We start from the raw sequence: 228,307 nt of genomic DNA, 5'->3' as shown, positions 1-228,307 counted from the left end.
CGACGAGGAGTGGCTCACGCTCGAGGCGCCCGAGGACGCACCCCGTACGTGACGACGCGGACGGGCGGCTGGGCCGTCCGTCCGCGTCGTCATGCTGCGGCGGGTCAGGCGCGCGGCGCGCCCGTCGTGTCGAACAGGATGCGCGAGGCCTCGGCGGCCCGCGCGCTGTCGACCAGCACGTCGTAGCGGCTGGCCGTCAGCGTCTGGATCGAGGCGAAGTCGCGCTTGCCGCGCGTGGCGTAGTGGCCGACGAAGCCGAACAGCGCGCCCCAGAGCGCGCCGATGCCGACCGCGACGAGGAGGACGCCGAGCCACGCGACGCCGGGCGTGAAGATGCCGAAGAGGAGGCCCAGCATGAGGCCGAACCACGCGCCGCCCGCGGCTCCGCGCACCGCGGCGCTGCCGTTGGTGACCCGGCCCGTCACGGTCTCGACGGTGCGGACGTCGTGGCCCACGATCTGCGTCGAGGCGACGGGGAACTCCTTGTCGGACAGCGTGTCGACGGCGGCCTGCGCGTCGGCGTACTCGGTGTAGCTCGCGATCACCTCGCGGGGCGTGACCGGGACGGCGTGCGCGCGGGGGTCGGTGCTCGGGGTGGACATGGGGTGCTTCCTCTCGGATCGTGCGGGGCGTGCGTTCCGTCCGGGTGCGGACGATATGGTTTGAGGATACCAACGGTCGGCGAGCACGGAGGGGACGGGGATCGAACGGTGAGCGAGCTCCCAGGCAAGGGCGGCGCGCGGGATCTCGACGGCGCGGCCGTCGGGGCGGCGATGGAGCGCGCGGTCCTCGCCATCACCCGCTGGGCGTCGCGGCCCGACGTGCGCCGGCGCATGCTCGCCGACGAGGGCGAGGCGTTCTCCTCCACCGACACCTGGCTCCTCGCCCACCTCGCCGAGTGCGGGGCGACCCGGATGCGCGTCCTCGCCGACTGGCAGGGCGTCGACAAGTCGACGATGACCGCGCACGTGCGCCGCCTCGAGGAGCGGGGCCTCGTGATCCGCGAGCCCGACCCCGACGACCGGCGCGCCGTCCTCGTGCGCGCGACGCCCGACGCCGAGCGGGTGCTCGACCGCAACTCCGCCACGGCCCGCGCGCTCCTCGGCGAGCTCGTGGGGGAGTGGTCCGCGCGCGAGCGGATGGAGCTGACCCGGCTGCTCGGGCGGCTCGTCGCGGAGATCGAGGCGGAGGGCGCGGATCGGTGATCGTGGCGCCCCGACTCTTGCTTTCCGACTTGGAAACACTTAGTGTTGCCGATATGGAAACACACGCTCCCGACCCCTCGTCCGACCGTCCCGACGCCCCGTTCGACGCCGACGCGATGCGCGCCGCCACCGACCGGCTCACCGGGCGCCTGCGCTCGCCGTGGTGGTTCCACGCGCTCCGCGGCCTCAGCGTCGGCGCCATCGCCTTCGGCATCGCGCCGCGCGCCGACTGGGCCATCGCGGTCCTCGCCGTCGGCCTCGTCGGCCTCGTCCTGCTGCCGCGGCTCCGCACGTCCGCCGTCGGCTTCTTGAGCGCGAACCCCGACCGGTGGCGCTTCGTGCGCGATGGTGCCCCGTGGTCGGTCGTCTCGCTCGCGGCCGCCGCGGCCGGCCTCGTCGTCGCGCTCTTCGCGCGTCAGCTCGGGATCCTCGAGGTCACCGGCATCGCGGTCGGGGTCGCCGTCGTCGTCGCCGTGCTCGGACCGCTGGCCGACCGCTCCGCGCGCCAGCGCCTCGCCCGCGGGCTCGCGTAGTGGCCGCGCCCGCGCCGGAGTTCGACGCGGTCATCCACGCACCCCAGCGGCTGCAGATCTGCGCGCTGCTCGCCCGGGCCGGGGAGATCGAGTTCGGCACCCTCCGCGACGCGCTCGCCGTGTCCGACGCCACCCTCAGCAAGCACCTCAAGACCCTGTCCGAGTCCGCGATCGTCGAGTCCCGTCGCGTGCAGCAGCCGCGCGGCCAGGCCCGCACGTGGGTCGCGCTCACGAAGGACGGGCGGCGGCGGCTGGCCGCGCACTTCGCCTTCCTGCAGGGGCTGGATCCGGGCGCTGCGGCCGAGGGGTGAGTCGCGGATCGAGGGCCGCGCGTGAACGTTCACGCGCGGCCCGCTCCGCATCCCTTGACGACCCAGCCGCCCAGCCCGTAGCGTCGTCGTGAACGTTCACGCCGACGACGCCGCGAAGGGCTCCACCATGACCGACCCCACCCCGACCACCACGACCGCACCCGGCTGGGCGGTCCTCGGACCGGGCAGCATCGCCCGCCGCTTCCTCTCCCAGCTCCCCGCGAGCGAGCGCGACGCGCGTCTCGTCGCCGCCGGCAGCTCCAGCGCCGAGCGGGCCGAGGCCTTCGCGACGGAGGCGGCCGACCACGGCTTCGCCGACGTCATGGGCGCCGACTACGACGCCGTCCTCGCGGATCCCGCCGTCGACGCCGTCTACATCTCCACCGTGCACACCGGACACGCCGACCTCGTGATCCGCGCGCTCGACGCCGGCAAGGCCGTCCTCTGCGAGAAGCCGCTCGCCGTCAACCACGGCACCGCGATGGCGCTCGTCGACGCGGCCCGGACGGCTGGCCTCCCGCTCGTCGAGGCGTACATGTACCGCTTCCACCCGCAGACCGCCGCGCTCCTCGAGCTGCTGCGCGAGGGCGTCATCGGCGAGGTCGCCCACGTCGACGCGTCCTTCTCCTTCCGCATCGGATCCCGCACCGGCCGCCTCTACGACACCGCGACCGCGGGCGGCGGGATCCTCGACGTCGGCGGCTACACCGTCACCGCCGCGGCCGCCGTCGTGCAGGCCGCGACCGGGATCGCCGTCGCCGAGCCGCTCACGCTCGAGGTGGACGGAACGGTCGGCCCGACCGGCGTCGACGAGTGGTCCGTCGCCCGGGTGGCCTACCGCGGCGGCGCCGGGCAGCCGGGCATCACCGCGACGCTCCGCACGGGCGTCGCGCTCGACGAGCCGCAGGCGCTCACGATCCTGGGGTCGAAGGGCCGCATCCACCTCAGCGACCCGTGGACCCTCGGCGACGCGCCCACCATCGAGGTGTCCGTCGTCGGCGAGGAGCCGCGCACGCTCACGTTCGCGGGCGCGAAGCCGTACGCGATCGAGGCCGACGCCACGACCGACGCCCTCGCGGCCGGACTCGGCGAGGCCGCGCAGATGACGCTCGACGAGACGCTCGCCACCGCCCGCACGCTCGACCGCTGGCGCGCCGCGCTGGAGCTGCGCTACCCGTTCGAGGCCGAGGACGCCGACATCCCCACGGTCTCCGGCCGACCCCTCGCGGTCCGCGACGACAGCCCGATGCTCTACGGCGAGATCCCCGGCGTCGGCAAGCGCATGTCGCGCCTCGTCATGGGCGTCGACAACCAGCCCGACCTCGCGCATGCGTCCGCGATCTTCGACCACTTCGTCGAGCAGGGCGGCAACGCGTTCGACACCGGGTACATCTACGGCGGCGGCGTGCTCGAGGGCCGCCTCGGGAAGTGGATCCAGAACCGCGGCATCCGCGAGGACGTCGTCGTGATCACCAAGGGCGCCCACACCCCGCACTGCGACCCCGAGTCGCTCACGAGCCAGCTGCTCGAGAGCCTCGACCGCCAGGGCACCGACTACGCCGACATCTACCTCATGCACCGCGACAACCTCGAGGTGCCGGTGGGGGAGTTCGTCGACGTGATGGACGAGCACCAGCGCGCCGGGCGGATCCGCTCCTACGGCGTCTCCAACTGGACGCCGGAGCGCTTCGACGAGGCGCAGGCGTACGCGAAGGCCAACGGCCGCGCGGGCTTCCAGGCGCTGAGCGACCACTTCGGCCTGGCCGAGGCGTACGACGTGCCGTGGGCGGGATGCGTGCACGTCACGGATCCCGCCTCCAAGGCGTGGCTCGAGGAGCGGCAGATCCCGCTGCTGCCGTGGTCGTCGCAGGCGCGCGGCTTCTTCACGGGCCGCGCCCGCCCCGACGACCTGAGCGACCCGGAGCTCGTGCGCTGCTACTACGGCGACGACAACTTCGAGCGCCTGCGTCGCGCCGAGCAGCTGGGCGCGGAGCACGGCGTGCAGGCGACGGCGATCGCGCTCGCCTACGTGCTCGCGCAGCCGTTCCCGACCTTCCCGCTCTTCGGCCCGCGCACCATCACGGAGGTCCGCTCCTCGATGCGCGGCCTGTCCGTCGAGCTCACCCCGGAGCAGGTGGCGTGGCTGGACCTGCGCGGCTGAGCGGAGCGGGCGCGGGCGGCCGGGGCTCGGGTTCGGGCTCCGGCTCGGGCTCGGGCGATGGCCCGGGCGGCCGCGCCACGATCCACGACGTAGCGGCCGCCGCCGGGGTCTCCCGTCAGACCGTGACGCGCGCGATGAACGGCATGCCGGGCATCAGCGAGGAGACGAAGCGGCGCGTGCTCGACGCCGCGGATCAGCTCGCGTACCGCCCGTCGCGGTTCGGCCGGGGGCTCGTGACGGGTGGCGACCACCAGCTCGGCCTCGTGGTGGACGACCTGCGGAACCCGTGGTCGCCCGAGCTCGCGGCCGCCGTGGTGCGGATCGCTGCGGCCCGCGGCTGGAACGTGTCGCTCGCCGACGTCGGCCTCGCCGCCGACTCCGACCGCATGGTGGAGGCGCTCGGCGCGCAGACCGACGCCGTGATCGGAACCCTCGGGTCGCGCGCCGCCGAGTGGATCGCCCGGCTCGGCTCGGTGCCCGTCGTCGAGCTGGATCCGCGCGGCGACCCCCTGCGCGCCGCCGTGCAGCTGGATCCCTCGGAGGCGATCGACGCCCTCGCCGACCACCTCGACGCGGTCGGCGTGCGCCACCCCGTCGTGCTCGACGCGGCCGTCGCCGCGGGCCCCAGCCCGCGTGCCGCCCTGCTCGTGCGCGCGTTCGATGGACGTGTCCGTCGTCCGCGCGTCCGCGCCGACCGCGGAGGCCGCAGCCGTCGCGACCGAGCGCGTCGTCGCCCGCCCGCGCAGGGCCGACGCGATCGTCGCCTTCAACGACGTGTGCGCGCTCGGCGTGCTCTCAGCCTGCCGTCGTGCAGGCGTCGACGTGCCGGGCGACGTGCGCGTGGTCGGCATCGACGGCCTCTCGCTCGGCCGCCTCCTCGCGCCGACCCTCACGACGCTCGCCGTGGACCTCGACGAGCTCGCCCGCCACGCGCTCGACCTCGCGGTCGCGATGATCGCGGGGGAGCTGCCGCGCTCCGGACCCGACGTCGTCCGCACGGTGCGGCACCAGCTGGTGGTGCGCGAGTCGGCGTGACGCGAGCCCCTGGCCGTGAAGGGGATTGTTCGCATAGAATGCGAACATGCTCATCACGGTGGATCCCGCGGCGAAGGCCTCGCTCGCCGAGCAGGTGGCCACGCAGATCCGCTACGCGATAGCGCGCGGCGAGCTCGCGAGCGGGCAGCGGCTGCCGTCGGCGCGCGACCTCGCGGCCTCGGTGGACGTGAACATGCACACCGTCCTCCGCGCGTACGCGAGCCTCCAGGACGACGGGCTCATCGAGCTGCGGCGCGGTCGCGGCGCGACGGTGATCCGCTCGGGCAACGCCTCCTTCGACCGCCTCCGCACGCTCGTCGAGGAGCTGCGCGAGCAGGCGGAGACCCTAGGGGTGCCGCTCGACGACCTCCTCACCATGATCAAGGGAGCACGATGACCACCACAGCACCCTCGCCCCTGCCGACCGGCGCGCGCGTCGCGGTCGTCGCCCCCGCGGCGGTCATCGCCCTGGCGCTCGGGACCGCGGCCGTCCTGCTCGCGCCGGAGCTGCCCGCCCGCATCGCCGTGCACTTCGCCGCCGACGGGACGCCCGACGGATGGGGCTCGCCCTGGGTGATGCTCGCGGTCGCGCTGGGCCTCGCGGTCGTGGCCGTCGCGCTGGCCGTCGCCGCCCTGCGAGCACGGGACCGGCGCACGGCGGCCACCGTGCTGCTCGTCACGAACCTCGTGGCGGGCATCCTCGGGGCGGGGTGGATCGCGATCGCCGCGTCCGCCGCCGTCGGCGACGGCACCTTCCCCGTGGCGTGGAGCGTCGTGCTGCTCGGGGTGGGGGCCGTGGCCGCCGCGATCCCCGTGGCCGTCCTGGTGCGCGCAGCCGACCCCCTGCCCGCGCACGACGTGGCGCCGCTCGAGATCCCCGCCACGGCGCGCGTCGCGTGGCGCGGTCGCACCGGGAGCGGGTGGTTCGCGGGGATCGGCGCGGTCGTCGTGGTGCTCGGGTTCGTCGCCGCGGCCAGCGCTCCGGCGAGGGACGCCGGCACGGCAGCGCTCACCGGCCTCCCGCTGGTCGTCGTCGGCCTCGCCATGCTCGCTCTCGCCCGCGTCGACGTCACGGTCGACCGGCGCGGGTTCCGCGTCGTGTCGGCGTGGACGCGGATCCCGATCATGCGCGTGCCCCTCGCGCGCATCGAGTCAGCCGGCTGGGAGGACGTCTCGCCGGGGCAGTGGGGCGGATGGGGCCTGCGCGTCTCGGGACGCGGCGTCGCCTACATGACGCGGTCCGGGTCCGGCCTCGTCGTACGGCTCAGCGGCGGGCGAGCCCGGCTGGTCACCGTCGAGGACGCGGATCGCGGCGCTGCCGTCCTCGAGGCGCTCCTCGCGGGGCGCCGCACGTCCTGAGCCGTCCGCCGCATCCGCCGTCGGTCGGGCTCTGGTCCGCGGGCTCGCCGGTGGCTAGCGTGGCCCCGACGGCGCGCGACGACGCCGCCGTCGGACACGAGGAGCCGCCATGCCGCGCATCACCCCCACCCTCTGGTTCGGCGAGGAGATCGAGGAGGCGGCCCGGTTCTACATCGACCTGTTCCCCGGCTCGCGGATCCTCGACACCTCGCGGTACCCCGACGACTTCCCCGACCCGGCCCTCCGCGGCACCGCCCTCGTCGTCGACCTCGAGCTCGACGGCCAGGGGATCCGCCTGCTCAACGGCGGCCCCGGAATGCAGGCGACCGAGGCGGTCTCCCTGTCGATCTCCGCCGCGACCCAGGAGGAGGTCGACCGCTACTGGGACGCCTTCGCCGACGGCGGGACCGAGGGCAGGTGCGGCTGGGTGCGCGACCGCTGGGGCTTCTGGTGGCAGGTCGTCCCGGAGGCGATGGCGTCCACGATCGGCGGACCCGACCCCGCGGGCGCCGCGCGCGCCATGGCCGCGATGATGGGCATGGGCCGGCTCGTCGTGGCGGAGCTGCAGGCGGCGTACGACGGGCGGTGACGCGGATCCGCACCACGTCGGGGCGCGGGGCGGCGGCGCGCGTCGTCAGCGGCGGCGGCGGATCTCCGCGACCAGCAGCCCCACGAGGTAGCAGCCGCCGATCACCACCGTGACGACCCCGACCGGCACCGTCATCGGGAGCGCGTGCTGGGCCACGAGGTCGGCCCCGAGGAGGAGCGCCGCGCCGACGAGGGCCGCGACCGCCGCGGGGATGTGCGGCGTCCGCGTCAGGCGGCGCGCGATCTGCGGCGCGGCCAGCGCGATGAACGCCACCGGCCCCGCGACGGTGGTCGCGACGCACACCAGGGCGACGCCGACGCCGAGCGCGGCCAGCCGCATCCGGGCGACGCGCACGCCCGTCGCGGCGGCGAGGTCGTCGCCGAGCTCCAGCTGCCGGAGCGCGGGCGAGATGACGGGCACCGCGCACAGCAGCACGGCCGTCGACGCGGCGGCTGTGCCCACGCCCGTCGCGTCGACGCCCGCGAGCGTCCCCGCGCCCCACGCCGACGCGGTCATGGCCACGTCGAGCTCGACCCGCAGCAGCAGCCACGTGCCGAGCGACGCCGCCATGGAGGAGATGGCGATCCCGACGACGATGAAGCGGAAGCCACCCGCCCCGGTGCCCGACGCCAGCAGCGCGATGAGGAGCGCCGCCGCGAGCCCACCGGCGAGCGCGCCGACCGTGCGGGACTCCCACGAGGATCCGACGAGGACCACCGCGCCGAGCATGCCGACGAAGGCGCCGTTGGAGAGCCCGAGGATGTCGGGGCTCGCCAGGGGGTTCCGCGTGACCCCCTGGAAGAGCGCGCCCGCGACGCCGAGCGCGAGCCCGACGACCACGGCCGCGGCGATGCGCGGCATGCGCCACTCGAGCACGACGGTGCGGGGGAGGCCCGTGGTCGATCCGGTGAGGGAGCCGACCAGGTCCGGGAGCGCCACCGGGAAGTCGCCGGTCATGGCGGCGACCGCGCCGAGGGCGGCGATCGCGACGAGCAGGGCGACGGCGACCGCGAGGATCCGGACGCGCGCCGGCGTCCGGGCCCGACGCGTGGTCGTCGCGCGGCGTCCGGCGACCGCGGGGACGGATCCTGCGCTCACAGCCCCGACACCCGTCGGCTCCGGCGCACCAGCGCGATCAGCACGGGCGCGCCCACGAACGCCGTGACGATCCCCACGGGCATCTCGCCGGGCGGCGCGACGACCCGGCCGACCACGTCCGCGAGCAGCACCAGCACGGGTGCCGCTGCCATGGATCCCACGACGACGCGGCGGTGGCCGACCCCGACGGCCCAGCGGACGACGTGCGGGATCATCAGCCCCACGAACGAGACCGGTCCGGCCAGCGCGGTCGCGGTGCCCGCGAGCAGGGTGATCGCCGCGATCGTGACCAGGCGCGTGCGCGCCAGCGAGACGCCCTGGCTCCGGGCCGTGTCGTCGCCCAGGGCGACCGCGTCGAGCGCCGGCGCGACGGCGACCGCGAGCAGCGCGCCCACCGCGAGGAGCGGCAGCACGGGCGCGAGCAGGGCCAGGTCGCGGCCGAGGAGGGTCCCGGCCGACCAGCCGAGCATCCGCTCGAACGCGTCCGGGTGCGTGAGCGTGACGCCCGTGGTGATCCCCGAGAGCACCGCGCCCACGGCGATGCCCGCGAGCGTGAGGCGCACCGGATCCGCGCGCCCGCGCCCCGCCGTCCCGAGCACGACCACGAGCACGGTGAGCACCAGGGCGCCTGCGTAGGCGAACGGCGCCTGGCCGGCGGGATCCGTCACGCCGAGCAGCACGACCGCGCCGGCCACGGCCGCGGCGGCGCCCGCGTTGACGCCGAGGATGCCGGGATCCGCCAGAGGGTTCCGCGTGAGCGCCTGCATGAGCGCGCCCGCGCCGCCCAGGCCGACCCCGACGGCCAGCGCGAGGAGGGTCCGCGGCACGCGCTGGTCGCGCAGCACGAAGCGGGACTCGTCGGTGCCGCCTCCCGCGAGCGTGTCGAGGAGGAGGCCCGGGTGCAGCCCGTTGGCGCCCACCGCGAGCGAGAGCACGACGGACGCGGCGAGGGCGACCGCTATCACGGCGGCCCACGCCGCCGTGCGCGTGCGCGTGCGGGTGCGGGTCACCGCGCGGCGCGCAGGACGTCCTCGATGTCGTCGAGCACCTTCAGCCCGCCGAGGGGTCCGACGCCTGTGATCCAGTACGACTGGTCGACGAGGTGCAGCGCGGGGAACGACGCCGCGTTGTCCGTGATCGCGGCCGGTACGGAGGAGGCGTCGTCCACGTCCGTGGTGGTCACGAACACCTGGTCGGCGCGCGCCTCGAGCACCTTCTCGGGCGAGAGGTCGACCGAGATGGATCCCTCCCAGTCGCGCTCCGGCGTGGTGAACCCGGCGCACTCGAGCGTGCTGCCGGCGAAGGACTCGGGGCCGTAGAGGGTGAGCAGGCCGTCGCGCGGGCGGATCATCTGCGCCGTCGTGCCGGCGACCGCGTACTCCTGGGCGATCGCGTCGCAGCGCGCCTGGTAGTCGCCGAGGAGCGCGGCGGCGTCGTCGGCGCGGCCGAGCGCCTCGCCGACGAGCGCCACGTTGTCGCGCCACGGGTCGGCCTGCGAGGCGAGGAAGACGGTGGGCGCGATGGAGGCGAGTTGGTCGTGGATGGCCGCGTGGCGCGACTCGGTGCCGATGATGAGGTCGGGGGCGAGCGCGGCGATCCTCTCCACGCCCGGCTCGGGGACCGTCCCCACGACCTCGGCCCCCGCGGCGTCGGCGCCCAGGTACGCGGGTACTCCTGCCGTCTCGTTGAGCACGGCGGCGCCCACGGGGATCACGCCGAGCGCGACGCTCGTGTCGAGGGCGACGGGCTCGAGCACGACCACGCGCTTCGGGGCGGCCGGCACCTCGACCTCGCCGCGCGCGTCCGTGACGGTGCGCGTGCCCGCGTCGGCGGATCCGGTGGGCGCGGCGCCCCCGGAGGTCGCGGGCGCGCACGCGGCGAGCCCCAGGACCACCAGCGCGGTGAGCGCCGCGGCGAGGGGCCGTCGGGCGGTTCGGGCGGCGGGGACGCGGTCGGACAGGTCGGCACGGGAGGGGATCACGGTGGCCTTCGTTCGAGGGGAGGCGTCTCGACGGCAGCGCCGGCATCGAGCTAGGTAGGTGAGGCTACCCTAACCGAGCTTCTCCTCCGGGGTCGACCCCCGGCCGGCCGCGCGCCAGTAGCCCTGCGCCAGGATGCGCCCCGGATCCACCCCGTGCGCCGCGACCGCGGCCCGCAGCGCCGGGATGGCCGTGCTCTCCGCGGCGATCCACGCGGCGAACCGCGGCCCCTCGGCGACGGCCGCCGCCGCGTGCTCCGTCGCCCAGCCAGCCAGCGCGTCGGCCAGGGCCGCGCCGGGGCTCCCGGGGATCCGCCGCACGTCACGGACCTCGACGCCGGCCGGGCGCGCGTCGATCGGCGGGCAGGCGTCGGCCGCGTCCGCCTCGACCAGCACCACGCCCTGCACGTCGGCGTCGAGGGTGAGCATGATCCCGGCGATCGCGGGCACGGCGGCCTCGTCGCCCACGAGCAGCACGCGCGTCGGCGGCACGGCGGGCCGCCACTGGATCCCGTGTCGCCGGTCGTCCGCGCGCACGTCGGGCCCCGAGACGAGCAGCCGGTCGCCCGGTCGTGCCGCGAGGGCCCACGCGCTCGCGGGTCCCGCGGGCTCGTGCACGAGGAGGTCGACGTCGACCTCGCCCGCCTCCGGCCGCACCGCGCGCGGCGTGTAGGTGCGCAGCGGATGGCGCTCGGCGGGCGGCATCCCCGCCACCCGGTGCCGCCAGTCGTCGGGTGCCAGGCCGTCGACGTCCCCGGCGAGCGGCCCCGCCCAGCCGTCGCCCGCGCCGTCCGGTCGGGGGAGCACGAGCTTGATCCGCTGGTCGAGCCCCCACGGCGCGAACAGGTGCAGCGTCGGCCCGACGAGCGTCACGCGCACGAACGCCGGGGAGACGCGCTCGGTGTGTGCCACGCGCGTCTCGAACAGCCGGTACGGCGGGTGCGGGGTGGCGGTGGGCATCCCGGCGAGCGTATCGGGGCGGATCAGCCGCCCGAGAAGGGCGGCAGCACGTCGACCGCGCTGCCGGCGGTGAGGGGCGCGTCGCGATCCGTGGTCGCGACGCCCTCGACGAGGTAGGTGCAGCGGGCGAGGACGTGAGTTGTGACCGCGTGGCTTCTCCTTAATCGCTTTGCCTTCCCGTTGGACAGCCTCCAGGTCCTCTCGGACTCGACGGCCGCCTTCGTGGGAACCCGGCTCACGCCAAAGATGCACTCGAGGAAAAGCCGGGGTCGTGCTCGCTTTGGGTCCCGATATCGCCTTTTTACCCTACTGTGGAAACATGCCGGATGAGGAGACACAGGAGCAGGGGCGTGATGGAGTGATCTTCACGCGGCGCTGGCTTGAAGCCACGACATTCATCGAGCTCCCCTGGAACGCGTATGAGAATAAGAAGCTATGTGTTCTTCCTCTCCTGAAAAGTGGTCGAAAGAAGTACGATTTGCGTGGACGCTTTCTGCATGAAAGTCGTCATGAAATCTACGTGGAAAATAAAGCCGCCAATGTGGCGAGTAATCAAACAGCTGATTTTCGCGAGTTTCTCGCTAACGCATACAGCACGACCGCGAGGAAATGGGCCGACTTAGACGGCGATCCGGAAATAGAGTACATATTCGTCACGTCATACCCTTTTGGTCGTCTTGCAGACTGGGGCAGACTGCACACTAAGGAAGCCGTCATCAAAGCGGTTGAAGATGAAGAAGTCCTACCGACGGGGACGTCTCTAGACGACAGCCTCGCGGCGCTTGTCTCAGAACGTTGTTGGTTGCTCGTGGTCCACGCTAAGCAGGAAAGAATAACACTCGATCAACCTGAGCTCGAGGTTGCCCTTCGGGCTTTGGAGAGAAAGAAGCACACGCTATGACGTTCCTCGAGGCTTTACGTGTCGCTCGAGACACGGACGATCCAGCATTGTACGCGTCGCGCGTCAAAGATACCGTGCGGGCTGAAATTGAATCCATAGATCCTACGTGTCATGTAGAAAATACCCAGTATTTTAATCACACGGCGGTTCCTGATTTTGTACTTAGTTGGCCTGCCAACAGTCGGCAAGATATTTCTGGGACGCGATCCGTGTTCCTGCGCCCATCCTACCGGGCGTTGAACGCCGAGAAGGATGAGTACTATCTAGCAAAGACAGACGCTGTTGTCGTGTCTATTTTACCTGGTCGTCATATAAAGCCATCGGCCCCGCGGCCTTCATCCTCTTCTCGCTTGCTTATAACGGACTCTAAGGCATTCCAACTAGTAGCAGAATCTGATACACGAGAAATCAATAACCCCTTACAAGGCTTGGTTCGAGCCAATTTTATTCGAGGCGGCAAAGGGCGCCAAAATCCGGCAGACGTCGCGCGACTGCTGAGTATCGGAGTCAGCGACTACGTGGGGGCGTCGTCCGATGGAATCGACTTAATTGCGGCCGCGTTCACCGAGGATGCAGTGGCCAGGATCGCACGCACGGCACGTCTTATGGAGCTAGCGGTGGGTGACATGGACGATGCTTCTCTCGCAAGCGAGGGTGGCACTCTTTCTGCTGCCGAACTGCGTCTCTTGCTCCCGTGGCTATTGCAACAACCCTCAAACGAGGTCAACGCAGCAATTTGGAGCTACATCGGTGGTCTTTTTTCCTTTAGCGACCTGGAAGTCATCCGGGATGACATCGCTGGCTTAAATTTGTCTCCCCTTATTACAGCAAATGCTAGCAGATGGTTTGCGAAGCGCGCTTACATAGGGTTTGTGATTGCGGAATCTGACGATACGGACGCGCCAAATGCGGACGAGGGCACAGGGTCCGAGGTGGAGGATTTTGAGGGCGCGGCCGCCGAGGCGGATGCTGTCAATGGCATTAATCAATTAGGCGCTCCTGCTGTGCTGGCAGGAGGTAGCACATTCCCTTTATGGAGTTTTCGAGCGGGGTCCCTTTCCGCTCTTAGTGTAGAATTAGGTGAACGCCGACTCCATATTTCGCACCTAGGAAATATGTTACGGAAGGGGCGCGCCAATGCTTCCACTGCTACTTGGGAGCAGGTGCAGAGGGCGGCTGAGGGTGTTCGGCTGAGGCGAGTGGACCTCCACGGTATACAGAGTTCAGTCAGCATTAACGCTGAACAGAGCCCTGACATACAAGGGCATGTGATGCGGGTTGCAGAATCTCTTGACGACGATTACCTTGTGGATGCGGTCACTGTTCGATACCTTGCGCCCGAGGGTGAGGAAGGTTTCTCGGACGTAGATATAGATTTCGGCCAGGGTTTAGTCGTGGCCAAGGATACGGCTTCTCTTGCGGACCTCACTTCGGCCGCGCTAGGCATTGCGGAGTATCGAAATCCAGCGTCGCCTACCGAGGTGCAGTCCCTGCTTGAGTAAGAGTCAGGGCGCTACTTTCATTGGCGCGAGGTTCGACGCTGCACCTGTGGACCACTCGTAGGAATAGATCACAGGCCGCTCGGCCCATCAAGACTGGGTGAGCTGTGACTAGCTTTCAGCCGCCCGAGAACGGCGGCAGCACGTCCACCGCGGCGCCCGCGGTGAGGGGCGCGTCGCGGTCGGTGGTCGCGACGCCCTCGACGAGGTAGGTGCAGCGGGCGAGGACGGCGGCCGCGTTCGCCGGATCCGAAGTCGTGGCGGCACGGGCGCCGAGCGCGTCCATCAGGTCGCCGAGCACAGCTGCGGACGGCAGCTCGAGCTCGTCCGTCGTGCGGCCGAGCGCCGCGGCGGCGGCGGCGAAGAGCTCCACGGGCACGATCACGTCAGCCCCCGATCGCGCTCATCGAGCGGGCGGGCTGGATGAAGTCGGCGTCGTCCATGCCGTGGCCCTTCGGCTTGGCCCACATGGCGCCGCGCCAGAGGTCGGCGATCTCCTGGTCGGATGCGCCCGAGCGGAGGGGTGCGAGCAGGTCGGTCTCCTCGTGGGAGAAGAGGCAGCTGCGCACGCCGCCGGTCGCGGTGAGGCGCGTGCGGCGGCAGTCGGCGCAGAACGGCTCGGTGACGCTCGCGATGACACCCACCCGGCCGAGCATCGCCGTGCCCGCCCCGCCCTCGCGGGAGTGCACGCGCCAGAGCTCGGCGGGGGATCCGTCGCGCGGCTCCTCGTCGGGCACGAGCGTGAAGCGCTCCGACAGGCGCGCGCGGATCTCGGCCGCCGTGATCATCTCGTCGCGGTCCCATGCGTGGTCGGCGTCGAGCGGCATCTGCTCGATGAAGCGCAGCTGGTGCCCGCCCGCGACCGCCCACTCGAGGAGATCCGCCGCCTGGTCGTCGTTGACGCCGCGCACGAGCACCGCGTTGATCTTGATGGGCGCGAGCCCCGCGGCCGCCGCGGCGTCGATGCCGTCGAGCACGCGGTCGAGGAACGGGCGGCGCGTGATGAGCCGGAACGTCTCGGCGTGCACGGAGTCGAGCGAGACGTTGATCCGGTCGAGCCCCGCGTCCTTGAGCGCCTGCGCGCGGGACGAGAGGCCGATCGCGTTGGTGGTGAGCGAGATCTCGGGGCGGTCGGGCAGAGCGGCGCACGCGGCGATGATCTCGATGAGGTCGCGGCGCAGCAGCGGCTCGCCGCCCGTGAAGCGCACCTGGCGGACGCCGAGGTCGCGCGTGCCGATGCGCACGAGCCGCTCGATCTCGGCGAGCTGCAGCGCCTGCCGGTCGGGCGTGAACGGGAGGCCCTCGGCCGGCATGCAGTAGGTGCAGCGCAGGTTGCAGCGGTCGGTGAGCGAGATGCGGAGGTCGGTCGCGCGGCGGCCGAAGGGATCGAGGAGCGCCGGATCGTCGGGCCGGGCGGGGCCCGGAGCGGCGGCGGGACGCGGCATCGCCGGCATCCCCAGCGAGGTGCTCATCACCCCAGGCTACGCGCGCGCCGGAGCGGGGCCGACGCGGAGCGGATGAGGGCTTCGGGCACGCGCCGCGCCTGCGGTGCCTAGGATCGTCGCATGACGCAGAAGAGGGACAGCACGCCCGCCCGCGCCGCGGATGCCGATCCGCCCGTCGCCGCGGCGGACGCCCCGGGACCCTTCCGCTACCGCGTGAGCGAGGCCGCCGCGCTCATCGGCGTGAGCGACGACACCCTCCGCCGCTGGGCCGATGCCGGCCGGCTCGACCTCGTGCGCGGCGAGGGGCGGCTGATCCAGGTCGACGGCGTGCAGCTCGCCCACCTCGCGACGGAGCTCGCCGCGGACGGGGCGCTCGCCGCATCCGGCGCTCACCGCCCGCCGACCTCGGCGCGGAACCGCATGCCCGGCATCGTCACGCGCGTGGTGCGCGACGGGGTCATGGCGCAGGTCGAGATCCAGGCGGGGCCGTTCCGGGTGGTGTCGCTCATCAGCCGCGAGGCCGCCGACGAGCTCGGGCTCGAGGTGGGCGCGCCCGCCGCCGCGACAGTGAAGGCCACGAACGTGGGCGTCGAGCTGCTCGCCCCCGAGACGCTGACGGGCGGGCGGGCGTGACGCGCCGGCTTCGCCGGGCGACCGTCGCGCGCGCGGCCATCGTCGGCGCCCTCGCGGCCGGGCTCCTCGCCGGGTGCTCGGCGGCCGGATCCGCGCCCGCCGGCGTCCCCGATCCCGCCCCCGACTCCCTCGCCGGCACCCTCGTCGTGCAGGCCGCCGCGTCGCTCACCGGCAGCATGGACGAGGTCGCCCGCGGCTTCGAGAGCGCGCACCCGGGCGTGACCGTCACGGTGTCGTACGGCGGCAGCTCGACGCTCGCGCAGCAGATCGTGCAGGGCGCGCCCGCGGACGTGTTCGCCTCCGCCTCGGACGCGACGATGAAGACGGTCGTCGACGCGGGGGAGACGGCCGCCGACCCGCGCGTGTTCGCCCGCAACGCGCTCGAGATCGCCGTGCCGCCCGGGAATCCCGGCCGCGTCGCGGGCCTCGCGGACTTCGCCGACCCCGCCCGCACGCTCGCCCTCTGCGCGCCCGAGGTGCCGTGCGGGGCCGCGGCGGCGCAGGCCTTCGCCGCGGCGGGCATCACGCCGCAGCCGGACTCGCTCGAGCAGGACGTGCGCGCCGCCCTCACCCGCGTCGAGCTCGGCGAGGTGGACGCGGCCGTCGTCTACGAGACGGACGTGCGCGCCGCGGGCGACGAGGTCGAGGGCGTGCCGCTGCCGGACGAGGTGAACGCGACGACCGACTGCGTCGTGGCGCCGCTCGCCGGATCCGCGTCGCCCGCTCTCGCCGCCGCGTTCGCCGAGTACGTGGCCGGCGACGACGCCCGCGCCGTGTTCCAGGCGGCGGGATTCCGTGCGCCCTGAGCGCGCGGGCACCGGCACCGGCACCGGCACCCGCGCGCGCGTCCGCTCGGGCGAGCGCGCCGACCGCGTCCCGACGCTCCTCTGGATCCCCGCCGGGGTCGCCCTCGCGTTCCTCGTGCTGCCGCTCGCGGCGCTCGTGGTGCGCGCGCCGTGGGCGACGCTGGGGGAGCGGCTGTCGGATCCGGGTATCGCGCGTGCCCTCGGCCTGTCGCTCGGCAGCGCGCTCGGCGCGACCGCCCTCAGCCTCCTGCTCGGGGTGCCGCTCGCGTTCGTGCTCTCCCGCTCGGCGGGCCGGCCGCCCGTGGTGCAACGGATCCTCCGCGCGCTCGTGACCGTGCCGCTCGTGCTGCCGCCCGTGATCGGCGGCGTGGCGCTCCTGCTGCTGCTCGGGCGCCGCGGGCTCGTCGGCGGGCCGCTCGAGGCGCTGACCGGGATCACCATCCCCTTCACGACGCCCGCCGTGGTGATCGCCGAGACGTTCGTGGCGATGCCGTTCCTCGTGCTCGCGGTGGAGGGGGCGCTGCGCGGAGCCGACCGCCGCTTCGAGGACGCCGCCGCGACCCTCGGCGCGAGCCGCTGGACCGTGCTCCGGCGCGTGACGCTGCCGCTCGTGGCACCCGGGATCGGCGCGGGCGCGGTGCTGTGCTTCGCGCGCGCGCTCGGCGAGTTCGGCGCGACGCTGACGTTCGCGGGCAGCTTCCCGGGCGTGACGCAGACGGTGCCGCTGTCGGCCTACCTCGCGCTGCAGACGGATCCGGACGCCGCCGTCGTGCTGAGCCTCGTGCTGCTCGCGGTGTCGGTGGTCGTGCTCGTGAGCCTGCGCGACCGGTGGGCGTCGGGGGTGCACGCGTGAGCGCGTCGGCGGGGCTCGGGACGGCGGCCGGCGGGCTGGACGCGCGCGTCGTCGTGGAGCGCGCCGCGTTCCGGCTCGACGTGGCGCTCGCGGTGCCGGCCGGATCCACGACCGCGGTCGTCGGGCCGAACGGCGCGGGCAAGTCCACGCTGCTCCGGGCGCTCGCGGGGCTCGCGCCGCTCACGGCGGGACGCGTCGCGCTCGACGGCCGGGTGCTCGAGGACCCGGGCGGGAGCGCCGCGCGGATCCCCGCCGAGGGCCGCGGCATCGGCGTCGTCTTCCAGGACCACCTGCTCTTCCCGCACCTGTCCGCGCTCCAGAACGTCGCGTTCGGGCCGCGCGCGCACGGCGTCGCGCCCGCGGTCGCCGACGGCAGGGCGCGCGCGCTCCTCGACCGGCTCGGGATCGCGCACCTCGCCGACCGCCGCCCCGCCGCGCTGTCGGGCGGCCAGTCGCAGCGCGTCGCGCTCGCCCGTGCCCTCGTGCTCGAGCCGTCGCTCCTGCTCCTCGACGAGCCCATGGCGGCGCTCGATGCGGGCACGCGGCTCGACGTCCGCGACCTCCTCGCCGACGAGCTGCTGCGGTTCGGCGGCGCGGCGGTCCTCGTCACCCACGATCCGGTGGACGCGCTCGCGCTGGCCGACCGGATCCAGGTGCTCGAGGACGGGCGCCAGGTGCAGGAGGGCGCTCCCGCCGAGGTCGCCGCGCGGCCCGCGACGGCCTACGTGGCCCGGCTCGTCGGCATGAACCGGCTGACGGGGAGCGATGCCGACGGGCGACCCGTCGTGGTCCTCGCGGCGCCGGCCGACGTGCGGCTGTCCCGGGACCGCGGCGGCGATCCCGCGTCCGCGCCTGCGGCCGGCCACGTCGCGACGGGAGAGGTCCGCCGCGTCGAGGGCGTCGTCGGCCGGATCCTCGTCACGCTCCGCCTCGCATCCGACGGCCCGTCGGCGCTCGCGGGCGACGTCACCGCCGAGCTCGACGCCGCGTCCTTCGCCGCCCTCCGCCCGGTCGCGGGCGAGCGCCTGACCGTGCGGATCCCGCGCGGGGCCTGATCAGTCGGCGTCGGGCCCACCAGCGGAGACGCGCCCCCGGCCGAGCCGCCGCCGCAGCCGGGCCGGCACGAGCCGCGCGCGCCCGTCCGACCCGAGCCGCACGAGCGAGCCGGCCACCACGATCACGAGGGCCGCCGCGAGCGCGATCTGCCAGGCCCACAGGTCCGGCGCGAACAGCCGCAGCGCGAGAGCGCCCACCACCGCGAACCACTCGCCGCGGCCGGTCATCGCGATGAACGGGATCAGCAGCAGCGCGTACCACGGGTAGCGCGGGCTCACGGCGAGGAGCGTGACGCCGATCATCACGACCTGGCCGAGCCACGGGTCCGCCGGATCCGTCTTCCACCAGACGAGGCCGGCGGTCACCGCGAGGATCAGCGCGACCGCGATCAGCCCGTACTGCCCGGGCACGACGAGCTCCACGAGGGGGAACCGCCCGCCGTCGTCGTAGCCCTCCTCCTGCAGGTAGCCGGGCAGGTAGCCGAGCACCGCGATCCCGGTGCTGAGCACGTACGGCACGTAGAGCAGGGCGAACGTGACGACGGCCGCGGAGATCACCTTCCACGGCTGCTTGCGGAGCAGCGCCGGCGCCGCGATCACCGGGATGAGCTTGGTCGCGATGGCCGCGCCGAGCGCGATGCCGCCGCGCCACCGCATCCCCCCGGCGACGAGGAGCGACGCCGCGAGCGCGAGCAGGGCCCCGAGCGCATCGACGTGCGAGTTCGTGACCACCTCGCTCGCCACCAGCGGGCACCACGCCCAGAGCGCCGCCCACCACACGGGCTTGCCTCGCTTCCGCAGCGCGCGGACGAGCAGGAGCGTCACGGCCGTCATCATCAGGAGCCCGGCGGCCTGGAACGCCCAGTACTCGGCCGTCACCGGGACGACCGCGCGCACGCCGGCGAAGAACAGCTCGGCCATGGGCGGGTAGATGGTGGGCACCTTGGGGCGGTTGAGCGCCGTGCACATCGGCTCGTGCGTCTCCTCCTCGCGCACGCCCATGATCCGCGTGCCCTCGCAGGTGGCGGCGCCGTCCGACCCGACGACGGTCTTCGGATAGAGCCAGTCGGGCCGCAGATCGCGCAGCTCCGGGTCGGCCGGCGTGTACCGGTAGGGCGACTCGCCCGCGTTCTGCACGATGCCGTCCCACGCGTATCGCGCGGAGTCGGTGCTGGTGTTCGGCGGTCCGGCCATCGCGACCGCGCCGAGGCCCACCGATCCGAGGATGATGAGCGCAGCGGCGGATCGGGCCGGCAGCTTCCGCACCAGGAGGACCGCCGCTCCGAAGACCACCCAGATGACGACCACGAGCCAGAACAGCGGCGCGGCACCCTCGCGACGGAAGAACGCCTCGTCGTCGGCATCGCCGAACAGATCGAACGCGACCACCGACCACCCGGTGAGCGCGGCCATGACGGCGAGGACGAGGGCGGTGAGGGCGGTGCGCACACTCCATCATGGCGGCGCGCGCCCGGGCGATCGCCGACCGGCCCCGACCCGCCGCTCCCCGGACGGAGGACGACCCCCATGCGGACGCTGATGCACGAGGCCAGGCGTCGCCTGGCGTCGCCCGCGCGCACGACCCGGCTGGCGGTCGTGATCGGCCGCCTCCTCGGCATCGCGTTCCTCGTGTGCTTCGCGACGGGCCTCTACAGCCACTTCCTCCAGGACCCGCTGCCCTGGATGCGCTTCCCGACCGCGCCCGTGTCGCTCTACCGGCTGACGCAGGGGATCCACATCACGGCCGGCATCGCGTGCGTGCCGCTGCTGCTCGCCAAGCTCTGGATCGTCTTCCCCGAGCTGCTCACGTACCCGCCGGTCACCGGGGTCGTCTCGTTCCTGGAGCGCGCGTCCATCGCCGTGTTCGTCGGGGCGTCCCTGCTCGAGGTGACGATGGGCCTCCTCAACACGTTCCAGTGGGTGCCGTTCCCCTTCTACTTCCGGCAGACGCACTTCGCGCTGGCGTTCGTCGTGATCGGGTCGCTCGCGATCCACATCGGCGTCAAGCTGCCCGCCATCGCCGGGCACTGGCGGCGCGGGCAGGCGGACGAGTCGCCCATCGTCGAGGCGGACGACGCGCCCGCGGACGCCGCCGACGGCACCCCCGCCCGCGCGCCCCGCGGCGTCACCGGCCGCGTGCTCGCCTGGATCGACGACACCCCCGTCACGCCCACCCCGGTCGCCCGCCGCGGATTCCTCGTGGCGGTCGGCGCGTCGGTCGCCGCGGTCGTGGGCCTCACCGCCGGGCAGTCGTTCCGGATCCTTGCGCCGTTCAACGCCTTCGGCCCGCGCGTCATGGGCACCGGCCCGCAGGCGCTGCCCGTCAACCGCACGGCCGAGGCCGCCGGCGTGACGGAGAGCGCCATGGACGCCGGGTGGACGCTCACCGTCTCGAACGGATCCTCCTCCCGCGCCTTCACGATGGACGACCTCCGCGGCATGGGGCTCGTCACCGCGACGCTCCCCATCTCCTGCGTCGAGGGCTGGAGCCAGTCGGCGACCTGGCGCGGCGTCCGCCTCATGGACCTCATGGACCAGGTCGGCGCCGACCCGGGCGCGCGCCTCCGCGTCACGAGCCTCGAGAAGAGCGGCGGCTTCCGGCGCACCGAGATGGGCGCGGAGTACGTGCGCGACCCGCTCACCCTCGTCGCGCTCGAGCTCGACGGCGCGCCCCTCGACATCCAGCACGGCTACCCGGCGCGCATGATCGCGCCCGGGCGTCCCGGCGTGCTGCAGACCAAGTGGCTCTCGACCCTGGAGGTCATGTGATGACCGGCACCCGCATCCCCGCGACGCGCGGCGTGCTCGCCGCCCGCATCGCGCTCGTCGCGGTGGGGGTCGTCGGCCTCGTCGTCGGCGCGCTCGTGCTGCTCGACTCGCAGCGCACCGACCAGGTCGTCGGCGTCGCCGTCTTCCTGCTGCTCGCGATCCTCGTGCACGACGCGATCCTGTCGCCCGTCGTCTTCGTCGCGGGCCTGCTGATCCGGAAGGCCGGGCGACGCCTCCCTGCCGGGTCGCTCGTGATCGTGCAGGCCGGCGTGGTCGTGATGGCGGTGATGACCCTGGTGGTCGTCCCCGAGATCCGCGCCCGGGCGATCGGCAACGACAACCCGACGATCCTCATCGCGGACTACGCGCCGCGCCTCGCGCTCATGTGGGTCGCCACCGCGGTGGCGACGGCCGTCGTCGCGGCGCTCTACGCGCGGACGAGGCGGCAGAAGGACCGGCCCTCGGTCTCCCAGCACTGAACGAGGTCGAGGCCCGCATCGCCCGCCATGCGCGCGACGGCGTCGCGGCCGACCTGCGCCCACGGGAACGGGTCGCTCGCGCGGCCCTGGCCGTCCTCGACCGTGCACTCGAAGGTGCGGTCGCGGGCGGGATCCGGGTGGGTCTCCACCACGAGCGCACCCTGGTCGTCGAGGAGGTCGCCGCAGCGCGCGAGGAGCGCGGCCGCGTCGCCGCCGATGCCGATGTTGCCGTCGAGGAGGAGGAGCGTGCCCCAGCCGCCCTCGCGGGGCAGGCGCTCGAAGACCGAGCGGTGGAGGACGGGGAGGCCGAGGCCCGCGGCCATCTCGACCACGGTGGGGGAGACGTCGATGCCGAGCGCGCCGAGCCCGGCGTCCATGGCCGCGCGGACCATGCGGCCCGGGCCGCAGCCGATGTCGAGGACGGGGCCGGCGGCGTCCGCGAGGAGGCTCGCGTCCACGGCGTCGGCGTCGGCGCTCCAGCGGCCCAGGTCCATGACCTCGGCGCTGTCGTCGTCGGAGGACGCGAGCGACAGGAAGAGGACCTCGCCGGAGTCGCGGAGGGCCCGGGCGTAGGGCTCGCCGCCACCGGATCCGAAGGTGCGGACGCGCGCGGAGGCGCGGTCCTCGGGGTGGTCGACGGCCAGGCTCATGCGGGGTCCCTCTGCGATGTCGCGGGTGCGGTGGTGGCGGCGCGGGTGCTCGCGCCGGTCTCCAGGGTTCGGAGCGCGTGGGCGAAGCGATGGGCGGGCGCCGCCTCGGCGGCCTCCCGCGCGTCGTCCACCGTGTCCACGTCGGTGAGCTCGGGCAGCATCGCCACGTCGAGCCCCGCGTCGATGAGCCGCGACAGCTGCACGGCGCCGGTGTCGTCCCGGGACATGGGCACGCCGCGCACGAGCGCGCCGTCCGGATCCCGGAGGCCGAGCGCCCAGAAGCCGCCGTCGTTCGCGGGGCCGAACCAGGCGTCGGGGCCGCGCGCCCCGTCGGCCCAGGAGTCGAGCACGGGGCGGATCAGATCCGCGGTGAGCTGCGGCGTGTCCATCCCGACGAGGAGGACGGGGCCGTCGAGCGCGTCGAACATGGCGGCGAGCCGCTCGTCGAGGTCGCCGGTCACCTGCGGGATGACGTCGTATCCGGCGGCCTCCGCCGGCGGGTTCGCGCCGTCGAAGAGGAGGACGCGGCGCGCGGGCGCGGCGTCGTCGACGGCGGCGAGCGTGTCGGCGAGGGCGGCGGACGCGAGCTCGGCCGCCTCCTCGAGCGTGAACGGCGGGTGCAGGCGCGTCTTCACGCGGCCGGGGATGCACTCCTTGGCGATGACGACGACGGCGGTCACGCGGTTCCTCCCGGGGTGCGATCGGCGCCCGCCGCCGCCGCTCGCGCCTCGGCCAGCACGCGCGACATGTCGCGCACGGCCGTGACGGTCCCGCGCACGGTGCCGGTCACCTTGGACCGCCCCACGCGCGGCGCGTACGGCATGTCCACCTCCAGGATGCGCCAGTGGGCCGCGGATGCCCGGAGCAGCATCTCCAGCGGATAGCCGCTGCGCCGGTCGAGGATGCCGAGATCGAGCAGCTCGGTGCGCCGCCCGCAGCGCATGGGGCCGAGGTCGTGCAGCGGGACGCCCGTGATCCGCCGCAGCCGTCTGGCCAGCTCGAGGTTCGCGATCCGCGCGTGCAGCGGCCACGCGCCGCGCGCCGACGGGACCCGACGGCCGAGCACGAGGTCGCGCTCGCCGTCGCGGACCGGGTCGACCACGCGGGGGAGGAGCGCGGGATCCATCGACGCGTCGGCGTCGCAGAACGCCACGAGCGGCGCGGTCGCGGCCTCGAGCCCCGCATGCGCGGCAGCGCCGAACCCGCGGCGCGACTCCCGCACCACGAGGGCGCCGTGCGCGCGCGCCACCTCGGCGGAGCGGTCGGTGGATCCGTTGTCGACGACGATCGCGCGGTACCCCTCGGGCAGGCGGGAGAGGACCCAGGGCAGGGCCTCCTCCTCGTCGAGGCAGGGGAGGACCACGTCCACGAGCGCTGGCGTCATCCGTCGAGCCTAGGAGGCCGCGCCTGCGCCCGCCCGCCACGCGACCGATCGCCGCGTCGCCGCGCCGCCGCGACCCGAGGGGTGACGGCTCGCTCGCAAGCCGGACACCCGCGGGGCCGGGCCCAGGGACCGCGCATAGTCTGACCGGGTGAGCCCCACCTACGATCCCGCGCGCGCCGACGCCGGGCGCCCCGACAGCGCGCGGCCCGATCCCTCGCGGCCGGATCCGCTGCGCGGCCGCCGCATCCTCGTCGTCGAGGACGACCCGACGGTGAACGAGGTCGTCTGCCGCTACCTCAAGGCCTCGGGCTTCCAGGTGGAGACCGTCGCCGACGGCCTCGAGGCCGTGCGCGTCGCCACCGAGCGCATGCCCGACCTCGTCGTGCTCGACCGCATGCTCCCCGGCCTCGACGGCCTCGAGGTGTGCCGCCGGATCCGCGCCCACCACCCCGAGTCGCCCGTGCCCGTCGTGATGCTCACCGCGCTCGGCCAGGGCGAGGACCGCGTCAACGGCCTCGATGCCGGCGCCGACGACTACCTCGCCAAGCCCTTCTCGCCGCGCGAGCTGGTGCTCCGCGTGCGCGCCGTCCTCCGCCGCACGGTGCCCGAGGCCGTGCCCGAGCCGCCGTTCGTCGCGGGGCCGTTCGTGCTCGACCTCGGCGCGCGCGAGATCCACCAGGCCGGCGTCATGCTGTCGCTCACCTCCCGCGAGTTCGACCTGCTCGCCTTCCTGCTCCGGAACCCGCGCCGCGTCTTCGGGCGCGACGACCTGCTGCGCCAGGTGTGGGGCTGGGAGATCGGCGACCTCTCCACCGTCACCGTGCACGTGCGGCGCCTGCGGGAGAAGATCGAGGCGGATCCCGCGCACCCCGTGCTCCTCGGCACCGTCTGGGGCGTGGGCTACCGCTTCGACCCGGACGCCGCGACGCCCGCCGCACCCGCCGAGGCCGAGCCCGCCCCCTCCGCCGAGGCCGACGCGTGACCGCCGACTCCTTCCTCATCGTCGTGCTGACGGCGCTCGTCTGCGCCGCCGTCGTCGGCCTCGGGGCCAGCGTCCTGCTGCGCGCGCTCCGCCGCCGATCGCTCGTGCTGCAGATCTGCGTCGTCGCGCTCGCCGCCGTGCTCTCGGTCGTGGGCGGCATGGTCGCCGTCACCGCGAGCATGCTCGTCGACGACGCCGGCCTCACCGCGTTCCTCTCCGTCGCCGCCGTCTCCGCGCTCGTCTCGCTCGTCATGGCCGCGATGCTCGGCATGACCCTCGTGCGCGGCAGCCGCGAGCTCGGCCGCTACGCCGCGTCCATGGGCGAGGAGGCCGCCGTCGAGCCAGGCCGCCCCACCAGCACCGAGTTCGCGCAGCTCGCCCGCGAGCTCAGCGCCGCCAACCGCCGGCTCGCCGACGCGCGCGACAGGATGGAGGCGCAGGAGCGCAGCCGTCGCGAGCTCATCGCGTGGATGTCGCACGACCTGCGCACGCCGCTCGCCGGCATCCGCGCCATGGCCGAGTCCCTCGAGGACGGCATGGTCGACGACGAGCACCGCTACTTCCGCCAGATCCGCGTGCAGGCGAACCGCCTCAACGGCATGGTCGACGACCTGTTCGAGCTGTCGCGCATCAACTCGGGCAGCCTCGAGCTCGCCGTCGAGCGCGTCTCCCTGTACGACGTCGTCAGCGACACCGTCGCCGAGCTCGGGCCGGTCGCGCAGGCCCGCAAGGTCGAGCTCCGGGGCGAGACCGCGCACGACGACCTCGTGGTGCAGGGCGATCCGCGCGAGCTCTCCCGCGTCGTCGGCAACCTCGTGATGAACGCCATCCAGCAGTCGCTCCCCGGCGGACGCATCGTGATCTCCGCGCACCGCGACTCCGGCAACCTCGCCGTCCTCTCCGTCGAGGACACCGCGGGCGGCATCCCCGAGGCCGACCTCCCACGCGTGTTCGACGCCGGCTGGCGGTCGACCGGATCCCGCACGCCGCGCGCCTACGGGAAGAGCGCCGCCGAGAGGACCGCGCTCGGTCCCGACTTCCCGGCCGCGCCCGTCGAGGCCACGCCGCCGGATCCCGCGGTGCAGGCCGAGGGCACGCACGACGGCGGCTACGCGTCGGGAGGCGGCGGCGCGGGCCTCGGCCTCGCGATCGTCCGCGGCATCGTGCGCGCCCACGACGGCGACGTCACGGTCCAGAACATCGAGGGCGGCTGCCGCTTCGACGTGATCCTCCCGTACAGCAAGCCGGTCGCCCCGTGACCCGCGCGGCCCTCCGCTGGTGGTCCGCGTCCCTGGGTGTGGTGGCGGCGCTCGCCGTGCTGGCCGTTGCCGAGATCGCCGCGGCCTTCGTCGCCCCGGCCGCGAGCCCGGTGCTCGCGGTCGGCGCGCTCGTCATCGACCTCGTGCCCGCGGGCGTCAAGGACACCGTGATCGCCCTGTTCGGCACGGGCGACAAGGTCGCGCTCATCGTCGTGCTCGGGGTGGTGGTGCTCGCCGCCGCCGCGCTCGCCGGGATCCTCCAGGTGCGCCGCCCGCCGCTCGGCGTGGTGGTGCTCGCGCTCTTCGCCGGCGTCGCCATGCTCGCGGCGACCACGCGCGCGGGGGCGACGGGTGCCGCGGCGATCCCCACGATCGTCGGCATGATCGCCGGCGTCTTCATCCTCCACCGCGGCGCCGACCGGCTCCGCGACTGGCGGGACGCGGCGGACCGCGCGGCATCCGCGTCGGCCGCGGTCGCCGAGCCCGTGCGCGGCATCGCCCGCCCGGCCGCGCGCGCCCCGCTCACCCCGGGCGCGGGTGCGCGCGTCGAGCGCCGCACGTTCCTCCTCATGACGGTCGTGGCGGGCGTCGCCTCCGTGGTCGCCGGATCCGTGGCCCGCGGCCTCAACGCGGCCGCCGCCCGCGTGGACGACTTCCGCCGCACGCTCGTGCTCCCGCGCGCCGCGACGCCCGCCGCCGCGATCCCCGCCACGGCCGAGCTCGGCGTCCCCGGCCTCGCGCCCTTCGTCACGCCCGCGACCGACTTCTACCGCATCGACACCGCGCTGCAGGTGCCGTCGGTCGACGCGGCCTCCTGGAAGCTGCGCATCACGGGCATGGTCGAGCAGGAGGTCGAGATCACGTTCGCGGAGCTGCTCGCCCTCCCGCTCGAGGAGCACGTGACCACCCTCACGTGCGTGTCCAACGAGATCGGCGGGAACCTGATCGGCAACGCGCTCTGGCTCGGCTATCCCATCCGCCTCCTGCTCGAGCGCGCGAAGCCGACCACGGGCGCCGACATGGTGCTCTCCACGAGCCAGGACGGCTGGACCGCGAGCACGCCGCTCGAGGCGCTCACGGATCCCGACCGCGCGTCGATCCTCGCGGTCGGCATGAACGGCGAGCCCCTGCCGCAGCAGCACGGCTTCCCGGTGCGGATGGTCGTGCCCGGCCTCTACGGCTACGTCTCCGCGACGAAGTGGGTCACCGAGCTCAAGGTCACGACCTTCGCCGAGGACGTCGCCTACTGGTCGACCCGCGGCTGGACCGAGCGCGGCCCCATCAAGACGGGCTCCCGCATCGACACCCCGCGCTCCGGCGCGCGCGTGGACGCGGGACGCACCGCGATCGCCGGCATGGCCTGGGCGCAGCACACCGGCATCGAGAAGGTGGAGGTGCGCGTCGACGAGGGCGACTGGGTCGAAGCGACGCTGGGCGACGGCGTCGGTGCCGACACGTGGCGGCAGTGGTCGTACGCGTGGGACGCGGCGAGCGGATCCCACAGCGTCGAGGTGCGCGCCACCGACACCACGGGCGCGACGCAGACCTCCGACGAGGCGCCGCCCGCCCCCGACGGCGCGACGGGCTGGCACCGGATCACCGTCGGCGTCTCCTGAGCCGAGCCGCCCTCCCGTCGCTCGACGGAGGCACCGGGCCAGCGGGCACGGAGCCGGGGCGCGTACCGTCGACGCACGGCGCGTCCGCGCCGCATCGACGAGCGAAGGAGAGCACCGTGAGCGACATCGAGAACCCGCGCGACCCCGCCGACCGCGATCTGGACGACACCGGCGTCGACGAGGAGGAGCTCGTCGGGGCCGACGCCCGCGAGGCGCAGGAGGCCGTCGATGCCGAGCGCATCGTGCCGCTCGACGACGACGGGGTCGCGGACGACGACGCGGACGGCGGCCTCGGCATCGACATCACCGAGTCCGACGGCCTGGACCTCGAGGCCGGCGACGACCTCGACACGGGAGCGGCGATCCGCTGATCCGCCCTCCCGCACGCACGACGACGGCCCCCGCAGATGCGGGGGCCGTCGTCGTGCCGGGCCCGGAGGCCGACGGGGATCAGTCGGCGAGGATCGCGTACAGGGCGCGCCGCGTCTCGTCGAGCTTCGCCGCCGCGGCCTGGCGCTGGGCGTCGGTCGCGTCGTGCATGAGGGGCTTCACGACGCCCATGAGCTTCATGAGGCTGGTCTGGAACGCGTCCTCGCCCTCGGACTTGTCGGTGGTCGCGGCCCAGGCGGCGTCGATCTCGTCCTTGTGCTCCTCGACGTGGGCGCGGCCCTGGTCGGTGAGGGAGTAGACGCTCTTGGCGCCGGACTCGTCGGCGACGATCAGGTCCTCGTCGACGAGCTGCTGGAGCGTGGGGTAGACGGATCCGGGGCTCGGCCGCCAGGCGCCCTCCGTCTTCGTGGCGATGCCCGTGATGAGGCCGTAGCCGTTCGAGGGCGCGTCGGCGAGCAGGGAGAGGATCGCGAGGCGGACGTCGCCGCGGCGGGCGCGACCCCGTCCGCCGCGTCCGCGGCCCGGGCCGAAGCCGGGGCCGCCGAAGCCGCCCATGCCGGGGAATCCCGGGAACCCGGGGAAGCCGGGGCCGTCGCCCGGGCGGAAGCCGCGGGCGAGGGGGTGACCCGGCATGATGCGCGGGCGCCCACCGCGGTGGTGCTGCATGCGGGGCTCGTGGCGGTCGGCGGGGGCTTCGGCGGATGAGGGGGACGAGAGGTGGTCGTCGTGGTCGTGGGTGCGCATGAGCGCTCCTTCCGGTCGGGAGATGTCGGGGATCGCGGCGTGCTGTCGCGATGTAGCGACGATATATCGGCGACAGTCGGAAGTCAAGCGACGACTTCGAGAGGCCGTGCCGCCGATCCCCGGGATCCCGGGCGAGCGGCGCGTGAACCTGGCGTTCACCTGGGAATGGACGACCGACCCCAACCCGTTCTCCGCCCGCGCCGAAGTCCCTGTGTCGCCCGGGGGTACCGGGCGGAACCCCAGTCCACACAGCGAAGGAAGAATCATGCGCAACCTCACCAAGTCCGTCTTCGGCCTCGCCACCGCGGGCTTCCTCGTCGTCGGCCTCGCGGCCTGCTCGACCCCCGCCGAGAGCCCCTCGTCCTCCGCGTCGTCCGCCCCGTCCGCGACCGCGACGACCGAGGCCAACCCCACGCCGCTCGCGACGATCCCGACCCTGACCGGCGTCGACACCCAGGTCACCCTCGACTCGGGCTTCACCGGCGCCCTCACGACCCTGGGCCTGACCCCCGGCGTCATCGGCACCGCGACCCTCGACGGCTCCACCGGCACCCTCGCGTTCCCCATCACCGGCGGCAACGTGAAGTACTTCGACCCCGAGCAGTCCTACCGCCCCTACGTCCAGGGCGAGATCGACCACGCCGGCTCCGGCATCAGCCTCACCGCCGGCTCGACCGTCGTGAAGCTCACCGACTTCGTCATCGACCCCGGCACCAGCCGCCTCACCGGCTCGGTCCAGGTCGGCGACGGCGAGGTCATGAAGGACGTCTACATCTTCAACCTCGACGGCACGACCCTGAAGCCCCTCCAGATGGAGGGCGACAACGCCGTCCTCGAGGGCACCACGGTCAAGGTCAGCCCCGACGCCGCGTCGCTGCTGAACAGCACGTTCGGCACGACCGCGGTCACCGACCAGCTCGTCGTCGGCATCGCCAAGATCACCGTCAACACCAAGTAGCACCCACCCCGGCTCCGCCGGGACGCACCACCTGCGATCACAGCAGAACGCAACGACGGCCTCGTCTCCCTCCGGGGAGCCGGGGCCGTCGGCGCGTCCGGGGTCGGGCTGCGGCGCCCGGCGTCAGCGGAAGTCGCCCACCTGCCGCTCGACGGGCACGGTGCCCGGCACGACCACGTCGCCGGTGTGCGCGGTGGTGACCGTCTCGATGAGCACGATCTCCACCTCCTCGTCCGCGACGGGGTTGTGCCGCACGCCCCGCGGCACGACGTGGAACTGCCCGGGACCGAGCACGACCTCCTGGTCGTCCGGCAGCTGGATGCGGAGGCGGCCCGAGACGACGAGGAACATCTCATCCTCGGCGTCGTGCGCGTGCCACGTCAGCTCGCCGAGCAGCTTGGCGACCTTCACGTACTGGTCGTTGACCCGTCCCACGACCAGGGGCGTCCAGTGGGCGGTCACCTCGCGGAGCTCGGCGGCGAGATCGGTCACGGGAGGAGTCGTCATGGCTCCATCCTCCGCCGGTCCGCGGCGGGCTCAGCCGATCGTGACCTCGAAGCCGGCGACGCTGCGGGTCACGGTGCCGGTCGCGAGCTCGACGAGGAGCGTGGTCACGGACGTGTCGCGGGGCGCCCTCGGGTAGTCGTCGCTGGCGCCGCGCGCGGGATCCGGCACCGTCTCGAGCAGGGCGAAGCGGCCGTTCGGGGTGACCGAGAGGCCCGTGATGCGGGTCGCCGGATCCGCGGGCACGTAGACGTCGCTCGCCGTCCCGTCGCGCACCACGACGAGGCGCTGCGTGGCGGTGCCGGTCGCGGGATCCAGCGCCGTGCGCACGCGGAGCACCGCGCCGTCGTCGCCGGGCACGAACGAGATCGCGCCGTCGTACTGGAGGTCGGCGCCGCCGGTCTCGGTGGGCAGCGTCGTCTGCTGGGCGGTGCGGAGGTCGATCTCGGTCGTCGAGCCGGGATCCGTGACCGCGAGCCGCGTGCCGTCCGCGGAGAACGGTCCGAGCGTGCCGTGGCGGCCGAGCGGGACGATGGGCGACGACCCGTCGACCGTGACGAGGTAGAGGTCGCCGTCCTGCCCGTGCGCGACGAGCTGCGGGCGCCCGAGAACGAAGCCCCAGGCCTGCGCGCTGATCGCCTGGCCGTCGAGCCCGAGCACGGGCGCCGGCGTCGCCCCGGCGCCGACGTCGTCGACCATGAGCGTGTCGTCGTACGCGCCCCCGTCCGTGCTCGTGAAGCGGAAGCCGATCGTGGTCCCGGTTTCCTCGGCATGGAGGTCCTGGAGCGTGCCGCGGCCGGGGAGCGGCAGGTCGACCTGGCCGGATCCGTCCAACCCCGCGATCACGAGGCCGTTCGTGCCGTCGTCCTGGAGCGTGGCGACCACGAGCGACTGCCCGACGACCGCGTACTCCTGGATCTTCGTGGCCTCGAACACCTCGTCGCTCGCGCCCTGGCCGCCGCCGGCGACGCTCTGCCGGAGGATCCGGTCGGCCTGCTGCTCGCCGCCGCGGACGAGGACGTACATGCCGGGATCGCCCGTGTGGAACGACGTCGCGAGGTCGGACGTGGGGCCGCCGCCGACGCCCTGCACGCCGTCGATCGACACCGTGTACGCGGCGTCGTAGGCGAGCGGCCGGGTGAAGTCGATGATGATGCGGTCGGCCTGGGTGTCGACGGTGAAGTCGGCACCGGGCTCCATCCGGATGCGCGAGACGTCGACCGGCTGGATCGGCCGGTTCGCCGCCAGCACGAGCCGCTGGCGGGACTGCTGCACCACGGCGAGCGGATCCACGTCGGTGCGCACGAGCCGCGGCCCCTGGCTGCCGGCGACCGCGAGCAGGCCGCCGCAGGCGAGGACGAGCACGAGGATCACGGCGGTGAACGCCCGGCGGAAGGCGCGCGGGGAGGCGGGGGCGTCGGTCACGGGCGGCTCAGTAGACGTAGGGGTCGGCGGGCTGGTCGACCTGCTGGACGCCCTGCGGCATGACCGCGAGCGGCTGCCTGCTCTTCGCGCTCGGGTTCGACGCGAACGGGCCGGTGACGCGCACCCACTCGTCGGTCTGCAGCGTCGACTTCCAGCCGGGCTGGTAGACGGGGACGCCTACGGGCTGCGCGTCGACCGCGCAGCAGGTGACGACGAAGCGCGTGACGTAAAAGACGTCGTCGGGATCGTCGGGGTCGGCGCTCACGAAGCCCGTGATGTCGACGGACTTCGAGGTGAAGAAGGTCGGATCCGTGGTCTGGGCGAGGAGCTGCGACCAGTCCTTGACGCCCAGGGTGGAGAAGTCGCTGGTGCCGAGGAGCTCCTGGTCGGGCGCGGCGTCGGAGGCGACCGTGCTCGAGTTGAGCGCGCGCTGCGTGACGGTGCTCTGGGTGAGCGTGCGCGGCGGGAGCACGAGGACGGCGACGACCGTGACCGTGACGACGGCGGCGACGGCGACGCGGGAGGCGCGGGCGCGGAGGGAGGCGCGGGCGGCGGGGAGCTCGGCGGGGCCGTCGGCGCGGTCGCCGAGCGCGGCGGATCCGTGGTCGTGGTCGTGCTCCTCCGCGGCGTCGGCCGGGCGGAGCGCGAACCCGGCGACCGTCGCGACCAGGCCGATGACCGCCATGATCCCGGTGAACACGAAGTAGCGCGGGTGGATGTAGAGGCCGAGCTGGCCGGTGATCGTCAGCCACAGCGTCGAGACGATGCACGCGGCGAGGAGCACGAGGCCCACCGTGGAGGAGGCGCGGCCGCCCGCGGCGCGGCGGCGTCGGGCGCGGCGGAGGGCGGTCACGGTCCGGTCGGCGGGCTCCCGGTTGTCAGGCGATGGCATTGACACCCCATCCCAGCGCGAGGCTGATCAGCGCGACGACCGAGGTGATCATCACGAGCGTGCGGGTCGAGTAGGTGGTGCGCATGAGCGCGAGCATCTTCACGTCGATGACCGGCCCGAACACCAGGAAGGCGACGATGCCGCCGGGCAGGAACACGGATCCGAACGAGAGCACGAAGAACGCGTCCACGTTGGAGCAGACCGAGACGACGAAGGCCAGGAGCATCAGCGCGAGCACCGAGAGGATCGGGCTGCCGCCGAGCGTGACGAGCACCTCGCGGGGCACGGCGACCTGGATGAGGCCGGCCAGCAGGGATCCGATGACGAGCGCCGGCATGATCGTCGTCGCCTCACGGCCGAACAGCGAGATCGACTTCCGGACGCGCGCGCCGCCGTGCGCGTGCGGATCCGGGAGCGCGCACTCGGCGCGGAACTCGTCCGTGAGGAGGCGGTCAGGCTCGGGGTGGAGGCTGAAGAGCCAGCCGACCACGTTCGCGATGAGGAATCCGCCGACGAGGCGGGCCACGAGGATCCAGCCGTCCCAGCCGAAGGCCGCGTGCGTCGTGATGATGGTGATCGGGTTGAGGATCGGCGCCGCCAGCAGGAACGTGATCGACTCCGGCACCGTGAAGCCGCGCACCACGAGTCCTCGCGCGAGCGGCACGTTGCCGCACTCGCACACGGGCAGGGCCATGCCGAGGAACGAGATGCAGGCGCGGCGCGCGAACGGGTTGCGCGGCAGGCGGCGCTCGATGACGCCGGGCGGCACCCACACCTGCACGACGATCGACAGCACGATGCCGAGGATCACGAACGGCAGCGACTCCACGATGACGCTGACGCTGAGGGTGACGAGGTCCTGGAGCCGGTCGGGCAGGACGCTGTCGCCGAGCGCCGGGGAGGCGGCGCGGAGGGCGAGGAGCAGCAGGACGAGGGCGAGGCCCGTCGCGAGGCCGGTGCGGATCCCGGCGGGGGTGGCGCGGGCGGGGCGCGGGGCGTCGTGGTCGTGCGGGTGGTCGTGGTCCTCGCGGGTGCGGATCGCGGTCGCGGTCGCTGTGGCGGTCGCGGCGGTGGATGCGGCGGGCGATCCGTCGGCCGATCCGTCGGCGGCCCGGCCCTCGCGGCTCCGGCGCGCGCGGGGTGCCCGCTCGCGGCGCGGGCGTGCGGGCCGGTCGAAGGGGGACGCGTCGTCGTCGTCCGGCGCCCACGGGGTGTGCCGAGCCGTCATCGCGGACCGGTGGCGCGGGGCCGGGGTCCGATGGGGGCGAGCACGGGACCAACCCTAACCGCGCTGAGAAGCGTCCTCAGCAGGCGCGGCGGCGGGTCAGCGGAGGCCTACGGGGGCCTGCGGGCAGCGCGACTCCAGCGCGCCGTCGGGCGTCTCGACGTACGGCTGCCAGGGATCCCCCGCGCGGGACGACGCGATGAACGCCTCGCGATCCGGCTCCTCGCCCTCGAACGGCTCGCCCTCGGACGCGTAGCAGGGGATGAGGAACTCGACGTAGTAGTCGTGCAGCCAGCCGAGCGCGGCGTCCGTCAACGGGCCGCCGGGCGTGGTCGGGAAGCGCACCGAGCAGGCGTACTCCACGGCGACGTCCGCGGAGTGGGCGCCCAGCCGGGTGTCCTCGCCCGTCCCGATGACCTGGACGCGGACCCCCGACTCGCCCAGGCACGCGGCCTGCTGCCTGACCCACTCCTCGCCGTCGAGGACGCGCTCGACGGGCAGGTCCGGGCGCACGGCGTCGGGGCGCTCCAGGAGAACCCGGTCCCAGAGGAAGTCGGCGCGCTCCCGGAGCGCCTGCGCGGTCTCGACGTCCGTGAGGTCCTCGCGCAGCTCCGCCGGAGGTTCCGCCGTGAACGCGGGGACGGGCGTGCCGATGCGGGGATCCGGCGTGCTCGGCCGGCCGGGCGTCGAGGTAGGGTCCTGCGATCGCCAGCTGTCGTCGTCGGCGAGGAGGCCGGCGGCGGATGCGGTGCCGAGCCCGACGACGAGGAGCCCGCCCGCGAGCACCGCGGCGACCGGGCCGGGGCGGAGGAGGCGACGGCGGCGTGGGGCGGGCGGGTGCGCGCGGGGATCCGCGGTCTCCCCGGCCGCGGTCGGGACGTCGTCCGACGCGCGCGGGGTCGCCCGTGCATCGGCGGCGAGCAGCTCCCGGCCCTCGCCGACGAGGCGGTGCTCCGCGACCAGCAGCGCGACGAGCGGTGCCGGGAGCGCGTCGACCTCGACGCCGGCGGCCAGCCGGACCTCCACGCTCGGGGCGTCTCCGTCCTCGCGACCGTAGGCGGCGCGCCGGAGGGCGTCGAGGGCGCGAGCGGCGTCCGGGTCGTCCCGCAGCCGTCGACCGAGGGCGTCGGCGGGCGAGCCCGGACTCGTCACCGGTACGCCGCGGGGAGCACCGGGCACGCCGCGGCCAGCCCGTCGCTCATCGCGTCGGGGAAGGGTGTCCAGGGCCGCTCGGCGCGCACGTCGGCGATGAAGTCGTCGACGGCGGGGACCTCGCCGACGTACGGCCTCCCCTCCGCGGCGTAGCAGGGGATCAGGTAGGAGACGTAGTAGTCGTGGATGTAGGCGAGCTCGGCGTCGGTGCGACCGCCGCTGTCGCGCAGGGGGAAGCGGACCGAGCACGCGTAGACGGCGACCGGATCCCCGTCGGTGATGCTGAAGCTGGACTGGCCCTCCGTGAACGCCGTGACGCCCGCGTCCCGCAGGCAGGCCACCTGCTGCTCCGCGTAGTCCTCCTCGTCGTCGACCACCCGCTCCATCCGCGCATCGGGCCGCACCGCGTCCGGCTGCTGCTCGAGCACGAGGCTCCACGCCTGATCGGCGCGGACCCGCAGGCTCTCGGCCAGCTCGGCGTCGGTCATCGGGACCCGGACGGGCGGATCCGCCGTGAAGTCCGGGACGACGGATCCGCGTCGCCCGTCGGGCGTGCCCATCGCCTGGCCGCGCGGGGTGGCGGTCGAGGTGACGGCGGAGCCGACGCCCTCGGCGATCGGGGGCGTCGAGGCGGTGGATCCTGCGTCGAGGGAGCCCGTGGCCGCCGCGGTGCCGAGGCCGGCGAGCACGACGAGGCCCGCGACGACCATCACGAGCACCCCGCGGCCGCGTGGCCGACGAGGAGCGGCCGCCTCGGCGTCGTCTCCGGCTTCCGCTCCCGCATGCGGCTGCACGGCCCGCGCGGGATCGGCCGCCGGACGCTCGGACGCCAGCAGCGCCGCGCCCTCGTCGACGAGCCGTGCCTCCTCCGCGAGCAGGGCGACCAGCGGCGCAGGCAGCTCGACCGCGTCGTAGCCGGTGCGCGCGCGGAGGTCGGCGGGGACCTCGACGAGCGGCGCGGTGGATCCGTCGCGGCCGTAGGCGCGGCGTCGCAGCTCCTCGAGACGGCGCGCGGCGTCGGGGTCGTCGCGGAGGCGCCGGGCGAGCGCGTCGTCGGGAGCGTCGAGCGGGTCGGTCATGAGGCCTCCTCGTCGAGGGCCGGGAGCCGCGGCCGGGGCGGTGGTCGCGTACCGCCAGGCTACGGCGGCGGATCCGGCACGGCGAGGCCCCGTCCGGGTCACGGCGGGGCGGCCCGTACCCTGGGCGGGTGGCCACCACCGTCATCGCCTGGATCCTGACCGTCGCCGGTGCCCTCGTCACCCTCGACGCGCTGGCCGCGATCGTCGTCGCGCGCCGAGCCGGCCGCAGGATCGCCCGCCGCACGTGGTCGCAGCTCGCGGTCGGCGCGGCCGGGCTCGCGCTGGGCGTCCCGCTCCTCGTCACCTCCTGAGCGCGCCGTCGTCTCCTGACCGCGCCGCCGCGCCCGGATCGGGCCAGGATCCGGACATGACCATCGACGACCGCCCCGCCCTCACCGACGACCAGCTCACCGCCCGCGACCACGTCCCCGGGCTCGTCCACCACGTCGTGCTGTTCCGACTCCGTGACGACGCGACGCCCGCCGACCGGGACGAGGTGGAGCGCCGCTTCCGGGCGCTCGCCGACTCGCCGCACCCGGACGGCTCGGGGGCCTACATCCGCTCGCTGCACGCCGGCCGGCAGTCGAGCCCCGAGGGCGTCGGCCGCGGGTTCGAGCTCGGCTTCGTGCTGACCTTCTCCTCGGAGGGCGACCGCAACCTCTACCTCGGGGAGCCGCTCATCGCGGATCCGGCGCGCATCGATCACCAGCACGCCGCCTTCAAGGAGTTCGTCGGGCCGCTGCTCGCGGCGGATCCGCACGGGGTGCTGGTGTTCGACTTCACGGAGGCGCCGACGTCGACGGACGTGCCGGCGGGGGCGTCCGCGGGCTGATCCCGCGCCCCAGAAGCCGACCGCGCCGCCGTCGAGGTCGCGCGCCGGGGACCCGGCGGCGAGCATGGCCGGGAGGTCCCCGACCACCGCCTGCCGACGAGACGAGTCCCGTGCCCGCATCCGCCCGCTCCTCCGCCGCTGCCCGGACGGCTCCCGGCGACCGCGACGAGCCGGCCGCCGTCGCCGCGGATCCGCGCCTCTACGCGCAGACGCGCCGCCCCCAGTCGTGGATCCGCGCCGTCGCGGTCGCGCTCCTCGCCTGGGTCGTGCTCGGGGTGGGGCTCGGCCTCGCCATCGGCATCGCGGACGCGGTCGCGCAGGCGACCGGTGCCGGCCTCCTCCTGGAGATCGTGCTGCAGGCCGTGCTGATGTCCGCGATCGTCGTGCCCGCCGTCGTCCTCCTGCGCCGACGGCTCGACCGCAGGAGCCTCGCGAGCATCGGCCTCTCGCGGCGGATCGGGCGGCCGATCGCGCTGGGCGTCGGGGTGGGCGCGGTGACGGGCGCGGTCGTCTGGGTCCCGGCGGGCCTGCTCGGCTGGATCCGCGTCGACGGCGTCGACCTCGCCGCGTTCGCCGGGTTCCTCCTCCTCGACGGCGTCGTCCTCGCGCTCTACGAGGCGATCCCCGAGGAGCTCGCCCTCCGCGGATACATGTGGACGAACCTCCGCGACGGGACCGGGCTCGTCGTCGCCACGCTCCTCACCACCGCCCTCTTCCCGGCGATCGGCGTCGTCATCGAGTCCGGCCGCTGGATCCTGCTGACGATCGCGGGATCCGACACCGGTGCCTTCACGCCGGTGCCCGAGGGGAACGACGCGGTCGTGTACGTGCTCCAGCTCGGCCTGTTCGGCCTCGCGCTCGTCGCCGCACGGCGGATCCCGATGGAGGGTGCGCTCCTCATCGCGATGGCGTTCCACTGGACGCAGCTCACGGTGACCCGCGTGTTGCTGGACCCCATGGGCTGGGTGTCGTCGGGCTGGGACGTCGCGTTCGTCGAGCCCGACGCGATCGCGCTGGTGCTCGTGCACATCGTCCTGGCCGGCCTCGTCTTCGTCGCGGTGCGGTGGCGGCTGGAGCGGCGACAGCCCGAGCTGCGGGCGCCGCGCGGAGCCCGCGTCCAGGAAACCGACCTACGGTAGGGATGTCCATGCGATCGCATGGACCAGTGGCTCCGCCCACGAGACGCGGGCCACCGCCCCACTCGTCAGGAGACCCCATGACCACCACCCGCTTCACCGACAAGGTCGTCCTCATCACCGGCGGAGGATCCGGCCTCGGCCGCGCCGCCGCCGTCCGCCTCGCCGCCGAGGGCGCGCAGCTCGCCCTCGTCGACATCTCCGAGGGCGGCCTGGTCGACACCGTCGCCGCCGTGACGGCCGCGACGCCCGACGCCGCGATCCTCACCGTGCTCGCCGACGTGTCGAAGGAGTCCGACGTCGACTCCTACGTGCACCAGACCGTCGAGCGCTTCGGCCGCATCGACGGCTTCTTCAACAACGCCGGCATCGAGGGCCGTCAGAACCTCACCGAGGACTTCACGGCCGCGGAGTTCGACAAGGTCGTCGCGATCAACCTGCGCGGCGTGTTCCTCGGCCTCGAGAAGGTCCTCGCCGTCATGCGCGAGCAGGGCTCCGGCATGGTCGTGAACACCGCCAGCGTCGGCGGGATCCGCGGCGTCGGCAACCAGTCCGGCTACGCGGCCGCGAAGCACGGCGTCGTCGGCCTCACCCGCAACTCGGCCGTCGAGTACGGGGAGTTCGGCATCCGGATCAACGCCATCGCGCCCGGCGCCATCTGGACCCCCATGGTCGAGGCGTCGATGAAGCAGATCAGCGCCGACGACCCGCGCGGTGCCGCGGAGCAGTTCATCCAGGGCAACCCGACCAAGCGCTACGGCGAGGCCGAGGAGATCGCGTCGGTCGTCGCGTTCCTGCTCTCGGATGACGCGGCGTACGTCAACGCGGCCGTGCTGCCGATCGACGGCGGGCAGTCCGCGAAGTACTGACGCGTGCCGTACGCGTCGGCCGCGAGGGCGGTCGGCGCGGCCGGACGGCTCAGCGCGCTCAACCGAACGGCGCCGTCGGGACCTGGCACGTCACGGGCTGCCCGGGCGCCGCAGTGGAGGTCGCGATCTCCTTCACGCCGTCCACGAGGATCCGGCAGGTCAGCGCCTCGCCGTCCACCGGGGTGGCCTGCACGAACGCCCAGTCCTCGGCGGTGACGACGGACTCGACCGACCAGACCGAGCTCGCCGAGTCGTCGCCGGGCGCGAGCGACGCCTGCCCGACCTCCTTCACGATCGACGGACGGCCGCGGTGCGAGGCCTCGGCGTACGAGACGTCCGTCAGGCCGCCGTCGGCGGGGCCAGTGGTCGTCACCTCGTAGGTGATCGCGTAGATGTCGGCGATGTCGTCGGTGATGCCCGAGCAGCCGGCGAGGGCGAGGGACGCGGCGGTGACGGCGAGGGCGATGCCGGAGCGGCGGCTCACGCTGCGGGGCGATGCGGGGGTCATGCACCCAGTGTGGCGAGCGGACGGCCCCGACCTCGTCCGTCGGAGGTGCCGGGCTCCGCGGACGAGCGGCACCCGGGTACGACCCGTCATGGATCCGCCGCGGCTGCCGGGCACCCGCGGCTCAGACGACCGCGCTGCGCAGCGGCGCCGTCGCGAACTCGCGCATGCCCTCCTCGAAGGTCATCCGCGGCTCCCAGCCGAGCTCCGTGCGCAGCCGGTCCGACGACGCCGTGATGTGGCGCACATCGCCGAGCCGGTACTCGCCTGTGGTGACGGGCGCGGATCCGCCGGCCTCGCGCGCGAGCGCCTCCGCCATCTCGCCGATGGTGTGCACGGTGCCGCTGCCGACGTTGAAGGCCCGGAAGGATCCCGCCTCGCGGTCGGCGGTCCAGGCGAGCGCGGCGAGGTTCGCGCCGGCGACGTCGCGCACGTGGACGAAGTCGCGGCGCTGCCGGCCGTCCTCGAAGACGCGCGGCGCCTCGCCGCGCGCGAGCGCCGAGCGGAACAGCGAGGCGACGCCCGCGTAGGGCGTGTTCTGCGGCATGCCCGGCCCGTAGACGTTGTGGTACCGCAGCGCGGCCGCCCGACCGCCGGTGGCCCGGGTCCACGAGCTCGCGAGGTTCTCCTGCGCGAGCTTGGTGGTGGCGTAGACGTTGCGGGGATCCAGCGGCACGTCCTCGCCGATGAGCTGCGGGACGAGCGGCTCGCCGGTCGCGGGATCCACCGGATCGAACATCCCGGCATCGAGGTCGGCGACGCCGCGGGCGGGCGGGCGCACCGGTCCGTCGGCGCCCGCGTACGCGCCCTCGCCGTACACGACCATCGAGCTCGCGAGCACGAGCCGGTCGATGCCCGCGCGGGTCATCGCGGCGAGGAGCACGGCCGTGCCGCCGTCGTTGGTCGTCACGTAGTCGGGTGCGTCGAGGAAGTCGACGCCCAGGCCGACCTTCGCGGCCTGGTGGCACACGACGTCCACGCCGTCGAGCGCGCCGGCGACGGCGTCCGGGTCGGTGACGTCGCCGCGCACGAGTTCGACGCGCGGGTCGATCTCCGGATCGCCGCCGTGCACGTCGGCGCGCAGCGAGTCGAGCACGCGCACGCGCCGGCCCTCCTCGAGCGCCGCCTGCACGATGGCGCCGCCGATGAAGCCGGCGCCTCCCGTGACGAGGAGGATCCCGTCGCTCACGAGCGCGCGCCGGTCGTGGTGCTCGCGCCGGTGACGGGCCGCGCGAGCACGGACTCGACCGCGCCCGGGTCGATCAGCGGGCGTCCGCGGTAGTCGGCGGGGATGGCGCGGACGACCGCCTCGATCGCCCGGACGATGCGCGGCTGCGCCTCCCGGAGCCGGGCGAACACCAGGTCGGCCGTGACGGCATCTCCCTGCTCGCCCGGCAGCGGTGCGAGTCCCGCGTCCGCGTCGGTGACGAACGACAGGTTCACCGTCCCGATGTTGAGCTCGGAGGCGAGCACGACCTCGGGGTACTGCGTCATGTTCACGATGTGCGCGCCTGCCTGCCGGAACCAGAGCGACTCGGCGCGCGTGGAGAAGCGCGGGCCCTGGATCACGACGACGGTGCCCGAGGTGCGCAGCGGCCCTGCCGCATCCGCCCGGTCGCCGCCCTCGAGATCCACGAGCGCGGCGGCCGCGAGCGCGTGCAGCTCGGGGTCGAATGGATCCGCGGCGGAGAGGTGCTGCACGACGCCCTGGTCGAAGAACGTGTCGGGCCGGCCCCACGTGCGGTCGAGGAGCTGGTCGGTGAGGACGAGCGATCCCGGCGGGTAGTCCGGCGAGACGCCGCCCACCGCGGACGACGACACGATGGCGCAGACGCCGAGCGACGCCAGCGCCCAGATGTTCGCGCGGTAGTCGATGAGGTGCGGCGCTACCGAGTGGTCGGCGCCGTGCCGGGTGAGGAACGCGACGCGGCGGCCCGCCAGCTCGCCGACGGCGACCTCGCTCGAGGTCGGGCCGAACGGCGTCTCGATGCGGTGCGACGCGCTCGTCGCGGGATCGAGCAGGGAGTAGAGGCCGGATCCGCCGATGACGCCGATCTCGGCGCGGGGGACGGATGCGGTGGTCGCCGCGGCGGGGGTGTCGGTCACGTCGTGCTCCTTCGGGTGGGTGCCCAGTCAACCAGGGCGCGGTGGACGCGGGCTCGACCGCATCCGCCGCGCCCCGGTCGACGTGGACCGAGGCGACGCCGGGACCGCGTCAGTTGAGCGGCCGCGTCCCCTCGGGCAGCGCACCGCCCGCGTAGAGGTCCTTCGCGGTGTCCTGCAGGGCCGTGAGCGCGACGCGCTGGGTCCACGGGCCGTAGGAGATGCGGCCGACGCCGAGCTCCTCGAAGCGGGCGGGGGAGAGGGATCCGGGGACGCCGATGACGGTGAGGCGCTGCGGGCCGACGGCGTCGACGAGGGTGCGCACCTCGTCCTCGGTGAGCGGTCCGGGCACGAAGACGGTCGTGGCGCCGGCGGCCATGTAGGCGCGCGTGCGCTCGACGGCGTCCGCGAGGATGTCGGACCGGTCGCGGTCGCCGCCCAGCACGTAGGCGTCGGTGCGGGCGTTGAGCGCGAACGGCACGCCCTCGGCCTGCGCTGCCGCGACGGCGGCCTCGACCGCGCGGATCGAGTCGTCGAGGGGGCGCATGCCGTCCTCGAGGTTGGCGCCGACGACGCCCACGCCGATGGCGCGGCGCACGGTCTCGCCCGCGTCCCCGTAGCCCGACTCGAGGTCGGCGGAGACGGGCTGCTCGACGGCGGCGACGATGCGGCCGATCATGTCGAGGTGCAGGTCGAGCGGGATCCTCTCGCCGTCCTCGTAGCCGAAGGTGGCGGCGATGGAGTGGCTCGCGGTGGCGAGGGCCTTGGTCTCGGGGAGCGCGCCGATGGCGGCGGCCGTGATGGCGTCCCACACGTTCACCACCCTCAGGAGCTCGGGAGCGGTGTGGAGGTCGACGAGGGTCTGCCCGCGGGCGGCGATGGTCATGCTCCGACCCTAGGACGGCCGGGCGGCGCGCGGCAGGGGCCGGTTCGGGAGGCGGACACGGATCCGGTCCCGCGCTCTGGGGAGGAGCGGGTCCGTGTCAGCGCGGGCGGTCCGCGGCGGACCGCACGGCCGAGACGACCAGGCCCGCGCCCGCCGTGAGCAGCGCGAGGGCCGCGACGAGCAGCAGCAGACCCAGGTCGGATCCGCCCGTGTGGACGACCACCCCGGCGATGCCGAGCGCGATCGCGGCGGCGAGCAGCACGGCGCCGATCGCGGCGGCCACGCGACGGCGGACGGTGGCGCGGCGCTCGTGCGGATCCATGCGCTCAGGGTCCCGCGCCCGGACCGCGACGGCAAGGCCCGTGTCCGGGGCGCGGATGACGAGGAGGACGACCGCGCATCGGGATCCGGCGGCGCCCGGGAGGACGCACCCGCGTCGGGGATGATGGTCCCATGACCCCCGACCGCCCCGCTGGCCGACGACGACGCACGGTCGACGAGCACCGCGCGGCCGTGTCGGCGCTCCTCGCCCCGCTCGCCGGCCTGCCCGCGGAGGAGCTGCCCGTCGCCGCGGACGCCGTGAGCGCGGATCCGCACCGCTACGCCGACCGCGTGCTCGCCCGCGACGTCACGAGCCCGCTCGACCTGCCGCCGTTCCGCAACTCGCAGATGGACGGCTACGCGGTGCGCGCGGCGGACCTCGCAGGCGCGAGCGACGCGGTCCCGGCCGTCCTGCGCATCGCCGCGCGGATCCCCGCCGGCGTCGCCCCGGTGCCTCTCCAGCCCGGCACCGCCGCCCCCTGCATGACGGGCGCGCCCGTCCCGCCCGGCGCCGACGCGATCGTGCCCATCGAGGCCGCGATCCCCGACCGCTTCGTCGACGAGACCGCGACCGACGCGACCGTCGCCTTCGCCGCCCCCGTGGATCCGGGCGCCTTCGTCCGCGCGCAGGGCAGCGACCTCGCGGCGGGGGCCGTGCTCGTCGCCGCCGGCACGCGCCTCCTCCCGTCGCACTGGGGCGTGCTCGCGTCGGCGGGTGTCGCGGCCGTCACCGTGCGCCGCCGACCCGTCGTGCTCCTCCTCTCCACCGGCCTCGAGCTGCGCGCGCCGGGCGAGGAGCTCGCGCCCGGGCAGATCCACGACGCCAACTCGGTCGCGCTCGCCGCGGCGCTCTCGGCCGCCGGGGCGGAGGTCCGCCCGCTGCGGGTCGCGTCCGACGACGCCGGCCGCGTGGGTGAGGCGCTCCGTGGGGCCGCCGCCGGCATCGACCTGCTGGTCACGACGGGCGGCGTCAGCGCCGGCGCCTACGAGGTCGTGCGCGACGTGCTCGAGGGCGGCGGCGTGGAGTTCGTCTCCGTCGCCGTGCAGCCGGGCGGGCCGCAGGGGCTCGGGACCGCGGAGGCCGGCGGCGCGCGGATCCCCGTGGTCGCCTTCCCCGGCAACCCCGTGAGCGCGCTGGTCTCGTTCGAGCTCTTCCTCCGTCCGGTGCTGCGCGCCCTCGCCGGGCACCCGCGACCCGACCGCCCGTCCCGCGAGGCGCCGCTCGCCGCGCCCCTCGACTCGCCCGCCGCCAAGCACCAGGTGCGGCGCGGCCGCCTCGACGAAGACGGCCGGGTCGTCGCGGTCGGCGGCCCCGGATCCCACCTCCTGCACGCGTACGCGACCGCCACCCACCTCGTCCACATCCCCGCAGGTCTCGACCGGCTGGAGGCCGGCGACCCCGTCACCGTCTGGAGCATCGATGACTGATCCCGCAGCGAGCGCCGCGCCGTCCCTCACCCACCTGCGGCAGGACGGATCCGCGCACATGGTCGACGTCACCGACAAGGCCGTCACGAAGCGCCGGGCCGTCGCGCAGGCCGTGCTCGTGACCCGGCCCGAGGTGGTGTCGGCCGTGATCTCGGGCGACCTGCCCAAGGGCGAGGCCGTCGGCACGGCGCGCATCGCGGGGATCATGGCGGCGAAGCAGACCTCCAGCCTCATCCCGCTGTGCCACCCGCTGCCCATCGGCCGCATCGAGATCGACATCACCGGTGCCGACGACCGGCTCACGGTGGTCGCGTCCGTCAGCACCACGGGCGTCACGGGCGTCGAGATGGAGGCGCTCACCGCGGCGTCGGTCGCGGCGCTCACGCTCTACGACATGGTCAAGGCGGTGGATGCGCGGGCCGTGATCACCGACGTGCTCGTGCGCGAGAAGCAGGGCGGCAAGTCCGGCGACTGGGCCCGGCCGTGAGCGCGGCGGATCCCCGCGGCCGCGCCGTCGTGATCGTCGCCTCCACGCGCGCCGCGGCGGGGGAGTACGAGGACCGCACCGGCCCCGTCATCGCCGCGTGGCTCGCCGAGCGCGGGTTCGAGGTGGGCGCGCCGGTCGTCCGCCCCGACGGGCCAGGGGTCGCCGCGGCGCTCGCCGAGGCCCTCGCGGGCGGCGCGCGCGTGATCCTCACCACGGGCGGCACGGGCATCACCCCCACCGACCGCACGCCCGAGGCGACCCTGCCGCTGCTCGACCTCGAGATCCCCGGGATCATGGAGGAGGCCCGCCGCATCGGCACGGCCCACACGCCCACCGCGGTGCTCACGCGCGGGCACGCGGGGCTCGCGGGCGGCGCGTTCGTCATGAACCTGCCGGGCTCGCCGGGCGGCGTGCGCGACGGCCTCGGCCTCCTCGACCGGATCCTCGACCACGCGCTCGAGCAGGCCCGCGGCGCAGTGCATCCCGCCGCCGACCCGGCCGCCGACACCGCCGACACGGCTCCCGCGGCCGACGCAGGAGCCAGCTCGTGACCGCCGACCGCGTGCTCTTCGCGCGCATCGCGGGCGGCGCGATCCGCGTGGAGGACTGCGCCGACGCCGTGCGCGCCGACGACGCGGGCGCGGTCGTCACCTTCGAGGGAGTGGTGCGCGACCACGACGACGGTCGCGGCGTCCTCTGGCTCGAATACTCCGCGCATCCGGCCGCCCGCCAGGCGATCCGGCAGGTCGCGCTCGACGTCTCCGCGCGCTACCCCGAGGTGCGGATCGCCGTCGAGCACCGCATCGGCCGCCTCGGCATCGGCGACGTCGCGCTCACCTGCGCCGTCTCCTCCGCGCACCGCGCGGACGCGTTCGCCGCGTGCGGTCTCCTGGTGGACGAGGTGAAGCAGCGCGTCCCGATCTGGAAGCAGCAGGCCTTCGACGACGGCACGAGCGAGTGGGTGGCCTCGCTCGGCTGACTTGCTCGGGTCGAGCGCTTCATATTCTCCGCCCTGTGGACTGTGTCGACGGGCTTCGATCACGAGTTCTGAGTTCAGCCTCGAGGGCTCAGTCGATCCTGGAATTCCGACCGGAGCCCACGTCACGCGAGGCATATCTGAATGCCGAGCCCTGCCTCGCTCCCTCGGTACACTGGGTGTAGGTCGAGCGACATCGGTGCGCGGATTGTCTCACTCCTCTATAGAAGGAAAGACAAATGAACAGCAGATCGAAGGCTCCAATCTATGTTGCTGTGGCGGCAGTCGTCGCCCTCGGATTCACGTGCATCTCCTCCGGGGCAGCAGATGCGGCTGAGATGGCTCAGCCCCCGGGGTCGTCCGCGATCTCGGGACAGGCGACCAGTCGCTTGCACGCCGAACTGGACGCGTCGGACGTCCCACGAGAGATCTCGCTTGTCGATGGGCGGTCCGTCACGACCTACCACGTGGGCAGCGGGATCGAAATCGTATATCCTGAAGGGGCGGCAGCCACCCCGCCCCAGGGGGAGTTCGAATCGAAGATTTCCGGCGGACTCGACGACGGTACCGGGCATCCATACATCCTCTTGAATTCATTCGATCAAGATGCAATCATCAACGGCAGCGGCTTCCTTATAGGAATCGCCGCGTGCGGCGCATTCCCCGAGACCTGTGTCATCACTACCGGTGTCCTCGCGGCCGCGCAGCAGTACCTCAGCTATAATGGGAAGTGTTCTGACGATCGTCAACTGCTCCTCCCCTTTTTCGGTCATGAAGCGGCGTGGTCTGGCGTAGACGATTCATGGATTCGGTGCGTCTGACGCTCACACCACCTAAGAGGTGGGTGCTGCGAGAGCCGCGGTGCCCACCTCCGGAAAAGAGGCCAAATTGAGGTACAAGATCGCGGGAATCGTCGTCCTCGGGCTCGGGGTCGTCCTGCTCATTCAATATTTCACCTTCGAGCGAACCGGAGTGATCCGAGTCGTGGGGTCGATTGCCTTCGGCGTCACCATCGTGATCTCTGGCCTCGCGATCAATGCAGTCGTACGCCACGATGGCCAAAAGAGCTCTGAGTGAGGAGACGTCCATCGACCAAATCGACGGTACGGTGTCCGGGCCGTCAAGTGGAGGGCAGGGGCCGGCCGTTGATCCGAGCGTCGTCAGGCGTCTCTCGGCGGCACGGCTTTATCTGAAAGCACATCGAGCACCGCATCGGCCGGCTCGGCATCGGCGACGTCGCGCTCACCTGCGCCGTCTCCTCCGCGCACCGCGCGGACGCGTTCGCCGCGTGCGGTCTCCTCGTCGACGAGGTGAAGCAGCGCGTCCCGATCTGGAAGCAGCAGGCCTTCGACGACGGCACGAGCGAGTGGGTCGCCTCGTTGGGCGGACCCGGCGATCCCGCGCGGGCGCCCGGCGCCGCCTTGCTACCCTCTCAGCATGCCCGCCAGCCTGAGCACGACCCTCATCGTCATGCCCGCGTACAACGAGGAGGAGGCGGTGGGCCAGGTCGTGCGGGAGGTCCTCGACACGCTCCCCGGCATCGCGTGCCTGGTCGTCAGCGACGGATCGAAGGACCGCACGGTCGAGGTCGCCCAGGCCGCGGGTGCCCGCGTGCTCGAGCTGCCGTTCAACCTCGGCGTCGGCGGCGCGATGCGCGCGGGGTTCCGCTACGCGCAGCGCCACGGCTTCGACAACGTCATCCAGATCGACTCGGACGGCCAGCACAACCCGGAGAGCGTGCCGCAGCTGCTCGCCGCCCTCGAGCGCAAGGACGTCGTCATCGGCGCGCGGTTCGCGGGCGAGGGCGACTACGAGGTGTCCGGCCCGCGCAAGTGGGCGATGAGGTTCCTGAGCTTCACGCTCAGCCGCATCGCACGGACGCCGCTCACCGACACGACATCCGGCTACCGCGGATCCGGCCCCCGCGCCGTCGCGCTGTTCGCGGAGAACTACCCCGCCGAGTACCTCGGCGACACGGTCGAGTCCCTTGTCATCGCGGCCCGCCACGGCCTCACCATCGAGCAGGTGCCCGTGTCGATGCGGCCCCGCGCCGGCGGCGTCGCGTCGCACAACCCGGCGAAGGCCGCCATCTACCTGGCGCGCGCCGGCATGGCGCTCGTGATCGCCCTCATCCGTCCCATCAGCCGACCCGTCAAGGCGGTCACCGCGTGAACCCCACCAGCTACGTCTTCACCCTCGTCGCGGCGCTCCTCGCCGTGGGCGTCGTGATCGAGCGCCTCCGTCGGCGCCGCCTCCGCGAGCGCCACGCCGTGTGGTGGCTGGTCGCGGGCCTCGTCGCGCTCGTGATCAGCGTCTTCCCGCCGCTGCTCTCGGGTGCGGCCCGGTTCCTCGGCGTGCAGGAGCCGCTCAACCTCGCGTTCTTCGCGAGCATCGTGGTGATCTTCCTGGTGTGCGTGCAGTACAGCGCCGAGCTCACCGACCTGGAGGACAAGGTGCGGCGGCTGGCGGAGGAGAGCGCCATGACGGACCTGCGTCTGCGCGACCTAGAGCAGGAGGCGCGCGCGGGCGCGGCGCCCGCCTCGTCCGGGTCGCCCGCCGAGCGGGATCAGCCGGCGGCGGGCTCCGACGGGCGCGGATCGTCCGCCTCGTCGTCCCCGACAGGGACCGCCGACCGGTCCGCGAACACCCAGAACCTGTAGGCGGCGTAGTTCCAGAGCGTCGTCATGGCCGTCGACACGAACTTGCCGACGATGTAGCCGAGGCCGATGCGGTCGAACAGCTCGATGATCAGCACGGTGGCGAGCGAGTTGACGGCCACCAGCACCCCGTACTTCCAGAGGCTGTGCCAGTCCGACCTCTGGTCCCGGAACGTCAGGAAGCGCTGCATCACGTAGCTCACGACGAGACCCGCCCAGAACGAGGTCGCGCTCGCGGCGGCCAGCGGCCAGCCGAGGAGGTCGCGGCCGACGATGAGCAGGCCGAGGTCGACGACGAAGGCCACGCCGCCCACCGCGAGGTAGACGAACGGCCCGTAGAGGCGGCCGGAGCGGAAGCGCGCGAGGCGGCCGGGGATGCCGGTGCTCATGCGCCGCGCGATCCGTCGGCGGTCGCGGTGGCCGTCGCGTCAGCGGGCGAGTGCGGGATCGGCGTCGGCTCGGGATCCCCGTCGGCATGCGCCTCGGCAGAGGCGGCCACGGTGCCGCGGCCGGTGCCTGCTGCGGCGGGCATCCCGACGCCGGCGAGTCCGCGGGGCCCGGCGTCCAGCGTCGCCTCCGTCGGGGCGTCGCGGCGCGCGGCCAGCACCGCGAGGAGCAGCGCGGCGCCGGCGACGACCGACCCGGCCGCGATCGCGAGGATCCACGGCTCCACGCCCACGACGGGCGGGGACCAGCGGGGACGCAGCAGGAGGTCGGACCACGACGCGCTGAGGCCCACGGAGTTGCGACGCAGGAAGGTCATGAGGCCCACGAAGGCCGCCGCGGCGTGCACGACCGCGACGAGCACGAGGATCCGGCGCCGCACGACGGCGGGCACGCGGTCGAAGGCGGGAGCGGCGACGACGGCCGCGACCATGATCAGCAGCAGGTACGCCGGCAGGTTGTACCGTCCCTGCCACACGAACCCGGACACCGTCACGGACGACGCCTGCACGAGCGCCGGGAGCAGGAGGAAGCCGACGAGGGCGACGACGACCGCGCGCCGGCCGCCCTTCGCGGACGGGATCATCAGGGCCGCGGCGACGATGACGCCCCAGCCCACGAAGTAGGGGAACACCGCGTACGACGGGATGGCGGTGTCGAGCCAGCCGAAGTTGCCGACCATGTCGCGCGCGTAGTCGAAGGTGCGCTCGAGCATGATCACGAGGCCCTCGGCGAAGCTGGTGCCCGCGCGCTCGTAGACGCCGACGGCCGCGAGCGAGCCGGTGCGCAGGATCCACACGATCGCGAGCACGGTCGACACCGCCACGACGCCCACCGCGGTGAGCACCTGCGGGCGGCGGAGGTACGTCCAGAAGCGGGACCAGCCGACGAGGCACGCGCCCGCCACCACGACGACGCCGAGCCACATGGGAGAGAGGCCGCGCGCGTGCACGAGCAGCCCGCCGGTGACCGCGAGGAACGCCGCGGTGCGCCAGCTCACGGGCCCGCCGCGCACGAGGCCCGTGATGTACGCGGCCGCGAACGCCGCGGTCGCCGCGATCTCGAAGGCGTTCGGGTTCACGGATCCGAACAGCGAGTGCGTCATGGGCGTGAGCGCCGCGAAGGTGGCGAGCACCGGGAGGACCGGCCGGGGGAGGCGGGCGAGGTAGGCGAGCGCGCCCGCGGCGAGCAGCGTGCAGAGGAGCGCGCTCACGAGGCGCATGCCGAAGACGGCCATGGTGCCGCCTCCCCAGATGAGCGTCGGCCAGCCGACGAGCACGTAGTAGACGGGGTCGTAGAGGCCGGCGCTCGTCTCGGTGGAGACGATGCGGTCGGCCGCGTCGCCGGCGGGGAAGCCGGGCGCGCAGTCGGCCGTCCGATCGCCGTCGTGCCGGGCGCACGCCGAGGGATCCGAATACGCGACGCCCGCGGGCACCTGGACGACGCGCACCTGCGGGTCGTCCGTCACGTCGCCGAGGAACTGGCCGCGCACGACGGAGGCCGCCTTGTTCATGTGCGCCGGCTCGTCGGGGCTCGCGCCGAGCGGCGTCGTGACCGCCCACAGCGCGCTCAGGACGCCGATCCCGATGAGCGCCGCGAGGAACACGAGGAGCGACGCCCTGCCCGGCCGGCCGTCGGTGCGCGGGGCGCGGGCGTGCGGGGGCGTTCGCATCATGGTCTCTCCGGGACGTGCAGCGCGTGCGGACAGGAGCGGCCGGCGGGCCCCCTGCGGACGGCGACCTGCACGTGGCGGTCCCGCGGTCCGAGACGAGGATAGCCCGTCGTCGTCCGGGTCCCGGGAGCGGACGGGCGCTACGCCTTCGGGGTCTTCGCGGCGTTGTAGCGGCGGCGGAGGCTGCCGAGCACGATCGTGCCGAGGATCAGGATGATGCCGATGATGCCGAGCCAGATGAGGCCCTTGATGGCGAAGCCGACCACCGTGAGGATCAGCCAGAGCACGAGCAGGACGACGATGAACGCCATGGGGGACGACCTTCCGTTCGGGGCCGGCGCCGGGCGTGATGCCGGTCCGGTGGGACGCGCGTCGGGACGGCTCGGCCGCACGGCGACGACGATGCTACCCGGATGCCCGGATGCCCGGATGCCCGGATGCCCGGATGCCCGGATGCCCGGACGGCGGCGGAGCTCAGCTGGCGGAGGCGGCGTCGAGCGCGTCGGCGATCCGCTCGGCGCGGCGCGTGCGGCGTCCCGTGAGCTGCAGCACGAGCGCGACCAGGGCGCTCGCCGCGACGAAGGCGCCGTAGACGGTGAGCACGATCGGCAGCCCGTCCGCCTCGACGAACACGCCCGCGACGATGCTCGGCACCCCGAAGGCGAGGTAGCTCGCGACGTAGACGGAGGAGAGGAGGCTCGCGCGCTGGTCGACGGGCGCCTCCGCGAGCACGAGCCGCAGGCCCGCCTGGAAGCCCGCGCCGAAGCCGACGCCGCCGATCACCGCGGCGATCGCGAAGAGGGGGAGCGACGCGGTCCAGATCGCGGCGACGAGGCCGATCGGGCCGAGCACCAGGGCGACCACGCCGACGATGAGGCTGCGGCGGGCGTCGCGGGTGCGGATCACGATGCCGGTGATCGCGCCCGTCCCGGTGAACAGGGCGATCGCCGTCCCCGTGAGCGCGGCGCTGTGCAGGCCGAACGTGGTGCCGAGCACGGATCCGATGAAGGCCAGGAACATGCCGCCGAGCGCCCAGCTGGCGATCATCCCGCCGACGACGGCGGTGAAGACGGAGCGGGCGGCGCGCGGCACGGCGACCGACGGGACGAGCGAGCGGAGCGCGCCCGCGCGACGCGGTTGGCGCTCGGGCACGAACGCGACGGCGACGCCAGCGGCGACCATGAGCGCGGCGAGCACGACGAACACCGTCTCCTCGGGCGCGGGTCCGTAGGCGACGAGGAAGCCGCTGCCGAGCGCGCCGACGGTGAGCGCCACGGGCGGCACGACGCCGTTGAGGAAGGCGGCGAGGCCGGATCGGCGCGACGGCTGGTGGTCGATCATCCCGGCGCCGAGCGCCCCGGTCGCGAGGCCGATGGCGAGGCCCTGCAGGATGCGCGCGACCACGAGCGCGAGCCCGTCGTGCGCGAAGGCGAAGACGAGCATGGCGGCGACGGACACGACGAGGGCGCCGAGGATCACGGGGCGGCGGCCGATGTGGTCGGAGAGCCGGCCGGCCGTGAGCAGGGTCGCGAGGAGGCCGGCCACGTAGACGGCGAACACGAGCGTGAGCACCACGGGCGGCAGCGTCCACTCCTCCTGGTACACGGGGTAGAGCGGCGAGGGCGCGGCGCCCGATGCGACCAGCACGAGCAGCGTGAGCGCGTAGACGAGGAGGCCGGCGGCGGACTCGCGGCGGGCGGGGGACGCGGCGTTCGCGTCGGACGCGGCGCCCGGACCGGTGACGGGGATCGATGCGGTCTCGGTGCGGCTGGTCGTCAAGTGCGCTCCTCGCGGTGGGCGGATCCCCGCGGACGGGCGGCGGGGCGGGCTGCTCCCCGTCGAGCGCGCGGCCCTGCACGGGCCACGATGAGGGGCAACGGCGGGCGGCTCGCGGGAATTCCCCGGCCGGGGGTCACCTAGGCTCGTGCGGTGGCCCATCTGCTGGGAGCCGAAGCGCTCCACCTCGAGTTCCCGACGCGCGTGATCTTCGACGACGTGACCATCGGGGTGAACGAGGGCGACCGCATCGGCATCGTCGGACGCAACGGCGACGGCAAGTCGACCCTCCTCTCCCTCCTCGCCGGACGCCTCGAGCCCGACCGCGGTCGCGTCACTCGCCGCCGCGGGATCACGATCGGCGTGCTCGACCAGAGCGACACCCTGCCCGACGGCCAGACCGTCGGCGAGGCCATCGTCGGCGGCATCGACGAGCACGAGTGGGCGGGCAACCCGCTCGTCCGCGACGTGATCGACGGCCTCGCCTCCGACGTGCCGTGGGACGCCGACGTCGCGAACCTCTCCGGCGGCCAGCGCCGCCGCGTCGCGCTCGCGAAGCTCCTCATCGGCGACCACGACATCCTCTTCCTCGACGAGCCCACCAACCACCTCGACGTGGAGGGCATCGCCTGGCTCGCCGGCCACCTCCGCCGCCGCTGGGCGCCCAACTCCGGCGGACTCATCGTCGTGACGCACGACCGGTGGTTCCTCGACGAGGTCGCGAACGCCACGTGGGAGGTCCACGACCGGCTCATCGAGCCGTTCGAGGGCGGGTACGCGGCGTACATCCTGCAGCGCGTCGAGCGCGATCGCAGCGCCGCCGTCTCCGAGGCGAAGCGCCAGAACCTCATGAAGAAGGAGCTCGCGTGGCTGCGCCGCGGGGCGCCCGCGCGCACCGCCAAGCCCAAGTTCCGGATCGAGGCGGCCAACGCCCTCATCGCCGACGAGCCGCCCGCCCGCGACACCGTCTCGCTCGCGTCCATGGCGATGCAGCGGCTCGGCAAGGACGTCGTCGACCTCCTCGACGTGTCCGTCAGCTACGGCGAGAAGCAGATCCTGAAGGACGTCGAGTGGCGCATCGCCCCCGGCGAGCGCACCGGCATCCTCGGCGTCAACGGCGCCGGCAAGTCCACGCTGCTGTCGCTCGTGGCCGGATCCCTCCAGCCCACCACCGGCAAGGTCAAGCGCGGCAAGACCATCAAGGTCGCGGTGCTCACGCAGCAGCTCGACGAGCTCAAGGACGTCCTCGAGGACCGCGTCTCGACGGTCATCGGCCGCCAGCGCACCACCTACGTCGCGGGCGGCAAGGAGATGACGCCCGGCCAGCTGCTCGAGCGCCTCGGCTTCACGAGCGCGCAGCTGTCGACCCCGGTCAAGGACCTCTCGGGCGGGCAGAAGCGCCGCCTCCAGCTCCTCCTCATCGTGCTCGACGAGCCGAACGTGCTGATCCTCGACGAGCCGACCAACGACCTCGACACGGACATGCTCGCCGCTATGGAGGACCTGCTCGACTCGTTCCCCGGCACGCTCCTCGTCGTCAGCCACGACCGGTACCTCATCGAGCGCGTCACCGACCAGCAGTACGCGGTGATGAACGGGAACCTCCGCCACCTCCCCGGCGGCGTGGAGCAGTACCTGAAGCTCCGGTCGCAGCCCGGCAACGCCGAGAAGGCGACGGTCGCCCGCCCCGACGAGGTCGGCGGCCAGGCCACGGCGACGCTCGGCGGATCCGGCGGCTCGCAGCTGCAGGGCGCCGAGCTGCGGAACGCGCAGAAGGAGCTCGCGAGCATCACGCGGAAGCTCGAGAAGGCGGACACGCGCCGCCGTCAGGCGCTCGACGCCATGGCCGAGCACGACCCGAACGACTACGACGGGCTCGGGAAGCTCAACGAGGGCGTGCGCGCCATCGAGGCCGAGGTCGAGGCCTTCGAGAGCCGCTGGATGGAGCTCAGCGAGCTGCTCGAGGGCTGATCCGCTCGCCGCTCAATACGCGAGGATGCGGTCCGGCGTGGTGAGCGTGATGAGGTCGTCGCCCGACCAGGTCGCCGTCACGTCGCCCGTGATCATGCCCGTGGAGCCGTCGCGGTTGCGCGACGGGAACTCGGTGGTCCACGCGATGCGGAGGCCGTCGGACGCGACGCGGTCGGGTGACGCGCACGAGACGACGCCCGCGCCGCCGCTCGGGAAGACCAGCAGGCACAGGTCGCCCGACACGGAGAGACCGGCGTAGAGGCCGACGCTCGTCTGCACGGCGCGGATCGTGGTGGCGTCGACGTCGGCGCGGACGGCCTTGGGCGGGCGGTCGCCGTCCTCCTGCGGGCCGTCGAAGATCGCGCCGACCGGGCGGCTGCGCTGGTCGGAGGTGGAGTCGGGGCCGAGGAGCGTCGTGCCGTCGGGGCTCGCGGCGGCGGCCGGGGTGGATCCCGCGGCGGCCGGCGGCGCGTCCGCGCCGGGGCTCGGGGTGCCGTCGGCGGAGGTCGACGCGGCCGAACCGCTGCCGAGCGTCGCGCCGACCGCCCCGCCCGCGGCGAGGCCCGCGGCCAGCGCGGCGGCGGCGATCCCGACGAGGACGCGTCGGGATCCGCGGGGAGGGGCGGCGGAGGCTGCGGTGTCGGCGTCGTCTTCGGTGGACCCGTCGTCCGCCGTCGCGTCGGCGGACGCGGGGGCCGCCGCATCCGCCGCATCCGCCGCATCCGCCGCATCCGCCGCATCCGCCCGCCCGTCGGCGCCGGCACTGGCTCCCGCCGCGAGGACGGCGTCGCCCGCGGCGGGCCGGGACGCGCGCTCGCGGCGGGTGAGCTCGGCGGCCGCGCGGATCCACCGCTCGTCGGCCTCGTCGGCCCCCTGCGCGTAGACGCGGCGTCGCAGCTCCTCGACGGGGAGCGCGGAGACGGCGTCGTCGTCCTCGTGCATGGGCACCTCCGTGGCCGACCCTGCCACATCCCGCGGGCGATGCGGGGTGTCCCCGTGTTACGGCCCGGTTCGACACGCCCCCGTCCGTCCGCCTACCGTCGAGGTGCTGCAGGGACGCGGCCACCGGCAGTCGTCGGCGTCCCGCACCGCAGGCGGGATCGTCGTCCCGCGCACGCCTCCCGCGAGGCATCCCGTCCGGACGCCCTGGCGCGTCCGCTCGACCGCGTCGGCGCGCGCACCCGCGCGCCATCCGGCCGCCACCGCATCCCCGCACGACCGCACCCGCACGACCGCATCCGCACCACCACCGGACAGCACCGGCCCCGCACCACCGAGAGGACCACCATGACCACCCAGGCACCCCTGATCGACGCCCCGAAGCGGAGGAACCGCCTCGGCCTCATCATCGGCGCGGTCGTCGTCGTCCTCGCGATCGTCGCGGCCGTCCTCTTCGCCACCGGCGCGTTCGCGGGCGGCGGCAAGGCCGTCAAGATCGGCGTCGTCGGCGCGAGCGACCCGCAGTGGCCCCTGTTCGTCGAGGCGGCGAAGGAGGAGGGCATCGACGTGCAGATCGTCGACTTCACCGAGTACCCGCAGGTGAACCCGGCGCTCAGCGAGGGCGAGATCGACCTCGACCAGTTCCAGCACCTCGTCTACCTCGCGCAGTACAACGAGGGCGCGGGCGAGGACCTCACGCCCATCGGCGCCACGGCGATCTACCCGCTCGGGCTGTACTCGTCGAAGCACACGTCGGTCGCCGACATCCCGCAGGGCGGCACCGTGATCCTCCCCAACGACGAGTCGAACCTCGCGCGCGGCCTCCTCCTGCTCCAGCGCGAGGGCCTCCTGACGCTGAAGGGCGGCGGATCCAGCGTCTCCACGCTCGACGACGTCGACCAGGCCGCGTCGAAGGTCAGCGTCACCACGGTCGACGCCGCGCTCACCGCCACCTCGCTGCCCGACGCGGACGCCGTCATCATCAACAACGACTTCGTCACCGACGCGGGGCTCACCGCCGGCGACGCGATCGCGCAGGACGACCCCAGCGACCCGAAGGCGCTCGCCTACGTCAACGTCTTCGCGGCCCGCGCCGCCGACGCGCAGAACGAGACCTACCTGAAGCTCGCGCAGATCTTCCGGGACACCCCCGCCGTGGTCGACGCGGTCGTCGAGAACTCGGGCGGCACCGCCATCCCGCTGCAGACCCCGGCCGACGAGCTGCAGAGCCTCCTCACCACCACCGAGAAGGCCGTCGCCGAGAAGAAGGCGGCTCGATGACGGACGCCCCGCACGTCTCCCTGCGCGGCGTCGGCAAGCAGTACCCGCCCCGCGCGAAGGGGGAGGCGGGGCTCCACGCCCTCGCCGACGTCGACCTCGACATCCGCCGCGGCGAGGTGTTCGGCATCATCGGCTACTCCGGCGCGGGCAAGAGCACGCTCGTGCGGCTGGTGAACGCGCTCGAGCGGCCGACCGCCGGCACGGTCTCGGTCGACGGACGCGAGATCCAGGCCCTCCCCGAGCGCGAGCTGCGGAAGCTGCGCCTCGGCATCGGCATGGTCTTCCAGCAGTTCAACCTCTTCACGTCGAAGACGGTGTGGGGCAACGTCGCGTACCCGCTCACGGTCGCCGGCATGCCGAAGGACCAGCAGCAGCGGCGGATCAGCGACCTGCTGCACTTCGTCGGCCTCGCGGACAAGGCGCACGCGCGGCCCGACGAGCTGTCCGGCGGCCAGAAGCAGCGCGTCGGCATCGCCCGCGCGCTCGCGACGAGCCCCGCGATCCTCCTGGCCGACGAGGCCACGAGCGCGCTGGATCCCGAGACCACGAGCGAGGTCCTCGCGCTCCTGCGCCGGGTGAACGAGGAGCTCGGCGTCACCATCGTCGTCATCACGCACGAGATGGAGGTCATCAAGTCCATCGCCGACCGCGTGGCCGTCATGGACTCCGGTCGCGTCATCGAGCACGGCGAGGTGTTCGACGTGTTCTCCCGGCCCACGAGCGACGCGGCGCGCCGCTTCGTCTCGACGGTCGTCGCGGGGATCCCCGAGCCGCAAGAGGTCCAGCGCCTCCGCCGCCGCCACCCGGGACGCCTCGTCACGCTGTCCTTCGCGGACGGCGGCGCCACGCAGGCCGAGGTGTTCCAGGCGCTCGCCGCCGCGGGCATCGCGTTCGAGGTCGTGCACGGCGGGATCACCGACATCCAGGGCCGCACGTTCGGCAACCTGACCCTCGCGCTCGGGGGCGACCCCGCGCGCATCGACGAGGTGCTCGCGGCCGACCGCGCCGGCGTCACCGTGACGGAGGTGGTCTGAGATGGACGCGCTGACCCCGCTCCTGCCGCTCCTCGGCCGGTCGACGGTCGAGACGCTCGTGATGGTGCTGCTCACGCTCCTGTTCGGCGGGCTCGGCGGCCTGATCATGGGCCTCGGGCTCTACCTCACGCGCGCCAGCAGCCTGCTGCCGAACCGCGCCGTGTTCGCCGTCCTCAACCTGGTCGTCAACACCTTCCGGCCGATCCCGTTCGTGATCTTCCTGGTCGCGGCACAGCCCCTCGCCCGCCTGGTCACGGGCAACGGCATCGGGCAGCCGGCGATCATCTTCACGCTGTCGCTGGGGGCGTCATTCGCGATCAGCCGCATCGTCGAGCAGAACCTGCTCACGGTGCAGCCGGGCGTGATCGAGGCCGCCCGGTCCGTGGGCGCGAGCCCCGTGCGGATCATCTTCACGCTGCTGATCCCGGAGGCGCTCGGCCCGCTGATCCTCGGCTACACGTTCATCTTCGTCGGCATCGTCGACATGACGGCCGTCGCAGGGGCGATCGGCGCGGGCGGCCTCGGCAACTTCGCGATCGTCTACGGCTATCGGCAGTTCGAGCCGGTCGTGACGTGGGCGGCCGTGCTCATCATCATCGTGCTCGTGCAGGTGGTGCAGTTCGCCGGCAACCGGATGGCCCGGGCGGCGCTCCGGCGCTGATCCGTCCGCGCGTCCTTCGACCGCCGCGGCCGCCCCGCTACCTGAGCGAGGCGGCCGCGGCGCGCACGTGCCGGGTGAGGTCGGCGAGCACGGGGGAGTCGACGCTCCAGCGCTGCCAGTGCAGCGCCACGTCCACGTGGGATCCGGCGTCCAGCGGCACGAGCGCGCCCGACGCGACGAGCTCCTCGCTCTGCAGGTCGGGCAGCATGCCCCAGCCCATGCCGAGCGTGACCGCCGTGACGAACTCGGCCGACGACGGCACGTAGTGGCGCGGCTGCCCGGCGGGCGCGCGCCGCCCGCGCAGCCAGCGGTCCTGCATGGCGTCCTTGCGGTCGAACATCACGAGCGGCGCGACCGCCAGCGCGCTCGGCGTGGGGCCGTCGGGCAGATGCGCGGCGACGTAGGCGGGCGTCGCGAGCGCGCGGTACCGCATCCGGCCGAGGCGCTCCGAGGTGCAGCCCTGCACGGGGTCCTTCACGCTCGTGACGGCGGCCATCGCGGATCCGTCGCGCAGCAGGTCGAGGGAGTGGTGCTCGTCCTCGCGCAGCACCTCCACCGCCTGGCCGGTCTCGGCCGCGAGCGCCGCGAACGCGGGCAGCAGCCAGGACGCGAGCGAGTCGCCGTTGACCACGACGGGCACGGCCGCGGTCCCCGCCCGGGGCTGCTCGCCGTCGCCCACGCCGAGCAGCCCGTCGAGGTCGCGCTCGAGCAGCAGCACCTGGCGCGCGTGCCGCAGCACGGCGTCGCCCGCCTCGGTGGTGGTGGCCGGGCGGGTGCGTCGGAGGAGCACGCGGCCGGCGCTGCGCTCGAGCGCCGTGATCCGCTGGCTCACCGCGGAGGGCGTCAGCCGGAGCGCGCGGGCGGCCGCGTCGAGCGTGCCCGTGTCGATGACGGCGGCCAGGGTGCGCAGGTGCTCGGTGCGGATGTCCATCATCAGCGATGCTAATGGTGCCGCAGGAACATGAGCTGGTCTGATGCGCGCCCGATGCCTAGCGTTGAGGCCATGCACCCGCTCGCGCACGCGCTCTCCGGCTTCGGCCTCGGCTTCTCGCTCATCGCCGCGATCGGCGCGCAGAACGCCTTCATCCTCCGGCAGGGCACGCGGCGCGAGCACGTGCTCGTCGTGGTGCTCATCTGCGCGGTCTCCGACGTGATCCTCATCGGCCTCGGCGTCGCCGGGATCGGCGCGGTCATCGAGGCGGCGCCCGTCGCGATCGTCGTCATCCGGATCCTCGGCGCCTGCTTCCTCGCCGGCTACGCCGCCCTCTCGCTGCTGCGGGCCGTCGCGCCGCGGGGCCTCGCCGTCGCCGTGTCCGCGCCGCGTGCGCTGGGCACCGTGGTCGCCGCGTGCCTCGCGCTCACCTGGCTGAACCCGCACGTGTACCTCGACACCGTGCTCCTCGTGGGATCCGTCGCCGCGGGCCACGGTGACGGCCGCTGGGCGTTCGGGGTCGGCGCGATGGTCGCCAGCTGCGTCTGGTTCACGCTGCTCGCGACGGCCGCCCGCGTCTTCGCGCCCGTGCTCGCCCGGCCGTCCGCCCGGCCGTCCGCCTGGCGCGTGCTCGACACCGTGATCGCCGGGGTGATGCTCGTGCTCGCCGTGCAGATCCTGCTGCCGCTCGTGCCCGAGGGACCGGGGGAGGGGGCGCGCATCGCCGTCGCCACCGCGATCTGCGCGGCGCTCGCCGGCGCCGTGGCGGCCTGGTCGGTCGCGCGCCGGCGTCGTGCCGATGCCGCCCTCGGGGACGCGACGACGGACACCGCCCCCGCCGCGGACGGGCTCGGAACACCGGAGGCGTCCGCGCTGTTGAGATGAGCATGACCGTCCCGCTCTCCATCCTCGACCTCGCCCCCATCGCCCCCGGGGAGACCGCCCGCGACAGCTTCGCCGCGTCCGTCGCCCTCGCCCAGCAGGCCGAGCGGAGCGGCTACCGTCGCGTCTGGTACGCGGAGCACCACAACATGGCGTCGATCGCGTCCAGCGCGACGAGCGTGCTCATCGCCCACGTCGCCAGCCAGACGTCCACCATCCGGCTCGGGTCCGGCGGCGTCATGCTGCCGAACCACTCGCCGCTCACCATCGCGGAGCAGTTCGGCACCCTCGAGACCCTGCACCCGGGCCGCATCGACCTCGGCCTCGGCCGCGCTCCCGGCAGCGACCAGGCCACGTTCCGGGCGCTCCGCCGCGACCCCGGATCCTCGGACCGCTTCCCCGAGGACGTCGTCGAGCTGCAGGCCTTCCTTTCCGGCGAGAGCCAGGTCCCCGGCGTGTCCGCGACGCCCGGCGCCGGCACGCGCGTCCCCCTCTACATCCTCGGGTCCTCGACCTTCGGCGCCCAGCTCGCCGCGGCCCTCGGCCTGCCGTTCGCCTTCGCGTCGCACTTCGCGCCCGACATGCTGCTCGACGCCATCGCGATCTACCGCCGCGACTTCCGCCCGTCGGAGCAGCTCGACGCGCCGTACGCGATCGCGGGGATCAACGCCATCGCGGCCGACGACCGCGCTGACGCCGAGCGCCAGTTCGCCGGCGTCCGCCGGGCGCGCCTGATGATGCTTCTCCGCCAGAGCGGCCAGATCCCGGCCACTCAGACGTTCACCGACGAGGAGCTCGACCGGCTCCTCGAGGCCCCCGTCGGCGCGCACGTCGCCAGCATGATGACGTACACGGCCGTCGGCACCGGCGCCGAGGTCTCCGACTACGCCAACCGGTTCGCGGAGCAGGCGGGCGTCGACGAGGTCATCGTCGGGCACGCCTCGCAGCGGACGCCGGAGCGCCTCCGCTCGGTCGAGCTGATGGCGGACGCGCACGCGCTCGTCGCCGCGTAGCGCGGGATCCATGGCAGACGACGCCGCGCCCGCTCCGGCGGACGCGCGCGCGGCCCTGGAGGCGGTGCGCGCCGACACGCTCGCGCTCATCCGCGGCCTCGACCGCGACGTGGCGGCGATCGTCGAGTCCCGTCAGGACGCGAACTCCGACGACGAGCACGACCCCGAGGGCGCGACCCTCGCGTTCGAGCGCTCGCAGTCCGACGCGATGATCCGCGAGGCCCGCGTCCGCCTCGCCGACGTCGACGCCGCGGTCGCGCGCCTCGACGCGGGCACCTACGGCCGCTGCGAGGTCTGCGGCGAGGCGATCCCCGCGGGTCGGCTCGAGATCCGCCCCGCCGCGCGCCGCTGCGTCGCGCACGCCTGAGCGGGACGGGCGACCCGGGTGGAGCGGGTCAGGCCCCGTCGTCGTCGAGGTCGAGGATCAGCTGTCGCAGCAGCCCCGCGAGCACGTCGCGGTCGGCTGCGGGCAGGGTCTCGAGCAGCTCCGCCTCCTCGGCGACGAGCCGGGTGATCGCGGTGTCGACGCGCGTGCGGCCCGCGTCCGACATGACGACGAGGATCCCGCGCCCGTCGTGCGGATCCGTCCGCCGCTCCACGAGCCCGCGCGCCACGAGCCGGTCGATGCGGTTCGTCATCGTGCCGGAGGAGACGAGCGTCTGCTGCAGGAGGGCCTTCGGGCTCAGCTGGTAGGGATCGCCCGCCCGTCGCAGCGCCGACAGCACGTCGAACTCCCACGACTCGAGCTCCGACTCCTGGAACGCGGAGCGCCTGGCGCGCTCCAGCAGCCGCGACAGGCGGCCGACGCGCGACAGCACCTCGAGCGGGGAGAAGTCGAGGTCGGGCCGCTCGCGCCGCCACGCGTCGACGATGCGGTCGACCTCGTCGCGGCTGGGCATCCCCCCATCATGCCGGTCCGGGGGCCTCCGCCCGGTCGCTAGCGTGAGGGACATGGAAGACCTCCCCTCCAACCGCTCCGTCATGCCGTGGTGGTATGTGGCCGGGGCCGCGCTGGCCCTCCTCGTCGCCCTCGTCCTCGTCCCGGTCGCGAACCTCGGTCTGGTGCTGCCGATGTGGGGTGCCCTCGTCGGCACGACGATCCGCGATCGCCGACGCGGCGCCGAGCCCATGACCACGTCGCAGGAGGCCCTCGTCTCGGCGGTGCTGACGCCGCTCCTGCTCGGGATCGCCGCCCTCGCCAGCCAGCTGTGGCCCTTCCAGCAGGGCGCGTCCGACGCGCGCGTGCTCGTCGGCGGGGCCGTGGGGCTCGCGGTCGGCGGCGCGCTCCTCCTGGTGCTGCGGATCCGCGGCGTCCTCCGCCGACGCCGCGCGCGCGGCACCTGACTCCCCGCCGGACGCGGGTCCTCCGCCCGCGGGCACCTCTGGCAGACTCGTCCTGCGCACGGCCGGACCGTGAGCGGTCCGCCTTGGTGTAACGGCAGCACTTCAGCCTTTGGAGCTGTGAGGTCCAGGTTCGAATCCTGGGGGCGGAGCCACGAGGTTGACGCTTCCGGACGGCGATACTTCGACGGAACTACCTGGACTTATCACACGCTGGACCGGGTGGGCGAGTGGAGCGCCCACAGCCCGCTCGGGGACGCCGCTCGCGGCGCGGCGCAGGAGTGGGTGCGGCGCGAACGACCTTTGCGAGAAGCGCCCGAGGCCGCGCTCGGGAGGCTCGGCACGCATTCCGGCGGGCTGAGACTCTAACTTGCGGCGGTCGACGAGCACGAGAACGGCGGCCAGGCACGAGCTATTGACTCAGCGCAGGCACCCGCCTGAAGAGGCTGCATCCACTACCTCGAGACGGACGGCGCCGCGATGATGGCAGCGATGGACAGCTGTGCGCGATTCGACCAAGCCGGCAGTAGAACGCGCAACGATCGCGCGCTGCACATGTTCGACTGAGCCAGCGACCGCCCCGACTTCGCTGCCGCTGGGCTGACCTTCCACGGTTGACAACGGTCCTTTAACGATGGCCACGATGAAAGTTATCGGCGCTTGGCCCAGTGCGCTGATGGATGAGAGCGCAAAGACGCTTTCAACCGAGCAGCCCTGCCAGGTGTCGTCCGATCGCGGCGCCTAATGCAATCGGCACGGCATTACCAATCTGTCGCGCGATTTCGATCTTCGTTCCCATGAAGAGGTACTCGTCGGGGAATCCTTGGAGCGTCGCAGCCTCGTAGTGCGTGAGCGCTCGGTCCTCGACCGGATGGAGGTAACGCCCCTTCTCCGGCTTGAAGAACTCTGTGCGGACGGTGACTGACGGCTTGTCCCAGTGCAGTCGCCCCATGACGTCTGCCGATCCTGATGTGTGCTTCTTCCAGCAGTCAGGCAAGAGCTCAAATGGAATGTCGAAGCGGTTGCCCTTTTCGGGGATGTGAGTGAACCGCTCGCGCGAGAGCTCCGTGTAGTAGCGGGTGACGTGCAGCTCCGCGGCGCGGTAGGGCCCGGACACCGCGCGTCCGTTGACGACTCGAGCGCGATTGGGAGGGAGGTCGATCATGCTGACGGCGGCAGCCATCCCGCGCTGCTCGAAGGCCTGTCGAACGGAGACATGCGCAAGCGTGCGCCCGGGTCCGTGTGTCGGCTCGGGGAATCCTGGCGCTTCCTGGTCGTCACGCCACCCCAGAATGACAGTGCGCTTCCGTGCTTGCGCTGCACCATAATCTGCCGAGTTGAGGACGCGCCAGTCGAAGGAGTAGTTGGGTAGCATTCCCGCTGCGGACGTTTCACGGCGAAAATCTTCGAACTGGCGAGACTTGGTGAATGCGGCAACGTTCTCGACTACAAAGTATTTGGGTTGCGCTCGTTTGACTGTTTCCGCGTATTGTTTCCAGAGGAAGTTCCGCACGTCCTCGGCGTCCTGCTTCCCGAGTGTGGAGAAGCCCTGACAAGGCGGGCCCCCAAGGACGAGGTCGACGGACGGGACTTCCTCCTGCGCAAGCCATTCCTCAACGGGGCCGGCGAACACGAGGTCGTCGCCGTGGTTCAACGCGTAAGTGGCTGCCGCCGCTACGTCCATCTCGACCGCACGGACCGTCGAGAAGCGGTCGGAGCCTTCGCGGAAACCTTCGCTGAGCCCTCCGGCTCCTGCGAAGAGGTCGAGCGTGCGGATGGGGGCGAGGTTGGTCGTGGTCATGTCGGCTCAAACTTACGGTACGAGCGCGCCGTTCACGCTTGCGATGCCGGCGCGCCGGCGGGACCATGGTCCCGCCGGCGCTCTTCCACTGCCCTCGCCTGACGCCTGCGGAACTCGTCCGCATGGCGGGGCTCCAACAGGATCTGGCAGGCAACACCGTAAGGAGTCCGCTCAAGCCGGACCGCGATGTCGTGGATCGATGCGCCGGTGGACAGCGTTGAATCGATCAGCTGTGCGTCGGCATCCGAGTACCCGGAACCGTGGCGGGCGGGACGGTCAGAAGTTTGCGTCGATTGTTCGACGCCGAAGAGTCGCTGGCTGAGCGATGCTAGGACAGTGCCTCGATCGACGTTCAGGCGGCGAGCGATGTCATCAGGGTGCTGGCCACTGAGAAAGGCGGACTCTATGTCCGAGGGGCTCGCAATGGGATCGGTCTGTCGTTGCGTCGATCTGTTGACGGCGGAAGAGCTCACGATCGTCAACTGCGCGGCTGGCTGAGTCCGACGCTTTATCCGGCCATACTGCCTAATGTGGTCCTCGATGGTCAGGGGCCTAGCTGTGCGGACCGAGGTGACGGGCCTATCTTCACGAACCGCGCTGTCGTCGACGCAGTGGTGACCCGCGAGCATTGCCTGCGCACGGGGGCCACGCATTGTCTCCAGCGCCTTCTTCTCTAGCTGTCGGATCCGCTCGCGGGTGACCCCGAACTCGACACCGATCGCATCAAGTGTCCGACGCTCGCCTCCATCGAGCCCGAAGCGCAGCACGAGGACCCGCGCCTCCCGCCAGTCCAGGGCGCTCAGGATTTGGACGAGATTCCGTCGGAGCAATAGTGCCTCGAAGGTGTCGCTTGTGGAGTCAGCGGCGTCGTCTACGAGGTGATCACCGAAGGGCTCGTCCATTCGCAGTTCTGGGTTGTACCAGGGCGCATCAAGTGACCACACGTGCGTCAGCCGGTCCGCAGCGACGAGCCGTTCGATGTCAGACACGTCGATTTCGGAGTGTCGGGCGAGCTCGTCGAGCGGTACGCCATCTGGGTAGAGCGGTTCGAGCGCCGCGCGAGCGCCGGACAGTCTCCGCAGTGACTCCATCAGATGTACTGGTAGGCGGATGGCGCGTGCCTTATCATCGAGCGCCCGCGAGATGGCCTGCCGGATCCACCAGGTGGCGTACGTAGAGAACTTCGTCCCTTGCTCGTAGTCGAACTTCTCGACCGCGCGGATGAGCCCCATGTTTCCCTCCTGGATCAGGTCCAGTAACTCCATGTCGCGCCCTGCGTAGCGCCTCGCGACGGAGACGACCAGGCGCAAGTTCGCGTTGACGAATCGCGCTTTGGCGTGCTTACCAGCGTCGGCGATCTCTCGAAGCTCGCGTAGAAACGACCTGCGCTGTTCCTGAGCGCTATCGGAGGCGAGACGCTCTTCAGCGAGCAGCCCGGCCTCAATACGACGCGCGAGCTCAACCTCTTCGGCGGTGCTGAGCAACTTCGCTCTCCCAATTCCCCAGAGGTACTGCTTCGCCGCGTCTATAGAGTGCGGGATTTCTCGATAGCGCTTGACCGACTCAGAGACGGGACGATCAATCGAGAAGCCCCCCTCGTCGACTCGCGCGGGTATTGGAACTTCGTCGCCGACCTGCCACTCGTCGAAATCGAGTTCGGCGTCAGCGGTCGGTCGAGCGGCGCGTGTCGCCGGCTGGAGAGTTGCGTCGTAACCGTGCTCGTCGATCTGCTGGAACGTGGCGGCCGCGAGAACCGCATGGATGCGCTCGATCTGGTCGACGGTGCTCTGCTGCAAATGACCGCGCTCCAGCTTGTCTTGCAGCTGCAGCACGATCGAGGTTTTGAAGAATGCGGCATCGCCGCCATGGGCGCCCTGAAGTTGTTCCCGGTAGCCCTCGTTCAACCAGACCGTCGCTGCGGCGTGCTCCAGTTCGAAGAGCCGGCCGCGGCCCAGAGGCTTCCACAAGACGCGTAGATTGTTGCCATCGTCGCGGAATCCGAACTCCTCATCCATCGCGCCGATGACGGCCTGAGGGAGTCCTTCCGCAATGCGCGCAACCGGCCTCGGGCCGCGATCGCGTTTGCTGCCGAGCCGGAACACGTCCCTCGCCGCGGACAGGAAGGACCGGAAATCACGTCCGTCTTCCGTGACAGCTCGTTCCACCGCGTGGACACCGTCTGCCGTGAACACGACGCCGTGTTTCTCAGGGTTGATGCGAACGGCGCCAAGCGCCCCTGTAGTCACGTCGACGGCGACCCGCGCAAGCTGCAGTTCGACCATGTTGCCGGGCAGTAAGTTCAACCAGCCGCTGGCTTGCTGGAGCCGATCATTACGGTAGACATACAAACCCTGCCACTCCGCTCGCGGGCGACCCAGCAACTTCGCGCTCGGCCCCTGGTTCGCGGGCTGCATGATGTGGCACGTGAAGAGCAGTTCTGTGCCACCCCGGGTCGTTCCGACCAGATTGAGTGGGTAACCGGCGGCGCCAGACGTAAAATTGAACGGGTCAACGGACGTCACTTTGACGGGGACGCCGTCGCCCGTTCGTGTGTCGAACTGCTGTAGGACGATCGTGATGTCGCCGCGCGAGATGATTCTGTGGAACGTCAGCCCGAGGTCGTGTCCCAGACTTGTAAACACCTCGTCGAGCCAACGTCGCCGATCGACCTCCACATCGCCGGTGAAGACCGAGTGCAGGTGGTCCCATTCGACGACAGTGCCGCTTTCGACACGGGCAAAACCGCCTGCACCCTTCGTGAATCCGCGCTGGGCCTCAGCGTCACGCAGAACCTCGCCCTCGAATCTTCCGCGCGTGAGACGTATCGCTCGCGTGGGCTCATAGCCGCACCGCGAGTAGACGGTCAACCGGTCGGCCTGACTGAACGACGCCGCTTTCAAACCGACGCCAAAATGCCCGTGCTCGGCCGCTCCGTACTCGCGACGGACGCCGAGGCGCATCGCTGACGCGAGCTGCACTGCGGACATTCCTGCGCCGTCGTCGTGCATCCGAATCCCGATGAGCTCCTCATTGCGAGTGATGAAGCGCGCCAGGAACTTGGTCGCCCCCTTGTCGATGGAGTTGTCGATCAAGTCGGCCATCGCCGTAGCCAGAGAATGCCCCGCGCCGATAGCGCTGAGGATCGACGGATCGGGCGAGAGCTCAACGACCTGCGGTGCCCCGGCGTGCTCTTCAGTCGACTCCATGCCCGGGACGCTACAGCCCTCGTCGGACACTCAGCGACCGGGATCCCTCGGATCAAGTACCGGCGTTCTCCCCAAAATGGGGGGAGCAGGCGCTCCCCTCGACCCGGCTAGGCTCGGCGGGTGCGCTGCACGGTGCCCTCGTTGCTCGAGCGGTGCATCGGCCCGGAGAAGCAGCACGGCGGACGAGCAGGGGGGATCTATGGTCGGCGGCCTGACGGAGAAAGTCGTTCAGCATCTGACGCCGGAGACAGTAGACGTGTATTTCCGGGCGGCGGCGCCAGCTCGGTTCCGGTTGAGCGCGAAGATCGATGCCTTCCTCGATATCGATCCTCACGCTCAGCAGATCAGCCTGTACGTGCCGACGCGGGGTGAGGTGCCCGATGTCTCCGCTTTTGAGCGAATCTCTGTTGCCGCGACGGTCCTCCCCGGCCGTTCGGGGAAGTGGTTCCGCATTGACATCGACGCGGCAGGCATGCGGTACGAGGCGTACACGCTTGCGGAGTCCGTCGTCGACCAGATGCAGCATGGAGCAACGCTGCGTCACGCGCTCTGCGAAACGCTCGAAGCACTGAAGGACCTCCTCAGCAGGCGCCGCCGCCTGACGGACGAGAAGGAGGCTGGCTTCCTCGGTGAACTGCTCCTGCTGCGGCACGTGATCGACGTGATCGGCGAGGATGCTGCCGTCGGCGCCTGGCTGGGCCCCGAGTCCGGGGAGCACGACTTCGGTTTCGATGACTTCGAGGCGGAGGTAAAGACCACCAGGTCCGATTCGCGGTTGCACGTGATCGGCTCCGAGACCCAGCTGATGCCCTCGCCGGGCCGCCCGCTGTATCTGGTCTCGATCCAGCTCACCCTCGCGGGGCGCGGCCAAGACGGCTTCACCCTTCCGCAGCTGGTGGACGAGGTGCGCTCCAGTATTGGCCACAGTTCTCGGACCCTCGACGACCGCTTGGAATCAGCTGGCTGGCGGGATGAGGCACGCGACCTCTACGCTCTGCGATTCCAGTACCGCAGCCGCCCGAGGGCCTTCCTTGTCGATGAACGCTTCCCAGCGATCACGCGCCCACGCCTGGATGCAGTGGTACCTCAGCCGGTGCATGTCGGCGACGTCTCATATCGTCTCAATGTCACCGATTTTCCCTTCACCGATGCACCCGCACCGTTGAACGGCTTCTGCGAGGGAGAGGCATGAGCACTGTAGAGCCGGGCGCACTCGCGAGCGCGATCCAGTCCGCCTTCAACGCAATGGAGAAGTCGGGGCCGAAGGCCCTGCTCCCACGCGTGAATCTCGACGTCGAGGAAGGCGGCCACGACGCCGTCGATGAGGCCTCGGTGGTCTCCTTCATCGTCGAGGCTGGCGTGAACGACCCCGCGCGGTACGCGGCACACATCGCGCTCGCGCAATGGGACGTGGCGGAGGGGGCCGCGTGGCCGGATGGCGCCGCGGTCGGATCCGCCACCCGACGCCAGAGGATATACGACCTACTGAAGTTAAGCGATGCTGCGCGCACCCGTGTCGATGAGGCGTTCCCGAGCCAGGCGCTCGTGGACTCCGTCATCACGAGCGAGCGGTGGGACCCCTGGTACACGACGGGCCGCCAGGAACGTGACTTCTATTGGAAGGCCTACAAGGGCGTACTAGAAGGCAAGAAGTGGAAGCCCGAGGCGATCGCCGAGGTCGACGCGTCCGCCTCGACAATCGTCAGCCGGCTCGTCGACCCCGCCGCCGCAGCCGCCTATTCTTCGCGCGGCCTCGTCGTCGGCTACGTGCAGAGCGGCAAGACCGCCAACTTCACCGGCATGATCGCGAAGTCCATCGACGCTGGCTACCGGCTCGTCATCGTGCTGACCGGCACGATCGAACTTCTGCGCGGACAGACCCAACGGCGCCTGGACATGGAGCTGATCGGCGAGGAGAACATCCTCGGCGGCCACGACAAGAACGACGTCAACGCCGTTCGCGACGTCGACTACGCTGGCAGCGGCGACACGGACTGGCTCGCCGGCAAGTTCCTCCGACACGACATCGATGTCAACGCGCGCCGGGACATTCCCTCGATCAAACGCCTCACCACGGCGAGCGGCGACTACAAGGCGTTGAAGCAAGGTCTGGACACGCTCGACTTCCGCTCGGCCGCCGAGCTCGTCGACGTGAGCAAGCCGGTGAACCACCCCGACAACCTCTTCGGCACGAACGTGCGCATTGCAGTGGTCAAAAAGAACAAGTCTGTACTCACCAAGCTCCTCACTGATCTGAAGAACGTCAGGACGCGCCTCGATGAGATTCCCGTGCTTCTGATCGACGACGAAGCGGACCAAGCGTCGGTCAACACCAAGAATAACTCTAAAAAGGCCCGGCGCGCGGACGAGGAGAAGGACAGGACCGCGATCAACAAGCTGATCTCGAACATTCTGGATACCATGCCGCGGGCTCAATACGTCGGCTACACGGCCACGCCGTTTGCGAACGTGTTCGTCGAGCCGGATGACGAGATCGACATCTTCCCGCGAGATTTCATCGTGAGGCTCAAGGCCTCGGCCGACTACATGGGCGGTACAATGTTCCACGACCTCGAACCCCTGCAGCCGGATGAGGAAGCGACCGCTGCGAACTCCAACGAGGAGGCGCACGTGCGCAACCTCCTCGCCGCACCGGGATCGGCGGCCGAGATGACCGAGATCCGGCAGGCTCTCGACGCCTTCGTTCTCACCGGCGCTATCAAACTGTGGCGGCAGACGCAGAATCCGGACCTGAAGTTCCGCCACCACACGATGCTCGTACACGAGGAAGTAACACAGGCCGCGCACAGCACCCTCGCGACGCTGATCCGTCAGGTGTGGGCGGAGGCCAGCTATCGCTCGCCGGAGGCGAAGGCCAGGCTGCGCGAGCTCTACGAGACCGACTTCGCCCCAGTGCACCGAGCACGCGGCTGGGGTGTCAAGCTTCCTATGGCGTTCGAGGACCTCGCCGAATACATCGGTGAAGCGGTCGGCAAGGTCATGTCGGACAACAACCCCGTCGTCGTCGTGAACGGCTCCAAAGAGAGCGACTACGACGCAATGGACTTTACGACCAAGGACTACTGGCGCATCATGGTCGGCGGCACCAAGCTCAGCCGCGGCTTCACCGTCGAAGGTCTCACCGTTACCTACTTCAAGCGTCGCGCCATGGCCGCCGACACTTTCATGCAGATGGGGCGCTGGTTCGGCTACCGGCCCGGCTACCGCGACCTCGTTCGGCTGTATATTGCGCGTGACGTCACGGACTCTCGCGGCAAGAGCTACGACCTGTACGACGCCTTCACCGCGATGGTGCAGGACGAGGAGGCATTCCGCGACCAGCTTGACGAGTTCTCGGAGGTGGACCCCGTGACCGGGCGACCGGCAATGCGGCCGATCGACGTCCCGCCTCTCGTGTTCCAGCAGCTTCCGTGGCTCCGGCCGACCTCCGGGAACAAAATGTACAACACCGAAATCGCTGTCGAGGGAAGCCCCGGCAAGACGCGCGACTTTCCTATGCACGCTGATAGAGGAACCGGAGCCGCCAACGCACGCCACTTCGGACTTGTTACCCCGTGGCTTGATGAGCGGGGCGAAGCGGTAGACCTTCTGACGGATTTGGCGCGCAGCTACACGGCTCGAGTGGCCATCGTCCCCGCGGGCGAAGTCGCCGAGGTGCTTGACAAGTTCACCTGGGCGGACGGCTACTCATTCAAGCCCACGGTCGCGTTCATCAAACGGGCCGTCGAGGTCGGACAGCTCGATGACTTCGCCCTCATCTTCCCCGAGCTGTCGGTCGCCGGCGAGCAGCTTCACGACGTCACGGGACGACGTGTGCAGATTCTTCAGCGCAAGAGGCGTGGTGATCGTCGAGGATTCTCCGGAAGCTCTGCTCGCCAGCGTCATGCCGTCGAGTTCATCGCGGGGGCATCGAAGGAAGGGCCTACCGGACCGGAGGCCAATTCACTGCGACGAGAGAAGGGCCGCGGAGCGATCCTGTTCACTTTCGCCGACGACGTGATCAGACCTGACGGCTCGGCCCTCAGCCGGAAGACGTCAGAGATTGAGGGACCTGCCGAAGCTAAGGATGTGGCGACGCTCTTCTCGATCGTTATGCCGACGTCAACAAAGTCGCTCAGCCGTGTCGGCTTCCGTGCCAAGCGTTCCGATGTCGACTACGGGCAGATCATCGACGCCGACTGACTTCGGAGAGATGCTCGAGTGACGAGTGGAGAACAGATTTCTTGGGCGACGATGGACGGCACACGTCGTTCGATGCAGAATAACAAGGGCCGCGACACCAAACCGGAACTCGCCGTCCGGTGACTCCTGCATGCGGCAGGCCTGCGCTATCGGGTCAACCATTCGTCGTGCTCTATACGCAGCTCATCCCGGCTCTGTATTCCAGGAACGAGCCGCGTAACGACCGGGTACTCGATGACATCGCCTGCCGCCAACCCACTCCGACGAACAGGAGCGTCCTCAGCTCGTTCGAGCGCCAAGGCCAGTGCCAATCAGTTCTTGAAGAAGCGGGCTTCGTCGCTGTCGTTCAATTTGTCGACCAAAAGCTGCGCAGCGGCCTGAATGCCGGACTTAAGGGCTGTCTGTCGTGACGGCCGCCACGCGTCGTGTAGCTGCTCTGCAGGTAGGTTGCCGAGCAGCACCATAAGGTGCGCCCAACTGAATGTAAACAGGACGCGACTGTCCACCGTGTTCTCGCCCATGCCGCCCGTGGGAATGAGGTACTCTCAGCAATGTGAAAAGCGAGGGTGATCCTGCACGAGCAGAATCTGCCGCCTGTGTGCCCGGGGTGCGGGTACGCAAAGGGAGTCGAGAGCCCGAGGGTCAGCACCTTGGTTTGGCGGCCCTCTTCGCGGTGCTCATAAGCGGTGTAGTGCTCGCCATCGGAGCTTGGAACGCGCACGACGTGACGTTCGGAACGTGTGGGAGGCCGGCCACTGGGCTCGCCATCCTTGTACTCTCCGTGAGTATCGTTTCGCTGCTCGCTAGCGCAGCGCGCGCTGTCGCGCACTTGATGTCGGATCCGGGGAAGAATTTCCTCGACTTCAGAGGCAAGGTGGCCGGAGTCATGGCCGCGGCCTTCGTCGTCATCGAGGGGTCTGTCACCCTCGGATACACGCCCTCGGACCCCAGCCCTGAGATGTGTCCTGCTGCGGCTTCAGACTCACGCTGATTCGCGTAACCTTTTGAGCGCGCGGTCAGGCGCCAGGACCGAAGCAAGCTGGCCTTGAGCCTCGGGCACCATGTGAGGCGTCTCCGGCTGCTTGTCAAGCGGGAGCTGCGAGGCGCTTCCCCATAGGGTGCAGACCAGGCCGTGGAGCAGGATCCCAAAGCCGCGGAACGCCCGTGACCGCTCGGATCCGAGATCCTTACCACCAGTGGCATCCGCGACCAGACCGAACACCTCGCGACGCCCGCCGGCCGCGCCGGAGAGACGCAACGCAGATCAGGAGATCGCCATGACCGACTCAGACATCACGCCGACGACCCGCGAGATCCCCATAGTCACGGGCGAGCTCGACGTCGACGGCGAGCCGCGCAGCCCCTCCATCGCGGTCGTGATCCTCGCCGCCGGCCAGGGCACCCGCATGCGCTCCCGCCTGCCCAAGGTCCTGCACCCGCTCGCCGGCCTGCCGCTCGTCGGCCACGTGCTCGCGACCGCGGAGGAGCTCGGCGCGCGCCACATCGTCACGGTCGTGCGCCACGATCGCGACCAGGTCGTCGAGGTCGTGCGCGCGCTGTCGCCGCAGGCCCTCGTGGTCGACCAGGACGAGATCCCGGGCACCGGCCGCGCGGTGGAGGTGGGCATCACGGCCCTGCCCGACGGCTTCACCGGCCAGGTCGTCGTGCTCTCGGGCGACGTGCCCCTGCTCGACGCGGCCACGCTCCGTTCGCTCGTCTCCGCGCACCGCCAGGCGCGCAACGACCTCACGCTCCTCACCGCGCGCCTCGACGACCCGACCGGCAACGGCCGCATCATCCGCGGCCAGGACGGCGCGTTCGAGGCCATCGTCGAGCAGAAGGACGCGACCGGCGAGCAGCTCCGCATCGACGAGGTCAACGCGGGCGTCTACGTGTTCGACGCCGAGGCGCTCCGCCAGACCCTCGGCGCCATCGGCACCGACAACGCCCAGCGCGAGAAGTACCTCACCGACGCGGCCGACGTGATCCGCCGCGCGGGCGGAGCCATCGAGGGCCTGCCGGTGCGCGACAGCTGGCTCGTCGCCGGCATCAACGACCGCGTCCAGCTCACGGCCGCGGCCACCGAGCTGAACGCGCGCATCATCCGCCGCTGGCAGCTCGCGGGCGTGACGATCCAGGATCCGCGCACCACCTGGATCGACGTCAAGGCGACGCTCGCCGCCGACGTCACCGTCCTCCCGGGCACGCAGATCCTCGGTGCGTCCACGGTCGCCGCGGGCGCGACGGTCGGCCCGGACACGACCCTCCGCGACACCGAGGTCGGCGAGGACGCGACCGTCCGCCGCACCGACGCGGAGCTGGCCGTCATCGGCGCCCGCGCGACGGTCGGCCCGTTCTCCTTCCTGCGACCCGGCACGCGCCTCGGCGACGACGGCAAGATCGGCGCCTACGTCGAGACGAAGAACGTGGAGATCGGCGTGGGCAGCAAGGTCCCGCACCTCAGCTACGTGGGCGACGCGACCATCGGCGAGCACACCAACATCGGCGCCGGCGCGGTCTTCGCGAACTACGACGGGCACACGAAGCACCGCACCGAGGTGGGCGACCACGTGCACCTCGGCTCGCGGAACGTCCTCGTCGCACCGGTTAGGATCGGTACCGGCTCCTACACGGGTGCCGGTGCCGTCATCCGCAAGGACGTGCCGCCCGGCGCACTCGGCATCTCGGTGGTGCCGCAACGCAACATGGTCGGCTGGACCGAGGCGAAGCGACCGGGCACCCCCGAGGCCCGGGCCGCCGTCGAGGCGGCCGAGGGGCACCAGGACGATCCGTCCGGGACCGAGCACACCGAGCAGCACTGACGAGACGGAGTCCCGTGTCCGCAATCAAGACCGCCGGAGAGAAGCGGCTCGTGATCGTCACCGGTCGCGCGCACCCCGAGCTCGCCGAGCAGATCGCCGAGGAGCTCGAGACGACCCTCGTGCACACCGACGCGCGGACCTTCGCCAACGGCGAGCTCTACATCCGCTACGACGAGAGCGTCCGCGGCAGCGATGCGTTCGTCATCCAGTCGCACACCGCGCCCATCAACGAGTGGCTCATGGAGCAGCTCATCATGGTCGACGCGATGAAGCGGGCCTCGGCCAAGCGGATCACCGTGGTCGCCCCGTTCTACCCCTACGCCCGGCAGGACAAGAAGGGCCGCGGCCGCGAGCCGATCTCCGCCCGCCTCGTCGCCGACCTCTTCAAGGCCGCCGGCGCCGACCGCATCATGTCGGTCGACCTGCACGCCGCGCAGATCCAGGGCTTCTTCGACGGCCCCGTCGACCACCTCTTCGCGATGCCCGTGCTCCTCGAGCACATGCGCTCCGTGCTCGACTCCAAGACGCTCACGGTCGTCTCGCCCGACATGGGTCGCGTGCGCGTCGCCGACATCTGGAGCGACAAGCTCGGCGCGCCGCTCGCCATCATCCACAAGCGCCGCGACCCGAAGGTGCACAACCAGGTCACCGTCCACGAGATCGTCGGCGACGTCGCCGGCCGCGTGTGCCTCCTGGTGGACGACCTGATCGACACCGGCCGCACCATCGTCTCCGCCGCCGAGGCCCTGAAGAAGAACGGCGCCACGGGCGTCGTCGTCGCGGCAACGCACGCGGTCTTCTCCGACCCGGCCACGCAGATCCTGGACAGCCCGCACATCGACTCGGTCGTGGTCACCGACACGCTGCCGATCCCCGAGGACAAGCGCTGGGACAAGCTCACGGTGCTGCCCATCGCGCCGCTGCTGGCCCGCGCGATCCACGAGGTCTTCGACGACGGATCCGTCACGAGCATGTTCGACGGCGCGGCCTAGTCCCGAGCACCGCGGTCCGGGCCGGCGGCTCGGGCGACCGGGGGATCAGTCCCGGGAGTTCCGCTCGACGACCTCGCGCGCGACGCGGCCCGAGGGGATGAGCCCGAGCGACACGATGTGCTCATCGCCGCCGAAGGCGTACTTCGTGTAGCACTCGTACCCCATCACGCCGGGTCCGAACAGCTGGAACCGCACCTCGTAGGAGGGGGAGTCGGGTCGCTCGTACGCGACGAAGTCGGCGCAGGCCATGTCGGCCGTGCTCGCGCCCACGCGCACCATGGTGACGACGCCGGGGAGCAGCAGGCTCACGATGCCGACCACGACGACCACGCGCATCACGACGAGCGTGCGCTTGCTGCGCAGGCTCCGCGGGCGGTGCGGCTCGTAGCCCGCGAGCTCGGGGTGCTCGTCCTCGTCCATCCGCCCCAGTGTGACAGACGCCCCGCCGCCCACGAGGGGCGGCGGGGCGTCGGCGACGGTCGGCGGACGCTAGTGCGTGTCCTCCGCCTCGACCTCGGAGCGGTCGCCCGACCACAGCGTGTGGAAGGTGCCCTCCTTGTCGGTGCGGTGGTACGTGTGCGCGCCGAAGAAGTCGCGCTGGCCCTGCACGAGGGCGGCGGGCAGGCGCTCGGAGGCGAGCGAGTCGTAGTAGCTGAGCGCCGACGCGAAGCCGGGCACCGGGATCCCCGACAGCGCCGCGACCGAGACGACCCGGCGCCAGGCCTGCTCGCCGTCGGCGACGGCCTTGGCGAAGTACGGGTCCTCGAGGAGCGTCGCGAGGCCGGAGTCCTTCTCGTACGCCTCCACGATGCGGTTGAGGAACTGCGCGCGGATGATGCAGCCGCCGCGCCAGATCTCCGCGACCTTGCCCTTGTCGATGTCCCAGCCGTACTCCTTCGCGCCCGCGATGATCGCGTCGAAGCCCTGCGCGTACGCGACGACCTTGCTCGCGTAGAGCGCGGCGCGGACGTCGTCCTCGAAGGTGTCGCCGCCCGACTGGATCTCCGGACGGCTCGTGATCGTCGCCTGCACGGCCTTCCGCTGCTCGGGCTTCGACGACACGGCGCGCGCGAACACGGCCTCCGCGATCCCGCCCACCGGCACGCCGAGGCCCACCGAGTTCTGCACGGTCCAGACGCCCGTGCCCTTGGATCCGGCCTGGTCGACGATGACGTCGACGAGCGGCTTGCCCGTGGCGGCGTCCTTCTGGCGGAGCACCTCGGCGGTGATCTCGATGAGGTACGACTCGAGGTCGCCCCCGTTCCACTCCTCGAACACGTCCGCGATGGCGTCCGGCTCGTGGCCGCCGACGCGGCGCAGCAGGTCGAAGGACTCCGCGATGAGCTGCATGTCGGCGTACTCGATGCCGTTGTGGATCATCTTCACGAAGTGGCCGGCACCGTCGGTGCCGATGTGGGTCACGCAGGGCTTGCCCTCCGCGACCGCGGCGATCGACTCGAGGATCGGGCCGAGCGTCTCGTACGCCTCGGCCGTGCCGCCGGGCATGATGCTGGGGCCCTTGAGCGCGCCCTCCTCGCCGCCGGAGATGCCGGCTCCGACGAAGTGGAGGCCCTTCGCACGGACCTCCTTCTCGCGGCGGATCGTGTCGGTGAACAGCGCGTTGCCGCCGTCGACGATGATGTCGCCCTCCTCGAACGCCTCGGTCAGCTGCTCGATGACGGCGTCGGTGCCGCGCCCGGCCTTGACCATGATGATCGCGGTGCGGGGGCGCTGCAGCGACGCAGCGAACTCCTCGATCGAGGTCGCGGCGACGAAGCCCGCCTCGGGGTGCTCCTCGACGAGGTCGGTGGTCTTCTGGGTCGTGCGGTTGTACACCGCGACCGTGTTGCCCTCGCGGCTGGCGAGGTTGCGGGCGAGGTTCGACCCCATCACCGCGAGCCCCACCACCCCGATGTTCGCCGTGGCCTGCTGGTCATCTGACATCTGATGCCTCCTTGTCGACAGTCGCCATCAGGCTACGCCCGGGCCCCCGACCGTCAGCGGGGCGTCGGGGAGCGTCTCGTAGGATGGACGAGCGCACCCACACGGTCGCGCCGCACGAGTTCCTCACCGAACCGCAGGGAGTGATCCGCATCGACGCCGTCCGCCCGTTCCCGCCCGTGATCGTGATGGGGGTCTCCGGATCCGGGAAGTCGACGGTGGGCGAGCTGCTCGCGCAGGATGCGGGCATCCCCTTCATCGACGGCGACGACCTCCACCCGGAGGCCAACCGCCGCAAGATGGCCGAGGGCCACGCGCTCGACGACGACGACCGCCGGCCCTGGCTGGAGGAGGTCGGCCGCGCGCTCGCCGGGCGCCCCGAGGGCGGACCCGTCGTCGCGTGCAGCGCGCTGAAGCGCTCCTACCGCGACATCCTCCGCGCCGCCGCGCCCGACGCCGTCTTCGTGCACCTGGCCGGCGACCACGAGCTGCTGGCCGAGCGCCTGGGCTCCCGCGAGGGCCACTTCATGCCGTCGAGCCTGCTCGCGTCGCAGCTGCGCACGCTCGAGCCGCTCGGGGACGACGAGCAGGGCATCACCCTCGACATCACCGACGATCCCGTCGCGCTCGCCGACGCGGCCGTCCGCGAGCTGCTGCCGGGAGGACGCACGGCGTCGCCCGGCCGGGTCGACGACGCGCCGGCCACCGCGACCGAGCCCGCCGCCGCGGTGCCCGAGGCGGACGTCCCCGCGGTCGTCCGGGAGGCGCGGTCCGACGCGGACGTGCCGCGCGCGGACGTGCATCGCGCCGACGCGGCACCGTCCGCCGGCGCCGAGGGCGCGCCCGCCGCCGCCGTCCACGAGCCCATCCGCGTCGCGATCGTCGGCTGCGGCGTCATCGGCACGCATCACGCGCGCGTGCTCGCCGAGCACCCCGAGTTCCGCGTCGCCGCGCTCGTCGACGTCACGGCCGCCACCGCCGACGAGCTCGCCGACGTGGTGGTCGACGAGCTGCGCGCCGACCGCCCGCGCGTCTTCGCGCACCTCGGCGACATGATCAGGGAGGACGCCGCCGAGCTCGTCGTCATCTGCACGCCCAGCGGACTGCACATCGGCCTCGCCGAGGAGGCCCTCGCCGCCGGCCTCCACGTCGTCATCGAGAAGCCGCTCGACGTCGACCTGGCGCGCGGCCGCCGCATCGCCGAGCTCGCGCGCGAGGCCGCCGGGCGGGGGATCCTCTCGACCGTCATCAGCCAGCACCGCTTCAACCCGTCGAGCGTCGTCGTCGACCGGGCCGTGCGCTCGGGCCGCCTCGGCCGCCTCACCTCCGCCGTCGCCAGCGCGCCGTGGTGGCGCAGCCAGGGCTTCTACGACTCCGGCCACTGGCGCGGCACGTGGGACCTCGACGGCGGCGGCGCGCTCATGAACCAGGGCGTGCACACGCTCGACCTCCTCGTCTCCTACCTCGGCCGCCCGGTCGAGGTGTACGCGCAGACGGCGCTGCTCGCGCACGACGGCATCGAGGTCGAGGACGTCGCGGTCGCCGTGATCCGCTTCGCCTCCGGCGCCCTCGCGACGCTGCAGGCGACCACCGCCGGGTACCCGGGCCTCGACACCCGCGTGCAGGTGCAGGGCACGCGCGGATCCGCCGTCATCGAGGCCGGATCCCTCACCTACTTCCACGCGGCGCCCGAGTCGGGAGTGCCCGCCCAGGCCGACGTGCGCAACGACGCCGAGCTCGAGATCCACGCCGCGGACCTGCCGCGCTCGCCGCGCCTCGACAACACCTACCTCGAGGGCCACTACCGCCAGTACGACGACATCGCCGACGCCCTGCGGTCGGGCCGGCCGGCCGGGGTCACGGTCGACGACGCCTTCCTGTCGCTCGCGACCGTGGTGAGCGTCTACGTCTCGGCCACGCTGGGTGCGCCGGTCGCGTTCGAGGACGTCGTCGACGGCGTGCACGACGGCCTGCGCCTCCGGGTCGGCCAGTCCACGCCGCCCGCGCCGGGATCCCCGTCGCCGGCGGCCGCACCGGACGCATCGAACTCACCCGACGCGTCGACCGGGGACCCCTCCGTCCGGTAGCATCGGGGGTTGAACTTCGGCGAGGGATCGCAGGGGCCGCGCGCGAGCGCGGCGGCGGTCCGTTATCGACGCGGTGGACGGGGCTCGCACCTCATTCCTCACGCGCAAGCGTTCGAGCAGACGACAGACACACGACGCGAGCCCTCACGGGCCGCAATTGGAGCGACACCATGGTTGACAACAACCTCTCCGCGGAGCTGCGCACGCAGTTCGGCAAGGGCGCGGCCCGCAAGATCCGCGCGATCGGCAAGATCCCCGCGGTCATCTACGGCCACGGCACCGACCCGCAGCACGTCACGCTGCCGGGCCACGAGCTCATGCTCATCATCCGCAAGGCCAACCAGATCATCACGCTCGACATCGCGGGCACGCCCCAGCTGGTGCTGGTGAAGGACGTCCAGAAGGACCCCGTGCGCCAGATCATCGAGCACGTCGACCTCATCGTCGTCCGCCAGGGCGAGCGCGTCGAGGTCGAGGTCCCGATCCACGTCGAGGGCGAGTCCTACCCCGGCACGATCCACAACCTCGAGTACACGTCCATCACGGTCGACGTCGAGGCCACCCACATCCCGGAGCGCTTCGTCGTCTCCATCGAGGGCTTCGAGGAGGGCACGCAGATCACGGCCGGCCAGGTCGACCTGCCCGCCGGCGCGACGCTCGTCACCGACCCCGAGACCCTCGTGCTCGCGATCTCCGTGCCCCAGCTCGACCTCACGACCGACGCGGTCGACGAGGACGTCGTGGCCGAGGGCGACGCGGACGTCGCGGTCACCGACGACGGTGCCACCGGCGCCCAGTCGGGCGACGACAAGTAGCACCTGCCGCGGCCCCGGTCGCGCACGCACCACCAGCACGACAGCACCACGGAGCCCGTCGGCCGCCGTCCGGGACACCGGCAGCGGCCGGCGGGCTCCGCGCATCCGCCCCGGATGCGATCGACGGACGAGGAGAGCGCACGTGGACGACCGGACCCTGCTCGTGGTCGGCCTCGGCAACCCCGGCCCGCAGTACGCGGGCACGCGGCACAACGTGGGCCAGATGGCGCTCGACGTGCTCGCCGACCGGATGCGCGCCACGTTCCGCTCGCACCGCTCCAACGCGCAGGTCGCGGAGGGGCGCGCCGTCCCCGGCGGGCCGAAGCTCATCCTCGCGAAGCCGAGCTCGTTCATGAACCTGTCCGGGGGGCCGGTCGCGAACCTCCTCAAGTACTTCTCGCTCGAGCCCGCGCAGCTCGTCGTCGCGCACGACGAGCTCGACATCCCGTTCGACTCGATGAAGCTCAAGCAGGGCGGCGGGCACGGGGGCCACAACGGGATACGCGACATCATCTCCTCCGCGGGCACGGGCGACTTCACGCGCGTGCGCATCGGCATCGGCCGCCCGCCCGGCCGCCAGGACGCCGCCGACTTCGTGCTCAAGCCCTTCTCCTCCACGGAGCGGCAGGTGCTGCCCAACGTGCTGGAGGACGCGGCCGACGCCATCGAGATGATCGCCTCCGACGGCCTCATCGCGGCGCAGCTGCGGTTCCACACCGCCGCGTCCTGATCCGCGCGGCCGGCCCGGCCCGCGCGTCCCGCGTCCGCCCTCGGCGGACGACGGCGAGCGCGTCGGTGGCGGCGCGTACGATCATCTGGTGATCCTCCAGGGCTTGATCCCGGCGCTCTCGCGCGCCTCCACGTTCGACGACGCCCTCGCATCGGCCTCCCGCGACGCCGACTTCTCCCTCACCGAGGGGCTCCAGGGGCCGCTGCTCGCGGGGCTCCTGCGCCAGCGCATCCAGCGCGGCATCCCGGGGTGCCTGCTCGTCGTCACCGCCACCGGTCGGGAGTCCGAGGGGATGCGCCGCAGCCTCGACGCGGTGCTGCCGGACGCCGAGATCCTCGAGTTCCCGGCCTGGGAGACGCTGCCGCACGAGCGGCTCAGCCCGAGCGCGGAGATCGTGGGCAAGCGGATCCACGCGCTGCGCCGCATGGAGCAGTGGCACGCCGCGCTCGGCCAGGGGGCCCGCGAGGTGCCCGCCGAGCAGGTGCGCCCGCTCGTCATCGTCGCGTCGGTGCGCGCGGCCCTCCAGCCCGTGGCGGACAACCTCACCGAGCTCGCGCCCGTGCAGCTCGCCACCGGCAGCCGCGGGCACGACCTCTCCGAGCTGGCCGTCCGGCTCGTCGACCTCGCGTACTCGCGCGTCGACATGGTCACGCGCCGCGGCGAGTTCGCGGTGCGCGGCGGCATCCTCGACGTCTTCCCGCCCGTCTCCGACCACCCCGTGCGCGTCGAGTTCTTCGGCGACGAGGTCGACCAGATGCGGCCGTTCGCGGTCGCCGACCAGCGCTCGCTCGAGGAGGAGATCACCTCGGTCGAGCTGCCGCCGAGCCGCGAGCTGCTGCTGAGCGCGCCCGTGCGCCAGCGCGCCCGCGAGATGCAGCACGAGTTCCCGAACCTCCAGCAGATGCTCGCGAAGATCGCCGAGGGCATCCCGGTGGAGGGCATGGAGTCGCTGGCTCCGGCCCTCGTCGACAGGCTCGTCCCCGTCACCCACTACCTGCCGGTGGACGCGGCCATCGCCGTGGTCTCGCCCGAGCGCGTCTCCACCCGCGCGCAGAGCCTCGCCGACACCAACCGCGAGTTCCTCGACGCCGCGTGGAACGCCGCCACCGCGGGAGCGCAGGCGCCCATCGACCTCGCGTCCGGCGACTTCCTCTCGCTCGGCCGCCTGCGCGACGCCCGCGGCCCGCGCCGCTGGTGGACCCTGTCGGGATTCCAGGCCACCGACGTGCTGCCAGAGGACCTCGGGATCGACGAGGTCATGACCGTGCGCATCCAGGCGGATCCCGTGCCGAGCTTCGCGGGCAACGCCGACGGCGCCATCGAGCACGTGCGCCAGCGCCTCGCCGACGGCTGGAGCGTGGGCGTCGTGGCCCAGGGATCCGGCCTGGTCGAGCGCGCCGACACCGTGCTCCGCGAGGCGGGCGTCCCCGCGCGCGTGGTCGAGGAGTTCCCGGCCGAGCCCGAGCCGGGCATCGCCTACCTGCTGCGCTCCGCCATCGACGCGGGCTTCGAGATGCCCGAGGTCAAGCTCGCCCTCCTCACCGAGAGCGAGTTCTACGGGCGCGCGGCCGGCTACGACAGCCGCCAGGTCAAGAAGCTCGCCACGCGGCGCAAGAACGTGGTGGATCCGCTGCAGCTCAAGCCCGGCGACCACGTCGTGCACACCACGCACGGCATCGGCAGGTTCGTCGAGCTCACGCAGCGCGAGGTCTCCTCCGGCGGCCGCAACGCCGTGAAGACCCGCCGCGAGTACCTCGTCATCGAGTACGCGCCCTCGAAGCGCGGCTACCCGGGCGACAAGCTCTTCGTGCCCACCGACCAGCTCGACCTGCTCAGCCGCTACGTCGGCGGGGAGGAGCCCGCCCTCAGCAAGATGGGCGGCAGCGACTGGGCCGCGGCGAAGGGCAAGGCGCGCCGGGCCGTCCGCGACATCGCGGTCGAGCTCGTGAAGCTGTACTCCGCGCGCATGGCGTCGCGCGGGCACTCCTTCCCGCCGGACACCCCGTGGCAGCGCGAGCTGGAGGAGGCGTTCCCCTTCATGGAGACGCCGGACCAGCTCACGGTCATCGACGAGGTCAAGCGCGACATGGAGAGCCCCATCCCCATGGACCGCCTGGTCTCGGGCGACGTCGGCTTCGGCAAGACCGAGATCGCCGTGCGCGCCGCCTTCAAGGCCGTGCAGGACGGCAAGCAGGTCGTGATGCTCGTGCCCACGACGCTCCTCGTGAAGCAGCACTTCGAGACCTTCTCGGAGCGCTTCGCCGGGTTCCCCGTGCACCTGCGCCAGCTCAGCCGCTTCCAGTCGGAGAAGGAGTCGCGCGAGACCGTCAAGGGCCTCGAGGACGGGTCGGTCGACGTCGTCATCGGCACCCACCGGCTGCTCACGGGCAACATCGCGTTCAAGGACGTGGGGCTCGTCATCATCGACGAGGAGCAGCGGTTCGGCGTCGAGCACAAGGACGCGCTGAAGAAGCTCAAGGCCAACGTCGACATCCTCGCGATGTCGGCCACGCCGATCCCGCGCACGCTCGAGATGGCGGTCACGGGCATCCGCGAGATGTCGACGCTCGCGACGCCGCCGGAGGACCGGCACCCCATCCTCACCTTCGTGGGGCCGAACAGCGAGAAGCAGATCGCCGCCGCCATCAGGCGCGAGCTGCTGCGCGAGGGCCAGGTGTTCTTCGTGCACAACCGCGTGTCGAGCATCAACCGGGTCGCGTCGGAGCTGGCCGAGCTGGTGCCCGAGGCGCGCGTCGCCGTGGCGCACGGCAAGATGAGCGAGGCGATGCTCGAGCAGGTCATCGTCGACTTCTGGGAGCGGAAGTTCGACGTGCTCGTGTCGACCACCATCATCGAGACCGGCCTCGACATCGCGAACGCGAACACGCTCATCATCGACCGGGCCGACAAGTACGGGCTCAGCCAGCTGCACCAGCTCCGCGGGCGCGTCGGTCGCGGGCGGGAGCGCGCCTACGCGTACTTCCTCTACGACGCCGACAAGCCGCTGTCCGAGACGGCGCACGACCGGCTGTCCACCATCGCGGCGAACAACGAGCTGGGATCCGGCATGCAGGTCGCGCTCAAGGACCTCGAGATCCGCGGCGCGGGCAACCTCCTGGGCGGCGAGCAGTCCGGCCACATCCAGGGCGTGGGCTTCGACCTCTACCTCCGCATGATCGGCGAGGCCGTGTCGACCTTCCGCGGCGACGTCGCCGAGGGCCAGACCGAGCTGCGGCTCGAGCTGCCGGTGGACGCGCACATCCCCGAGGAGTACGTCGACAGCGAGCGACTGCGCCTCGAGGCGTACCAGAAGCTGTCCACCGCGGCGTCGCCCACGGCGACCGACGACCAGATCGACCGGGTCATCGAGGAGCTGTCCGACCGGTACGGGGAGCCGCCCGTCGAGGTCGACAACCTCGTGCGGGTCTCGCGCCTGCGTCGTGTGGCGCAGCGGGCCGGGCTCAGCGAGGTCGTCGCGATGGGGCCGAACCTGCGCATCGCGCCGGCCGACCTCGCCGACAGCAAGCAGGTGCGCCTGCAGCGCATGTACCCGGGCAGCAAGCTGTTCGCGCAGACCAACGCCGTCACGGTGCCGCTGCCCAAGCGCGACGGCGAGCCGCTGCCCGACGCCGAGCTGGTGGACTGGGTGCGCCAGCTGCTCGACGCCGTCTTCACGGTGGAGCAGGCGCCGGCCGCGAAGGAGTCCGCGCCGAAGGCGTGAGCCGGCCGCGGTCCGGTCGGCGCCTAGGCGCGGGCCGGTCCGCCGTCCGCGTGGGCCGGGAAGTCGTCCCGCGTCGCGTCGTCGTCATCAGCGGCGGCGCCGGCGCGGCGTGCCCGGCGGCTGCGGATCGACAGCGTGACGGCCGCCGCGACGATCGCGACGCCGGATCCCAGCAGCACCGCGAGCGTGCCCTCGTCGCGCACGTCGTCGAGGCCCGCGAACGCGAGCTCGCTCATCAGCAGCGACACCGTGAAGCCGATGCCGCCGAGGAGCGACACGGTCACGAGATCCGGCACCGCGAGTCCGCCGGCGGATCCGCGGCGGCGCGCGACCCACGCGCCGAGCAGCCCGCCCGCGGTGATCCCCACGAGCTTGCCGAGCGGCAGCGCGAGCGCGATGCCCCAGAACGCGGGCGCGAGCTCCGCGAGGCCGATCGCGGGGATCGCGACGAGCGCGGCGGAGAACGCGAACAGCGGCAGGACGATCCCGTTGGAGGCGGGCTCCAGCGCGTGCGCGGCGCGGAGCCCGGAGAGGCGGGGGAGCGCGAAGCCGAGTGCGACGCCGGCGATGGTCGCGTGGATCCCGGAGGAGAGCGTCGCCCACCACGTCACGAGCGCGACGAGCACCAGCAGCGCGACCACGGCGATCCGGGCGGCGCCCGTCCGCCCGACGCCGAGGCGCCCGACCACCGCGAACAGCACGACGCCCGCGACCGCGATGGCGAGCGCGCCCAGGTCGAGGTCTGTCGTGAAGAAGACCGCGATGATCCCGATGGCGATGAGGTCGTCGAGCACCGCGAGCGCGAGGAGGAACACGCGGACGGCGGCGGGCAGCCCGCGCCCGAACACCGCGAGGACGCCGAGCGCGAAGGCGATGTCGGTCGCGGTGGGCACGGGCCAGCCGCGCTCGAGCCCGCTGCCCGCCGTGATCGCGAGGTAGACGAGCGCGGGCACCACGACGCCGCCGACCGCCGCGATGGCGGGCACGAGGGCGCGCGAGACGCTGTTCAACCCGCCGGCCAGGAACTCGTGCTTGAGCTCGACCGCGACGATGAAGAAGAAGACGACGAGCAGGCCGTCGCTGACCCAGTGCCGGAGCGACAGGTCGACGCCGATCGCGGGGAGGGCGAGGTGCCCGTCGGCCCAGGCGAGGAGGCCGGGCCCGGCCGGCGTGTTCGCGACGACGAGGCCGACGACGGCGGCGAGCAGGAGGAGCCCGGCGGCGACGCGCTCGGAGCGGATGAGGGAGGTCATGGGGGCCTTCCGGGGTCGATGGAGGGGGAGACGGTCACCCGCCGCCGACCAGACTTCCCGGCACACCGACCCTCAGCCTACCGGCGGCCCGGTGCGAGGATGGCGGGATGAGCGAGCCCGCGTCCCCGTCCGCGTCCGCCGCCGCATCGGGATCCGAGGCCGCGTCCGCCGCCGTCGCGGAGCTCGCCGCCGCGATGGCCGTCCTCCGGGCCCCCGACGGCTGCGTCTGGAACCGGCAGATGACGCACCGGACCCTCGTGCCGTACCTGCTCGAGGAGAGCCACGAGCTCGTCGAGGCCATCGAGACCGACGACGTGCCCGGCATGCGCGAGGAGCTCGCCGACGTGCTGCTCCAGGTCGTCTTCCACGCCGACATCGCGCGCACCGAGGGCGAGGGCTTCGACCTCGCGGACGTCGCCCGCACCGCGACGGAGAAGATGGTGCGCCGCCACCCGCACGTCTTCGGCGACGAGCGCGCCGACACCGTCGAGGAGGTCCTGCGCGTCTGGGGCGCCGCCAAGGACCGTGAGAAGTCGGCGCGCACGAGCGTCGTCGACGGGATCCCGATGGGCATGCCGTCCCTCGCGCTCGCCGACAAGCTGCTCGGCCGGGCGGAGCGCGTCGGCCTGCTGGAGGCGGACGCCCCGGCCGCGATCCCGGTCGACGACGAGGACGACCTCGGCCGGCTGCTGCTCGCGGTCGTGGTCTCGGCGAGGTCGCGCGGCCTCGACGCGGAGCGCGCGCTGCGGACGACGCTGCGGTCGCTGACCGCGGAGATCCAGGCGGCGGAGATCCAGGCGGCGGAGACCCAGGGGGCGGAGCCGCGTGCGGGCGACAGCGGGATCGACGCCGACGACGCGGTCCCCGGCGCGGGCCGGACCGCCTGAGGCGAGCTCCGGCCCGCGGGGGCATCGCCCGGGATTTACCCGATCCCGAGCGGCCACGTCCGTCGCCTCCACCCGAAGGAGACGGCGGACAGACCTGGGCGATCACACGGTAACGGCCTTCGCCGCACGTCCATCACGGTTGTTATGGTGAGTCGTGGCAGCCCCGGATCCTCATCGCCGCCAGGACCTGCTGGCCCACATCCTCGACCACCTCCGCGCGCATCCGCTCCAGTCGGTGACCTTCCGCGGCCTCGCCGACGTGCTCGGCGAGAGCACCTTCGTGCTCGTCTACCACTTCGGATCCAAGGAGCGTCTGCTCGAGGCCGCGATGGACGCCATCGACCACCGCCAGGCGGAGATGGTGGAGGGCGACCCCCGGCGGATCCGGCCCGACGAGCTGCGCGAGTGGGCGACCCGAGCGTGGAGCTGGCGCCTCACCGACGTGAACCGCGACTTCCAGCGCCTCGAGTTCGAGGCCGCCCTCCTCCGCACGCGCGACGGCGTGGTCCGGCCGCACGCCATCGCGAGCGTCTCCGCGTGGCGCCGGTTCGGGCTCGAGTGGATGCGCGCCCACGGCGTCCCGGAGGAGGTCGCCCTCGACACGGCCGACCTCCTGCAGGCCGGGTCCTACGGCCTCCAGTTCGACTTCGTGATCTCGGGCGACCGCGACCGGGCCATGCGCGGCTTCGAGGCGCTCATCGACGCGTTCACCCCGCGCATCCAGCCGTGGCTCGACCTCGCCGCGCGTCCGGAGGCGCCCGGTGCGCCCGGGGCGGGGACGCCGCCCGCCGCCTGACAGAATCGGGGGATGCCCCAGCAGATCACGCCGCCCCGCGGCATGCGCGACTTCCTGCCCGCCGAGAAGGCCCGCCGCGAGCAGGCGCTCGCGATCATCCGCCGCACCTACCGCGCGCACGGCTTCGACGAGATCGAGACGCCCGTCGTGGAGGAGTCCGGACGGCTGCACGCGGGCCTCGGCGGCGACAACGAGAAGCTCGCCTACTCGGTGCTGAAGCGCGGCCTCTCGGGCGACGACCTGCACGCCGCGGCCGACGCCGGCGACGTGCTCGCGCTCTCCGACCTCGGGCTCCGCTTCGACCTCACGGTGCCGCTCGCGCGCTTCTACGCCTCGCACCGCGCGGAGCTACCGGGCGTCTTCCGGTCGATCCAGGCCGCGCCCGTCTGGCGTGCCGAGCGCCCGCAGAAGGGCCGCTACCGCCAGTTCATGCAGTGCGACATCGACATCATCGGCGAGGCCGGGCAGCTGGCCGAGGTCGAGCTGATCTCCGCGACCGCGGCCACGCTCGCCGCGCTCGGCCTCACGGGCTGCACCATCCGCGTGAACGACAGGCGCATCCTCGCCGGGATCCTCGACTCCTGCGGGTTCGCGGCGGAGCGCCAGGCGCAGGCGCTCATCAGCATCGACAAGCTCGACAAGATCGGCGCCGCGGGCGTCGTCGCGGAGCTCGCCGAGGGCGGGGCCGACGCGGCGGCGGTGCTCGGCGGGATCCTCGAGCGCATCGAGCCCGCGCTCGCCGACGGCGGCGTGCCGCTCACGGCCGAGGCGATCACCGGGATCCTGCCCGACGGCGTCGACCCCGACGCGGTCGCCGACCTCGAGACCCTCGCGGACGCGCTCGTCGGCCTGCCCGACGGCGTCACGCTCCGGTTCGACCCGACCCTCGTCCGCGGCATGGGCTACTACACGGGCACGATCTTCGAGATCGCGCACCCGGCGTCCGGCAGCTCGGTCGGCGGCGGCGGCCGCTACGACGGCATGATCGGCCGCTTCCTCGGCCAGGACGTCCCCGCGGCCGGCTTCTCCATCGGCTTCGAGCGCATCGTCGACCTGGCCGTGCTGCCCGCGGCGGAGGACGCCGACGCCATCGCGCTGGTGCACGATCGGCGCACGCCGGTCGCCGCGCTCGCGCGCCTCAAGGCCGAGCTCGTCGCATCCGGCCGGCGCGTGCGCCTGGAGCCGCGACCCAAGAACGTGGCGCCGCTCCTCGAGGCGCTCAAGCAGCAGGGATTCCGTACGTTCGCGTCCGTGGACGCCGGCACGGCGGATGCCGCCTCCCTCCAGGAGCGACCGCTCGACGGCGGCCCGCGCGGCTGATCCGTCACCTGCGCGACACCTGCGCGCGGGCCTCGCCGCCCGCGGCCCGGAAAGACCCCGCGGCTAGGATGGACCCGACTTCCCACCCCCTCACCGCAACGCAAGGAGACCATTCCGTGGCAGCCATCGAAGCAGTCAACGCACGCGAGATCCTCGACTCCCGGGGCAACCCGACCGTCGAGGTCGAGGTGCTCCTGGAGGACGGCACGTTCACCCGCGCCGCCGTCCCGTCCGGCGCATCCACCGGTGCCTTCGAGGCGTACGAGCTGCGCGACGGCGACGCGGGCCGCTACCTGGGCAAGGGCGTCCAGAAGGCCGTCGCCGCCGTCGTCGACGAGATCGGCCCGGCCATCCAGGACCTCGACGCCGCGGACCAGCGCATCATCGACGCCACGATGATCGAGCTCGACGGCACCGAGAACAAGTCCCGCCTCGGCGCCAACGCGCTCCTCGGCGTCTCCCTCGCCGTCGCGAAGGCCGCGGCCGACTCGGCCGAGCTGCCCCTCTACCGCTACCTCGGCGGCCCGAACGCGCACACGCTGCCCGTCCCCATGCTCAACGTCATCAACGGCGGCTCGCACGCGGACACCAACGTCGACATCCAGGAGTTCATGCTCCTGCCCGTCGGCGCGTCCACCTTCTCCGAGGGCCTGCGCTGGGGCGTCGAGACGTACCACGCGCTCAAGAGCCTGCTGAAGAAGAAGGGCCTCTCCACCGGCCTCGGCGACGAGGGCGGCTTCGCGCCGAACCTCGACAGCAACCGCGCCGCGCTCGACCTGCTGATGGAGGCCATCGACGCCGCGGGCTTCACCGCGGGCAAGCAGATCGCGCTCGGCCTCGACGTCGCATCGAGCGAGTTCTACTCCGACGGCGCGTACACGTTCGAGGGCCAGAAGGTCGACGCCGCGCACCTCACCGCGTACTTCGCCGACCTCGTCGCGTCCTACCCCCTCATCACCATCGAGGACCCGCTGGACGAGGACGACTGGGCCGGCTACGACCACTTCACCGCCGAGCTGGGCGCGAAGGTGCAGATCGTCGGCGACGACCTCTTCGTCACCAACCCGAAGCGCCTCGCCGACGGCATCACGCGCGGCGTGGCCAACTCGATCCTCGTCAAGGTCAACCAGATCGGCACGCTCACCGAGACGCTCGACGCGGTCAGCCTCGCGCAGCGCAGCGGTTACACCACCGTGCTCTCGCACCGCTCCGGCGAGACCGAGGACACGACCATCGCCGACCTCGCGGTCGCGGTGGACGCGGGCCAGATCAAGACCGGCGCCCCCGCCCGCAGCGAGCGCGTCGCGAAGTACAACCAGCTCCTCCGCATCGAGCAGGACCTCGGCGCCGCCGCGGTCTACGCCGGCCGCAGCGCCTTCCCGCGCTTCCAGGCCTGATCCGGCCGATCCGCCCGCGCCCACCTGGCGCGGGCGGATCGCCGTCCCGCACCCGCACGACCCGATCCGCACACGAAGGAGGACCGATGGCCCGCTTCCCCGGCCTCGACACCCTCCGCGCCCGCCGCGCTCCGCGTCCGCGCACCGAGCGCGTCCCCGTGGCGCTGCCCGACGGCGACGCGCCCGCGGGCAACTGGCTCCGCAGCATGCGCTTCTCCGGCTTCTCCGTGATGGTGCTCGTGCTGCTCGTCCTCACGGTCGTGGTGCTCGCCCCGGGCCTCCGCATCTACCTCGAGCAGCGGCAGCAGCTCAGCAGCCTGCAGAGCGCGGTGGACGCCCAGAAGGGCACCATCGCCCAGCTCCAGGACCAGCGCGCCCGCTACGACGACCCGGCCTTCCTCAAGGCGCAGGTGCGCGACCGCCTCTTCTACGTGATGCCCGGCGAGACGAGCTACCTCGTCCGCGGGCTGCCCGCCGCGACAGGCGACGCCGCCACCACCACGCCCGACGGCGCGCCCATCAGCGCCGACCTCCAGGAGACGAAGCAGGACTGGGTGCAGGCCCTGCTCGGATCCGCGCTCACGAGCGCCCTCAGCGACACCCCGCCCGACCAGCTCCAGGGATCCGTCCAGGGAGGCGACCAGTGACCCGACCCCCCTTCGACCCGCCCTCCGAGCGCGACGTGCGCGTCGTCACCGCCCAGCTCGGCCGCCCGGCGCGCGACGTGGTCGGCATCGCCGCCCGCTGCGTCTGCGGCAACCCCACCGTCGTGAGCACCGCCCCGCGCCTCACCGACGGCACGCCGTTCCCGACGCTGTACTACCTGTGCCACCCCGCGGCCACCGCCGCCATCTCGCACCTCGAGGCCGAGCACGTGATGGCCGAGCTGCAGGACGACCTCGCGGAGGACGAGGCGATGCGCGACGCGTACGCGGCCGCCCACGCGTCCTACCTCGCCGACCGCGAGTCGATCCTCGTGGTGCCCGAGCTCGCGGGCGTCTCCGCGGGCGGCATGCCCGTGCGCGTCAAGTGCCTGCACGCCCTCGCGGGCCACGCGCTCGCCGCGGGTCCGGGCGTGAACCCCATCGGCGACATCGCGCTGGCCCGGGCCTCGTGGTCGCCCGACGTCTGCGAGTGCGCCGACCCCGACGCGGCATGATGCCCGCGCCAGGTGCGCGCGCGTCGACCCGGCCCGGGCGCCGCCTCGTGCGGGCGGCCGCGGTCGGGATCATCGCCCTCGCCACCGCGCTCGCGGCGGCGACGCCCGCCCAGGCGGATCCCGTCCGCGAGCGCGAGTACTGGCTCGCCGACTACGGCATCGAGCAGGCGTGGCAGACCACCCGCGGCGAGGGCGTGAAGGTCGCCGTCATCGACACGGGCGTCGACGCATCCGTCGCCGACCTGCGCGGCGCGGTCGCCGGCGGCACCGACGTCTCGGGCGTCGGATCCGCGGACGGCACGAAGCCCGTCGGCGCCTCGAGCGAGCACGGCACGATGGTCGCGTCGCTCCTCGCCGGCCGCGGCACCGGCACCGGATCCGGCGTGATCGGCGTCGCCCCGGCCGCGAGCGTCCTCAGCGTCTCGGTCGCGCTCGGCGGCCCGACCCCCGGCGCGCGCGACGAGGACGCGCAGATCGCCGACGCCGTCCGCTGGGCCGTCGACAACGGCGCGAGCGTCATCAACATGTCCCTCACCCGCAACTCGCTCGACTGGCCGGAGAGCTGGGACCGCGCGTTCCTCTACGCCTACGAGCACGACGTCGTGGTCGTCGCGGCTGCCGGCAACCGGGGGAGCGGCACCACCGAGGTGGGCGCGCCCGCCACCATCCCGGGCGTGCTCGCGGTCGCGGGCGTCGACCGCTCGGGCGCCGCGAGCTTCGACGCGTCGTCGCAGGGCATCACCATCGCGGTGGCCGCGCCCAGCGAGCAGCTGGTCGGCGTCGAGCCCGGCGGCCGGTACGTGCAGTGGAGCGGCACGAGCGGCGCGGCGCCCCTCGTCTCGGGCGTCGTCGCGCTCGTGCGGGCCGCGCATCCGGAGCTCAAGGCCGACGACGTCGTGGAGCGCGTGCTCGCCACGGCCCGGCAGAAGGGCCAGCCGGAGATCTACGGCCGCGGGCTCGTCGACGCGGCGGCCGCCGTGACGGCCGACGTCGCGCCCGTGAGCGGGAAGCCGCTGGGCGACCTGGAGGAGTGGGTGCGCCTGTACCGCCGCGCGCCCGCCGCGACGCCGGATCCGGCCGCGTCCGCCACCCCGGACCCCGCGCCCGCGGTGCCCGCCGACGGCCCCACCGCCGACCCAGCGGCCGGTGCGCTGCCGACCGTCGGCACGCTCCGCGACGTGGGGATCCCCGCCCTCGTCCTCTCCGTCTTCGCGGCGCTCGCGGCGGCCATGGCCGTCGTCGCATCGCGGCATTTCAGGCGGCTGCTCCGGAAGGGGTAGCCTGATTTCGACCACAACCTGCAGGGAGTCATCCATCGTGCCCAAAATCCTGATCGTCGGCGGCGGCTACGCCGGTTTCTACACGGCATGGAAGCTCGAGTCGCACCTCCGATCCGGCGAGGCCGAGGTCACCATGGTCGACCCGCTGCCGTACATGACGTACCAGCCGTTCCTGCCCGAGGTGGTCTCCGGATCCATCGAGCCCCGCCACGCGGTCGTCTCGCAGCGCCGCCACCTCCGCACCACCAACGTCGTCACGGCGAAGGTCACCGGCATCGACCACGCGTCGAAGACCGCGACCATCACGCCGCCCGTGGGCGAGCCCTACGAGTTCGCGTACGACATCATCGTCGTCACCGCGGGCAGCGTCTCGCGCACGTTCCCGATCCCGGGCGTCGCGGACGAGGCCATCGGCCTGAAGACGATCGAGGAGGCCGTCGCCATCCGCGACCGCATCTTCGCCAACTTCGACCGCGCGGCCACGCTGCCCGCCGGCCCCGAGCGCGAGCGCCTCCTCACCTTCGTGGTGGTCGGCGGCGGCTTCGCGGGCATCGAGGTCTTCGCCGAGATGCGCAGCATCGCGACCGACCTCGTGAAGAAGTACCCCGAGATCGACTTCGAGGACACGCACTTCCACCTCATCGAGGCGATGGGCCGCATCATGCCCGAGGTGTCGCTCGAGACCAGCCACTGGGTGCTGAAGAACCTCGCCGAACGCGGCGCGCTCGTGCACCTGGACACGCAGCTCAAGTCGGCCGTCGGCGGCGTCGTCGAGCTGTCGACGGGCGAGTCGTTCGAGTCCGACGTCATCGTCTGGACCGCGGGCGTCATGGCCAGCCCGATGCTCAAGAACACCGACCTCCCGATCGAGGAGCGCGGGCGCCTGCGCGTGCGCGCCGACGGTCGTGTCGAGGGCGACGACGGCATCGTCGCGGACGCCTGGGGCGCCGGCGACGTGGCGGCCACCCCCGACCTCACGGGCGGCGGCGTCGGCGGCTTCTGCGTGCCCAACGCGCAGCACGCCGTGCGCCAGGGCAAGCTCATGGCGAAGAACCTCACCGCGAGCCTCCGCGGCGAGGGGATCACCGACTACTTCCACAAGAACCTCGGCGCCGTCGCGGGCCTGGGCCTGTACCAGGGCGCGTTCCAGTCCGGGAAGCTCGGCATCACCGGCTTCCCCGCGTGGGTCATGCACCGCGGCTACCACGGACTCGCGATCCCGTCCTTCGAGCGCAAGGCGCGCGTCGTCACCGGCTGGGTGAACAATCTGGTCTGGGGCCGCGACATCGTCTCGCTCGAGGCGCGCGAGACCCCGCGCACCGCGTTCGAGACGTTCGCGTCGCGCCCGCGTCCCGCCGCGGACGCCGCGCCGGCCGCTCCCGTGAAGAAGGAGGAGGCGCCCGCCAAGAAGGCCGCCGACGACAAGGCCGACGCGCCCACCGAGGGCGAGAAGTCCCCGGCGCTCGCGGGCAGCTACAGCTCGTCGCCCGGCGCGGAGAACGCGGACGAGAAGCCCTCGGCCTGATCCACCCGCACCACTCTCGACGGCCCGCACGCAGCAGCGCGCGGGCCGTCGTCATGCCCGGGCACCGCGGATTTGCGCCGCGACCGTAGGCTGTCGGGAGCGCCGAGGCGCGCCGCCCCCGTAGTCCAATTGGCAGAGACGGGCGACTTAAAATCGCTACAGGTCAGGGTTCGAGTCCCTGCGGGGGCACCTTCTCAGCGGACCGATCGAGCTGCTCAGGCCGCCGGCCGGGGCGCGACGGGCGCCGCACCGGGATCCGCCGTCTCCGTCACGTGCACCTGGCGCGTGTTCAGGAAGTGGCGCTCCACGAGGTGGAAGAAGCCGAAGCCGGCCGCGACCGCGAGCGGCGCGACGACCAGGAGCATCAGCGCGGCGTGCGCGCCCGTGGGCAGCCCGAGCGGCAGCAGCAGGAGGTTGCCGAGCGCCAGGAACGGGCTGTGCACGAGGTACACGCTGTAGGAGACGAGCCCGAGCCGCTGCGCCGGACGGGTGACGAAGGCGCCGAGCGCGCGGGGTCGGGATCCGGCCATCGTGCGCCCGCCGGCCCACGCGAGGAGCGACGCGAAGCCCGCGCCGGCGACGAGCTCCGCGGCCCACACGCTTCCCTGGAGGACCGTGATCCCGAGGAGCAGCACGGCCGCGGCGCCCACGGCCACCGCGAGCAGCAGCCGGTCGGACGCCCAGCGCGGGCGAGCCCCGACCGTGAGCTCGGCGGCGAGCATCCCGGCGGCGAAGAGGCCCAGCAGCCACGGGCACGCCCACGGGGCGAAGCCGGCGAGGGACGCGCCGGTCATGACGACAGTGGCGACGGCGACGACGGGCAGCCCGCCCCACCGCCGCCAGAGCGGCAGAAGCATCAGCGGCATGATGAAGTAGATCTGCCACTCGACGGCCACGCTCCACAGCGGCGCGTTCACCTGGCTGACCCACGCGGGGGAGAGGTCCTGGAGCAGGAGGACGTGGGAGGCGATGCCGGCGGGGGTGGCGGGCGCCGCGCTCTCCCAGGCGGTGCCGGCGCCGTCGCGCATCACGGGGATCGCGAGCGCCATCAGCAGGCTGAGCGCGAGGGCCGCGAAGTAGGGCGGGAGGATCCGCCGGGCCCGGCGCCGGAGGAAGGTCGCCGTGCCGTGCCGGAGGTCGAGCCCCGGGCGGCCGGCGACGGGGAGCATCAGCACGTAGCCGGACAGGACGATGAAGACGGGCACGCCGAGGTAGCCGTACCCGGTGATCCAGCCGAGGAGCGGCAGATCCCGCCAGGCCTGACCGCTGAGCCCGGTGTAGAGGAACGCGTGGAACGCCACGACGGCGAGGGCGGCGGCGCCCCGCATGCCGTCGAGGTAGGGCAGCTCCGGTCGCCGTGCTGATGCCATGCGATCCCCCCGGTCCGCTGCCGAAGCTATCAGCCCCTCCGCGACCACTGGGACGACCACCGAGGTCATCCGCGTAGCGCTACTTAGTACGTCCCCTATGGATCCGGGCACGTAAGCTGAGCGCACCCGGCGATCCCGGGTGCCGTGGGCGGGGGCCCACATCGGCGAGGGGGCGGGGATGAGTCTGATCGAGGACGCGCGGGCGACCGCGTCGCAGCGTGCCGTCGAGGCCCTGGGGCTGCTCGACGGCCCGTCCGAGGAGCGCTTCGACCGGGTCACGCGCCTGGCTCGCACGGCGTTCGGCGTGCCCCTCTCGACCATCGGCCTCGCCGACCACGACCGCATGTGGTTCGCGTCGTGCGCCGGCGCCGAGCTCTCGGAGACGCCGATCAGCAGCGTCTTCTGCGACACCACCGTGCGCGAGGAGCGGATCCTCGTCGTCGAGGACGCGCGGGACCACCCCGTCTTCCGGCACCTGCCCACCGTCGCGGGCGAGCCGCACATCCGCTTCTACGCGGGGCACCCGCTGCGGGATCCCGAGGGCCTCGTCATCGGCACGTTCTGCCTCTACGACGTCGAGCCGCGCGGTCTCGACGCCGGCCAGCTCGCGCTCTTCGCCGAGCTCGCCGAGTGGGCGCAGCGCGAGCTCGTCGCGAACGCGGAGATGGAGCGCGCCCAGGCGGTGCAGATGGCGCTGCTGCCGGCAGCCGAGGTCGAGATCCCCGGCTACGACATCGCCGCCGTGTGCGTGCCCGCGCAGGTCGTGGGCGGCGACTTCTACGACTTCGAGCGCACCGGGTCCGGACTCCGCTTCTCCCTCGCCGACGTGATGGGGAAGGGCACCGGCGCCGCGATCCTCACCGCCACGGTGCGCGCCGTGCTCCGCGGCATCGCGAGCACCGCCGACCGCTACGGCGCGGGCGTCCTCGAGGACACGGGCCTCATGGTCACCGACGCGGCGCGCTCGCTCGCCGCCGACCTCGACCGCACGGGATCCTTCGTCACGCTGCAGCACGGGCACCTCGACCAGGCATCCGGCCTCCTGCGCTACGCCGACGCGGGGCACGGGCTGACGATCGTCGTCCACCGCGACGGCAGCGTCACGCACCTCGACACGAGCGACCTGCCCGTCGGCATCGACCCCGACCACCGCTGGGAGGAGCGCCACGTGGTGCTCGCGCACGGCGACACCTTCGTGACCTTCAGCGACGGCCTGTTCGACATGTTCGGCGGCAGCGCCCCCGCGTTCGCGTCCGTCGGCCGCCTGGTCACCGAGGCCGGCGGGGTGCACGCGCTCGTCGAACGGGTCCGCATCCTCGCCAGCGCCGGCACGCCCCTCGACGACGTGACCGTCCTCGCCGTGAGCCGCGCGTGAGCCGCTCGACGCACCGCGCACCGACCACGGGGAGGTCGCCGCTGCGGTTCGCGTTCATCCGCCTCCTCGCCGTGGTGACGGCGATCCTCGGCCTGAACTACATCATCTGGCGGCTGCTCTTCTCGGTGAACACCGAGGCGCTCTGGATCGCGATCCCGCTCGTGCTCGCGGAGACGTACAGCCTCATCGACTCGCTGCTCTTCGGGCTCACGATGTGGCGCGCCCGCGACCGGCCCAAGCCGCCCGCGCCGCAGCCGGGGCTCACGGTCGACGTGTTCATCGCGACGTACAACGAGCCGCTCGACCTCGTGATGGAGACGGCCCGCGCCGCCCAGCGCATCACCTACCCGCACAAGACGTGGGTGCTCGACGACGGCAACCGCACGGAGCTCCGCGACCTGGCGGAGGCGGAGGGCATCGGCTGGATCACCCGCTCGGCCGACTGGTCGGGCCGCGCCCGCCACGCCAAGGCCGGCAACCTCAACAACGCGCTGCTCACGACCGAGGGCGAGTTCATGCTCATCCTCGACGCCGACCAGGTGCCGGAGCCCGAGATCCTCGACAAGACCCTCGGCTACTTCGACGACCGGCGCATGGCGCTCGTGCAGACGCCGCAGGTGTTCGTGAACGTGCCGGACGCGGATCCGCTCGGCAGCCAGGCGCCGCTGTTCTACGGCCCCATCCAGCAGGGCAAGGACGGCTGGAACGCGGCGTTCTTCTGCGGCTCCAACGCCATCCTCCGCCGCGAGGCCCTCATGCTCCTCGGCGTCTCGCGCTACGTGACGGACATCGAGATCAGCGTCTTCCGCGCGCTGCGCACGGCGGGCGATGTCATCGACAAGGCCCGCGAGGAGCTCGAGCCCGACCAGCTGGAGCTGCGGAAGGCGCTCGACGACGTCGCCTACGACGTGCGCCGCGCCCGCGCCGAGCTGCGCCGCGGCCAGGCGCTCGCCGACGTGACCTACCGCTTCCAGAAGCGCGTCGACTCCATCGCCGCGCGCATGGTGCAGGACGACATGGCCGCGCTGAACGCCGACCTCGCCGAGATCGCTGCGCTCGCCGGCCGCCACTCCGCCGAGCGCGACGCGGTCTCGCTCGTCGACGAGAGCGCCATGACGCGCCTCGCGCAGCGCGACTGGTCGCCGCTCGGCGCGCTCGACGCCGTGCGCGCGATCGTCCGCGACATCGACGTGCACCGCGACGACGACGCGCAGTCGATCATGCCGCTGGCCACCATCTCCGTGACCGAGGACATGGCCACCTGCATGCGCCTGCACGGGCTCGGCTGGAAGTCGGCGTACCACGACGAGGTCCTCGCCTACGGGCTGGCGCCGGAGGACCTGCCGACCATGCTCACCCAGCGGCTCCGCTGGGCGCAGGGCACGATCCAGGTGTTCTTCCGCGAGAACCCGCTGCTGCAGAAGGCGCTCTCCATCCCGCAGCGGCTCATGTACTTCGCCACGATGTGGAGCTACTTCTCCGGCTTCACGGCGGTCGTCTACGTGGCCGCGCCGATCATCTACCTCGTCTTCGGCGTGCTGCCGGTGCAGGCGATCTCGACGGACTTCTTCATCCGGCTGATCCCGTTCCTCCTCGTCAACCAGCTCCTGTTCGCGGTGGTCGGCCGCGGCAAGCGCACCTGGCGCGGCCAGCAGTACTCGCTCGCGCTGTTCCCGGTGTGGATCTCCTCGGTCACCACCGCCGTCGCCAACGTGTTCTTCCGCAAGCCCCTCGACTTCGCGGTCACCCCCAAGGTCCGCGCCGCGAGCGGGAAGCCGCGGTACGACCTCGTGAAGCCGCAGCTCTACGTGATGGGCGCGCTCGTCGTCGCCTCCGCGATCGGCATCCTGCGCCTGTCTGTCGGGCAGGCGACGCCGCTCGGCACGTTCACCAACCTCGCCTGGGTCGTCTTCGACCTGGCGATCTTCAGCATCATCATCCGTGCGGCCCGCTACCGGGGCTTCACGCCGGCCAAGGAGGACGCATGATCGACATCGCAGTCAACGAGCAGGGCACGCATGTGAGCGTCGTCACGCCGACCGGCCGCCTCAACATGGTCTCCGCCCGGCAGCTCACCACCGTCGTGACCGAGGTCATCGACGGCGGACGCCCCTTCGTCGTGGTGGACCTCGGCAGCACCGACTTCATGGACTCCTCCGGCCTCGGCGCCCTCGTCTCAGGCCTCAAGCGCGCCCGCCAGGCCGGCGGCGATCTCCGGCTCGCGCGCCCCAACGCGCAGGTGAAGGCGGTGCTGGAGCTCACGAACCTCAACCGCGTGCTCACGGTGCACGAGTCGCCCGAGGGCGTGTTCCGTGACCGATGAGGGCATGACGCACCACGCGCCGCCGGTGCGGGCCAACGTCACGCTGCCCGCGGTGGAGGAGAGCCTCGCCGCGGTGCACGCCGTGATCGCCGCCGTGTGGGACCAGGCGTTCGACGTGAGCGACACCGAGCGGATGCTGTTCGAGACGGCCGTGGTGGAGATCGCCGGCAACGTGGTCGAGCACGGCGTCGCGGTGGGGGAGCGCGCGGGGTATCCCGTGACGTTCACCATGACCGTGATCTGCCAGCACGACCGCATCGTCGCGCTGTTCGAGGACGACGGCCAGCCCGCCGTCGTCGACCTCACGCGCGTGTCCATGCCCGACGACCTCAGCGAGAGCGGCCGCGGGCTGGCGCTCGCGCAGGCGGTCCTCGACGACCTCACCTACGAGCGCACCGACGGCAGCAACCGCTGGCGGCTGGTCAGGCTTCGCGGCTGATGCGCGGCGGGGGGATGCGGGCGCGCGGGGGCGGGCGCACGCGGGGACGGATCGGCGGCTGGGCCGCGGCCATGGTGGCGCTCGCCATCGCGGTCGTCCCGGCGACGGCGGCGCTCGCCGTGCCGGCCGCGCCGCAGGCCTCCGCGCCCCGGGCGGCCGCGCCCGCGGCACCCGCGGACGAGGTCGACCTCACCCGCGCACCCGCCGCGCCCTGGTTCGGCGGCATCATCGACTGGACCGCCGACGACGCGCAGAGCTACGCCGACCGCCTGGGGGCGGTCCCCGCGGTGCTCGGCCAGTCGGTGCGCTACCCGCTCGGATCCGACGACGTCACCTACCTCGACCAGTTCGCGCAGCAGGCCGCGCAGCAGGGATCGCTCCTCTTCCTCACGCTCGAGCCGACGAAGCCGCTCGCCGAGCTGACGGCGGCGGACGCGACCGCGCTGACCGGCCGGCTCGAGGCGCTGCGCGAGCGCTACGACTCCCGCGCGCTCGTGCGGTTCGCCCCCGAGATGAACGGCTCGTGGACCCCCTGGGGCCAGCAGCCCACCGCGTACGTCACCGCGTTCCGCCAGGTCGCGGATGCCGTCCACGCGTCCGACGCCGGCGCCGTCACCGTGTGGTCGCCCGCGTACGCGGCCGGCTACCCGTTCGGATCCGCGGACGGGCTCACGGCCGCGTCCGGCACGCGGTCCATCGCGGAGCTCGACACCGACGGCAACGGCCGCGTCGACGTGGACGACGACGCCTACCGGCCGTACTACCCGGGCGACGACGCCGTCGACTGGGTGGGCCTGTCCGCGTCGCACTTCGGCGCCGAGCAGGACTTCACCATCGGGCAGCCCACGCGGGACTACCTGGGCAGCGAGGTGATCCCGCAGCAGGAGTTCGGGAAGAACGTGGTGCCCGAGGAGGGCAAGTTCGCCCGCGAGCTGGCCGGGGAGTACGGGTACGCCGACCAGGGCGGCGCCGGGCGCGACTTCGCGGCCGAGTGGATCGAGGGCACCGGCAAGCCGGCCGTCATCGAGACGGGCGCCCTCTACGACCCGGCCCGCACCGACGGGGCCTCCGAGATCGACATCAAGAGCGCGTGGTGGGACCAGGTGCTCTCCGCCGACATCCGGGCCGCGCACCCCGGCATCGGCATGGTGGTGTGGCGCGAGGTCCAGCGCACGGAGGCGGAGGCCGACGGCGCCGTCATCGACTGGCGCGCCACGGGGGATCCTGCCGTCGCGTCCGCCCTGCTCGCGCACCTGGATCCGGCGACCGCGACCCTCGGCGCCGTCACGCAGGTCTTCGACCAGGAGCGCGCCAACGTCGCGACCGCGCAGTACCGCGACCCGGGATCCCCCGAGGACGAGCAGATGGGCTGGATCGTGCTCTGCGCGGTCGTGCTGCTCCTGCTGTTCGCGATCTCCGGACCCATCGGGCGGCTGAAGCCCGGCTGGCGCTACCCGGACGAGAACTCGCCCCGCGACCGCCGCCTCGACCTGTTCCGCGGCTGGACCATCGTCGCCGTGGTCATCACCCACATCGAGGTGGCGAGCCCGTATTCGTACGTGACCATCAACGCCATTGGCGCCATCACGGGCGCCGAGATGTTCGTGCTGCTCTCCGGCCTCGTGCTCGGCATGGTCTACCCGCTGGCGGTCAAGAAGTTCGGCGAGATGAAGGCCCTCGTCTCCATCCTCCGGCGCGCCTTCAAGCAGTACATCGTGGCGATCGCCGTGGTCGTCATCGTCTTCGCCCTCACCTTCGTGCCGTTCCTGAACACCGACGTGATCACCACGTTCACCGACCGCGGCACGGGCGCCGACGGCAAGGTCACCACCGGCCAGGTCTACGACCTCTACCCGAACGGCGCGCGCCTGCTCGACTACCCGCCGCCCTGGTACGCGATCCGCGACCTGCTGCTGCTCCGCATGGGCCCGTGGGTGTTCAACATCATGGGCCTGTTCGTGGTGCTGACGCTCCTCGTCCCCGCGGTCGTGTGGCTGCTCCGCCGCCGCATGTGGTGGGTCGTGCTCATCGTCAGCTGGACCGGGTACGTGCTCAACGCGCAGTTCGACATCCGCGTGCTGCCGTCGATGTTCGAGGACGTCTTCCCGCTGCTCACGTGGCAGGTCGCGTTCCTCAACGGCATGGTGATCGGGTACTACCGGAAGCAGCTCACGCGCGCCCTCACGGGTCGTGTCGGCCGCGTCCTCGTGTCGATCCTCGTGGTCGCCTACGTGGGCGCGCTCGCGGTGCTCTGGGCCGGCCACACCTTCGGCGTGCAGCTGCCCGGCGTGCCTGACGGCCTCTACTCGTCGCTGTACGAGTCGATGTACCAGCGCACGTTCCTCCAGCCGGGCCGCCTGCTCGACCTCGGGCTGATGCTGGTGGTCGCGTACACGTTCCTCACGCGGGTGTGGAAGCCCGTGGATCGCGCGTTCGGCTGGTTCTACACGCCGCTCGGATCCGCGAGCCTCTACGTCTTCATCGTCCACGTGTTCTTCGTCCTGATCGTCGGCAGCCTGCCGTTCCTCGACAGGGCGAATCCCTGGCAGGGAGCAGTGGTCCACACCCTCGTGCTGGCGGCGATCTGGTTCATGGTGACGCGCAAGGTGCTCTTCAAGGTGATCCCGACCTGATCCGCGTCCCGGAGATCCGCGCGTCCCCGGGCCAATCCGCGGAGAGCCGGGTTCCGAAGGGTTCGTGACATCCGGCGAAACAGTGCGTCGCGCCCCTATCCGGATGTCGAACACCCGTTTAGCGTTCGAACCACCACGCGCTCGGTATCTGGGATACGGACGCGCCGATCAAGGGAGCTCATCCATGTTCGACAAGAAGTTCATCACCCAGGCCATCGACCGGAGCGCGCAGTCGCCGCTCGACCGTCGTTGCTTCTTCAGCGCCGCGGGCATCGCGGGACTCGGCGTCGGCGCCGCGGCCCTGATCCCCGCGACCGGAGCCCAGGCGGCCGACGCCCAGGCCGAGGCCGACGCCGGCCAGGCGACCGACCTCGCCGTCCTCAACTTCGCGCTCAACCTCGAGTACCTCGAGGCCGAGTTCTACCTGCGTGCCTCCACCGGCAACGGCCTCGTCCCGAACGACATCTCCGGTGTCGGCACGGCCGGCGGCGTGACCGGCGGCCGCCAGGTGCAGTTCAAGGACCGCGCCATCCGCGAGTACGCCCGCGAGATCGCGCAGGACGAGAAGGCCCACGTCAAGTTCCTGCGCTCCGCGCTCGGCTCGGCGAAGGTCGCGCGTCCCGCGATCAACCTGGACGACGCGTTCTCCGCGGCGGCCACGGCTGCCGGCCTCATCAAGCCGGGCGAGAAGTTCGACGCGTTCGCGAGCGACGAGAACTTCCTGCTCGCCTCGTTCGTGTTCGAGGACGTCGGAGTCACCGCCTACAAGGGCGCGGCCCCGCTCATCACGAACAAGACGTACCTGGAGGCGGCCGCCGGCATCCTCGCGGTCGAGGCGTACCACGCGGGCATCATCCGCACGTCGCTGTTCGCGAAGGGCCTCGCGGCCCCGACCAACGCGATCTCGAACGCGCGCGACTCCCTCGACGGGTCCACGGACCTCGACCAGGGCATCACGATCTCGGGCGGCGCGAACCTCGTGCCGACCGACGCGAACGGCATCGCGTTCAGCCGCACCACGGGCCAGGTCCTCAACATCGTGTACCTGAACAACAAGGCCGTGACCAAGGGCGGGTTCTACCCCAACGGCGTCAACGGCGGCATCAACACCAGCGGCGCGAACTAGCCCGCAGGCGACATGCAGCAGGGGCGCCGCCCACCTCGTGAGGTGGGCGGCGCCCCTGTCGTCGTACGGCCGCCGGTCAGCGCCGGTTGCGCGGGCTGTCCGCGGCGAGCACCGAGTTGCGCCGCGAGTAGGTGAGGTAGATCACGAGGCCGATGACGAGCCACACCGCGAACCGCACCCACGTCTCCCACGGCAGCGACGAGACGAGCCACAGCGAGAAGCCGATGCCGATGATCGGCACCACGGGCATGAGCGGCAGCCGGAACGCCCGCGGGATCTCCGGTCGCTTGTAGCGCAGCACGATCACGGCCGCGCAGACCACCACGAACGCCAGCAGGATCCCGATGTTGGTCAGCTCCGCCACGACGGTGATGGGCAGGAAGCCCGCGAACAGGGCCGAGCCGATGCCGATGATCCACGTGACGCGCGTGGGCACGTTGCGCTTCCGGTCGGTCACCGCGAACCACTTCGGCAGCAGGCCGTCGCGGCTCATCGAGAACCACACGCGGGACGCCCCGAGCATGAACGTGAGCATCACGGTGACGACGCTGACGATCGCGCCGACCGCCACCACGTTCGCCACGGCGGGCAGGCCCACCGACTCGAACGCCGTCGCGAAGCCGCTCTCCGGGTTGATGTCGGAGTACTTCTGCATGCCCGTGAGGACGATGGTCGCGAGCACGTAGAGCACCATCGCGATCGCGAGCGACAGCAGGATCGCCTTCGGCATGTGCTTGGTCGCGTCCTTCGACTCCTCGGCCGCGGTGCTCATCGCGTCGTAGCCGAACACCGCGAAGAAGACGGTGGCGGCGCCCGTGAAGACGCCGGCCGCGCCGAACGGGAAGTACGGCTGGTAGTTCGCGCCGGTGATCTGCGTGAAGCCGATGACGACGATCACGAGCACCAGCGTGACCTTGAGTCCCACGAGGTAGAGCTCGAAGCGGCCGACGCTCTTCATGCCGCGCGTGAGGACGAACGCGGTGCCGAGGCAGAGGATCACGGCGAAGAGGTCGACCACGTGGCCGTCTCCCGTGCCGGCGGCGCCGAGCATCCAGGCGGGGAGGTCGACGCCGAGCTGGTCGAGGAGGAAGCCCGCGTAGCCGGAGACGCCGATGGCGACCACGCCGACGATGGCGGTGTACTCCAGCAGCAGGTCCCAGCCGATGAACCAGCCGACGATCTCGCCGAGCGCCGCGTAGCCGTACGTGTACGCGGATCCGGCCTTGGGGATCATGCCCGCGAACTCCGCGTAGGAGAGGGCGGCCGCCGCGCTCGCGATGCCGGCGATGAGGAACGAGATGAGGACCGCGGGACCGGCGGTCTGGTTCGCGACCGTGCCCGCGAGCGTGAAGATGCCGGTGCCGATGATCCCGCCGACGCCGATCGCCGTGAGCTGCCAGAGGCCGAGCGAGCGGGTGAGGCCTCCTTCCTCGGTCGCCGCGCCGGGCTCCGCCTCGATGGCCTCCACGGGCTTCCGCCGCGTGAGCGCCGCCCAGAGGGACGTGCTCGATGTGCTCATGCAGGACTCCTGTCGTCGGGGCCGCGCGGGCCGGGTCGAGGTCGCCGGAGCCGGCGACGGACCCAGTGTGGCCCCGGCCGACGATCCGCACCAGACGCGGCGCGGGAGCCGGACAGCGGCGGGGGACGGGTGCTACAGGCGCTGGAGCGAGGGCTCGACCACGCGGATCCAGAGCCACACGGCGACGCTCACCGCGGCGAACGCCCCGGCGACGACGAGGGCGGTGATCCAGACCTCGGCAGGCACCCCGCTCGCGGTCGTGGCGACCGCGGCGAACGCGAGCGTGAGCACGGCGACGCTGACGACGGCCCAGAGCGGCAGGGAGCGCAGCAGCAGCGAGCGGCCGAGCACGAGGGAGACGGGCGCGAGCGCGAGGGCGGCGGAGCTGAGCGAGGCGAGGGTGACCACGCTGAGCAGCTCGTTCGCCAGCTGCGGCCACATGGCGCCGTCCGCGGGGACGAAGCCGTAGAGGATCCATGCCAGGAGGCCGAGCGTCGCGAGCGACCCGGACTGCACGAGCGCGAGGCGGGCGCGTGACCGGTCGTCGCGGTCGTCGGCGACGAGGCCGAGGACCTGGCCGATGACGATGGGCGGGGCCAGCCCGAACGCCCGCGACGCGAGCACGGCGGTCGCCGACAGGACGAGGAGGGCGGGCACGGCGCGCACGCGGGCGGGTCCCGCGCCGACGCGTCCGGCCATCGCGGCGACGGCGACCACGCCGACGCCGTTGACGACGGCGAGGCCCACGAGGGCGGCGAGGAAGAGGCGGACGGCGTTGGGGTCGGATCCCACGGGCAGCGAGAGCGCGGCCAGCGCGGCGGCGAGGGCGAGGGCCGCCGCGGCGGCGCTCCAGCGACCGGCGCGGCCGGGCTCGCGCGCGGGTCGCGCTCCGAGGAGCGTCGGCGCGGGCTCCCGGCGGGCGGGCACGGGGATGGGCGCGGAGTCGAGCCGGCCCGGCACGATGCGCAGCTGGCCGGTCGTCGCGGCCGAGTCCGTGAAGGCGGCGGCCGCGGCCCGGGTCGTGAGGGCGCCGGCGTCGCCGCGGGGCACGATCCGCAGCGGCGTCACGTCCTCCGCCGCGCGGTGGCGGCCGCCGAAGCGCGCGACGAGCGCCCCGCGGAGGAGGAGGGCGGGGAGGGTGACGAGCAGCACGGCGCCGAGCGCGAGGAGGAGCGGGAGGAGGCCGCGGCCGTCGGTGAACGCGGCGGGCAGCGGCTGGAGCGACGTCCCGAAGCGCGTGGGCGCGTTCCAGGTGCCGGGTGCGGCGGCAGCTGGCGCGGATCCGGATCCGGGTGCACCGTCCGGTCCGGGCGCGGTGCCGGTCGCGCCGCCGCCGCCGCCGCCGGAACCGGATCCGGGCGCGGGAGCCGCCTGCGTGCCCTCGGGCGAGCTGGTGGCCTCGGGCGTGGGGCTCGCGGGAGGTGTGGTCGCGCCCGGGGTGGGCGAGGAGGCGGGCGTCGCGACCGTGACGTCGACCTCGGCTGCCAGCGTGCTGATGTTGCCGAGCGGATCCGTGACCGTCGCCGTGATCCCGAGCGGCCCGGGCGGCAGCGTTCCGGTCGTGCACGACCAGCGGCCGCCGGCGACCTGCGCCTGGCACGCGGCGTCGCCGTAGCCCGACAGGTAGGCGCGCACCAGGGTGCCGTCCTCGTCGGAGGTGCCGGAGATCGTGATCCCCGTGCCCTCGACCGTCGCTCCCGCCGCGGGGGCCGTGATGACCGCGGCGCCGGGGGCCGTCGTGTCGAAGCTGCCCGTGCCGCGTCCGACGGCGGGCGTGCCCGAGCTCCACGGCGTGGTCTGCGTCGCGGTGACCGGGACGCCGGTGCCGGAGGGCGGCGGCGGGGCGAGGAGGCAGGCCCACGTGCTCGAGGCGCCCACGGTGGCGCGGCAGACGGCGGATCCCGAGCGCGCGTCCACGGTGGCGCCCGGGTAGCCGGTGCCGCTGACGAGGCCGGTGGTCACGACGGAGAAGCTGTTGACGCCGGGGGCGCGCAGGACGGACGCGGTGGCGGTGGCCTCCTGCCCTCCCGCGGTGACGCGCACCTGGCTCTGCCCGTCCGGGACGCCGGTCGCGGTCGCGCGCCAGGTGGTGGAGGACGGGAGCGCGACGGCGGCGGGCACGCTCGCGATGGTGACCTGCACGTCGGCGCCCGCGGGCCGGGTGCCGGTGACCGCGATCGCGCCGTCGGTCGAGAAGGCCGGCGTCTCCACGGTCGGGGCGGGTGCCGGCGCGCCGGACGGGACCGGGCTCGGCGTGGGGGGCGGGGTGCCGGTGGCGGCGGAGGCGGCGACCGTGCCGCCGGCGGTGAGCGCCGCGAGCAGCAGGAGCACCGAGGCCGTGCGGACGATCCGCTGCCGGGATCGACGGACACCGCCCGCTCCACCCCCCGTGGACGGACGATCCTCGTTCCTCGCCAATCGCTGCACCGTGCGTCCATTCAGGCGGGTGCATCCGGGCGTGTCAACCGCACGCACCGACCGTGACGGAAGTGGTACGGGAACCTGTGCGCCGAGTGCCCGGCACCGGTGCGCGGGGTGTGCGCCGTCGGTGCCCGATACTGGCTCAGGTGACCCCTCGTGACACCGCCCCCGACCGCCCGACGCCGACCGAGCTGGCGGGTCTCCTCGCGGGCGGCTCGCGCATCGGGGTGAGCACGAGCGCGACCAAGGTCGAGGGCCGCGCGCACGAGGGCGGCCGAACCGAGTCCGTGTGGGACGCGTTCGCCCGACGGCCCGGCGCGGTGGCCGACGGCAGCGACCCGGAGCGCGGCGCCCGGCACATGGAGAGGTACCGGGAGGACGTCGCGCTCGCGACCGAGCTCGGCGTCGACGTCCTCTCCTTCTCCCTCTCCTGGTCGAGGATCCAGCCCGAGGCGCGCGGGGGCCTCCGCCGCGAGGGCATCGCGTTCTACGACGAGCTGGTCGACGCGCTGCTGGCCGCGGGGATCCGCCCCCGCGCCGCCCTGCACGACCATGACCTGCCCGTCGAGCTGCAGGATCGCGGCGGCTGGCTCCACCGCGACACCGCGCTCCGCTTCGGCGACCTCGCCTACCTCGCCGCGGAGGCGCTCGCGGACCGCGTGCCCGACTGGGTCACGCTCCGGACGCCTGCGCTCACGACGATGGGCGGCCACGTCACCGGCACGCACGCGCCCGGATCCCGCCTCGGGCTCGACGCGCTCCCCACCGTGCACCACCAGCTGCTCGCCCACGGACTCGCCGTCGAGGCGATCCGCGGCTCGCGCTCCGCGGCCCGCGTCGGCATCGTGAACGCCCATCGCATCGTCGAGGCCGCCTCCGCGGACGACGACGACCGCGCCGCCGCCCTCGTGGCGCGCGCCCTGCACCAGGACCTCTTCGCCGACGCCGTGCTCCTCGGCCGCTACCCGGACCTCACCGGTCCGCATGCCGAGGCCTTCGAGCGGCTCGGGCGCGTTGACCCGGCCGACCTCCGCGTCATCGGCCAGCCGCTCGACCACTACGGCGTCGCGCTCGCCGACCCGATCCGCGTCGCCGCCGTGCCGCGCCTCGTCGCCGGATCCACCGCGATCCCGTTCACCGAGCTGCCCTGGGCCGACCACCCCTCCTCCCTCGACGGCCACCCCGTCGCGCCCGACCTCGTGCCCGCCGTGCTCGCCGACCTCCGCGCGCGCTACGGCGACGCCCTGCCGCCGGTCGTGCTCTCGGGCCTCGACGCCGCGCACCCCGAGCAGGTGGACGACCGCGACGGCTCCCGTCGGGACCCGCGCCGCGCCCACTCGATCTCCGACCACCTCGTGCAGGCGCTCGCCGCGGTCGCGCCGGGCGGGCAGGCCGAGGGCGTGCGGATCGAGGCCGTCGTCGCCGGCAGCCTCCTCGACGGGTTCGAGTGGGAGGCCGGGCGCGCGGCACCGCGCGGCCTCGTCCACGTGGATCCGCGCACCGGCGACCGCACGCCCCGCTCCTCTTACCGCTTCCTCCGCGACACCCTGCGCGAGCGCGCTGACACAGCCGCCGGACGACGCCCCCAGAACGGGTGCGCGGGCCCCGCGTACCCCGGGTCCTCCCCGGGCCCGCGCGTAGGATCCTGAGCATGGAATTGTGGATCGCGCTCGGAGTCGTCGTGCTCCTGGCAGTTCTCGTCGGCATCTACCTCTGGGCCACGTACAACGCCCTCGTCACACTCAACGTCCGTGTGGACGAGGCGTGGAGCGACATCACGGTGCAGCTGAAGAGGCGCGCGGACCTGCTGCCGACCATCATCGAGTCGGTCAAGGGCTTCGCCAACCACGAGCAGAAGGTGTTCGAGAAGGTGGCGTCCGCGCGCACCGAGACGATCAGCGCCGCGAGCCCCGCGGAGGCGAGCAGGGCCGAGGAGCGCCTGCAGGGCGCGATGAAGTCGCTGTTCGCGGTCGCCGAGGCGTACCCGCAGCTGCAGACGAGCCAGACGTTCCTGCAGCTGCAGGGGGAGCTGGTGGACACCGAGGACCGGATCCAGGCGTCGCGCCGCTTCTACAACGGCGGCGTGCGCGAGCTGAACACCAAGATCACGCAGTTCCCGAACACGCTCTTCGTGCGCGGGCTGGGCTTCGGCGAGCGGGACTTCTACGAGGTCTCGAGCCTCGCGTCCATCGCCGAGCCGCCGCGCGTGCAGTTCTAGCGGCCGCGCTTCACCCGGCGGGATCCACCGCAGCGTCCAGGGCGCCGGCCGCGATCGCCGGAAGGTGCGCTCGCAGCGCCGGCGCGAGCGTGCCGCGGTCGACGACGCCCACGCGCTCCAGCCCCTGCCACGCGGCGGCCCGCTCGAGCAGCGGTGCGATGCGCTCCGCGACGGCCGCGGGATCGTGCCGCCCCTCGATCCATGACGCCTGCACGCGCAGCACGCCCGCCTGCCGGTCGCTCTTGAGGTCCACCCGCGCGACGATCTCGTCGTCCACCAGCACCGGCAGCACGTAGTAGCCGTGCACGCGCTGCGCGGCCGGCGTGTAGATCTCGATCCGGTAGTGCAGGTCGAAGAGGCGGAGCGCGCGCTCGCGGAACCACACGACGGGGTCGAAGGGGGAGAGCAGGGCCTCGCCGCGGATCCGCCGGGGCAGCCGCGCGTCCCGGTGCAGCCACACGGGCAGCGGCTTCCCGCGCCCCTCCCAGCCGGGCACGGCGACCGGCAGCACCTCGCCCGCGTCGGCGAGGTCGCGGAGCGCGCGGTCGGTCGCGGCGCGGGACAGGCGGTGGTAGTCGCCCAGGTCGGCGGCGGTGCCGATGCCGTGCGCGACGGCGGCACGGCGCACGAGCTCCCGCACGGCGTCCTCCTCCGGCACCTCGCGGTCGAGGGCGACGCTCGGCAGCACGTCCTCCGCGAGCCCGTAGACCCGCTCGAACCCGCGGCGCCCGGCGCTCGCGATCTCGCCCCACGCGAACATCGCCTCGAGCGCGCGCTTCACGTCCGACCAGCCCCACCACGGACCCGTGCGGACGTTGGACTCGTGCTCGATCGCGCTCGCGGGCACCGGACCGGTGCGGGCGAGCTCGGCCCGGACCTCGGCGATCAGCGGCAGGTGCTCGGACGCCCACGAGCCGGGGCGCATCCGCCGGGCTCGCTCCGCCTCCATCCGCCAAGCGAACAACGGCAGGTCGTCGACGGGCAGCACGGCGGCCTGGTGCGCCCAGTACTCGGTGTACGCGTCGCCGCCGCCGAACAGCATCCGGTCGAGCGCGGCCCGGTCGTAGGGCCCGACGCGGGCGAGCATCGGCAGGTGGTGGCTGCGCTCGAAGACGTTGACTGAGTCGATCTGCAGCAACCCGAGGCGCCGGATCTCCGCGGCCAGGCGCCGCGTGCCGGCCGCTCCCGGATGAGGCCGGCCGAGCCCCTGCGCCCCCAGGGCCACTCGGCGGGCGAGGGAGGGGGAGACGGTGTCGGCCATGGTGCGACGCTAGCGGCGACCCCCGACCGGGCGGCATCGGCCCGGCGGGGAGCGGCCGCACGGAAGGCCCGTCCTAGACTCCCAGCATGATCTTCGGCCAGCGATCCCGCGCGCGCGCCGCGGCAGCCGCCCGCGCGGCCGAGCCGCCCGCCGAGCCCGACATCGACTCCGTCCAGCCCGTCGCGCGCACCGTCGCCGAGACCGTTCCGCCCGGGATGGTCATCGCGGGCGCGTGGGCGTGGCGGGTGCTCCTCATCCTGGGCGTGCTCGGGGTCGTGGCGTGGCTCGTGATCCAGCTCGAGTACGTGGTCATCCCGCTGTTCCTCGCCATCGTGCTCGCGGCCCTGCTCGTCCCCATCTCGAACTGGATGCAGCGCCACCACGTGCCCAAGTGGCTGGCGGTCGCGATCTCTGAGATCGGCGTGATCGTCGCGGTCGCCGCCCTGGTCTACCTCGTGACGACGCAGATCATCGGCCAGTACGACTCCCTCCGCGCGCAGACGCTCACGCGCTACGCCGACCTCCGCGGCTTCCTCACCGACGGCCCGCTCCAGCTGTCCGAGCAGCAGCTCAACGACGCGTACGCGCAGGCGGTCGACGCCGTGCAGCGGGACGCGGGCGCGCTCCTCAGCGGCGCCCTCTCCGTCACCTCGTCGCTCGGTCACGTGCTCACGGGCGTGCTGCTGGTGCTCTTCTCGACCCTCTTCATCCTCATCGACGGCGCGGGCATGTGGCGCTGGGTCGTGCGTCTCTTCCCGCGGCTCGCACGTCCCGCGGTCGACGGCGCGGGCAAGGCCGGCTGGAGCACGCTGCAGAACTTCGTGAAGGTGCAGGTGCTCGTCGCCCTCATCGACGCGGTCGGCATCGCCGGCGGCGCCGCGATCATCGGGGTGCCGCTCGCGATCCCCATCGGCGTGCTGGTGTTCCTCGGGTCGTTCATCCCGATCGTCGGCGCGGTCGTCACGGGTACGCTCGCCGTGTTCGTGGCCCTCGTCTACAACGGGCTGACGCAGGCGCTCATCATGGTCGGCATCGTGCTCCTCGTGCAGCAGGTCGAGGGCCACGTCCTCCAGCCGCTCATCATGGGCTCGGTCGTCAAGGTGCATCCGCTCGCGGTCGTGCTCTCGGTGGCGGCCGGCGGCATGGTCGCCGGCATCGCGGGCACCTTCTTCGCCGTGCCGCTCGTCGCGACCCTCAACTCCATGGTCAAGCACGTCGCCAGCGGGGCGTGGCGGGGGCAGCCCGAGCCGCCGCCTCCCGCGGTCCCCGCCGACGCCGCGCACGCCACCCGCCGCCCGAACCCGAGGAAGCCCACCCGATGACCGACGCCGCACCCGCCCGGACCCCCGCCGAAGAGGCTGCCGCCGCGCCGCACGCCGACCTGCCGCACCTGCGCGCCGTCGGCGACGAGCTCGACCCGTCGCAGCTGGGGGAGGACGCCGCGGCGCTCGCCGGGGAGCTGCCCCGCGGATCCGCGCCCACGCTCGCGCGCATCGAGGCAGCCCGCCAGGTCGTCAGCCGCGTCGCCGAGGTGACGCCGATGGAGTCCTCGCGGTTCCTCGCGGAGATCCTCGGCAGCCCCGTGCACCTGAAGTGCGAGAACCTGCAGCGCACCGGCTCGTACAAGATCCGCGGCGCCTACAACCGCATCTCGCGCCTCACCGACGAGGAGAAGGCGCGCGGCGTCGTGGCCGCGTCGGCCGGCAACCACGCGCAGGGCGTGGCGTTCGCGGCGCGCGAGCTCGGGATCCGCGCCACGATCTTCATGCCCGTGGGCGTCGCGCTCCCCAAGCTGCAGGCCACCCGCCAGTACGGCGCCGAGGTCATCCTGCGCGGGCACACGGTCGCCGAGCCGCTCCTCGCCGCCGCCGAGTTCGCCGCGCAGACGGGCGCCGTGCTCATCCCGCCGTTCGACCACGAGGACGTCATCACGGGCCAGGCAACGCTCGGCCTCGAGATCCTCGACCAGACGCCCGACGTGGAGACCGTCGTCGTCCCGATCGGCGGCGGCGGGCTGATCTCCGGCGTCGCGACCGCGCTCAAGCTGCGCGCCGCCGAGGAGGGACGCACGATCCGCGTCGTCGGCGTCCAGGCGCGCAACGCCGCCGCCTACCCGCCGTCCCTCGCCGCGGGCCGCGCGACCGAGATCGAGATCACGCCGACCATCGCCGACGGCATCGCGGTCGCGAAGCCCGGCCTGCTCAACTTCGACATCATCCGCGAGAGCGTCGACGAGGTCGTCACGGTCGAGGACGACGACACCGCGCGCGCCCTGCTGCTGCTCCTCGAGCGCGCGAAGCTCGTGGTCGAGCCCGCGGGCGCCGTGGGCGTCGCGGCCATCCTCGCGGGGCTCGTGACGGACGCCGGCCGCACCGTCGTGATCCTCTCGGGCGGCAACATCGACCCGCTCATGATGGAGCGCGTCATCAGCCGCGGCCTCGCCGCGAGCGACCGCTACGTGAAGCTGCGGATCATGCTGCCCGACCGCCCTGGCCAGCTCGCGCGCACCTCGCAGATCATCTCCGAGGCGAACGCGAACGTCGTCGAGGTGCTGCACACGCGCCACGGCCGCGGCCTGCAGATCAGCGAGGTCGAGCTCGAGGTGAGCGTGGAGACGCGCGGACCCGAGCACACGGGCGAGGTCGTCCAGCGCCTGCGCGACGCGGGCTACGACCCGCGCCTCCAGCGCGACTGAGCGACGCGCACGCGAGGAGGGGCGCGGACCACATGGTCCGCGCCCCTCGTCATCGTGCCGCTCGCCCTACGGCGTGTAGTTCTCCACGGCCTGGATCTCGACGGGGATCTCGCGGCCGTTCGGCGCGGTGTACGCGCCCTTCTGCCCGACCTCCCAGCCGATGATGGCGGCGCCGAGCGGCGACTGCTCGCTGTAGACGTCGAGGTCGCTGTCGCCCGCGATCTCGCGGTTGCCGAGCAGGAACTTCGTCTCGTCGCCGGCGATGAGCGCGGTGACGACCGTTCCGGGCTCCACGACGCCGTGGCTCTCGGGGGCGTCGCCAACCTCGGCCGTCCGCAGCAGCTGCGTGAGCTGGCGGATGCGCGCCTCGATCTTGCCCTGCTCCTCCTTGGCGGCGTGGTAGCCGCCGTTCTCCTTGAGGTCGCCCTCCTCGCGGGCGATCTCGATCTTCTTCGCGATCTCCTCGCGGCCCTGCACGCTGAGGGTGTCGAGCTCCCTGCTGAGGCGGTCGAACGCCTCCTGGGTCAGCCAGGTGACTGCCTGCTCCTGCGCCACGTTGGACTCCTTGCACTCGCACGGACGCCCCGACGGAACCGTCGAGGCGAATCCCCCACTCTAGGCGGGCCAGCAGCTGTGGATCAACCCGGTCACCGCGGGACCGGTGGTGCGGAGGCGCACCGTCTCCATGCGCTCGAAGCCGTCCTGGGCCGGCAGCTCGACGACCTTCCAGCCGACGATGGAGCGCTGCTCGTCCTGCGCCTGCACCGCGCAGAAGGCCTCCGTGCCGGCGGGCATGACGACGGAGAAGGTGACGTCGATGGTGCGGTCGTCGACGATGTCGAAGGCGCGGTCGGTGGCGTCGATGTTCCCCGACGCCTGGTCGAGCCCGGCCCACAGCACCCACGCGCCGAACACCAGCGCGACGAGGCCGCCGGCCGTGCCGTAGAGCCAGCGCTGGCGGATCCGGGCGGGCCGCGTGCGCCCGTACCGCTCGTCGAGCGCGGCGCTCGATCGCGGGGCGGGGACGCGGTGCTCGACGGTCTCGTCGTCGTCCGCGTGCGGTGCCGCGGGGGCGGGGGAGCGGGACTCGGTCGTCACGGCGATCTCCTCACACGCACCTTGTACTCTGGGGATCCAGACTACCTTCCCCACGCTTGGAGCCCCGTGACCCTGCGCCTCATGGCCGTGCACGCCCACCCCGACGACGAGTCCAGCAAGGGCGCGGCGACGTACGCCCACTACACGCGCCAGGGCGCCGAGGTCATGGTCGTCAGCTGCACGGGCGGCGAGGCCGGCGACATCCTCAACGAGGGCCTCGCCGAGCGCGCGATGGCCGAGCGCGACCTGCCGGGCCTCCGCCGCATCGAGATGGCGCGCGCGCAGGCCGTCATGGGCGTGCAGCACCGCTGGCTCGGCTACGTCGACTCCGGCATGGCGCGCGAGGACGGCTCCCTGCCGCCCGCGTCGTTCGCGAGCATCCCGGTGGAGGTCTCGGCCGAGCCGCTCATCCGACTGGTGCGCGAGTTCCGCCCGCATGTGCTCGTGGCGTACGACGAGAACGGCGGCTACCCGCATCCCGACCACATCCAGGCGCACGTGGTCGCGATGGAGGCGTGGCGCGAGTCCGGCGTCGCGGGCTCCTACCCCGACGCGGGCGAGCCGTGGGAGATCTCCAAGCTCTACTTCGACCGGATCTTCAACGGCGCCAAGCTCCGCGCCGTGCGCGAGCACCTGGTCGCCGGCGACGCCGCTCCGGAGATGCTCGAGGCCGTCGACGAGATGCTCGGCTGGATGGGCGACCGTCCCGACCTCGCGACGACGCACGTGCACGTCGCCGACCACTTCGAGGCCCGCGACCGTGCCCTGCTCTCGCACGCGAGCCAGGTGGCGCCCGACAGCTCGTTCTTCCGCTGGCCGCGCGACCTGCAGCAGCGGGCCTGGCCGTTCGAGGACTTCCAGCTCGTGGAGTCGCGCGTCCCCGCGCCCGACGAGGAGCACGACCTCTTCGCCGGAATCGTCGACGACGAGCAGGCGGCCGTCGCGTGATGGGCGCCGACATCGTCCTGCGCGTCGCCGCGGCGGTCACCACCCCGAGCCCGACGCCCACCGCGGAGTTCGACCCGGACACCGTCTCGCCCGGCCCGGTCGGCTTCATCGCGATCTTCTTCGTGGCCGTCATGGTGCTGCTGCTCATGGTCGACATGACCCGCCGGATCCGCCGCACGCGCTACCGCGAGGAGATCCGCGGGCGCCTCGAGGCGGAGAAGCTCGAGGCCGACCTCGCCCGTGACGCCGCGCCCGAGCGCGACCGCGGGACGACGGGCCCTGCGACCCCCGACGCCGACGGCACCGTGGATCCGGACGGCCCGGCGGCCCCGCCCCGCGGCTGACCGGCGCCCCTCCGCCGCGCCGGACCGACCTCCGCCGGCCGTCCCCCATAGGGGGGACGCCGGCCGTCGCGCGTCCGCCCGCTCGCCACCCGTTCGTCGTGCGCCGTTAACCCGTCCTCCTTAGCTTTGCCAGGCACGAAGGGAACGTTCCCTCCTCGTGTCGCCAGAGGAGGTCGGACATGACGCACGCCCCCGCGCCCGCCCGGGTCGCGCCACCGCCCGGAGAGGTGTCCTCGACGATCCCCGAGGTCGCCACGCGCCCCGCCGCCGCGCCGCGCCCGCGCCGTCGTCGCCCGGGCCGACTGCGCGACGGCCTGCTGTTCCTCGCCTTCGTCGGCCCGAACGTGCTGCTGCTCGCGGTCTTCACCTACAAGCCCCTGCTCGAGTCCTTCTACTACTCGACGCTGCAGTGGAACATCGGCTCCTCGGTGGCCCGCGAGGTCGGCCTCGCCAACTACGTCGCCTGGTTCCAGGACCCGCAGACGCCCACCGTCATACGGGTCACGCTGATCTTCACCGGCGTGACGGTGGTCGGCTCGATGGTGCTGGGGCTCGGCGTCGCGGTGCTGCTCAACAGGAGGATCCGGCTGCGCGGGCCCGTGCGCACCATCATCGTCGCGCCGTACGTGCTCTCCGGCGTGGCCGTCGGCTTCCTCTGGCTCTACGTCTTCGACCCGAACTTCGGCCTGATCTCGGCGGGCCTCCAGTTCGTCGGGCTCCCGTCGCCCGACTGGTACAGCGACCCGGGCGCCGCCCTCGCCATGGTCACCACCGTGCAGGTGTGGCGCGACCTCGGCTACTGCGCCCTCATCTACCTCGCGGGCCTCCAGGCGGTGCCGAAGGACCTGCTCGACGCTGCCGCCCTCGACGGCGCGGGTCGCGTCCGCACGTTCCTCCGCGTGGTGCTGCCGCTGCTCAGCCCGACCACGTTCTTCCTCAGCGTGACCACCCTGCTGAGCTCGCTGCAGACCTTCGACCTCATCAGCGCCATGACCAAGGGCGGGCCGCTGCAGGGGACCACCACGATGATGTACCAGATCTACCACGAGGGCTTCGTGGCCGGACGGGCCGGCTACTCGTCCGCCGTCGCCACGATCCTCTTCCTCGTGCTGCTCGTCGTCACGCTCGTCCAGCTCGTGATCGTCCAGCGGAAGGTGCACTACTCGTGACCACGACCCTCGCCCGTCCCGAGCCCGCGGGGGCGACCGCAGGGTCGCGCCGTCCGCGCTCCGGCGGCCGCCGCCCTGGCGCGTCCGGATCCGCCCGCCCGCCCCTCGCCGGCACCTACCTCGCGCTCGCCCTCGCGGTGGTCGTCATGCTCCTCCCGCTCGTCTGGATGGTGCTCACGAGCTTCAAGGACTTCGGCGAGATCTACTCGCTGCCGCTCAAGCTCCTGCCGTCGTCCTTCGCCCCGACGAACTACGCGACCGCGTCCGACACCGTCTCCTTCTCCACGCTCGCGACCAACAGCCTCATCAAGACGATCGCGGGCTCGGGCCTCAAGGTGCTGCTCGGCCTGATGACCGCCTACGCGCTGGTCTTCATCCGCGTGCCGTTCAAGAACGTGTGGTTCGGCGTCGTGATCCTCGCGCTCCTCGTGCCCCAGCAGATCGTGATGATCCCGAACTACCAGGTCATCGCGGGCCTCGGCTGGATCAACACCTACCCGGGCCTCATCCTCCCCGGCGTCGCGAGCGCGTACGGAACGTTCCTGTTCCGCCAGCACTTCCAAACGCTGCCGGGCTCCGTGCTCGAGGCCGCCTCCATGGACGGGGCCGGGCACCTCCGCCGCCTGTGGTCGTTCGTGATCCCCATGTCGGGCCCCACGATCGCCGCGGTCGCGCTGGTCTCCATCGTCGGCGAGTGGAACGACTACCTCTGGCCGCTCCTCGTCACCACCGACCCGCGCATGATGACGCTCCCCGTCGGCCTCACCCTGCTCCAGGACACCACCGGCATCACCAACTGGGGCGTGCTCATGGCGGGCACCGTCATCGTGACGATCCCCGTGCTCGCCGTCTTCCTCGTCTTCCAGCGGCGCATCGTCGGCGGTCTCACCGCCGGCGCCGTGACCGGCTGACGCACCTCCCTCCCGCCTCACCACCTCCCCGCTCGACCCGCATCCCGAACCCAGGAGAACCATGCCCATCGATCCCCGCTCGGCCCTCGGCGGCTTCGCCGCCCGCCCGTTCGACCGCCGCAGCGTGCTGAAGCTCGGCGCCGTCCTCGGCGGCACCGCGATGCTCGCCGCCTGCTCCGGCCCGTCGGTCGGCGGCGACACGGCGGCCACCGCGGCCCCCGACACCGACTGGGACGGGATCCAGCCCGCCACCGACATCACGTGGTGGACCACGCACCCCGGCCAGACCTCTGATCTCGAGGCGCAGTTCGCGGCGGACTTCCTCGCGAAGACCGGCATCACCGTCAACGTGGTGACGGGCGGCGCGAGCTACGACGAGATCGCGCAGAAGCTGCAGGCGGCCGCGGGCACCGACAGCATGCCCGACATGGTGAACGCCAGCGACACCTGGTGGTTCCGCTACATGGTGAACAAGCAGTCGATCGCGATGGACGGCCTCATGTCGCACCTCGGCTTCGAGGTCGACGACTTCAACAAGGTGTTCCTCGACGACTACCTGTACAACGGAGCGCGCTACGCGGTGCCGTACGCCCGCTCCACGCCGATCTTCTACTACGACAAGTCGATCTGGCAGAAGGCCGGCCTCCCCGACCGCGCGCCCGACACCTGGGCCGAGCTCGAGGAGTGGGCGCCCGCGATCATGAAGGTCACCGGCGGCAACCCCGCGGTGCGCCTGCCGCAGGGATCCATCGGCACCTGGGCGATGAGCAACGTCCTCTGGGGTCGCGGCGGCCAGTACTCCGACGGCTGGGACCTGAAGCTCGACCAGCCCGAGACGCTCGAGGCGGCCGGCTACGCGCGCGGCCTCGTCTTCGACTCCAAGATCGCGAACGTCGCGGCGGCCAGCGGCGACACCGCGGTCGACTTCGCGGGCGGGCTCGCACCCTGCACCATCGCCTCGGCGGGTGCGGTCGGCATCGTCACCGCGAGCGCGAAGTTCCCCATCGGCACGGGCGTGCTGCCGGGCGGCCCCCAGGGCCAGTTCGTCCCCACGGGCGGCACGGGCCTCGCGGTCATCGGCAGCAAGACCAAGGAGCAGCAGCTCGCCGCGGCCATGTTCATCAAGCACCTCACCGAGGTCGACCAGCAGGTCGCCCTGGCGAAGAAGACCGGCTACGCGCCCTCCCGCACCTCCGCGGGCGAGTCGACCGACCTCACGGGCTTCTGGGCGTCGAACCCGGCCTTCCGCACCGTGTACGACAGCCTCGAGCACGTGCGCTCGCAGGACTGGGCGCGCACGCTGATCCCCAACGGCGACACGTACCTGCAGCAGCCGTGGTCGCAGATCCTCACGCAGGATGCCGACCCGGCCGCGGTCTTCCCGGCCGCCGCGACGCAGCTCACGAGCGCCTACACGGAGAACGTGCAGCCGTACCTGTAGCGGGCGGTCGACGCGCCCGCCCGGTCAGACGACGGGCGGGTGCGTCGCCACGAGGAGGATGCCGGTCCAGTGGCAGAGGAACGCCACGAGGGTGAACGCGTGGAAGATCTCGTGGAAGCCGAAGCGGCCGGGCCAGGGGTTCGGCCGCTTCAGCGCGTAGGCCACCGCGCCGACCGTGTACGCGAGGCCGCCCGCGAGGATGAGCGTCATCATGGCCGCGTCGGCGCGGAAGAAGTCGACGATGAACACGAGCGACGCGTAGCCGAGCACGAGGTACAGCAGCACGTAGAGCCAGCGCGGGGCGTGGATCCAGAGCACGCGGAACAGCACGCCGATCGCCGCGCCCGACCACACCAGCCAGAGCAGCAGCACCGACTTCTCGTGCGGCAGCGCGAGGACCGTGATGGGCGTGTACGAGCCCGCGATGAGCAGGAAGATGTTGGCGTGGTCCATCCGCTTGAGGAGGATCCTCGCCCGCGGCGACCAGTCGAACCGGTGGTACACGGCCGAGACGCCGAACAGGAGCAGCGACGACGCCACGAACACGGCGCACGCGATCTTCGCCGCGGCCCCGTCGGCGACCGCGATGAGCACGATCCCGAGCACGAGGGCCACCGGGGTCATGCCCGCGTGCAGCCAGCCGCGCCATGTCGGCTTGGGCTCGGGGCCCGCGTCCTGCGCGTCCTCGACGAGCGGGAGGTGCACGACGTGCGCCTGCTCATCCAGCGACGCGTCCTCCGGGCTGCCGAGCGGTCCGGGGGCGGAGGCGTCGCGCGTCATCCTGCGAGTGTAGGACAGCCGTCCACGACGTCGGCCGGGAGGGCGATCCGGCTCCCGGGCGCGTGGGATAGCGTTGCCCCCGTGCGAGAGAAGCCGATCCGACCGTGGCGCGGTCTGCTCTACCGGGCGTACCAGAAGCGCATCCGCCGCGGCCTCGACCGGAACGCGCTGCCGCACCACATCGCGATGATCCTCGACGGGAACCGCCGCTGGGCCCGCCAGCTCGGGCTCGAGTCCGCGGCGCACGGGCACCGCGCGGGAGCGGCCAAGTTCCTCGAGTTCCTCGAGTGGTGCGACGACCTCGACATCAAGGTCACCACGCTGTACCTGCTCTCGACCGACAACCTCACGGGCCGCGGCAGCGCCGAGCTCACTGCGCTCATCGACATCATCGGCGAGCTCGCGGAGGACCTCTCCCGGCACCGCGACTGGCGCGTCAAGCACGTCGGCTCCGACGAGGGGCTGCCGCTCGAGCTCATCGCCCGGCTCGACGCCTCCGAGGAGCGCTCGAAGGGCAACGCCGGGCTCCACATCAACCTGGCCGTCGGCTACGGCGGGCGCACCGAGATCGCCGACGCCATGCGCAGCATCGTGCAGCAGCACCACCTCGCGGGCGGCACCCTGGAGGACCTCGCGGCGCTCCTCACCCCCGACCTCATCGGCGAGCACCTGTACACGAGCGGGCAGCCGGATCCGGATCTCGTCATCCGCACCTCGGGCGAGCAGCGCATCAGCGACTTCATGCTGTGGCAGTCGGCGCACAGCGAGCTCTACTTCATGGAGGCGCTGGGCCCGGACCTCCGCGAGGTCGACTTCCTCCGGGCCCTGCGCGACTACTCCTCCCGGCAGCGGCGCTTCGGCTCCTGAGGCGCTCGATCCGGGCCGCCGACGCGCTCGATCCGCCGCGCCGGGCAAGAGTTAATGTCCACGACACATCCGGACCCGCGTCGCTCTGGTCATGTCGGCGGTGCGCGACGTAGGTTCGCACTCATCGGGCATGGCGCCCGATCGAGAGGGCCGCAGGATCTCTTCTCGCCACCGTGGCCCGATCGCCGTCAGGATCCGAGCGCGACCGCTCGGGGATGGAGTGGCCCGTGGCCCCGATGGACAGCCAGAGCAGCACCGCACGACGCGCGAGCAGGCAGGAGGGGACGCCGCAGGCCGAGCGCACGTACGTGCTCGACACCTCCGTCCTCCTGTCCGACCCGCGGGCGCTCTTCCGCTTCGCCGAGCACGCGGTGGTGATCCCGGTCATCGTGATCACCGAGCTCGAGTCGAAGCGGAACGACCCGGAGATCGGCTACTTCGCGCGGCAGGCCCTGCGCCTCCTCGACCAGCTCCGCGAGGAGCACGAGCGGCTCGACTTCCCCATCGAGGTGGGCGAGTCCGGCGGCACGCTGCGGGTGGAGCTCAACCACTCGAGCATGTCCGCGCTCCCGAACGGCCTGCAGCTCGGCGACAACGACTCCCGGATCCTCGCGGTCGCGCTGAACCTGTCGACCGAGGGCCTCGCGGTCACGGTCGTCTCGAAGGACATGCCGCTCCGCGTGAAGGCCGCCTCCATCGGGCTGCAGGCGGAGGAGTACCGCGCCGAGCTCGCCGTGGACAGCGGCTGGACGGGCATGGCCGACGTCACCCTCTCCAGCGAGCAGATGGCCGACCTCTACGACGGCGAGTCGCTCCAGACGCGCGTCGTGCAGGACCTGCCCGTGAACACGGGCGTCGTGCTGCACTCCGACCGGGGATCCGCCCTCGGGCGCGTCGTCCGCCGCGGCACCGTGAACCTGGTGCGCGGCGACCGCGAGGTCTTCGGCCTCAAGGGGCGCTCCGCGGAGCAGCGCCTCGCGATCGACCTGCTCCTCGACCGCGAGGTGGGCATCGTGTCCCTCGGCGGCAGCGCCGGCACGGGCAAGTCGGCGCTCGCCCTCTGCGCCGCGCTCGAGGCCGTGCTGGAGAAGCAGCAGCACCGCAAGATCATGGTGTTCCGGCCCCTGTACGCGGTGGGCGGCCAGGAGCTCGGCTACCTGCCGGGCGACGCCGCCGAGAAGATGAACCCGTGGGCGCAGGCCGTGTTCGACACCCTCGGGTCGGTCGTCTCGCAGAACGTCATGGACGAGGTGGTGGAGCGCGGGATCCTCGAGGTGCTGCCGCTCACGCACATCCGCGGGCGGTCGCTGCACGACGCGTTCGTCATCGTCGACGAGGCGCAGTCGCTCGAGCGGAACGTGCTGCTCACGGTGCTCAGCCGCATCGGCCAGAACTCGCGCGTGGTGCTCACGCACGACGTGGCGCAGCGCGACAACCTCCGCGTCGGCCGGCACGACGGCGTCGCGAGCGTCATCGAGACGCTCAAGGGCCACGAGCTGTTCGGGCACATCACGCTCACCCGCTCGGAGCGCAGCGCGATCGCGGCGCTCGTCACGGGGCTGCTCGACGGCGACCCCGTGTGATCCACCTGCCCCGCGCATGACGACGGGCGCCGGTCCCCGCGGGGACCGGCGCCCGTGGGCGTCCGTGCGGTGCGGCTAGCGGTCGAGCCGGGCGAGGATCCTCCGACGGCGGCGGTGGAGCCGCCACCAGCTGACCGAGTGGCGGACCTGGATCCTGCCGAGCTCCGCGAGATCGGGGAGGCGCTCCTCGGCCAGCCGCGCCTCGACGCCTGCCTTGTCATCGCCGTCGGACGCCTCGATGATCGCGTTGGCCCGCGTCACCCGCTCAGAGGAGAGCGGGTGCGCCGCGATGGCGGCGTCGACTGCCGCGAGCGGGTCGCGTGCGGCCGCCGGGTCGGCGGTCATGCGTCGGCCCTCGGGATCCGGGATCCGCGGCCTACAGGCCGGGCGCCGTCATCCGCAGCACGTCGAGGCCCGCATCGAGCTGCTCCTCGGTGATCTCGCCGCGCTCGACGTAGCCGAGGTCCACCACGGCCTCGCGCACGGTCATCTTCTGCGCGACCGAGTGCTTCGCGATCTTCGCCGCGGCCTCGTAGCCGATGATGCGGTTGAGCGGCGTGACGATCGACGGCGACGACTCCGCGAGCGCGCGGGCGTGCTCCTCGTTGACGCGCAGGCCGTCGACGGTCTTGTCGGCGAGCAGGCGCGTGGAGGACGCGAGGATGCGGATCGACTCGAGCAGCGACGAGCCCATGACGGGGATCGCGACGTTGAGCTCGAACAGGCCCGAGGCGCCCGCCCACGCGACGGTGGCGTCGTTGCCGATGACGCGCGCGCACACCATGAGCACGGCCTCCGGGATGACCGGGTTGACCTTGCCGGGCATGATCGACGACCCGGGCTGCAGGTCGGGGATGTGCAGCTCGCCGAGGCCGGTGTTCGGGCCCGAGCCCATCCAGCGGATGTCGTTGCAGATCTTGGTGAGGCTCACCGCGAGGGTGCGCAGCGCACCGGATGCGTCGACGAGGCCGTCGCGCGCGCCCTGCGCCTCGAAGTGGTCGAGCGCCTCGGTGACGGGGAGGCCGGTGTCGTCCGCGAGCACCGTGATGACCTTCTGCGGGAACCCGAGCGGCGTGTTGATGCCTGTGCCGGTGGCCGTGCCGCCGAGCGGGACCTCCGCGACGCGGGGGAGCGCCGTGCGCACGCGCTCGATGCCGAGGCGGATCTGGCGCGCGTAGCCGGCGAACTCCTGGCCGAACGTGACCGGGGTCGCGTCCATGAGGTGCGTGCGGCCCGCCTTGACGAGCCCCTTCCACGCCTCGGCCTTGGTCTCGAGGGCCTCCGCGAGGTGCTCGAGGGCGGGGATCAGCTCGGCGAGGAGCGCGCCCGTGACGGCGACGTGCACCGAGGTCGGGAAGACGTCGTTCGACGACTGCGACGCGTTGACGTGGTCGTTCGGGTGCACGGGCGTGCCGAGCGACGCGGTCGCGAGGGCCGCGAGGACCTCGTTCATGTTCATGTTCGAGCTCGTGCCGGAACCCGTCTGGTAGACGTCGATGGGGAAGTGCTCGTGGTGGGATCCGCCCGCCACCTCGTCGGCGGCGGCCACGATGGCGGCCGACACGTCGGCGTCGATGATGCCCATCTCGCCGTTCACGATCGCGGCTGCGCGCTTGATGCGGGCGAGCGCCTGGATCTGCGCGGGCTCGAGCCCGCGGCCGGAGATGGGGAAGTTCTCGACGGCGCGCTGCGTCTGGGCGGCGTACAGCGCATCCCGGGGGACCCGCACCTCGCCCATCGTGTCGTGCTCGATGCGGAACTCGTCCGCGCTGCTCGGGGATCCTGGGGCGATGTCGGCCACGCTGCTTCTCTCCTTCGGGAACGGGTGATGCACCCGGGCCCGTGGGCCGCGGGGGTCTGGGGGTCGGCGCGGACAGGCCCTCTAGCGAGGGATGTCGCCCACGATGACGTCGGGCACCGCGGTGCCCTCGAGGAGCTTGTAGTTGGCGCCGACGATGGCCAGGCTACCGGCCGCCACCCGGTCGGAGATCATCTCGGAGGCCTCCAGCATGCGGGTCACGGTGCCGCGCAGGTGCTGGCGGCCGACCTCGCCGGCGTCGACCTCGCTGGGCACGACGTGGTCGCCCGCGACGCGGTGGACGGCGGGCGCGATGGGCGCGATGAGGTTCGCGATGTGCGGCGGCAGAGCCTCGGCTCCGGGCGCGGCGCTCTCGATCGCGGCGCGCACGGCACCGCACTCGTCGTGCCCGAGCACCACGATGAGCGGCACGCCCAGCACGGCGACCGCGTACTCGAGGCTGCCGAGCACGGAGTCGGAGATGATCTGGCCGGCATTGCGGATCACGAAGAGGTCGCCGAGGCCCTTGTCGAAGATGATCTCGGCCGCGAGGCGCGAGTCGCTGCAGCCGAACAGCGCGGCGACCGGGCGCTGCACGTGGGCGAGAGCGGCGCGGCGCTCCACGTCCTGGCGCGGGTGCTCGGGGGTGCCGGCGACGAAGCGCGCGTTGCCCTCCACCATCTCCGCCCAGACTGCGGCGGGCGCCTGCACGGCGTCGTCCTGCGTGGCCTCGACCTTGTCCGTCATCCCTCGATCCCCTCTTCCGGTGCGGTGGTGCTGTTCGTGCCGTCGGCGGGCGACGGGGTCGTGCCCGCCGGTGCGGTGCGCGCGGCGGCGACCGCGTCAATGGCGGTGCGGAGCTCGTTCGCGTCGGCCGTGCCGTAGATCGCGTACGTGCTGTCGCCGTCGACGGCGCTCGCCGCCAGGACGACGTTGCCCGGGTCGTCCGCCTGCGAGTTGTCGTACAGGGTCCACTCGAGGCCGCCGATCTCCTCGGAGCTCACCTCGGGGGCCGACTGCAGCGTCTCGTCGAGCCAGGTGGGGTTCGCGTCGATGCCCTGCGAGATGCCGATGTAGCGGTTGCTCGGCGTGATGAGGCCGATGTACCAGACGGCCACGCCGTCGCGGCCGGCCGGGCGGATCTCCGCGTCGTTGCTCTTCCACGCGGTCGGCAGGTCGGGCACCACGAGCGTCTGCGGGAACCCGCCCTGGGCCTCGGCGGCCGCGGCGCCGTAGTCGACGTCGGGGAGGATCGTGGTGTTCGAGCGGGGGACCAGCGCGACGATCACGGCGACGGTCGCGACCGTGACGATCAGCGAGTAGAGCAGGTTGCGGAACGTCTGCTTGGCGCGGTGGCGTCGGGAGTCGGCGGCCTTGCGGGCGGCGGTCTCCTCGGGCGTCTCCGGTCGGCCGAGCTCGGCGACGACGTTCGGGGTGCGGTCCTTCGCCACGGTCAGCCGGCGTCGGACGCGGTGGTGCGGGCGGCGTCGAGCCGCGCCTTGGCGCCGAGCAGCCACTCCTCGCAGCGGGCCGCGAGGGCCTCGCCACGCTCCCACAGGGCGATCGACTCCTCGAGCGTGGACGTGCCCTGCTCGAGGTCGTTGACGACGCGCACCAGGGCGTCGCGCGCCTCCTCGTAGCTGAGCTCGGAGACGTCGGGCAGGCGTGCGCCGGTGTCGGCGGGGCTGGTGGGCATGGGGGTGATCCTAGCTTTCGGCGCCGGACGCCGGCCGGGCGTCCGGGGCGGGGGAGGAGGGCAGCCGCGCGGCCGACGACGGGATGTCGTCGGTGGGGCCGGTGGAGGTGGCGCCGAGCGCGCCCGCGGCGAGCCGCAGCACGAGTCCGGTGCCGTCGGGCGCGTCCTCGGGGGCGCGGAGGGCGGATCCGTCGGCCGTCTGCACGATGGCGTAGCCGCGGTCGAGCACGTGCTGCGGCGAGAGCGTGCGCAGCTGGCGGGAGAGCTCGCTCGTCTGCTGCATCCCGCGCTCGACGACGCGGCCGGCGAGCTCCGCGGAGCGCGCGATGTAGCGGCCGAGCTCCTCGGCGCGGGAGTCGACGATCCACGCGGTGCTCGCGAGGACGGGCCGCGACCGCAGCTGCTCGATGCGGTCGATCTCGCCGCGCACCTGCGAGGTGAGGCGCATGCCGATTCGGGCTCGCGCCTGCTGCACGCGCGACAGCTCCTCGGAGACGTCCGGGACGACGCGCTTGGCGGCGTCGGTGGGGGTGGAGGCGCGGAGGTCGGCCACGTCGTCGAGCAGCGGCCGGTCGGCCTCGTGCCCGATGGCGCTGACGAGCGGCGTGCGGCACGCGGCCGCCGTGCGCACGAGCTCCTCGTCGCTGAAGACGAGCAGGTTCTGGAAGTCGCCGCCGCCGCGCGCGATGACGATGACGTCGACCTCGGGATCCTCGTCGAGCACCCCGATGGCGCGCGTGACCTCGCCGGCGGCCCGGTCGCCCTGCACCGCCGTGTGCACGACGCGGAACCTGACGCTCGGCCAGCGCAGCTGGGCGTTCCGGAGCACGTCCTTCTCGGCGTCCGAGTCCTTGCCGGTGATGAGGCCGATGCAGCCCGGGAGGAACGGCAGGCGGCGCTTGCGGTCGGCGTCGAAGAGGCCCTCGGCGCGGAGCGTCTGGCGCAGGCGCTCCAGCCGCTCGAGCAGGTCGCCGAGGCCGACGTGGCGCATCTCGAGCACCTGCATCGTGAGCGTGCCGCCCTTGACCCAGTAGTTCGGCTTCACGAGCGCGACCACGCGGGCGCCCTGGCCGAGGTCGGCGGGGATCTTCGCCCGCACCGACGACCACACGGTGAAGCTGATGGTGGCGTCGACGTCGAGGTCCTTGAGCTTCCCGTAGACGTTGCCGCCGGATCCGCCCCACTGGGTGATCTCGCCCTCGACCCATGCGGTGCCGAGCCGGTCGATCCAGCCCTTGATCTTCCCGGACAGCACCGAGACGGGCCACGGCGCGTCGACCGTCGGGGCATCCGCCGCGGGCATGGACACGCTGCGCGTCTCGCTCATGGCTCCCCCACTCGTCGCCCAGCACGGGCGCTTAGACTCGGGACTGTGACTACAGCGACCACTGACCAGCGACTCGTGGGAGCACCCGTCGTCAGCCTGTCGATGCCGCGGATGCCCGGCGTCCGCAACAGGCTCAAGGATAACCCGGTGGCAGGACCCAAGAAGGTCCTGCTCGCCGCTCCCCGCGGCTACTGCGCCGGCGTCGACCGCGCGGTCGTGGCCGTCGAGAAGGCGCTCGAGCGCTACGGCGCCCCCGTCTACGTGCGGAAGCAGATCGTCCACAACGTGCACGTCGTCTCGACGCTCGAGCGCATGGGCGCGGTGTTCGTGGAGGAGGTCGACGAGGTCCCCGAGGGCGCCCACGTCGTCTTCAGCGCGCACGGCGTCTCGCCTGCCGTCGTGCAGGGCGCGGCCGACCGCGGCCTCCAGGCCATCGACGCCACCTGCCCCCTCGTCACCAAGGTGCACCGCGAGGCCGTGCGCTTCGCCAAGGCCGACATGCAGATCCTCCTCATCGGCCACGAGGGCCACGAGGAGGTCGAGGGCACCGCGGGCGAGGCACCCGAGCAGACCATCGTCGTCAACTCCCCGGAGCACGCCGACGTCATCGAGGTCAAGGACCCCGACAACCTCGTCTGGCTGTCGCAGACCACGCTCTCGGTCGACGAGACGATGGAGACGGTCCGCCGCCTCCGCGCCCGCTTCCCCAACCTGCAGGACCCGCCGAGCGACGACATCTGCTACGCCACGCAGAACCGCCAGGTCGCCATCAAGAAGGTCGCGGTCGACGCCGACCTCGTGATCGTCATCGGATCCGCGAACAGCTCGAACTCCGTGCGCCTCGTCGAGGTCGCGCTCGAGTACGGCGCCAAGGCGTCCTACCGGGTCGACTACGCGTCCGAGGTCAAGCAGGAGTGGCTCGACGGCGTGCAGACGGTCGGTGTCACGAGCGGCGCGTCCGTGCCCGAGGTCCTCGTGCAGGAGCTGCTCGACGACCTGGCCGACGCCGGCTACGGCGACGTCACCGCGGTCGTCACGGCCGAGGAGGACCTCGTGTTCTCGCTCCCCAAGGAGCTGCGCAAGGACCAGTCCGGCAACACGGACTCCCGCGCCATCGGCGGGCGCACCCGCGCGTGAGCGACGACGACGGCACGCGCCGTCCCGGTCGGCCCGCGCCGCGCTACGGCGAGTACGCGGCGTCGCCGTCGCCGGATGCCGGCGCGTCGTCGGAGCTGTCCGAGGCGGATGCGCGCATCGTCGCGGAGGCCGCCGAGTACCGCCGCGCCCAGGCCGAGCGCGACGCCCCGGCGTCCGCCGGTCGTGGGAAGAAGGCCGGCAGGTCGGCCGCCCCGCAGTCCCTCGCCGAGCAGATGGCCGAGGAGCGCAAGGCCGCGCGCGAGCGCCAGCAGGCGGAGCGCCGCGACGCGGAGAAGGCCGCGGCGGACGCCCGTCGCGCCGCCGAGAAGGCCGCCGCGGCCGAGCGCCGGGGCACGCGCGGTGCGCCGGGCACCGCGTCCGCGCCGGATCCCGCCGCCTCCGCCCCGGGCACCCGCCCGGAGCGCCCCGCCTACCTCGCCGGCCAGGAGCCGCGCCGCGCACCGCGGCGCTTCGACGCGGCCATCACGGTCGGCCTGCTCGCCGCGGGCCTCGTGAACGTGGCCGGCAGCATCGGCGCCAACGCGGATCCGTCGCAGGCCATCAACCAGTCGTACGCGCTGTTCGGCGGTGGCACATACGAGGTGACGCCGCAGACGTCCGTCATCGGCATCGCGGTCAACGTCGTGAACATCGTCGTCTTCGTGCTGGCCGCGTGGATCTCGCTCGAGCTCGTGAAGCGCAAGCGCCTGGCGTTCTGGGTGCCGATCGTCGGGGCGGTCGTGGCCACCGTGATCACCAGCGTGCTCGTGCTGACGCTGATCGTCCAGGATCCGGCGTTCCAGCAGATCATGTCGAGCCGCGGGCCGTGACGCACCCGCATCCTCCTGCGCGCACGACGGCGGGGCCCGTCCATCAGGACCGGCCCCGCCGTCGTTCGTGGTGCCGCGCGTCGAGCTGCGTCTGGCTAGCTCTGCGACTTGCCGTGAGAGCCGAGCTGGCGCGTGGCCTCGACGACGCGGGCGGCCATGGCCGACTCCGCCGTCTTGCCCCAGGCGCGGGGGTCGTACGTCTTCTTGTCCCCGACCTCGCCGTCGACCTTGAGGAACCCGTCGTAGTTCCGGAGCACCGAGTCGGCGATGGAGCGGCTGAAGGCGTACTGCGTGTCGGTGTCGATGTTCATCTTCACGACGCCGTTGCGCACGGCCTCGGCGATCTCGTCGTCGGAGGAGCCGGATCCGCCGTGGAAGACGAGGTCGAACGGCTTCTCGCCCGTGCCGTACTTCGACTGGATGCCGTCCTGGATCTCCTTGAGCAGCGACGGGCGCAGCTGCACGCCGCCGGGCTTGTACACGCCGTGCACGTTGCCGAAGGTGAGGGCGGCCATGTAGCGGCCCTTGTCACCGAGGCCGAGGGCCTCGACCGTGGAGATGGCGTCTTCCAGGGTCGTGTAGAGGTGCGAGCCGGTGTCGTGGCTGACGCCGTCCTCCTCGCCGCCCACGACCCCGATCTCGACCTCGAGGATCGCGTTGATGGCCTTCATGCGGGGGAGCAGGTCCGTCGCGATTTCGAGGTTCTCGTTCAGCGGGATGGCGGATCCGTCCCACATGTGCGACTGGAAGATGGGGTTGCGGCCCGCGCGGACCTCCTCCTCGCTGGCCTCGATCATGGGGATGACGAAGCCGTCGAGGGCGTCCTTCGGGCAGTGGTCGGTGTGCAGCGCGACCGTGATGGGGTAGTTCTTGGCGACCTCGGTGGCGAAGCGCGCGAAGGCGAGGGCACCGGCCGCGCGGTTCTTCACGGTGTGGCCGGAGAAGTAGTCGGCGCCGCCCGTGGTGACCTGGATGATGCCGTCGGATCCGGCGTCGGTGAGCCCCTGGAGGACCGCGTTGATGGTCTGCGACGAGGAGACGTTGACGGCCGGGTAGGCGAATCCGCCGGACTTGGCGCGATCCAGCATCTCGGCGTACTGCTCGGGGGTTGCTACGGGCATGGTGCATCTCCTTCGGCGGATCCACGGCGACGCCGTGCGGCTGTCGCGGGATCCTGATCGGCCGGCGGATCGAGTCGTGCGGCCGGGCCCCGCGTGCTCGCCACTCTACCCAGCGGGGGTGTCAGCGACCGGGGCGGGCGGGCGCATGAACTCGTCCGCGGTGAGCTCCCGGGTGGTGGCCTCGAGCGGCTCGAGCGTGCCGATGACCTTCGACTCGTCGAGCCGGGTGAGGCGGCGGGCGGTGGGGAGGACCTGGCGCTCCAGGGATCCGACCACCCGGTTGTAGTCGCCCACCGCGCCCGTGAGGGAGCGGCCGAGCTTGGCGATGTGCTCGCCGCTCGTGGCGAGGCGCGCGTGCAGCTCGCGGCTGAGGTCGAAGAGCTGCTTCGCGTCCTCCGTGAGCACCTCCTGCTGCCAGCTGAAGGCGACGGTCTTGAGCACCGACCACAGCGTGACGGGGGAGGAGAGGGCGACGCGGCGGGAGAACGCGAACTCCATGATGCTCGGATCCGCCTCCAGCGCGGACGAGACGAGCGACTCGCTCGGGATGAACGCGATGACCATCTCGGGGCTCGCGTCGAGCCCCTCCCAGTAGGCGCGGCTTCCGAGCGCAGTGATGTGGTCGCGCACGGCCTGCACGTGCTGCTTCATCAGCGCGTCGCGCCGCGCTCCCTCGGGCCCGGTCGCCGAGGCCGGGATGGCGCTCGCCTCGAGGTACGCGGTGAAGGGCGCCTTCGCATCCACCGCGATGTGCTTGCCGCCGGGCAGGTGCACGACCATGTCGGGCCTGCCGATGCCCTGCGCGGTGGAGACGGAGGTCTGCACGTCGAAGTCGACCCGGTGGATGAGGCCCGCCGCCTCGACGACGCTCCGCAGCTGGGTCTCGCCCCACACGCCGCGCGTGCTGTTGGAGCGGAGCGCGGACGCGAGCGTCTCGGCCGTGGCGCGCAGCCGCTCCTCGGCCTCGGTGGCGCTCCGGAGCTGCTCGCTCAGCTCGCCGTGCTGCTGCCGGCGCTGCTCCTCCAGCTCGTGCACCTTCGCCTGCACCTGCTTGAGGCTCTCGGTGACCGGGCTGAGGGCGGTGAGCACGCGGCCGTCCTCCTCGGTGCGGGCGACCTCGGCGCGCTGGATCTCGCGCAACCGGGTCTGCAGCTCCGCGATGCGGTCCTCCTGCTGGCCGATCTGCTCGCGGAGGTGGGACTCCTGCGCGTCGAGCCGCTCACGGTGCAGCGCGTCCTGCGTCTGGGCGCGCTCGGCGTACTGCGCAGTGGTCTGGGCGACCTGCTCCTCGGCGAGCCGCTCCGTGCGATCGAGCTGCTCGCGCAGCGCCTGGACCGTGGCCTCCGCGGCGGCGAGGCGGGCGGCCTCGCCCGCGCGACCCGGCGCATCCACCCCCGAGCGGGCGCGCGACACGGCGAGCCCGACCACCGCGCCCACGGCCAGGCCGATGACGAGGCCGACGAGCAGGGCGATGACGGGATCCATGCGTGCAGTGTGCCAGCGGCCCCCGACACGGCCGGGACGTGGGTCGGCGGGTGGCCGAGCGGCGGATCAGGCCCAGTCGATGGGCGGCGTCGCGGCGGCCGAGGCCTGCGTGACTGTCTGCGTGCGCGGCGCGCCGATGCGGCCGAGGCCCACGCCCGCCGCCTCCGCCAGCCCTGCGATCGACGCGGCGCCGTGCCGGCCTGCCGCGTGCACGACGATCGCGGCGCACGCCCGCGCGTCCGCCAGCGCCTCGTGGTGCGAGAAGTCCTCGAAGCCCGCGGCCCGCGCGGCGACCGGCAGCCGGTACGAGTCGAGCGTGTACGTGCGGCGCGCGACCTGGAGGCTGCAGAGGTAGGAGTACGGCGGCGGGATGAGCGCGGTCGCCTTGCACGCGCCCTGGATCACGCCCATGTCGAAGCGCGCGTTGTGGGCGACGAGGTGGTCGTCGCCCGCGAACGCCATGAGGCGGGGTAGCTGGTCGGCCCAGCCGTCGGCGGCGGCCACGTCGCCTTCCACGATGCCGTGGATCCGCGTGTTCCAGACCGAGAAGGTGTCGTGCCCCGCGGGCGGCCGGATGAGCCAGGACGCGGTCTCGACCACGACGCCGTCGCGGACCTTCACGAGACCCACCGAGCACGCGCTCGCCGACGAGTTGTTGGCGGTCTCGAAGTCGATCGCGGTGAAGTCCAACGGCATGGGTTCGAGTGTTCCACCCACGACCGACGCCGGATGGCGGGGAGCCCGGCCCAGCTGCAGGCGGGGGAGGAGCCGGCCCGCCCCGTACGATGGACTCCCGTGGCTCTCACTATCGCGATCGTCGGTCTCCCCAACGTCGGCAAGTCGACGCTCTTCAACGCCCTGACCAAGAACCAGGTGCTCGCCGCGAACTACCCGTTCGCGACGATCGAGCCGAACGTGGGCGTGGTGAACCTCCCGGACCCGCGCCTCGAGGTGCTCGCCGGCCTCTTCGGCAGCGAGAAGATCCTCCCCGCGCCCGTCTCCTTCGTCGACATCGCGGGCATCGTCCGCGGCGCGAGCGAGGGCGAGGGCCTCGGCAACCAGTTCCTCGCGAACATCCGCGAGGCCGACGCGATCGCGCAGGTCGTCCGCGGCTTCGAGGACGAGGACGTCGTGCACGTCGACGGCCGTGTGGACGCGGCGAGCGACATGGAGACCATCAACACCGAGCTGATCCTCGCCGACCTGCAGACCCTCGAGCGCGCTGAGCCGCGCTACGAGAAGGAGCTGAAGACGAAGCGCATCGAGCCCGTCGTGCTCGAGACCGCGAAGGCCGCGCGCGAGTGGCTCGACTCGGGCAAGCCGCTGTCGGCGTCCTCCATCGACCTCGAGCCCGTGCGCGAGCTCGGGCTGCTGACCGCCAAGCCCTTCATCTACGTGTTCAACGTCGACGAGCAGGTGCTCGGCGACAAGGACAAGCTCGCCGAGCTCGCCGCCCTCGTGGCACCCGCCCAGGCCGTGTTCCTCGACGCGAAGATCGAGTCGGAGCTCATCGAGCTCGACCCCGAGGACGCCGCCGAGATGCTCGCGAGCACCGGCCAGGAGGAGTCGGGCCTCGACCAGCTCGCCCGCATCGGCTTCGAGACCCTGGGCCTCCAGACCTACCTGACGGCGGGCCCGAAGGAGACGCGGGCCTGGACCATCGGCCGTGGCTGGAAGGCCCCGCAGGCGGCCGGCGTGATCCACACCGACTTCGAGAAGGGCTTCATCAAGGCCGAGGTCATCTCCTACGACGACCTGGTCGAGACCGGCTCCATCGCCGAGGCGCGCTCGAAGGGCAAGGCCCGCATCGAGGGCAAGGAGTACGTCATGCAGGATGGCGACGTTGTGGAGTTCCGGTTCAACAACTGAGGCGGAGGGTCGGGCATCATGCGACCTTTGGCGCATCTGCTTCATGTGGCCAGAGAGAGGCGCGGCGGATATCGAGCTCTTCGCTTACCACTGAGGAGGACCGGATCGACCCGATCCGCCCAGGCGAGTTCTTATACAGAACTACATCGAGGGCTTCGGGAACACGCAGAATAAGCTCGGGGGTTTGATCGGCGTCCCGCCGGGGTGCATCAGCGAGATCGTGCACGGCAGGCGCGGCATCATTGCCGGCACGGCCATTCGGCCGGCCCCTTACGTCTGGGCGTTTGACGAGAAGTGATTGAACTGCTGAGACACATTGCGAACGGCCGCGTGAGCGGCGGGCCCTACAGGTGCTGACCACTAGGTCGTCCTCCGCCGAGCTACCCGAACGTGGATCCTTGGATCAGCGGCGAGGGTCACAAGTCATTGTTTCGGCCGATAGTATCGCATTCCCTAGTACCACTCGCGCGAGCCTCGGATGGCTGGGACCGCGAGCGCTACCCCGCAATCACTACGTCGACCGCTCGAAGAGGGGTATCCAATCTCGGCCAGCCACCTCGCCCGCCTTCCAGAATATAGGGGCAACGTTGTTGGGGCAGTTGAACTCAAATAGGGTCAAAAGGGCGGCCCCACCAAATCCCAGAGGATTATTGGGCAACAAGGCATTACCGATAGACATGGTCATTTCTTCAGCGTCCTCCTTTTCTTTTCGTGAATCATAGACCCCCGATTCCTCGCTGAATGGCCGAAAGCGCTCACCCAAAAGTCTCCCATAAACTGTCTCCAGCGAAAATGGAACTGTAGGGCTCGCAAGGCTGGTCGCCTCAGCGACAATACAAGCCCCTACAACCACGTGAGTTTTTTCTACCCATTCATCTCCCATGCTTAAGACGACCTCCGTCACCTTATCTAGTTCGCTGGAAAGATGGTTTCCGCTGCCGGAGTAATCGTCGAGAAGATAGAGAACAACGTCAGACTTCACGCCTTTCATGCGGTCCGCAAGATCAGCCAGCTGAACAATGTTGGCCTTTTTTATTTTTAATGCCTTGGCAAGTAGTGCAAGCGTGCCTTGCGTGCTGTCGCCGGCTTTTCCGTGATCAATTAGAAGAGCGTTTCGCACATTTTGGTTATTTGCTTCGCGGATGTGCATCCGCGCGGCTGATAGCTTATTCACAGCCGTGGATAGCCGGGGAAGTTCAGTATTCTGGATGCGGGTTGACGTGAAATATCCGTCCATGATCATACGCCGGAGCATTTTAAATGCGAGATACTGACTGTCGTTGCCGCCAAATTGTTCCAACCACGCCTTAATTCGAATTTCCGTGACCTGCTCCCCCTTGTATCGCAGGCCGCGAGCGAGGCTCACAAGGTCTGAATCAGTGATCATGCGCACGGTCGCGGTAGCGTGCTTCGAATTGGCATAAATACCATCGAGCGCCCGGGCGCCAGCCTCCTGTAGCCATACACCTACAAGAGGGATGCTTATTAATAGACGGCCCGCGGAAGGACCCGGTCGAACAATGTCTCGAGATGTGAGTGCTGCTATAGCCTGCAGCAGTTCGTCCGTCGTGGCCGTTTGGATCCAGCTTTGAGCGAGCCGCGTAACTTCCTCCGGACTTGCCGGTGCCAATGTGTCTCCACCACATCGGGCGATCGAGCGCAAGACCGCGCTCGCCACAATGGCACTGCGCCCCGTGTGTGCTAGACCACTTGTGCTGTCGGCCCAAAGATGTACAAAGTTCGATTCTGACGCGGAACGCGCCACGAATATTGCGGCTTCATCGACGTCTGACGCCATGACCACGGACCTGTAGCGTTCGCGCATCATTTGCCAGAGGCGTTGCGCGACGAGGGTCTCGTAGTATGGATTGCCAGCACACAGATAGTGCATCCGGTCAATAGAGGCCGGTACCCATTCCAGGCGGTCAGACGTCGGCGACTGTAGCAACTCAGCAGTAGAGGAGCGTGTGGAAAAATTGGTGACCGAAACCGGCACGACTTGATTGAGCTTATGCGCTTGAGCCTGAATAATAGACGGCAGGACTTCGCTGCCCACGACGATTAGATTCAACCAAGGCTCGTCGACTAATGAGCGTAAGAATAGAAAGAGTGAGTCTGCTTGCGGCCCTGTTACTAAATGCGACGGCAGCTCATCGAAATCATCAATAGCTATCACAACCCTACCGTCCTTAGGAAGAGCACGTGCCGCGGAGCGCAGCCACTTATTAGCTGCGCGCGCAAAGTTCCCATCAGCGGCCGCTTCCACTTCCTCGATATTGAGGAACGCATGCGGGTAGGTAGTTCTTCCTGCGTCTAACACTTCATCAAGTAATGCGTACACAAGGTCTCCTGCAGACTGCGTTTCGCCTAAGGCTCGTCCAAGGGGCAATAGGCTCCCAGCCCAACCTCTTTCTTGTGCCACGGAGCGAAGCAAAACCCTTGTCAAAGAGGTCTTGCCTACACGCTTGTGGCCGGTAATGTACGCAGAGGCCTTTCCTGCGAGTAGAGCATCCAGCGCGGCCAGATCGTCGGCCCGCCCGACTAACCGCTCTGGCTCGGAGATGGTTCCAAGATTAAACGGGTTGATGTCGTTGATTGACCAGGTCACGGGCATCTGGTCTTCAGCGGATACCTGCTGTGCTGAATTAAATTGTTGTAAAAGAGCGTCAGTCCAAGTCGTGAGGCACTCGAGTGTGACTGCCTTGCGCGATTTGCCTGACGCAAATACTGATACGGCCACTTCGCTTTCTGCGCCAGGCCCAAGCGAATCTAACTCGACGGCTGAGTCGATGCCAAGTTCCGGTTGGCGAACTTCTAGCCGGATTTGTTCCGCGGCCGTGTTTCCATGATTTGTCACGGTGAACGAGATGTCGTAAGTGGACCCCGAGGCCGCGCTGAACGGAAGCTTTGCGGAAGACAGTCTTATTCGAACTTCCGGACGAGACAGGTCTCCTAAGCGGCCTGTTGCCTGTTCCAGACGTGAGATAGTGATGCGAACAAGGGGTGCAACATAATCCTGCAGAGTCGAACTGCCGGAATTAGCGATTCTTCCTTGAAATTCAGTTAGGCCCGCGAGGGCATCTTGGAGGTCTCTATGGTTAGTGGCGTCACTCGTATCCAGCCGCTGCGCATCATCAAGTAGCTCAAGGCACTCGTCGTAGAATTCGCTTTCGGCCTCGTCGAGGTAATTTAGGAATTCGTGAGACGCTTCACTTAATGTGCGATCAGTTGCAGTACTGTCCCGTGCCCCTAAATACAGCATTTGAGTGAGCTGCTTCAGTCGCGGAATGATGCTTGACGCTGCTGCCGCTGTACTCCGGGCATCGTCTCCGGATAGCGAGTAGCGTTCCTTCCAAGCTTGCCGAAGGCTAGCCTTTTCGCTGTTTGTGTAGCTGGAAAGCGCCTCTTCGTGGCCCAAGGTGGCGATTAATCTGGTCGAGTACGCAGTGAGGGCGCGAATGCTAGCCAAGTCGCTAGTAATAAAGTCGCCAAGCGCGTTTTCTAGCCAGGTGCTTATTTTCTCGTCATCTGGGACGCATCTGACCGCGAACTCGCACACAGATGTCCACGAACGCCGACTGTCAACTATTTCGCCGCGCTCAATAGAGGCGAGTTCAGAGACAAGGCGAAGCCAGTTCCAGCTTCGGAGCGCGTCGGCGCTACTGTTCGGCCCCCAATCTGGTCCGACTTGAGCCAGCACGGCATCGACGGCGCTCCGAGCTTGAAGGTACTTGCCCTCCTTGTAAGCCGACCAGCCCATCTCAAGCGAGTAAGAATGCGATTCTATGATTTCCGATGGCCGCCAGTTTGCGGTTGCGGCTACTAATGAATCTCCGTTGTCGCTAAATGTGAGCGAAAGCCAGGTCGGCACGAGGTGTGTTGGGATCGGAGATGTGGTTATTAATTGCTCGGCGGATTTGCGCACGCGCTTTTTGGTATTGACGCGAGCGGGTTTTTGAGTTCCGAGTTCGCGGGTGAACTGCTCGATGGCACTTAGAAAGGCTGCTTCGGTTAGCCCAACAGTCGTCATCCAGTGGTCGATTTGCACTGATGGGCCGGAAAGTCTTTGCCTTACAGACGATGCGCTGGTGCGCTGCATGTCGGTGGCTGTGGGCAGGCCGGCGAAAGTGTGCTCGAGGGCGATTGCGAGTGCTAGTCGCTCGGGTGCGCTGAGGCCAGGTGTGCTTATGCTCGTTCGTAAGTGTGCGCCGTAGCGAAAAAGGAAGTGCGCAAACATGTCTCGGGACTTGGAAGTTAGCGCTTCTTCGAGTGACACGCGTGCAAGTAGGAGTCCCAGGGCCGGCTTCTGGGTGTGAGGGGCCTGGGCTACAGAGTCGGCAAGCTGTGCCGAGGATGAGCTAGCGTGCTCCCGTGCGAGAGCACTAAGTTCACTCCCGAGAGCGCGTCCTCGCGCCCTCAGGAGTATTTTCGCAGCATCACCGAGATCATCTACCCACATCCCCTGATCATACTTTGCGCTTCAGCGATAATCGTGTGATGATCACCCCAGTGCGGGGGTCATGAGTGTCAATTTAGAAATCGCCGAAGTCAGTTGTGCGCAATGTGAGGGAGATCGAGTTGCGGGCCAATACCGCCCTTCACGGAAAGCGCTCGGATGACGAGGGCTGTGGCGATGCGGGCTTAGGCCGGAAGGGCGTGTCGTGGCGTCACTACCTTCAGGGCAGAGCAGCGTTGTGACGCGAGCTGGTGGTCATCGCCGGAGGCCTGCATCGGTGAAGTGCGACCACTCCACGGGGGCGGCATTTGTTGGTGTCGGAGTATGCATGGCGGCGCGTCTCTTGGAGGGGCTCTGTCCGTCTTCGCAAGTCGGGAGGGTCGAGGATCGACTGTCAAAAGGATCGCCGAGATCGTGCCCGTGCGCGGCGCCTGACGCAGGGTCCTCAGAACAGCGGCCAGGGCACCGCGGACTGCTGACCAGCGGGCGCCGGGAACCGCGCCTGCGTACGCAGGCTGATACACCGTGCGCGCAGCGCCACGATCTCCTCCGCCGTCAGCAGCTCCGCCAGCTCCCGCCCCAGCTCCCCATCCAGCCCTGCCGCCACCCGATCCACACCTTCGAGTTCATCAGCGGTCAGCGGATCCCCGACCCACCCCCACAGCACAGTCCGCAGCTTGTGGTCCTCGTGGAAGGTGAGGCCGTGGTCGACGCCGAAGCGGTGGCCGTCCGGCATGGCGAGCACGTGGAAGCCCTTGCGGTCGGCGTTGTTGACGAGCACGTCGAAGACCGCCATGCGGCGCAGCGCCGGGGTGTCCTCGTGGATGAGGGCGACCGTGTTGCCCTCCTCGTCCTCGCCGCCGAGGACAGTGCGGTAGCCGGTCTCCGGGATCTCGGACGCGGGGACCAGGTCGACGGCGTCCTGGTCGGGATCCTCGTCCTGCCAGAGCTGCACCATGCCCTCGCCCGCGGGGCCGTCGCGCAGCCACGTGCGCGGCACGACGCCCCAGCCGAGCGCCTCGGAGACGAGGTACGCGGCGACCTCGCGATGCGCGAGCACGGCGTCGGGGAAGTCCCAGAGGGGGTTCTCGCCGCGGATCGGCTTGTAGACGACGGTCACGTCGCCGATCGTCCCGAGGAAGGTCGCGTTGGACGCGGTGCGGATGCGGCCGGTGACGATCAGCTCGCCGTCCAGCGGGTCCGTCGCCGACATCATTCGTCGGGGAAGGTGTGCTCGTGCCCGTCGGGGTCGATGGGGTAGCCGCAGATCGCGCAGATCGGGCGGCCGGCGCCCACGACCTCGTGGGTGCGCTTGGCGAACGCGCGGGCGGCGCCGACGGGCATGCGCACCACGAGCATCTCGGTGTCGTCCACGTCGTCGTCGACGCTCGGGAGGTCGAAGTCATCGCTGTCGTCGTCCTCGGCGAGGGGGTACGCCTCGATGACGACCTGGGCCGTCGTCGGATCCCAGCCGAGGCCCATGGCGCCGGTGCGCCAGCGCTCGTCGACCTCCTCGAGCGGGTCGTTGTCGACGAGCTCCGGGGGCGTGCTCGCGGGGACGCTGAAGGGGTTGCCCTCGACGGTGACGAGCTGGTCGAGGATCTCGTCGATCTTCTCGGCGAGCAGCGCGGACTGCTGCTTCTCGAGGGCGATGGTCACCAGCTGCGGTCCGGAGCGCACCTGGAAGTAGAACGTGCGCGCGCCCGGGAGGCCGATGGTGCCGACCACGGCCCGGTCGGGCCAGTCGAATTCGAGGGCTCGTGTGGGCATGCGTCCACTCTATGCGCGGGGTATCACGGCGTGCTGTGCCCAGCGCCGCCGCCGACGGGCGCATCTCCGGCGCTCGTGGCCGTCGCCAGCCAGGAGAGGTCGCCCGCGTCGGTGTTGGTCGCGTGCACGGTCGGCCGGCCCGCGCCGTAGCGCACGATGGAGAGGGAGGCGGGGCCCACGTCGATGCGCTGGAACAGGTCGAGGTGCATGCCGTACGCGTCGGCAAGGATCGACTTGATCACGTCACCGTGGCTCACCGCGACCCACACGGCGCCAGGCCCGTGCTCGGCCTCGATCTCGGCGTCGTGCCGGCGGATCGCGGCGACCGCGCGCGCCTGCATCCCGGCCATGGACTCGCCGCCGGGGAAGACGACGGCGGACGGGTGCGCCTGGACGGTCTTCCAGAGGTCCTCGGTGGCGAGCTCGCTGAGGGGGCGGCCCTGCCAGTCGCCGTAGTCGCACTCGGTGAGATCGGGGTCGACGGGTTGGGCGGGCTTCCCCGGCTGCCGCTCGAGGATCCGCTGCGCCGTCTCCCAGCAGCGCTGGAGCGGGCTGCAGACGACGGCCGCCAGTGGCACGGCGGCGAGCCGGTCGCCGGCGCGGTCGGCCTGCTCGCGCCCGGTGTCGTCGAGGTCGACGCCGGGGGTGCGCCCCGCCAGGATCCCGGTCGCGTTCGCTGTCGTCCGTCCGTGCCGCACGAGGATCACTGTCGCCATGCGGCCAGCCTAATCAGCCGGCCCCGGCGGTCACCGGCCGGCCGCCGCGCTCACCGGGCGTCGGGCACCGGGACCGCGGGCGCGGCGGCCGCCTCCTCCGCATCAGACGTCGCCACCGGATCCACCGACCCGCCCCGCGCCTTCGTCACCACGTAGAGCACGAGCACCACCGCCCACGCGACCAGGCTCAGCACGAGCTGCGGGCGGATCTCGGGATCCAGCGCCATCTGCGCGAGCACCGCGAGGATCCCGACGACCGTGACGATCGAGAGGCCCGGGAACAGCCACATCTTGACCGGCAGGCCGGCGGATCCGCTCCGGCGGCGCAGGACGATCTGCGAGATCGAGATCAGCAGGTAGACGAACAGGATGATCGCGCCGGAGGAGTTGAGCAGGAACAGGAAGACGGTGTCGGGGGAGACGGCGGCCGCGATCACGCAGAGGAAGCCGACGACCGACGAGAGCAGGATCGCGGCGCGCGGCACTCCGCGTTCCGTCACCTTGACCAGCCGCGCGGGCGCCTCCCGCCGCGCCGCGAGCACGAAGAGCATGCGGCTCGCCGTGTAGAGGCCGGAATTCAGGCACGAGAGCACGGCCGTGAGGACGACCGCGTTCATCACGTCGCCGGCGAACGGGATGCCCATGCGGTCGAATGCGCTCACGAACGGCGAGGCGCCGAGCTCCGTGGAATCCCACGGGAGGATCACGGCGAGCAGGAACAGCGAGCCGACGAAGAACAGCGAGATGCGGAGGATCACGGAGTTGGTGGACTTCCGGATCGCCTTCGCCGGGTCCTTCGACTCCGCGGCCGCGATGGTCGCGATCTCCGCGCCGACCATGGAGAAGATCACGACGACGACCGAGGAGAAGATCGCGCCGACGCCGTTCGGGAAGAAGCCGCCGTGCACGACGAGGTTCGAGAAGTCGAGCGAGCGGCCCGGCCAGATGCCCAGGACGTAGAGGCTGCCGAGGCCGAGGAACAGGATGATCGCCGCCACCTTGATCCCCGCGAACCAGTACTCGAACTCGCCGAACGCGCCGACGGAGATGAGGTTGGTGGCGGTCATCAGCGCCATGAGGCCGAGGGAGAGGAGCCAGAGCGGCGCGTCGAACCAGTAGGTGAGGGCCTTCGCACCGGCGACCGCCTCGAAGCCGACGACGATGACCCAGAAGTACCAGTAGAGCCAGCCCATCGAGAACCCGGCCCAGCCGCCGAGCGCGTGCCGCGCGTAGTCGGCGAAGGATCCGGTGCTGGGGTTCGCGGTCGCCATCTCGCCGAGCATCCGCATCACCAGGATGATCAGCACGCCGGAGATCGCGTAGGTGAGGAACGCGCCCGGGCCCGCGCCGTTGATCACCACCCCGGAGCCCACGAACAGGCCGGCGCCGATGACGCCGCCGATCGCGATCATGGTGAGCTGCCTCTGCGTGAGGCTCTTGTGCAGCTGGGGCGCGGATGCCATGGATGCCTCCGAGGGGGTCGGCGTTCTCCGGTGGGGGGATCCTCCCGGTCGGCCGGCGACGCGTCGGGCCGGGAGGTGCTGAGCACGATACGCACGCTATCGACCCGACCGCGAACTGTTCACAAGGGCTTTACATTCGGGCGGTGGGCGTGGTGGGCCGCCGGCGGTGCTGCGCTACCGACCGCCCGCGGATGAGCCGGCCGCCTTCCCCGGGAGCACGATGGCCGGAGGGTCACACGACGAGAGGCGAGACGATGGCAGCTGAGACGCAGGCCGGTTGGTACGACGACGGTTCAGGGACCATGCGCTGGTGGGACGGCACGCGCTGGACGGAGACGGTGCAGCCTTCGCCGCCTCCGGGCTATGGCGCGTCGGCGGTTACACCCGTCTCCGCCGGAGCAGCAGCCGCGACGACGACAGATGCAGCTCCGCGGAAGCGCGGCAAGAGCTACGTGGTCCTTCAGACCATCCTGAAGGAGAAGGTGTGGGGCACCGGATCCGGCAACCTCACCGAGCTGGAGAACGCGATCAACGCGCAGGCGGCTCGCGGCTACCGGCTGCACACCATCTCGACGGCTGTGTCGGGCAGCAAGGGGCTCGGCGGAGGCGACCGCATCCAGGCGACGATGGTGTTCGAGGCGATCGAGCCATGACATGGGCCGTGGCCCGAACGCCTTGCGTTCGGGCCATGGCTTTCGATGTGCGCTTTCAGATTCCTGGCGTGTAGCAGAGCTTCCCGTCCGTCGTCAGCCATGCGAATTTCGACGCCGTCTGGCTTCCATAGATGCCATCCGCGGTGATGCCGAGGGTGCTCTGCGCGCTCTGGAGGGCCGCCTTGGTCGCGCGTCCGAACTGCCCATCGACCGCGATGTCCTGCGGTGCGCTGTCACAGCCATCCTTCAGCTCCTGCTGGAGCCTCGTCACAGCGGGGCTTTGGTTGCCGATCTCGAGCCGGCAGTCACGGCTGCCGCTGGCGGTAGTCGGCGCCGTGTAAGTCTTACCCGCCGGGGCGCTGAAGGCACGGACGGTCGTGCACGTGCCGACGCTGTCGGCATGGGCTGCCGCCGCGTTGGCCGCTGTGGGCGCGCTCAAGAGCGCGCCGACCAGGCAGGCACCCGCTCCGATCGCGGCTCCGTTGATGAATCGAGTACGCATGGCTACTCCTTCTCTCGTTGCTGACGGCCCTAGCCGGGCTTGCGGCGAAGCCGAGCAGCCTGCGGACTAACGAGCGCATACCATGAACAGGCTCTGAGTTCGAGGTGCGGCTGTCGCCCGGCGCTTCCCGACCTACACTGATCCGGTGGTTCTTCGACCTGCGTCCCTCCTCGCCGGCGCTCTCGTGCTTGTGGCGGCCCTCAGCGGGTGCACTGCATCTGATGACCTCGCGCAACAGTTCCGTTCTGGGGACGGCAAGGGATACATCTCCGGAGACGGGCGGGTCACGGAGTTCAGCGTCGAAGATCGAGGCGAGCCCGTGACGTTCGCCTCAGACGACACAGCTGGCACGACCGTGACCGCTGAGCAGTTCCGCGGGAAGGTCCTCGTCGTCAACTTCTGGTACGCCGAGTGCGGTCCGTGCCGCCTCGAGGCAAAGGACCTGAACAAGGTGAGCGAGGCGACGACGGACACGGCGGCGTTCTTGGGCGTGAATACCAGGGACTCGGCTGCCAACGCCGATGCCTTCGTCCGCACGTTCGGCGTCCCGTATGACACCGTGCTCGACGTGGAGGACAACAGCGTGCAGTTGGCGTTCGCGGACAGGACAGCACCTAATGCCACGCCGTCGACCATCGTGCTCGATCCGGAGGGGCGTGTGAGCGCACGGATCCTCGGGCTCGTCGACCCGAGCACGCTCACGACGCTGATCGCGACGGCCGCGGCGACGCCGCCCGCCTAGACCAGACGCGCTACCCCCGCACCGTCGGCCGGCAGATCAGCACCGGGCACGGCGCCGAGTGCTGCACCCGCGACGCGGTGCTGCCGAGGAGGATCGTCGCGGTGAGGCCGCGGCTGCCGGCAGCCATGGAGATCAGGCCGGCGGAGAGGTCCTCGGCGGCGCGGATGATCTCGGTGGCGGGGGAGCCGCTGCGCACGTCGTGGTGGATGGTCGGGCCCCACCCGTCGAAGACCGCCGCGACCGTGTCGACGGCGGCCTCTGCGTCGCGGCGGTAGCTGAGCTCGGTCTGGCCTGTCGCGCGGCGCGGGCCGAGCTCGTTCGCGAACGGCGCGGCCGCGTAGGGGCTCACGACCGCGAGCACGGTGACCTCGGTGATCTCGCGGGAGTCCGCGATCACCTGGAACTGGCGGGCCGCCTGGAGCGATGCCTGGGATCCGTCGGTGGTGACGATGACGTGCACGGGTCAGACCTCCCTGTCCGTGGGTCCGGCCGCGGCGACGCCCGCCGCGGCCTCCAGGTCCGGCTTCTTCGCGCCGAAGGTCCGTTGCGCGAGGTACAGCACGAGCCCCAGCGCGAGCAGACCGCCGACCCAGAACAGCGCCCCGGGGTCGTCGACGAGCGTGTAGATCAGAACGGCGACGTTGCCGATGATCCCGACGACGAGCAGCGGCGTGTTCGCGCGGTACGTGTCGTCGCGCTCGTCGTGGCCGCGGAGCTTCAGGCACGCGACGATCACGAGCGCGTAGATGAAGAGGAGGAACACGACCGTGATGGTCGCGAGGCGGTCGACGATGTCGAGCCGCTCGTCCTCGGGGATGCCGGCCTGGCTGGAGCGGATCGCCGCGCCGATGATGAGGAGCGAGGCCACCACCGCGCCGCCGAAGATCAGCGCCACGTACGGGCTGCGGCGGGCCGGGTGCACCTTCGCGAAGATCGCCGGGACGACGTTCTCACGGGCCATGCCGAACAGGATCCGCGACTGGGCCACCACGGTCACGAGCGCGGTGTTGCTGATGGCGACCATGGCGATGAGGCCGAAGATCACGAGCATCACGGCCGCGGGGATGAAGAAGAGGTCGGCGCGCACGACCTCGAGGAGCGTGTTGCCGGCCAGCGCGTCGATCGGCACGGCGAGGGCCGCGGCCATCGAGACGAGCACGTAGACGATGCCGGCGGTCATCATGCCGCCGATGAGCGCGCGGGGGAACGCGCGCGACGGGTCGATGGTCTCCTCGGCCACGTTGGCCGCGTTCTCGAAGCCGGCCATGGCGAAGAAGGCGAGCGAGACGCCGGCGAGCACGGCCAGCACCGCGGATCCGGGACCGCCCTCGACCTGGAACTGCAGCAGCACGGCGGGGTCGCCCACGCCCTCGACCAGCGCGATCACACCGATGGCGACCACGATGATGAGGCCGCTGATCTCGACGAACGTCATGATCACGTTCGCGACGACCGACTCGCTGATGCCGATGAGGTTGATGGCCGTGATGACGGCGACGAACGCGACGGCGATGCCGGTGGTCGCCCAGATCGCGGACTCGGGCAGGCCGATGAGGTCGCTGAGGTAGCGGACGAAGCCTGCCGCGAGGGATCCGACGGCGGCCATGTTGGCGCTGAGCATGCAGATGGTGATGAAGAACGTGAGCACCGGGCTGCGGAACGCCTTGTTGATGTAGAGCGAGGCGCCGGCGGCCTGCGGGTACTTCGTGACGAGCTCCGCGTAGGCGAGGCCCGTGATGGTCGCGATGGAGACGCCCACGAGGAATGCCATCCAGAACGCGCCGCCCACGGCCGCGGCGACCAGGCCGACGAGTACGTAGATGCCGGATCCGAGGACGTCGCCGACCACGTAGAAGTACAGCTGCTTGACCGTGATGGAGCGCTTCAGCTGGGATCTCGGAGGTGCCTGGGCCTCGATGGGATTCGCCATTTCCCCACACTAGGGGCGCGGTGGCGAGGGGTCGAGGGGGCGGGATCGGCGGCGGTCGCGTGGTACCCCGGGTCAGGTGCCGTCGGCGATGCGCCGCAGGATGCCCACGATGCGCTGCAGCTCGGCGTCGTCGACGGCGGGTGCCGCGGCCGTGCACGCCTCGCGGATCCACTCGGCGCGAGCCCGGAGCACGCGCTCGAGCAGCTCGCGACCGGCGGTCCCGACGACCAGGCGCACCCCCTCGTCGTCCGGCTCCTCCGCGAGGATCCCCCGCTGCAGCAGCGCGCCGAGGCTCGGCACGAGAGCGGCCCGCGAGGTGCGCGTCCAGGTCGAGAGCGATTGGCGGTCCACCCGCATGTCCGTCGCGACGACCCGCAGCAGCTGGATCTGCAGGCCCGTCAGCCCGTCCCAGACCTCCAGGGTGGCGCCGTCCATCAGGTCGAACACCTGCGTCATGGCGGTGATGATCTGCTCGTGCGTGCTGCGGTCGACCACGGTGCTCCTCTGACGGAGCGGTGGGGAAGCAGGCCCCGGCGGGGCCGCGTGCTCGTGGGGAGAACGTATCGACCAGGATCGTTCCCGGTCCACGGTCGCCAGACGATCGTCACTTGGGCGGCATCCGGCCATACTGGACGGGGTGTCTCCGTCGCCCCGCGGCGGACGCCCGGGACGGGGAGGTCGCGTGGACGCAGCAGCCGACACCGGGCGGGCGCGGCCATGACGCCGCGCATCCGGGCGCTCCTCCTCGCCGGGATCATCACCGGCCTGACCATGGCGATCGTCGCGGTCGCACGGCCCTGGACCCGCGAGGACGAGCCCGACGACTGGGTCGTGCTGCGCTTCGAGGCCGGCGAGGCGGCGACCGCGTACGAGGCGTTCGAGTCGCTGGCCGCGACCGAGATCGCGGGCGACGACGCCCTCCAGCTGCTCCAGGCCGGATGGATCGACGGCAACGAGTTCGGCGAGGACTCCTACGACGTCTACTTCGTCGGCCCGGACCGCCGCATCATGTGGGAGGTGCTCGAGCCGATCTTCGCCGACGCCCCCGTGCCGTGGACCTCGGTCGAGCTCCGCCGCGGCCTCGAGGACCAGGCGCCCGTCGTCGTGCGGGCGGCGCGCTGAGGCCGTCCGGACCGCCGGTCCGGGATCCGGTGTCGGCGCCCGCGCATAGCGTCGGGGCATGACGTCGACCGGATCCGCCCCGTGCCGCGCCGAGGGCTGCGACGCGGCGGCTGAACCCGGCGCACCCGTGCCGCTGTGCGCCGTGCACCTCGTGGGCGCGGCCGCGTGGGCGGAGCGCGAGCACGGCGTCGAGGACGTGCTGCCGTCGCCCTGCCCGGCCTGCGGATCACGCCTCGGCGTCCGGTACCCGTCGGGCTGGCTGTGCGCGGTGTGCGAGTGGCGGCACGGCGACCACCCGGACGGCGAGCTGGCGCCGCCGCGCGTCGACGTCGTCTACTACATCCGCTTCGGCGACCGGCTGAAGATCGGCACCAGCGCGAACCCGCGGCAGCGGCTGGGCACGCTGCGGCACGACGAGCTGCTCGCATTCGAGCGCGGCGGCCGGGCGGTGGAGCGGGCGCGACACGCGGAGTTCGCGCGACAGCGCTACGACCGCACCGAGTGGTTCGAGCTCGACGCGGAGCTGCGGGGGCACGTGGCCGCGCTCGCCGCGGGGCAGCCGGATCCGTGGGAGCTCCTCGCGCGCTGGCGGAGCGAGGCGCTGGCGCTGCGGGTCAGCTGAGGCGGGCGGGCGCACGGATCATCCGGCTGCGGCCGACGGCGGTGCCGCCCGCAGGTAGGCGTCCACGAACAGCGGCCCGCGGATCTCGCGGAGCCGGTCGAGGAGCTGGTCGACCGTGCCTCGGGTGAGGCCCGAGACGCACAGGTCGTACGGCCCGAGGGGCGGCAGCTTGCCCGTGCGGATCCGGATCACCTCCCATCCGGACGCCCGCAGCGCGCGGTCCTTGCGCCGGTCGGCCTCCTCGCGGCGGCCGACGTGCTCGAGGCCGTGGCGGCCGGTGGAGTCGTACTCGATGGCGACGCGCAGCTCGGGCAGCACGATGTCGGGCCACGCCTCCAGGTGCTCGAAGAACGGGCGCGCGAGCCGGACGGCGTTGAGGCCGCGCGTGTGATCCAGGCGCGCGGCCAGATCCTGCCGCAGGCGCTCCTCGACGGCGGACGCGGGCGGCGGCGCGCACGCGCTGGCGAACGGCTCGCCGACGGGGAGGTCGGGCGTCTTCGCGCAGACGGCGGGGGATCGGCGGGCGCGGGTCGGCGTGGTGGCCGTGGCGGGGGATCCGCGTCGCTCGGCGGGCCCGACCGTGCTCGGGGTGCCGTCCTTCCCACGCCGGTCGCGGGCCGTGCCGCCGACCGCGGGCCGTCCGTCGCGCGCGCCGCGCCGGGGACGCGTCGGGCCGCCGGCCGTCGACGGCGATCCGCCGGACGCGCCGGACGCGGATCCTCCCGCCACCGGCCCCGCCACCAGCGGCGACGCCCCGGGCCACCGCACCTGGTCGGCCATCGGCAGCACGGGCGTGCGCGGCGCCGCGGCCTCCGCGCAGTCCGGGCACCACGACGAGCGGCGGCGCTCGCGGCCCGGCCGCCGCCGCTGCTCCTCGGGCGTCGCGACGAACACGTGCCCGACGTCGCACTGCCAGGTGAGGAGCACGTCGGCCGCGGGCGGCACCTGCGTGAGCGTGATGCCGCGGTTGAGATCCGGGTGGTACTGCCGGATGAGCACGGGGAACGATGCCCACGCCTCCCGGTAGGCGCCCACCGGGTAGGGCACGTCGAGGCCGCGCGACCAGCGGCGCCGCGCCCACCACGCATCCACCGGCTCGGGCATGCCGTCACGCTAGGGGCGACCACCGACGTCCCCCTAGCCTGGGGCGATGCCCGACCTCGCGACCGACCGCCTGCTCCTCCGCCGCTTCACGGAGGCCGACGCGCCATTCCTCCTCGACCTGCATGCCCGGCCCGAGGTGATGCGCTGGATCGGCTCGGGTGCGGTGCAGACGGATCCCGCCCAGGCGGCCGCGCGCGCCGCGCGCTACGCCGCGCTCGACCACCCGGTGCGCGGGATCTGGGCGATCGAGGACCGCGACGGCGGCGCGCTCCTCGGCACGCTCCTGCTCAAGGAGCTGCCCGCGTCGGCCGCGCCGCTCGGCGGCGACGACCCCGCCCCGCGCGACGCGCCGGAGGAGGGCGAGACGGAGATCGGCTGGCACCTGCACCCGGACGCCTGGGGTCGGGGCGTCGCGACGGAGGCCGCCCGGCGGGTGCTCGCGCACGCGGCCGAGGGCGGGCTGGCGCGCGTGCTCGCGGTCACGAACCCGGCGAACGCGCCGTCGCAGGCCGTGTGCCGGCGGATCGGGATGCGTCCCCTCGGCCGCACGCGCGCCTACTACGACGCGGACTGCGAGCTGTTCCGGGTCGACCTTCCCTGACCCGGCGGACGGCGCGCGGGGTCCGTCACGGGAGGTCCACCCCGGATCCCATGTGACATGGCACCGACCTCCGGGGCTAGCGTGGGAGGCGATGCGAGGGGGCACCGCGACGATGCGGGGCGCCCGGATCCGCATCGCGCACCTGGAGGACGATCGACGATGATCACGCAACCATCCGCACCCGGACGCGGGACGCCCGCCGAAGGCGAGGCCCCGAGCCCCACGAGGAGGAGGGGCATCCGGGCGCTCGCCGTCACCGCGGGGCTCGCCACCGCCCTGTCCCTCGCGGGCCTGCCGGCGCACGCCGCGACGCACGCGTCGGCACCCGCCGCCGCCCGCGCCGCCGCTCCGGCCGCCGCGACCCCGCCAGCGCCGGCGGCCGTCGAGGACGCCACCTTCACGCCCGGTGAGGCCCGTCTCGACACGTCCGGCGAGGTGATCCAGGCCCACGGCGGCCAGATCGTCCCGTCTGTCGACGAGGCCGGCGACACGATCTACTACTGGTACGGCGAGGACCGCTCCAACGGCTACGCCTCGAGCCCCGGCGTGCACGTCTACTCCTCGCACGACCTCGAGGCCTGGACCGACGAGGGCCTCGCCCTCCGTGCCATGTCGTCGCCCGACCAGTTCGACGCCGACCCCTACTTCGCCGGCCTCTACGGCGACCTCGACGCCGACGCGCGCGCCGCCGTCTACGAGGACCTCGGCACCGTGCCCGCCGCCGGATCCACGCGCCCCGCCGCGATCCTCGAGCGCCCGAAGGTCGTCCACAACGCGGCGACCGGCCAGTGGGTGATGTGGATCCACACCGACGGACCCACCGCCACGAGCGACGCGCAGTACGCGAAGGCCACCGCGGGCGTCGCCGTCGCCGACTCGCCGACCGGCCCGTTCCGCTACATCCGCGACCACCGCCTCCACGAGGCGCCGCCCGGGGAGCCCGACTACCAGCCCGAGAGCAAGGGCATGGCGCGCGACATGAACCTCTTCGTCGACGACGACGGGACCGCGTACATCGTCTACTCGAGCGAGGAGAACTACTCCCTCTACATCTCGAAGCTCGACGCCGACTACACCGCGCTCGCCACGGGTCCGGCCGACGCCGTCAAGGGCGTCGACTTCACGCGCCCCTACGTCGGCGCGCACCGCGAGGCGCCCGTGCTGTTCAAGTCGCACGGCACCTACTACCTGATCACCTCGGGTGCGACGGGCTGGAACCCGAACCCGGCGTCCTACGCCACGGCGACCGACATCCTCGGCACCTGGACCGACCGCGGCAACCCCGCGCAGGGCGACGGCGCCGGCACGACCTTCGGCTCGCAGAGCACCTCCGTGATCCCGATCGACCCGGAGAACGGCCGCTTCGCCTACATGGGCGACCGGTGGACCCCGGACGACCTCGCGAACGCGCCCTACATCTGGCTGCCGCTGTCCTTCGGCGAGGGCGGATCCATGACCCTCGCGAACCCGGGCACGTGGAGCGTCCGCGACATCCCGGCGTACGCGCCGTGGGAGGTCACGACCGCGATCCCCGCGACCGTGCGCACCGACGACGCCTCCGCGCTGCCGACCGAGGTCGAGTCGAGCAGCGGCGGCACGACCACGACCACGGGGATCACCTGGGACGCCGCGGCGCTCGCCGGCGCCGGCCCCGTGCAGCTCCGCGGCACCCTCGACGACGGGCGCTCGCTCGTCCGCCGCGTGGTGGTCGTCCCGCGTGACCTCGAGTACGCGGTCGACGCGGGCGGCTGGGCCACGGCCGACTGGACGGCGATCGTCGCCGCCTCCGCCGCCGACGGCCCGCTCCTCGGCTCGGTCCCGGAGCAGCCGCTCGGCGCGGATCCCGCGACGGGCGCCATTTGGGGCTGGACCGGATCCAGCGACGTGAAGGGCGACGCCACCGGCGACCTGTACTCGACGCTGCGCTGGGCGAGGTCCGGCGCGACGCTGACGTACTCCTTCGGCGGGCTCACCCCGGGCGAGCACCGCGTCGACCTCGGGTTCTCGGACCCGTGGACCACGGCCAGCCGCGCCGCGCGCATCACGCTCAACGGGCAGGTCGTGGAGACCGCCCGGCCGTTCGGCGCCGACTCGTCGAGCGGGTACACCGCGACCGTCGGGGCGGACGGGGTGCTGAGGGTGGAGATCGCGAAGGCGGCGGGCCCGGACATCCAGGTCAGCTTCCTGATGGTGTCCGGCGGCCCGGCCGCGCTCGCCGCGCAGACGATCGCGTTCACCGCGCCGACCGGCGCGACCGCGGGCGGCGACGCGATCGCGCTGACGGCCACGGCGACCTCGGGCCTGCCCGTGTCGTTCCAGGCGTCCGGCGCGTGCACGGTCACGGGGACGCGGCTCTCGCCGACCTCCGCGGGCGTCTGCACGATCACCGCGACGCAGGCCGGGGACGACGAGTTCGCGCCCGCCGAGTCGATCACGCGCACCTTCCGGGTGCAGGCCGCCGTGCTCGACGACTTCGGGCGCCGCGGCTCCGCGGTCGGCGGATCCTGGACCGGCGACACCGCCGCCACCGCCTACCGCCTCGCGGCCGGCACGCTCCGCCCGTACCAGGGCGGCGCGCTGCTGCGACCCGAGGTGCTCGGCGCCACGCAGGAGGCGTCCGTGACGCTGACCAAGGTGGCGCGCACCGCGCAGTCCGTGGGCCTCGTGCTCAAGGCGCAGTCGGCCCGCACGGTCGACCGCGGCGCGATCACCGTGACCTACGACGCGCGGTCGAAGGCGATCACGACGACCGCCATCGCGACCGACGGCACCCGCACGGCCTACCCGGCGATCCCGGTGCGGCTGCTCCCGGGCGACGTGCTCACCGCGCGGTACACGGCGGACGACACCGTGGAGATCCAGCTCGGCGACGACCTCGTCGGCACCAGGGAGCTCTCCGACGCCGACGCGGCGCGCTTCCACGACGCGACCGGGCGCGTCGGCGTCTGGACGCAGGGCGCGCTCCTCACGGTGCTCGACGACGTGCGCGGCGGCACGACGATCGACTGACCCGACGGGGCGCCCGTCCGTTCGGGACGGGCGCCCGCCTCAGCCCTCGCGCTCGCGCGCCCGGCGGGTCTCGCGGTCGTTCGCCTTCCGGATCCCGTCGACCAGCTCGTCCTTCGTCATGCGGCTGCGGCCGGCGACGTCGAGGCGGCGGGCGACCTCCATCAGGTGCGCCTTCGACGCGTTGGCGTCGACCCCGCCGGCCGTGCCCGCGCCGCGTTCCTCGGCGCCCGCGTCGGACGGGCCCGTCGACTCCTTCGGCTCCCAGTGGTCGCCGACCTTCTCGAAGCCGTGCTTGAGCGCGGCGTAGGCGGTGCGCTCGGCGCGCTCGCCGGATCCGTACCGCTCCTCGGCCGCCTGGTGCGCCGCCGACCAGGTGGCCTGCGCGTGCTCGGGGGAGCGGCGGATGGTGCTCGGCATGTCGTCGTCGGGGGCCACGGATCCTCCTGGTGTCGCGGGCGGCCGCCTCGCGCGGCCCGTCTCCCCACTCTGCCCGCCCCGCGCGGGGACGGCCGGGTCAGCCCGCCCGGAGCGCCTCCTCGAGCGTCGTCCAGGGCAGCATCGCGCACTTCACGCGGCCGACGTACCGGGAGACCCCGTCGAGCGCGACGGCGTCGCCGAACTCCTCCGGGTCGAGGTGGGACGCACCGCGGCTCCGCATGACCTCGCGGAACGCCTCGGCGCGCGCGTGCACGGTGTCGAGGTCCACCCCGTCGAGCACGCCGACGAGCATCGACGCCGACGCCTGCGAGATCGCGCAGCCGTGGCCGGTCCACGCGATCTCGACGACCCGGCCGTCCGCGACGCGTACGCCCAGGGTGATCTCGTCCCCGCACGTCGGGTTCACCTGGTGCGCGTGCAGCGGCCAGCCCGTGGGGTCGCCCTGGCCCTCGGGCGTGCGCGAGTGGTCGAGGATCAACTCCTGGTACAGCGCGCCGCCGCCGGACGCGGGAGCGCTCATCGGCCGGCCCCGAAGAAGGCGGCGGCGTCCTCGACGCCCTGCAGCAGCAGGTCGATCTCGGCGTCGGTGGTGTGCAGGGTGCCGCTCGCGCGCGTGGACGCGGTGAGCCCCAGCCGGCGGTGCAGCGGCTGCGCGCAGTGGTGCCCGACGCGCACGGCGATGCCGCGGTCGTCGAGGATCTGCCCCACGTCGTGCGCGTGCACGCCCGCCAGGTCGAACGCCGCGAGCCCGATGCGGTCCTCGTGGGGCCCGAGCACGCGCACGCCCCGGATCCCCGAGAGGCCCGCGACGAGCCGCGCGCCGATGCGCCGGCCGTGCTCCTGGATCCGATCCATGCCGACGGCCTCGAGGTAGTCGACCGCCGCGCCCAGCGCCACGACCTGCGAGATGCGCTGCGTGCCGGCCTCGAAGCGCTGCGGCGGCGGGAGGAACTCGGCCGACTCCATCGTGACGGTCGTGATCATCGACCCGCCGGTGAGGAACGGCGGCAGGGCCTCGAGCACCCTGCGGCGTCCGTACAGCACGCCGATCCCGGTGGGGGCGAGCATCTTGTGCCCGGAGAAGACGGCGAGGTCGACGTCGAGCGCGCGGAGGTCGACCGGCATGTGCGGCACGGACTGGCAGGCGTCGAGCACGACGAGCGCGCCCACCTCCCGAGCCCGGGCGATCACGGGGCCGAGCGGCGCCACCCCACCCAGCACGTTGGAGACGTGCGCGAGCGCGACGACGCGCGTGCGCTCCGTGATCACGTCGCCCAGCGTCTCCAGCCGCAGCGCGCCCTGGTCGTCGACGGGGATGAAGCGCAGCGTGGCGCCCGTGCGCAGCGCGAGCTGCTGCCACGGGATCAGGTTGGCGTGGTGCTCCGACTCCGTGACGACGATCTCGTCGCCCTCCCGCACGCGGATGGACGCCGGCGCGGCAGCGCTCCCGAGGCCGTACGCGACGAGGTTCAGCCCCTCGGTCGCGTTGGATGTCCACACGATCTCGCCGGCATCGACGCCCACGAAGCGCGCGACCTTCTCCCGTGCCTCCTCGAACTCCTCCGTCGCGAGGGCCGCGAGCGTGTGCGCGCCGCGGTGGACGGCGGCGTTGCGGTGCTCCAGGTACGCGCGCTCCGCGTCCAGCACCTGGCGCGGCTTCTGGGAGGTGGCGGCCGAGTCGAGGTAGACGAGCGGGTGGCCGTTCACCTCCGAGTCGAGGAGGGGGAAGTCGCGGCGGATCCGGTCGATCTCGTCGGCGGTGAGGCCGGCGGATCGCGCCGTGCCGTCGCCGGGGGCGTCCTGCGGTGCGGTGTGCATCCGTCCACTCCATCGTGCCGCGGCCCCGGGCGCAACACGCGTGCGGGCGCGGCGTCATGGACGTCCGCCCGCCGGGCGCATGCGCAGGGGATGATGGACCCATGGCGTCTCCGCACCACCCCCGCACCCCGTCCCTCCTCCGTCGTGCCGCGCTCGCCGCGGGAGCCGCGGCCCTCGTGCTGGGCGGGGCGCTCATCCCGGCGGGCGCCGCGTCCGCGCACGACCGGCTCGTGGGATCCACCCCCGCCGCCGACACCACCGTCACGGACGAGCCCGGCACCATCGCGCTCGACTTCAGCGAGGAGCTGCTCGCCCTCGACGCGCAGGCCTCCGGCTTCGCGATCCAGGTGGTCAACGCGTCGGACGGCTCCTTCCACGAGGACGGCTGCGTCGCGGTCGACGGATCCACCGCCACGACCCGCATCGCGCTCGGCACGGCGGGCACCTACCAGGTGACCTGGCGCGCGGTCTCGAGCGACAGCCACCCCATCGACGGCACCTACTCCTTCACCTACGCGCCGACCGGCGACACGACGGGCACCCCGGCCATCACCTCGGCCCCGGCCTGCGGCGACGCCTGGGCGGGCAGCGCGGCCACCGCGACGCCCGAGCCCGAGGGCACCATGACGACGCAGGGCGCCGAGTCCGTCGCGCCCGCGCCGACCTCGGACGCGCAGTCCGGCGAGTCCGTGCCGCTCGCCGACGCGGCCGAGACCACGCCCGTCTGGGTGTTCGTGCTCATCGGCCTCGTGATCCTCGCGGCCGCCGTGCTCGTCGTGGTCGGCGTCGTGCGCCGGTCGTCGCGCCGGTTCCCGGGCGAGGACGGCGAGAGCGTGGGCGGACCGTACGACGGGGCCGACGACCCTCGCTAGCGGCGGGAGGGGACGGGCCTACGCCCGGTCGTCCCCGCCGAGCGCGCGGCGCAGGGCCGTGAGGTCGTCGCCGTCGAGCGTGCCGGCGAAGCGCAGCAGCGCCGCCTCGCGGTCCTTCGTGGCCGCGAGCGCGCCCGACATGAGCGACGCCGCGTGGTCCGTGCGCGAGCGGGCGGGCGCGAACGTGAGCGCGCGCGCCTCGTCGGAGCGCGTGACGAGGCCCTTCTGGCCGAGCCGTTCCAGCACCGTGAGCACGGTCGTGAGCGCGGGGCGCGGATCCGGGATGCGGGCGACGACGTCCTTGGCCGTGAGCGGCTCGTCGGCGTCCCACAGGGCGTCCATGATGGCGGCCTCGAGCTCGCCGCGGGGGCGCTGGCGTCCGATCGACACGGGCGTCTCCCCTCGGGACGGATGGCGGGTGGAAGAGACGATCCTAACTCCGCGCGCGGCCGCGGGGAGGCCCGGCCCGGGCGTCGCGGTCAGCCGCCGCCCCGCCGGATCGGGCACGATGGACGCATGACCGATTCACAGGACCGAGAGCCCACCCCCCTCGAGCAGGCCATCGCGCGCGGCCAGGCGGGCGAGTCCGACATGACCGCCGTCCTCACCGAGTTCATCAACACGACGGTCGTGGTGCCCACCGCCACGCCCCTCACCCCCGAGACCGACCAGCTGCAGCCCGTCCTCTTCGACCGCGACGGCGTGCCCATGCTCGCCGCGTTCACGCACGAGGACCGCATCGACGAGAAGGTCACGAGCGTCGCCGACCACGTCGCCACCATCCCCGCCGCCGAGCTCGTCCAGGCGATCCCCGAGGGCACCGGCCTCGTCATCAACGTCGGCACCACCGACGGCTTCGAGATGATGCCCGAGGGCGTCGCGCAGCTCGCCGACGACGTGCGCCGCGTCATCGACACCGACGAGGACGCCGCCCCGCAGGCGCCCGCAGCGCCCTCGCCCGACGCGATCTGATCCCGCGGGTCGACCCGACCACCCGACGCCGCCGCATCCACCCGGGTGCGGCGGCGTCGTCGCGTCCGGCGCGGGGGATCGACCGGGAATCGTCACACGGCGGAAACGTCCCGCTCGATATGCTGATCCACGAACACACGGCCGCGCACGCATCGCGGGAGAGCTCCTCCGGGAGCACCGAAGGAGCAAGCCTCCCCGCCAATCTCTCAGGTCCACGTACCGCGATGCACTGGCCACTCTGAAAAGCAGCCGTCCCGTACGGCTCGCCCACGGTGAAAGCCCCGTCCTCGGACGGCGCGAAGCTCTCAGGCACATGACAGAGGGGGAGTCCCGCATCCGGCGTCCGCGCCGGTCACGACCGGAGGACTCCATGCCCGACGCACCCGCCGACACCGCGCCCGACGCGGCGGCCGCGGCCCCGCCCCGCCGATCCCCGCTGCACGCCGTGCACGAGGCCGCCGGCGCGTCCTTCACCGACTTCGCCGGCTGGCTCATGCCCGTCCGCTACACGAGCGACCTCGCCGAGCACCGCGCCGTGCGCGAGGCCGCGGGCATCTTCGACATCTCGCACATGGCCGAGATCGCCGTCGAAGGGGAGGGCGCCGCCGCGTTCCTCGACTCCGTCCTCGCGGGGAAGCTCTCCGCGATCGCCGAGTGGCAGGCGAAGTACACGCTTCTGCTGGACCCCTCGGGCGGCATCGTCGACGACCTCATCGTCTACCGCACGGGCGAGGAGTCCTTCCTCGTCGTCGCCAACGCGGGCAACCACGATCCCGTGCTCGCGGTCCTCGCCGAGGCCGCGGCGGGCCGGGACGACGTGGAGGTCGACGACGCGAGCGACGACGTCGCGCTCATCGCCGTGCAGGGCCCGGTGTCCCGCGCGATCCTCGAGGCCACCGCCGGCCTCGAGACCGAGACGCCGCTCGAGGCGCTCCGCTACTACCGCGCCACGGCCGCGCGCTTCGCCGGCCAGGACGTGCTCGTCGCCCGCACCGGCTACACGGGCGAGGACGGCTACGAGCTGTACGTCGCGACCGAGGACGCCGTCGCCCTGTGGGAGGCGCTCGTCGCGGCCGGCACGCCCCTCGGCCTCCTGAACACGGGCCTCGCCTGCCGCGACACGCTGCGCCTCGAGGCGGGCATGCCGCTCTACGGCCACGAGCTGGGCCTCCACACGCTCCCCGTCCAGGCCGGCCTCGGCAAGGTCGTCGCGCTCGGCAAGGAGGGCGACTTCCGCGGGCGCGCCGCGGTCGAGAAGGGCCCGGGTCCCGTCGCCCGCGTGCTCGTCGGCCTCGTCACCGAGGGCCGCCGCGCGCCCCGCGCCGACTACCCCGTCTACGCCGAGGAGGCCGCGGGCGACTCCGCCGCGGCCCTCGAGGCCGCGATGGAGGCCACCGAGGGCGCCGTCGCGCCCGTCGGCATCGTCACGAGCGGCGCCCTGTCGCCCACGCTCGGCCACCCCGTCGCCATGGCGTACGTGGATCCCTCGCTCGCCGCCCCCGGCACGCGCCTCGCCGTCGACGTCCGCGGCACACGCGTGCCCGCCACCGTCGTGACCCTCCCCTTCTACTCGCGAAAGGCCCTCGCATGACCGATCAGACCAGCCTCCAGTACACCGCCGAGCACGAGTGGGTGCAGGTCGACGGCGACGTCGCGACCGTCGGCATCACGGCCTACGCCGCCGACAAGCTCGGCGACGTCGTCTTCGTCGAGCTGCCTGCCGTGGGCGACGAGCTCGCGGGCGGCGAGGTCGTCGGCGAGATCGAGTCGACCAAGTCGGTCGGCGAGCTCTTCGCGCCCATCGACGGCACGGTCACCGAGGTCAACGACGACGTCGTGGCCTCGCCCGACCTCGTCAACAGCGACCCGTTCGGCGCCGGCTGGCTCGTGAAGGTGCGCTTCGAGGCCCTGCCCACGCTCCTCAGCCACGACGAGTACGTCGCGCTGGTGGGCGAGTGACCGCCGTCGACGCCGGCACGCGCCCGGCCACCCCGGCCCCCGCTGCCGCGCCCGACATCGCGGAGGAGTCCTCCGCGTTCGCGCCCGGCGCGTTCGGCGCCCGCCACATCGGCATCGACTCCGAGGCCCGCGCCACCATGCTCGGGGTCCTCGGCCACGACTCGATCCCGTCGCTGCTCGCGAAGGCCGTCCCCGAGACGATCCAGGTCGACCGCTTCCGCACCGAGGGCGACTCCGTGCTGCCCGAGGCGGCCACCGAGCGCGACGCCCTCGCCGAGCTCCGCCGCATCGCGGGCCGCAACCGCGTGCGCACGTCGATGATCGGCCTCGGCTACCACGACACGATCACGCCCGCCGTCATCACCCGGAACGTGCTCGAGAACCCGAGCTGGTACACGGCCTACACGCCGTACCAGCCGGAGATCTCGCAGGGCCGACTCGAGGCGCTCATCAACTTCCAGACGATGGTCGCCGAGCTGTCCGGGCTCGCGACCGCGAACGCGTCCATGCTCGACGAGGCCACGGCCGTCGTCGAGGGCATGCTGCTCGCGCGCCGCGCCTCCAAGGCCAAGACGCCGGTCTTCCTCATCGACGCCGACGCCCTGCCGCAGACGCGCGCGCTCCTCGACAGCCGCGCCGCCGCGCTCGGCATCGAGCTGGTCGCGCACGACCTCGCCACGGTGGATCCGGCCGAGCTGCCCGACGCGTTCGGCGCCTTCATCCAGTACCCGGGCGCCTCCGGCCGCGTCTGGGACCCGAGCGCCGTCATCGCGCGCGTGCACGAGGCCGGCGGCCTCGCGGTCGTCGCGGCCGACCTGCTCGCCCTCACGGTCATCACCTCGCCCGGCGAGCTGGGCGCGGACATCGCGGTCGGCACGTCGCAGCGATTCGGCGTCCCCATGGGCTTCGGCGGACCGCACGCGGGCTACCTCGCCGTGCGCGCCGGCCTCGAGCGGCAGATGCCCGGCCGCCTCGTCGGCGTCAGCCAGGACGCGGCCGGCCACCCCGCGTACCGCCTCTCGCTGCAGACGCGCGAGCAGCACATCCGCCGCGAGAAGGCCACCAGCAACATCTGCACGGCGCAGGTGCTCCTGGCCGTCATGGCCTCGATGTACGCGGTGTACCACGGGCCGAAGGGCCTCCGCGTGATCGCGCGCCAGGCGAACAGGGGCGCCCGCCGCCTCGTCCGCTCGCTGGCTGCCGTCGGCGTCGAGCCGATCCACGCCGCGTTCTTCGACACCGTGCGCGTCTCCGTGCCCGGCCGCGCGGACGAGATCCTCGCGGCTGCCGCCCGAGGCGGGGTCAACCTGCTCCGCGTGGACGCCGACACCCTCGGCTTCAGCGTCGACGAGGCCACGCGCCCCGAGGACCTCGCGGTCGTCGCGCGCGCGTTCGGCGCCGAGCTCGCGGAGGACGAGGGCGCTGCCGGCGACCTGTCGTCGATCCCCGAGGTGTCGATCCGCACGAGCGAGTACCTCACGCACGCCGTCTTCTCCACGCACCGCTCCGAGACCGGCATGATGCGCTACCTCAAGCGCCTCTCTGACAAGGACTACGCGCTCGACCGCGGCATGATCCCGCTCGGCTCCTGCACCATGAAGCTCAACGCGGCCACCGAGATGGAGGCGGTGACCTGGCCCGAGTTCCAGGCCATCCACCCCTTCGCCCCGGCGGACGACGTCGAGGGCTACCTCGAGCTCGTCCTCCAGCTGGAGACCTGGCTGGCCGACGTCACGGGCTACGACACCGTCAGCCTCCAGCCGAACGCGGGCAGCCAGGGCGAGCTCGCGGGCCTCCTCGCGATCCGCGGCTACCACCTCGCCAACGGCGACGACGCGCGCACGGTCTGCCTCATCCCGCAGAGCGCGCACGGCACGAACGCGGCCAGCGCCGTGCTCGCGGGCATGCGCGTCGTTGTGGTCGCGTGCGACGAGCTCGGCAACGTCGACCTCGACGACCTGCGCGCGAAGATCGCGCAGCACCGCGACGAGCTCGCGGGCCTCATGATCACGTACCCCTCCACCCACGGCGTCTACGAGCACGAGGTCGGCGCGATCTGCCAGGCCGTGCACGAGGCCGGCGGCCAGGTCTACGTCGACGGCGCGAACCTCAACGCGCTCCTCGGCTTCGCCCGGTTCGGCGACTTCGGCGGCGACGTCTCGCACCTCAACCTGCACAAGACGTTCTGCATCCCGCACGGCGGCGGCGGACCCGGCGTCGGCCCGGTCGCGGCGAAGGCGCACCTCGCGCCCTTCCTGCCCGGCCACCCGCAGGCGCAGCGCAACGTCCATGCGCTCGTCCAGGACGGCGTCGTGTCCACGATCGAGCACGGCGGCGCCCCGGTGTCGGCGGCTCCCTACGGATCCCCGAGCATCCTGCCGATCAGCTGGGCCTACGTCCGCATGATGGGCGCCGAGGGCCTCAAGCAGGCCACGGGCGCGGCGGTCCTCTCGGCGAACTACATCGCCGCGCGCCTCCGCGACCACTACCCCGTGCTCTACGCGGGGGAGGACGGCCTCGTCGCGCACGAGTGCATCCTCGACCTGCGCCCGCTCACGGCCGCGACCGGGATCACGGTGGACGACGTGGCCAAGCGCCTCGTCGACTACGGCTTCCATGCGCCCACCATGAGCTTCCCGGTGCCGGGGACCCTCATGGTCGAGCCGACGGAGAGCGAGGACCTCGCCGAGGTCGAGCGCTTCATCGCCGCCATGATCGGCATCAAGCAGGAGGCCGACTCGGTCGCCGCGGGCGAGTGGCCGGCCGACGACAACCCGCTCCGGAACGCGCCGCACACGGCCGAGTCGGTCATCGCGGGGGACTGGACGCACGCGTACACGCGCGAGCGCGCCGTCTACCCGGTGTCCACGCTCGTGCGCGACAAGTACTGGCCGCCGGTGCGCCGCATCGACCAGGCGTACGGCGACCGCAACCTGTTCTGCGCCTGCCCGCCGCCGGAGGCGTTCGCCTGATCCGCTGATCCGCGGGCGCCCCCGGGCGCCGCACCGCACCACCGCAAGGGCGGCGGGACCCACCGGTCCCGCCGCCCTCGTCGCGTCCCGCCCGCGCGCGTTCACGTGCCGTTCACCGCAGCAGGGTCATTCCGTCGATGCGCGCTGCATATCGTGGACGCTGCGTCCACAGGATCCCGACGCGGGATCCCGAGGAACCGGGCGCGGAGACGAGCGCCACCCGTGAGCACCCCCGGCCGGACCATCGTGTTCGACTTCGACGGCACCGTCTCCCTCGGGGACGGACCCGTGCTCCGCTACGCCCACCACGTCGCCGAGACGCTGGCGGTCGACGCCCGCCAGGGGTTCGCCGACGCCGTCTCGGCGGGTCTCGGGCAGGTCGGCCGCGCCTCCGGGGCGGTCGACGGCTACGCGCTCGTGCAGGGCCTCGCCGCCGACCACGGGGTGCCGGCCCGGCTCCTGTCCGCCGCCTTCCTCGCGAGCCGCGCCGAGCTCGGCGGACCGCACGCCCCCGTCCGCCCGCCCGCCGGCCTCGCCTCCTTCCTCCGCGGCACGAGCGGTCGCGTCCGCCGCGTCCTCGTCACCAACTCGCCCGCCTGCCGGATCCCGGAGGCGCTCGCCGCCCTCGGCCTCGACGACGCATTCGACGAGGTCGTCACGGGTGCGGGCAAGCCCGCCGGGATGGACGCCGTCCTCGACCGCGTCGACCCGGGTCCTGCCGCGGGCCTCCCGGCCGCCCGGCTCCTCAGCGTCGGCGACCTCTGGGTCAACGACCTGGAGCCCGCCCACGCCCGCGGCTTCAGCACCGCGCTCGTCGGCCCCGGCTCGTCCGACGACGCCCGCCCCACCTTCCGCGCGGCCACCGTCGCCGACCTCTACGACGACATCGACGCCTGGCTCGACGCCGTCCCCTCCTCTCCTCCCGCCCCCACCTCCGCAGCTCCCCACGGAAAGCAGATGCACGCATGAAGAAGCCCGCCCTCCCGCTCCTCGCCATCGGAGCCGCCGCCGCCCTCGCGCTCACCGGCTGCTCCGCCGGCGCCGGTTCCGACGCGTCCGGCACGCCCGCGGCCGCCGCGGATCCCACCTCCCTCACGCTCGCGCTCGTCCCGTCGCAGGACCAGGACGGCCTCGTCGAGACCGCCGCGCCGCTCACCGACATGCTCACGAAGGCGCTCGGGATCCCCGTCACCGGCGTGGTCTCGAAGGACTACCAGGCCGCGGTCGAGGCGATGGGAGCGGACCAGGCCCAGATCGGCTTCCTCCCGTCGCTCCAGCTCTGGCAGGCGAGCGACATGTACAAGGCGAAGGTCGTGCTGCAGACCGAGCGCAACGGCAACATCACCTACCCCGCGCAGTTCATGACCAACGACCCCGACAAGTACTGCGACGACACCCCGGTCGAGCGCGACGGCATGCTCTTCTGCAACGGCGCCGACGCCCTCTCGGGTCCCCAGGGACTCGACTCCATCACGAAGGTGAAGGGCGCGAAGGTCGCCGTCCTCGGCCCGGGCTCGCCCGCCGGCTACATCTACCCGATGCTCGCGCTCAAGGACGCCGGGCTCGACATCGACTCCGACATCCAGCAGATCCCCGTCACGGCCAACGACGCCTCGGTGCTCGCGGTCTACAACGGGGACGCCGAGGTCGGCTTCAGCTTCTGGGATGCCCGCACCATCGTCGCCAAGGACAAGCCGGACGTGGGGCAGAAGGTCGTCGTCTTCGCCATGACGGACGAGATCCCGAACGACGGCGTCGCGGTCTCCGGCTCGCTCTCGCCGGAGCTGCAGGACAGGATCACGAAGGCGCTGGCCGACTACTCGGCCACGCCCGAGGGGTCAGCGGCCCTCACCGCCGTGTACTCCATCACCAAGCTCGCGCCCGCCGACCCGTCCTCGCTCGACGTCGTGGCCCGCGCGGCGCAGTCGCTCGGTCTGCAGTAGCCCATGCCCGCCACCCGCTCCTCCATGGAGGCCGACGCGCTCGCGCCGGCGTCCGCGCCGTGGGCCGTGCGCCTCGCCGGCGTCACGGTCAGGTACCCGAACGGCGTCGTCGCGCTCAAGGACGTCTCCCTCGACATCGCCGGCGGCGAGATGGTCTCCATCGTCGGCCTGTCCGGATCCGGAAAGTCGAGCCTCATCCGCACGATCAACGGCCTCGTCCCCGTGACCTCCGGCGAGGTCGAGGTCGGCGGCACGCGCGTCGACGGCCTCGCGGGCCGGCGGCTGCGCGCGCTCCGCGGCGACATCGGCATGGTCTTCCAGGGCTTCAACCTCGCGAAGCGCGCGAGCGTGCTCGACAACGTCCTCGTCGGCCGGCTCGCGCACACGCCGGGCTGGCGCACCTTCCTCGGGATGCACGCCGCCGCCGACCGGGAGATCGCGTTCCAGGCGCTCGAGAGCGTCGGGATCCTGCCGAAGGTGTGGGCGCGCGCCTCCACCCTCTCGGGCGGGCAGCAGCAGCGCGTCGCCATCGCGCGGGCGCTCGCCCAGCGGCCCCGGCTGGTCCTCGCCGACGAGCCCGTCGCAAGCCTCGACCCGCCGACCGCGCACGGCGTCATGGGCGACCTGCGTCGCATCAACCGCGAGCTCGGGATCACGGTGCTCACGAACCTGCACCTGCTCGACCTCGCGCGCGAGTACGGCCACCGCATGATCGGCCTGCGCGCCGGCGAGGTCGTCTACGACGGCCCCGCCGCGACCGCGGGCGACGACGTGTTCGAGGCGATCTACGGCCGGTCCATCCGACCCGAGGACACCCTCGGATGAGCGCCAGGGAGCTGCCGCCCCGGCCGGCCGGACGCTGGAAGCCGTGGCTGGCGCTCGCGGTGGTGCTCGCCATCACGGCGATCGCCATGAGCCCGCAGCTGGGCGTCGCGTTCGGGTTCGACGCCATCGCGCGCAACTGGCGGAACGGCGCGGACAAGCTCGTGCGGCTGGTCCAGCCCGACTGGGCGTTCTTCCCGCGCACGGTCGCGCCCATGCTCGAGACCCTCGCCATGGCCGTCGTCGCGACGGCCGCGGGCGCGGCGATCGCGCTGCCGCTCAGCCTCTGGGCCGCGCGGCTCACGAACCCGCACCCGGTCAGCCGCGGGATCCTCCGCGCGCTCCTCAACGTCGTGCGGGCAGTGCCCGAGCTGCTCTACGCGTCGCTGCTCGTCGCGATGGTGGGCGTCGGCGCGCTGCCGGGCATCATCGCGCTCGTCCTGTTCAACGTCGGCATCATCGTCAAGCTCGTCTCGGAGGCCATCGAGTCGAACGACGCCGGGCCGCTGGAGGCGGGTCGAGCGGCGGGCGGGACGCGCATGCAGGTCGACCGGGCCGTGGCGCTGCCGGACGTGATGCCCGGCTTCGTCGGCCAGACGCTCTACGTGCTCGAGCTCAACGTGCGCGCGTCCACCGTGCTCGGCCTCGTCGGCGCGGGCGGGATCGGCCTCCTCATCGACGCCGTGCGCACGTTCTACCGCTACGACCAGCTCGCGCTGATCGTGCTCGAGATCCTCGTGATCGTCATCGTCATCGACCTCGTCTCGAACGAGATCAGGAAGAGGATCGCATGAGCCTCGCCGTGCCCGTCCGCCCCCGCCATCCCGGTCGCGCGATCGCCGCGGCCGGCGTCACCGTCGTCGTGGTGGCCGCCTGCTGGTCGGCCGACATCGCGTGGGACCGCCTGGCCGACCTGCCCGCCGAGGTCGTCCGCTACCTCTGGCTGATGTTCTCCGCCCCCGACTGGTCGAAGCTGCCCGAGGCGCTGGCGCAGACGTGGATCTCGGTGCTCATGGCCTGGGTCGGCACCGTCATCGGCATCGTGATCTCGGTGCCGCTCGCGTTCGTCGCGGCCCGCGGCTTCGCGCCCGCGGCCGTGCGCTGGCCGCTGCGGATCCTGTTCTCCGCCATCCGCGCGGTGCCGGAGATCATCACCGCGATCATCATCCTGTCCGTCACCGGGCTCACGCCGCTCACGGGCGCCCTGGCGCTCGCCGTCTCGAGCGTCGGCACGCTCGGCAAGTGGGGGTACGAGTCCGTCGAGGGCGTGGACGGCGGCCCCCTCGAGGCCGTGCGCGCGGCCGGCGGCGGCGCATGGTCGCTCGTCCGCTGGGGCGTCTGGCCCCAGGCGAGCGGCGAGTTCCTCTCCTTCTGGCTGTACCGGTTCGAGATCAACGTGCGCGCGTCGGCCGTGCTCGGCCTCATCGGCGTCGGCGGGATCGGCGACATGCTCACCTCATACACTCAGTACCGGGAGTGGCCCACCGTCGGCGTGCTCCTCATCGTGGTCGTCGCCGTCACCATGTCGATCGACGCGATCTCCGGTGCCATCCGCCGCCGGATCACCGAGGGAGCCAGGGTCCGTGCAGTGGAGTGACGACGTCGGGCCCACCACGCGCATCGCGACCGTGGTCAACGCCCTGCAGCCCAGCGAGCGCCGGGTCGTGCAGCTCATCCTCGACGACACCGAGGGCGTGGTGGAGATCACCGCGCAGGAGCTCGCCGACCGCTCGGGCGTCGCCCGGTCGACCGTCGTGCGCTCCTGCCAGAGCCTCGGCTACCGGGGATACCCGCAGCTGCGCGTCGCGCTCACCCGGGAGCTGGCCCGCAGCTCGGCCCGCGCGTCGACGGCCGCGGGGGATGACGCCCACGGCCCCAGCGCCCTCGGCCGGATCCGCTCCGACCTCGACGCGCTCGCCGCCGCCCTGCCGCGCGTCGCGAGCGTCCTCACGGAGGCGGAGGTGGAGGACGCCGTCACGCGCGTCGTCGGCGCCCGCCGGCTCGTGATCGTCGCGAGCGGCCTGTCCTCGCCGCTCGCCCTCGACCTCTCGATGCGCCTCACCGCCGTCGGCCGACCGGCCGAGCACGTCGCCGACCCCATCGGCCAGCAGATCGCCGTCAGCCGGCTGGCCGCGGACGACGTGGTGCTGGTGATCAGCGGCAGCGGCGCCAACGAGCTGAGCCTGCGGGCCGCGCGCTCCGCCCGGGCCTCGGGCGCGGGGATCGTCGTGGTCACGTCGTTCGCGACCTCGCCCATCGGGGCCCTCGCCGACGTCGCGCTCGTCGTCGCGCCCGCGAAGGCGGGCTTCCGCCACGAGGTCGAGCACACCTCGCGCATCCCGCACGTGATCGTGCTGGAGTCGCTCGTGGAGATCGTCGCCGACCGCCTGGGCGAGGCCGCGGTCGACACCCGCGCGGGCGTCCTCGCGATCCTCAGCGACGCCCTCAGCGACTGACGCCGGCCCGGGCGCCCCGACGGGACGCCCGGACCGCCCGCCGCCTAGTGCTCCGTCGCCTTCTCGGCGCCGTGCCCGGTGAGCGACCTGACGTCCATCTCCGCCGCGACGAGCGGGTCCTCCTTGCGCGTGGAGGTCACCGTCCCGATCCAGCCGAGCAGGAACCCGACGGGGATCGACACGATCCCCGGGTTGCTCAGGGGGAACCACGAGAAGTCGGCCCCCGGGATCATCGACGTCTCCGCACCCGACACGACGGGCGAGAACGCGATCAGCACGAGCGCCGTCCCGAGCCCCCCGTACATGCTCAGCACCGCGCCCCGCGTGGAGAACCGCCGCCAGTAGAGGGAGTACAGGATGGTCGGCAGGTTCGCGCTCGCGGCCACCGCGAACGCGAGCGCCACGAGGAACGCGACGTTCTGCCCGTTGGCGCCGATGCCCGCGATGATCGAGACGATGCCGATCACGACGACTGTGATCCGCGCGACCCGCACCTCGCCGTTGGCCGAGACCTGCCCCTTCTTGATGACGCTGCCGTACACGTCGTGCGCGAAGGACGCCGCCGCCGTGATGGTGAGACCCGCGACCACCGCCAGGATCGTGGCGAACGCGACCGCCGCGATGATCCCGAGCAGGATCGGCCCGCCGAGCTCGAGCGCCAGCAGGGGAGCGGCGGAGTTCACGCCGCCGGGCGCCGCGAGGATCCGCTCGCTCCCGAGCAGCGCGCCCGCGCCGTACCCGAGCACCAGGGTGAAGAGGTAGAAGATCCCGATGAGCCAGATCGCCCAGACGACGCTGCGACGCGCCTCCTTCGCGGTCGGCACCGTGTAGAAGCGCATGAGCACGTGGGGGAGCCCCGCCGTCCCGAGCACCAGCGCGAGCGCGAGCGACAGGAAGTCGAGCTTCGTGATGCCCGTGGCCCCGTACTGGTTGCCGGGCTCCAGCACGGGCTTGTCCGCGGCCGCCGCCGCGGCGCCGAGCAGCTCCGAGATGTTGAAGCCGTGGATCGCCAGCACCCACACGGTCATGACCGCGGCGCCCGCGATGAGCAGGCACGCCTTGATGATCTGCACCCAGGTCGTGCCCTTCATCCCGCCCACGAGCACGTAGACGATCATCAGCGCGCCCACGACGGCGATCACGAGCGACTGCCCGAGCCGGTCGTCGATCCCGAGCAGCAGCGAGACCAGGCCGCCCGCGCCCGCCATCTGCGCGAGCAGGTAGAAGAAGCAGACCGCGAGCGTCGTGGTCGCCGCCGCGAGACGCACCGGCCGCTGCTTCAGGCGGAAGCTCAGCACGTCGGCCATCGTGAACTTGCCCGTGTTGCGCATGAGCTCCGCCACGAGCAGCAGCGCGACGAGCCACGCGACCAGGAACCCGATCGAGTAGAGGAACCCGTCGTACCCGTTGATGGCGATGGCGCCGACGATCCCGAGGAACGACGCCGCGGAGAGGTAGTCGCCCGCGATGGCGGTGCCGTTCTGCGGTCCGGTGAACGAGCGGCCGGCCGCGTAGTAGTCCGCGGCGGTCGAGTTGTTCCGGCTCGCGCGGAACACGATCACGAGCGTGATGACCACGAACGCCCCGAAGATCGAGATGTTGAGGACGGGATCGCCCGTGTCGGTCGTGGGCGTCGTCGCCATGAGGGCCGTGCCCGGCGCGATCACCGTCGGCCGCCCTTCCGGCGCCGCGGCGGCGTGGATCCGCGCGGCCCGTCGAGCGCGACGCGCTCCCGCTCCTCCAGGTCGGCGCGGATCTCCGCGGCGATCGGATCGAACCGCGAGTTCGCGCGGCTCACGTACCAGGTGGTGATCGCGAAGGTCGTCACGAACTGCCCGAGTCCGAGCAGGATCCCGAGGTTCACGTTGCCGATGACGGGCGTGGACATGAACTCGTGCGCGTAGTCCGAGAGCAGGACGAACGCGAAGTACCAGACGAGGAAGGCGACGGCCAGCGGGAAGACGAAGCTGCGGTGCTCGCGCTTCAGCTCGCGGAACCGGGCCGAGTCCTCGACCTCCAGGTAGTCGATGGCCAGCCGGGGGTCCCCGGACGGATGAGCGGCGTCGCCCATGAGATCTCCTCGAGATTCGGCCGCACATCGTCGTGCGGCGCTCCCAGGTTAGGCACAGGTGCGGGTGATGCGCCAGGCCCGCGCCCCCGGTCGGCGCGCGGACGCCTGTCAGCCGAACAGCCCGGGCAGCAGCGCGAGCGCGACCGGGTAGCCCACGAAGCTCACGACGTCGAGGATCAGGTGCGCCACCACGAGCGGCGCGGTGCGGCCGAAGCGCACGTAGCACCAGCCGAACACCACCCCCATCGCCACGTTCCCGAGGAAGGGTCCGTACCCCTGGTAGAGGTGGTAGCTCCCGCGCAGCACGGCCGCCGACAGGATGATGCTCCACGCACCCAGCCGCCCGTGCCCCCAGCCGAGCTCGCGCAGCCGCGTGAAGAGGTAGCCGACGACGATCACCTCCTCCTGCAGCGCGGCGCGGAGGGCCACGAGCAGGAGCACCGGCACGGTCCACCAGTACGAGTCGAGCGCGGTCGGCACCACGTCCACGGTGATCCCGAGGGCCCGGCCCGCGAAGTACAGCCCGAGCCCGGGCACTCCGATGAGCGCCGCCAGCCCGAACCCGGCGGCGACGTCGCGCCCCGGACGCGCGAGGTCGAGCCCGATCCGTCGCAAGGCGCTCCGCCCCGGCTGCCACAGCAGGAAGAGCACGAGGACCACGGGCACCAGGGCGGTGGCGATGTCGAGCAGCTGGTACAGCAGATCGAACGCCTGCCGGTCGTTGAGGCTCCGGTTGATGGTGGCGCTCTGCGACCCGAGGGCCTCCGGACGCGTGGACAGGTCGACGATCCGGAGCACCGAGTAGACGGCGCTCGCCCCCAGCGAGAGCCCGAGCACGATCGCGATCTCCCACCGCAGCCGCGTCCGCATGGCGCGCCGCAGCGGCGGTCGGGGAGCGCGGGCGAGGGCGGGAGCGTCGGGCACGGGCCGATCCTAGGCGCGGGATGCCGAACCGCCGTCAGCGGACCGGACGTGGCCGGTGAGGGCTCTGACGACGCGATCCGTCGCCACGGGCGGCAGGAACGCGCGATCCCCGCCGTCGAGACGCACGGATCCGGAGCCCGACGCGCGGATCCGCGCGTCCGCGTTACCGGTGTGTAACGTTTGGGCCCAGTTTTTGCAAAGACTCCCAGCCGTACCTAGGGTCATTCTTATCTGCGCGGTCGACCGCACGCACGGTGGGTCCGCGCCATTCCCATGCACAGGAGGAACCTTGAAAATCAGACGCCTTGCAGCGGCTGGTGCCGTCATCGTCTCCGGTGCCCTCGTCCTCAGCGGCTGCTCTGCGCCCGCTCAGGAGTCCGAGGTCATCGCCGGCACTGAGATCACCGTGGCCTGGAACGACCCGTTCCTCGAGTACAACAACCTGTCGGCTACCGGCAACGCGAGCGCCAACACGAACATCGTGTACCTGACGAACCGGGCGTTCAACTACTACGACGACGGCCCCTCGCTGCAGAAGGACACGGACTTCGGCACGTACGAGAAGGTCTCCGACGACCCGCTCGTCGTGAAGTTCACGATCAACGAGGGCGTCAAGTGGAGCGACGGCACCCCCGTCGACGCCGCCGACATGCTTCTCAACTGGGCCGCGAACACGACGAACGTGAACACGACCGAGGACGTGACGACGAACGACGACGGCACGGTCACCACCGGCGACGACCAGGTGTTCTTCAACTCGGGCGCCATCGCGAACGCCCGCCTCGGCCTGGTCACCAAGACCCCCGAGATCGGCGACGACGGCCGCAGCCTCACCTACACGTACGACCAGCCGTACGTCGACTGGGAGGTCGCGACCGGCAACGGCGTCGGCGTCTCCGCGCACGGCACCACGCAGCTCGCGTTCCCCGACGAGAACCTCTCGCCCGAGGACGCCAAGAAGAAGCTCATCACGGCGATCCAGGACAAGGACGCCAGCGTCCTCGCCCCGGTCTCCAAGGTCTGGAACGACGGCTACCGCTACTCGGACATGCCGACGGAGGCCCAGAAGACCCTGAGCGACGGCGCGTACACGATCACCGACCTCAAGGCCGACCAGTACATCACCCTGACGGCCAATCCCGAGTACACCGGCGACAAGAAGCCGAAGTACGAGAAGATCACGGTCCGCTTCATCGCGGACCCGCAGGCCCAGATCCAGGCCCTCTCCAACGGCGAGGTCCAGATCGCGTCGGGTCAGCCCACGGCCGACCTCCTCCAGCAGGTCCAGGGACTCAGCGGCATCGAGTACAAGGGCCAGTCCGAGGGCACGTACGAGCACGTCGACCTCCAGGTCACCAACGGCGGCCCGTTCGACCCCGCGAAGTACGGCGGCGACGCCGAGAAGGCCAAGCTCGTCCGTCAGGCGTTCTTCAAGACGCTGCCGCGCGAAGAGATCCTCGACAAGCTGATCAAGCCCCTCCAGGAGGACGCGGAGCTCCGCAACTCGAACGTCTTCGTGCCCGGCACGCCGAACTACGAGGCGTCCGTCGAGAAGAACGGCTACAAGGACCAGGCGGTCGACATCGACGGCGCCAAGGCGGACCTCGCCCAGGCCGGCGTCACGGGCACGATCGACGCCCGCGTCATCTACGGCCAGGGCAACACGCGCCGTCAGCAGGAGTTCGAGCTCATGCGCCAGTCCGCGGCGCTGGCCGGGATCAACCTCATCGACGTGAACAGCGCCACATGGGGTGCCGACCTCTCCAGCAAGACCGGGTCGTACGACATCGCCCTCTTCGGGTGGCAGTCCACGAGCCTCGCGGTCGGCGAGTCCGGCCCGAACTACCAGACCGGCGGCATCAACAACTACTACGGCTGGTCCGACCCCGAGATCGACGACCTGTTCAAGCAGCTGGACACGGAGACCGACACGGACAAGCAGCGCGACCTGCTCATCCAGGCCGAGACCCTGATCCAGCAGCAGGGGTGGACGACGCCGATCTTCCAGTTCCCGGGACTCACCGCCTGGAGCGACACCGTGTCGGGCGTCAAGCCCGCGTTCCTCTCGCCCAACTGGTTCTGGAACTACTGGGATTGGGCTCCGGCCCAGGCAGCCGCGCAGTAGCGCGACAGCAGTGAGCGCCGTCCCCTGAACGGGAGGGTGCGAGGGTGCCGAGGTCTTCTGGCTTCGGCACCCTCTCCATGTCCGTTGCCGATTCGTGATCCGCGGATCCGGCCGCGTATGCTCTCGTCGGGCCGGGTCATGAGCTCTGGCCGAACACAGAAAGGGACGTCGTCGCCCTGTGCTTACCTTCGTCTTGAGACGTCTCGTCGCGTCGTTCTTCGTCCTCCTGGGCGCCAGCTTCATCATCTACAACCTGGCGGCCAATTCCGGTGATCCCCTCCAGGATCTGCGCGAGAACCCGTCGCCGAACCGCGACGCCCTCATCGCCGCCCGCGTCGACCTGCTCGACCTCGATGTCCCGTCGCCGCTGCGCTACTTCCTCTGGCTGGGGGGAGTGTTCAAGGTCTTCATCGGCCAGATCGACCTCGGCAAGGCCATCGACGGCCGCGAGGTCAACGACCTCATCGCCAACGCCGCAGGCCAGACGATCCAGCTCGTGACGATCGCCACGATCATCGCCGTGCTCATCGGCGTCTCGATCGGAATGACGACCGCGCTCCGCCAGTACAGCGGCTACGACTACACGGTCACCTTCGCGTCGTTCCTCTTCTTCTCGCTGCCGATCTTCTTCGTCGCTGTGCTGCTCAAGCAGTACGTCGCCATCGGCTTCAACGACTTCCTCGTGAACCCGTCGATACCGCCGGTCATGATCGTCGTCCTGTCGCTCGTCTCGGGCTTCGTCTGGATGAGCATCATCGGCGGCGACCCGAAGCCGCGCCTCATCGTCTTCGGCTCCGCGACGCTCATCACCGCAGCTGTGCTCATCTACCTGCTCGCCACGGACTGGTTCTCGCGCCCCGGCCTCGGCATCCTGCTCATCGCCGCGCTCGGTGCCCTCGTCGCGGTGCTCGTCACGTCGCTCTCGACGGGGCTGCGCAACCGTCGGGCGTTCTACTCCGCGCTCGCCATGGCCCTCCTCGGTGCCGCGCTCTGGTACCCGCTGCAGTACGTGCTGACGGTCTCGGCTCCCTGGTGGATCACCATCGTGCTGATCGTCGCCTTCGTCGTCGTCGGCGTGATCGTCGGCTACGTCGTCGGCCAGAACGACAAGCCGATCGTCGCCCGCGGCGCCGGCATCACGGGTGGCCTCGTCGCGCTGCTGATCATCGTCGACCGCGTCATGCAGGTGTGGCCGGACTACGTGACCAACACACGCGGCCGCCCCATCGCCACCGTCGGAGCCGTGACCCCGGGCCTCCAGGGCTCCGTCTGGCAGGGCATGCTCGACAGCTACACGCACCTCCTCCTGCCGACCATCGCGATCCTCCTCATCTCCGTCGCGAGCTACTCGCGCTACTCGCGGGCCAGCCTCCTCGAGGTGATGAACCAGGACTACGTGCGCACCGCGCGGGCCAAGGGGCTCACCGAGCGGACTGTCATCATGCGCCACGCGTTCCGCAACGCCATGATCCCCGTCGCCACCGTCATCGCCTTCGACGTCGGCGGGCTCATCGGCGGCGCGGTGATCACGGAGACGATCTTCGCGTGGAAGGGCATGGGCTCCGTGTTCCAGGACGCCCTCACCAAGACCGACCTCAACCCGCTGATGGGATTCATCCTGATCACGAGCATCCTCACCGTGATCTTCAACATGCTGGCCGACATCCTGTACTCGGTCCTCGATCCTCGAATCCGGGTGAGCTGACACATGTCCAACGCACTGATGGGGAACCCCAACGACCCCCACAACGACCCGAGTCTGCCCGAGGGCGGCGCCAACTCCGAGCTGACGATCGAGCAGCGGGAGGTCGAGGGCCTCAGCCAGGGGACAGTCGTCCGCCGGCGGCTCCTGCGCCACAAGGGCGCGATGAGCGCGCTCGTGGTGCTCCTGCTGATGGCGATCCTCGTGTACTCCTCGGTCGGCATCCAGTTCTTCGGCCTGCGCATCCCCGGCTGGTGGATGTGGAACTACGAGGACGTCGCGCCCATCGTCAACGGCGGCAACCCCACGTGGATCCTGCCGTTCCAGTTCGGGACGCACCCCTTCGGCCAGGACGAGATCGGGCGTGACATCTTCGCCCGCGTCATGCGCGGCACGCAGCAGTCGATCGTCGTCATGGTGCTCTACGGCATCATCGCCGCGTTCATCGGCATTGTGGTCGGCGCCGTCTCCGGCTTCTTCCGCGGACGCATCGACTCGCTGCTCATGCGCTTCACGGACCTCATCATCGTGATCCCCGTGATCGTCATCGCGGCCGTCCTCGGCCGCACCTTCGGCGGACTCGGCGCGGTGGTCCTGGGCATCGTCCTCGGACTCATCGGCTGGCCGTCGCTCGCCCGCCTCGTGCGCGGCGAGTTCCTGAGCCTCCGCGAGCGCGAGTTCGTGGACGCCGCGCGGGTCGCCGGGGCCTCGAACAGCCGCATCGTCTTCCGGCACATCCTCCCGAACGCCATCGGCGTGGTCATCGTCTCCACGACCCTGCTGATGAGCGCTGCCATCCTCCTCGAGGCGGCGCTGTCGTTCCTCGGGTTCGGCATCGTGAAGCCCGACGTGTCCCTCGGCCAGATCATCAACGAGTACCAGGGCGCATTCGCGACCCGACCGTGGCTGTTCTGGTTCCCCGGCCTGTTCATCATCATCATCGCGCTGTCGATCAACTTCATCGGCGACGGCCTGCGCGACGCGTTCGACCCGCGGCAGCGCCGCATGCCGGGCGGACAGGGCCCTTACAAGCAGATGTTCGCCATGCTCACCGGGCGGAACCGCCGCGACGCAGGTCCGGCGACCGGCTCCGGTGCCGAGGGCGTCCGCGTCCCGCCGCCCGTCGGATCGGCGCGACCGGACGCCCAGGCCGACGGCCCCGCCGACGGCCGGGCGCCCGACAGCACGGACGGACGATGACGGTCCCGGCGGTGAGCCGGGCCCTCAGCCGCATGCGTACCGCGGGCCGCGCCTCAGATCAGGCCGGTCAGCACCGTCGCGACGACGAGGGCCGCGAGCACGGCGATCTCCGCCCAGTGCGTGCGCACGCGCCGGCCCTCCTCCTCGATCGGGCCGCCCAGGTGGCCCGCCTCGCGGAGGTCGGCCAGGCGCAGGCGGATCACCGTGGCGGCGTCGCCGGAGTCGGTGCGGGGGAGGTCGCCGCGGCGCGCGTCCTGCATCATGGCGCTGAGGTACGGCTGGATCTTCTCCTCCTTCGTGGTGATGTAGGCGTTCGAGTGGCGGCCGGGCGCGGGCGCGGCCCACGCCGTGACGCGCTCGTGCGCGGTCGTGACGTTGAGGGCCCACTTGGTGTCCACGTCGCGGATCGCGGGCCACGAGATGTCGTGCGTGCGGAAGACGTTGCGGATCTCGACGCCCTCGGTCGCGATGCGCACCCGCGGGTGCCAGAAGACGAGCCACGAGACGTAGGCCAGCATCACCGGGCCCCACACCGCCGTCGGCAGGAGGTCGGCCCGACCCCCGACCACGGTGCTCACGAGCACCAGGACCGCGATCGCCGAGACGATCACGGTCAGCAGGCGTCCGAACGACGGGCGGATGACGACGGGCTGATCCATGGCCACATCGTCCCACGGCCCGCGTGGACGCCCCTCGACATCCCCACTTCCAGCAGCCAGGAGGCCGCAGCATGACCGCTCACGCGAACGGGTCGGACGAGATCGTCCCCATCCTCGAGGTCTCCGGCCTCGGCGTCGACTTCTGGGTCGGCGACGAGTGGATCCCCGCGGCCGTCGACCTGGACTACAAGGTCAACCCGGGCGAGGTGCTCGCGATCGTCGGCGAGTCCGGCTCCGGCAAGTCCGTGAGCTCCATGTCGCTGCTCGGCCTGCTGCCCAAGAACGGCCGGGTCCGGGGGAGCGCGAAGCTCAAGGGCGTCGAGATGGTCGGCGCCGACCAGGCGACGCTCCGGAAGGCGCGCGGCAACGACATCGCCGTGATCTTCCAGGAGCCGATGACGGCGCTCAACCCCGTGTACACCGTGGGCTTCCAGATCGTGGAGGCCCTGCGGGTCCACAACTCGATGATCCCGTCGGCCGCCAAGGTGCGCGCGCTGGAGCTGCTGAAGCTCGTCGAGATGCCGGATCCCGAGAAGGCGTTCGACTCCTATCCGCACCAGCTGTCGGGCGGCCAGCGCCAGCGCGCGATGATCGCGCAGTCGCTCTCGTGCGACCCCGACATGCTCATCGCGGACGAGCCCACCACGGCGCTCGACGTGACGATCCAGGCCGAGATCCTCGACCTGCTGCGCAAGCTCCACCAGCGCCTCAACAGCGCGATCGTGATCATCACGCACGACATGGGCGTGGTGGCCGACCTCGCGACGAACGTCATCGTCATGAAGAGCGGCCGCATCGTCGAGCGCGGCTCGGTGCGCGAGATCTTCCAGTCGCCGAAGGACCCGTACACGAAGCAGCTGCTCGCGTCGGTGCCGCACCTCGGCACGGGCGAGGCCTCGCAGGTCGAGGTCACGGAGCGCACCACGGAGCCCGCCATCTCCCTCAAGGACGTGGACATCGACTACCCGAAGCTCGGTCGCGTGCCGGCGTTCCGGGCGGTCACGGGCGCCTCGTTCGACATCCACCCGGGCGAGGTCGTCGGAGTCGTGGGGGAGTCGGGATCCGGCAAGACCACGATCGCGCGTGCCGCGGTCGGCCTGCTGCCCGTCGCGGGCGGCGAGCTCACCGTCGCGGGTCGCCGCATGACCGGCATCTCGGCGAAGGACCTCCGGGCCGTCCGCCGCGAGATCGGCATCGTGTTCCAGGATCCGGGCTCCTCGCTCAACCCGCGCTGGCCCATCGGCCAGAGCATCGGCGAGCCGCTCGAGCTCTCGGGCCAGTTCTCGAAGAAGCAGCAGAGCGACCGGGTCGAGGAGCTCCTCGAGCAGGTCGAGCTGCCCCGCAGCTTCCGCAACCGGTACCCGAACGAGCTCTCCGGCGGACAGCGCCAGCGCGTCGGCATCGCCCGGGCGCTCGCGCTGCGACCCAAGGTGCTCGTCGCCGACGAGCCCACCTCGGCGCTCGACGTGTCGGTGCAGGCCCGCGTGCTCGCGCTGCTGCAGGAGATCCAGAAGGAGCTGCAGTTCGCGTGCCTGTTCGTGAGCCACGACCTCGCGGTGGTCGACCTGCTCGCCGACCGCATCGTCGTGATGAACCACGGCAAGATCGTCGAGCAGGGGCCGACGGAGTCGATCCTGCGCAACCCGCAGCACCCGTACACGCAGAAGCTCATCGCCGCGGTGCCGCTGCCGGATCCCGACCAGCAGAAGGAGCGCCGCGAGCGTCGCGAGGAGCTGCGCGACCAGCAGCCGCCCGCGGCCTGATCCGCTCCTGCACGACCCGGCCCGCCGTCCGTCGCACCCCCTCGCGGGGGCGCGCGGGCGGCGGGCCTCGTCGTGGCGCTCGCGTAGGATCGACGGCGATGGACAGCGACACGCGAGGCCCCGGGGCCGTACGAGCCCGGCGCCCGCGAGGGATCCGCCGGGCCGTCCGGGGCGCATCCGCCGCCGTCGCGCTGGCGCTCGTCGTCGGCCTCGCCGCCTGCTCGCCGACCACCGGGATGGTGGCCGACACCGAGATCCGCGCCGCGGTCCCCACCTCCTTCACCTCATACAACGCGGCGTCGCGCACGGGTGGCACCGACGGCAACCGGGAGATCGTGCACGCGACGAACTCGCGGTTCTCCGAGGTCGCCGCGGACGGCACCGTCGCCGCCGACCCGGGCTACGGGACCGCGAAGGTCGTCTCGCGCGACCCGTTCACGGTCGAGTACACCGTCGCCGAGGGCGTCCGCTGGTCCGACGGGGAGCCCGTCGACGCGGCGGACCTCCTGCTCGCCTGGGCCGCCGGGTCCGGCGCGCTCGACACGCCCGGCTTCGACCCGTCCGGGTACGTGGACGAGACGACGGGCGGCTACACGGGTCCGCTGCCGGAGCAGACCGTCTACTTCGACGCGGCCGCGGACGAGACGCTCTCTCACGTCACCGGCACGCCCGAGATCGGCGACGGCGGCAGGTCTATCACCATGGTCTTCGACGAGTACGCGCCCGACTGGCGGCTCGCCTTCGAGGTGGGCCTGCCCGCGCACAGCGTGGTGCAGCTCGCGCTCGACATGTCGAGCCCGGGCCGCGCGAAGCAGACGCTCGTGGACGCCGTGCAGGATCGCGCGCCCGAGCTCCTCTCGCCCATCTCCGACGCGTGGAACCGCGGGTTCGGCGTGGCCGAGATCGCCGCGCACCCGGATCGCGCGGTGGGATCCGGCCCGTACGCCATCGAGTCGATCGACCCGGGGACCTCCATCACGCTGCGCGCCAACCGCTTCTACACGGGGCTGCACCGGCCGTCGGTCGAGCGCATCGTCGTGTCGACCATCGAGGATCCCGGCGCCGCCGTCGCCGCGCTCCAGGCGGGCGAGGTCGACGTCATCGCGCCCGAGGCCGACGCGGAGGTGTCCGACGCGCTGTCCGGGATCGCCGGCGTGCAGGTCGTGCGCGGATCCGCCGGCTCCTGGGAGCGGCTCGACCTCCAGACCCTCGGCGCGCGCGACCCGGCCATGTCGGACGTCGCGGTGCGCACCGCGTTCCTCTCCACCGTCCCGCGGGACACGATCGTCCGCCAGGCCGCGCTGCCGGCGGATCCCGACGCCACGACGCGCGACTCCTTCGTGCTCGCGCCCGGATCCGACGGGTACGACGACCAGGTGCGCGCCAACGGGTCCAGCCGCTTCGACGACGTCGACCTCGACGAGGCGCGGCAGCTGCTCGCCTCGGTCGGCCGCACGGCGCCCGAGGTCTGCGTGCTCTACGACCCCGCCGACCCCCGCCGCGTGGCCGCGTTCGAGGCGATCCGCGACTCCGCCGAGAAGGCCGGCTTCGTCGTGACCGACTGCTCGACCCCGCAGTGGGAGAGCGTGCTCGACCAGCCGGGCGCCTACGACGTCGCGCTCCTCTCCTCCCAGGACGCGTACCCGTCCGTCGCCGGCATCCGCGCCGCGCACGAGGCGCGCGCCGACGCCCGCGACGGCCAGGCGACGGCCGACCCCGACGTCGCGTCCCTCTTCGCGTCGCTCAGCCGCACCGAGGACCAGGACGCGCGCGACGAGCTGCTCCTGCGCCTGGACCGCCGCATGTACGGCGACCGTGCCGGCCTGCCTCTCTACCAGCTGCCCGCGCTCGCGGCCGCGCGGGACGGGATCGGCGGGGTCCAGGTGTCGCCGCACCAGGCCGGGATCCTCGACGACGCCTGGCGCTGGACGCTGTCGCGCGACGCTCCCTGACCCGGTTTGCATCGGCACGGTAGGCTGGTGGTCGCTGGGAATAGCAGACGGCGGCTCTTCGCCCTCCTCCCTTGATGACAAGGCCGGCACCCTCTCCACTGAAGGACAGCACTATGGCGCTAGTCGCGCGCAACGACCTCCGCAATGTGGCCATCGTGGCCCACGTCGACCACGGCAAGACCACGCTCGTCGACGCCATGCTCAAGCAGACGAACTCGTTCGACGCCCACTTCGAGGGCGAGGACCGCATGATGGACTCGAACGACCTCGAGCGCGAGAAGGGCATCACGATCCTCGCGAAGAACACCGCGGTGCTCTACAACGGGAAGCACGCGGACGGCTCGCCCATCGTCATCAACGTGATCGACACCCCGGGCCACGCCGACTTCGGCGGCGAGGTCGAGCGCGGCCTGTCCATGGTCGACGGCGTCGTGCTCCTCGTCGACGCGTCCGAGGGCCCGCTGCCCCAGACGCGCTTCGTGCTCCGCAAGGCGCTCGAGGCGAAGCTGCCCGTGATCCTCCTGGTCAACAAGACCGACCGCCCCGACGCGCGCATCGACGAGGTCGTGGCCGAGAGCCAGGACCTGCTCCTCGGCCTCGCGTCCGACATGTCGGACGAGCACCCGGACCTCGACCTCGACGCGATCCTCGACGTGCCCGTCGTCTACGCGTCCGGCCGCAACGGCGCCGCGAGCGCCAACAAGCCGGAGAACGGCACCCTGCCGGACAACGACGACCTCGAGCCGCTGTTCAAGGCGATCCTCGACCACGTCCCGGCGCCCACCTACGACGACCAGCACCCGCTGCAGGCCCACGTCACCAACCTCGACGCGTCGCCGTTCCTCGGCCGCCTCGCCCTGCTGCGCGTCTTCAACGGCACGCTCAAGAAGGGCCAGCAGGTCGCCTGGGTCAAGCACGACGGATCCGTCAAGAACGTGAAGATCACCGAGCTCCTCATCACGAAGGCGCTCGACCGCTTCCCGACCGAGTCCGCGGGCCCCGGCGACATCGTCGCCGTCGCCGGCATCGAGGACATCACCATCGGCGAGACGCTGGCCGACCCGGACGACGTCCGCCCGCTGCCCACCATCACGGTGGACGACCCGGCCATCTCGATGACCATCGGCACCAACACCAGCCCGCTCATCGGCAAGGTCAAGGGCCACAAGCTCACCGCCCGCATGGTCAAGGACCGCCTCGACCGCGAGCTCATCGGAAACGTCTCCATCAAGCTGGTCGACATCGGCCGCCCGGACGCCTGGGAGATCCAGGGCCGCGGCGAGCTCGCGCTGGCGATCCTCGTGGAGCAGATGCGCCGCGAGGGCTTCGAGCTCACCGTCGGCAAGCCGCAGGTGGTCGTCAAGCAGGTCGACGGCAAGGTGCACGAGCCCTTCGAGCACCTCACCATCGACTCGCCCGAGGAGTACCTCGGCGCCATCACGCAGCTCCTCGCCGCCCGCAAGGGCCGCATGGAGGGCATGGCGAACCACGGCACCGGCTGGGTCCGCATGGAGTTCGTCGTCCCGTCGCGCGGCCTCATCGGCTTCCGCACGGAGTTCCTCACGATCACGCGCGGCGCCGGCATCGCCAACGCCGTGTCGCACGGCTACGAGCAGTGGGCGGGCGAGATCACGACCCGCGTCAACGGCTCGATCGTCGCCGACCGCGCGGGTGTGGCCACCCCGTTCGCCATGGTGGCCCTGCAGGAGCGCATGTCGTTCTTCGTGGAGCCGACCCAGGAGGTCTACGAGGGCATGGTCGTGGGCGAGAACTCGCGCGCCGACGACATGGACGTGAACATCACGAAGGAGAAGCAGCTGACCAACATGCGTCAGTCCACCTCCGACTCCTTCGAGCGCATGACCCCCTCGCGGCGCCTGACGCTCGAGGAGTGCCTCGAGTTCGCCCGTGAGGACGAGTGCGTGGAGGTCACACCCGAGTTCGTGCGGATCCGCAAGGTCGAGCTCGACGCCAACGCCCGACAGCGCAAGACGTCGCGACTGAAGAAGCAGAACGCGTAGCGCAGCATGACCCCGACGAGCCCGTCCACCAGATCCCTCCGCAGGAGGGGGCTGGCGGCCGGGCTCGTCCTGGTTCCCGGCCTCGTGCTCGCCGGATGCAGCCAGGTGGGCGAGGTCGTCCGTGACGCCGCGCACGAGGGCGCGAAGCAGGTGCGCCACAGCGTCGAGGACGTGATCGGCGACACGCTCGGCAAGGTCCAGGTGTCGACGGACGGCCACGTGCCGCCCTCGTTCCCGACGGACGCCGTGCCCTTCGCCGAGGGCAAGCTGCTCGGCGGGGGAGCCGCCCCGGAGGACGCCGGCTGGGTGGCGCAGGTCGCCGTGCCGGATGTCGAGGGCGGGTTCGCCGACGCCCGGGCGCGCCTCGAGGCCGCCGGCTACGCGTCGAGCGACGTGACGGGCGACGCGCAGAGCGGCTACGGGCGGTTCACCACCGACGCGTACTCCGTCATCGTCACGGTCTCGGCCGACCTCGGATCCCCGGTCGCCACATACGTGGTGATGCCCGCGGGCTGAGACCCGCGGCCGGAGGCCCCGGCCGGCCGGCCGCGCCGGATCAGGAGGCGAAGAGCGTCTCCCCGACGTAGCCGTCGCGCGAGGCACCCGGCGGCACCGCCCAGATCCCGCTGCCGACGTGCCGCAGGTACTCGTTCATCGCGTCGCGGGCGAGGCTCCGCTGGATGGGGATGAACTGCGTGCGCGGATCCCGCTGGAACGCCAGGAAGAACAGGCCCGCGTTGAGCCGCCCCAGGTCGTCGTTGCCGTCGACGAAGTTGTAGCCGCGGCGGAGGAGCACCGCGCCGTCGTTGGCGTCCGGGTGCGCGAGGCGCACGTGCGAGGCGGGGTCGATGAGCGGTGCGCCGGCGCGCCCGGTGGCGTGGAAGTCGGGCGCGGTCATCTCGGTGCCGCCGCTGAGGGGCGCGCCGGATCCCTTCGTGCGGCCGACCACGCGCTCCTGCTCGCGGAGCGACGAGCGGTCCCACGTCTCGATCGTCATGCGGATGCGGCGGGCGACGAGGTAGGAGCCGCCCTGCATCCAGGCCTCGGCGGGGGAGGAGCCCGCGTCGGCCCAGACGTGCTCATCGACCTGGCGCGTGTCCTCGGACTTGACGTTCGCGGTGCCGTCCTTGAAGCCGAAGAGGTTCCGCGGCGTGACCTGCGCGCGGCTCGTCGACGACGTGCGGCCGAATCCGAGCTGCGACCACCGGATGGAGGCCCGGCCGAACGCGATCCGCGAGAGGTTGCGGATCGCGTGCACGGCCACCTGCGGGTCGTCGCTGCAGGCCTGGATGCAGAGGTCGCCGCCCGTGGCCTGCGGGACGAGCGCCTCGCCGGGGAAGCGCGGCAGGTCGACGAGCGCGGCGGGGCGGCGGTCGGCGATGCCGAAGCGGTCGACGCCGTCGGCGGTCGTGAACAGCGACGGGCCGAGGCCGAACGTGATGGTGAGGCCGGCGGGCGGCAGGTCGAGCGCCTCGCCCGTGTCGTCGGGCGGGGAGTCGTACGGTCCGTCGACCGCTCCGAGCGCGCCCGCGGATCCGCCCGCCGTCATGCGCGCGGCCGCGGCGCTCCAGTCCTCGAGGAGCGAGACGAGGCCTGCGCGGTCGATGTCGGCGACGTCGAACGCGGCGAAGTGCAGGCGGTCCTGGGCGGGCGTCGTGATCCCGGCCTGGTGCGCGCCGTGGAACGCGTACGTGGCGCCGCCCGCGGCCTGGCGCGCGCCCGCGAAGGCGCGATCGGCCATGACGCCGCCCGCGGAGCCGACCAGGCCGCCGCCGAGCGCGCCCGCGCCGAGGAGGCCGAGGATCCCGCGGCGGGAGATGCCGGCGGGCGCCGGGGTGGCGGGGGCGTCGGCGGCTGCCGTGGTCTCGTTGTCCGTCATCAGCCGACGAGCGCGCCGGTGAGCTTCGACAGCGGCTCGGCCAGCGCGTTGACGCCGTCCGCGAGGCCCTTGACCTGGTCCGTGGTGAGCTCGTCGTAGGTCGTGAAGCCCTTCTCGAGGGATCCGTACGCGGCGAGCTCCTTCTCGAGCGACGCGAACTGCGCGTCGAGCGTGGCCACGAGCTGCGGGTCCTTGGGCGCGACGATGTCGCGGACGCCCTCGTACGCGACCCGCGCGCCCTCGAGGTTGGCCTGGAAGTCCCAGAGGTCGGTGTGCGACCAGATCTCCTCTTCGCCGGTGATCTTGCCGGAGGCGACCTCGTCCATCAGCCCGACCGCGCCGTTGGAGACCGTGGAGATGTCGACCGAGAAGCCGTCCGCGTGCACCGCGTCGTAGAGCTTCTGCGTGTCGGTGGTCAGCTCCTGGGCGAAGTGCGCGCGATCCGCGGCGCCGAGCGGCGTGTAGACGTCGCCGCCGTTCGCGTCGGGAGAGGGCTGCCAGAGGTCCTTCTCGATCCGGTGCCACCCGGTCCACTCGGTGCCGGGCTCGACGTCGGCCTCGCGGAAGTCGATCTCCGGGTCGAGGTCGCCGAAGGACTCCGCGACGGGCTCGACGCGCTCGTAGTACGCGCGGGCCGTGGGGTAGCGCGCGCGCGCCCTGTCGTCGTCGCCCGCGAGGTACGCGTCGGCGAACTCCTGCGTGGCCGGGAGGAGGCGGCCGACCTGGTCCTTGACGTAGGCGAGGTACGTGGCGGCCGCGTCCTGGCCCTGCTGCTCCGCGTCGCCCGCGAGCGCGACCTGGTCGCCCGTGACGGTGAAGGGCGCGCGGCCGACGCCGTCGCCGACCATGCCGGGCTCGCACACGGTGTAGTAGCTGCCGGGCTGGGCGGTGAGCACGAGGTCGCGCTCGATCCCGGGGCTCACGTTCTCGACCTCGCCGACGATGCGGAGGCCGTCGTCCGCGAGCAGGTAGAACTCGGTCACCTGGTCGGTGGAGTTCGTGACGTGGAACGAGACCGTGCCGCTGGGGGCTGTGGCGGCGGAGACGGTGCACGCGTCGGCGGAGCTGTCGACCGTGAGCTGCGTGACGCCGGAGCCGGCGGCCGCGGCACCCGCACCGGTGTCGGCGGATCCGGTCGGGGTGTTCGCGACGCAGCCGGAGAGGGCGAGGGCGGCGCCGGCGAGGAGGGCGGCGGCGGGGAGGGTCGAGCGCTTCATGTGTCCTCGTAGGGAACGGGCCGGCGGTGCCGGGCGGTGGATGGGGAGGGGAGCGGGAGGTGCGGGGAGCAGCCGGGTCAGCGGGCGGCGGGCGCGTCGGCGACGCGGGCCGGGTCGAGGTCCGCGGGAGCGTCGTCGGACGCCGCGACGGACGGCGCCGCGACGGACGGCGCCGCGTCGGACGGCGCCGGGTGCGCCCGGCGTCCCCGCCGCGCGAGCCGGAGGTAGACGGCGAGCGTGGGCAGGACGTACAGCACCCACGTGATCGCCTCGAGCCAGGTGGTGGCGGGGGAGAAGTTGACGGTGCCCTTGAGGAGCGTTCCGTACCAGGATCCGGGCGGGACCGCGCCGGAGACGTCGAACGCGAGCGCGCCGAGCCCGGGGAGGATCCCCGCCTCCTGCAGGTCGTGCACGCCGTACGCGAGCACGCCGCCCGCCACGACGATGAGGAGCGCGCCGGTCCAGGTGAAGAAGCGCGCGAGGTCGATGCGGAGCACCCCGCGGTAGACGAGCCAGCCGAGCGCGACCGCGGTGACGAGCCCGAGGCCCGCGCCGACGAGCGGCATCGTGGTGGCGCCGGTGGCCTGCACGGCCGACCAGAGGAACAGCGCCGTCTCGATGCCCTCGCGGCCGACCGCGAGGAAGGCGACGGCGACGAGGCCCCACGCCGCGCCCGCGATGGCCCGGTCGACGGCGCCCTGCAGCTCGGAGCGCATGTCCTTCGCGGTGCGCAGCATCCAGAACACCATCCAGGTGACGAGGCCCGTCGCGACGATGGAGAGGGATCCGCCGATGGCCTCCTGCGCCTCGAACGTGAGCCCGTAGGCGCCGTAGGTGAGGATCGCGCCGACGGACAGGGCGAGGAGGACGGCGAGCCCGACGCCGAGCCAGAGCCGGCCGAGCACGTCGCGGCGGCCGATCTTGACGACGTAGGCGATGAGGATGGTGACGACCAGCGCGGCCTCGAGGCCCTCGCGCAGGCCGATCAGGTAGTTCGCGAACACGCGTGCGCCTCTCCGGGCGGCGGACGCGACGGGACGCGTCCTATTGCTAGTGTGGGGAAATGTAGGTGAGGCTTGCCTTACCTCGTGCACAGTAGCGCGGGGGCGCGACCGCGTCCAGTCGACGGTCCAGGGCGGGCGCCCAGGGACCGGCGCGCGGCCCGCGGCTAGGATCGCCGGATGACCTCCGGCACGTCCCGACGCCCCGATCGGGCCGCCCGCACCGCCCGCCCCGAGCGCGAGCACGTGCTGTTCGTGCACGCCCACCCCGACGACGAGAGCATCGTCACGGGCGGCACCATCGCGAAGCTCGTGCGCGACGGCGTCCCCGTCACCGTGCTCACGTGCACGCGCGGGGAGCGCGGCGACGTGATCCCCGACGAGCTCCGCCACCTGGAGGGCGACCTGCGCGCGCTCGCCGACCACCGGGAGATCGAGCTGGCCGACGCGATGGCCGCGCTCGGCGTCACCGACCACCGATTCCTCGGCGACGCGGACGCGCGCTGGAAGGGCCTCGAGCCCCGCCGCTACGTCGACTCGGGCATGGAGTGGGGCGACGACGGCGTGCCCGTGGCGCTGCGGCCGCTCGATCCCGACTCGCTGTGCGCGGGCGACGAGGCCGACGAGGCGCGCGACGTGCTCGCGGTCATCGCCGACACGGACGCCACCAGCGTCATCACCTACGACGACCACGGCGGCTACGGCCACCCGGACCACGTGCGCACGCACGTCATCGCGACCTGGGCGGCCGAGGAGGCGGGGATCCCCGCGTACCTCATCACCACGACCGCGTCGTCGGCGCGCGAGGCGCATGAGCTCGTGGCCGCGCGGGGGCGCTTCCCCGCGCCCGACGCCGATCCGGCCGGGACGCTCGTGCTGGCGGACGACCAGGTCGACCTCGCCGTGGACGCCTCGGAGGTGATCGACGCGAAGATCCGCGCGATCGCCGCGCACCGCACGCAGACCGTCGTCGACGGCGACCAGTTCGCGCTATCCCACGGCATCGGGGCGTCCATCGCGCCCGTCGAGCTCTTCCGGCTGCACCGGCCGGCCGGTGCGGCCGCCGACGACGGGACCCCGCGTCCCCCGCGCGGCGCGCAGCGGATCGGCACGGCGGTCGCGTCGCTCGTGCTCGGCCTGCTCGTGGGCGTGGTCGCCACGGCCGCGCACCGGGCGACGCTCCCCGTGGCGGGGATCGCGCTGCCGGTGGGCCTCGCGCTCGCGCTCGCGACGCTCGCGTGCCTGCTGGTCGCTTTCCGGCTGCTCCTCGTCGACCGCCTGCACGCGCTCTGCCTCGGGCTCGGCGTGGTCGCGGCCGTCGCGGTGCTCAGCAGGCGAGGACCGAGCGGATCCGTGCTGTTCCCCGACGACGGGCTGAGCCAGGTCTGGGCGGTCGCGCCCGCGATCCTCGTCGCGGCCGTCGTCGTGTGGCCGCGGTTCTCGAACCGCGCGCCCGACGCGGCGGGCCGCGCGGATGCCGCTGACGCCGCGGGATCCGACGCCCCGGCCCCGGCCGGGACCGGTTCGCGCGCCGCGTAGACTCGTCGGGCCGCACCGCTCCCGGAAGGACCCGCCCGAAGTGACCTACGTCATCGCCCTGCCCTGTGTCGACGTCAAGGACCGCGCCTGCATCGACGAGTGCCCGGTGGACTGCATCTACGAGGGCGAGCGGTCGCTCTACATCCACCCCGACGAGTGCGTCGACTGCGGCGCGTGCGAGCCCGTGTGCCCGGTCGAGGCGATCTACTACGAGGACGACCTGCCCGAGAAGTGGTCGGACTACTACACCGCGAACGTCGAGTTCTTCGCCGAGATGGGATCCCCGGGCGGCGCGACCAAGGTCGGCGTCACCGCGGGCGACCACCCCGTGATCGCCGCGCTCCCCGTCCAGAACGGCTGACGCGCGTGGCCCTCGGCGACCTCCCCGACTACCCCTGGGACCAGATGGCCCCCTACGCCGAGCGGGCCCGGCGGCACCCCGACGGCATCGTCGACCTCAGCATCGGGTCGCCCGTGGACCCGACGCCGACTCTCATCCGCGACGCGCTCGCCTGGGCGACCGACGCGCACGCGTACCCGACGACGGTCGGCACGCCCGAGCTGCGGCAGGCGATGGTCGACTGGCACGCGCGTCGCCGGAACGCGACGCTCGGCACCGACCAGGTGCTGCCGACCATCGGGTCGAAGGAGATGGTGGCCTGGCTGCCCTTCATGCTGGGCCTCGGCGAGGGCGACGCGGTCGTGCACCCGCGCGTCGCGTACCCGACCTACGAGATCGGCGCGGCCCTCGCGGGCGCGGAGTCCGTCCCCGCGGACGACCCGGCCGACTGGCCCGCGCACACGCGCCTCGTCTGGCTGAACTCGCCCGGCAACCCGGACGGCCGCGTCCTCGGCGTCGACGAGCTGCGCGCCGCCGTGGCCCGCGCCAGGGAGCTCGGCGCCGTCATCGCGAGCGACGAGTGCTACGCCGAGCTCGGCTGGGAGGGGGAGTGGGCCTCGGGGCCGACGCCCTCGATCCTCGACGCGCGCGTCGTCGGCGACGACCACGCGGGCGTCCTCGCGCTCTACTCGCTGAGCAAGCAGTCGAACCTCGCCGGGTACCGGGCCGCGCTCGTCGCGGGCGACAGGGAGCTCATCGCCCGGCTGATCCGCGTCCGCAAGCACGCGGGGCTCCTCCCGCCCGCGCCGCTCCAGCACGCGATGACCGTGGCGCTCGGCGACGACGCGCACGTGCGCGCCCAGCGCGAGCTGTACCGCGCCCGCCGCGACGTGCTGCGCCCCGCGCTCGAGGACGCCGGCTGGCGCATCTACCGCAGCGAGGCCGGCCTCTACCTCTGGGCGACCCGCGGTCGGGACGCATGGGAGGGGATCGCGGAGCTGGCCGACCTCGGGATCCTCGCGGGTCCCGGTCCGTTCTACGGCGATGCCTCGCCCGAGCACGTGCGCCTGTCGCTCACGGCGACGGACGAGCGCATCGCGCAGGCGGCCGCCCGGCTCCGGGCCGGCGCGACCGCGTCGCCCTCCGCGTAGCACGACCTCCAACGGATCAGGCCGGATGCTGGCGGAGGCGACAGTGTCCCTGTCAGCCCTTTAGGCTGTAGTCGGCTCGGAATCCGACGCCGCGACGACGCCACGAGCGTCCGGCGGCGCGCATCCCTCCCGGGCCATCCACCCAGACTCGAGGAGGCGCCGTGACCGATGGCGGGCAGCAGGCGGACGACCGGCCGAAGGCGGACGAGAAGCCCACGGCGACCCTGACGTACCCGGGCGGCCGGGTGGAGTTCCCCATCCTCCCCGCGGTCGAGGGCGCGTCCAGCATCGACATCTCGGCGCTCACGAAGAAGACGGGCCTCACGACGCTCGACAACGGCTTCGTCAACACCGCGTCGACCCGCTCGGCCATCACGTACATCGACGGCGAGCAGGGGATCCTGCGCTACCGCGGCTACCCCATCGAGCAGCTCGCGCGCCAGTCGAGCTACCTCGAGGTGGCCTGGCTCCTCATCCACGGCGAGCTGCCCACGAGCGACCAGCTGGGCGGGTTCGAGGAGGACATCCGCCGCCACACGCTGCTCCACGAGGACTTCAAGGGGCTCTTCCGCGCGCTGCCCACCAACGCGCACCCCATGTCGGTGCTGTCGAGCGCGGTGTCCGCCCTCTCCACCTACTACGAGGACTCGCTGAGCGTCCACGACCCCGAGCAGGTCGAGATCTCGACGCTGCGCCTGCTGGCGAAGCTGCCGGTCATCGCGGCGTACGCGCACAAGAAGAGCCTCGGCCAGGCCTTCCTCTACCCGGACAACTCGCTGAGCTTCGTCGACAACTTCCTGCGCCTGAACTTCGGCAACAACGCCGAACGCTACGAGGTCGACCCCGTCGTCAGCCGCGCGCTCGAGCGCCTGCTGATCCTGCACGAGGACCACGAGCAGAACGCGTCGACGTCGACCGTGCGGCTCGTCGGATCCACCGAGGCGAACATGTTCTCCTCCGTCTCGGCGGGAATCGGCGCGCTGTTCGGGCCGCTGCACGGCGGCGCGAACGAGGCCGTGCTCGCGATGCTCGGCCGCATCCGCGACTCCGGCGAGGGCGTCGACCGCTACGTGGAGCGCGTGAAGAACAAGGAGGACGGCGTCCGCCTCATGGGCTTCGGGCACCGCGTCTACAAGAACTTCGACCCGCGCGCCCGCCTCGTGAAGGAGAGCGCCGACGAGGTGCTCGCGGCCCTCGGGATCCAGGACCCGCTGCTCGACATCGCCAAGGAGCTCGAGGCGGTCGCCCTCGCCGACGACTACTTCATCGAGCGGAAGCTCTACCCCAACGTGGACTTCTACACGGGCGTCATCTACAAGGCGATGGGCTTCCCCACGCGCATGTTCACGGCGCTGTTCACCATCGGGCGCCTGCCCGGCTGGATCGCGCACTGGCGCGAGATGAACGAGGACCAGGCCACCAAGATCGGCCGCCCGCAGCAGCTCTACATCGGCCAGCCCGCGCGCGACCTGCCCCCGCGCGACTAGCCTGGCCAGCACGTCCGCCGCTCCCGAAGAGGGGGCGTCGGGAGGCCGCCGACCCGTGTACCCGCGCGGATCGGCGACCTAGACTCGTCTCACCGCGAGAGATCCATCCGCCGCCCGCAACAGCCCCTGCCGTCGGTCCCGACCCGAAGAGGGGGCCATGGCCAGACGCCTGCCGTCGTCCCCGCCGGTGCTGCCGGGGTTCACGTACGTGACGGTCCTCGGTTCCGGCGGCTTCGCCGACGTGTTCCTCTACGAGCAGGACATGCCGCGCCGCCAGGTCGCCGTGAAGGTGATGCTCGCGGAGATCGTGACCGAGCGCCTCCGCGCCATGTTCCGCGCCGAGGCCGACCTCATGGCGCAGCTGAGCGCCCACCCGTCGGTGCTCACCGTGCACCAGGCGTCGGTCGCCGCCGACGGCCGCCCGTACCTCGTGATGGAGCTGTGCTCGTCGAGCCTCAGCGACCGGTACCGCCGCGAGCCGCTCGGCGTCGCGGAGGTGCTGCGCGTGGGGATCCGCATCGCGAGCGCCGTGGAGACCGCCCACCGCGCGGGCGTGCTGCACCGCGACATCAAGCCCGCGAACATCCTCACGACCGCGTTCGGGCACCCCGTGCTCAGCGACTTCGGCATCGCCTCCACGCTCGAGGACGCCGCGGCGACCGACGCGGTGGGCCTCTCCATCCCGTGGTCGGCGCCCGAGGTGCTCGCCGACGAGAGCCCCGGCACGGTGCGGAGCGAGGTGTGGTCGCTCGCCGCGACCGTGTACTCGCTGCTCGCCGGCCGCAGCCCGTTCGAGGTGCCAGGCGGGCAGAACGCGCCCGCGGACCTCGTGGCGCGGATCCAGCGGGCGCGGCCCCTGCCCACCGGGCGCGCCGACGTGCCCGAGCGGCTCGAGCTCGTGCTGCGCCGCGCCATGTCGCGGCAGCCGGAGGCCCGGCCCGAGTCGGCGCTCGCGTTCGTGCGTGAGCTGCAGTCGGTGGAGGCAGAGCTGCGGCTCGCGCAGACGCCGCTCGAGGTCGCGAGCGAGGAGTGGGCGTCGGCCGTCGCGGCGGGGGTCGACGAGGACGACGACCCGACGCGCGTGCGCGGCATCGCGCAGGTGGATCCGGGGACGACCGGGCCGGGCGGAGCGCGCGGCACCGCGGGCGTCCGGCGTGCCCGGCGGAAGGCGGCGCCGGCGGCGTCGCGGCAGACGGCGGGCGCGGCGCGTCCCGGCGTCCCGGCGACCGCGTCCGATCAGGTGAGGGCGGGATCCGCGTCCACCTCGCTCGGCCGGTCCGGTTCCGGGCCCGTCGGCCTCTCCACCCCGGTCCGGCCCGCCGTCCCCGGCCGGCGCGCGTTCCTCGCGCGGCACCGCGTGGCGTTCGCCGCGGCGGCTGCCGGCGCGATCGTCGCGAGCGTGGGCGTGGGCGCGCTGCTCGGCGGGTCGGGCGGCGGCACCGCGGTGCGCGACATCCCGGTGGTGGGCGAGATCCAGGCGTCCGCCGCCGCCGACGGCGTGCTGTTCTCCTGGAGCGACCCCGGCCTCGGCGCCGACGACGCGTACCAGGTGGTGCGAGACGGCGGGCTGCCGAGCACGCAGCGCGACACGACGTTCCGCGTGACGTCCGGCTCGGGCGGCTCCGCGGGTGCCGGCACGGACGACCGCGCCTGCATCCGCGTCACCGTGACGCGCGACGGCATCGCCGGGGACGCGTCGACCGAGAAGTGCGCGGAGCTCCCGCGATGATCCGCGAGTGGATCCGCCGCCACCGCCAGGCCGCGACGACCGTCACCGGCGGGGCCGTCGTGCTCGCCCTCCTCACGGGCTTCGCGCTCGTCTCCGACGGATACCAGGCGCAGCGCGTCGACCTCGACGACGGATCCGTGTGGGTCGTCAACTCCGCGCAGCAGGCGATCGGCCGCGCCAACACGGCCGTGCTCGAGCTCGACAGCGTCGTCGACTCCCGCAGCGAGGACATCGACGTGCTGCAGGCCGGATCCACCGTGCTGCTCGCCGACCGCGGCAGCTCGCGGCTCGACGTGGTCGACGACGCGACGAGCGAGGTGGTCGACACCGCACCGCTGCCCGCGGGCGCCGAGGTCATGCTCGCGGGACCCCGCGCCGCGATCCTCGTGCCGGCGACGGGCCAGCTGTGGCTCGTGCCGGTCGCGGGCCTCTCCGCGTTCGACGCCGCGAGCGCGCCCACGCTCATCCTCGGGGCCGACGCCGTCGCGTCCATGGGCGACGACGGCACGCTGCTCGTGTACTCGGCCGCGACGGGGACGCTGTCGCGCATCCGGGCCGCGACCGAGGACACCGTGCGGGAGACGGTCGACGTCGGGCCCGTCGGCGCGCCCGTGGACGCGGCGGCGGACGCCCCGGCCGACCCCGCGGCGGCCCTCGCGGGCGAGACCGTCCAGGCGGGGGATCCCGGCCGGCCCGCCGGGCAGCGCCTCGCGCTCACGTCCGTCGACGGCCGCTGGGCGCTGTACGACGCCGACGCGCGCGCCCTCCTCGTCGACGGGCGCACGGTCGACCTCGCCGGATCCGTGGCCGCGGACGCGCGCGTCGCCCTCCAGCGCGCGTCGTCGGACGGCGGCGGCGTGCTCGTCGCGCACTCGGGCGGACTGGTCGAGGTGCCCGTCGCGGGTGGGGATCCGGTCGTCGTGACAGGCGACGTGCGCGGCGACCCCGCGCGTCCCGTCCGCGTCTCCGGCTGCGAGTACGCGGGCTGGGCCGACGGATCCGGCTGGCAGCGCTGCCTCGCCCCCGCGGCCCTCGCGGGCGGGGGCGACGGCGACCGGGACGCCCGGCGCACGACGGCGGGCGCGACGGGCGACCTCGGATCCATGCCGCAGCAGGCCGCCCTGCGCTTCCTCGTCGACGGCACGCGCGTCGTGCTCAACGACACCCGCGGCGGCACCGCGTGGGCCGTGCAGCGCGACGCCGGCCTCATCGACAACTGGGCCGACCTCATCGACCGCGACCGCTCCGACACCGTCGTCGAGCAGAACACGGCCGACACCCCGCCCGAGACCGACCGCGTGCAGCAGCCGCCCGTCGCGGTCGACGACGACCTCGGCGCGCGCCCCGGCCGCACCACCGCGCTGCCCGTGCTCCTCAACGACCACGACCCGAACGGCGACGTGCTCGTGATCGACTCCGTCACGCCCGTGGACGTGGAGGTCGGCGCGGTCGACATCGTGGACGAGGGCCAGGGCCTCCAGCTCGCGCTCGCCGCGGGCGCATCCGGCACCGTGCGGTTCTCCTACGTCGTGAGCGACGGGCGCGGCGGCACGGCGACGGCGGACGTGCGCGTCGCCGTGCGCGGGGCCGACGAGAACGCGCCGCCCGAGCAGGCGCGTCCCGCCACCGGCACGGTCGCGGAGGGCGACCGGCTGCAGACCGACGTGCTGGGCGGCTGGTACGACCCCGACGGGGATCCGATGTACCTCACGCGCGCGAGCGTCCCCGCGCCCGACGCCGTCAGCTGGAAGCCCGAGGGGCGCGTCGTCTACACGGACGCCGGGGCGGGCGGCGACACGCGGACCGTGGCGTTGCAGGTGTCCGACGGGCGCGAGGAGGGCTCGGGCGAGCTCGTCGTCACGGTCCGTCGGGCCGGGGACGTGCCGCTCGTCGCCGAGGGCTTCGTCGTGCAGGCGGCGATCGGGCGCGAGATCACGGTCGAGCCGCTGACGCACGCGCGCGGCGGGAGCGGCGCGATCCGGCTGGCCGCCGTGCCCGCGCGGGCCGGCGTGCAGATCACGCCCGACCTCGAGGCCGGCACCTTCCGCCTCGAGGGCGGACAGGCGGGCACGCACCTGCTCGAGTACACGGTGACCGACGGGCGGACGACGGCCACGGGCGTCGTGCGCGTCGAGGTGCGCGGCGCCCCCGCGTCCGACGGCCGGCCCGTGACCGTGCCGCACACCGTGTTCGTGCGCGCGCTCCAGGCTCAGGACGTCGACGTGCTCCAGACCGACTTCGATCCCGCGGGCGGCGTGCTCGTGATCACCGACGCGGTCTCGCCCGGGGACGCCGTGGGCGTGCGCGCGGAGGTGGTCGGGCAGCGGCTCGTGCGGATCAGCCTCACCCGGCCGCTCGACGGGCCGGTGGACGTGGAGTACCGCGTGAGCAACGGCGTCGCCGAGGCGACCGGCGTGATCACCGTGATCGAGGTGCCCGAGCCGGCCGTGCGCCAGCCGCCCGTCGCGACCGACGACCGCGTGGCCGTGCGCGTGGGCGACGCCGTGGACATCCCCGTGCTCGCCAACGACCAGCAGCCCGACGGCGACCGGCTGCGCCTCGACCCCGTGCTCGTGGATCCGCTGCCCGAGGGCGCCGGCCTCCTCTTCGCGAGCGAGGACCGCCTCCGCTACCTCGCGCCCGACCGCACGGGCGACTACACCGCCGTCTATCGCGCGGTCGCGCCCGACGGGCAGTGGGCGACCGCGACCCTCACCGTCTCCGTGCGCGAGGCCGACGTCGCGACCAACGCCGAGCCCGTGCCGCGGCCGCTCACGGCGCGCGTGCTCGCGGGGGAGACCGTGCGGATCCCCGTGCCGCTCACCGGCATCGACCCCGACGGCGACTCGGTGCGGCTCCTCGGGCAGGACACCGGACCCGAGAAGGGCCAGGTCGTCGAGGTCGGGCCGGACTGGATCGACTACCAGGCGGGCGACTACTCCACCGGCACCGACGCGTTCGCGTACGCCGTGGTCGACGGGCTCGGCGCGCGGGCGACCGGCACGATCCGCGTGGGCATCAGCCCGCGCGTCGAGGGCGCGAGGAACCCCGTCGCCACCGCCGACACCGTGACCGTGCGGCCCGGCCGGGTGCTGCGCGTGCAGGTGCTGGCCAACGACACGGATCCGGACGGCGGCGCGCTCTCGCTCGTCTCGGTGCAGCCGCAGGAGGAGGGCCTCGTCGCGGGGCTCGACGGCGACACCGTGCGCGTCGTCGCGCCCGAGCAGGCGGGCCGCTACGGCTTCGTGTACGGCGTGCGCAACGCGCGCGGCGGCAGCGACGAGGCGTTCCTCACCGTGATCGTGGATCCCGCCGCGCCGCCCACGCGCCCGATCGCGCGCGACACGGTGCTCCAGCTCTCCGACGTGCTCGACCGGTCGAGCGTCGACGTCGACGTGATGCGCAACGTGTTCTCGGCGGAGGGCGACGCGTCGTCGCTCGTGCTCGCCGTCGGCGCGGGCTACGAGGACGTCGCGCTGGTGACGGACGACGGCCGGATCCGCGTCGAGGTCGGCGACGAGCGCCGCATCGTCCCCTTCACGGTGGCGCAGCCCGACGACCCGACCATCTCCGCGACGGCCTTCGTCTGGGTGCCCGGCTTCGAGGACACCCTCCCGCAGCTGCGCGTGGGCGAGCCGCGGCCGACCGTGCCGAGCGGCGAGCGGCTCGTGGTCGAGCTCGACGAGCAGGTGGTCGCGGCGGGCGGGCGGGCCGTGCGCATCGCGGATCCGAACTCGCTGTCGGCGACGCACGCCGCCGGGCCCGTGGAGCTCGTGGACGAGGACACCATCGCGTATCGCAGCGAGCCGGGGTACTTCGGGCCGGCGGCGATCTCGTTCACGGTGACCGACGGCTCGGGCGCGGGCGGGCGCACGGCCGCGCTCGTGCTCCCGATCACGGTGACGCCCACCGAGAACCAGCCGCCCGTGTTCACGGGCGCGGTCATCGACCTCGAGCCCGGGCAGTCCAAGGACGTCGACCTCGGCCGCCTCACCACCTACCCGTACCAGGACGACCGCGGGCAGCTCGCCTTCGCCCTGGAGGGATCCGTCGCCGCCGGCTTCCGCGCGTCCGTCGACGGCGGCACCCTCCGCATCTCCGCCGACGAGGGCGTCGCGACGGGGCAGGCCGCGTCGTTCCCGGTGAGCGTGCGCGACGCCACCCAGACCGGCCGCGCGGGCCGCGTGGACCTCCGGGTCGTCCCCTCGACGCGCCCGCTCGCGCAGCCCGCGACGGACGAGGGCACCGTGACGCGCGGATCCTCCACCTCCGTCGACGTGCTCGCCAACGACCAGGCCGGCAACCCCTTCCCGGGCACGCCGCTCACGGTCGCCTCCATCCGCGGCGCCGACGGCGCGAGCCTCCCCGCGGGCGTCACCGTGACGCCGTCGGCCGACCGCGCGACGCTCGCCGTGAGCGCGTCCGCCGACGCCGTGCCCGGCGACGTGCGCGTGCAGTACGAGGTGCGCGACGCCACGGGCGACGCCGGCCGGGCCGCGTTCGGCACCGTCGTGATCCACGTGCAGGACCGCCCGGGACCGGTCTCGGCCCTCCGCGCCTCCGGCTTCGCGGACCGGTCGCTCACCGTCGCGTTCGAGCCCGGCGCCTTCAACGGATCCGCCATCACGGGCTACCAGGTGCGCGTGCTCCGCGGCGGCACGGCGACCGCGACCGTCACCTGCCCGTCGACGACGTGCACCGTGCCGACCCCCGGCAACGGTCCGGGGAGCTCCGTGCAGGTGGAGGTCTCCGCCGTGAACGGCGTGGGCACCTCGGACCCGGTGTCGATCTCGGGCCTCTGGTCGGATGTGCTCCCGGCCGCGCCCGCCGGCCTCGCCGTCGAGCCGCTCGTCGACGGGCTGCGCCTCTCGTGGCAGCCGTCCGCCGTGCCGTCGTCGTCGAGCCCCGTCACGCAGTACGTCGTGGGGGTGGGCGGCCTCACCCGGCAGGTCGCGTCCGATGCCACGAGCGTCGAGGTGCGGGATCCGTCGCTCGTCGCCGAGGTGCCCGTCGCCGTCTCGGTGGCCGCGCGCAACAGCGCCCAGGTGCAGGACGGGACCGCGTGGCTCGCCGCCACCGCGACCGGCACGCCGCGCGGCGCCCCGACCGCCACCGGCGCGCCCACCGCGGTCGCCGACGCGGCGGACGAGACGCGCGTCACCGTCTCGTGGCCGGCGTTCCAGGGCCAGGGCGTCGACGGGATCCGCTACCTCGTCGCCGCCTACGCGCCGGGATCCGCGCCCGGCTGCTCGGTGCCCACCGAGGGCGTGTCGCCGTGGTCGGCACAGCACGGTCCCGCGGTCGAGGTGGGCGGCGCGACCAGCCACGTGTTCACGGGCCTCGCCACCGACCAGCCGGTCGCGTTCGCGGTGCTCGCCGCCAACAGCCAGGGCTGCACGGTCGTCGAGGCCGGCCAGCTGACCCCGCGCACGGCGCCCTCCACGCCCGTCGTCCGCGTCGACCTGCCGAGCCCGGACCGGCCGGGCGACGGCGTCTTCCGCGCGGTCCTCGCCGACGCGCGCTACCGGCCGGGCAGCGCGTCCGCGTCCGCCCAGCTGCTGTACCGGGTCGACGGGCAGGGCGACGGCGTGCCGATCGGCGTCGGCCAGGCGCTCACGCTGCCGCGCACGGGCGTCGGCGCGTCGATCCAGGTGCGCGTCGTCGAGGACTCCGGGGACGGGCGACCGCGGTCGAGCGGCTGGTCGGATCCCGTCTCCGCCGGCACCGCCGTGGACGCGCGCGCGGGCGACGTGCGGTCCGCCACCGACGATGCGGGCGTCACGACCTTCTCGTGGACCTCGATGCCGCCGGCCGTGGCCGGGTTCGGGCGCGTCGGCGACGGCGGCGGGTACGCGCGCAGCGAGTGGCGCTGCGGGGGCCAGGGCGCGTGGGCAGACGCGTCATCGGGCGCGGCCGGATCCTGCGCGGTCCCGGCCGGCGGCGAGCGGATCCTCGAGGTGCGCGTCACCGCGAACTCGGGCAACCTGTACACGTACGCCCACCGCGGATGACGGCCGAACCCGCGGCCATCCCGCCGGGCGACGCGGCCGCACCCGAGAGGCACGCCCCATGACGATGACCGCCGACGAGGCCCGCGCCTTCCAGGACGAGTTCGCGCGGCTCGTGCGCAACGTGGAGCAGGTGCTGCTCGGCAAGTCCCACGTCGTGCGCCTCGCCTTCACGGCCATGGTCACGGGCGGCCACCTCCTGCTCGAGGACGTGCCCGGCACCGGCAAGACCTCGCTCGCGCGCGCCATGGCGCAGACCGTCGACGGCACCCACAGCCGGGTGCAGTTCACGCCCGACGTGCTGCCCGGCGACATCACGGGCGTCAGCGTCTACGACCAGCGCACGGGCGAGTTCGAGTTCCACCGCGGGCCGGTGTTCGCGAGCATCGTGCTGGCCGACGAGATCAACCGCGCGAGCCCGAAGACCCAGTCCGCGCTCCTCGAGGTGATGGAGGAGGGCCGTGTCACGGTCGACGGCACGCCCTACGACGTCGGCCACCCGTTCATTGTCATCGCGACCCAGAACCCGATCGAGCAGGCCGGCACCTACGCGCTGCCCGAGGCGCAGCTCGACCGGTTCCTGCTGCGCACGTCCATCGGGTACCCCGACCACGAGTCGATGCTGCGGATCCTGCAGGGCGCGTCCGTGAGCGCGCACGACGTGACGCTCGCGCCCGTGGCGTCGGCCGCCGCCGTGCGGGCGCTGCAGGAGCGCGCGGGGACCGTGCACGTGGATCCCGCGGTCGCCGACTACGTGGTGCGCCTGGTCGACGCGACCCGCACCGCGCCCGAGGTGCGGCTGGGCGCGAGCGTGCGCGGCGCCCTCGCTCTCGTGCGCGCGTCCCGCACGTGGGCCGCCGCCGACGGCCGGCACTACGTGGTGCCCGACGACGTGAAGGCGCTCGCCGAGCCCGTGCTCGCGCACCGCCTGCTGCTGGATCCCGAGGCCGAGTTCGACGGCGTCACGCCCACGAGCGTGCTGTCGCAGATCCTCATCGAGATCGCGCCGCCGCGCGACGGGCACGCGGGGGCGTCGGGCGGTCGGGCTGCCGCGGGGTCGCACGTCGCGGGGCCCTCCGCCGCGGGCGCGCGGTCGGGCGGATGAGCGCGGTCGGGACGCGTGGCGCGGCCGCCGCCCCGGATCCCGCCGCCGTCGCATCCCCGCTCGAGCCCGCAGCCGCCCCGCCGCGCCACGCCCTCGCGCGCCTCGTCGCGGTCGTCACGCCGCTCGGCCGCGTCGTCGCGCTGGCCGCGGTCGTCGCGGGTGCCGTCGGGTACGCGCTCGGCTGGCGCGAGCTGGTCGCGGTCGCCTGGACCGGCGCCGCCCTCTGGGTCATCGCGCTGCTGCACCTCGTGGGGGCGTCCGGCGTCGAGGTGTCGCTGCGCCTGCCGCGCGACCGCGTGGTCGCGGGGGAGCGCGCGCCCGCGACCGTCGCCGTGCGGAACCCTCTGCGCCGTCGGGCCGTGGGGCTCACGGTGGAGGTGCCCGTCGGATCCGGTCTCGCCGAGGTCCACGTCCCCTCCCTCGCGCACGGCCACTCCCACGAGGACGTGTTCGTCGTGCCGACGACGCGCCGCGGCGTGATCGCGCTCGGTCCCGCGCGCATCGTCCGCGGCGACCCGATCGGGCTGGTGCGCCGCGAGTCCGCCGAGGCCGCCGCGACCCGGCTCCTCGTGCACCCGCGCACCCTCGCGATGCCCAGCACGAGCACGGGCTTCGTCCGCGACCTCGAGGGACGCGCCACGCGCGACCTCACCGACAGCGACGTGTCGTTCCAGTCGCTCCGCGAGTACGTGCCGGGCGACCCGGTGCGGCACATCCACTGGCGCTCGACCGCGAAGACCGGCGTGCACATGGTGCGGCGGTTCGAGGAGACCCGGCGGAGCCACATCATGGTGGCGCTGTCGCTGCACGCGGGCGACTACGGCGGCGTCGCCCCCGGCCCGGTGGACGACGCGACGGCGATCCCGGCGGGCGGCACCACGGTCGCGGCCGGATCCGCGGCGGGCGCGCTCGCCGGGTCGACCGCGGACGCCGAGTTCGAGCTGGCCGTGAGCGTCGTCGGATCGCTGGGCGCCCGCGCCATCGTCGACGCGCGCACCCTGCAGGTCGTCGCGAGCGCCGACCGGGCGGTGCGGCGCACGCGTCGCCCCCCGACCGCGCCCACGCTGCCCGGGCTCGCCCGCACCGTCGCGCGCCAGGGCCCACCCGGCTCCCGCTCCGCCCGCCTCCGCCGCCTCGCCACCGTCACGCGCGACCGCCTCCTCGACGACCTCGCCGAGATCGGCGCGTCCGACCGCGCGGCGTCGCTCGTGGAGCTGGCCCGCGCCGCCGCCGACGAGGTCGCGGGCGTCTCGGTCGTGTTCCTCGTCTGCGGCACCGGGGCGGCGCCCGCCGCGATCCGCGCGGCAGCCGTGGGCTTCCCGCCCGGCGTGCAGGTGGTCGCCGTCGTCTGCGACCCCGAGGTCGAGCCGGGCCTCCGCCGCCTCGGCGACCTGTCGGTCCTCACGATCGGCTACCTCGACGACCTCCGCGGCGCCCTGCAGCGGAGCGCGACGTGAGCGCGCGGGGTTCCCGCGTCGCCCGCGTCGCCCGCCGCGCGGCTCGCGGTCGCGTCGCCGCCCGCCCCCGCGTCCCGGCCGGATCCCGCGACCCCGGCCGCACGCTCATCCCGGCCGTCGCGATCGCGCTCCTCACCGGCCTCGCCGCGGCCGCCTTCTGGCCCGTCTACCGCGACGCGTCGTTCGTGCGGATGGCGGGGATCACGCTGGTCGTCGGCGCGCTCCTCGCGGTCGCGGGGGCGCGGTTCCGCTGGGGGAGCGCGGTGGTGGCGGGCGCGATCCTCGTGGCGTTCCTCGCGCTGGGCGTGCCGCTCGCGGTCCCCACCGGCGCGGTCGACGGCTGGCGGCCCACGCTCGCGGGCCTCGGCGAGCTCGTCGAGGGCGCGTCCCTCGGCATCGTGCGGCTCCTGACCATCGCCCTCCCGGTCGGCGACTACCAGGCGCTCCTCGTGCCCGCGTTCGCGCTCGTGCTGCTGGGATCCGTGATCGGCGTCTCGGTGGCCCTGCGCTCCCGGCGGCCCGAGCTCGCCGTGATCCCCTCCCTCGTGATCCTCGTCGTCGCCGCCGCCCTCGGCCCCGACCGCAGCCAGGGACCGGACGCGCCCGACGCCGCTGGCCTCCTCGTCCCGGTCGCGCTGGCCTGGCTCGCGACGGCCCTGCTGTGGATCGCGCGCTGCCGCTGGCGCCGACGCCACCGCGCGATGCGCCGCCTCGGCCGGCAGGCGGGGATCCCCGTGGAGTCGGCGTCGGACCGGCGCCGCTCGGGCACGCGCGCCGGGATCTCCGCGGTCGTCGTGCTCGCGGCCGCCCTGGCCGCGGGCGTCGCCGCCACGGGCGCGGCCCCGCCCGACGCGTCCCGCACCGGCCTCCGCTCCACGGTCGAGCAGCCGTTCGACCCGCGCGAGCAGGTCAGCCCGCTCTCGTCCTTCCGCACCTACTGGAAGACGCCGACGGTCGACGAGACGCTGCTCACGGTCGCGGGCCTGCCCGTCGGCGGCCGGGTGCGCCTCGCCGCCCTCGACACCTACGACGGCGTCGTCTACGGCACGGGCGGTGCGCGCGGCAGCGTCGACGCGTCGCGCACGGGGCAGGCGTCCGGCACGTTCGCGCGCGTGCCGTACCGGCTCGACCAGACGGGCGTCGCGGGCGACGACGTCACCCTCGACGTCGTCGTCGACGCCTACCGCGGCGTCTGGCTGCCGGGCGCGGGCCGCCTCGAGCGCATCGCCTTCGCGGGCGACGACGGCGGACGCCTCGCCGACTCCTTCTACTACGACGACGCGACCGCCACCGGCGCCGTGATCGGCGGGTTGACCGCGGGCGACGCGTACGAGATCGAGGCCGTGGTCGCGTCGACGCCGCCGCTGGAGGCGCTCGCCGACGAGCGCCCGGGCGACGCCGTGGCCCCGCGCCCCACGGGCGTGCCCGACGAGATCGCCGCGCGCGTGGAGGCGTCCACCGCCGCCCCCGACGGCGCGACGGCAGGGAACACCGACGCGGGTGCCGGCACCTCCGCGTCGCCCGGCGCGCAGCTCGTCGCCGCGATCTCCGCCCTCCGCGCCGACGGCTACGTCAGCCACGGCGTCGGCGACGCGCCCTTCAGCCGGTCGGGCCACTCGGCCGAGCGGATCGCCGACCTCCTCACCACGCGCCCCATGCTGGGCGACGCGGAGCAGTACGCGGTCGCGGCCGCCCTCATGGCCGACGACCTCGGCTTCCCCGTCCGCGTCGTGATGGGATTCGCGCCCGGCGAGGCGGCCGTGCGGGAGGCGCTCGGCGGGCCGGTGCGTATCCAGGGATCCGACGTCACCGCCTGGATCGAGGTCGACACGGCGTCCTCCGGCTGGGTCGCGGTGGATCCGAACCCGCCGGTCCGCGACGTGCCCGACGCGCTGCCCGACGAGCCCACCGAGGTCGCCCGTCCGCAGACGGTGCTGCCGCCGCCCGTCGAGGAGCAGGCCGAGCCCGAGGACCGCACGCCCCCGGACGCGAGCCGGGACGACCGGCCGGAGGCGGATCCCGCGCTCCAGGCCGTGCTCGCCGCCGTGCGCGTGGCCGGCTGGTCGCTGCTCGGGCTGGGGCTCGCGGCGTCGCCGTTCCTGGCCGTGGTGGGCGCGAAGGCGACGCGTCGGCGACGACGTCGCGGGGCGGCCGCCGCGCGCGACCGGGTCGGCGGCGCGTGGGACGAGTTCCGCGACGGCGCGCTCGACCGCGGCCTCGTGCCGCCCGTGGCTGCCACGCGGCGCGAGGTGGCGCGGCTCGTGGGCGTGGGCGGTGCGCGCGGGCTCGCGGACGTGGCCGACGAGTCGGCGTTCGCGCCGGGCGACGTGCCGGATCCGCTCGCCGACGCCTCCTGGCGCCGGGTCGACGAGCTGGCGGCGCGCATGGACGCCGGGCGGACCCGGCGGCAGCGGCTCCGCGCGATGGTGTCGCTCGCGTCGCTGCGGCGGGCGCGCGGCGGGCGCGGCGCGGGCGGCGACGACGGCGGCCGCGCGAGGGTCGCGGGAGCGCGTGCCCGGCGAGGCCGTCCGCGCGCCTGACGGCTCCTCCCCAGGACCCCGTCGCGCCCGGCGTCCACGAGGTGCGGGCGCCGCGCCACCGGGGCACGACGACCGTGGTGTCCTCGCCCGGTGGACATCTCCCCGCCCCCGTCGCCCGCGCCCGCGCCGCCGCCCCCGTTCCCGGTGCTCGGCGTCGCGGCGCCCCTCGTCGTCAGCGTCGCCGTCTGGGCCGTCACGCGCTCGCCGTACGCGCTGCTGTTCGCGGCGCTCGGGCCCGTGGTCGCGGTCGCGGGCGTCGCGGATCAGCGCATCTCCGGCCGGCGCTCCGCCCGCCGCGCGGAGCGCGAGTCCCGTGCCGCCGTCGTGCGTCTGCTCGCCGAGGTGCGTGCGCGCGTCGCCGCCGCCCGCGTCGCCCTGCGGTCGCGGGCGCCGTCCGCGCGCGAGATCCTCGACGGCGGCGCCAACCCCGCGCTGCTCTGGCGGGCGGATCCGGGCGGTGACGGCCCGCTCCCCATGGCGCTCGGCACGGGCGAGGTGCCGAGCGGGATGGTCTGGCGGGGCGATCCGGAGGCGCTGGTGCCGGATGCCGACGCGCGCGACGGGCGCGGCACCCTGCTGCGCCGTCCGCTCCTGCGCTCCGTGCGGCGGCGCACCCGTCGCGTCCCCGCGGGTGCGCGCTCGGCGGCGGCCGCCTCCCCGCACGACCCGGCGCGGTGGGCGGATCTCGTCCGCTGGGTCCCCGACGCGCCCGTCCTCGTCTCCGTCACCGGCGGCCTCGGGCTCCGGGGCGCGCCCGCCCTGGTCGCGCCCGTGCTCCGGGGCGTCGTCGTCCAGCTCGTGCACGCCCTCCCGCCTGATGACCTGCGCATCGCGTCCCGCCCGGCCGGGCCCGAGTGGGACTGGCTCCAGCGGCTGCCGCACGCGGCCGACGGGCTCCGCGAGGAGCGGGCCGGTGCCGACCGACCGGCCACGGAGCCCATCGCGACGGGCGAGCCGGGCGCGTGGGCGATCCGGCTCGCGCTCGGCGGGCGGGAGGTCGTGCTCGCCGCGGCGCCGCTGGTCGAGTCGCTCCCGGCCGCGTGCCGCACGGTGCTCGACGTCCGGAGCCCCGGCACGGCGCGGATCCTCGCGGCCGACCCGGCGTCGGACGGCCCGGCCGCCCTCGGCTCCGCGGAACCCGCGGCGCCCGTCCTCCCAGCCGACGGCGACGGCGTCCCGGTGCCGCGCCTCACCCGCACCGGCCTGGTGCGTCCTGACCTCGTGTCCCTCACGGAGGTGGAGCGCCTCGCGGACGAGCTGGCCGACCTCGCGCGGCGGCGCGGGCTCGCGGCGGCGCGGGCGCCCCTCCCGTCGCGCGTGCCCTTCGCCGACCTGCTGGCCGCGGAGCCGCCCTTCGCGGAGCTGCCGGCCGTCGACGAGCCGGTCGCGGGCGACCCGGCCCGGTCGGCGCCCGGGCTCGCGGCGGGCGAGGGATCCGGCACGGCGCGGGACCGCGTGCCGCACCCCCGCCGTCCAGGCACGCTCGCGGCGGTCATCGGCGTCGGGCACGACGGTCCCGTGTCGGTGGACCTCGTCGCGGACGGCCCGCACTCGGTCGTCGCCGGCACCACGGGGAGCGGCAAGAGCGAGCTCCTCGTCACGTGGATGGCGGCGCTCGCGGCGGCTCACCCGCCCGAGGAGGTCACCGTGCTCCTCGTCGACTTCAAGGGCGGCGCGGCGTTCGACCCGCTGCTTGTCCTGCCCCACGCCGTCGGCCTGGTCACCGACCTCGACGGCCAGGGCGCGCGTCGCGCGCTCGAGAGCCTGCGCGCGGAGATCCGCCATCGTGAACGCGTCCTCCGCGAGGCCGGCGCCCGCGACGTCGACGACCCCGCCGCGGCGGGCGTGCTGCCGCGCCTCGTCATCGTCGTCGACGAGCTGGCGGCCCTCCTCGCCGACCAGGACGGCCTGCACGAGGTCGTCGCCGACATCGCCGCCCGGGGCCGCTCGCTCGGCATGCACCTGGTGCTCTGCACCCAGCGTCCCGCCGGCGTCGTGCGCGACGCGGTGCTCGCCAACTGCGACCTCCGCCTCTCGCTCCGCGTCAACAACGAGGCGGACAGCAGGGCGCTCCTCGGCACCGTCGAGGCGGCCCGCCTCGCCGACGCGCCCGCGGGTCGGTGCCTGGTCGGGGCGCATGGCGCGCCGGCGCGCCCGTTCCAGGTGGCCGTCACGACGGCTGGCGACCTCGCCCGCGTCGCCGCCGCCCACGCGACGCCCGTCCCCGTCCGGCGCCCGTGGCTGGATCCGCTGCCCGCGTCCATCCCGTTCGCCGCCCTCGACGCGGTGCCGCCCCTCTCCCGGCGCGGATCCGCGATCCCCGCATCCGGCGCGCCCGCCATCCCGTTCGCCCTCGTCGACCTGCCCGCGGAGCAGCGGCGCGCGAAGGCCGTGTGGTGCCCGGCCACGGATGGCCACCTGCTCGTCGTCGGCGGCCCGGGATCCGGCCGCAGCACGTGCCTGCGCACCATCGCCGCGTCCGCCGCCGTGGCCGGCGCCGAGGTGGTCCACGTGCCCGCGGACGCGGAGGGCTGCTGGGACGCGGTCGCCGGCGTCGTCGCCCGCATCCGCGACCCGCACGGGCCGCGCGATCCGCTCGTCCTGCTGGCCGACGACCTCGACGTCGCCGTCTCCCGCCTGGGACCCGAGCACCAGGCCGCGCTGCTCGAGGGGCTGACCGCCATCGTCCGCGAGGGGCCGCACGCCGGGGTGGCGCTCGCCGTCGCCGGCCGGCGGGCGGGCGGGTCGCTCCAGTGCGTGACGGCCGCCTCGGGACCGCCCGTGATCCTCCCTCTCCCGACCAGGCAGGAGCACGTCCTGGCGGGCGGCGAGAGCCGCCTCTTCGACGCCCGCGCGACGCCCGGAGCGGGGGAGTGGCGCGGCGAGCGGATCCAGGTGGCCACGCCGCCCGAGGTCGAGAGCGGGTCCGCCCGGCGTGCGGACGGCTCCCGTGCGCCGGTGCCCGCGGACCCCGCGCCCCGCGTGTTCCTCCCGGGCGACGCCGTCCACGCGCTCGTCACACCGTCGTCCGCCGCCGCGGTCGCGCGGCTCCGCGAGCGGGGCGTCGACGCGGTCGAGGCCGCCCTGATCCCGCCGGGCTGGTGCGCGGATCAGCCGTTCCCCGGTGCGGCCTCGGACGGGGTCGGGTTCTCGACACGAGCCGCCGTCGGTCACGGCGTGCCCGTCGGCACCGGCCGCGCGGCGCGTCCCCGGGTCGTGGTCGGGGATCCCGACGCCTGGCTGATGCGTGGTCCGCTCCTCGCGGACCTCCGCCGCGCCGGTCACGTCGTGCTGGAGGGCTGCACCGCGCGGGATGCGCGCACGCTGCTCCGTGTCCGCGAGGTGCCGCCGCCCCTCGCCCCGATCCCCGGGCGCGCTTGGCTCGTCACCTCCGACGGCGACGTGCGCCGCTGCTCGTGGCCGCCCACGACGGCGCCGCCGCCCGATGCGCCTGTGCAAGGGGAGGCACCCGCGGCGACCGCGCTCCCCGAGGAAGCCGCGGCGCCTGCGGAAGCCGCGGCACCCGCAGCGCTCCCCGCGGACCCGCCGCGTGGCGCGCAGCCCGCCGGGATCAGCCGATGAGCGTCGGCGATACCCGGATCTCGCCCACGGGCACGCCGCCGCCGAGCACCGCGAGGTCGAGCTCGGGGCGCACGCGCTCCACGTCGTCCCGCGTGATCGCGCCCGCCTGGGCCAGCAGCTCGAGCGCCACGATGGTGGAGGCCCTGAGGCTCCCGTCGAGCGTCTTCGAGGCCACGGTCGTGCCGTCGGGGGCGGTCATGATCATGATCCCCTCGGCCCCGCCCTTGGCGAAGAGGCCCAGCCGCTCGATCACGACGGTGTTCGCGCGGCCGGGACCGTCGATGGCCCAGCCGTGGGCGCGCACCGCCGAGGTCAGCGCGGCCGCGTGCCGATACAGCGCGAACGGCGAGCCGGGCGCGGAGGTCGCGATGCGGTGGATCCCGCGCGCGAGCGCCGTCAACGACATCGCGTGCACGGGAGCGCCGCACCCGTCGACGCCCGTGGTGGCGATCCGCTCTCCCGTGAAGCGCTCGACCACGTCGCGGATCCGCACCTGCAGCGGGTGGTCCGGGTGCAGGTAGTCGTCAGTCGACCAGCCGTTCGTCACGCAGGCGAGCAGCATCGCGGCGTGCTTGCCGGAGCAGTTCATGTGGACGGGGGAGGCGGGGATCCCGGCGCGCACGAGCTCGTCGCGCGCCGCCCGGTCGAGCGGCCAGTCGGCGGGGCAGCGCAGCGCGGACTCGTCGAGCCCGGCCTTCGCGAGGATCCCCCGCACCACCTCCACGTGACGCGCGGTCGCGGCGTGGCTGGCCGTGGCGAGCACGTGCTCCTCCTCGGTGAGCTCCGCGCCGCTCGCCAGCACCGCGAGGGCCTGGAACGGCTTCATGCTGGAGCGCGGGAAGACGGGGGTCGTCGCGTCGCCCACCTCACGCAGCACCTCGCCCTCGGCCGACAGCACGACGGCCGCGCCGATGTGGCGCGACTCCACGAAGCCGCTCCGCTCGAGCACCGCGAGCTCCACGGCGCCCTGGACGGGGATAGTCTCGACGGCCGCCGCCATCAGAGCGCCCGGAACGCGTCGGCGATCACGCCGAGCGCGTCGTCGAGCAGCTCCTCGGAGATCGCGAGGCTCGGCAGGAAGCGCAGCACGTTGCCGTACGTGCCGGCCGTGAGGATGATCACGCCGTGCGCGTGGCAGTACGCCGCGATGGCCGCGACCGCCTCCGCGTTCGGCTCCTTCGTGGTGGATCCGGTGCCCGGCTGCACGAGCTCGATGGCGATCATCGCGCCGATGCCGCGTACGTCGCCGATGATGTCGTGTTCCCGCTGCAGCTCCGTGAGCGTGCGGTGCAGGTGGTCGCCGATGCGGGTGGCCTCCGCGAGGAGGCCGTGCGTCTCGATCGCCTCGAAGACGGCCACCGCGGCGGCCGCTGCGACGGGGTTGCCGCCGAACGTGCCGCCGAGCCCGCCGGGGAGCGCGGAGTCCATGATCTCGGCGCGTCCGGTCACGCCCGCGAGCGGCAGGCCGCCCGCGATGCCCTTCGCCGTGAGCACGAGGTCGGGCACGAGGCCGAGGTGCTCGCTCGCGAAGAAGCGGCCGGTGCGCGCGAGGCCAGACTGGATCTCGTCCGCGATGAAGACCACGCCGTTCGCCGTGCACCACTCCTGGAGCGCGGGCAGGAACCCATCGGCCGGCACCATGAAGCCGCCCTCGCCCTGGATGGGCTCCGCGACCACGCACGCGAGGTCGATCGCGCCGATGCGCTTCTCGAGGTACGAGATGGTGCGGGCCGCGGCCTCGGCGCCCGAGAGCCCGTCGTGATACGGGTAGGAGCTCGGCGCGTGGTAGACGTCGCCGGCGAAGGGCCCGAAGCCGGTGCCGTAGGGCGAGGCCTTGTAGTTCATCGCCATCGTGAGGTTGGTGCGGCCGTGGTAGCCGTGGTCGAGCACCGCCACCGCGCGGCGACCCGTGTGCTTGCGCGCGATCTTCACGCCGTTCTCCACGGCCTCCGCGCCCGAGTTCACCAGCACCGTGCGCTTCTCGTGGGTGCCGGGCGTGTGCTCCGCGAGCAGCTCCGCCACGCGCACGTACTCCTCGTACGGCGTCACGGTGAAGAGCGTGTGGATCACGTCGCCGAGCTGCGCGGTCGCCGCGTCCACGACCTCCTGGCGCGTGTGCCCCACGGTGGTCACGCCGATGCCGGCGCCCAGGTCGATGAAGCGGTTGCCGTCCACGTCCTCCACGATCGCGCCGTGCGCGCGGGAGATGTAGACGGGGAGCAGGGAGGAGACGCCGGGCGGCACCACGCGCTTCCGGCGCTCGTGCAGCTCCCGCGAGAGCGGGCCGGGGATCTCCGTCACGATGCGTCGCTCCTGCGGCACCTGCGGGCGCGCGTCGCGGGCGGACGCGGCGGGGGAGTCGGAGGCGGGGCCGGCAGGGATGCCGACGCGGGCGGAGTCCAGGGTGTCTGTCATGATCCGGCGAGTTTACCCGCGCGGGCAGCGGGATCCGGAAGGACCGCGGCGCCGTTCGCTAGCGTGATCCCATGCAGATCGAGCACCGGTACGCCCTGTCCCTCGAGTGGACGGGCGACCGCGGATCCGGCACGTCCGACTACCGCTCCTACGGCCGCGACCACATCGTCCGCGCCGCGGGGAAGCCCGACCTCCTGGGATCCGCCGACCGCCCGTTCCGCGGCGACGTCGACCGCTGGAACCCCGAGGAGACCCTCATCTCCGCGCTCGCGCAGTGCCACCTGCTCAGCTACCTGCACGCGGCCGCCACGGCGGGCGTCGTGGTCGTGGGCTACAGCGACCAGCCCACCGGCACCATGCGGCAGACGGACGACGGCGGCGGGCACTTCGTCGAGGTCACGCTGCGGCCCGTCGTCACCATCCGGGATCCCGCGCACGTCGAGCTCGCGACGTCGCTGCACCAGGGCGCATCCGAGCGCTGCTTCATCGCGAGCTCCGTCAACTTCCCCGTGCACCACGAGCCGCGCACCGTGCTCGCCGCCGACGCGAGCGCCTGACCCGGCACCCGGCACCCGGCGCCCGGCACCCGGCGCGCGCCCCGCTCGCGCCCTGTCAGGCGGTCCCCGGCCGGTTCGGGCAGACTGTGCGAGTCCCTCCCACATACCTGGTGCGTCCGCCGCGCCGATGAAAGCGACTCACGTGAAGCGACGCATCCCCCTCACCCTGGCCGCGGCCGCCGTCCTAGCGCTGTCCGCCTGCTCCGGCAGCGGCACGCCGGACGCGGATCCGTCCGCGAGCCCGACGGCCGGCGCACGCACCGCGGGGGCGTCCTGCATCGACACCCCGTCGGGTGACGCGTCGAAGTCGGTCAAGGTCTCCGGCGACTTCGGCAAGGCCCCCGAGGTCACGGTCGACGGTCCGCTCACGGTCGACACGACCGAGCGCACGATCGTCACGGAGGGCGACGGCGCGGAGATCGCGGCAGGCGCCACCGCGAACATCGCGCTCGCCGCCTACAACGGGAAGACCGGCGAGGCCATCGCGCAGCTCGCCTACAACGCCGACTCGCCGCTGCCCGCCACGATGAACGACGGCGCCCTGGTCCCCGGCGTCGTCCGCGCGGTCGAGTGCACCACGGTCGGATCCCGCATCGTCGCGGTGGTCCCCGCGGCCGACGGCTTCGCCGCCGAGCAGGCGACGACGCTCGGCCTCGGTGCCGACGACCCCATCGTCATCGTGGTCGACGTGCTGAGCCAGGCCGCCACCCGCGCCGACGGCGTCGACCAGCCCGCGCCGGAGGGCTTCCCCGCCGTCACGCTCGCGGACGACGGGGCGCCCACCATCACCATCCCGGACGCCGCCCCGCCGACGGAGACGAAGATCGCGAACCTCAAGGTCGGCGACGGCGCCGAGGTCACCGACGGCGCGAGCGTCACCGTGCAGTACACGGGCATCAACTGGAACACCAAGAAGGTCTTCGACTCCAGCTGGGACCGCGGCCAGTCCGCCACCTTCGTCACGTCGCAGGTCATCCCCGGCTTCACGAAGGCGCTCGTCGGCCAGAAGGTCGGCTCGCAGGTCATCGCGATCATCCCGCCCGCGGACGGCTACGGCGACAAGGGCCAGGGCACCGACATCGGCGGCACCGACACCATCGTGTTCGTCGTCGACATCCTCGGCACCCAGCCCGCCGCCGCGGGCCAGTAGGGGGAGCCGTGCGCCGGGTCATCATCCTCGGATCCACGGGTTCCATCGGCGTGCAGGCCCTCGAGGTCGTCGCCCGGCACCCGGAGCTGTTCGAGGTCGTGGGGCTCGGCGCCGGCAGCAAGCGCGAGGCGCTCGCCGAGCAGGCGCGCGTCGCGGGCGTCGAGCACACGGCCCTCGGCGCGGACGAGGCGGAGCAGCTCATCCGCTCGGTCGACGCGGACGTGGTGCTGAACGGCATCACCGGATCCGTGGGGCTCGGCCCCACCCTCGCCGCGCTGGAGGAGGGCCGCACCCTCGCCCTCGCCAACAAGGAGTCCCTCATCGTCGGCGGCGAGCTGGTGCGCTCGCTCGCCGCGCCGGGTCAGCTCGTCCCCGTCGACTCGGAGCACTCCGCCATCGCCCAGGCGCTCCGCGGCGGCACGGCGGAGGAGGTCAGGCGGCTCGTCGTCACGGCGTCCGGCGGCCCGTTCCGCGGCCGCACGCGCGCCGAGCTGGAGCACGTGACCCCGCGCGAGGCGCTCGCCCATCCCACATGGGACATGGGCCTCGTCATCACCACGAACTCGTCGACGCTCGTGAACAAGGGCCTCGAGGTCATCGAGGCGCACCTCCTGTTCGACGTGCCCTACGAGCGGATCGACGTGGTCGTGCACCCGCAGTCGATGATCCACTCCATGGTCGAGTTCATCGACGGGTCGACGCTCGCGCAGGCGTCCCCGCCGGACATGCGCCTCCCGATCACGCTCGGGTTGAACTGGCCGCACCGCATGCACGACGTCGGCGTGCCCATCGACTGGACCCGCGCGGCGACGTGGACATTCGAGCCGCTCGACGACGAGGCCTTCCCGGCCGTGCTGCTCGCCAAGCAGGTCGGTGCGGCGGGATCCACCTACCCGGCCGTCTACAACGCGGCGAACGAGCAGGCCGTGCAGGCGTTCCACTCGGAGCGCGCGGGGTTCCTCGACATCGTGGACACCATCCGCCGGGTCGTCGACGCCCACGAGCCGGCGTCCGGGCCCCTCACGCGCGAGTCGCTTGCCGAGGCCGAGCGCTGGGCGCGCGCCGAGGCCGACCGCGTGCTCGGGGTCTGACCCGCGCGGGCTGACCGCCGCCCAGAGCGGCGACCGCGCCGACCGTCGGAAGCACGTCGGTCGCCGCGATCACCGACACGGCGCAGAGCCGGCCTGATGGCGATGCGAACGGCCAGGTCAGCCGTTCCCGTTCCCGTTCCCGTTCCCGTTCCCGTTCCCGTTCCCGTTCCCGGGGTCGCCGGCTCCGCCGACGCCGTTCCCACCGCCGTTCCCGTTGCCGGGTCCGCCGTCGCCGTTCCCGTTCCCGCCGCCGGGGGCCGGGCTCGGGGTGGCCGGGGGAGAGGGCGTCGCCGTGCGGGTGGGGCTCGGGCTCGGCGAGGGCGAGGGCGACGCCGTGCGCGAGGGGGACGGCGACGGCGACGGGCTCGCGGACGGCGACGGCGACGGCGTCGGGGTCGTCTCCGCGGCGTCGCGGGCGGCCTCGAGCTGCGCGCGCACCGCGTCGATGCGCGCGATGACCTCGTCGCGTCGCGCCTGGTCGATGGATCCCTCGGCGAGGTCGGCCTCGACCGCCGTGCGCAGCTCCTCGAGCTGGGCGAGGGCCTTGGCGTAGTCGCCGTCCGCGGACGACTGGGTCACCGAGAGCGTCCGCTGCTGCAGGTCGTCGAGCGCGCGGTCCTCCGGCGTCGACGATCCCGCGCAGCCGGCGAGGAGGAGCACGGCCGTGGTCGCGGTCGCGAGGCCCACGGCGGCACGACCGCGGAGCGAGCGCCGCCGGGTGCCGTCGGTCGGGCGGATCGATGTGCGGATCACGGGGCGTCCTCCACGCTCTTCTGCAGCTCCTCGAGGCTTGCGCCGAGGGGTCCGGGGACGGACGGGTACGAGGTGTCGTGGGTCTGCATGGCGTTGACGGTCACGACGCCCACGACGGCGGCCGCGGCGATCAGCACGGACACGACGCCGATGCTGAGCGCCCGGTTGCCGCGGCGCTTCGCCGGGGCACGATCCGCGTCGGCGGCCGGGGAGGTCCTGGCGGTGGGGTCCGCGCCGCGCGCGGGAGGAGTCGTCGGCGCGGCGGCGAACCGCTCGGTCCGGGCGTCCGGATCCGCGAACGGCGCAGCAGCAGCAGCACCCGCCCCGGCCGCGCCGAGCCCGGCAGCGGCCGCAGCGGGCATCACCCGCGTCGAGGTGGCGGTCGGCGCGTCCACCGCGGACTCCGGCGCGCGTCCGGTCCGGAGCTCCGCGGCGACCTCGCGCGCGGTCGGCCGGGTCGCGGGATCGCGGCGGGTCATGCGGGAGAGGAGGTCCACCCACGATGCGCCGAGCCGGGCCGGGATCTCCGGGTCGCGCACCACGCGCGCCATGGTCGACTCCGCGGCCGTGCCCGGGAAGGTGCGACGGCCGGTGAGGCACTCGAGGAGCACGAGGCCGAGCGCGTACACGTCGGTGGGCGCGCCGACCTCCTCGCCGAGCGCCTGCTCGGGGCTGAGGTAGCTGACGGTGCCGATGATGGATCCGGTCGACGTGAGGCGCGTGCCGTCCACGAGCCGGGCGATGCCGAAGTCGGTGAGCTTGGCGACCGCCGGCTCGTCGTCGTCCTCGGGCCGCGCCAGCAGCACGTTGGCGGGCTTCACGTCGCGGTGCACGACGCCGCGACGGTGGATGTAGCCGAGCGCGTCGCTGAGGATCCCGCCGATGCGCGCCACCTCGGGCCCGGGCAGCGGCCCCTCCTTCATGCGGTCGGCGAGCGTCGAGCCGTCGACGATCTCCATCACGATGAAGGCGAGCACGCGGTCGGCGACGACGTCGTCGCCCACGTCGAAGAGCGTCACGAGGCCGGGGTGGCTGAGGCCCGCGAGCATGCGCACCTCGCCCTCCTGGCGCTCGACCTCGCCGGGGTCGGCGGAGTCGGTCGCGAAGACCTTGACGGCCACCTCGCGGCCGAGCGTCTCGTCGGCGGCGCGGTACACGGTGGCCATGCCGCCGCGTCCGAGCAGCCCGCTGATGCGGTAGCGACCGGCCAGCAGCGTGCCGGCGAGTGGGTCGGGCCGTTCTCCGGGCATGGGCGCACCTCTCGTCACGGGCTCCCAGACTAGCCCGGGGCTCCTGGGCGGCACCCGCCCGGCGGTCGGCGGCCAGCCTGCGGATCCGTGCCACGGCGGCGTCCGCCCAGGGTGCGGGAGGTAGCCTCTCCCACCATGGACGGCGTCTTCCTCTACATCCTCGGGGTGCTCATCATCGTGGTCGGCGTCGCCGTGTCCATCGGCCTCCACGAGGTCGGTCACCTGGTGCCCGCCAAGCTCTTCGGCGTGCGCGTCACGCAGTACATGATCGGCTTCGGGCCGACGATCTTCAGCCGCCGCAAGGGCGAGACCGAGTACGGCGTGAAGGCCATCCCGCTCGGCGGCTACATCTCGATGATCGGCATGTTCCCGCCGCAGAGCTCGCGCGCCGGCACGAGCAGCACGGGGATCGCGCAGCTCGTCGGGCCCGACACCCGCCGCGCCGACGCCGGATCGCCGACCGCCCCGGACGCCGACGACCGCGCCGGCCGCGGCTTCTTCGACCTCCTCGTGCAGGACGCCCGCCAGGCCAGCGCCGAGAGCGTCGGCGACGAGGAGGACCGCGCCTTCTACAAGCTGTCCGTCCCGAAGCGCATGGTGATCATGCTCGGCGGCCCGGCGATGAACTTCCTGCTGGCGATCCTCCTGTTCGCCGTCGTGCTCTGCGGCTTCGGCGTCACGACGCCCACCACCACGGTCGGCCAGGTGAACGCGTGCATCGTGCCCGCCGGATCCACCGCGTCGGCCGACGCCGCCACGTGCCCCGACGGCGCCCCGGAGGCCCCGGGAGCCGCGGCCGGCCTCAAGCCCGGCGACACGATCGTCAGCATCGACGGCTCGCCGGTCACCGCGTGGGACCAGGTCACGAGCACGGTCCAGGCATCCGCCGGGAAGGAGCTCGACGTCGTCGTGGAGCGCGGCGGCGCGCGGCAGACGCTCGCCATCACGCCCGTGCTCACGCAGCAGGCCGTCCCCGGATCCCGCGGCGCCCCCGAGGTCGACGAGCAGGGGAACCCGGTGACGCGCGAGGTGGGCCTCATCGGCTTCAGCCCCACGCAGGCGGTGCAGCAGCAGCCGCTCTCCGCCGCGTTCACCACCACGGGCGAGAACATGGCCGCGGTCGGCAACCTGATCCTCAACCTCCCGCAGCGCCTGGTCGACGTCGGCCGCGCCGCGTTCGGCGGCGGCGAGCGGGACCCGAACGGCCCGATGAGCGTCGTCGGCGTCGGCCGCGTGGCGGGCGAGATCGCGAGCCTCGACGAGACGCCGGTCGCCTCGCGCGCCTCCGCGATGATCGGCCTCGTCGCGTCGCTCAACGTCGCGCTCGGCATGATCAACCTGCTGCCGCTCCTGCCGCTCGACGGCGGGCACGTGCTCGGCGCGATCGTGGAGGGCGTGCGCCGGTTCCTCGCGAAGGCGTTCGGTCGACGCGACCCCGGGCCGGTGGACGTCGCGAAGCTCATGCCGGTGACGTTCGTGGTCGTGATCCTCTTCGGCGCCATGAGCGCGCTGCTGATCTTCGCCGACCTGGTGAACCCCGTCCGGCTGACCTGACGTCGCCGCGCAGCCGACGCCGCCCTGCGCTCGACGCCGCCCGCGCCCCCGACGCACCGGGCGCGCAGGAATCGGACGTAGGCTCTTCCCGTGCCAGCAGTCAATCTCGGAATGCCGAAGGTCCCTGAGGTCCTCGCGCCCCGCCGCAAGACCCGTCAGATCAGCGTCGGCAAGGTGAAGGTGGGCGGGAACGCCCAGGTCAGCGTCCAGTCGATGACGACCACGCAGACGACCAACATCAACGCGACGCTCCAGCAGATCGCCGAGCTCACGGCCACGGGCTGCGACATCGTGCGCGTGGCGGTGCCGCACCAGGACGACGCGGACGTGCTGCACATCCTGGCGAAGAAGAGCCAGATCCCGATCATCGCCGACATCCACTTCCAGCCCCGCTACGTCTTCACCGCCATCGACGCCGGCGTCGGCGCGGTGCGCGTGAACCCGGGCAACATCCGCAAGTTCGACGACCAGGTCGGCGCCATCGCGAAGGCCGCCAAGGCCGCGGGCGTCTCCATCCGCATCGGCGTCAACGCCGGATCCCTGCACCCGAGCCTGCTGCAGAAGTACGGCAAGGCCACGCCCGAGGCGCTCGTCGAGTCCGCCGTCTGGGAGGCCAGCCTCTTCGAGGAGCACGACTTCCACGACTTCAAGATCTCGGTCAAGCACAACGACCCGGTCATCATGGTGAAGGCCTACCGCCTGCTCGCCGAGCGCGGCGACTGGCCGCTGCACCTCGGCGTCACCGAGGCCGGCCCCGCCTTCCAGGGCACCATCAAGAGCGCCACGGCGTTCGGGATCCTGCTCTCCGAGGGCATCGGCGACACCATCCGCGTCTCCCTCTCCGCGCCGCCGGCCGAGGAGGTGAAGGTGGGCCTGCAGATCCTGCAGTCGCTCAACCTCCGCGAGCGCAAGCTCGAGATCGTCTCCTGCCCGAGCTGCGGCCGCGCCCAGGTCGACGTCTACTCGCTCGCCGAGCAGGTCACCGAGGGCCTCAAGCACGTCAACGTGCCGCTGCGCGTGGCCGTCATGGGCTGCGTCGTGAACGGGCCCGGCGAGGCCCGCGAGGCCGAGCTCGGCGTCGCGTCCGGCAACGGCCGCGGGCAGATCTTCGTCAAGGGCGAGGTCATCAAGACCGTGCCCGAGGCCGAGATCGTCCAGACCCTCATCGAGGAGGCCAACCGCCTCGCCGCGGAGATGCCCGCCGGATCCATCGGCAGCCCCGAGATCCTGGTCTAGTCCCCTTCTCTCCCCACCCGCCCGCGCGGGCGGCGTGCGTCCGCGCGCGCCGGCTGCGCGTAGGCTCTGCTAGTCGTCCGCCCGGCGGACCGCCCCACGAACTGAGGATGCTGTTGAACGGTAACGCCACTTTCCGGCATCGGAACACCTCCCTGCTGGGGCTCGCCAGCGTCCTCGCCCCGCACACCGTGACCTCCGTGGAGATCGACGACCGCCTGAAGCCCGTGCTGTCCCGGCTCCGCCTCCCCACCGGTCTGCTGCAGCGCGTCGCGGGCGTGCTGGAGCGGCGCAACTGGGACGCGTCCATGTCGTTCGACGCGGCCGCGACCGAGGCCGGGCGCAAGGCGCTCGCCCAGGCCGGCGTCGAGGCGTCGCAGATCGGGCTGCTCATCAACACGTCCGTCACGCGCGCGCACCTCGAGCCGAGCGTCGCGGTCAGCATCCACAACGGGCTCGGGCTGCCGTCGTCCGCCCTCAACTTCGACATCGCCAACGCGTGCCTCGGCTTCGTCAACGCGATGACGCTCGCCGGCCACCTCATCGACTCGGGCCAGATCGACTACGCGATGATCGTCGACGGCGAGGACGCCGGCGAGATCCGCCACAACACGGTCGCGCGCCTGCTCCGCCCGGAGACCACGCGCGCCGACTTCCTCAGCGAGTTCCCCAGCCTCACCCTCGGCGCGGGCGCGGCGGCGGCCGTCCTCGGGCGCACGAGCGACCACCCCGAGGGGCACAGGATCCTCGGCGGCGTCACGCGCGCGGCCACCCAGCACCACGAGCTCTGCATCGGCGACGTCGACGGCATGTTCACCGACACGAAGGAGCTCCTCCGCGGCGGCATGGAGCTCGTCGTCGACGCGTGGAAGGAGGCCGCGCAGGACGACTGGGACTGGTCCGACATGGACCGCTACATCCTCCACCAGGTCTCCGACGTGCACACCAACGCCATCGTCAAGGCCGCCAAGCTCGACAAGTCGCGCGTGCCGCTGACCTACCCGCGCTACGGCAACGTCGGTCCCGCGAGCATCCCCATCACGCTCGCCGACCAGGCCGACAGCCTCAGCCGCGGCGACCGCGTGCTCTGCATGGGCGTGGGCTCCGGCCTCAACACGGCCATGACCGAGATCCTCTGGTAGCCGCGGCGTGAGCGCATCGGCCGCGGTCGCCCCGGCGACCGTCCCCGTGGCGGGCCCCGACGGGCAGCCGCTGCCCGGCCTCGATCCCGCCTGGTCGCGCGTCGTGCGCGCCGGCGGCAACGGCTGGCACCTGCTCGACACGGGGGAGCGGCTCGCGGACACGGGCGCGCCCGTCGCGGGCACGATCCTGTGCGTTCACGGCAACCCGACCTGGTCGTACCTCTGGCGGCGCATCGCGGCGGAGTCGCTCGCGCGCGCCGAGCGGGATCCGTCCCGGCCGGCCTGGCGCGTGGTCGCCGTCGACCAGCTCGACATGGGCTTCTCCGAGCGCACGGGCGTGACGCGCACGCTGCCGATGCGGCTCGACGACCTGCAGGCGCTCACCGACGAGCTGGGGCTCACGGGATCGGGCGCGACGGCGCCCGTGGTCACGCTCGGCCACGACTGGGGCGGCGTGGTCAGCCTCGGCTGGGCGCTCCGCAACCGGGACGTGCTCGCCGGGGTCATGGCCCTCAACACGGCCGTGCACCAGGAGGAGGGCGTGCCCATCCCATGGCCGCTGCGCCTGGCGCTCGCCACCGGGATCCACGACGCCGCCACGCGCGGCACGCCCGGCTTCCTCGCCACCACGCTCGCGCTCGCGCACCCGCCGCTCGACCCGGCCGTGCGCCGCGCGTTCGCCGCGCCGTACCGGGGCGCCGACCGCCGCGCCGGCATCCGCGGCTTCGTCGCCGACATCCCCGTCGGCCCCGCGCACCCGAGCCACGCGACGCTCACCTCGATCGCGGAGGGGCTCCGCGACCTCGACCTGCCGGCCCTGTTCGTCTGGGGTCCGCGCGACCCGATCTTCAGCGACGTCTACCTCTCCGACCTCCTCGAGCGCCTGCCGCACGCCGACGTGCACCGGGTGGAGGGCGCCGGGCACCTCGTCGCGGAGGACCACGACTACGCGTCGGCCGCGCTCGACTGGCTCGCGGATCGGGTCGCGCCGGGATCAGCCCCCGCCCCCGCTCCGGCGGCCCCGGTCGCCTCCCCGCCCGTCCGCCTGCTCGGCGCCCTCCTCGAGGAGCTGCGCGACAGCGACGACCCCGTCCTCGTGGAGATGGCCCCGCGCGGCGGCGGCGGTCCGCGCACCGTCTCCTGGCGGCTGCTCTCGCGCCGCGTCCGCGAGATCGCCGCGGGCCTGCACGCGCGCGGCCTCCGCGCCGGCGACCGCGTCTCGCTGCTCGTCCCGCCCGGCGCCGACCTCACGGCCCTCCTCTACGCGTGCCTGCGCATCGGCGCGGTCGTCGTGGTCGCCGACGCGGGCCTCGGCGTGAAGGGCCTCGGGCGCGCGGTCGCGGGATCCCGCCCCGACATGGTCGTCGGCATCCCCGCCGGCCTCGCCCTCGCGCGCGCCCTCGGCTGGCCGGGGGAGCGCATCTCCGTCACCACGCTCGCCCCGCCCGTCGCGCGCGCGCTCGGCGTCGCCGCGAGCCTGCCGGAGATCGCCCGCGACGGCCGCGCGCAGGTCCTGCCGCCCGAGCCCGCGGCCGACGACGACGCAGCGATCCTCTTCACCTCGGGATCCACCGGTCCCGCAAAGGGCGTCGTCTACACGAACCGCCAGCTGGCCGCGCTCCGCGACACCCTCGGGTCCCGCTTCGACGTGGGCGTCGGCACCGGCCTCGTCGCCGGGTTCGCGCCGTTCGCCCTGCTCGGTCCCGCGCTCGGTGCCACGAGCGTCACGCCCGACATGGACGTGACCCGCCCGCGCGACCTCACCGCGTCCGCCCTCGCCGCCGCGGCCCGCGCCGCGGACGCCACGGTCGTCTTCGCGTCGCCCGCCGCGCTCGCCAACGTGGTCGCCACCGCGGACGCCCTCTCGGACGCCGATCGGGAGGCCCTCGGCCGCGTCCGCTCGCTGCTCTCCGCCGGCGCCCCGCTCTCGGAGGCCCTGCTCGCGCGCGCCGCCGCGCTCGTGCCGGACGCCGAGGTGCACACGCCCTACGGAATGACGGAGGGGCTGCTGCTCACCGACGTCACCCTCGAGGGGATCCGCGCCGCCGCCCTCCGCGGTGACGCCGGCGTCTGCGTCGGCGCGCCCGTCGACCCCGTCGCGATCCGCATCAGCCCGCTCGACGCCGACGGCGCCGCGACGGGCGCGCTCACGGTCGAGCCCGGCATCACGGGCGAGATCGTCGCCGCCGCCCCGCACGTGCACGACCGGTACGACCTCCTGCACGTCACCGACCGCGCGGCTCGCCGCGACTCCGCCGACGGGATCCGCCGCCACCGCACGGGCGACGTCGGCCACCTCGACGCCACGGGTGCGCTCTGGATCGAGGGCCGCCTGCCGCACGTGATCACGACGGCCGACGGCGTGCTCACGCCCGTCGGCCCCGAGCAGCGCGCCGAGTCCGCTCCGGGCCTCGGCCGCGCGGCCGCCGTGGGCGTCGGGCCGGCGGGTGTGCAGCAGCTCGTGCTCGTCGTCGAGACCGTGCCGGCCGCGCGCCGGGTCGGGCTCGCGGACCCGGACCTCGCGGCAGCCGTGCGCGCCGCGGTCGGCGGACCCGTCGCGGCCGTCATCGTCGTCCCCGTCCTGCCGACCGACGTGCGCCACAACTCCAAGGTCGACCGCGCGCGCCTCGGTCGCTGGGCAGCCGGGATCCTCACGGGCGGCCGGGTGAGCGCCCCGTGATCGTGCTCGTCACCGGCGCCAGCGGGATGCTCGGCCGCGCCGTCGCCGAGCGCCTCGCCGCCGCGGGCCACGCCGTCCGCGCATTCCAGCGACAGCCGTCGGGCCTCGCGGCGAGCGGCACGGAGCCGGTGCCGGGATCCGTCGTCGACCTCCGCGGCAGCGTCACCGACCAGGCCTCCGTCGACCGCGCGGTCGACGGCGTCGACGCCGTGGTGCACCTGGCCGCCAAGGTCTCGCTCGCGGGCGACCCGGACGACTTCCGAGCCGTCAACGTCGAGGGCACGCGCGGGCTCCTCCGAGCGGCGCGCGCGGCGGGCGTCACGCGGTTCGTCCACGTCTCCTCGCCCTCGGTCGCGCACACGGGCCTCTCCATCACGGGCGACGGCGCAGGCCCCGCGGATCCCGTCCGCGCCCGCGGCGACTACGCCCGCACCAAGGCCGAGGGCGAGCTGATCGCCCTGGCCGCCGACGACCCCGCGATGCGTGTCCTCGCCGTCCGCCCGCACCTCGTCTGGGGCCCGGGCGACACGCAGCTCGTCGCCCGCATCGTCGACCGGGCCGCCCGCGGACGCCTCCCGCTCCTCGGCCACGGCGCCGCCCTCATCGACACCGTCTACCGCGACAACGCGGCCGACGCGATCGTCGCCGCGCTCGCCGCCGCCGACACCGCGCACGGCCATGCCTACGTCGTCACCAACGGCGAGCCGCGTCCCGTCGCCGAGCTGCTCGCGGGCATGTGCCGCGCGGCCGGGGTGCCTGCACCCCGGATCCGCGTCCCCGCCGCCCTCGCCCGCGCCGCCGGGGGAGCGGTCGAGCGCGTGTGGGCCGTGCGCCCCGGATCCGACGAGCCGCCCATGACCCGCTTCCTCGCCGAGCAGCTCTCCACCGCGCACTGGTTCGACCAGCGCGAGACCCGCCGGGCGCTCGGCTGGACCCCCGCGGTCTCCCTCGACGAGGGCTTCGAGCGCCTCCGCCTCTCGTACGTCGCCGCGCGCTGAGCGGGGCCGGGCGGATCGCTAGGCTGATCCGGTGTCCACACGCCTCTCCAAGCTCTTCGTCCGCACCCTCAGGGAAGACCCCGTCGACGCCGAGGTCGCCAGCCACCGCCTCCTCGTGCGCGCGGGCTACATCCGCCGCCAGGCCCCCGGCATCTTCGCCTGGCTGCCGCTCGGCCTCCGGGTCAAGAACAAGGTGGAGGCCATCGTCCGCGAGGAGATGGAGCGCATCGGCGCCCAGGAGGTGCACTTCCCCGCGCTGCTGCCCGCCGAGCCGTACCAGGCCACGGGCCGCTACGACGAGTACGGCCCCGGGATGTTCCGCCTCGAGGACCGCAAGCGCGCGCCCATGGTGCTCGCGCCCACGCACGAGGAGTTCTTCGCGCTGCTCGTGAAGGACCTCTACTCCTCGTACAAGGACCTGCCCCTGTCGATCTACCAGATCCAGGACAAGTACCGCGACGAGGCCCGTCCCCGCGCCGGCATCCTCCGCGGCCGCGAGTTCACGATGAAGGACGCCTACTCCTTCGACCACACCGACGCCGGCCTCGCCGTCAGCTACCAGGCCCAGCGCGACGCCTACGAGCGGATCTTCCAGCGCCTCGGCCTCGAGTACGTCATCGTCGCCGCGGACGCCGGCGCCATGGGCGGGTCCAAGAGCGAGGAGTTCCTGCACCCCACGCCCATCGGCGAGGACACCTTCGTGCGCAGCCCCGGCGGCTACGCGGCCAACGTCGAGGCGTTCACCACGCTCGTGCCCGAGTCGATCCCCATCGAGGGCCAGTCCGCCGCGCGCGTCTTCGACTCGCCGGACACCCCCACCATCGCCACCCTCGTCGACCTCGCGAACGCCCGCGAGCCCCGCGAGGACGGCCGCGCATGGACCGCCGCCGACACCCTGAAGAACATCGTGCTCGCGCTCACCCACCTCGACGGCACGCGCGAGCTCGTCGTCGTGGGGATCCCCGGCGACCGCGACATCGACCTCAAGCGCGCCGAGGTGGCCTTCTTCCCCGCAGAGGTCGAGCCCGCCACCGAGGGCGACCTGGCCAAGCAGCCCGGCCTCGTGAAGGGCTACATCGGCCCGTGGTCGCCCGAGGGCCCCGTGCTCGGGTCCACGTCGAGCACGAGGGTGCGCTACGTGGTCGACCCCCGCGTCGTCGACGGCAGCTCGTGGATCACGGGCGCCAACGTCGCCGGCAAGCACGTCCTCTCGCTCGTCGCCGGCCGCGACTTCACGCCCGACGGCGTGGTCGAGGCCGCGGACGTCCGCGACGGCGACCCCGCGCCCGACGGCTCCGGCCCCATCACCGCGGGCCGCGGCACCGAGATCGGCCACGTCTTCGAGCTCGGCCGCAAGTACGCGGAGGCGCTCGGCCTCAAGGTGCTCGACGAGAACGGCAAGCTCGTCACCGTCACGATGGGCTCCTACGGCATCGGCATCACGCGCAACCTCGCACTCGTCGCCGAGGCCACGCAGGACGGCCGCGGCCTCCTCTGGCCCGCGTCCATCAGCCCGTTCGACGTGCACGTGGTCATGACCGGCAAGGGTGACGAGATCGCCTCCGCATCCGAGGAGCTCGTCGACGCGCTCGACGCCGCGGGCCTCGACGTGCTCTTCGACGACCGCCCCAAGGTGTCGCCCGGCGTGAAGTTCGGCGACGCCGAGCTCATCGGGGTGCCGACCATCGTCATCGTCGGCCGCGGCGCGGTCGACGGCATGGCCGAGCTCTGGGACCGCCGCACGAACGAGCGCACGCCCGTCGCGCTCGCCGACGTCGTGGGCGCGCTCACCGCCGACCGCTGATCCGCACCGCGCCCCCACCCGAGGCTGCCCGACCCCTCCCGGTCGGGTAGCCTCGAGTGTTTCCAACCGAATAGAGGAGTCGCACCGTGGACATCGACCTGAGCGTCTTGCGCCTGATGGAGCGCGAACGCGAGATCCCGTTCGAGGAGCTCGTCTCGATCATCGAGCAGGCCATCCTCACCGCCTACCTCAAGCACACCGACCAGGCGGACGCCAAGCCCGTCGCCGACGGCGTGCCCCCCGCCCGCGTGCACCTGGACCGCAAGACCGGCCACGTCTCCGTGCACGTCCCCGAGCTCGACGAGGACGGCCTCGTCATCGGCGAGTCCGAGGACAGCCCGAGCGACTTCGGCCGCATCGCCGCGTTCGCCGCCAAGCAGGTCATCAACCAGCGCCTGCGCGACATCGGCGACGACCGCATCCTCGGCGAGTTCAAGGGCCGCGAGGGCGACATCGTCGCGGGCGTCGTCCAGCAGGGCCCGAACCCGCGCATGATCCACGTCGACCTCGGCACCATCGAGGCGATCCTGCCGCCCGAGGAGCAGGTGCCCGGCGAGAAGTACGTTCACGGCTCGCGCCTGCGCGTCTACGTCACGAGCGTCTCCCGCGGCGCCAAGGGCCCGCAGATCACGGTCTCGCGAACCCACCCGTCCCTCGTCCGGAAGCTGTTCGCGCTCGAGGTGCCGGAGATCGCGCAGGGGCTCGTCGAGATCGTGTCGCTCGCCCGCGAGGCCGGCCACCGCACCAAGATGGCGGTGCGCGCCACCGAGCCCGGCATCAACGCCAAGGGCGCCTGCATCGGCGAGCTGGGGCAGCGCGTCCGCGCGGTCACGGCGGAGCTCAACGACGAGAAGATCGACATCGTCGACTACTCCGAGTCGCTGCCCGTGTTCGTCGGCAACGCGCTGTCGCCCGCCCGCGTGACGAGCTCGTTCGTCATCGACCAGGCGACCAAGGCCGTCCGCGCGCTCGTGCCGGACTACCAGCTGTCGCTCGCCATCGGCAAGGAGGGCCAGAACGCCCGCCTCGCCGCCAAGCTCACGGGCGCGAAGATCGACATCCAGCCCGACTCGATCCTCGAGGGCGACGACTGAGCGCCGCCCGCCGCGACCCGGCCTCCCCGCCGCCGGACGGAGGGGGTAGTATGGATCCGGTAAGAACGTGCGTCGGCTGTCGTCGGCGTGCCCCGAGGTCCGCGCTACTGCGGATCGTCGCCGATCCCCCCACCAGCTCCCTCGTCGTCGACGAGCGCGCGGTGATGGTCGGCAGGGGCGCGTGGATCCATCCGACCATCGAGTGCATCGACAGAGCGATCGCGCGGCGTGCCTTCGGGCGGGCCCTGCGGAGCGACGCGGCGCTCGACCCCGCAGCTCTTGGGGGAATACGAGAGCGGCTCGCGGCCCAGCCGAGCGCGCGAGCATCCGAGAGAACAGGCTGAACGGCACATGGACAACTAATGAGCGGCTCGAAATGAGATCCGTCCAGCACTAGCGGTCCCCTCCTGCCTGGGAGAGGACCCCCAGACAGGAGAACAGTGGCAAAACCACGCGTACACGAGATCGCCGCCGAGATCGGCGTCGACAGCAAGACCGCACTCGCCAAGCTCAAGGAGATGGGCGAGTTCGTCAAGGGACCGTCGTCGAGCATCGAGCCCCCCGTGGCCCGCAAGCTCAAGGCGGCCCTCGAGGCCGCCGGCCTCACCGGACAGGCAGCGGCACCCGCCGCGGCCCCCTCGTCCGCCCCGCGACCCGGAGCCCGTTCGTCGGCTCCCAAGCCGGGCGGCCGTCCCACCCCCGGCCCGCAGCCCACCGCCGCTCCCGAGGTCGAGGCGACCGAGGCGTCCGACGTCCCGGTCCCGGCGAAGCCGCTGACCGTAGCGGAGCGCCAGGCCCAGGCCGAGGCGAGCCGCAAGGCCGCCGCGGAGGAGAAGGCGCAGGCCGAGAAGTCGGCCGCGTCCGCCACCCCCGACGCCCCGGCCGCCGAGACCCCGAGCGCCCCGCGCCCGGACGCCGGCAGCGCGCCGGCACCCTCGAACGGCATCCCGCGTCCCGGGATCCCGCGTCCGGCGGCCCCGCGCCCCGGCAACAACCCCTTCGCGAGCAACCAGGGCATGGGCACCAAGCCCCGCCCGGGCAACAACCCCTTCGCGAGCAACCAGGGCATGGGCCAGCGCCCCGCCGCGGGAGCCGCAGGCCCCCGTCCGGCCGCTCCCCGTCCCGGATCCCCCCGCCCCGGCGCCCCGCGCCCCGGCGGCGTCGGCCAGGGCGCGCGCCCGGCCGGCTTCGGCCAGCGCCCCGCGGGCGCGGGTCGTCCCGGCGGCGCACCCGGCGGAGCGGGACGCCCCGGCGCCCCCGCGGCCGGCGGCTTCCAGCGTCCGGCCGGCGGCTTCGCCGGTCGTCCCGGCGGCGGCGGACGTGGTCGCGGCCCCGGCGGCGGCACCGCCGGTGCCTTCGGGCGCGGCGGCGGCAAGAGCAAGTCGCGCAAGTCGAAGCGGACGAAGAGGGCCGAGTTCGAGCTGCGCGAGGCCCCGTCGCTGGGTGGCGTCAGCGTCCCCCGCGGCGACGGCAACACCATCGTCCGCCTGCGTCGTGGCGCGTCCATCTCGGACTTCGCCGACAAGATCGACGCGAGCCCCGGCAACCTGGTGACCGTGCTGTTCCACCTCGGTGAGATGGCCACGGCGACCGAGTCGCTCGACGAGGCCACCTTCGAGGTGCTCGGCACCGAGCTCGGCTACAAGATCCAGGTCGTCTCCCCGGAGGACGAGGACCGCGAGCTGCTCGAGGGCTTCGACATCGACCTCGACCAGGAGCTCGAGGACGAGGACGACGACGTGCTGGAGATCCGGCCCCCCGTCGTCACCGTCATGGGCCACGTCGACCACGGAAAGACCCGTCTGCTCGACGCCATCCGCAACGCCAACGTCATCGAGGGCGAAGCGGGCGGCATCACGCAGCACATCGGCGCGTACCAGGTCTGGGCGCCGCACGAGGGCTACGAGCGCGCCATCACCTTCATCGACACCCCGGGCCACGAGGCGTTCACCGCCATGCGCGCCCGTGGTGCGCAGGTCACCGACATCGCGATCCTCGTGGTCGCGGCCGACGACGGCATCATGCCGCAGACGGTGGAGGCCCTGAACCACGCCCAGGCGGCGAACGTGCCGATCGTGGTCGCGGTCAACAAGGTCGACAAGGAGGGGGCCAACCCCGCCAAGGTGCGCCAGCAGCTCACCGAGTACGGCCTGGTCGCCGAGGAGTACGGCGGAGACGTCATGTTCGTCGACGTCTCGGCGCTCACCGGCAAGGGCGTGGAGGACCTCCTCGAGGCCGTCCTGCTCACCGCCGACGCCGGGCTCGACCTGCGCAGCAACCCGAACAAGGACGCGCGCGGCGTGGCCATCGAGGCCCGCCTCGACAAGGGCCGCGGTGCGGTCGCGACCGTCCTCATCCAGTCGGGCACGCTCCGCGTGGGCGACGCCATCGTCGCGGGCACGGCTTACGGCCGCGTCCGGGCGATGATGGACGAGAACGGCGACGCGGTCCACGAGGCCTACCCCTCGCGGCCCGTCCAGGTCCAGGGCCTCTCGTCGGTCCCCGGCGCGGGCGACACCTTCCTCGTCACCGAGGAGGACCGCACCGCCCGTCAGATCGCCGAGAAGCGCGAGGCCGTCGAGCGCAACGCCCAGCTGGCCAAGGCCCGCAAGCGCATCAGCCTCGAGGACTTCACGCGTGCGCTGGAGGAGGGCAAGGTCGAGTCGCTCAACCTCATCATCAAGGGCGACGTGTCCGGTGCCGTCGAGGCGCTGGAGGAGTCGCTCATGAAGATCGAGGTGGACGACTCCGTGCAGCTGCGGATCATCCACCGCGGCGTCGGAGCGGTCACCGAGAGCGACGTCAACCTGGCGACGATCGACAACGCGATCATCATCGGGTTCAACGTCCGCCCCGACCCGAAGGCCCGTGCACGTGCGGCGCGCGAGGGCGTCGACATCCGCTTCTACAGCGTCATCTACTCGGCGCTCGAGGAGATCGAGTCGAGCCTCACGGGCATGCTCAAGCCCGAGTTCGAGGAGGTCCAGTCCGGCGTCGCCGAGATCCGCGAGGTGTTCCGTTCCTCCAAGTTCGGCAACATCGCGGGTGTCATCGTCCGCTCGGGCACCATCACCAGGAACGCCAAGGCGCGGGTCATCCGCGACGGCGTGGTGGTGGGCGACAGCCTGGCCATCGAGTCGCTCCGCCGGTTCAAGGACGACGTGTCCGAGGTCCGCACGGACTTCGAGGCGGGCATCGGCCTCGGCAAGTTCAACGACATCCAGATCGGCGACGAGATCGAGACGATCGAGATGAAGGAGAAGCCGCGGGTCTGACCCCGGCCGATCCGGGCCCCGCTCCCCGTCTGGGGAGCGGGGCCCTCACCGTCCCGCCACCCGCGGGGCACCAGCACGAGCCGGGCGCTCACGTCCGGCCGTACCCGCAACCAGCGGGGCACCAGCACGAGCCGGGCGCTCACGTCCGGCCGTACCCGCAACCCGCGGGGCACCAGCACTCCAGCCGGACGAGCACGCCCGGCGAGCAGCGTCACGGAAGGACGTCGACCATGGTCGATCACGCGAGGGCCAGGAAGATGGCCGACCGCATCAAGGAGATCGTCGCGCGCAAGCTCGACCGGGGCATCAAGGACCCGCGGCTCGGCTTCGTGACCGTGACCGACGTGCGCGTCACGGGCGACCTGCAGCACGCCAGCATCTTCTACACGGTCTACGGCACCGACGAGGAGCGCGCCGACACGGCAGCCGCCCTCAAGTCCGCCACCGGCATGCTCCGCAGCGAGGTGGGCAAGAACATCACCGCGCGCCTCACGCCGTCGCTCGAGTTCATCCTCGACGGCGTGCCCGAGAACGCGGCCGCGATCGACGCCCTCCTGGAGGAGGCGCGTCGCCGCGACGCGGACGTGCAGGCGCAGGCGAAGTCCGGCGTCTACGCGGGCGACGAGGACCCGTACGTCAAGCCCCGCGTGATCGGGGAGGACGAGGACGAGGACGACGAGGACGGCGACGACATCGATCGCTCGGCGCCCGGGTACGAGCCCGCGCACTGAGCCACCGCGTCGGCCGGCCGCCTCCGCGCGCCGGCCGCCGCGCGTCAGCTCGGCAGGGCGTACGTGCCGTCGGGCTGGCGCACCGCGAGCCCGTCGGCGAGCAGCCCGTCGAGCGCGCGCCCGCGCTGCACGGGCTCCGGCCACGCGGTCGCGAGGTCGGCCGCGCTCACGGGGGAGTGGCTCGACCGCAGCTCGGCGAGGAGGAGGCCGCGCACCTGGCGGTCGGATCCCTCGAACCGCTTCTGCACCACGCGCGCCGGCCCGTCGTAGGCCGGGTACCCCGCGGCGCGCCAGGCGCACAGGTCGCGGACCGGGCAGTCGTCGCAGCGCGGCGCGCGGGCCGTGCAGATCACCGCTCCGAGCTCCATCGCGCCCGCGTTGAACACGCGCGCC

General features: G+C 72.7%; 204 protein-coding genes, 2 tRNA genes, 1 pseudogene and 2 riboswitches (2 of these 209 cut by a window edge). Of the genes and pseudogenes, 128 read left to right on the top strand and 79 right to left on the bottom strand.

Annotated elements, in window-relative coordinates; translation table 11 throughout:
- Positions 1 to 52, top strand: partial view of a GNAT family N-acetyltransferase gene (locus K0V08_RS07630; RefSeq protein WP_079534741.1) — the 3' end only. It extends 560 nt beyond the left edge of the window; 52 of the gene's 612 nt are visible here — the last part of the coding sequence; the start codon falls outside the window, past its left edge; it ends in the stop codon at positions 50 to 52.
- Positions 53 to 104: 52 nt separating this feature from the next.
- Here the strand turns inward: K0V08_RS07630 and K0V08_RS07625 are convergent, their stop codons facing one another.
- A complete protein-coding gene (locus K0V08_RS07625; protein ID WP_079534739.1) occupies positions 105 to 602 on the bottom strand; it encodes a YflT domain-containing protein in 498 nt (165 codons plus the stop codon).
- A 108-nt stretch (positions 603 to 710) separates the two neighbouring features.
- Between K0V08_RS07625 and K0V08_RS07620 the strand changes: the two genes are divergently transcribed.
- From K0V08_RS07620 to K0V08_RS07580, 8 genes are all read left to right on the top strand, one after another.
- Complete coding sequence (locus tag K0V08_RS07620; RefSeq protein ID WP_079534737.1) at positions 711 to 1,205, top strand: MarR family winged helix-turn-helix transcriptional regulator; 495 nt, start codon at positions 711 to 713, stop codon at positions 1,203 to 1,205.
- 53 nt (positions 1,206 to 1,258) lie between these two features.
- Positions 1,259 to 1,738, top strand: coding sequence for a hypothetical protein (locus tag K0V08_RS07615; protein ID WP_079534735.1), 480 nt, complete (start codon positions 1,259 to 1,261; stop codon positions 1,736 to 1,738).
- Positions 1,738 to 2,049 (top strand): transcriptional regulator, encoded by a 312-nt coding sequence (locus K0V08_RS07610; protein WP_012039046.1) that lies wholly within the window; start codon positions 1,738 to 1,740, stop codon positions 2,047 to 2,049. Before K0V08_RS07615 ends, K0V08_RS07610 begins: the two co-directional genes overlap by 1 nt.
- Positions 2,050 to 2,176: 127 nt before the next feature.
- A complete protein-coding gene (locus K0V08_RS07605; RefSeq protein ID WP_079534967.1) occupies positions 2,177 to 4,210 on the top strand; it encodes an aldo/keto reductase in 2,034 nt (677 codons plus the stop codon).
- A gap of 666 nt (positions 4,211 to 4,876) precedes the next feature.
- Positions 4,877 to 5,245 (top strand): substrate-binding domain-containing protein, encoded by a 369-nt coding sequence (locus K0V08_RS07595; RefSeq protein WP_227334902.1) that lies wholly within the window; start codon positions 4,877 to 4,879, stop codon positions 5,243 to 5,245.
- A gap of 46 nt (positions 5,246 to 5,291) precedes the next feature.
- Positions 5,292 to 5,642 carry a GntR family transcriptional regulator gene (locus tag K0V08_RS07590; RefSeq protein ID WP_012039043.1) on the top strand — a complete coding sequence of 117 codons (351 nt, stop codon included), beginning with the start codon at positions 5,292 to 5,294 and terminating at the stop codon, positions 5,640 to 5,642.
- The gene (locus K0V08_RS07585; protein WP_012039042.1) at positions 5,639 to 6,604 is read left to right on the top strand and encodes a DUF1648 domain-containing protein; all 966 of its coding nucleotides are present in this window, start codon (positions 5,639 to 5,641) and stop codon (positions 6,602 to 6,604) included. The genes K0V08_RS07590 and K0V08_RS07585 overlap by 4 nt, the downstream gene beginning before the upstream one ends.
- Positions 6,605 to 6,713: 109 nt before the next feature.
- Positions 6,714 to 7,193, top strand: coding sequence for a VOC family protein (locus K0V08_RS07580; RefSeq protein ID WP_012039041.1), 480 nt, complete (start codon positions 6,714 to 6,716; stop codon positions 7,191 to 7,193).
- A 45-nt stretch (positions 7,194 to 7,238) separates the two neighbouring features.
- On the opposite strand, the gene K0V08_RS07575 is transcribed toward K0V08_RS07580, so the two are convergent.
- The 5 genes from K0V08_RS07575 to K0V08_RS07555 all read right to left on the bottom strand — a co-directional run bounded on the left by K0V08_RS07575 (position 7,239) and on the right by K0V08_RS07555 (position 11,468).
- Complete coding sequence (locus K0V08_RS07575; RefSeq protein ID WP_012039040.1) at positions 7,239 to 8,291, bottom strand: FecCD family ABC transporter permease; 1,053 nt, start codon at positions 8,289 to 8,291, stop codon at positions 7,239 to 7,241.
- Positions 8,288 to 9,301 (bottom strand): iron chelate uptake ABC transporter family permease subunit, encoded by a 1,014-nt coding sequence (locus K0V08_RS07570; protein WP_079534733.1) that lies wholly within the window; start codon positions 9,299 to 9,301, stop codon positions 8,288 to 8,290. Before K0V08_RS07570 ends, K0V08_RS07575 begins: the two co-directional genes overlap by 4 nt.
- The gene (locus tag K0V08_RS07565) at positions 9,298 to 10,272 is read right to left on the bottom strand and encodes an ABC transporter substrate-binding protein (RefSeq protein WP_079534731.1); all 975 of its coding nucleotides are present in this window, start codon (positions 10,270 to 10,272) and stop codon (positions 9,298 to 9,300) included. Before K0V08_RS07565 ends, K0V08_RS07570 begins: the two co-directional genes overlap by 4 nt.
- Before the next feature lie 69 nt (positions 10,273 to 10,341).
- A complete protein-coding gene (locus K0V08_RS07560) occupies positions 10,342 to 11,229 on the bottom strand; it encodes a siderophore-interacting protein (RefSeq protein WP_079534729.1) in 888 nt (295 codons plus the stop codon).
- A gap of 23 nt (positions 11,230 to 11,252) precedes the next feature.
- On the bottom strand, positions 11,253 to 11,468 hold the full coding sequence (locus tag K0V08_RS07555) for a hypothetical protein (RefSeq protein ID WP_227266563.1): 216 nt from the start codon (positions 11,466 to 11,468) through the stop codon (positions 11,253 to 11,255).
- Between the two features lie 80 nt (positions 11,469 to 11,548).
- On the opposite strand from K0V08_RS07555, the gene K0V08_RS07550 reads away from it, so the two are divergent.
- Both K0V08_RS07550 and K0V08_RS07545 read left to right on the top strand, forming a co-directional pair.
- On the top strand, positions 11,549 to 12,130 hold the full coding sequence (locus tag K0V08_RS07550) for a hypothetical protein (RefSeq protein WP_128516994.1): 582 nt from the start codon (positions 11,549 to 11,551) through the stop codon (positions 12,128 to 12,130).
- Positions 12,127 to 13,632: a hypothetical protein gene (locus tag K0V08_RS07545; protein WP_128516995.1), complete on the top strand. Its 1,506-nt coding sequence runs from the start codon at positions 12,127 to 12,129 to the stop codon at positions 13,630 to 13,632. Before K0V08_RS07550 ends, K0V08_RS07545 begins: the two co-directional genes overlap by 4 nt.
- A 115-nt stretch (positions 13,633 to 13,747) precedes the next feature.
- Here the strand turns inward: K0V08_RS07545 and K0V08_RS07540 are convergent, their stop codons facing one another.
- Together K0V08_RS07540 and moaA are read right to left on the bottom strand one after the other, a co-directional pair.
- Positions 13,748 to 14,014, bottom strand: coding sequence for a MoaD/ThiS family protein (locus tag K0V08_RS07540; RefSeq protein ID WP_079534727.1), 267 nt, complete (start codon positions 14,012 to 14,014; stop codon positions 13,748 to 13,750).
- A gap of 1 nt (position 14,015) precedes the next feature.
- Positions 14,016 to 15,101, bottom strand: coding sequence for a GTP 3',8-cyclase MoaA (gene moaA / locus K0V08_RS07535; RefSeq protein WP_375232100.1), 1,086 nt, complete (start codon positions 15,099 to 15,101; stop codon positions 14,016 to 14,018).
- Positions 15,102 to 15,194: 93 nt separating this feature from the next.
- Here moaA and K0V08_RS07530 point away from each other — a divergent pair, with 93 nt between their 5' ends.
- Genes K0V08_RS07530 through K0V08_RS07515 form a run of 4 tightly spaced genes read left to right on the top strand, consistent with a single transcriptional unit; the run spans position 15,195 to position 18,421 of the window.
- Entirely contained in the window at positions 15,195 to 15,707 is a 513-nt protein-coding gene (locus K0V08_RS07530) for a TOBE domain-containing protein (RefSeq protein WP_079534726.1), read from the top strand.
- Entirely contained in the window at positions 15,704 to 16,513 is an 810-nt protein-coding gene (gene modA, locus K0V08_RS07525; protein WP_079534724.1) for a molybdate ABC transporter substrate-binding protein, read from the top strand. Before K0V08_RS07530 ends, modA begins: the two co-directional genes overlap by 4 nt.
- Positions 16,503 to 17,366, top strand: coding sequence for an ABC transporter permease (locus K0V08_RS07520; protein ID WP_079534722.1), 864 nt, complete (start codon positions 16,503 to 16,505; stop codon positions 17,364 to 17,366). Before modA ends, K0V08_RS07520 begins: the two co-directional genes overlap by 11 nt.
- Positions 17,363 to 18,421 carry an ABC transporter ATP-binding protein gene (locus tag K0V08_RS07515; RefSeq protein ID WP_079534965.1) on the top strand — a complete coding sequence of 353 codons (1,059 nt, stop codon included), beginning with the start codon at positions 17,363 to 17,365 and terminating at the stop codon, positions 18,419 to 18,421. The genes K0V08_RS07520 and K0V08_RS07515 overlap by 4 nt, the downstream gene beginning before the upstream one ends.
- On the opposite strand, the gene K0V08_RS07510 is transcribed toward K0V08_RS07515, so the two are convergent.
- Positions 18,422 to 19,870: a glycosyltransferase family 87 protein gene (locus K0V08_RS07510; protein ID WP_079534720.1), complete on the bottom strand. Its 1,449-nt coding sequence runs from the start codon at positions 19,868 to 19,870 to the stop codon at positions 18,422 to 18,424. It abuts the gene before it with no gap.
- A 78-nt stretch (positions 19,871 to 19,948) separates the two neighbouring features.
- Here K0V08_RS07510 and K0V08_RS07505 point away from each other — a divergent pair, with 78 nt between their 5' ends.
- Together K0V08_RS07505 and K0V08_RS07500 are read left to right on the top strand one after the other, a co-directional pair.
- The gene (locus K0V08_RS07505; RefSeq protein ID WP_079534719.1) at positions 19,949 to 21,190 is read left to right on the top strand and encodes a molybdopterin-dependent oxidoreductase; all 1,242 of its coding nucleotides are present in this window, start codon (positions 19,949 to 19,951) and stop codon (positions 21,188 to 21,190) included.
- Positions 21,190 to 21,669 (top strand): hypothetical protein, encoded by a 480-nt coding sequence (locus K0V08_RS07500; protein WP_012039028.1) that lies wholly within the window; start codon positions 21,190 to 21,192, stop codon positions 21,667 to 21,669. The genes K0V08_RS07505 and K0V08_RS07500 overlap by 1 nt, the downstream gene beginning before the upstream one ends.
- Here K0V08_RS07500 and K0V08_RS07495 read toward each other — a convergent pair.
- From K0V08_RS07495 to K0V08_RS07485, 3 genes are read right to left on the bottom strand one after another with little or no spacing between them, the layout of a single operon-like run.
- Complete coding sequence (locus K0V08_RS07495) at positions 21,618 to 22,319, bottom strand: class I SAM-dependent methyltransferase (protein ID WP_079534717.1); 702 nt, start codon at positions 22,317 to 22,319, stop codon at positions 21,618 to 21,620. The two genes, K0V08_RS07500 and K0V08_RS07495, sit on opposite strands and share 52 nt — an antisense overlap.
- Positions 22,316 to 22,999 carry a TIGR04282 family arsenosugar biosynthesis glycosyltransferase gene (locus K0V08_RS07490; protein ID WP_079534715.1) on the bottom strand — a complete coding sequence of 228 codons (684 nt, stop codon included), beginning with the start codon at positions 22,997 to 22,999 and terminating at the stop codon, positions 22,316 to 22,318. Before K0V08_RS07490 ends, K0V08_RS07495 begins: the two co-directional genes overlap by 4 nt.
- Positions 22,996 to 23,703, bottom strand: a complete 708-nt coding sequence (locus K0V08_RS07485) for a glycosyltransferase family 2 protein (RefSeq protein ID WP_012039025.1) — start codon at positions 23,701 to 23,703, stop codon at positions 22,996 to 22,998. The genes K0V08_RS07490 and K0V08_RS07485 overlap by 4 nt, the downstream gene beginning before the upstream one ends.
- A 148-nt stretch (positions 23,704 to 23,851) precedes the next feature.
- On the opposite strand from K0V08_RS07485, the gene K0V08_RS07480 reads away from it, so the two are divergent.
- The 4 genes from K0V08_RS07480 (at position 23,852) to K0V08_RS07465 (ending at position 27,931) form a co-directional block, all read left to right on the top strand.
- On the top strand, positions 23,852 to 24,685 hold the full coding sequence (locus K0V08_RS07480) for a response regulator transcription factor (protein WP_079534713.1): 834 nt from the start codon (positions 23,852 to 23,854) through the stop codon (positions 24,683 to 24,685).
- Complete coding sequence (locus K0V08_RS07475; RefSeq protein ID WP_079534711.1) at positions 24,682 to 25,944, top strand: sensor histidine kinase; 1,263 nt, start codon at positions 24,682 to 24,684, stop codon at positions 25,942 to 25,944. The genes K0V08_RS07480 and K0V08_RS07475 overlap by 4 nt, the downstream gene beginning before the upstream one ends.
- Positions 25,941 to 27,560 (top strand): molybdopterin-dependent oxidoreductase, encoded by a 1,620-nt coding sequence (locus K0V08_RS07470; protein ID WP_079534709.1) that lies wholly within the window; start codon positions 25,941 to 25,943, stop codon positions 27,558 to 27,560. Before K0V08_RS07475 ends, K0V08_RS07470 begins: the two co-directional genes overlap by 4 nt.
- A 116-nt stretch (positions 27,561 to 27,676) precedes the next feature.
- Positions 27,677 to 27,931: a hypothetical protein gene (locus tag K0V08_RS07465; protein ID WP_079534708.1), complete on the top strand. Its 255-nt coding sequence runs from the start codon at positions 27,677 to 27,679 to the stop codon at positions 27,929 to 27,931.
- Between the two features lie 79 nt (positions 27,932 to 28,010).
- Here the strand turns inward: K0V08_RS07465 and K0V08_RS07460 are convergent, their stop codons facing one another.
- The gene (locus K0V08_RS07460; protein ID WP_012039020.1) at positions 28,011 to 28,694 is read right to left on the bottom strand and encodes a PadR family transcriptional regulator; all 684 of its coding nucleotides are present in this window, start codon (positions 28,692 to 28,694) and stop codon (positions 28,011 to 28,013) included.
- A gap of 265 nt (positions 28,695 to 28,959) precedes the next feature.
- Between K0V08_RS07460 and K0V08_RS07455 the strand changes: the two genes are divergently transcribed.
- Positions 28,960 to 29,652, top strand: coding sequence for a hypothetical protein (locus K0V08_RS07455; protein WP_011931364.1), 693 nt, complete (start codon positions 28,960 to 28,962; stop codon positions 29,650 to 29,652).
- Between the two features lie 123 nt (positions 29,653 to 29,775).
- Here the strand turns inward: K0V08_RS07455 and K0V08_RS07450 are convergent, their stop codons facing one another.
- From K0V08_RS07450 to K0V08_RS07425, 6 genes are all read right to left on the bottom strand, one after another.
- A complete protein-coding gene (locus K0V08_RS07450) occupies positions 29,776 to 30,159 on the bottom strand; it encodes a cupin domain-containing protein (protein ID WP_079534311.1) in 384 nt (127 codons plus the stop codon).
- A gap of 30 nt (positions 30,160 to 30,189) precedes the next feature.
- Positions 30,190 to 31,581 (bottom strand): hypothetical protein, encoded by a 1,392-nt coding sequence (locus K0V08_RS07445; RefSeq protein WP_079534313.1) that lies wholly within the window; start codon positions 31,579 to 31,581, stop codon positions 30,190 to 30,192.
- 7 nt (positions 31,582 to 31,588) lie between these two features.
- Complete coding sequence (locus K0V08_RS07440) at positions 31,589 to 32,473, bottom strand: TIGR03943 family putative permease subunit (protein WP_174240153.1); 885 nt, start codon at positions 32,471 to 32,473, stop codon at positions 31,589 to 31,591.
- Positions 32,460 to 33,512 (bottom strand): permease, encoded by a 1,053-nt coding sequence (locus K0V08_RS07435; protein ID WP_242460227.1) that lies wholly within the window; start codon positions 33,510 to 33,512, stop codon positions 32,460 to 32,462. The genes K0V08_RS07440 and K0V08_RS07435 overlap by 14 nt, the downstream gene beginning before the upstream one ends.
- Before the next feature lie 285 nt (positions 33,513 to 33,797).
- Positions 33,798 to 34,850 carry a serine/threonine-protein kinase gene (locus K0V08_RS07430; protein ID WP_079534686.1) on the bottom strand — a complete coding sequence of 351 codons (1,053 nt, stop codon included), beginning with the start codon at positions 34,848 to 34,850 and terminating at the stop codon, positions 33,798 to 33,800.
- Complete coding sequence (locus K0V08_RS07425) at positions 34,847 to 35,929, bottom strand: hypothetical protein (RefSeq protein WP_079534315.1); 1,083 nt, start codon at positions 35,927 to 35,929, stop codon at positions 34,847 to 34,849. The genes K0V08_RS07430 and K0V08_RS07425 overlap by 4 nt, the downstream gene beginning before the upstream one ends.
- A 128-nt stretch (positions 35,930 to 36,057) precedes the next feature.
- On the opposite strand from K0V08_RS07425, the gene K0V08_RS07420 reads away from it, so the two are divergent.
- The 4 genes from K0V08_RS07420 (at position 36,058) to K0V08_RS07405 (ending at position 38,766) form a co-directional block, all read left to right on the top strand.
- A complete protein-coding gene (locus K0V08_RS07420) occupies positions 36,058 to 36,240 on the top strand; it encodes a hypothetical protein (RefSeq protein ID WP_012039013.1) in 183 nt (60 codons plus the stop codon).
- Positions 36,241 to 36,296: 56 nt separating this feature from the next.
- Complete coding sequence (locus K0V08_RS07415; protein ID WP_079534317.1) at positions 36,297 to 36,761, top strand: Dabb family protein; 465 nt, start codon at positions 36,297 to 36,299, stop codon at positions 36,759 to 36,761.
- A 110-nt stretch (positions 36,762 to 36,871) separates the two neighbouring features.
- Complete coding sequence (locus tag K0V08_RS07410; RefSeq protein WP_079534318.1) at positions 36,872 to 37,900, top strand: CPBP family glutamic-type intramembrane protease; 1,029 nt, start codon at positions 36,872 to 36,874, stop codon at positions 37,898 to 37,900.
- Positions 37,901 to 37,977: 77 nt separating this feature from the next.
- A complete protein-coding gene (locus tag K0V08_RS07405) occupies positions 37,978 to 38,766 on the top strand; it encodes a glucose 1-dehydrogenase (protein WP_079534320.1) in 789 nt (262 codons plus the stop codon).
- Positions 38,767 to 38,824: 58 nt separating this feature from the next.
- Here K0V08_RS07405 and K0V08_RS07400 read toward each other — a convergent pair whose 3' ends face one another.
- The 5 genes from K0V08_RS07400 to K0V08_RS07380 all read right to left on the bottom strand — a co-directional run bounded on the left by K0V08_RS07400 (position 38,825) and on the right by K0V08_RS07380 (position 42,582).
- A complete protein-coding gene (locus K0V08_RS07400) occupies positions 38,825 to 39,274 on the bottom strand; it encodes a hypothetical protein (RefSeq protein ID WP_079534322.1) in 450 nt (149 codons plus the stop codon).
- A 121-nt stretch (positions 39,275 to 39,395) separates the two neighbouring features.
- Entirely contained in the window at positions 39,396 to 40,460 is a 1,065-nt protein-coding gene (locus K0V08_RS07395; RefSeq protein WP_079534324.1) for an NAD-dependent epimerase/dehydratase family protein, read from the bottom strand.
- Positions 40,457 to 41,377, bottom strand: a complete 921-nt coding sequence (locus K0V08_RS07390) for an MTAP family purine nucleoside phosphorylase (RefSeq protein ID WP_079534326.1) — start codon at positions 41,375 to 41,377, stop codon at positions 40,457 to 40,459. The genes K0V08_RS07395 and K0V08_RS07390 overlap by 4 nt, the downstream gene beginning before the upstream one ends.
- A 109-nt stretch (positions 41,378 to 41,486) precedes the next feature.
- Positions 41,487 to 42,260, bottom strand: coding sequence for an isocitrate lyase/PEP mutase family protein (locus K0V08_RS07385; RefSeq protein WP_012039006.1), 774 nt, complete (start codon positions 42,258 to 42,260; stop codon positions 41,487 to 41,489).
- 97 nt (positions 42,261 to 42,357) lie between these two features.
- Positions 42,358 to 42,582, bottom strand: a complete 225-nt coding sequence (locus K0V08_RS07380) for a hypothetical protein (protein WP_079534328.1) — start codon at positions 42,580 to 42,582, stop codon at positions 42,358 to 42,360.
- 131 nt (positions 42,583 to 42,713) lie between these two features.
- Between K0V08_RS07380 and K0V08_RS07375 the strand changes: the two genes are divergently transcribed.
- From K0V08_RS07375 to K0V08_RS07335, 9 genes and pseudogenes are all read left to right on the top strand, one after another.
- Positions 42,714 to 44,009 (top strand): molybdopterin molybdotransferase MoeA, encoded by a 1,296-nt coding sequence (locus K0V08_RS07375; protein ID WP_079534330.1) that lies wholly within the window; start codon positions 42,714 to 42,716, stop codon positions 44,007 to 44,009.
- Positions 44,002 to 44,496 (top strand): cyclic pyranopterin monophosphate synthase MoaC, encoded by a 495-nt coding sequence (gene moaC, locus K0V08_RS07370; RefSeq protein ID WP_079534332.1) that lies wholly within the window; start codon positions 44,002 to 44,004, stop codon positions 44,494 to 44,496. Before K0V08_RS07375 ends, moaC begins: the two co-directional genes overlap by 8 nt.
- Positions 44,493 to 45,047: a MogA/MoaB family molybdenum cofactor biosynthesis protein gene (locus tag K0V08_RS07365; protein WP_079534336.1), complete on the top strand. Its 555-nt coding sequence runs from the start codon at positions 44,493 to 44,495 to the stop codon at positions 45,045 to 45,047. Before moaC ends, K0V08_RS07365 begins: the two co-directional genes overlap by 4 nt.
- A complete protein-coding gene (locus K0V08_RS07360) occupies positions 45,044 to 45,475 on the top strand; it encodes a molybdenum cofactor biosynthesis protein MoaE (RefSeq protein WP_079534338.1) in 432 nt (143 codons plus the stop codon). Before K0V08_RS07365 ends, K0V08_RS07360 begins: the two co-directional genes overlap by 4 nt.
- 236 nt (positions 45,476 to 45,711) lie before the next feature.
- Positions 45,712 to 46,293 carry a hypothetical protein gene (locus K0V08_RS07355; RefSeq protein ID WP_079534340.1) on the top strand — a complete coding sequence of 194 codons (582 nt, stop codon included), beginning with the start codon at positions 45,712 to 45,714 and terminating at the stop codon, positions 46,291 to 46,293.
- 67 nt (positions 46,294 to 46,360) lie between these two features.
- Positions 46,361 to 46,549 (top strand): hypothetical protein, encoded by a 189-nt coding sequence (locus tag K0V08_RS07350; RefSeq protein WP_086515948.1) that lies wholly within the window; start codon positions 46,361 to 46,363, stop codon positions 46,547 to 46,549.
- Positions 46,550 to 46,671: 122 nt separating this feature from the next.
- Positions 46,672 to 46,737: pseudogene (locus K0V08_RS16155) on the top strand (molybdenum cofactor biosynthesis protein MoaE); the annotation flags it as partial.
- 172 nt (positions 46,738 to 46,909) lie between these two features.
- A complete protein-coding gene (locus tag K0V08_RS07340) occupies positions 46,910 to 47,644 on the top strand; it encodes a glycosyltransferase family 2 protein (RefSeq protein ID WP_012039000.1) in 735 nt (244 codons plus the stop codon).
- Positions 47,641 to 48,132, top strand: a complete 492-nt coding sequence (locus K0V08_RS07335; protein WP_079534688.1) for a DUF2304 domain-containing protein — start codon at positions 47,641 to 47,643, stop codon at positions 48,130 to 48,132. Before K0V08_RS07340 ends, K0V08_RS07335 begins: the two co-directional genes overlap by 4 nt.
- On the opposite strand, the gene K0V08_RS07330 is transcribed toward K0V08_RS07335, so the two are convergent.
- The 4 genes from K0V08_RS07330 to K0V08_RS07315 all read right to left on the bottom strand — a co-directional run bounded on the left by K0V08_RS07330 (position 48,039) and on the right by K0V08_RS07315 (position 52,024).
- Positions 48,039 to 48,518, bottom strand: coding sequence for a GtrA family protein (locus K0V08_RS07330; RefSeq protein ID WP_012038998.1), 480 nt, complete (start codon positions 48,516 to 48,518; stop codon positions 48,039 to 48,041). The two genes, K0V08_RS07335 and K0V08_RS07330, sit on opposite strands and share 94 nt — an antisense overlap.
- Entirely contained in the window at positions 48,515 to 50,248 is a 1,734-nt protein-coding gene (locus K0V08_RS07325; protein WP_079534344.1) for a DUF2142 domain-containing protein, read from the bottom strand. The genes K0V08_RS07330 and K0V08_RS07325 overlap by 4 nt, the downstream gene beginning before the upstream one ends.
- 137 nt (positions 50,249 to 50,385) lie before the next feature.
- A complete protein-coding gene (locus K0V08_RS07320; protein WP_167435227.1) occupies positions 50,386 to 50,556 on the bottom strand; it encodes a hypothetical protein in 171 nt (56 codons plus the stop codon).
- Positions 50,557 to 50,719: 163 nt separating this feature from the next.
- Positions 50,720 to 52,024, bottom strand: a complete 1,305-nt coding sequence (locus K0V08_RS07315) for an MFS transporter (protein WP_079534346.1) — start codon at positions 52,022 to 52,024, stop codon at positions 50,720 to 50,722.
- A 150-nt stretch (positions 52,025 to 52,174) separates the two neighbouring features.
- Between K0V08_RS07315 and K0V08_RS07310 the strand changes: the two genes are divergently transcribed.
- Complete coding sequence (locus K0V08_RS07310; protein WP_079534348.1) at positions 52,175 to 53,992, top strand: ABC-F family ATP-binding cassette domain-containing protein; 1,818 nt, start codon at positions 52,175 to 52,177, stop codon at positions 53,990 to 53,992.
- A 12-nt stretch (positions 53,993 to 54,004) separates the two neighbouring features.
- On the opposite strand, the gene K0V08_RS07305 is transcribed toward K0V08_RS07310, so the two are convergent.
- Entirely contained in the window at positions 54,005 to 54,934 is a 930-nt protein-coding gene (locus K0V08_RS07305; protein ID WP_079534350.1) for a hypothetical protein, read from the bottom strand.
- A gap of 345 nt (positions 54,935 to 55,279) precedes the next feature.
- Here K0V08_RS07305 and K0V08_RS07300 point away from each other — a divergent pair, with 345 nt between their 5' ends.
- From K0V08_RS07300 to K0V08_RS07290, 3 genes are read left to right on the top strand one after another with little or no spacing between them, the layout of a single operon-like run.
- A complete protein-coding gene (locus K0V08_RS07300; RefSeq protein ID WP_012038973.1) occupies positions 55,280 to 56,212 on the top strand; it encodes a MetQ/NlpA family ABC transporter substrate-binding protein in 933 nt (310 codons plus the stop codon).
- A complete protein-coding gene (locus tag K0V08_RS07295) occupies positions 56,209 to 57,246 on the top strand; it encodes a methionine ABC transporter ATP-binding protein (RefSeq protein ID WP_079534352.1) in 1,038 nt (345 codons plus the stop codon). The genes K0V08_RS07300 and K0V08_RS07295 overlap by 4 nt, the downstream gene beginning before the upstream one ends.
- A gap of 1 nt (position 57,247) precedes the next feature.
- The gene (locus K0V08_RS07290) at positions 57,248 to 57,907 is read left to right on the top strand and encodes a methionine ABC transporter permease (protein ID WP_012038971.1); all 660 of its coding nucleotides are present in this window, start codon (positions 57,248 to 57,250) and stop codon (positions 57,905 to 57,907) included.
- Between the two features lie 37 nt (positions 57,908 to 57,944).
- On the opposite strand, the gene K0V08_RS07285 is transcribed toward K0V08_RS07290, so the two are convergent.
- A complete protein-coding gene (locus K0V08_RS07285) occupies positions 57,945 to 58,841 on the bottom strand; it encodes a LysR family transcriptional regulator ArgP (RefSeq protein ID WP_079534354.1) in 897 nt (298 codons plus the stop codon).
- Positions 58,842 to 58,910: 69 nt separating this feature from the next.
- On the opposite strand from K0V08_RS07285, the gene K0V08_RS07280 reads away from it, so the two are divergent.
- From K0V08_RS07280 to K0V08_RS07270, 3 genes are read left to right on the top strand one after another with little or no spacing between them, the layout of a single operon-like run.
- On the top strand, positions 58,911 to 59,723 hold the full coding sequence (locus tag K0V08_RS07280; protein WP_079534356.1) for a LysE/ArgO family amino acid transporter: 813 nt from the start codon (positions 58,911 to 58,913) through the stop codon (positions 59,721 to 59,723).
- Between the two features lie 2 nt (positions 59,724 to 59,725).
- Complete coding sequence (locus K0V08_RS07275; protein ID WP_012038968.1) at positions 59,726 to 60,733, top strand: LLM class flavin-dependent oxidoreductase; 1,008 nt, start codon at positions 59,726 to 59,728, stop codon at positions 60,731 to 60,733.
- A 10-nt stretch (positions 60,734 to 60,743) separates the two neighbouring features.
- Entirely contained in the window at positions 60,744 to 61,100 is a 357-nt protein-coding gene (locus K0V08_RS07270) for a TraR/DksA family transcriptional regulator (protein ID WP_012038967.1), read from the top strand.
- A 28-nt stretch (positions 61,101 to 61,128) separates the two neighbouring features.
- On the opposite strand, the gene K0V08_RS07265 is transcribed toward K0V08_RS07270, so the two are convergent.
- Complete coding sequence (locus K0V08_RS07265) at positions 61,129 to 61,632, bottom strand: MarR family winged helix-turn-helix transcriptional regulator (protein WP_012038966.1); 504 nt, start codon at positions 61,630 to 61,632, stop codon at positions 61,129 to 61,131.
- 52 nt (positions 61,633 to 61,684) lie between these two features.
- Between K0V08_RS07265 and K0V08_RS07260 the strand changes: the two genes are divergently transcribed.
- A complete protein-coding gene (locus K0V08_RS07260; RefSeq protein ID WP_079534358.1) occupies positions 61,685 to 62,077 on the top strand; it encodes a hypothetical protein in 393 nt (130 codons plus the stop codon).
- Between the two features lie 77 nt (positions 62,078 to 62,154).
- Positions 62,155 to 62,229, top strand: a tRNA-Gln gene (locus K0V08_RS07255).
- Positions 62,230 to 62,774: 545 nt separating this feature from the next.
- On the opposite strand, the gene K0V08_RS07250 is transcribed toward K0V08_RS07255, so the two are convergent.
- Both K0V08_RS07250 and K0V08_RS07245 read right to left on the bottom strand, forming a co-directional pair.
- On the bottom strand, positions 62,775 to 63,875 hold the full coding sequence (locus tag K0V08_RS07250) for a DNA cytosine methyltransferase (RefSeq protein WP_079534362.1): 1,101 nt from the start codon (positions 63,873 to 63,875) through the stop codon (positions 62,775 to 62,777).
- 32 nt (positions 63,876 to 63,907) lie between these two features.
- The gene (locus K0V08_RS07245) at positions 63,908 to 67,081 is read right to left on the bottom strand and encodes a sigma-70 family RNA polymerase sigma factor (protein ID WP_086503504.1); all 3,174 of its coding nucleotides are present in this window, start codon (positions 67,079 to 67,081) and stop codon (positions 63,908 to 63,910) included.
- Positions 67,082 to 67,280: 199 nt separating this feature from the next.
- Between K0V08_RS07245 and K0V08_RS07240 the strand changes: the two genes are divergently transcribed.
- Both K0V08_RS07240 and K0V08_RS07235 read left to right on the top strand, forming a co-directional pair.
- Positions 67,281 to 68,273, top strand: coding sequence for a PD-(D/E)XK motif protein (locus K0V08_RS07240; protein WP_158219000.1), 993 nt, complete (start codon positions 67,281 to 67,283; stop codon positions 68,271 to 68,273).
- Positions 68,270 to 71,284, top strand: a complete 3,015-nt coding sequence (locus K0V08_RS07235; protein ID WP_086503503.1) for a Z1 domain-containing protein — start codon at positions 68,270 to 68,272, stop codon at positions 71,282 to 71,284. The genes K0V08_RS07240 and K0V08_RS07235 overlap by 4 nt, the downstream gene beginning before the upstream one ends.
- A 311-nt stretch (positions 71,285 to 71,595) precedes the next feature.
- On the opposite strand, the gene K0V08_RS07230 is transcribed toward K0V08_RS07235, so the two are convergent.
- Positions 71,596 to 71,805 carry a hypothetical protein gene (locus K0V08_RS07230; protein ID WP_079534366.1) on the bottom strand — a complete coding sequence of 70 codons (210 nt, stop codon included), beginning with the start codon at positions 71,803 to 71,805 and terminating at the stop codon, positions 71,596 to 71,598.
- 756 nt (positions 71,806 to 72,561) lie between these two features.
- Here K0V08_RS07230 and glmU point away from each other — a divergent pair.
- Entirely contained in the window at positions 72,562 to 74,106 is a 1,545-nt protein-coding gene (gene glmU / locus K0V08_RS07225) for a bifunctional UDP-N-acetylglucosamine diphosphorylase/glucosamine-1-phosphate N-acetyltransferase GlmU (RefSeq protein WP_079534370.1), read from the top strand.
- Between the two features lie 14 nt (positions 74,107 to 74,120).
- Positions 74,121 to 75,098, top strand: a complete 978-nt coding sequence (locus tag K0V08_RS07220; RefSeq protein ID WP_012038964.1) for a ribose-phosphate diphosphokinase — start codon at positions 74,121 to 74,123, stop codon at positions 75,096 to 75,098.
- Between the two features lie 45 nt (positions 75,099 to 75,143).
- Here K0V08_RS07220 and K0V08_RS07215 read toward each other — a convergent pair whose 3' ends face one another.
- Positions 75,144 to 75,518: a hypothetical protein gene (locus K0V08_RS07215; protein WP_079534372.1), complete on the bottom strand. Its 375-nt coding sequence runs from the start codon at positions 75,516 to 75,518 to the stop codon at positions 75,144 to 75,146.
- A gap of 69 nt (positions 75,519 to 75,587) precedes the next feature.
- Positions 75,588 to 77,042 (bottom strand): NADP-dependent phosphogluconate dehydrogenase, encoded by a 1,455-nt coding sequence (gene gndA / locus K0V08_RS07210; protein ID WP_079534374.1) that lies wholly within the window; start codon positions 77,040 to 77,042, stop codon positions 75,588 to 75,590.
- An 83-nt stretch (positions 77,043 to 77,125) separates the two neighbouring features.
- Between gndA and K0V08_RS07205 the strand changes: the two genes are divergently transcribed.
- The 4 genes from K0V08_RS07205 to mfd all read left to right on the top strand — a co-directional run bounded on the left by K0V08_RS07205 (position 77,126) and on the right by mfd (position 84,392).
- Positions 77,126 to 79,126: a gluconokinase, GntK/IdnK-type gene (locus tag K0V08_RS07205; protein ID WP_079534376.1), complete on the top strand. Its 2,001-nt coding sequence runs from the start codon at positions 77,126 to 77,128 to the stop codon at positions 79,124 to 79,126.
- Positions 79,127 to 79,296: 170 nt separating this feature from the next.
- Positions 79,297 to 79,941, top strand: a complete 645-nt coding sequence (locus K0V08_RS07200; protein WP_012038960.1) for a 50S ribosomal protein L25/general stress protein Ctc — start codon at positions 79,297 to 79,299, stop codon at positions 79,939 to 79,941.
- A gap of 142 nt (positions 79,942 to 80,083) precedes the next feature.
- Complete coding sequence (pth, locus tag K0V08_RS07195) at positions 80,084 to 80,671, top strand: aminoacyl-tRNA hydrolase (RefSeq protein ID WP_012038959.1); 588 nt, start codon at positions 80,084 to 80,086, stop codon at positions 80,669 to 80,671.
- Positions 80,672 to 80,759: 88 nt separating this feature from the next.
- Positions 80,760 to 84,392, top strand: a complete 3,633-nt coding sequence (mfd, locus tag K0V08_RS07190) for a transcription-repair coupling factor (RefSeq protein ID WP_012038958.1) — start codon at positions 80,760 to 80,762, stop codon at positions 84,390 to 84,392.
- A gap of 23 nt (positions 84,393 to 84,415) precedes the next feature.
- Here mfd and K0V08_RS07185 read toward each other — a convergent pair whose 3' ends face one another.
- Positions 84,416 to 85,645: a Na+/H+ antiporter NhaA gene (locus K0V08_RS07185; RefSeq protein ID WP_079534378.1), complete on the bottom strand. Its 1,230-nt coding sequence runs from the start codon at positions 85,643 to 85,645 to the stop codon at positions 84,416 to 84,418.
- Between the two features lie 107 nt (positions 85,646 to 85,752).
- Here K0V08_RS07185 and K0V08_RS07180 point away from each other — a divergent pair, with 107 nt between their 5' ends.
- The 9 genes from K0V08_RS07180 (at position 85,753) to K0V08_RS07140 (ending at position 94,198) form a co-directional block, all read left to right on the top strand.
- The gene (locus tag K0V08_RS07180) at positions 85,753 to 86,532 is read left to right on the top strand and encodes a nucleoside triphosphate pyrophosphohydrolase (protein ID WP_079534380.1); all 780 of its coding nucleotides are present in this window, start codon (positions 85,753 to 85,755) and stop codon (positions 86,530 to 86,532) included.
- 154 nt (positions 86,533 to 86,686) lie between these two features.
- Positions 86,687 to 87,328, top strand: coding sequence for a TetR/AcrR family transcriptional regulator (locus tag K0V08_RS07175; RefSeq protein WP_079534382.1), 642 nt, complete (start codon positions 86,687 to 86,689; stop codon positions 87,326 to 87,328).
- Positions 87,329 to 87,340: 12 nt separating this feature from the next.
- Positions 87,341 to 88,648 (top strand): histidine--tRNA ligase, encoded by a 1,308-nt coding sequence (gene hisS / locus K0V08_RS07170; protein ID WP_079534384.1) that lies wholly within the window; start codon positions 87,341 to 87,343, stop codon positions 88,646 to 88,648.
- Between the two features lie 116 nt (positions 88,649 to 88,764).
- Positions 88,765 to 90,045, top strand: coding sequence for a phosphopyruvate hydratase (gene eno / locus K0V08_RS07165; protein ID WP_012038953.1), 1,281 nt, complete (start codon positions 88,765 to 88,767; stop codon positions 90,043 to 90,045).
- 86 nt (positions 90,046 to 90,131) lie between these two features.
- Positions 90,132 to 90,692 (top strand): FtsB family cell division protein, encoded by a 561-nt coding sequence (locus K0V08_RS07160; RefSeq protein ID WP_043588659.1) that lies wholly within the window; start codon positions 90,132 to 90,134, stop codon positions 90,690 to 90,692.
- Positions 90,689 to 91,204, top strand: coding sequence for a DUF501 domain-containing protein (locus tag K0V08_RS07155; protein ID WP_012038951.1), 516 nt, complete (start codon positions 90,689 to 90,691; stop codon positions 91,202 to 91,204). Before K0V08_RS07160 ends, K0V08_RS07155 begins: the two co-directional genes overlap by 4 nt.
- Positions 91,201 to 92,484, top strand: a complete 1,284-nt coding sequence (locus K0V08_RS07150) for a S8 family peptidase (protein ID WP_012038950.1) — start codon at positions 91,201 to 91,203, stop codon at positions 92,482 to 92,484. The genes K0V08_RS07155 and K0V08_RS07150 overlap by 4 nt, the downstream gene beginning before the upstream one ends.
- A gap of 37 nt (positions 92,485 to 92,521) precedes the next feature.
- Positions 92,522 to 94,009: an NAD(P)/FAD-dependent oxidoreductase gene (locus tag K0V08_RS07145; protein WP_079534386.1), complete on the top strand. Its 1,488-nt coding sequence runs from the start codon at positions 92,522 to 92,524 to the stop codon at positions 94,007 to 94,009.
- 114 nt (positions 94,010 to 94,123) lie between these two features.
- A tRNA-Leu gene (locus tag K0V08_RS07140) sits at positions 94,124 to 94,198 on the top strand.
- Between the two features lie 26 nt (positions 94,199 to 94,224).
- Here the strand turns inward: K0V08_RS07140 and K0V08_RS07135 are convergent.
- Positions 94,225 to 95,379: an acyltransferase family protein gene (locus tag K0V08_RS07135; protein ID WP_012038948.1), complete on the bottom strand. Its 1,155-nt coding sequence runs from the start codon at positions 95,377 to 95,379 to the stop codon at positions 94,225 to 94,227.
- Between the two features lie 178 nt (positions 95,380 to 95,557).
- Here K0V08_RS07135 and K0V08_RS07130 point away from each other — a divergent pair, with 178 nt between their 5' ends.
- The 6 genes from K0V08_RS07130 (at position 95,558) to K0V08_RS07105 (ending at position 103,275) form a co-directional block, all read left to right on the top strand.
- Entirely contained in the window at positions 95,558 to 96,754 is a 1,197-nt protein-coding gene (locus tag K0V08_RS07130) for a PP2C family protein-serine/threonine phosphatase (protein ID WP_079534388.1), read from the top strand.
- Complete coding sequence (locus tag K0V08_RS07125) at positions 96,751 to 98,742, top strand: glycosyltransferase family 2 protein (protein WP_079534390.1); 1,992 nt, start codon at positions 96,751 to 96,753, stop codon at positions 98,740 to 98,742. Before K0V08_RS07130 ends, K0V08_RS07125 begins: the two co-directional genes overlap by 4 nt.
- Positions 98,739 to 99,077, top strand: a complete 339-nt coding sequence (locus tag K0V08_RS07120; RefSeq protein ID WP_012038945.1) for an STAS domain-containing protein — start codon at positions 98,739 to 98,741, stop codon at positions 99,075 to 99,077. Before K0V08_RS07125 ends, K0V08_RS07120 begins: the two co-directional genes overlap by 4 nt.
- Positions 99,067 to 99,516 (top strand): ATP-binding protein, encoded by a 450-nt coding sequence (locus tag K0V08_RS07115; protein ID WP_227324618.1) that lies wholly within the window; start codon positions 99,067 to 99,069, stop codon positions 99,514 to 99,516. The genes K0V08_RS07120 and K0V08_RS07115 overlap by 11 nt, the downstream gene beginning before the upstream one ends.
- Positions 99,516 to 102,149: an OpgC domain-containing protein gene (gene opgC, locus K0V08_RS07110; protein ID WP_232265386.1), complete on the top strand. Its 2,634-nt coding sequence runs from the start codon at positions 99,516 to 99,518 to the stop codon at positions 102,147 to 102,149. Before K0V08_RS07115 ends, opgC begins: the two co-directional genes overlap by 1 nt.
- Before the next feature lie 184 nt (positions 102,150 to 102,333).
- Positions 102,334 to 103,275, top strand: a complete 942-nt coding sequence (locus K0V08_RS07105) for a ferritin-like domain-containing protein (RefSeq protein ID WP_079534396.1) — start codon at positions 102,334 to 102,336, stop codon at positions 103,273 to 103,275.
- 76 nt (positions 103,276 to 103,351) lie between these two features.
- Here the strand turns inward: K0V08_RS07105 and K0V08_RS07100 are convergent, their stop codons facing one another.
- Both K0V08_RS07100 and K0V08_RS07095 read right to left on the bottom strand, forming a co-directional pair.
- Positions 103,352 to 104,794, bottom strand: a complete 1,443-nt coding sequence (locus K0V08_RS07100) for an amino acid permease (RefSeq protein ID WP_012038941.1) — start codon at positions 104,792 to 104,794, stop codon at positions 103,352 to 103,354.
- 132 nt (positions 104,795 to 104,926) lie between these two features.
- Positions 104,927 to 107,125 (bottom strand): hypothetical protein, encoded by a 2,199-nt coding sequence (locus K0V08_RS07095; protein ID WP_231689062.1) that lies wholly within the window; start codon positions 107,123 to 107,125, stop codon positions 104,927 to 104,929.
- 236 nt (positions 107,126 to 107,361) lie between these two features.
- Between K0V08_RS07095 and K0V08_RS07090 the strand changes: the two genes are divergently transcribed.
- Positions 107,362 to 108,864, top strand: a complete 1,503-nt coding sequence (locus K0V08_RS07090) for a glycoside hydrolase family 1 protein (protein ID WP_012038939.1) — start codon at positions 107,362 to 107,364, stop codon at positions 108,862 to 108,864.
- A 2-nt stretch (positions 108,865 to 108,866) separates the two neighbouring features.
- A complete protein-coding gene (locus K0V08_RS07085) occupies positions 108,867 to 109,433 on the top strand; it encodes a LemA family protein (protein WP_079534398.1) in 567 nt (188 codons plus the stop codon).
- A 10-nt stretch (positions 109,434 to 109,443) separates the two neighbouring features.
- Here the strand turns inward: K0V08_RS07085 and K0V08_RS07080 are convergent, their stop codons facing one another.
- Positions 109,444 to 110,694, bottom strand: a complete 1,251-nt coding sequence (locus K0V08_RS07080) for a winged helix-turn-helix domain-containing protein (protein ID WP_079534399.1) — start codon at positions 110,692 to 110,694, stop codon at positions 109,444 to 109,446.
- An 86-nt stretch (positions 110,695 to 110,780) separates the two neighbouring features.
- On the opposite strand from K0V08_RS07080, the gene K0V08_RS07075 reads away from it, so the two are divergent.
- Positions 110,781 to 112,016, top strand: a complete 1,236-nt coding sequence (locus tag K0V08_RS07075; RefSeq protein ID WP_012038936.1) for an AI-2E family transporter — start codon at positions 110,781 to 110,783, stop codon at positions 112,014 to 112,016.
- Positions 112,013 to 113,389, top strand: coding sequence for a threonine ammonia-lyase (gene ilvA / locus K0V08_RS07070; protein ID WP_079534401.1), 1,377 nt, complete (start codon positions 112,013 to 112,015; stop codon positions 113,387 to 113,389). The genes K0V08_RS07075 and ilvA overlap by 4 nt, the downstream gene beginning before the upstream one ends.
- Positions 113,390 to 113,455: 66 nt before the next feature.
- On the opposite strand, the gene greA is transcribed toward ilvA, so the two are convergent.
- Entirely contained in the window at positions 113,456 to 113,944 is a 489-nt protein-coding gene (greA, locus tag K0V08_RS07065; RefSeq protein ID WP_012299701.1) for a transcription elongation factor GreA, read from the bottom strand.
- A 60-nt stretch (positions 113,945 to 114,004) separates the two neighbouring features.
- Positions 114,005 to 114,487, bottom strand: a complete 483-nt coding sequence (locus K0V08_RS07060) for a DUF4307 domain-containing protein (protein WP_012038933.1) — start codon at positions 114,485 to 114,487, stop codon at positions 114,005 to 114,007.
- 81 nt (positions 114,488 to 114,568) lie between these two features.
- Here K0V08_RS07060 and mca point away from each other — a divergent pair, with 81 nt between their 5' ends.
- The 5 genes from mca to K0V08_RS07035 all read left to right on the top strand — a co-directional run bounded on the left by mca (position 114,569) and on the right by K0V08_RS07035 (position 119,300).
- Positions 114,569 to 115,435 carry a mycothiol conjugate amidase Mca gene (gene mca, locus K0V08_RS07055; RefSeq protein ID WP_079534696.1) on the top strand — a complete coding sequence of 289 codons (867 nt, stop codon included), beginning with the start codon at positions 114,569 to 114,571 and terminating at the stop codon, positions 115,433 to 115,435.
- The gene (locus K0V08_RS07050; protein ID WP_012038931.1) at positions 115,435 to 115,779 is read left to right on the top strand and encodes a hypothetical protein; all 345 of its coding nucleotides are present in this window, start codon (positions 115,435 to 115,437) and stop codon (positions 115,777 to 115,779) included. The genes mca and K0V08_RS07050 overlap by 1 nt, the downstream gene beginning before the upstream one ends.
- Before the next feature lie 179 nt (positions 115,780 to 115,958).
- Positions 115,959 to 116,948, top strand: a complete 990-nt coding sequence (locus K0V08_RS07045; RefSeq protein WP_079534403.1) for a carbohydrate ABC transporter permease — start codon at positions 115,959 to 115,961, stop codon at positions 116,946 to 116,948.
- Complete coding sequence (locus tag K0V08_RS07040; RefSeq protein WP_079534405.1) at positions 116,945 to 117,859, top strand: carbohydrate ABC transporter permease; 915 nt, start codon at positions 116,945 to 116,947, stop codon at positions 117,857 to 117,859. The genes K0V08_RS07045 and K0V08_RS07040 overlap by 4 nt, the downstream gene beginning before the upstream one ends.
- A gap of 61 nt (positions 117,860 to 117,920) precedes the next feature.
- A complete protein-coding gene (locus K0V08_RS07035; protein WP_012038928.1) occupies positions 117,921 to 119,300 on the top strand; it encodes an extracellular solute-binding protein in 1,380 nt (459 codons plus the stop codon).
- Positions 119,301 to 119,324: 24 nt separating this feature from the next.
- Here K0V08_RS07035 and trhA read toward each other — a convergent pair whose 3' ends face one another.
- Positions 119,325 to 120,080 carry a PAQR family membrane homeostasis protein TrhA gene (gene trhA / locus K0V08_RS07030; RefSeq protein WP_079534407.1) on the bottom strand — a complete coding sequence of 252 codons (756 nt, stop codon included), beginning with the start codon at positions 120,078 to 120,080 and terminating at the stop codon, positions 119,325 to 119,327.
- A gap of 81 nt (positions 120,081 to 120,161) precedes the next feature.
- Between trhA and K0V08_RS07025 the strand changes: the two genes are divergently transcribed.
- Complete coding sequence (locus K0V08_RS07025; RefSeq protein WP_012038926.1) at positions 120,162 to 120,947, top strand: isoprenyl transferase; 786 nt, start codon at positions 120,162 to 120,164, stop codon at positions 120,945 to 120,947.
- A gap of 236 nt (positions 120,948 to 121,183) precedes the next feature.
- Positions 121,184 to 122,530, top strand: a complete 1,347-nt coding sequence (locus K0V08_RS07020) for a PhoH family protein (RefSeq protein ID WP_043561848.1) — start codon at positions 121,184 to 121,186, stop codon at positions 122,528 to 122,530.
- Between the two features lie 75 nt (positions 122,531 to 122,605).
- Here K0V08_RS07020 and K0V08_RS07015 read toward each other — a convergent pair whose 3' ends face one another.
- The 6 genes from K0V08_RS07015 to xseA all read right to left on the bottom strand — a co-directional run bounded on the left by K0V08_RS07015 (position 122,606) and on the right by xseA (position 127,351).
- Positions 122,606 to 122,875 carry a hypothetical protein gene (locus K0V08_RS07015; protein ID WP_012038924.1) on the bottom strand — a complete coding sequence of 90 codons (270 nt, stop codon included), beginning with the start codon at positions 122,873 to 122,875 and terminating at the stop codon, positions 122,606 to 122,608.
- Positions 122,876 to 122,906: 31 nt separating this feature from the next.
- The gene (locus K0V08_RS07010) at positions 122,907 to 124,331 is read right to left on the bottom strand and encodes a class II fumarate hydratase (RefSeq protein WP_079534409.1); all 1,425 of its coding nucleotides are present in this window, start codon (positions 124,329 to 124,331) and stop codon (positions 122,907 to 122,909) included.
- Between the two features lie 81 nt (positions 124,332 to 124,412).
- Positions 124,413 to 125,075, bottom strand: a complete 663-nt coding sequence (locus tag K0V08_RS07005; protein WP_012038922.1) for a carbonic anhydrase — start codon at positions 125,073 to 125,075, stop codon at positions 124,413 to 124,415.
- On the bottom strand, positions 125,072 to 125,779 hold the full coding sequence (locus K0V08_RS07000; RefSeq protein WP_079534411.1) for a DUF4245 domain-containing protein: 708 nt from the start codon (positions 125,777 to 125,779) through the stop codon (positions 125,072 to 125,074). Before K0V08_RS07000 ends, K0V08_RS07005 begins: the two co-directional genes overlap by 4 nt.
- Before the next feature lie 2 nt (positions 125,780 to 125,781).
- Positions 125,782 to 126,024, bottom strand: coding sequence for an exodeoxyribonuclease VII small subunit (locus K0V08_RS06995; RefSeq protein WP_079534413.1), 243 nt, complete (start codon positions 126,022 to 126,024; stop codon positions 125,782 to 125,784).
- A gap of 10 nt (positions 126,025 to 126,034) precedes the next feature.
- Entirely contained in the window at positions 126,035 to 127,351 is a 1,317-nt protein-coding gene (gene xseA / locus K0V08_RS06990; protein ID WP_079534415.1) for an exodeoxyribonuclease VII large subunit, read from the bottom strand.
- A gap of 102 nt (positions 127,352 to 127,453) precedes the next feature.
- Between xseA and K0V08_RS06985 the strand changes: the two genes are divergently transcribed.
- Positions 127,454 to 128,488 carry a 4-hydroxy-3-methylbut-2-enyl diphosphate reductase gene (locus K0V08_RS06985; RefSeq protein WP_043560941.1) on the top strand — a complete coding sequence of 345 codons (1,035 nt, stop codon included), beginning with the start codon at positions 127,454 to 127,456 and terminating at the stop codon, positions 128,486 to 128,488.
- A complete protein-coding gene (locus K0V08_RS06980; protein ID WP_079534417.1) occupies positions 128,485 to 129,318 on the top strand; it encodes a DUF6264 family protein in 834 nt (277 codons plus the stop codon). Before K0V08_RS06985 ends, K0V08_RS06980 begins: the two co-directional genes overlap by 4 nt.
- Positions 129,319 to 129,413: 95 nt before the next feature.
- On the opposite strand, the gene fbaA is transcribed toward K0V08_RS06980, so the two are convergent.
- From fbaA to K0V08_RS06965, 3 genes are all read right to left on the bottom strand, one after another.
- A complete protein-coding gene (fbaA, locus tag K0V08_RS06975) occupies positions 129,414 to 130,439 on the bottom strand; it encodes a class II fructose-bisphosphate aldolase (RefSeq protein WP_012038916.1) in 1,026 nt (341 codons plus the stop codon).
- A 105-nt stretch (positions 130,440 to 130,544) separates the two neighbouring features.
- The gene (locus tag K0V08_RS06970) at positions 130,545 to 131,924 is read right to left on the bottom strand and encodes a DNA recombination protein RmuC (RefSeq protein WP_079534419.1); all 1,380 of its coding nucleotides are present in this window, start codon (positions 131,922 to 131,924) and stop codon (positions 130,545 to 130,547) included.
- Between the two features lie 66 nt (positions 131,925 to 131,990).
- Positions 131,991 to 132,620 carry a 3'-5' exonuclease gene (locus K0V08_RS06965; protein WP_079534421.1) on the bottom strand — a complete coding sequence of 210 codons (630 nt, stop codon included), beginning with the start codon at positions 132,618 to 132,620 and terminating at the stop codon, positions 131,991 to 131,993.
- A gap of 99 nt (positions 132,621 to 132,719) precedes the next feature.
- On the opposite strand from K0V08_RS06965, the gene ychF reads away from it, so the two are divergent.
- Positions 132,720 to 133,793 carry a redox-regulated ATPase YchF gene (gene ychF, locus K0V08_RS06960; RefSeq protein ID WP_043674613.1) on the top strand — a complete coding sequence of 358 codons (1,074 nt, stop codon included), beginning with the start codon at positions 132,720 to 132,722 and terminating at the stop codon, positions 133,791 to 133,793.
- 511 nt (positions 133,794 to 134,304) lie between these two features.
- Here the strand turns inward: ychF and K0V08_RS06950 are convergent.
- From K0V08_RS06950 to K0V08_RS06930, 5 genes are all read right to left on the bottom strand, one after another.
- Positions 134,305 to 137,892 (bottom strand): phosphoribosyltransferase-like protein, encoded by a 3,588-nt coding sequence (locus K0V08_RS06950; protein WP_158219001.1) that lies wholly within the window; start codon positions 137,890 to 137,892, stop codon positions 134,305 to 134,307.
- 802 nt (positions 137,893 to 138,694) lie between these two features.
- Entirely contained in the window at positions 138,695 to 139,462 is a 768-nt protein-coding gene (locus K0V08_RS06945) for an SCO1664 family protein (RefSeq protein ID WP_079534423.1), read from the bottom strand.
- Positions 139,462 to 140,019 (bottom strand): DUF3090 domain-containing protein, encoded by a 558-nt coding sequence (locus K0V08_RS06940; RefSeq protein ID WP_079534425.1) that lies wholly within the window; start codon positions 140,017 to 140,019, stop codon positions 139,462 to 139,464. The genes K0V08_RS06945 and K0V08_RS06940 overlap by 1 nt, the downstream gene beginning before the upstream one ends.
- A gap of 23 nt (positions 140,020 to 140,042) precedes the next feature.
- Entirely contained in the window at positions 140,043 to 140,735 is a 693-nt protein-coding gene (locus K0V08_RS06935; protein ID WP_012038908.1) for a histidine phosphatase family protein, read from the bottom strand.
- Positions 140,736 to 140,785: 50 nt separating this feature from the next.
- A complete protein-coding gene (locus K0V08_RS06930) occupies positions 140,786 to 142,198 on the bottom strand; it encodes an amino acid permease (RefSeq protein WP_079534427.1) in 1,413 nt (470 codons plus the stop codon).
- A 254-nt stretch (positions 142,199 to 142,452) separates the two neighbouring features.
- On the opposite strand from K0V08_RS06930, the gene K0V08_RS06925 reads away from it, so the two are divergent.
- On the top strand, positions 142,453 to 142,851 hold the full coding sequence (locus K0V08_RS06925) for a DUF2510 domain-containing protein (RefSeq protein WP_079534429.1): 399 nt from the start codon (positions 142,453 to 142,455) through the stop codon (positions 142,849 to 142,851).
- A gap of 55 nt (positions 142,852 to 142,906) precedes the next feature.
- On the opposite strand, the gene K0V08_RS06920 is transcribed toward K0V08_RS06925, so the two are convergent.
- The gene (locus K0V08_RS06920) at positions 142,907 to 143,353 is read right to left on the bottom strand and encodes a peptidoglycan-binding domain-containing protein (protein ID WP_079534430.1); all 447 of its coding nucleotides are present in this window, start codon (positions 143,351 to 143,353) and stop codon (positions 142,907 to 142,909) included.
- 145 nt (positions 143,354 to 143,498) lie between these two features.
- Here K0V08_RS06920 and K0V08_RS06915 point away from each other — a divergent pair, with 145 nt between their 5' ends.
- Positions 143,499 to 144,095 (top strand): TlpA family protein disulfide reductase, encoded by a 597-nt coding sequence (locus K0V08_RS06915; protein ID WP_043560937.1) that lies wholly within the window; start codon positions 143,499 to 143,501, stop codon positions 144,093 to 144,095.
- A 10-nt stretch (positions 144,096 to 144,105) separates the two neighbouring features.
- On the opposite strand, the gene K0V08_RS06910 is transcribed toward K0V08_RS06915, so the two are convergent.
- From K0V08_RS06910 to K0V08_RS06900, 3 genes are all read right to left on the bottom strand, one after another.
- Positions 144,106 to 144,555 (bottom strand): universal stress protein, encoded by a 450-nt coding sequence (locus K0V08_RS06910; RefSeq protein ID WP_012038903.1) that lies wholly within the window; start codon positions 144,553 to 144,555, stop codon positions 144,106 to 144,108.
- Between the two features lie 3 nt (positions 144,556 to 144,558).
- The gene (locus tag K0V08_RS06905) at positions 144,559 to 146,025 is read right to left on the bottom strand and encodes an APC family permease (protein ID WP_079534432.1); all 1,467 of its coding nucleotides are present in this window, start codon (positions 146,023 to 146,025) and stop codon (positions 144,559 to 144,561) included.
- A gap of 72 nt (positions 146,026 to 146,097) precedes the next feature.
- Entirely contained in the window at positions 146,098 to 146,520 is a 423-nt protein-coding gene (locus K0V08_RS06900; protein ID WP_079534434.1) for a MarR family transcriptional regulator, read from the bottom strand.
- A 222-nt stretch (positions 146,521 to 146,742) separates the two neighbouring features.
- Here K0V08_RS06900 and K0V08_RS06895 point away from each other — a divergent pair, with 222 nt between their 5' ends.
- Together K0V08_RS06895 and K0V08_RS06890 are read left to right on the top strand one after the other, a co-directional pair.
- A complete protein-coding gene (locus K0V08_RS06895; protein WP_012038898.1) occupies positions 146,743 to 147,147 on the top strand; it encodes a hypothetical protein in 405 nt (134 codons plus the stop codon).
- 58 nt (positions 147,148 to 147,205) lie between these two features.
- Positions 147,206 to 147,769: a GIY-YIG nuclease family protein gene (locus K0V08_RS06890; RefSeq protein WP_012038897.1), complete on the top strand. Its 564-nt coding sequence runs from the start codon at positions 147,206 to 147,208 to the stop codon at positions 147,767 to 147,769.
- A gap of 18 nt (positions 147,770 to 147,787) precedes the next feature.
- Here K0V08_RS06890 and K0V08_RS06885 read toward each other — a convergent pair whose 3' ends face one another.
- The gene (locus tag K0V08_RS06885; protein ID WP_079534436.1) at positions 147,788 to 148,873 is read right to left on the bottom strand and encodes a zinc-ribbon domain-containing protein; all 1,086 of its coding nucleotides are present in this window, start codon (positions 148,871 to 148,873) and stop codon (positions 147,788 to 147,790) included.
- Between the two features lie 46 nt (positions 148,874 to 148,919).
- On the opposite strand from K0V08_RS06885, the gene K0V08_RS06880 reads away from it, so the two are divergent.
- Together K0V08_RS06880 and K0V08_RS06875 are read left to right on the top strand one after the other, a co-directional pair.
- A complete protein-coding gene (locus tag K0V08_RS06880) occupies positions 148,920 to 149,474 on the top strand; it encodes a GNAT family N-acetyltransferase (protein WP_012038895.1) in 555 nt (184 codons plus the stop codon).
- Between the two features lie 159 nt (positions 149,475 to 149,633).
- Complete coding sequence (locus K0V08_RS06875; RefSeq protein WP_079534438.1) at positions 149,634 to 152,483, top strand: glycoside hydrolase family 43 protein; 2,850 nt, start codon at positions 149,634 to 149,636, stop codon at positions 152,481 to 152,483.
- A gap of 39 nt (positions 152,484 to 152,522) precedes the next feature.
- Here K0V08_RS06875 and K0V08_RS06870 read toward each other — a convergent pair whose 3' ends face one another.
- The 3 genes from K0V08_RS06870 to K0V08_RS06860 all read right to left on the bottom strand — a co-directional run bounded on the left by K0V08_RS06870 (position 152,523) and on the right by K0V08_RS06860 (position 154,739).
- Positions 152,523 to 152,918 (bottom strand): ChaB family protein, encoded by a 396-nt coding sequence (locus tag K0V08_RS06870; protein ID WP_012038893.1) that lies wholly within the window; start codon positions 152,916 to 152,918, stop codon positions 152,523 to 152,525.
- Between the two features lie 79 nt (positions 152,919 to 152,997).
- Positions 152,998 to 153,441, bottom strand: a complete 444-nt coding sequence (gene sufU, locus K0V08_RS06865; protein WP_079534440.1) for a Fe-S cluster assembly sulfur transfer protein SufU — start codon at positions 153,439 to 153,441, stop codon at positions 152,998 to 153,000.
- On the bottom strand, positions 153,438 to 154,739 hold the full coding sequence (locus K0V08_RS06860; RefSeq protein ID WP_079534442.1) for a SufS family cysteine desulfurase: 1,302 nt from the start codon (positions 154,737 to 154,739) through the stop codon (positions 153,438 to 153,440). Before K0V08_RS06860 ends, sufU begins: the two co-directional genes overlap by 4 nt.
- 101 nt (positions 154,740 to 154,840) lie before the next feature.
- Between K0V08_RS06860 and K0V08_RS06855 the strand changes: the two genes are divergently transcribed.
- Positions 154,841 to 155,611: a copper resistance CopC family protein gene (locus tag K0V08_RS06855; RefSeq protein WP_012038890.1), complete on the top strand. Its 771-nt coding sequence runs from the start codon at positions 154,841 to 154,843 to the stop codon at positions 155,609 to 155,611.
- A gap of 18 nt (positions 155,612 to 155,629) precedes the next feature.
- Here K0V08_RS06855 and K0V08_RS06850 read toward each other — a convergent pair whose 3' ends face one another.
- Positions 155,630 to 156,001: a BlaI/MecI/CopY family transcriptional regulator gene (locus tag K0V08_RS06850; RefSeq protein WP_012038889.1), complete on the bottom strand. Its 372-nt coding sequence runs from the start codon at positions 155,999 to 156,001 to the stop codon at positions 155,630 to 155,632.
- 126 nt (positions 156,002 to 156,127) lie between these two features.
- Here K0V08_RS06850 and K0V08_RS06845 point away from each other — a divergent pair, with 126 nt between their 5' ends.
- The 10 genes from K0V08_RS06845 (at position 156,128) to K0V08_RS06800 (ending at position 166,735) form a co-directional block, all read left to right on the top strand.
- Positions 156,128 to 156,583: an SseB family protein gene (locus tag K0V08_RS06845; protein WP_012038888.1), complete on the top strand. Its 456-nt coding sequence runs from the start codon at positions 156,128 to 156,130 to the stop codon at positions 156,581 to 156,583.
- 145 nt (positions 156,584 to 156,728) lie between these two features.
- Positions 156,729 to 156,815, top strand: a riboswitch (glycine riboswitch).
- A gap of 1 nt (position 156,816) precedes the next feature.
- Positions 156,817 to 156,910, top strand: a riboswitch (glycine riboswitch).
- Between the two features lie 43 nt (positions 156,911 to 156,953).
- Entirely contained in the window at positions 156,954 to 158,174 is a 1,221-nt protein-coding gene (gene gcvT, locus K0V08_RS06840) for a glycine cleavage system aminomethyltransferase GcvT (RefSeq protein WP_079534444.1), read from the top strand.
- Complete coding sequence (gcvH, locus tag K0V08_RS06835; protein WP_012038886.1) at positions 158,171 to 158,542, top strand: glycine cleavage system protein GcvH; 372 nt, start codon at positions 158,171 to 158,173, stop codon at positions 158,540 to 158,542. The genes gcvT and gcvH overlap by 4 nt, the downstream gene beginning before the upstream one ends.
- Complete coding sequence (gene gcvP, locus K0V08_RS06830) at positions 158,539 to 161,514, top strand: aminomethyl-transferring glycine dehydrogenase (protein WP_012038885.1); 2,976 nt, start codon at positions 158,539 to 158,541, stop codon at positions 161,512 to 161,514. The genes gcvH and gcvP overlap by 4 nt, the downstream gene beginning before the upstream one ends.
- Positions 161,515 to 161,736: 222 nt before the next feature.
- Positions 161,737 to 162,483, top strand: coding sequence for an HAD family hydrolase (locus K0V08_RS06825; RefSeq protein WP_012038884.1), 747 nt, complete (start codon positions 161,737 to 161,739; stop codon positions 162,481 to 162,483).
- Entirely contained in the window at positions 162,480 to 163,457 is a 978-nt protein-coding gene (gene phnD, locus K0V08_RS06820) for a phosphate/phosphite/phosphonate ABC transporter substrate-binding protein (protein WP_012038883.1), read from the top strand. Before K0V08_RS06825 ends, phnD begins: the two co-directional genes overlap by 4 nt.
- A 3-nt stretch (positions 163,458 to 163,460) precedes the next feature.
- Positions 163,461 to 164,282 (top strand): phosphonate ABC transporter ATP-binding protein, encoded by an 822-nt coding sequence (gene phnC / locus K0V08_RS06815; protein WP_012038882.1) that lies wholly within the window; start codon positions 163,461 to 163,463, stop codon positions 164,280 to 164,282.
- Positions 164,279 to 165,073, top strand: coding sequence for a phosphonate ABC transporter, permease protein PhnE (gene phnE / locus K0V08_RS06810; RefSeq protein WP_012038881.1), 795 nt, complete (start codon positions 164,279 to 164,281; stop codon positions 165,071 to 165,073). The genes phnC and phnE (K0V08_RS06810) overlap by 4 nt, the downstream gene beginning before the upstream one ends.
- Positions 165,070 to 165,876, top strand: coding sequence for a phosphonate ABC transporter, permease protein PhnE (phnE, locus tag K0V08_RS06805; protein WP_012038880.1), 807 nt, complete (start codon positions 165,070 to 165,072; stop codon positions 165,874 to 165,876). Before phnE (K0V08_RS06810) ends, phnE (K0V08_RS06805) begins: the two co-directional genes overlap by 4 nt.
- Positions 165,863 to 166,735, top strand: a complete 873-nt coding sequence (locus K0V08_RS06800) for a MurR/RpiR family transcriptional regulator (RefSeq protein WP_012038879.1) — start codon at positions 165,863 to 165,865, stop codon at positions 166,733 to 166,735. Before phnE (K0V08_RS06805) ends, K0V08_RS06800 begins: the two co-directional genes overlap by 14 nt.
- A 44-nt stretch (positions 166,736 to 166,779) precedes the next feature.
- Here K0V08_RS06800 and K0V08_RS06795 read toward each other — a convergent pair whose 3' ends face one another.
- The 3 genes from K0V08_RS06795 to K0V08_RS06785 form a co-directional block, all read right to left on the bottom strand.
- Positions 166,780 to 168,378: a solute symporter family protein gene (locus tag K0V08_RS06795; protein WP_172401805.1), complete on the bottom strand. Its 1,599-nt coding sequence runs from the start codon at positions 168,376 to 168,378 to the stop codon at positions 166,780 to 166,782.
- Positions 168,379 to 168,398: 20 nt separating this feature from the next.
- The gene (locus K0V08_RS06790; protein ID WP_079534446.1) at positions 168,399 to 168,806 is read right to left on the bottom strand and encodes a DUF485 domain-containing protein; all 408 of its coding nucleotides are present in this window, start codon (positions 168,804 to 168,806) and stop codon (positions 168,399 to 168,401) included.
- A gap of 108 nt (positions 168,807 to 168,914) precedes the next feature.
- Complete coding sequence (locus K0V08_RS06785; protein WP_079534448.1) at positions 168,915 to 169,730, bottom strand: CPBP family intramembrane glutamic endopeptidase; 816 nt, start codon at positions 169,728 to 169,730, stop codon at positions 168,915 to 168,917.
- A gap of 289 nt (positions 169,731 to 170,019) precedes the next feature.
- On the opposite strand from K0V08_RS06785, the gene K0V08_RS06780 reads away from it, so the two are divergent.
- The 3 genes from K0V08_RS06780 to K0V08_RS06770 all read left to right on the top strand — a co-directional run bounded on the left by K0V08_RS06780 (position 170,020) and on the right by K0V08_RS06770 (position 174,757).
- On the top strand, positions 170,020 to 171,855 hold the full coding sequence (locus K0V08_RS06780) for an ABC transporter family substrate-binding protein (RefSeq protein ID WP_012038875.1): 1,836 nt from the start codon (positions 170,020 to 170,022) through the stop codon (positions 171,853 to 171,855).
- Positions 171,856 to 172,033: 178 nt separating this feature from the next.
- Positions 172,034 to 173,560, top strand: coding sequence for an ABC transporter permease (locus tag K0V08_RS06775; protein ID WP_012038874.1), 1,527 nt, complete (start codon positions 172,034 to 172,036; stop codon positions 173,558 to 173,560).
- A gap of 3 nt (positions 173,561 to 173,563) precedes the next feature.
- A complete protein-coding gene (locus K0V08_RS06770) occupies positions 173,564 to 174,757 on the top strand; it encodes an ABC transporter permease (protein WP_079534450.1) in 1,194 nt (397 codons plus the stop codon).
- A gap of 53 nt (positions 174,758 to 174,810) precedes the next feature.
- On the opposite strand, the gene K0V08_RS06765 is transcribed toward K0V08_RS06770, so the two are convergent.
- Positions 174,811 to 175,416, bottom strand: coding sequence for a PH domain-containing protein (locus K0V08_RS06765; RefSeq protein WP_012038872.1), 606 nt, complete (start codon positions 175,414 to 175,416; stop codon positions 174,811 to 174,813).
- 71 nt (positions 175,417 to 175,487) lie between these two features.
- On the opposite strand from K0V08_RS06765, the gene K0V08_RS06760 reads away from it, so the two are divergent.
- The 4 genes from K0V08_RS06760 to K0V08_RS06745 all read left to right on the top strand — a co-directional run bounded on the left by K0V08_RS06760 (position 175,488) and on the right by K0V08_RS06745 (position 181,668).
- The gene (locus K0V08_RS06760; RefSeq protein WP_079534452.1) at positions 175,488 to 177,179 is read left to right on the top strand and encodes an ABC transporter ATP-binding protein; all 1,692 of its coding nucleotides are present in this window, start codon (positions 175,488 to 175,490) and stop codon (positions 177,177 to 177,179) included.
- Positions 177,180 to 177,277: 98 nt separating this feature from the next.
- Positions 177,278 to 179,131 carry an ABC transporter family substrate-binding protein gene (locus K0V08_RS06755; RefSeq protein WP_079534454.1) on the top strand — a complete coding sequence of 618 codons (1,854 nt, stop codon included), beginning with the start codon at positions 177,278 to 177,280 and terminating at the stop codon, positions 179,129 to 179,131.
- Between the two features lie 113 nt (positions 179,132 to 179,244).
- Complete coding sequence (gene typA / locus K0V08_RS06750; RefSeq protein ID WP_012038869.1) at positions 179,245 to 181,152, top strand: translational GTPase TypA; 1,908 nt, start codon at positions 179,245 to 179,247, stop codon at positions 181,150 to 181,152.
- 6 nt (positions 181,153 to 181,158) lie between these two features.
- The gene (locus K0V08_RS06745; RefSeq protein WP_079534456.1) at positions 181,159 to 181,668 is read left to right on the top strand and encodes a hypothetical protein; all 510 of its coding nucleotides are present in this window, start codon (positions 181,159 to 181,161) and stop codon (positions 181,666 to 181,668) included.
- A 40-nt stretch (positions 181,669 to 181,708) separates the two neighbouring features.
- On the opposite strand, the gene efeB is transcribed toward K0V08_RS06745, so the two are convergent.
- The 3 genes from efeB to efeU all read right to left on the bottom strand — a co-directional run bounded on the left by efeB (position 181,709) and on the right by efeU (position 185,252).
- Positions 181,709 to 183,031, bottom strand: coding sequence for an iron uptake transporter deferrochelatase/peroxidase subunit (gene efeB / locus K0V08_RS06740; RefSeq protein ID WP_079534458.1), 1,323 nt, complete (start codon positions 183,029 to 183,031; stop codon positions 181,709 to 181,711).
- Positions 183,031 to 184,248 carry an iron uptake system protein EfeO gene (efeO, locus tag K0V08_RS06735; RefSeq protein WP_079534460.1) on the bottom strand — a complete coding sequence of 406 codons (1,218 nt, stop codon included), beginning with the start codon at positions 184,246 to 184,248 and terminating at the stop codon, positions 183,031 to 183,033. Before efeO ends, efeB begins: the two co-directional genes overlap by 1 nt.
- A gap of 77 nt (positions 184,249 to 184,325) precedes the next feature.
- Positions 184,326 to 185,252, bottom strand: coding sequence for an iron uptake transporter permease EfeU (gene efeU / locus K0V08_RS06730; protein WP_079534462.1), 927 nt, complete (start codon positions 185,250 to 185,252; stop codon positions 184,326 to 184,328).
- A gap of 177 nt (positions 185,253 to 185,429) precedes the next feature.
- Between efeU and K0V08_RS06725 the strand changes: the two genes are divergently transcribed.
- From K0V08_RS06725 to K0V08_RS06680, 10 genes are all read left to right on the top strand, one after another.
- On the top strand, positions 185,430 to 186,788 hold the full coding sequence (locus K0V08_RS06725; protein WP_079534464.1) for a PIG-L family deacetylase: 1,359 nt from the start codon (positions 185,430 to 185,432) through the stop codon (positions 186,786 to 186,788).
- A gap of 40 nt (positions 186,789 to 186,828) precedes the next feature.
- A complete protein-coding gene (gene fdxA, locus K0V08_RS06720) occupies positions 186,829 to 187,149 on the top strand; it encodes a ferredoxin (protein WP_012038863.1) in 321 nt (106 codons plus the stop codon).
- Between the two features lie 5 nt (positions 187,150 to 187,154).
- The gene (gene dapC, locus K0V08_RS06715; protein WP_079534466.1) at positions 187,155 to 188,279 is read left to right on the top strand and encodes a succinyldiaminopimelate transaminase; all 1,125 of its coding nucleotides are present in this window, start codon (positions 187,155 to 187,157) and stop codon (positions 188,277 to 188,279) included.
- Positions 188,280 to 188,440: 161 nt separating this feature from the next.
- Complete coding sequence (locus K0V08_RS06710) at positions 188,441 to 189,766, top strand: citrate synthase (RefSeq protein WP_012038861.1); 1,326 nt, start codon at positions 188,441 to 188,443, stop codon at positions 189,764 to 189,766.
- 157 nt (positions 189,767 to 189,923) lie between these two features.
- Positions 189,924 to 191,495, top strand: a complete 1,572-nt coding sequence (locus K0V08_RS06705) for a serine/threonine-protein kinase (protein ID WP_012038860.1) — start codon at positions 189,924 to 189,926, stop codon at positions 191,493 to 191,495.
- Positions 191,474 to 197,506, top strand: coding sequence for an Ig-like domain-containing protein (locus K0V08_RS06700; protein WP_231689060.1), 6,033 nt, complete (start codon positions 191,474 to 191,476; stop codon positions 197,504 to 197,506). The genes K0V08_RS06705 and K0V08_RS06700 overlap by 22 nt, the downstream gene beginning before the upstream one ends.
- A 58-nt stretch (positions 197,507 to 197,564) precedes the next feature.
- Positions 197,565 to 198,608 carry an AAA family ATPase gene (locus K0V08_RS06695; RefSeq protein ID WP_079534470.1) on the top strand — a complete coding sequence of 348 codons (1,044 nt, stop codon included), beginning with the start codon at positions 197,565 to 197,567 and terminating at the stop codon, positions 198,606 to 198,608.
- Entirely contained in the window at positions 198,605 to 200,065 is a 1,461-nt protein-coding gene (locus K0V08_RS06690) for a DUF58 domain-containing protein (RefSeq protein ID WP_012038857.1), read from the top strand. The genes K0V08_RS06695 and K0V08_RS06690 overlap by 4 nt, the downstream gene beginning before the upstream one ends.
- Complete coding sequence (locus K0V08_RS06685; RefSeq protein ID WP_079534472.1) at positions 200,062 to 202,605, top strand: transglutaminase family protein; 2,544 nt, start codon at positions 200,062 to 200,064, stop codon at positions 202,603 to 202,605. Before K0V08_RS06690 ends, K0V08_RS06685 begins: the two co-directional genes overlap by 4 nt.
- 90 nt (positions 202,606 to 202,695) lie before the next feature.
- Complete coding sequence (locus K0V08_RS06680) at positions 202,696 to 206,187, top strand: FtsK/SpoIIIE domain-containing protein (RefSeq protein ID WP_079534474.1); 3,492 nt, start codon at positions 202,696 to 202,698, stop codon at positions 206,185 to 206,187.
- Here K0V08_RS06680 and K0V08_RS06675 read toward each other — a convergent pair.
- Positions 206,177 to 207,187, bottom strand: coding sequence for an asparaginase (locus K0V08_RS06675; protein ID WP_012038854.1), 1,011 nt, complete (start codon positions 207,185 to 207,187; stop codon positions 206,177 to 206,179). The genes K0V08_RS06680 and K0V08_RS06675 overlap by 11 nt on opposite strands.
- Positions 207,187 to 208,602 (bottom strand): 4-aminobutyrate--2-oxoglutarate transaminase, encoded by a 1,416-nt coding sequence (gabT, locus tag K0V08_RS06670; RefSeq protein WP_079534476.1) that lies wholly within the window; start codon positions 208,600 to 208,602, stop codon positions 207,187 to 207,189. The genes K0V08_RS06675 and gabT overlap by 1 nt, the downstream gene beginning before the upstream one ends.
- Positions 208,603 to 208,673: 71 nt before the next feature.
- Between gabT and K0V08_RS06665 the strand changes: the two genes are divergently transcribed.
- The 3 genes from K0V08_RS06665 to K0V08_RS06655 all read left to right on the top strand — a co-directional run bounded on the left by K0V08_RS06665 (position 208,674) and on the right by K0V08_RS06655 (position 211,400).
- On the top strand, positions 208,674 to 209,159 hold the full coding sequence (locus K0V08_RS06665; RefSeq protein ID WP_079534478.1) for an OsmC family protein: 486 nt from the start codon (positions 208,674 to 208,676) through the stop codon (positions 209,157 to 209,159).
- Between the two features lie 142 nt (positions 209,160 to 209,301).
- Positions 209,302 to 210,309 (top strand): FKBP-type peptidyl-prolyl cis-trans isomerase, encoded by a 1,008-nt coding sequence (locus tag K0V08_RS06660; RefSeq protein ID WP_231689059.1) that lies wholly within the window; start codon positions 209,302 to 209,304, stop codon positions 210,307 to 210,309.
- Positions 210,310 to 210,317: 8 nt separating this feature from the next.
- The gene (locus K0V08_RS06655) at positions 210,318 to 211,400 is read left to right on the top strand and encodes a 1-deoxy-D-xylulose-5-phosphate reductoisomerase (RefSeq protein WP_079534480.1); all 1,083 of its coding nucleotides are present in this window, start codon (positions 210,318 to 210,320) and stop codon (positions 211,398 to 211,400) included.
- Between the two features lie 117 nt (positions 211,401 to 211,517).
- Here K0V08_RS06655 and K0V08_RS06650 read toward each other — a convergent pair whose 3' ends face one another.
- Together K0V08_RS06650 and K0V08_RS06645 are read right to left on the bottom strand one after the other, a co-directional pair.
- The gene (locus K0V08_RS06650) at positions 211,518 to 212,153 is read right to left on the bottom strand and encodes a hypothetical protein (protein WP_094182703.1); all 636 of its coding nucleotides are present in this window, start codon (positions 212,151 to 212,153) and stop codon (positions 211,518 to 211,520) included.
- Entirely contained in the window at positions 212,150 to 213,403 is a 1,254-nt protein-coding gene (locus tag K0V08_RS06645) for a serine/threonine-protein kinase (RefSeq protein ID WP_079534484.1), read from the bottom strand. The genes K0V08_RS06650 and K0V08_RS06645 overlap by 4 nt, the downstream gene beginning before the upstream one ends.
- A 135-nt stretch (positions 213,404 to 213,538) precedes the next feature.
- Between K0V08_RS06645 and K0V08_RS06640 the strand changes: the two genes are divergently transcribed.
- From K0V08_RS06640 to rbfA, 10 genes are all read left to right on the top strand, one after another.
- Positions 213,539 to 214,957 carry a M50 family metallopeptidase gene (locus K0V08_RS06640; protein ID WP_172405425.1) on the top strand — a complete coding sequence of 473 codons (1,419 nt, stop codon included), beginning with the start codon at positions 213,539 to 213,541 and terminating at the stop codon, positions 214,955 to 214,957.
- 90 nt (positions 214,958 to 215,047) lie between these two features.
- The gene (gene ispG / locus K0V08_RS06635; protein WP_012038846.1) at positions 215,048 to 216,193 is read left to right on the top strand and encodes a flavodoxin-dependent (E)-4-hydroxy-3-methylbut-2-enyl-diphosphate synthase; all 1,146 of its coding nucleotides are present in this window, start codon (positions 215,048 to 215,050) and stop codon (positions 216,191 to 216,193) included.
- Between the two features lie 107 nt (positions 216,194 to 216,300).
- A complete protein-coding gene (locus K0V08_RS06630; RefSeq protein WP_012038845.1) occupies positions 216,301 to 217,332 on the top strand; it encodes a 3-oxoacyl-ACP synthase III in 1,032 nt (343 codons plus the stop codon).
- Positions 217,333 to 217,339: 7 nt separating this feature from the next.
- Positions 217,340 to 220,012, top strand: a complete 2,673-nt coding sequence (locus tag K0V08_RS06625; protein ID WP_079534488.1) for an alpha/beta fold hydrolase — start codon at positions 217,340 to 217,342, stop codon at positions 220,010 to 220,012.
- Complete coding sequence (locus K0V08_RS06620) at positions 220,009 to 221,010, top strand: NAD-dependent epimerase/dehydratase family protein (protein ID WP_079534490.1); 1,002 nt, start codon at positions 220,009 to 220,011, stop codon at positions 221,008 to 221,010. Before K0V08_RS06625 ends, K0V08_RS06620 begins: the two co-directional genes overlap by 4 nt.
- Positions 221,011 to 221,041: 31 nt before the next feature.
- On the top strand, positions 221,042 to 222,814 hold the full coding sequence (locus K0V08_RS06615) for a proline--tRNA ligase (RefSeq protein WP_079534492.1): 1,773 nt from the start codon (positions 221,042 to 221,044) through the stop codon (positions 222,812 to 222,814).
- Between the two features lie 86 nt (positions 222,815 to 222,900).
- A complete protein-coding gene (gene nusA / locus K0V08_RS06610) occupies positions 222,901 to 223,908 on the top strand; it encodes a transcription termination factor NusA (protein WP_079534494.1) in 1,008 nt (335 codons plus the stop codon).
- Between the two features lie 50 nt (positions 223,909 to 223,958).
- Positions 223,959 to 224,252 (top strand): YlxR family protein, encoded by a 294-nt coding sequence (locus tag K0V08_RS06605; RefSeq protein ID WP_079534496.1) that lies wholly within the window; start codon positions 223,959 to 223,961, stop codon positions 224,250 to 224,252.
- Between the two features lie 96 nt (positions 224,253 to 224,348).
- Positions 224,349 to 227,183: a translation initiation factor IF-2 gene (gene infB / locus K0V08_RS06600; protein WP_079534498.1), complete on the top strand. Its 2,835-nt coding sequence runs from the start codon at positions 224,349 to 224,351 to the stop codon at positions 227,181 to 227,183.
- A 230-nt stretch (positions 227,184 to 227,413) separates the two neighbouring features.
- Complete coding sequence (gene rbfA, locus K0V08_RS06595; protein ID WP_012038838.1) at positions 227,414 to 227,914, top strand: 30S ribosome-binding factor RbfA; 501 nt, start codon at positions 227,414 to 227,416, stop codon at positions 227,912 to 227,914.
- Positions 227,915 to 227,958: 44 nt separating this feature from the next.
- Here the strand turns inward: rbfA and K0V08_RS06590 are convergent, their stop codons facing one another.
- Positions 227,959 to 228,307 carry the 3' portion of an HhH-GPD family protein gene (locus K0V08_RS06590; protein WP_079534500.1) on the bottom strand. 530 nt of this gene lie beyond the right edge of the window, so only the last 349 of its 879 coding nucleotides appear in the window; the start codon falls outside the window, past its right edge — the gene reads right to left on this strand; its stop codon occupies positions 227,959 to 227,961.

The sequence above is a fragment of the Clavibacter michiganensis genome (assembly GCF_021216655.1).
GTDB lineage: Bacteria > Actinomycetota > Actinomycetes > Actinomycetales > Microbacteriaceae > Clavibacter > Clavibacter michiganensis.
The sequence above is the reverse complement of the archived record's forward strand: the minus strand, read 5'-3'. Positions and strand labels throughout refer to the sequence as shown.

What these genes read in the sequence shown, in the direction of transcription:
- phnC (WP_012038882.1), top strand. Translation starts at nt 163,461, where the DNA reads ATGCCCGCCACCCGCTCCTCCATGGAGGCCGACGCGCTCGCGCCGGCG.
- K0V08_RS07240 (WP_158219000.1), top strand. Translation starts at nt 67,281, where the DNA reads ATGGTCGGCGGCCTGACGGAGAAAGTCGTTCAGCATCTGACGCCGGAG.
- K0V08_RS06695 (WP_079534470.1), top strand. Translation starts at nt 197,565, where the DNA reads ATGACGATGACCGCCGACGAGGCCCGCGCCTTCCAGGACGAGTTCGCG.
- K0V08_RS07260 (WP_079534358.1), top strand. Translation starts at nt 61,685, where the DNA reads ATGGAAGACCTCCCCTCCAACCGCTCCGTCATGCCGTGGTGGTATGTG.
- K0V08_RS06845 (WP_012038888.1), top strand. Translation starts at nt 156,128, where the DNA reads ATGACCGATTCACAGGACCGAGAGCCCACCCCCCTCGAGCAGGCCATC.
- K0V08_RS06905 (WP_079534432.1), bottom strand. Translation starts at nt 146,025, where the DNA reads ATGGCGAATCCCATCGAGGCCCAGGCACCTCCGAGATCCCAGCTGAAG.
- K0V08_RS07245 (WP_086503504.1), bottom strand. Translation starts at nt 67,081, where the DNA reads ATGGAGTCGACTGAAGAGCACGCCGGGGCACCGCAGGTCGTTGAGCTC.
- K0V08_RS07615 (WP_079534735.1), top strand. Translation starts at nt 1,259, where the DNA reads ATGGAAACACACGCTCCCGACCCCTCGTCCGACCGTCCCGACGCCCCG.
- K0V08_RS07120 (WP_012038945.1), top strand. Translation starts at nt 98,739, where the DNA reads ATGATCGACATCGCAGTCAACGAGCAGGGCACGCATGTGAGCGTCGTC.
- K0V08_RS06895 (WP_012038898.1), top strand. Translation starts at nt 146,743, where the DNA reads ATGACGCCGCGCATCCGGGCGCTCCTCCTCGCCGGGATCATCACCGGC.
- K0V08_RS07050 (WP_012038931.1), top strand. Translation starts at nt 115,435, where the DNA reads ATGGGCGCCGACATCGTCCTGCGCGTCGCCGCGGCGGTCACCACCCCG.
- K0V08_RS07450 (WP_079534311.1), bottom strand. Translation starts at nt 30,159, where the DNA reads ATGACGACTCCTCCCGTGACCGATCTCGCCGCCGAGCTCCGCGAGGTG.
- K0V08_RS07495 (WP_079534717.1), bottom strand. Translation starts at nt 22,319, where the DNA reads ATGAGCCTGGCCGTCGACCACCCCGAGGACCGCGCCTCCGCGCGCGTC.
- gabT (WP_079534476.1), bottom strand. Translation starts at nt 208,602, where the DNA reads ATGACAGACACCCTGGACTCCGCCCGCGTCGGCATCCCTGCCGGCCCC.
- K0V08_RS06875 (WP_079534438.1), top strand. Translation starts at nt 149,634, where the DNA reads ATGATCACGCAACCATCCGCACCCGGACGCGGGACGCCCGCCGAAGGC.
- K0V08_RS07355 (WP_079534340.1), top strand. Translation starts at nt 45,712, where the DNA reads ATGAACAGCAGATCGAAGGCTCCAATCTATGTTGCTGTGGCGGCAGTC.
- K0V08_RS07485 (WP_012039025.1), bottom strand. Translation starts at nt 23,703, where the DNA reads ATGACGCCAGCGCTCGTGGACGTGGTCCTCCCCTGCCTCGACGAGGAG.
- K0V08_RS07185 (WP_079534378.1), bottom strand. Translation starts at nt 85,645, where the DNA reads ATGACCTCCCTCATCCGCTCCGAGCGCGTCGCCGCCGGGCTCCTCCTG.
- K0V08_RS07180 (WP_079534380.1), top strand. Translation starts at nt 85,753, where the DNA reads ATGAGCGAGCCCGCGTCCCCGTCCGCGTCCGCCGCCGCATCGGGATCC.
- K0V08_RS07560 (WP_079534729.1), bottom strand. Translation starts at nt 11,229, where the DNA reads ATGCCCACCGCCACCCCGCACCCGCCGTACCGGCTGTTCGAGACGCGC.
- K0V08_RS07265 (WP_012038966.1), bottom strand. Translation starts at nt 61,632, where the DNA reads ATGCCCAGCCGCGACGAGGTCGACCGCATCGTCGACGCGTGGCGGCGC.
- K0V08_RS06985 (WP_043560941.1), top strand. Translation starts at nt 127,454, where the DNA reads ATGCCGCGGATGCCCGGCGTCCGCAACAGGCTCAAGGATAACCCGGTG.
- K0V08_RS06755 (WP_079534454.1), top strand. Translation starts at nt 177,278, where the DNA reads ATGGACAGCGACACGCGAGGCCCCGGGGCCGTACGAGCCCGGCGCCCG.
- K0V08_RS07325 (WP_079534344.1), bottom strand. Translation starts at nt 50,248, where the DNA reads ATGATGCGAACGCCCCCGCACGCCCGCGCCCCGCGCACCGACGGCCGG.
- K0V08_RS06665 (WP_079534478.1), top strand. Translation starts at nt 208,674, where the DNA reads ATGCAGATCGAGCACCGGTACGCCCTGTCCCTCGAGTGGACGGGCGAC.
- K0V08_RS07085 (WP_079534398.1), top strand. Translation starts at nt 108,867, where the DNA reads ATGGAATTGTGGATCGCGCTCGGAGTCGTCGTGCTCCTGGCAGTTCTC.
- glmU (WP_079534370.1), top strand. Translation starts at nt 72,562, where the DNA reads ATGACCGACTCAGACATCACGCCGACGACCCGCGAGATCCCCATAGTC.
- K0V08_RS06645 (WP_079534484.1), bottom strand. Translation starts at nt 213,403, where the DNA reads ATGCCCGGAGAACGGCCCGACCCACTCGCCGGCACGCTGCTGGCCGGT.
- efeO (WP_079534460.1), bottom strand. Translation starts at nt 184,248, where the DNA reads ATGAAGCGCTCGACCCTCCCCGCCGCCGCCCTCCTCGCCGGCGCCGCC.
- K0V08_RS06760 (WP_079534452.1), top strand. Translation starts at nt 175,488, where the DNA reads ATGACCGCTCACGCGAACGGGTCGGACGAGATCGTCCCCATCCTCGAG.
- K0V08_RS07230 (WP_079534366.1), bottom strand. Translation starts at nt 71,805, where the DNA reads ATGGGCGAGAACACGGTGGACAGTCGCGTCCTGTTTACATTCAGTTGG.
- K0V08_RS07405 (WP_079534320.1), top strand. Translation starts at nt 37,978, where the DNA reads ATGACCACCACCCGCTTCACCGACAAGGTCGTCCTCATCACCGGCGGA.
- K0V08_RS07020 (WP_043561848.1), top strand. Translation starts at nt 121,184, where the DNA reads ATGGACAGCCAGAGCAGCACCGCACGACGCGCGAGCAGGCAGGAGGGG.
- K0V08_RS06725 (WP_079534464.1), top strand. Translation starts at nt 185,430, where the DNA reads ATGACCTCCGGCACGTCCCGACGCCCCGATCGGGCCGCCCGCACCGCC.
- K0V08_RS06920 (WP_079534430.1), bottom strand. Translation starts at nt 143,353, where the DNA reads ATGCGTACTCGATTCATCAACGGAGCCGCGATCGGAGCGGGTGCCTGC.
- K0V08_RS07105 (WP_079534396.1), top strand. Translation starts at nt 102,334, where the DNA reads ATGTTCGACAAGAAGTTCATCACCCAGGCCATCGACCGGAGCGCGCAG.
- K0V08_RS07015 (WP_012038924.1), bottom strand. Translation starts at nt 122,875, where the DNA reads ATGACCGCCGACCCGGCGGCCGCACGCGACCCGCTCGCGGCAGTCGAC.
- K0V08_RS06855 (WP_012038890.1), top strand. Translation starts at nt 154,841, where the DNA reads ATGGCGTCTCCGCACCACCCCCGCACCCCGTCCCTCCTCCGTCGTGCC.
- K0V08_RS06885 (WP_079534436.1), bottom strand. Translation starts at nt 148,873, where the DNA reads ATGCCCGAGCCGGTGGATGCGTGGTGGGCGCGGCGCCGCTGGTCGCGC.
- K0V08_RS07585 (WP_012039042.1), top strand. Translation starts at nt 5,639, where the DNA reads ATGACCACCACAGCACCCTCGCCCCTGCCGACCGGCGCGCGCGTCGCG.
- K0V08_RS07415 (WP_079534317.1), top strand. Translation starts at nt 36,297, where the DNA reads ATGACCATCGACGACCGCCCCGCCCTCACCGACGACCAGCTCACCGCC.
- K0V08_RS07080 (WP_079534399.1), bottom strand. Translation starts at nt 110,694, where the DNA reads ATGGCCGACACCGTCTCCCCCTCCCTCGCCCGCCGAGTGGCCCTGGGG.
- K0V08_RS07290 (WP_012038971.1), top strand. Translation starts at nt 57,248, where the DNA reads ATGGACGCGCTGACCCCGCTCCTGCCGCTCCTCGGCCGGTCGACGGTC.
- K0V08_RS07605 (WP_079534967.1), top strand. Translation starts at nt 2,177, where the DNA reads ATGACCGACCCCACCCCGACCACCACGACCGCACCCGGCTGGGCGGTC.
- K0V08_RS06995 (WP_079534413.1), bottom strand. Translation starts at nt 126,024, where the DNA reads ATGCCCACCAGCCCCGCCGACACCGGCGCACGCCTGCCCGACGTCTCC.
- K0V08_RS07205 (WP_079534376.1), top strand. Translation starts at nt 77,126, where the DNA reads ATGGACGAGCGCACCCACACGGTCGCGCCGCACGAGTTCCTCACCGAA.
- K0V08_RS06770 (WP_079534450.1), top strand. Translation starts at nt 173,564, where the DNA reads ATGTCCAACGCACTGATGGGGAACCCCAACGACCCCCACAACGACCCG.
- K0V08_RS07215 (WP_079534372.1), bottom strand. Translation starts at nt 75,518, where the DNA reads ATGGACGAGGACGAGCACCCCGAGCTCGCGGGCTACGAGCCGCACCGC.
- K0V08_RS07005 (WP_012038922.1), bottom strand. Translation starts at nt 125,075, where the DNA reads ATGACGGACAAGGTCGAGGCCACGCAGGACGACGCCGTGCAGGCGCCC.
- K0V08_RS07385 (WP_012039006.1), bottom strand. Translation starts at nt 42,260, where the DNA reads ATGACCATCGCCGCCCGCGGGCAGACCCTCGTCGACCTCCACACCGCT.
- mca (WP_079534696.1), top strand. Translation starts at nt 114,569, where the DNA reads ATGGCCGTGCACGCCCACCCCGACGACGAGTCCAGCAAGGGCGCGGCG.
- moaA (WP_375232100.1), bottom strand. Translation starts at nt 15,101, where the DNA reads ATGAGCACCTCGCTGGGGATGCCGGCGATGCCGCGTCCCGCCGCCGCT.
- K0V08_RS07100 (WP_012038941.1), bottom strand. Translation starts at nt 104,794, where the DNA reads ATGAGCACATCGAGCACGTCCCTCTGGGCGGCGCTCACGCGGCGGAAG.
- phnE (WP_012038881.1), top strand. Translation starts at nt 164,279, where the DNA reads ATGAGCGCCAGGGAGCTGCCGCCCCGGCCGGCCGGACGCTGGAAGCCG.
- K0V08_RS06605 (WP_079534496.1), top strand. Translation starts at nt 223,959, where the DNA reads ATGGATCCGGTAAGAACGTGCGTCGGCTGTCGTCGGCGTGCCCCGAGG.
- K0V08_RS07530 (WP_079534726.1), top strand. Translation starts at nt 15,195, where the DNA reads ATGACGCAGAAGAGGGACAGCACGCCCGCCCGCGCCGCGGATGCCGAT.
- K0V08_RS07320 (WP_167435227.1), bottom strand. Translation starts at nt 50,556, where the DNA reads ATGGCGTTCATCGTCGTCCTGCTCGTGCTCTGGCTGATCCTCACGGTG.
- K0V08_RS06675 (WP_012038854.1), bottom strand. Translation starts at nt 207,187, where the DNA reads ATGGCGGCGGCCGTCGAGACTATCCCCGTCCAGGGCGCCGTGGAGCTC.
- K0V08_RS06765 (WP_012038872.1), bottom strand. Translation starts at nt 175,416, where the DNA reads ATGGATCAGCCCGTCGTCATCCGCCCGTCGTTCGGACGCCTGCTGACC.
- moaC (WP_079534332.1), top strand. Translation starts at nt 44,002, where the DNA reads ATGACTGATCCCGCAGCGAGCGCCGCGCCGTCCCTCACCCACCTGCGG.
- K0V08_RS06860 (WP_079534442.1), bottom strand. Translation starts at nt 154,739, where the DNA reads ATGCACACCGCACCGCAGGACGCCCCCGGCGACGGCACGGCGCGATCC.
- gcvT (WP_079534444.1), top strand. Translation starts at nt 156,954, where the DNA reads ATGCCCGACGCACCCGCCGACACCGCGCCCGACGCGGCGGCCGCGGCC.
- K0V08_RS07160 (WP_043588659.1), top strand. Translation starts at nt 90,132, where the DNA reads ATGGCCCGCTTCCCCGGCCTCGACACCCTCCGCGCCCGCCGCGCTCCG.
- K0V08_RS07455 (WP_011931364.1), top strand. Translation starts at nt 28,960, where the DNA reads ATGCGCAACCTCACCAAGTCCGTCTTCGGCCTCGCCACCGCGGGCTTC.
- xseA (WP_079534415.1), bottom strand. Translation starts at nt 127,351, where the DNA reads ATGAGCGAGACGCGCAGCGTGTCCATGCCCGCGGCGGATGCCCCGACG.
- K0V08_RS07545 (WP_128516995.1), top strand. Translation starts at nt 12,127, where the DNA reads ATGACGTTCCTCGAGGCTTTACGTGTCGCTCGAGACACGGACGATCCA.
- K0V08_RS07300 (WP_012038973.1), top strand. Translation starts at nt 55,280, where the DNA reads ATGACCACCCAGGCACCCCTGATCGACGCCCCGAAGCGGAGGAACCGC.
- K0V08_RS07505 (WP_079534719.1), top strand. Translation starts at nt 19,949, where the DNA reads ATGCGGACGCTGATGCACGAGGCCAGGCGTCGCCTGGCGTCGCCCGCG.
- K0V08_RS07130 (WP_079534388.1), top strand. Translation starts at nt 95,558, where the DNA reads ATGAGTCTGATCGAGGACGCGCGGGCGACCGCGTCGCAGCGTGCCGTC.
- K0V08_RS07625 (WP_079534739.1), bottom strand. Translation starts at nt 602, where the DNA reads ATGTCCACCCCGAGCACCGACCCCCGCGCGCACGCCGTCCCGGTCACG.
- K0V08_RS06950 (WP_158219001.1), bottom strand. Translation starts at nt 137,892, where the DNA reads ATGCAGCGCACCAGCGCATCGTCTGTAAGGCAAAGACTTTCCGGCCCA.
- K0V08_RS06690 (WP_012038857.1), top strand. Translation starts at nt 198,605, where the DNA reads ATGAGCGCGGTCGGGACGCGTGGCGCGGCCGCCGCCCCGGATCCCGCC.
- K0V08_RS06630 (WP_012038845.1), top strand. Translation starts at nt 216,301, where the DNA reads ATGCTGTTGAACGGTAACGCCACTTTCCGGCATCGGAACACCTCCCTG.
- sufU (WP_079534440.1), bottom strand. Translation starts at nt 153,441, where the DNA reads ATGAGCGCTCCCGCGTCCGGCGGCGGCGCGCTGTACCAGGAGTTGATC.
- K0V08_RS06795 (WP_172401805.1), bottom strand. Translation starts at nt 168,378, where the DNA reads ATGGCGACGACGCCCACGACCGACACGGGCGATCCCGTCCTCAACATC.
- gcvH (WP_012038886.1), top strand. Translation starts at nt 158,171, where the DNA reads ATGACCGATCAGACCAGCCTCCAGTACACCGCCGAGCACGAGTGGGTG.
- phnE (WP_012038880.1), top strand. Translation starts at nt 165,070, where the DNA reads ATGAGCCTCGCCGTGCCCGTCCGCCCCCGCCATCCCGGTCGCGCGATC.
- K0V08_RS07460 (WP_012039020.1), bottom strand. Translation starts at nt 28,694, where the DNA reads ATGCGCACCCACGACCACGACGACCACCTCTCGTCCCCCTCATCCGCC.
- K0V08_RS07580 (WP_012039041.1), top strand. Translation starts at nt 6,714, where the DNA reads ATGCCGCGCATCACCCCCACCCTCTGGTTCGGCGAGGAGATCGAGGAG.
- K0V08_RS06880 (WP_012038895.1), top strand. Translation starts at nt 148,920, where the DNA reads ATGCCCGACCTCGCGACCGACCGCCTGCTCCTCCGCCGCTTCACGGAG.
- phnD (WP_012038883.1), top strand. Translation starts at nt 162,480, where the DNA reads ATGAAGAAGCCCGCCCTCCCGCTCCTCGCCATCGGAGCCGCCGCCGCC.
- K0V08_RS07375 (WP_079534330.1), top strand. Translation starts at nt 42,714, where the DNA reads ATGACCCCCGACCGCCCCGCTGGCCGACGACGACGCACGGTCGACGAG.
- K0V08_RS06745 (WP_079534456.1), top strand. Translation starts at nt 181,159, where the DNA reads ATGACCCCGACGAGCCCGTCCACCAGATCCCTCCGCAGGAGGGGGCTG.
- K0V08_RS06935 (WP_012038908.1), bottom strand. Translation starts at nt 140,735, where the DNA reads ATGGCGACAGTGATCCTCGTGCGGCACGGACGGACGACAGCGAACGCG.
- K0V08_RS06705 (WP_012038860.1), top strand. Translation starts at nt 189,924, where the DNA reads ATGGCCAGACGCCTGCCGTCGTCCCCGCCGGTGCTGCCGGGGTTCACG.
- K0V08_RS07425 (WP_079534315.1), bottom strand. Translation starts at nt 35,929, where the DNA reads ATGACCGACCCGCTCGACGCTCCCGACGACGCGCTCGCCCGGCGCCTC.
- K0V08_RS07500 (WP_012039028.1), top strand. Translation starts at nt 21,190, where the DNA reads ATGACCGGCACCCGCATCCCCGCGACGCGCGGCGTGCTCGCCGCCCGC.
- K0V08_RS07295 (WP_079534352.1), top strand. Translation starts at nt 56,209, where the DNA reads ATGACGGACGCCCCGCACGTCTCCCTGCGCGGCGTCGGCAAGCAGTAC.
- K0V08_RS07235 (WP_086503503.1), top strand. Translation starts at nt 68,270, where the DNA reads ATGAGCACTGTAGAGCCGGGCGCACTCGCGAGCGCGATCCAGTCCGCC.
- efeB (WP_079534458.1), bottom strand. Translation starts at nt 183,031, where the DNA reads ATGACGGACAACGAGACCACGGCAGCCGCCGACGCCCCCGCCACCCCG.
- K0V08_RS07200 (WP_012038960.1), top strand. Translation starts at nt 79,297, where the DNA reads ATGGTTGACAACAACCTCTCCGCGGAGCTGCGCACGCAGTTCGGCAAG.
- K0V08_RS06970 (WP_079534419.1), bottom strand. Translation starts at nt 131,924, where the DNA reads ATGGATCCCGTCATCGCCCTGCTCGTCGGCCTCGTCATCGGCCTGGCC.
- K0V08_RS06925 (WP_079534429.1), top strand. Translation starts at nt 142,453, where the DNA reads ATGGCAGCTGAGACGCAGGCCGGTTGGTACGACGACGGTTCAGGGACC.
- K0V08_RS07590 (WP_012039043.1), top strand. Translation starts at nt 5,292, where the DNA reads ATGCTCATCACGGTGGATCCCGCGGCGAAGGCCTCGCTCGCCGAGCAG.
- K0V08_RS07550 (WP_128516994.1), top strand. Translation starts at nt 11,549, where the DNA reads ATGCCGGATGAGGAGACACAGGAGCAGGGGCGTGATGGAGTGATCTTC.
- K0V08_RS06890 (WP_012038897.1), top strand. Translation starts at nt 147,206, where the DNA reads ATGACGTCGACCGGATCCGCCCCGTGCCGCGCCGAGGGCTGCGACGCG.
- K0V08_RS07340 (WP_012039000.1), top strand. Translation starts at nt 46,910, where the DNA reads ATGCCCGCCAGCCTGAGCACGACCCTCATCGTCATGCCCGCGTACAAC.
- trhA (WP_079534407.1), bottom strand. Translation starts at nt 120,080, where the DNA reads ATGACGCGCGACGCCTCCGCCCCCGGACCGCTCGGCAGCCCGGAGGAC.
- K0V08_RS07035 (WP_012038928.1), top strand. Translation starts at nt 117,921, where the DNA reads ATGCCCATCGATCCCCGCTCGGCCCTCGGCGGCTTCGCCGCCCGCCCG.
- K0V08_RS07275 (WP_012038968.1), top strand. Translation starts at nt 59,726, where the DNA reads ATGACCGTCCCGCTCTCCATCCTCGACCTCGCCCCCATCGCCCCCGGG.
- K0V08_RS07440 (WP_174240153.1), bottom strand. Translation starts at nt 32,473, where the DNA reads ATGCCATCGCCTGACAACCGGGAGCCCGCCGACCGGACCGTGACCGCC.
- K0V08_RS06790 (WP_079534446.1), bottom strand. Translation starts at nt 168,806, where the DNA reads ATGGGCGACGCCGCTCATCCGTCCGGGGACCCCCGGCTGGCCATCGAC.
- K0V08_RS07150 (WP_012038950.1), top strand. Translation starts at nt 91,201, where the DNA reads ATGATGCCCGCGCCAGGTGCGCGCGCGTCGACCCGGCCCGGGCGCCGC.
- K0V08_RS06940 (WP_079534425.1), bottom strand. Translation starts at nt 140,019, where the DNA reads ATGCCCACACGAGCCCTCGAATTCGACTGGCCCGACCGGGCCGTGGTC.
- K0V08_RS07280 (WP_079534356.1), top strand. Translation starts at nt 58,911, where the DNA reads ATGCACCCGCTCGCGCACGCGCTCTCCGGCTTCGGCCTCGGCTTCTCG.
- K0V08_RS07285 (WP_079534354.1), bottom strand. Translation starts at nt 58,841, where the DNA reads ATGATGGACATCCGCACCGAGCACCTGCGCACCCTGGCCGCCGTCATC.
- K0V08_RS06930 (WP_079534427.1), bottom strand. Translation starts at nt 142,198, where the DNA reads ATGGCATCCGCGCCCCAGCTGCACAAGAGCCTCACGCAGAGGCAGCTC.
- K0V08_RS07380 (WP_079534328.1), bottom strand. Translation starts at nt 42,582, where the DNA reads ATGGATCCGCACGAGCGCCGCGCCACCGTCCGCCGTCGCGTGGCCGCC.
- typA (WP_012038869.1), top strand. Translation starts at nt 179,245, where the DNA reads ATGGCGCTAGTCGCGCGCAACGACCTCCGCAATGTGGCCATCGTGGCC.
- K0V08_RS07135 (WP_012038948.1), bottom strand. Translation starts at nt 95,379, where the DNA reads ATGGCATCAGCACGGCGACCGGAGCTGCCCTACCTCGACGGCATGCGG.
- fbaA (WP_012038916.1), bottom strand. Translation starts at nt 130,439, where the DNA reads ATGCCCGTAGCAACCCCCGAGCAGTACGCCGAGATGCTGGATCGCGCC.
- hisS (WP_079534384.1), top strand. Translation starts at nt 87,341, where the DNA reads ATGCCCCAGCAGATCACGCCGCCCCGCGGCATGCGCGACTTCCTGCCC.
- K0V08_RS07305 (WP_079534350.1), bottom strand. Translation starts at nt 54,934, where the DNA reads ATGCACGAGGACGACGACGCCGTCTCCGCGCTCCCCGTCGAGGAGCTG.
- gndA (WP_079534374.1), bottom strand. Translation starts at nt 77,042, where the DNA reads ATGTCAGATGACCAGCAGGCCACGGCGAACATCGGGGTGGTGGGGCTC.
- K0V08_RS07330 (WP_012038998.1), bottom strand. Translation starts at nt 48,518, where the DNA reads ATGAGCACCGGCATCCCCGGCCGCCTCGCGCGCTTCCGCTCCGGCCGC.
- K0V08_RS06965 (WP_079534421.1), bottom strand. Translation starts at nt 132,620, where the DNA reads ATGCCGTTGGACTTCACCGCGATCGACTTCGAGACCGCCAACAACTCG.
- K0V08_RS06640 (WP_172405425.1), top strand. Translation starts at nt 213,539, where the DNA reads ATGGACGGCGTCTTCCTCTACATCCTCGGGGTGCTCATCATCGTGGTC.
- K0V08_RS07270 (WP_012038967.1), top strand. Translation starts at nt 60,744, where the DNA reads ATGGCAGACGACGCCGCGCCCGCTCCGGCGGACGCGCGCGCGGCCCTG.
- K0V08_RS07400 (WP_079534322.1), bottom strand. Translation starts at nt 39,274, where the DNA reads ATGACCCCCGCATCGCCCCGCAGCGTGAGCCGCCGCTCCGGCATCGCC.
- K0V08_RS06945 (WP_079534423.1), bottom strand. Translation starts at nt 139,462, where the DNA reads ATGTCGGCGACGGACCCGCTGGACGGCGAGCTGATCGTCACCGGCCGC.
- ilvA (WP_079534401.1), top strand. Translation starts at nt 112,013, where the DNA reads ATGACCGACGCCGCACCCGCCCGGACCCCCGCCGAAGAGGCTGCCGCC.
- K0V08_RS07250 (WP_079534362.1), bottom strand. Translation starts at nt 63,875, where the DNA reads ATGACCACGACCAACCTCGCCCCCATCCGCACGCTCGACCTCTTCGCA.
- rbfA (WP_012038838.1), top strand. Translation starts at nt 227,414, where the DNA reads ATGGTCGATCACGCGAGGGCCAGGAAGATGGCCGACCGCATCAAGGAG.
- K0V08_RS07075 (WP_012038936.1), top strand. Translation starts at nt 110,781, where the DNA reads ATGATCTTCGGCCAGCGATCCCGCGCGCGCGCCGCGGCAGCCGCCCGC.
- opgC (WP_232265386.1), top strand. Translation starts at nt 99,516, where the DNA reads ATGCGCGGCGGGGGGATGCGGGCGCGCGGGGGCGGGCGCACGCGGGGA.
- K0V08_RS07045 (WP_079534403.1), top strand. Translation starts at nt 115,959, where the DNA reads ATGACGCACGCCCCCGCGCCCGCCCGGGTCGCGCCACCGCCCGGAGAG.